A 230686-nucleotide genomic window follows, 5' to 3' on the forward strand; every position below is an offset into this window, starting at 1 on the left:
TGGTGCGTGCGGTGGGTATCGCATCGGCCGGGCCCGTCGATGTGGATAGCGGCACCGTCAGCCCGATCAACATCGGATGCTGGCGCGGTTTTCCGCTGCGTGACAGGATCGCTGCCGCGGTGCCCGGTGTGCCGGTGCGCCTGGGCGGTGACGGCGTGTGCATGGCGCTCGGCGAGCATTGGACTGGGGCCGGCCGGGGTGAGCGTTTCCTGCTGGGCATGGTGGTGTCTACGGGCGTGGGCGGCGGACTGGTGCTCGACGGTAGCCCATATGACGGCCGAACCGGCAACGCTGGCCATGTAGGTCACGTGGTCGTAGACGCCGATGGTGCCCGCTGCTCGTGCGGTGGCCGCGGCTGCGTCGAGACCGTCGCGGCCGGCCCGTCGATGGTGCGTTGGGCGCGGGCCAACGGTTGGGCCGCGCCGCCGGGTGCGGGTGCCAAAGAGTTGGCCGCTGCGGCGGCGCGCGGGGATGCGTTGGCGCTGGCCGCGTTTCGCCGCGGCGCCACCGCGCTGGCGGCGATGATCGCATCGGTGGCCGCGGTATGCGACTTCGACCTGGTCGTCATCGGTGGGGGAGTGGCTAAGTCCGGCCCCCTGCTCTTCGATCCGCTGCGTGCCGCGCTGGCCGACTACGCCCGGCTGGACTTCCTGGCCGGCCTGCGCGTGGTGCCGGCCCAGCTGGGCGGCGATGCGGGTATGGTCGGCGCCGCCAAGCTCGTGGGCTAAGTCGAACCGTTTTGGCTGTTCGAAGCGCCCACGCTATTGTGGTTGCCGATCCACCGAAGACCGTCGGTCACCGAGCAATCGGTTGAAGGTCCGGGAGCATCCCGGCGGCCCACGCAGGAGGACGAGGCGTTACCTGTCGACGCGCGCGTCGGCCCATGTATTACGCCCCGGCCGCTTCCTGTGCCGGGGCGTTCGTCGTTTCTAGGTGGTTCACAGACGACACGTCGGACTTGCACCGAGGAGGCACGCATGGCCAGGGCTGACAAGGCCACCGCCGTCGCAGACATCGCAGAGCACTTCAAGGCTTCCACCGCGACCGTCATCACCGAATACCGTGGTCTGACGGTCGCCAACATGGCGGAGTTGCGGCGCTCGCTGGGAGCGTCGGCCACCTACGCCGTGGCCAAGAACACGCTGATCAAGAGGGCGGCGTTGGAAGCCGGCATCGAGGGGCTCGACGAACTGTTCGCTGGCCCCACGGCGATCGCGTTCGTCACCGGCGAACCGGTCGACGCGGCCAAGGCCCTCAAGACCTTCGCCAAGGAGCACAAGGCGCTGGTCATCAAGGGCGGCTACATGGACGGCCATCCGCTGACCGTCGCCGAGGTCGAGCGCATTGCCGACCTGGAGTCCCGCGAGGTGTTGCTGGCCAAGCTGGCTGGCGCGATGAAGGGCAACCTCGCCAAGGCGGCCGGGCTGTTCAGTGCGCCGGCGTCGCAGATGGCCCGGCTGGCTGCCGCGCTGCAGGAAAAGAAAGCCTCCGAATAACAACAGCACCCGAGAAACCTCAATAACCCCAGAAACCGAGGAAGGACCCACACCATGCCAAAGCTCTCAACCGACGAGCTGCTTGACGCGTTCAAGGAAATGACCCTCTTGGAGCTCTCCGACTTCGTCAAGAAGTTCGAGGAGACCTTCGAGGTCACCGCGGCCGCTCCGGTCGCTGTCGCCGCCGCAGGAGCCGCGCCTGCCGGCGCTGCCGCCGAGGCCGCCGAGGAGCAGTCCGAGTTCGACGTGATCCTCGAGGCCGCCGGCGACAAGAAGATCGGTGTCATCAAGGTTGTCCGCGAGATCGTCTCCGGCCTGGGCCTCAAGGAGGCCAAGGACCTGGTCGACGGCGCTCCGAAGCCGTTGCTGGAGAAGGTCGCCAAGGAAGCGGCCGACGAGGCCAAGGCCAAGCTCGAGGCCGCCGGCGCCACCGTCACCGTCAAGTAACTCCGCCGAGCAGACGCAAAAGCCCCCTTTTCATCAACGTCTTGGGGGCTTTTGTGTCTGCTCGGCCGGCAGCGACCGTCGCGACTGTTCCACCTGTTCGGGTGAATCTCCCAGGGCGACAAGCAAATTCGTTGTCATCGAGGCGAGCACCGGTTCGATGGCCGCGCCCTGGTCGCCGTAGTAACCGGCCAGCTCCAGCATCACGAAGCCGTGGATCGACGACCAGAACTGCGCGGCTGTGGCGACTACTACTTGGTCGGATGCATTGTCGGAGCCCGCGGCCGCCAACCGACCGGCCAGCATGCACCGGTGTACGCCCCGCACCACGTGCGCAAAACTGGGGTGCTGCTCCTCGATCTCGGCGAACGTCAACGTCAAAACGTTGTGCGCTGGGGCGTTGATGCCGTGCGCGCTGGTGCTTCCGAACATCAGCCGGTACATGTGTGGCCGCTCGATGGCAAACCGCCGGTAGGCGGTGCCGATGGCCAACAAGTCGGCGACCGGGTCGGCGGTTTGCGGAACGGTGAGCGCCACGTCGAATTGACGTAACCCCTCATTGGCGACCTCGGCGATGAGTTCCCGCATGCCTCCGAAATGCGTATAGACCGCCATCGTCGAGGTGCCCGCGGCGCGGGCCACTTTGCGGGTTTGCAGCGAGTCGGGCCCGTGGGCGCCCAATAGGCCCACGGCGGCATGGAGCATCTCCTCACGAACACTGCGAACACCGCTTTGCGGCTGGGAAGTCATCCTTGCCATCGTCTCATCGGGGGCGTAGCGTGCCAATAACAGCGTAATAACAATGTTATAGGAGCTCGGCCGTGACAGCCATGCGAACCGCCAAACAGCAGAACCCGTACCTCGACGGCTTTCTGGCGCCGGTGGCCGTCGAAGTAACCGCAACCGACCTAACGGTCACCGGGCGCATCCCGGACCACCTTGATGGACGTTATCTGCGCAACGGCCCCAACCCGGCCGCGGAGGTCGACCCCGCCATCTACCACTGGTTCAGTGGCGACGGGATGGTTCACGGGGTCGCGCTGCGCGGTGGGCAGGCTCGCTGGTACCGCAACCGCTGGGTGCGCAGCCGGCCGGTATGCGCCGCTCTCGGCGAGCGGGCACCCAGCCGTCTGGACCCACGGGCGGGCCTGCTTTTTCTCGGCGCCAACACCAATGTGCTTACCCACGCCGGACGGACCCTGGCTCTCGTCGAGGGCGGCGTCGCCAACTACGAGCTCACCGAGGAACTCGACACCATGGGGACGTGCGACTTCGACGGGACCCTGGCCGGGGGTTATACGGCCCATCCGCACCGGGACCCGCGGACCGGCGAATTGCACGCCGTTTCCTATTCATTCGCCCGCGGGCGCACCGTGCAGTATTCGGTAATCGACACTCAGGGACACGCCCGTCGCACCGTTGACATCGAGGTGTCCGGGTCGCCGGCGATGCACGACTTTTCGCTGACCGACAAATACGTGGTGATCTACGACTTGCCGGTGACGTTCGACCCGGTGCAGGTGCTGCCGGTGAAGATGCCGCGCTGGCTGGGATTGCCGGCGCGGCTGGTAATGCAGTCGCTGATCGGACGGGTCAGAGTGCCGAGCCCGATCGCGGCGATGGTCAACCGCAACCCGAAGCCATCTGACCGCCTGCCGTACGCCTGGAACCCCAACTATCCGGCGCGAATCGGCGTCATGCCCCGTGAGGGCACCAATCGGGACATTCGCTGGTTCGATATCGAACCCTGCTACGTCTACCACCCGCTCAACGCGTATTCGCAGACGCGCAGTGACTCTGGGGCCGAGGTGTTGGTGCTCGACGTGGTGCGTTACTCGCGGATGTTCGACCGCGACCGGCGCGGGCCCGGCGACACTCGGCCGTCGCTGGACCGCTGGACCGTCAACCTGGACACCGGTGCCGTCACCACCGAATGCCACGACGATCGGTCACAGGAGTTCCCGCGGATCAACGAGACCCTGTTGGGCGGCGAACACCGCTACGGCTACACGCTGGGTCTCGAAGGCGGCTTCCTCTCCGGCGGGGCGTCGCCGATGTCGACGTCGCTGTACAAGCACGACTATGCGACCGGATCCAGCGAAGTCGCCCCGCTCGATCCCGACCTTCTACTCGGCGAGATGTGCTTCGTGCCGAACCCCGAAAGCAGAGCCGAAGACGACGGAATCCTCATGGGCTACGGCTATCACCGCGGCCGCGACGAAGGCCAACTGTTGCTATTGGATGCCCAGACCCTAGAGTCGATAGCGACCGTCCACCTGCCGCAACGGGTACCGATGGGCTTCCACGGAAACTGGGCGCCGACTGCGTAACCTCCGCTAACGACCCCCGACCAGGATCGTTATCGGTGCAACCTGATGTCGCACCCTAACCGTGCGCTACAGTGACTCAAGCCACAAAAAAGGGGCGGGTGGCGTATACGCGCGTTGACGGAAGGATTTCCCATGGGCGTAAGCATCGAGGTCAATGGACTCACGAAGTCCTTCGGATCCTCGAGGATCTGGGAAGACGTCACGCTAGAAATTCCCGCCGGGGAGGTCAGCGTGTTGCTGGGGCCGTCTGGTACCGGCAAATCGGTCTTCTTGAAATCACTCATCGGTCTGCTGCGGCCGGAACGCGGCTCGATCATCATCGATGGCACCGACATCATCGAATGCTCGGCCAAGGAGCTCTACGAGATCCGCACCTTGTTCGGCGTGCTGTTCCAGGATGGCGCGCTGTTCGGTTCGATGAATCTTTACGACAACACCGCATTCCCGCTGCGTGAGCACACCAAGAAAAAGGAAAGCGAAATCCGTGACATCGTCATGGAGAAGCTGCAGATGGTCGGCCTCGGTGGGGACGAGAAGAAGTTCCCTGGCGAGATCTCCGGCGGTATGCGCAAGCGAGCCGGCCTGGCTCGTGCCCTGGTTCTCGACCCGCAGATCATTCTCTGCGACGAGCCCGACTCGGGTCTGGACCCGGTTCGTACCGCCTATCTGAGCCAGCTGATCATGGACATCAACGCCCAGATCGATGCGACCATCCTGATCGTGACGCACAACATCAACATCGCCCGCACGGTGCCGGACAACATGGGCATGTTGTTCCGCAAGCATCTGGTGATGTTCGGGCCGCGCGAAGTCTTGCTGACCAGTGACGAGCCGGTGGTGCGGCAGTTCCTCAACGGCCGCCGCATCGGGCCGATCGGCATGTCAGAGGAGAAGGACGAGGCCACCATGGCCGAAGAGCAGGCCCTGCTCGATGCCGGTCACCACGCCGGTGGTGTCGAGGAGATCGAGGGCGTGCCGCCGCAGATCACTGCCACGCCGGGTATGCCGGAGCGCAAGGCGGTCGCGCGCCGTCAGGCCCGGGTGCGTGCGATGTTGCACACATTGCCCAAGAATGCCCAGGCCGCCATCCTCGATGACCTCGAGGGCACGCATAAGTACCACGTCCACGAGTTATAGAAGAACGTGCGGTGAGCGCAGAATTTCGGCATAACTCGGCGTAACTCGCCGCCCGCCCTCTTGACGGCGAGGCCTAAACGGGTCAATCTGTTGGACAGCATGTATCAGACCTGTTCGGGGAGAGTCGAGATCGCCAGCCAGCGCCGATATTCCCGTGGGTAGGTATTTGAGGAATGCGCGCGTCTGCGCTATTGTTGGACGTTGCGCTGGCTACTTCCTGCCCACCTCACCCGCCACTTGACACTGTGGTCTTAGCCTGAGCCGTTTCCGTGGCTCAGCTAAGCAGTTGCGTGCGTGAGATCCGGACAGATTGTTCGCCGGCCGAACCGACACAACTATCTGCGGCGAACAGGCCCGGTGGGCACTGGCCTTTAGGGCTCTCGTTAGTCGCACGAGGTGCTGGAAGGACGCATCTTGGCTGATTTCCGCCAGAGCAAGACAGACGCCAGTCCCCATCAGGGTCACCCGAGTTCTTCAAACAACTCCGTACCGGGAGCCCCCAACCGAGTTTCCTTCGCCAAGCTCCGCGAACCGCTCGAGGTTCCGGGGCTGCTCGACGTGCAGACCGATTCGTTCGAGTGGCTGATCGGTTCGCAAGGCTGGCGCGACTCCGCCACCGCGCGCGGGGACGTCAAGCCGGTCGGCGGCCTCGAAGAGGTGCTCTACGAGCTGTCGCCGATCGAGGACTTCTCTGGGTCGATGTCACTGTCGTTCTCCGACCCCCGTTTTGACGAGGTCAAGGCGCCGGTCGACGAATGCAAAGACAAGGACATGACGTACGCGGCGCCGCTGTTCGTCACGGCCGAGTTCATCAACAACAACACCGGCGAGATCAAGAGCCAGACGGTGTTCATGGGCGACTTCCCGATGATGACCGAGAAGGGCACCTTCATCATCAACGGGACCGAGCGCGTGGTCGTCAGCCAGCTGGTGCGCTCGCCCGGCGTGTACTTCGACGAGACCATCGACAAGTCCACCGAGAAGACGCTGCACAGCGTCAAGGTGATCCCCAGCCGCGGCGCCTGGCTGGAGTTCGATGTCGATAAGCGCGACACCGTCGGCGTGCGCATCGACCGCAAGCGCCGCCAGCCGGTCACGGTGCTGCTCAAGGCGCTGGGCTGGACCAGCGAGCAGATCCACGAGCGGTTCGGGTTCTCCGAGATCATGATGTCGACGCTGGAGAAGGACAACACCGCCGGCACCGACGAGGCGCTGCTGGACATCTACCGCAAGCTGCGTCCGGGCGAGCCGCCCACCAAGGAGTCCGCGCAGACCCTGCTGGAGAACCTGTTCTTCAAGGAGAAGCGCTACGACTTGGCCCGCGTCGGTCGTTACAAGGTCAACAAGAAGCTCGGACTGCATGCCGGCGAGCCGATCACGAGCTCGACGCTGACCGAAGAGGACGTCGTCGCCACGATCGAGTACCTGGTCCGGCTGCACGAGGGCCAGACCACGATGACTGTCCCCGGCGGCGTCGAGGTGCCGGTGGAAACGGACGACATCGACCACTTCGGCAACCGCCGGCTGCGCACCGTCGGTGAGCTGATCCAGAACCAGATCCGGGTCGGCATGTCGCGTATGGAGCGCGTTGTCCGGGAGCGGATGACCACACAGGACGTCGAGGCCATCACGCCGCAGACGCTGATCAACATCCGGCCGGTGGTGGCCGCGATCAAGGAGTTCTTCGGCACCAGCCAGCTGTCGCAGTTCATGGACCAGAACAACCCGTTGTCGGGTCTGACCCACAAGCGCCGCCTCTCTGCGCTGGGGCCGGGGGGTCTGTCGCGGGAGCGCGCCGGCCTGGAGGTCCGCGACGTGCACCCCTCGCACTACGGCCGGATGTGCCCGATCGAGACTCCGGAGGGTCCGAACATCGGCCTGATCGGCTCGTTGTCGGTGTACGCGCGGGTAAACCCGTTCGGGTTCATCGAGACGCCGTATCGGAAGGTTGTGGACGGGGTCGTCTCTGACGAGATCGAATACCTGACCGCCGACGAGGAGGACCGTCACGTTGTGGCGCAGGCCAACTCGCCGATCGCCGAAGACGGCCGGTTCCTCGAGCCGCGGGTCCTGGTCCGCCGCAAGGCGGGCGAGGTCGAGTACGTTCCCTCCTCCGAGGTGGACTACATGGACGTCTCGCCGCGCCAGATGGTGTCGGTTGCGACCGCGATGATTCCGTTCCTCGAGCACGACGACGCCAACCGCGCCCTGATGGGTGCCAACATGCAGCGCCAGGCGGTCCCGCTGGTGCGCAGCGAGGCACCGCTGGTGGGCACCGGCATGGAGTTGCGCGCGGCGATCGACGCCGGCGATGTCGTCGTCGCCGAGGAGGCTGGCGTCATCGAGGAGGTGTCGGCCGACTACATCACCGTGATGCACGACACCGGAACTCGGCGGACCTACCGGATGCGCAAGTTCGCCCGCTCTAACCACGGCACCTGCGCCAACCAGTCGCCGATCGTGGATGCCGGCGACCGGGTGGAGGCCGGCCAGGTGATCGCCGACGGTCCGTGCACCGACAACGGTGAGATGGCGCTGGGCAAGAACCTGCTGGTCGCGATCATGCCGTGGGAAGGCCACAACTACGAGGACGCGATCATCCTGTCCAATCGCCTCGTCGAAGAGGACGTGCTCACCTCGATCCACATCGAGGAGCACGAGATCGACGCTCGCGACACCAAGCTGGGCGCCGAGGAGATCACCCGGGACATCCCGAACGTCTCCGACGAGGTGCTGGCCGACCTCGACGAGCGCGGCATCGTGCGCATCGGTGCCGAGGTTCGCGACGGCGACATCCTGGTCGGCAAGGTCACCCCGAAGGGTGAGACCGAGCTGACCCCGGAGGAGCGCTTGCTGCGGGCGATTTTCGGCGAGAAGGCCCGCGAGGTCCGTGACACCTCGCTGAAGGTGCCGCACGGTGAGTCCGGCAAGGTGATCGGCATTCGGGTGTTCTCCCGCGAGGACGACGACGAACTGCCCGCCGGCGTCAACGAGCTGGTCCGGGTCTACGTGGCCCAGAAGCGCAAGATCTCCGACGGTGACAAGCTCGCGGGCCGGCACGGCAACAAGGGCGTCATCGGCAAGATCCTGCCGGTCGAGGACATGCCGTTCCTGCCGGACGGCACCCCGGTGGACATCATCCTGAACACCCACGGGGTGCCGCGACGGATGAACATCGGCCAGATCCTGGAAACTCACCTTGGTTGGGTGGCCAAGTCCGGGTGGAAAGTCGATACCGGCAACGGGGTTCCGGACTGGGCGGCCAGGCTGCCCGACGACCTGCTGCACGCGGAGCCGAACGCCATCGTGTCGACACCGGTGTTCGACGGTGCGCAGGAGGCCGAGCTCCAGGGGCTGCTATCGGCCACGCTGCCCAACCGCGACGGCGAAGTGCTGGTGGACGGCGACGGCAAGGCGGTGCTGCTCGACGGGCGCAGCGGCGAGCCGTTCCCGTATCCGGTGACGGTTGGCTACATGTACATCATGAAGCTGCACCACCTGGTGGACGACAAGATCCACGCCCGCTCGACTGGCCCGTACTCGATGATCACCCAGCAGCCGTTGGGCGGTAAGGCGCAGTTCGGTGGCCAGCGGTTCGGCGAGATGGAGTGCTGGGCCATGCAGGCCTACGGCGCCGCCTACACGCTGCAGGAGCTCTTGACCATCAAGTCCGACGACACCGTCGGGCGCGTGAAGGTCTACGAGGCGATCGTCAAGGGCGAGAACATCCCGGAGCCGGGAATTCCCGAGTCGTTCAAGGTTCTGCTCAAGGAGTTGCAGTCGCTGTGCCTCAACGTCGAAGTGCTGTCGAGTGACGGCGCGGCGATTGAGCTGCGTGAAGGCGAGGACGAAGACCTCGAGCGGGCCGCGGCCAACCTGGGAATCAATTTGTCGCGCAACGAATCTGCATCAGTCGAAGATCTCGCGTGACCTTTTTCGATTAGTTACTAAACCCGTTAGGGGAAAGGGAGTTACGTGCTAGACGTCAACTTCTTCGATGAACTCCGCATTGGTCTGGCGACCGCGGAGGACATCCGGCAGTGGTCCTACGGCGAGGTCAAGAAGCCGGAGACGATCAACTACCGCACGTTGAAGCCGGAGAAGGACGGCCTGTTCTGCGAGAAGATCTTCGGACCGACTCGCGACTGGGAATGCTACTGCGGCAAGTACAAGCGGGTGCGCTTCAAGGGCATCATCTGTGAGCGCTGCGGCGTCGAGGTGACCCGTGCCAAGGTGCGTCGTGAGCGGATGGGCCACATCGAGCTGGCCGCGCCGGTCACGCACATCTGGTACTTCAAAGGCGTGCCCTCGCGCCTGGGGTACCTGCTGGACCTGGCGCCCAAGGACCTGGAGAAAATCATCTACTTCGCCGCGTATGTGATCACCGCGGTCGACGAGGAGATGCGTCACAACGAGCTGTCGACACTCGAGGCCGAAATGGCGGTGGAGCGCAAGGGTGTTGAGGATCAGCGCGACGCCGACCTGGAGGCTCGTGCGCAGAAGTTGGAGGCCGACCTGGCCGAGCTGGAGGCCGAGGGCGCCAAAGCGGACGCCAAGCGGAAGGTTCGCGACGGCGGCGAGCGCGAGATGCGCCAGATCCGCGACCGCGCGCAGCGCGAGCTGGACCGGCTGGAGGACATCTGGAACACCTTCACCAAGCTGGCTCCCAAGCAGCTGATCGTCGACGAGAACCTCTACCGCGAGCTCGTCGACCGCTACGGTGAGTACTTCACCGGCGCTATGGGCGCGGAGTCGATCCAGAAGCTGATCGAGAACTTCGACATCGACGCCGAGGCTGAGTCGCTGCGCGACGTCATCCGGAATGGCAAGGGGCAGAAGAAACTTCGCGCTTTGAAGCGGCTCAAGGTGGTCGCGGCGTTCCAGCAGTCCGGCAACTCCCCGATGGGCATGGTGCTCGACGCGGTGCCGGTCATCCCGCCGGAGCTGCGTCCGATGGTGCAGCTCGATGGTGGCAGGTTCGCCACTTCCGATCTGAATGACCTGTATCGCCGCGTGATCAACCGCAATAACCGACTCAAGAGGCTGATTGACCTCGGCGCGCCGGAGATCATCGTCAACAACGAGAAGCGGATGTTGCAGGAGTCCGTGGACGCGCTGTTCGACAATGGCCGCCGCGGCCGGCCCGTCACCGGGCCCGGCAACCGTCCGCTGAAATCGCTTTCCGATCTGCTCAAGGGCAAGCAGGGCCGGTTCCGGCAGAACCTGCTCGGCAAGCGTGTCGACTACTCGGGCCGCAGCGTCATCGTGGTCGGCCCGCAGCTCAAGCTGCACCAGTGCGGTTTGCCCAAGCTGATGGCGCTGGAGCTGTTCAAGCCGTTCGTGATGAAGCGGCTGGTCGACCTCAACCACGCGCAAAACATCAAGAGCGCCAAGCGAATGGTGGAGCGGCAGCGTCCGCAGGTGTGGGACGTGCTCGAAGAGGTAATCGCCGAGCACCCGGTGCTGCTGAACCGTGCGCCTACCCTGCACCGCCTGGGTATTCAAGCCTTCGAGCCAATGCTGGTGGAAGGCAAGGCAATTCAGCTGCACCCGCTGGTGTGTGAGGCGTTCAACGCCGACTTCGATGGCGATCAGATGGCCGTGCACCTGCCGCTGAGCGCCGAAGCGCAGGCCGAGGCACGCATTCTGATGCTGTCGTCGAACAACATCCTGTCGCCCGCATCCGGCCGTCCGCTGGCCATGCCGCGACTGGACATGGTGACCGGGCTGTACTACCTGACCACCGAGGTCGAGGGCGACACCGGCGAATACGTGCCAGCCGCCAAGGACAGCCCGGAGACGGGCGTGTACTCCTCGCCGGCCGAGGCGATCATGGCCGCCGACCGCGGTGTGCTGTCGGTGCGCGCCAAGATCAAGGTGCGGCTGACTCAGCTGCGTCCGCCCGCCGAGCTCGAGACCGAGTTGTTCGGCCATAACGGCTGGCAGCCGGGCGATCCATGGATGGCCGAGACCACCTTGGGTCGGGTGATGTTCAACGAGCTACTGCCGCTTGGGTATCCGTTCGTGAACAAGCAGATGCACAAGAAGGTGCAGGCTTCGATCATCAACGACCTCGCCGAGCGCTACCCAATGATCGTGGTCGCGCAGACCGTCGACAAGCTCAAGGACGCCGGTTTCTACTGGGCGACCCGAAGCGGCGTCACGGTCTCGATGGCCGACGTGTTGGTTCCGCCGCGCAAGAAGGAGATCCTCGACCACTACGAGGAGCGCGCCGACAAGGTCGAAAAGCAGTTCCAGCGTGGCGCTTTGAACCACGACGAGCGCAACGAGGCACTGGTGGAGATCTGGAAGGAAGCCACCGACGAGGTCGGTCAGGCGCTGCGGGAGCACTACCCCAGTGACAACCCGATCATCACCATCGTCGACTCCGGTGCCACGGGTAACTTCACCCAGACCCGGACACTGGCCGGCATGAAGGGTCTGGTGACCAACCCCAAGGGTGAGTTCATCCCGCGCCCCGTCAAGTCGTCGTTCCGTGAGGGCCTGACCGTGCTGGAGTACTTCATCAACACCCACGGCGCTCGAAAGGGATTGGCGGACACGGCCTTACGTACCGCCGACTCGGGCTATCTGACCCGTCGTCTGGTGGACGTCTCGCAGGACGTCATCGTCCGCGAGCATGATTGCCAGACCGAGCGCGGCATCGTCGTGGAGCTGGCCGAGCGCCAACCCGACGGTACGCTGATCCGCGACCCGTACATCGAAACGTCGGCGTACGCGCGGACTTTGGGCACCGACGCGGTCGACGAGGCCGGCAACGTCATCGTCGCGCGTGGCGAGGATCTGGGCGACCCGGAGATCGACGCCTTGCTGGCCGCGGGCATCACGTCTGTGAAGGTGCGTTCGGTGCTGACCTGCACCACCGGCACGGGCGTGTGTGCGACCTGCTACGGGCGGTCCATGGCCACCGGCAAGCTGGTCGACATCGGCGAGGCCGTGGGTATCGTTGCGGCGCAATCGATTGGTGAGCCCGGCACGCAGCTGACCATGCGTACCTTCCACCAGGGTGGTGTGGGTGAGGACATCACCGGCGGTCTGCCGCGTGTCCAGGAGCTGTTCGAGGCCCGGGTGCCGCGTGGCAAGGCGCCGATCGCCGACGTCACCGGTCGGGTTCGGCTCGAGGACGGCGAGCGCTTCTACAAGATCACCATCGTTCCCGACGACGGCGGCGAGGAAGTCGTCTACGACAAGCTCTCCAAGCGGCAGCGGCTGCGGGTGTTCAAGCACGAGGACGGTTCCGAGCGGGTGCTGTCCGACGGCGACCACGTCGAGGTCGGGCAGCAGCTGATGGAGGGCTCGGCCGACCCGCACGAGGTACTGCGTGTGCAGGGCCCGCGCGAGGTGCAGATCCACCTGGTCCGTGAGGTTCAGGAGGTCTACCGAGCGCAGGGTGTGTCGATCCACGACAAGCACATCGAGGTGATCGTGCGCCAGATGCTGCGCCGGGTCACCATCATCGACTCGGGCTCGACGGAGTTCCTGCCCGGTTCGTTGATCGACCGTGCGGAGTTCGAGGCGGAGAACCGCCGGGTGGTGGCCGAGGGCGGCGAGCCCGCCGCCGGTCGTCCGGTGCTGATGGGTATCACCAAGGCGTCGCTGGCCACCGACTCGTGGCTTTCCGCGGCGTCGTTCCAGGAGACCACGCGGGTGCTGACCGATGCGGCGATCAACTGCCGCAGCGACAAGCTCAACGGTCTGAAGGAGAACGTGATCATCGGCAAGCTGATCCCGGCCGGTACCGGCATCAACCGCTACCGCAACATCCAGGTCCAGCCCACCGAGGAGGCCCGCGCCGCGGCGTACACGATCCCGTCGTACGAGGATCAGTACTACAGCCCGGACTTCGGTCAGGCCACGGGTGCCGCCGTTCCGCTGGACGACTACGGCTACAGCGACTATCGCTAGTTTCTCTGGCGAGCAGACGCAAAGGCCCCCGAAAACCATGGTTTTCGGGGGCCTTTGCGTCTGCTGGGCGGGCTATCCACAACGCTGACTTTCGGTTCGCGCCGGCCCGCGACAGCATCGGCGGATGCTCGTCGATGAAGTCATCGCGGCCAACGGTGGCTTGGCGACCACGCAACAGCTGCTCGGGGTCACCAGCCGCAAGCGCTTGGCCGGACTTGTCAAGGCGGGCAGGCTCATTCGCGTGTGCCACGGCGTCTACGCGTTGAGCCAGCCGGATGTGTTCAGCAAACTGGGTGCGCTGGATCTGTTGGCCGGGCAACCGATCGTGGCCTGCATGGGTACGGCCGCGGCCTTGTACGGCTTCGATATCGAAAACACGTCGCGGGTGCACATTCTTGATCCAGGCGTGCGGATGCGGCCCGCCACAGGCCTCATGGTGCATCAGCGAATTGGCGCGCCGCTGCGGCGGGTAGAGGGTCGGCTCGTGACGGCTCCGGCATGGACGGCGATCGAGGTGGCGCGGAGCGTACGGCGGCCACGCGCCTTGGCGACGCTCGATGCTGCGCTGCATGTTGGTGCGTGTACGAGGGGGGAACTGGAAGCAGTGATCCGCGAGCATAAGGGCCGCCGCGGCATCGTCATGGTCCGCGAGTTGATCGGTTATGCCGACGGTCGTGCCGAATCGCCGATGGAGAGCGAGGCGCGGCTGGTGTTCATCGACCACCGGTTACCCATGCCGGAGTTGCAGTACGACATCGTGGACGCCTACGGCAAACTCTGGCGCGTCGACTTCGCATGGCCGGACGCGATGATCGTCGCCGAGTACGACAGCGTCGAATGGCATGTGGGCCGGAATGCCCTACTCCATGATCGGCTGAAAACCGCCCGCCTACAGGAATGCGGCTGGACGAGCATTCCCATGACCGTCGAGGACATCCGAGGCGATCCCGTCGGACTGGTAGACCGTATCAACAGCCTGCTGAGCCCGCCGAGCAGACGCAAAAGCCCCCAAATCGGGCCAGAATTGGGGGCTTTTGCGTCTGCTCGGCACAACTAGGTGACCCACTAAACTGGCTGGCGTGCTCATTGGTTCGCACGTCCACAACGACGATCCCCTGGCCGCCGCCCAAGCCGACGGCGCCGACGTGGTGCAATTCTTCCTCGGCAATCCGCAGAGTTGGAAGAAGCCCAAGCCGCGCCACGACGCCGAGATGCTGAAGGCGTCGCCCATACCGCTGTACGTGCACGCGCCGTACCTCATCAACGTGGCATCGGCCAACAACCGCATCCGCATCCCGTCGCGCAAGATCCTGCAGGACACCTGCGACGCGGCGTCGGAAATTGACGCGACGGCGGTGATCGTGCATGGTGGCCACGCCGACGACAACGACATGGAGGCCGGCTTCGAGCGGTGGGTCAAGGCGCTCAAGTACCTGGAAACCGACGTGCAGCTCTACCTCGAGAACACCGCGGGCGGGGATCACGCAATGGCCCGCTACTTCGACACCATAGGTAGGCTCTGGGACCACATCGGCGACAGCGGCATAGGCTTCTGCCTGGATACCTGCCACGCGTGGGCAGCCGGGGAGCACCTGATCGACGCCGTCGACCGCATCAAGGCCTTGACTGGCCGCATTGACCTAGTGCACTGCAACGACTCGAGGGACGCGGCGGGCTCCGGTGCCGACCGGCACGCCAACTTCGGCACCGGTCAAATCGACCCTGAGTTGCTCGCTGCCGTCGTCAACGCCGCCGACGCGCCGGTGATCTGTGAAACCGCCGACGAGGGGCGCAAGGATGACATTGCGTTTCTACGGGAGAGAACCGGCGGCTGACTTCACGGCTCGCGGCGCCTACGGTTAACCTATGGTTCATCGAGGTGCTGCGCTGCTAGGCGTTGTGCTCGTCCTCGCGGGATGTGCGCACCGGGTAGGAACGCCGCCGTTGGGCTTCGGTGAGGGCACTAGCTCCCACATCATCAATGTCGGCGGAGTCGACCGCACCTACCGGCTCTACAAGCCCGCGGGATTACCTGCGGCGGCCCCATTGGTCGTCATGTTGCACGGCGGATTCGGCAGTGCCAAGCAGGCCGAAAGGTCTTACGACTGGGACGAATTGGCCGATTCCGAGAAGTTCGTCGTCGCCTATCCGGACGGCCTCAGCAGGGCGTGGAACGCCAATGGTGGGGGCTGCTGCGGACGGTCCGCGCGGCAAGGCGTCGACGATGTCGCGTTCATCAGCGCGGCCGTCGCTGACATTGCCAGTAACGTCCGGATAGACCCCGCCAGGGTCTACGCCACTGGCATGAGCAACGGCGCCATCATGTCCTACACGCTGGCGTGCAACACGCAAATTTTCGCCGCGATCGGCCCCGTTTCGGGGACGCAACTGGACCCCTGCCGGTCCCCGCATCCAACGTCGGTGATGCACATTCATGGCACCGGCGATCCGCTGGTCCGCTACTACGGCGGGCCCGGTGCCGGCATCGCCCGCATCGACGGTCCACCGGTAGAGCAGCTGAATGCGTTCTGGCGCAATGTCGACCAGTGCGGCGCCCCGACCGCAACGACCCGCGGCCAGGTCACGACTTCGACCGCCGGATGCGCGCACAACCGCAGCGTTGTGCTGGTCACCGTGGATGAAGGCGGCCATGAGTGGCCCTCAGTGGCTACCGAGACGCTGTGGGCGTTCTTCGCCGCCCACCCCCGCTAGCATTACAACTCTTGTGCGGCTGTCGTAAAAATGTAACATTGTTGCCATGCCAGACACTCATGTCGTGACCAACCAGGTACCGCCCCTGGAGAACTACAACCCGGCGTCATTCCCCGTGCTCACCGAGGCCCTGATTCGCGAGGGCGGGCAGTGGGGGCTGGAAGAGGTAAACGAGGTTGGGGTGTTGTCCGGGTCCATCGAAGGCATCCGCTGGGGTGAACTCGCGGACCGCAACAGGCCGATCCTGCACACGCATAACCGATACGGACACCGTGTCGACGAGGTGGAATACGACCCGGCGTACCACGAGCTGATGCGGGCGGCGATCGCGCACGGCCTGCACGCCGCGCCGTGGGCCGATGACCGGCCAGGTAGCCATGTGGTGCGGGCCGCGAAGATGTCGGCGTGGAACTGCGAGCCGGGCCACGTGTGCCCGATCTCGATGACGTACGCCGTGGTCCCCGCGCTGCGTTACAACCCCGAGCTTGCGGCCGTCTATGAGCCGCGGCTGACCAGTCGTGAGTACGACCCAGAGCTGAGGCTGGCGACGACGAAAGCCGGCATCACCGCGGGCATGTCGATGACCGAGAAGCAGGGTGGCTCCGACGTGCGCGCCGGCACCACCGCGGCGACCCCCAACGCGGACGGCACCTACAGCCTGACCGGCCACAAGTGGTTCACCTCGGCACCGATGTGCGACATCTTCCTGGTGCTTGCGCAGGCCCCAAATGGGCTGTCTTGCTTCATGTTGCCGCGAATCCTTCCCGACGGCACCCGCAACCGGATGTTCTTGCAGCGGCTCAAAGACAAGCTCGGCAACCACGCCAACGCCTCCAGCGAGGTCGAATATGACAGTGCCACAGCGTGGTTGGTCGGTGAGGAAGGGCGTGGCGTCCCGACCATCATCGAGATGGTCAACCTCACGCGGCTGGATTGCACCCTGGGCAGTGCGACCAGCATGCGCACCGGTTTGACACGGGCCATCCACCACGCCCAGCACCGAAAGGCGTTTGGTTCCTACCTGATTGACCAGCCGCTGATGCGCAATGTGCTGGCCGATTTGGCGGTGGAAGCCGAGGCCGCCACGATCGTGGCCATGCGGATGGCCGGCGCAACCGATAAGGCGGTGCGGGGCGACAAGACCGAGGCGCTTTTGCGCCGCATCGGCTTGGCGGCCAGCAAGTACTGGGTGTGCAAGCGTTCCACCCCGCACGCCGCCGAAGCGCTGGAATGCCTCGGCGGCAACGGCTATGTCGAAGACTCCGGCATGCCGCGGCTGTACCGCGAGGCGCCGCTGATGGGCATCTGGGAGGGCTCGGGCAATGTCAGCGCGCTGGACACGCTGCGTGCCATGGCAACTCGACCCGAGTGCGTCGAGGTGTTGTTCCAAGAACTGGCCGACAGCGCCGGCCAGGATGCTCGCCTGGGTGACCACGTGCAGCGGCTGCGGCAGCAACTGACTGACCTGGACACCATCCAGTACCGCGCCCGCAAGGTCGCCGAGGACATCTGCCTGGCGCTGCAGGGGTCACTGCTGGTGCGTCACGGGCATCCCGCCGTCGCCGAGGCGTTTTTGGCCACCCGGCTCGGCGGCCACTGGGGCGGAGCGTTCGGCACCTTGCCCACCGGGCTGGATCTCGCGCCGATCCTCGAGCGTGCTCTAGTAAAGGGATGACGCAACGGCGGTACCCATGACACACGCCATCCGGCAGGTTGACTTCGACAACCTGAAAACGATGACCTACGAGGTCACCGACCGCATCGCCCGGATCACCTTCAATCGACCGGAAAAAGGTAACGCGATCGTCGCAGACACTCCGCTTGAGCTCTCGGCATTAGTGGAACGTGCCGACATGGACCCCAACGTGCACGTCATTCTCGTGTCCGGGCGCGGTGAAGGTTTCTGCGCCGGCTTCGACTTGTCCGCTTACGCCGACGGCACCGGCTCGGCGGGCGGCGATGCTGGATATGGCGGCACGGTGCTGGACGGCAAGACCCAGGCCGTCAACCACTTGCCGAATCAGCCGTGGGACCCGATGATCGACTACCAGATGATGAGCCGCTTCGTGCGCGGCTTCTCCAGTCTGATGCACGCCGACAAGCCGACGGTGGTCAAGATCCACGGTTACTGCGTGGCCGGAGGCACCGACATCGCACTACACGCCGACCAGGTGATCGCCGCCGCCGACGCCAAAATCGGCTACCCGCCGACGCGCGTGTGGGGCGTCCCGGCCGCCGGCCTGTGGGCGCACCGGCTCGGCGATCAGCGCGCCAAAAGACTGTTGTTCACCGGCGATTGCATCACCGGAGCACAAGCCGCCGAATGGGGCCTGGCGGTGGAGGCGCCGGATCCCAACGACCTCGACGAGCGCACCGAACGCCTAGTCCAAAGGATCGCCGCGCTACCGGTCAACCAGCTGATCATGATCAAGCTCGCGCTCAATTCCGCTTTGCTGCAACAGGGTGTCGCCACCAGCCGGATGATCAGCACGGTGTTCGACGGTGTCGCCCGGCACACTCCCGAGGGGCACGCATTCGTCGCCGACGCGGTGGCGCATGGCTTCCGGGATGCGGTCAAGCACCGCGATGAGCCGTTCGGCGACTACGGGCGTCAGGCTTCCCAGGTATAACCATGCCGAATATGACAGCGCGCTCGGTAGTGTTGAGCGTACTGCTCGGCGCTCATCCCGCGTGTGCCTCCGCAAGCGAATTAATCAGGCTGACGGCCGATTTCGGTATCAAGGAGACCGCGTTGCGGGTCGCGTTGACCCGCATGGTGAGCGCCGGCGACCTGATTCGGTCCGCCGACGGGTATGGGCTGTCGAATCGGTTGCTGGCCCGTCAGCGGCGGCAGGACGAGGCCATGCGCCCTCGGGCCCGGCCCTGGGGCGGATATTGGCACGTCGTCATCGTCACCAGCGTCGGCACCGATGCCCGCACCCGCGCCGCATTGCGAACTGCCATGCACGACAAGCGATTCGGTGAATTGCGCGAAGGTGTGTGGATGCGACCGGACAATCTCGATTTGGAGCTGAAGCCCGAAGTCTTGGCCCGGGTGCGGGTGCTCAACGCGTGCGACGACGAGCCCGCCGAACTAGCCGGGCAACTCTGGGATCTGCCCGGATGGGCCGGCGCCGGACACCGGCTGCTCGACGACATGGCCCAGTTCTCCGACATTCCAGGGAGATTCATGGTGGCGGCGGCGATGGTGCGGCACTTGCTCGCCGATCCAATGCTGCCGGCTGAACTGCTGCCCGATGACTGGCCGGGCGCGCGGTTGCGCGCGGCGTACCAAGAATTCGCCGCTGAGCTGGCGCAACGCCGTGACACAACCCAACTCCTGGGAGGCGTAGGGCCGACCCGGATGACGCCGGTGCCGTAGCGACTCTAGCCCTGCACCACAGGGGATTACGTGCGTCGAACCGACAACCACAGCTGCGGGTCGGCGAAGCTGCCGGCAGCCCAACCAGCGCCTGGGTCCAATGTCCGCCAATCGGGGGACATCGGAATCCTACGGTCGGGGGTACGGATTTGGTTCGAGCCAGTGGATCATGGACCGGCACGCAACGTCGCGAGGTAAGTAGGAGGTGACCCGATGTCCCACGAACTGCTCTTCTGTGAAACCGAGACCGAGTACTCGGCGCCCAGATTCTGCGTCGACAGCATCACCGCGTAGTTAGAACCTCATGGGCAGATATCGGTAGGGATCCGGTAGATCCTGCACCTGGATCCCCGCCGAACCCCAGACCCTCCCCGCGAATCCCCCGATTTCCTGATCCCGTCGCGCAGGCCGCAGCTTCAGCGGTAGTGGTTTTGCACTACGATCCGTATGTGGCGTGTGTCGTGAGCGATCACCCAAGCAGCCCGATCTACCAGCGGTACACCCGGATGCACACCGATGCTCCGGCCCACCCAAGGGGTGCCACCGATTTCGTTCGTCGATTTCTCGGGTGTGGGTGGTGATATGAGTGATTTGGTGCGCGTGGAGCGCAATGGTCCGGTGATCACCGTGATCATCAACCGGCCAGCGGCACGCAACGCGGTCAACGGTCCGACGGCGGCCGCGTTGCACACCGCGTTCGCGCAATTCGATCGCGACGACACCGCTTCGGTGGCCGTCCTGTGTGGTGAGGGCGGAACCTTTTGCGCGGGCGCTGATTTGAAGGCTTTCGGTACACCGGAAGCCAATGCTGTGCACCGAACCGGCCCGGGTCCGATGGGCCCGTCGCGAATGATGCTGTCAAAACCGGTGATCGCCGCGGTCAGCGGCTACGCCGTGGCCGGGGGATTGGAATTGGCGTTGTGGTGCGATCTGCGGGTGGCTGAGGAGGACGCCGTCTTTGGCGTGTTCTGTCGCCGCTGGGGGGTTCCGCTGATCGACGGGGGCACCGTGCGGCTGCCGCGATTGATCGGACACAGTCGCGCCATGGACATGATCCTCACGGGTCGCGCGGTACAAGCCGACGAAGCGCTGGCGATGGGGTTGGCGAATCGCGTCGTTCCCAAAGGCCAAGCCCGGCAGGCGGCCGAGCAGTTGGCAGCCGAGCTTGCCGCGTTGCCACAACAGTGCCTGCGATCGGATCGGCTATCGGCGCTGCACCAGTGGGGCCTGCCCGAGTCGGCAGCGCTCGACGTGGAGTTCGCCAGCATCTTCCGCGTCGCCGGCGAAGCGACGGAGGGTGCCGGACGATTCGCGGCGGGTGCCGGCCGACACGGCGCACCCGCGATCCCCGCCGACTAGCGCATCACTCCTTCTTAATGCTGTTGCCCGAACCGAGATTGTCGATTGTCGGGTCACCGTTTTTGTAAGTGATGGTGTTGTCAAGCCCGACCACGCTGAGGCGCTGTTCGATCTTGTCGAAGGTGATCTTGTTGTTCGCGCCGCCGATGGTCACCGTCTGGCAGGTACCGGTCACGGTCAGGGTGTTGTCCGAGCCGGCCACGTTCAGTGATTTCCCGTCGGCGCAGTCGAGGGTCGCGGTCGTCCCGAGCGAGCCGTAGGTGAGCGTGTTGCCGATCTCGATCGAAGCCGTTGTCGTCGCGCCGGTTGTGGTTGTGGGCGCGGCGGTTCCGCTGGCGGTCGTCGTCGTTGCGGTCGTGGGCTTCGCGGGACTGGTGGTTCCTCCCGGTGGGTTGGCGGTCGAACTGCAGCCGGCCAGCCCGAACGTTGTCAGGGCTGCGGCCAACCCGAAAGCGAGCGCGGTGTGGTGGGAGCGCATGGTTTCTCGATTCAAGTCAGGATGCCTCACGGACCTACCCGCTGGATCCGGTTGACCATGCCCAGTTCGCGGCCGCGGTCCCAGATGAATGGGTCACCGTTTTTGTAGAACACCGTCGCGTCCCAACCGTAGACGGTGATGTCGTTGACGACGGTGTCGGCGACGACGGTATTGGACGAGCCCATGACCGTCACCGCCCAGCAGGTGCCCTTCGCGGTGACGATGTTTGAGGTGCCATTGACAATCAGGGTGGATTCGTTGCAGTCCAGGGTCTGCTCGAGACCCTGCCCGGTGACATGCGTGTCGCCGTTCTTGGCGTGCGCGGCCGGTGGTGGGGCGGCGGGGGTTACAGCGATGGTGACGACGCAGGTGGCCAGCGCCCCTGCGACGGTTGTCCAGTTCACCGCGGGCCCCCCTTCGTTGGCGGGTGGTCTGCTGGATTGCGACCTGGGTTGAGATTACGTGTATTCGCGTGCGCGGCGACAGACCTAAGCGCATTTGTCGCTGCGCCGCCGCTTCAGCTGCTTTCACGACTGAGTCAACTAGAGTCATTAGTTGACCCCACCGTCGCCCGCCATCCCAACCGAAGGGCAAGCCGTCATGCCAGCACAGCCGGAATCACCGTCAGTGGGTAGCCGCCCACGTGGCGGCAAATCCCCGGCCCGCCCGGCCAAGTTGAGCCGCGAGTGCATCGTCGACGGCGCCCTGACCTTCCTGGACCGCGAGGGCTGGGACTCGCTGACCATCAATGCGCTGGCGACGCAGCTCGGGACCAAGGGGCCGTCGCTGTATAACCACGTGAACAGCCTGGAGGATTTGCGTCGCGCGGTGCGGATTCGGGTGATCGACGACATCATCACAATGCTGAACCGCGTCGGCGAGGGCCGTGCGCGCGATGACGCGGTGTTGGTCATGGCCGGTGCCTACCGCAGCTATGCCCACCACCACCCGGGCCGGTATTCGGCGTTCACCCGCATGCCGCTGGGCGGCGACGACCCCGAATACACCGCGGCAACCAGGGGCGCGGCCGCCCCGGTCATCGCGGTGTTGTCGTCCTACGGGTTAGACGGCGACGAGGCCTTCTACGCCGCGCTCGAGTTCTGGTCGGCATTGCACGGGTTCGTGTTGCTGGAAATGACTGGCGTCATGGACGACATCGATACTGACGCGGTGTTCACCGACATGGTGTTGCGGCTCGCGGCCGGCATGGAGCGGCGCACCGCGCCGGGCGGCACCAGGCCGAGCTGAGATGTCACAAGCACCGCTTTGACCTGCCAGACCGGCGGCGGGTATTGTGGTAGCTCGTGCCTGGCGGCTTACGGCGCCTGACGTAAGGGAACGGATGCCGGGCTAATTCGCATGTCCATGATGCATCGGAGCGCCTCCGGTGTTCGGTGCGTGCGACACACCCGGCCGCGGGGTAGTGCGTTCGGGGAAAACCGCAGTACAGATGTGACATAGAACGCCCAACACAGAAAGCCGGTAGATGCCAACCATTCAGCAGCTGGTCCGCAAGGGTCGTCGGGACAAGATCGGCAAGGTCAAGACCGCGGCTCTCAAGGGCAGCCCGCAACGCCGTGGCGTATGCACCCGCGTGTACACCACCACTCCGAAGAAGCCAAACTCGGCGCTTCGGAAGGTCGCACGTGTGAAGCTGACAAGTCAGGTTGAGGTCACGGCATACATCCCCGGTGAGGGCCACAACCTCCAGGAGCACTCGATGGTGCTGGTGCGTGGCGGCCGGGTGAAGGACCTGCCCGGTGTGCGGTACAAGATCATCCGCGGATCTCTGGACACCCAGGGCGTGAAGAACCGCAAGCAGGCTCGCAGCCGTTACGGCGCCAAGAAGGAGAAGAGCTAATGCCGCGCAAGGGGCCCGCGCCCAAGCGTCCGTTGGTCAACGACCCGGTCTACGGGTCGCAGCTGGTCACCCAATTGGTGAACAAAGTCCTGCTGAAGGGGAAGAAATCGCTGGCTGAGCGCATTGTTTATGGTGCGCTCGAGCACGCTCGCGAAAAGACCGGAACCGATCCCGTGATCACCCTCAAGCGCGCTCTCGACAACGTCAAGCCGGCCCTGGAGGTGCGTAGCCGCCGCGTCGGCGGTGCGACCTACCAGGTGCCGGTCGAGGTGCGTCCCGACCGGTCGACCACGCTGGCGCTGCGCTGGCTCGTCAGCTTCTCGCGGCAACGCCGGGAGAAGACGATGATCGAGCGCCTAGCAAACGAGATCCTGGATGCCAGCAACGGACTCGGGGCCTCCGTCAAGCGGCGTGAGGACACGCACAAGATGGCCGAGGCAAACCGCGCGTTCGCGCACTATCGCTGGTGATTGCCGCCAGCTGGCACGCGGCGCACCTGACAGCGAACTAACTAAGCAACGAAAGAGTGGGAAGACTTCTGTGGCACAGAAGGACGTGCTGACCGACCTGAGCAGGGTCCGAAACTTCGGCATCATGGCGCACATCGATGCCGGCAAGACCACGACGACCGAACGCATCCTGTACTACACCGGCATCAACTACAAGATCGGTGAGGTCCACGACGGCGCCGCCACCATGGACTGGATGGAGCAGGAGCAGGAGCGCGGCATCACCATCACCTCCGCCGCGACCACGACGTTCTGGAAAGACAACCAGCTCAACATCATTGACACGCCTGGGCACGTGGACTTCACCGTCGAGGTGGAGCGCAACCTGCGCGTGCTTGACGGCGCGGTGGCAGTCTTTGATGGCAAGGAGGGCGTCGAACCCCAGTCCGAGCAGGTCTGGCGGCAGGCCGACAAATACGACGTCCCGCGCATCTGCTTCGTCAACAAGATGGACAAGATCGGCGCCGACTTCTACTTCTCGGTGCGCACCATGGAGGAGCGCCTCGGGGCCAACGCGGTGCCGATCCAGCTGCCCATCGGCTCCGAGGCCGACTTCGAGGGCATCGTCGACCTGGTCGAGATGAACGCCAAGGTGTGGCGCGGCGAGACGAAGCTCGGCGAGACCTACGACACCATCGAGATCCCCGCCGACCTGGCCGAGCGGGCCGAGGAGTATCGCACCAAGCTGCTCGAGGTGGTCGCGGAGACCGACGAGGAGCTGCTGGAGAAGTACCTGGGCGGCGAAGAACTCAGCGTCGACGAGATCAAGGGTGCGATCCGCAAGCTGACGATCGCTAGCGAGATCTACCCGGTGCTGTGCGGCAGTGCGTTCAAGAACAAGGGCGTGCAGCCGATGCTCGACGCCGTTGTCGACTACCTGCCGTCGCCGCTGGACGTGCCTCCCGCGATCGGGCATGCGCCGGGCAAGGAAGAAGAGGAGGTTGTCCGGAACGCGACAACCGACGAACCGTTCGCGGCGCTGGCGTTCAAGATCGCGACGCACCCGTTCTTCGGCAAGCTCACCTATATCCGGGTGTACTCCGGCAAGGTCGACTCCGGTGCCCAGGTCATCAACGCCACCAAGGGCAAGAAGGAGCGTCTGGGCAAGCTGTTCCAGATGCACTCCAACAAGGAAAACCCGGTGGAGACCGCGTCGGCGGGTCACATCTACGCGGTAATCGGGCTCAAGGACACCACCACCGGGGACACCCTGAGCGACCCCAGCAACCAGGTTGTACTGGAGTCGATGACCTTCCCGGCTCCGGTGATCGAGGTGGCCATCGAGCCGAAGACCAAGAGCGACCAGGAGAAGCTGAGCCTGTCGATTCAGAAGCTCGCCGAGGAGGACCCGACCTTCAAGGTGCACCTGGATCAGGAGACCGGCCAGACCGTGATCGGCGGCATGGGCGAGCTGCACCTGGACATCCTGGTGGACCGGATGCGCCGCGAGTTCAAGGTCGAGGCCAACGTCGGCAAGCCGCAAGTGGCCTACAAGGAGACCATCAAGCGGCTGGTGCAGAACGTCGAGTACACCCACAAGAAGCAGACGGGTGGCTCGGGCCAGTTCGCCAAGGTCATCATCAACCTCGAGCCGTTCACCGGCGAAGAGGGTGCGACCTACGAGTTCGAGAGCAAGGTCACTGGTGGGCGCATCCCGCGTGAGTACATCCCGTCGGTGGATGCCGGTGCGCAGGACGCCATGCAGTACGGCGTGTTGGCCGGCTACCCACTGGTGAACCTGAAGGTCACCTTGCTCGACGGCTCCTACCACGAGGTTGACTCCTCGGAAATGGCGTTCAAGATCGCGGGGTCACAAGTGCTCAAAAAGGCTGCGGCGCAGGCGCAGCCGGTGATCCTGGAACCGATCATGGCGGTCGAGGTGACCACACCCGAGGACTACATGGGTGACGTGATCGGCGACCTGAACTCCCGCCGTGGCCAGATCCAGGCCATGGAGGAGCGGGCTGGTGCGCGCGTCGTTCGGGCGCACGTGCCGCTGTCGGAGATGTTCGGCTATGTCGGCGACCTTCGGTCCAAGACTCAAGGCCGGGCGAACTACTCCATGGTGTTCGACTCGTACTCCGAAGTGCCGGCGAACGTGTCGAAGGAAATCATCGCTAAGGCGACTGGCGAGTAGGCGGACGCTTACGAGTAAGCTTGCTCGGTTACTACCGCGGCATAACTGAAAACATCAACACTGCTTTTTTAAGCACCAACAAGTCCAGGAGGACACAGAAGTGGCGAAGGCGAAGTTCCAGCGGACCAAGCCCCACGTCAACATCGGGACCATCGGTCACGTTGACCACGGCAAGACCACCCTGACCGCGGCTATCACCAAGGTCCTGCACGACAAGTTCCCGGACTTGAACGAGTCCAAGGCGTTCGATCAGATCGACAACGCCCCCGAGGAGCGTCAGCGCGGTATCACGATCAACATCGCGCACGTGGAGTACCAGACCGACAAGCGCCACTACGCGCACGTCGACGCCCCGGGCCACGCCGACTACATCAAGAACATGATCACCGGCGCCGCCCAGATGGACGGCGCGATCCTGGTGGTCGCTGCCACCGACGGCCCGATGCCGCAGACCCGCGAGCACGTGCTGCTCGCCCGTCAGGTCGGCGTGCCCTACATCCTGGTCGCGCTGAACAAGGCCGACGCGGTCGACGACGAGGAGCTGCTGGAGCTCGTCGAGATGGAGGTGCGCGAACTGCTGGCCGCCCAGGAATTCGACGAGGACGCCCCGGTGGTGCGGGTGTCGGCGCTGAAGGCGCTCGAGGGCGACGCGAAGTGGGTCGCGTCCGTCGAGGAGCTGATGAACGCGGTCGACGAGTCGATCCCGGACCCGGTCCGCGAAACCGACAAGCCGTTCCTGATGCCCGTCGAGGACGTCTTCACCATCACCGGCCGCGGCACGGTGGTCACCGGTCGTGTGGAGCGCGGCGTGATCAACGTGAACGAGGAAGTCGAGATCGTCGGCATCCGCCCGTCCACCACCAAGACCACCGTCACCGGTGTGGAGATGTTCCGCAAGCTGCTCGACCAGGGCCAGGCCGGCGATAACGTCGGGCTGTTGCTGCGCGGTGTGAAGCGTGAGGACGTCGAGCGCGGCCAGGTCGTGACCAAGCCCGGCACCACCACGCCGCACACCGAGTTCGAAGGTCAGGTCTACATCCTGTCCAAGGACGAGGGTGGCCGGCACACGCCGTTCTTCAACAACTACCGTCCGCAGTTCTACTTCCGCACCACCGACGTGACGGGTGTGGTGACGCTGCCGGAGGGCACCGAGATGGTGATGCCCGGTGACAACACCAACATTTCGGTGAAGCTGATCCAGCCCGTCGCCATGGATGAGGGTCTGCGGTTCGCGATCCGTGAGGGTGGCCGCACCGTCGGCGCCGGCCGGGTCACCAAGATCATCAAGTAAGTTTCCTGCGCGAGCAGACGTAAAAGCCCCCGAAACCTCCGGTTTTCGGGGGCTTTTACGTCTGCTCGCGCTAATGCCCGCACTGCTCCGAACTTGTGACCGGTAACACCATTGTGAGCGCTAGTCTGACACGAGCAATCCAGCCCCAAACCTGAAAAGTGAGGAGCAGGCCCGTGTTGGCGCGCTATATCAAGATGCAGTTGTTGGTGCTGTTGTGCGGCGGCCTAGTCGGGCCGATCTTCTTGATCGTCTACTTCACCCTCGGGCTGGGCAGCCTGGTGTCGTGGATGTTCTATGTCGGTCTGATCATCACCGTGGCCGACGTGCTTGTTGCGCTCGCGCTGACCAACTGGGGAGCAAAGACCGCAGCTAAGACTGCGGAGCTGGAGCGAAGCGGGGTGTTGGCGCTCGCGCAAATCACCGGGCTCACCGAGACCGGGACCCGGATCAACGAGCAACCCGTCGTCAAAGTGCACCTGCACATTTCCGGGCCCGGAATCATGCCGTTCGACAGCGAAGACCGAGTCATCGCCAGCGTAACCCGACTTGGGAATCTGACGGCCCGCAAACTGGTCGTGCTGGTCAATCCGACAACTCAGCAATACCTCATCGACTGGGAGCGAAGCGCTTTGGTCAACGGGCTGGTGCCCGCGCAGTTCACCGTCGCCGAAGACAACCGGACCTACGACCTCAGTGGACAGGCCGGTCCGTTGATGGAGATTCTGCAGATCCTCAAGGCCAACGGCATACCGCTCAATCGGATGGTCGACATCCGGTCGAATCTCGCGCTACGTCAGCAGATCCAAGCCGTGGTACGCCGCGCGGCCCAGCAGACACCGGCGGCCGCGGGCGGGCCACCCGCCGCCGGAATCCAGCAAGCGTCGATCGCCGAACGGCTGCAAGAGTTGGAATCGTTGCGTGCCAGCGGCGTGGTGAACGACGACGAATACGCTAGCAGGCGGGCTCAGATCATCTCCGAAATCTGAGCGTGAGTGGCGAGCAGACACGAAAGCCCCCTTCACCCGGCGTGTCGCGGAGCTTTTGCGTCTGCTCGGCCAAAGACGGAACCAACTAGAACACGTTTCAGTTTCGCTGCTAGCCTGACCAAATGGGATCACTGCAAGGGCGGGTGGCGTTCGTCACCGGCGCCGCCCGTGCCCAAGGCCGGTCACACGCGGTTCGGTTGGCCCGAGAAGGTGCCGACATCATCGCCCTAGATATCTGCGCGCCGGTGTCTGCCAGCCTGACCTATCCGCCAGCGACCCCGGAGGACCTCAACGAGACCGTGCGCGCGGTGGAAGCCGAGGGCCGCAAGGTGCTGGCCCGAGAGGCTGACATCCGCGACGACGCGGCGCTGCGGCAACTGGTCGCCGACGGTGTCGAGCAATTCGGCCGCCTCGACATTCTGGTGGCCAACGCAGGAGTGCTGGGCTGGGGCCGGGTCTGGGAACTCACCGATGAACAGTGGGACACGGTCATCGGCGTCAACCTGACCGGCACCTGGCGCACCCTTCGGGCCACGGTGCCCGCGATGATCGAGGCCGGCAACGGAGGTTCCATCGTGGTCGTCAGCTCTTCGGCGGGTCTGAAGGCGACGCCGGGCAATGGCCATTACGCCGCCAGCAAGCACGGCCTGGTCGCGCTGACCAACACGCTGGCGATCGAGCTTGGCGAATACGGGATCCGGGTCAACTCCATCCATCCCTACTCGGTCGACACCCCGATGATCGAGCCGGAGGCGATGATGCAGGTGTTCGCCAAGCATCCCCGCTTCGTGCACAGCTTCCCGCCAATGCCGTTGCAGTACAAGGGCTTCATGACTTCCGACGAGGTATCCGATGTCGTTGTGTGGCTCGCGGGTGACGGCTCGGGCACATTGTCGGGCACCCAGATTCCAGTGGACAAGGGCGCCTTGAAGTACTGATTGTCCATCGTGCTATGAACTCCACGTGGCCGAAAATGGGATCGTGATCGTCGGCGGCGGACTGGGCGCGGCCAGAACCGCCGAGCAACTGCGTCGAGCGGGTTATGCGGGCCGCCTCACCATTGTCAGCGACGAGGTGCACTTACCCTACGATCGGCCGCCGCTGTCCAAGGAGGTGTTGCGCAGCGAGGTCGACGATGTGGCGCTCAAACCGCGCGAGTTTTACGACGAGAAGGACATCACGCTGCGCCTGGGTGCGGCGGCATCCAGCCTGGACACCGCCGCCCAGACGGTCACCCTTGCAGATGGAACCGTGCTGGGGTACGACGAACTCGTGATCGCGACCGGTTTGGTGCCGCGCCGCATTCCGTCATTTTCCGATCTCGAGGGCATTCGGGTGTTGCGGTCGTACGACGAATGCATGGCGCTGCGTGAGCACGCGTCGTCGGCCAAGCACGCCGTTGTCGTTGGTGCCGGCTTCATCGGCTGTGAAGTCGCGGCCAGTCTGCGCGGCCTCGGTGTGGACGTGGTGCTGGTCGAGCCGCAGCCGACGCCGCTGGCCTCGGTTCTGGGCGAGCGGATCGGCGCGCTGGTGACGCGACTGCACCGGGACGAGGGGGTCGATGTGCGCACCGGCCTCGGGGTGGCAGAAGTGCGGGGAGAGCGACACGTCGACACCGTGGTGCTCACCGATGGCACGGAGGTGCCCGCCGATCTGGTGGTTGTCGGCATCGGGTCACACCCGGCGACCGATTGGCTGCAAGGCAGTGGCATCGAGATCGACAACGGCGTGATCTGCGATGAAGCCGGGCGCACCAGCGCGCCGAACGTGTGGGCGCTCGGCGATGTCGCCTCGTGGCGTGACGCGACGGGACACCAAGTGCGCGTGGAACATTGGAGCAACGTCGCCGACCAGGCTCGTGTGGTGGTGCCGGCGATGTTGGGCAACGACGTGCCGTCCAACGTGGTCGTGCCGTATTTCTGGAGCGACCAGTATGACGTCAAGATCCAGTGCCTGGGCGAGCCGGAGGCCACCGACACCGTCCACCTGGTCGAGGACGACGGCCGCAAGTTCCTGGCTTACTACGAGCGCGACGGTGTGCTGGTCGGTGTGGTCGGCGGCGGGTTACCCGGCAAGGTGATGAAGGTCCGCGCCAAGATCGCCGCCGGAACGCCGATCTCGGAAGTGCTGGACTGACCACTCCGCCCAGCGTCGACTTGTCGCGCCGGAAGACCGGTATTTCCCACGATAAGTCGACGTTCGTGGGCTAGAACTGGCCTAGAGCTCACCCAAGTAGAAGCGCGCGCCCTGATCGTCGCTGCACTCGGCGGTTATCCCGTATGGCTGACGCGCAGGCTCGGCCAGCACGGCGCCACCGGCCTCCCGAACCCGCGCGACCGCGGCGTCGATGTCGGCGACCGTCCACATCGGCACGGTGGCCGGACGGGTGCTGCCGCCCGCCACACCAGCCATCGGATGGGTGGCCTGCACCTGCCAGCCGTCCGCGATGCGGCCGGGCTCAAAGTTCCAGCCCAGCACCCGGCCGTAGAAGTCGCGAAACGCCGTCGAATCGGATACCTCGTAGGTGACATATGACAGCTCACCAGGCCCGGATCCGTTGAGCGCCAGACGTTTCCGGTCCGCAGCGGGCTCAAAGACCGCGAACGCCGCCCCTTGGGAATCGGTGGCGTCCAGGATGCTGCCGTGCTCGGTTTGACGGGTTTCGCCCGCCACGCCGCCTGCTTCGGCGATCGCCCGGCGGGCGGCTTCCAGATTGGTCACGGCGTAGCAGCAGAACAGGGTTGGGGTACCGGGGCTGGCGTAGATTCCCGTCGGAAGGTCGGTATTGATCACCCGATGTGTCGCCGGATCGTAGGTCCAGCCCAAGACGTGTCCGTAGAACGCGGCCGCGCGCTCGGCGTCGGGAACTCGCACCGAGACGTATCCGATGTCGCCGTGCCGGATCGGCGCCCTGATGGGTCCACTGAGCATCCAACGGTGACCGAACGGATCGATGATGGTCGCGTTGCGGGTGCCGTAGTTCTCCTCGATCTCGCGCACGACGGTGGCGCCGTGTTCGCGGGTTCGCTGCAATGCCGCGTCGGTGTCGAGCACATGCAGCATTAGGCTGACCGAGACCGCCTGCGGTTCAGGAGCTTTCAGCCCGAGTTCTGGATATTCGTCGGCCAGGTACAGTACTCCGCCGGCTATCTCGATCTCGGCGTGCCCAATTCGCCCGTCGTCCATAACGATTGGATCTCCAACTACGGCCCCGCCGAGGGCGTCGGTGTACCAGGCGATGGCCGCACGTGCGTTGGCGACGCAGAGGTAGGGCAGCGCGGCCGGGCGTGGCGGTGCCTCGGAAACTTCGGTCATGACAACTCCTTGCGGTAGGGAAAGTGCCGATTCCAGGCGCCGCCGTAGTTGCGCGGCGAACGCCGGATCGGGTTGCACCGGAAGGTCGTCGGTGTGCAGCACGCGCATTGGGTCACTCATGACGTGCCTCCCTCCGGATACTGCTTTCGGAACGCCCTTCGGGCCCGCACCAACAGCGCTTCGGTGGCGTGCACGGTTCGCCCAATCAGCTCGGCGCACTCGCCGACGGTGCAGTCGTCCATGTAGCGCAGCACCAGCACCGTGCGGTGTGGTTCGGTCAGCCGGGCCAGCACGCTCTCGGCGACCATGCGGTCCAGCTCGGCGTCCCAGTCGTCCCAGTTGTCCAAGCCGTCAACCGGCTCCGGCGGCTCGGCGACCGGCACGGGGTCACGGCGGCGCCGATAGTGGTCAGCCAGCTTGTGGCGGGCCACGCCGATCAGCCATGGAATCTCCATCGGCGGCGGATCGCTCGTGGGTGCCGCAGCGCGCACTGTCTCGCAAGCCGCCAGAAACGTCTCTGACGTCAAGTCCTCGGCCGTCCCGCGATCACTACAGCGCCGGACGAAGTACCCGTACACCACCGGAAGAGCCTCGTCGTACAGCGCCAACAGCGCGCAGGCAGCGTCGCGATAGCGGTCCGCTTGGGCGCTCACAATCTTATCGTCGCGGTTGCGACCCAAACTCCGACGCGGGAGAGCAAAAAATCTACCGCCAGTGCACCGGTGGGCCGTGCGGATGGCATTCGCCGAGAACCCGCGACTGGCCGCCCGGCCAGCTACGCGAGCGCACCAGGAATGTGATCGGAGCACCGGGAGCGTCCCGAGCGGGCTCAAGGGTGAGGTGCGCAAACGGCGATCGGACGTCGGCTTGGGTGGCCAGTGCATCGATCGCCCCGGCGACCGCGGCCTGTTCCTCGGAGGAAAGGTACTGCCAGGTGATCGAATGCCATAACACGGTCAACGCGCCGCCGGCCAAGGCAAGCGCGGCGAGCGCGTCGGCCGCCGTCCGCCGCTCGAGCCGTGCCGGGACACTTCGGGCAACCGCGATGGCACCACGCAACCGGCGCATGCGAGCGTCCTGGTCGGGCCAGACGTAGCTCAACGCCGTCATCTCCCCGTCGGCGCCGGTGACGTCGATCGGCGCGATGTCATAACCGTGCCGCTCGACGATCCGCACCGCACCATGCGGTGGCAGCACACCCAGCCACGCGTCATCGATGGTGACCGGCGAATCGGGTGGCCCCCACTGGCCGCCGACGTAGCGGTAGTGGTACTGGTCCGCCCGCAGGTTGAGTCCGGCGCTAGACCCGATCTCGAAAAGCCTTATCGGCAAATCGAATCCACGGTTTATTCGCAGCAGGCCGCCAATAAGCGCGGCAGCTCGGCCCACTTCATTGGTCTGCGGTGGTTGATCAAGGGCCGCACGCAGCGGGTCGGCGTAGTTGGCTGCAACACAAAGGATTTGCGGCCAGGCGGCCTGGGCCTCCCAGGTACCACCGGTGCTGGGATACCAGTGGCGCAATCGCGCTGCCCGGCCGTCAAGCACCAACCGGTGCAGGCCGCCAAGCAGCCGAAGCGGCACCGCTTGTTCTGCAGGCGCAGCCTCGTGACCGGACAGAATCGTCGCGAAGATCCCGCCCGCTTCGACGTCGGTGGCCACCAGCTCGAACAGCTCGCCGTACATCGGCGAACCCGAGGAGGCACAGAACCGCCCTTGCGAACGCAGTGTGTGCAGCAGGTGCTCGGCGTTCATGGGCTAAGCCGGTCCAGTCCGGCGCCGACGACGTCGAACGCGTTGCCGAGTGCCTCGGGCAGCGGGACGGACCCGTCGCTCAGCCAGTGCTCGTAGGCGCTCAACGCGACCCCGAGCATGGTCCACGCGACGGTTCGGGGCGCTAGATCGGTTGCTTGGGCGCGCGTCCTGCGCGCGACGAATTCGGCGATCACTTCTCGCCAACCGCCATACATGGTCATCGAGTACGCCTGCAGCTCAGGCGTTTGCAGGATGACTCGCATGCGCTGGCGGTGCCGGATGGTCTCGCACTCGTCGAAGGTGTTGAACGCCAACAGCGCGGCGCGTAGCGCCTCGCGCAGCGGTACTCGCGGATCGACATTGTCGAGCAGGTCCCGAAGGTATGCCAGGTGGGTGTCGAAATCGCCCCACGGAATGGCGTTCTTGGAGGCGTAGTAGCGAAATAGGGTGCGGCGCGCGATGCCGGCCGCCTGTGCGACGTCCTCGACGCTGACCTCGGCGAACCCCCGCGCGGCAAACAGGTCGATGGCAACGTTGCTGATGTGATTCGGTGTCGTCGAGCGGCGCCGGCCCACTCGCGAGTCGTGGCGCATCAGACCCGCCCTTCCTTTTCGGCACTCGATGCCATATTGTGGCCAGATCGACCGATCGATGTCGAGTCCCTTTGACGAAAGGCTATTCACGTGGACCGTGAGACCGAGACTGACGCCGAGCTCGTCACCGAAACCCTGGTTGAAGAGGTTTCCATCGACGGCATGTGCGGGGTCTACTGACGGCGTGTTCGACCCCGATCGCGGCTGGCAGCTGCACCCTCAGGTGGCCGTACGACCGGAGCCGTTTGGGGCACTGCTCTATCACTTCGGCACTCGCAAGCTGTCGTTCCTGAAAAATCGCACCATCCTCACCGTGGTGCAGTCGCTGGCCGACCATCGCGACGTCCGGTCCGCGTGCCGCGCCGCCGGGGTCGACGACTGCGATCAGGATCCATATCTGCGTGCGCTGGGCGTGCTGGCTGGTTCCAACATGCTGGTGGCCAAGGAGGTCGAGTGAAAGCGGCGATGCCCCGGCTCGTCGAGCAATTCGAGCGTGGACTGGATGCGCCCATCTGCCTGACGTGGGAACTGACCTATGCGTGCAACCTGGCGTGTGTGCATTGCCTGTCGTCTTCGGGCAAACGCGATCCGCGGGAGTTGTCCACCCGCCAATGCAAGGACATCATCGACGAGCTGGAGCGCATGCAGGTGTTTTACGTAAACATTGGCGGTGGCGAACCCACTGTGCGCCCGGACTTTTGGGAGCTGGTGGACTACGCCACCGCACACCACGTCGGCGTGAAATTCTCCACCAATGGCGTGCGAATCACTCCCGAGGTGGCCGCGCGGTTGGCGGCAAACGACTACGTGGATGTCCAGATTTCGCTCGACGGTGCGACCGCTGAAGTGAATGACGCCGTTCGCGGCCCCGGATCATTCGACATGGCGTTGCAGGCGCTGGAAAACCTGGCCGAGGCGGGCTTCTCCAATGCGAAGATCTCGGTTGTCGCCACCCGCCACAATGTCGACCAGCTCGACGAATTCGCAGCCCTGGCAAGCCGTTACGGTGCCACTCTGCGAATTACCCGACTGCGCCCGTCGGGACGGGGCGCGGATGTTTGGGACGAGCTGCATCCTACCGCCGCCCAGCAGATCCAGCTTTATGACTGGCTGGTCGCCAAGGGTGAGCGAGTGCTCACCGGTGACTCCTTCTTTCACCTGGCACCGCTCGGCCGGTCCGGTGCGCTGGCTGGGCTGAATATGTGCGGGGCCGGCCGCGTGGTTTGTCTGATCGATCCGGTGGGTGACGTGTACGCGTGTCCGTTCGCGATCCATGATCGCTTCCTCGCGGGAAATATTCTGTCCGACTCCGGCTTTGGGACTGGCTTCGCCAACGTCTGGAAGAACGCCCCGCTGTTTCGTGAGCTGCGTGAGCCCCAATCCGCGGGAGCCTGCGGTAGCTGCGGGCACTACGACAGCTGCCGGGGTGGCTGCATGGCGGCAAAGTTCTTCACCGGTCTGCCGCTGGACGGACCGGATCCTGAATGCGTCCAGGGTCACGGCGCACCGGCATTGGCGGGCGAGCGGGACACGCCGCGACCGCGCGTCGACCACTCCCGAGGCCGGCGGATCAGCGCGCCAGTGCCCCTCACCTTGTCGATGCGACCGCCAGACCGGCTTTGCAATGAAAGCCCCGTATAGCTATGGCCGACGAGTGGTTTGAAACGGTAGCGATCGCGCAGCAACGCGCGAAACGTCGGTTGCCGAAATCCGTTTATTCGTCCCTGATTTCGGCAAGTGAAAAGGGAATCACGGTCGCCGACAATGTCGCAGCATTTAGCGAACTCGGCTTCGCGCCGCATGTTGTTGGCGCAACAGAAAAGCGCGACGTGTCGACGACTGTTATGGGGCAAGATATTTCGCTACCAGTAATCATCTCGCCGACCGGCGTACAGGCGGTCGATCCCGACGGGGAGGTTGCCGTCGCGCGGGCCGCGGCGGCCCGGGGCACGGCGATGGGACTGTCGTCGTTCGCCAGCAAGCCGATCGAGGAAGTCATCGCCGCCAACCCCAAGATCTTCTTCCAGGTCTACTGGCTGGGTGGCCGCGATGCGATCGCCGAGCGTATCGAACGGGCGCGGCAGGCCGGCGCGGTCGGCCTGATCGTCACCACCGATTGGACGTTCTCGCACGGGCGTGACTGGGGCAGCCCCAAGATCCCCGAAGAGATGAACCTGCGAACCATCCTGCGGTTGTCGCCGGAGGCGATCACCAAGCCCCGGTGGCTGTGGAAGTTCGCAAAGACGATGCGACCGCCGGACCTGCGGGTGCCCAATCAGGGCCGGCGCGACGAGCCTGGCCCGCCGTTCTTCGCCGCTTACGGGGAATGGATGGGCACCCCCCCGCCGACCTGGGCAGACATTGCCTGGCTGCGGGAATCGTGGGGCGGACCGTTCATGCTCAAGGGCGTGATGCGGGTCGACGATGCCAAAAGGGCTGTAGATGCCGGTGTTTCGGCGATCTCGGTGTCCAATCACGGCGGCAACAACCTGGATGGCACGCCCGCGTCGATTCGTGCGCTGCCCGCCGTGGCGGCAGCCGTCGGCGACCAGGTCGAGGTTCTGCTTGACGGCGGCATCCGGCGGGGGAGCGACGTCGTCAAGGCGGTGGCGTTGGGAGCTCGTGCGGTGATGATTGGCCGTGCCTACCTGTGGGGCCTCGCCGCGGCCGGCCAGTCGGGTGTGGAGAACGTTCTCGACATCTTGCGCGGCGGGATTGACTCGGCCCTGATGGGCCTCGGACGTGCCTCGGTTCACGACCTCGGACCGGACGACATCCTGGTTCCCGCGGGGTTCGTGCGCGAGCTAGGCATGCCGTCGTGAAACGCGTGGGCGGTTTCGGCGGCACCCTACTATCACAGAGTTAGCGACCCCGGAAGGCCGTGTAATCGCGCGGAAGGAAATTCTGGTACTGGCGGGACAGCCGTGGCGGACGAGTTTAATTTCGTCGGTCTAAGTGGCTAGGCGGGAAAAAAATTCAGTAAATCAGATAACAATTGGTGCACGCCAGGTGAATTCGTCTTACCATCGGCAAGTGCCCGTACTCGGCGAACTGGGGAGTGCGACGTCGAGGCAGTTACAGATATCCACCTCGCCGTCAATATTGATCCCGCTGGGATCCACCGAACAGCACGGTCCACACCTGCCGCTCGATACCGACACCCGGATTGCGACAGCCGTCGCCCGGGCCGTCACCGAACGCCTCGATTGGCTGCTGGCGCCGGCCATCGCCTACGGTGCCAGCGGCGAGCATCAAAGTTTCGCTGGAACGATCTCTATCGGCACCGAAGCCCTGACGATGCTGCTGGTTGAGTATGGCCGCTCGGCCGCCTGCTGGGCCGGGCGGCTAGTCTTCGTCAATGGCCACGGCGGCAATGTCGGTGCGTTGCAGCGGGCTATAGGCTTGCTGCGATCAGAAGGTCGCGACGCGGGATGGTGCCCCTGTGCCTCAGCTGGCGCTGACGCCCACGCCGGCCATACCGAAACATCCCTGTTGCTGCATCTTTCACCGGCCGATGTGCTCACCGACCGGTGGCGCGCGGGCAATGGCGCTTCGTTGTCCGATCTGCTGCCGTCGATGAGACGCGGCGGCGTTGCGGCGGTCAGCCCGATAGGAGTGCTCGGGGACCCGACGACCGCGACCGCCGACGACGGGAAACGGATTTTTGCCGAGATGGTCGACGATTGTGCGGGCCGAATCGCCCGGTGGGTGCCGGGGCCCAACGGGATGCTGACATGACGGCAACGCGACTGCCCGACGGGTTCGCGGTGCAGGTTGACCGTCGCGTGCGGGTGCTTGGCCACGGTGCAGCCCTGCTCGGAGGCTCACCGACGCGGTTGCTGCGGTTGGCTCCCGCCGCACAAGACATGATCTCCGATGGCCGCCTCAAGGTTTGCGACGAGGTCAGTGCGCAGTTGGCCCGCACCCTGCTGGACGCCACCGTCGCGCATCCACGTCCGGCGGGTGGCCCGTCGCATCGTGATGTCACCGTCGTTATACCGGTCCGCGACAACGCATCTGGTCTGCGGCGGTTGGTGACTTCGCTACGCGGACTGCGTGTCATCGTGGTGGACGACGGGTCGGCATACCCGGTTGAGCTGGACGACTTGGCTGGCGCGCACTGCGACATCGAAGTGCTACACCACCCCCGCAGCAAGGGACCGGCGGCCGCGCGCAACACCGGGCTGGCGGCGTGCACCACCGACTTCGTAGCCTTCCTGGATTCCGATGTGGCGCCGCGACGTGGATGGCTGGAGGCACTGCTCGGCCACTTTTGCGATCCCACGGTCGCGCTGGTCGCACCACGCATCGTCGGCCTGTCACAAAGCGAGAATGTGGTAGCTCGCTACGAGGCGGTGCACTCGTCACTCGATCTTGGTCAGCGCGAAGCGCCGGTGCTCCCGCACAGCACGGTGTCCTACGTGCCCAGTGCGGCGATCGTCTGCCGCAGCTCGGCAATCCGGGAGGTTGGCGGGTTCGACGAGACGATGCAGTCCGGCGAAGACGTCGACCTGTGCTGGCGGCTCATCGAGGCCGGCGCTCGGCTGCGCTATGAGCCTATTGCGCTGGTCGCGCACGACCATCGCACGGAATTGCGGGACTGGCTCGCGCGCAAGGCGTTTTACGGCGGCTCGGCGGCTCCGCTCTCGGTACGGCATCCTGACAAGACCGCGCCGGTGGTGATCTCCGGCTGGGCACTGATTGCTTGGGTCCTCATGTCGCTGGGTACCGGCATTGCTCAGCTGGCTTCGCTGATCATGGCCCTGGTGACGGGCCGTCGGATCGCGAAGGCCATGCGCGGCGCCGAGACGTCGTTCTGGGATGTCCTCGCGGTTGCCACCCGCGGGTTGTGGGCGGCGGCGCTGCAACTGGCATCGGCGCTGTGCCGGCACTACTGGCCGGTGGCCTTGCTCGCCGCGATTCTGTCGCGCCACTGTAGGCGGGTCGTTGTGATAGCGGCTGTGGTGGATGGCGTGGTTGACTGGCTGCGCCGCAGGGAGGCCACCGATGGCGCTGCGGAACCGATCGGGTTACTGACCTTCCTGTTGCTCAAGCGCGTCGACGACCTGGCCTACGGCATCGGCCTGTGGTACGGGGTGCTGCGGGAACGCAACATCGGTGCGCTCAAGCCGCAGATTCGGACGTAACCGCCGCCTTGACTGCAGACGTCCGGCATAGCGATGTCTTGATCGTCGGTGCTGGAAGCGCCGGATCGGTTGTTGCTGAGCGCCTTTCCGCCGATCCCGCTTGTATGGTGACGGTGCTCGAGGCCGGCCCCGGACTCGCCGATCCCGGAGTGCTGGCTCAGACCGCCAACGGCCTGCAACTGCCCATCGGCGCCGGCAGCCCCCTGGTCGAGCGGTATCAGACCCAGCTGACAGATCGACCGGTTCGCCGGCTGGCGATCGTGCGGGGAGCAACGCTGGGCGGTTCCGGCGCCATCAACGGCGGCTACTTCTGCCGTGGATTGCCGCGCGACTTCGATGGCTATTCGATCTCCGGCTGGGCGTGGTCCGACGTCCTCGAACACTTTCGGGCAATCGAAACCGACATGGATTTCGATGGTCCCGCCCATGGCCGCGCCGGTCCCATCCCGGTTCGTCGGACGCACGACATGACGGGCACCACGGAGATTTTCATAGCTGCCGCCGAACGCGCCGGTTTTTCCTGGATCGCTGATCTCAATGATGTGGGACCCGAGGTCGTTTCGGGGATTGGTGCGGTCCCGCTCAACATCGTCGATGGGGTGCGGACCGGCTCGGGGGCGGGATATCTGATACCCGCGCTGGGCCGGGCCAACCTGACACTGATCGAGCAGACGCGGGCACTTCGCCTGCGCTTTTCGGGCGGGCCCCGGCGACACACAGCCGTGGGTGTTGACGCGACTGGCCCGACAGGTTCGAGCATCTTTACCGCCGACCGAATCGTGTTGTGCGCCGGTGCGATTGAATCTGCACATCTGCTGATGCTTTCCGGTATCGGCGACCCGGCAATGCTGCGGGCCGCTGGATTGCCAGTGGTGGCGGCGCTGCCGGTCGGCATAAGTTGTAGCGATCACCCCGAATGGGTACTGCCGACCACGTGGACCGTCGCCGCCCAACGTCCGGCTGTAGAGGTGGTGCTCAGCACCGATGATGATCTCGAGATTAGGCCGTATACAGGCGGTTTCGTAGCAATGACCGGCAACGGCACCCCCGGACATCCCGACTGGCCGCATATCGGGGTAGCACTCATGCAGCCCCGTGCCCGGGGGCGAATCAGCGTGGTTTCACCCGATCCCTGGGTCGCACCCCGTATTGAGCACCATTACGACAGCGAGCCGGAGGATGTAGCAGCGCTACGTCGCGGCATGGAATTGGCGCGCGAAATAGCGGGTTTGACAACAGGAATCGGTGAGCCAGCGTGGTCGACGTGTCAGCATCTGTGTGGCAGCGCGCCGATGGGCGTCGACGGTGATCCGAAAGCCGTTGTGGACCAACGGTGCCGCGTTCGCGGAGTCGAGAACCTGTGGGTAATTGATGGTTCCATCCTGCCGGTGATCACCAGCCGTGGTCCGCACGCAACCATCGTGATGCTGGCGCACCGCGCGGCGGAGTTCGTTGAGCGGACATGATCGCTCAGAAGCTGGGCGTTGCCGCCCTCAGCTGGATCGCCTCCGCTCGACCCGCCGGGGACGTTGTCCCCGCCGGCGCGGCCCGCGCCGCCGGCCCGGCGGGCAACGGCGTTAGCGCCGCTGGCGAGCCGACCTCCGCGGCCACCGGCCCCGCCGACTCGGCCGCTACGAGAGGCTGGAATGGCGGACGCACCGTCGGCCCGACCGACCCCGCAGGCACCGTTGATCCCATCGGCACCGCCCGTCCCACCGGCACCGCCGACGGACCGGCCGAACCCGGCGTTACCACGGCGCTGGCCGGCTGCGTAGGTATCGCCGTTGCCGCACGGAATGCCGCCGTTGGCGTCGTTGCGCCGGTGGCCGGAGCCCCGTGGTAGGCGGCGCCGGTCAGTAGACCACCCAATAGCGCCTGGCTGGGGGCGCCGATCGCAGAGGCACCCTGCCCGGCGGTCTGCAAAGTCGAATTGTTCGTGGCCTCGCTGAGCGCGTACTGCTCCGCGCCGGAACTCATAAGCTGCACAAATTGACTGTGGAAGGCCTCCGCCTGAGCGCTGAGAAGCTGATATGTCTGTGCGCGCGCGGCGAACAGTGCCGCTAGCCACGCCGATATCTCGTCGGCACCCGCGGGGAACACCGCCCCCGATGTAGGGACAGCCGCCAGTGCGCTGGCATTGCTGATCGTCGAACCTATGCTCGCCAAATCAGTTGCTGCCGCAGCAACATAGTCAGGCACCGCACTGACAAATGACATTTCGCCCCCTCCAGCTAGACAGAGATCGTTATGCCCGGCGTGCGGTCCGCTTAAACCTTTAGTCCGGCGGGTATCAGCGAAGGAACTGCTCACTTCCATGTGGGCCAGCGCGGCGCCCAGCCACAAGTGCACGCCGAAGCCGAAAGCCAAGTGTTTATTGGGGTTTCGCACGACATCGAAGCGAAACGGTTCGTCGAACACCTCGTCGTCCCGGTTGGCGGAGACTACGACAGATACCCCGACGCGCCGTTAGGGATGGGCACGCCACGTATGACGGTGTCCTCGGTGGCGGTGCGCATCCCCTGCTTGACGGGCGTCAACCGGGGGATCGTCGCCTCGGTGGCCTGCGGCATCAGGTCTGGCGGGTCGTCGGTGTCGGCGGTGGGTGGGATTTGGCCGAAGCGGTGATCTAAGGCATACTGTTCAGGTTGTCTTGCGCCGGGTTTGCGCCTGGCCGGGCATACGACCAGCGCCCAAACGGGCGCGTCCGGTCCCAACCTTGGAGAGCGACGAATTTCGGCCGGTTCCGAGGCTGCGTGCGGGTGACACGCCCGAGCGCGGGGGCCGGTGGACCACGACTAGTAAACAGCGGCGCAGTATCCGGCGCGACGCTAACTCGGCCAGGGATGGGCCTGGGTCGACCGGCGCGCTGGGGGCACCAGGTCCAGGTACCGGGCCTGGCATTGGGAGATGAGGTAGGAAAGCGTGGCGGGACAGAAGATCCGCATCAGGCTCAAGGCCTACGACCATGAGGCTATTGATGCTTCGGCGCGAAAGATCGTCGAGACCGTCGTCCGCACGGGCGCTAGCGTCGTGGGCCCGGTGCCATTGCCGACCGAGAAGAACGTGTATTGCGTCATCCGCTCTCCGCACAAGTACAAGGACTCGCGCGAGCACTTTGAGATGCGCACCCACAAGCGGTTGATCGACATCCTCGATCCGACGCCGAAGACCGTTGACGCCCTCATGCGTATCGATCTGCCGGCCAGTGTCGACGTCAACATCCAGTAGGAGATTCGGCGAGCAATGGCGAGACAGGGAAATTCCGCCGCGCGGCGGGGCATTCTGGGTACCAAGCTGGGCATGACGCAGGTATTCGACGAAAACAACAGGGTTGTGCCGGTGACGGTGGTCAAGGCGGGGCCGAACGTGGTGACCCGCATCCGCACCCCGGAGCGTGACGGGTACTGCGCCGTGCAGCTGGCCTATGGCGAGATCAGTCCTCGCAAGGTCAACAAGCCGTTGAGCGGCCAGTACACCGCCGCGGGCGTCAACCCACGGCGTCACCTGGCCGAGTTGCGCCTGGACGACGCGGACGCGGTCGCCGAATACGAGGTGGGTCAGGAACTGACGGCGGAGATCTTTGCCGACGGCAGCTACGTCGATGTGACGGGCACTTCCAAGGGCAAGGGCTACGCCGGCACCATGAAACGGCACGGTTTTCGCGGCCAGGGCGCCAGCCACGGCGCTCAAGCAGTGCACCGCCGGCCGGGCTCGATCGGTGGCTGTTCCACTCCCGCGCGGGTGTTCAAGGGCACCCGGATGTCTGGCCGCATGGGCAACGACCGGGTGACTGTGCAGAACCTGTTGGTGCACAAGGTCGATGCCGAGAACGGCGTGCTGTTGATCAAGGGTGCGGTCCCCGGGCGTACCGGTGGACTGGTGGTGGTCCGCAGCGCGATCAAGCGAGGTGAGAAGTAATGGCTGCCAAGACCCTGAAAATTGATGTAAAGACGCCGGCCGGCAAGGTCGACGGCTCCATCGAGCTGCCGGCCGAACTGTTTGATGTCCCGGCGAACATCGCGCTGATGCACCAGGTGGTCACCGCACAGCGTGCGGCGGCCCGTCAGGGTACGCATTCGACCAAGACACGTGGCGACGTCAGCGGCGGTGGCCGTAAGCCGTACCGGCAGAAGGGAACCGGCCGCGCCCGGCAGGGTTCGACGCGGGCCCCCCAGTTCACCGGTGGCGGCGTTGTGCACGGTCCCCAGCCGCGCGACTACAGCCAGCGCACACCCAAGAAGATGATCGCCGCGGCATTGCGCGGGGCGCTGTCCGACCGGGCACGCAACGGACGCATCCACGCGGTCACCGAGCTGGTGGAAGGTCAGACCCCTTCCACTAAGAGCGCCAAGGCATTCCTGGGCACGCTGACGGACCGCAAGCAGGTGCTGGTGGTCATCGGACGCAGCGACGAGGCGGGTGCGAAAAGCGTGCGCAACCTGCCCGGCGTGCACGTCCTGGCGCCCGACCAGCTCAACACCTATGACGTGCTGCGCGCCGACGACGTGGTGTTCAGCGTGGAGGCGCTTAACGCCTACATCGCAGCAAACACAGCCAACACGGATACGCCCGAGGAGGTAACGGCGTAGATGGCGACCATCGCTGATCCCCGCGACATCATCCTGGCCCCGGTCATCTCGGAGAAGTCCTACGGGTTGCTCGACGACAATGTGTACACGTTTGTGGTGCACCCCGATTCGAACAAGACGCAGATCAAGATCGCGGTTGAGAAGATCTTTTCCGTCAAGGTCGCATCGGTGAACACCGCGAACCGGCAGGGCAAGCGCAAGCGCACCAGGACCGGATACGGCAAGCGCAAGAGCACCAAGCGCGCCATCGTCACGCTGGCGCCGGGCAGCAAGCCGATCGACCTGTTCGGAGCACCGGCCTAGCCCGCCGCGCGCGAGAGAAAGACCTGATTAGACATGGCAATTCGCAAGTACAAGCCGACGACACCCGGTCGTCGCGGCGCCAGCGTTTCCGATTTCGCCGAGATCACCCGGTCAACGCCGGAGAAGTCGTTGGTGCGCCCGCTGCACGGTCACGGCGGCCGCAACGCCCATGGACGGATTACCACGCGCCACAAGGGCGGTGGCCACAAGCGTGCCTACCGGGTGATCGACTTCCGCCGCAACGACAAGGACGGTGTCAACGCCAAGGTCGCTCACATCGAGTACGACCCGAACCGCACCGCGCGCATCGCGCTGCTCCACTTTCTAGATGGGGAGAAGCGGTACATCATTGCCCCGAACGGACTTTCGCAGGGTGACGTGGTGGAGTCCGGCGCCAACGCCGACATCAAGCCGGGAAACAACCTGCCGTTGCGCAACATTCCGGCCGGTACGTTGGTGCACGCCGTCGAGCTGCGGCCCGGCGGTGGCGCCAAGCTCGCCCGGTCGGCCGGGTCGAGCATCCAGTTGCTCGGCAAGGAAGGCAGTTACGCGTCGTTGCGCATGCCCAGCGGCGAGATCCGCCGGGTCGATGTCCGCTGCCGCGCGACCGTCGGCGAGGTGGGCAATGCCGAGCAGGCAAACATCAACTGGGGCAAGGCCGGTCGGATGCGCTGGAAGGGCAAGCGCCCGTCGGTGCGTGGTGTGGTGATGAACCCGGTCGACCACCCGCACGGCGGTGGTGAGGGGAAGACCTCCGGCGGCCGGCATCCGGTCAGCCCGTGGGGCAAGCCCGAGGGCCGCACCCGTAACCCGAACAAAGCGAGCAACAAGCTCATCGTCCGGCGCCGGCGCACCGGCAAGAAGCACGGGCGTTAGCGTGAACGAAGTCTCAGGGAGTAGCCAACTATGCCACGCAGCCTGAAGAAGGGTCCGTTCGTCGACGATCATCTGCTCAAGAAGGTCGACGTGCAGAACGAGAAGAACACCAAGCAGGTCATCAAGACCTGGTCGCGGCGCTCGACCATCATTCCGGACTTCATCGGGCACACGTTTGCCGTGCACGACGGCCGCAAGCATGTCCCGGTGTTCGTCACCGAGTCGATGGTTGGCCACAAGCTCGGTGAGTTCGCGCCGACGCGCACCTTCAAGGGGCACATCAAGGACGACCGGAAGGCCAAACGGCGATGAGCACCACCACGACTGAGTTTCCGTCGGCGACGGCCAAGGCACGCTTCGTGCGGGTGTCGCCGAGGAAGGCGCGCCGGGTGATCGACCTGGTGCGTGGCCGGTCGGTGTCCGATGCGCTCGACATTCTGCGCTGGGCGCCGCAGGCCGCCAGCGAGCCGGTGGCCAAGGTGATCGCCAGCGCGGCGGCCAACGCGCAGAACAACAACGGGCTGGACCCGGCCACCCTGGTCGTTGCCACGGTCTACGCCGACGAGGGCCCCACTGCCAAGCGCATCCGTCCGCGTGCCCAGGGCCGTGCGTTCCGAATTCGCAGGCGAACCAGCCACATCACGGTGGTGGTGGAAAGCCGGCCGACCAAGGACCAGCGTTCCGCGAAGTCGTCGCGGGCGCGCCGGGCCGAAGGCAGCAAGGCTGCCGCTAAGGCACCCGCCAAGAAGGCCCCGGCCACCAAAGCGGCGGCCACCAAGGCGCCGGCCGAGAAAACGGCCGCCAAAAAGGCGCCCGCAAAGAAAGCACCCGCCAAGACTTCTGAGACTTCTGAAGCGAAGGGAGGCTCAGACTAGTGGGCCAGAAGATCAATCCGCACGGCTTCCGGCTAGGTATTACCACCGATTGGAAGTCGCGCTGGTACGCCGACAAGCAGTACGCGGACTACGTCAAAGAAGACGTAGCGATCCGCCGGCTGCTGTCCAGCGGTCTGGAGCGCGCCGGGATTGCCGACGTGGAGATCGAGCGGACCCGCGACCGGGTCCGGGTGGACATCCACACCGCCCGTCCCGGCATCGTGATCGGCCGCCGCGGTACCGAGGCCGACCGGATCCGTGCAGACCTGGAGAAGTTGACCGGCAAGCAGGTGCAGCTCAACATCCTCGAAGTCAAAAACCCGGAGTCCCAAGCGCAATTGGTGGCCCAGGGGGTCGCCGAGCAGCTGAGCAACCGGGTCGCGTTCCGCCGGGCGATGCGCAAGGCGATCCAGTCGGCGATGCGTCAGCCCAACGTCAAGGGCATCCGGGTGCAGTGCTCGGGCCGGCTCGGCGGCGCGGAGATGAGCCGCTCGGAGTTCTACCGCGAGGGCCGCGTGCCGCTGCACACCTTGCGGGCAGACATCGACTACGGCCTGTACGAAGCCAAGACCACCTTCGGCCGGATCGGCGTGAAGGTGTGGATTTACAAGGGTGACATCGTCGGCGGCAAGCGCGAATTGGCTGCGGCCGCGCCGGCGGGCGCCGAGCGCCCACGTCGCGAGCGGCCGTCGAGCACCCGTCCGCGTCGCAGCGGTGCGTCCGGCACCACGGCGACCGGCACCGACGCGGGCCGCGCCGTAGGCAGTGAGGAAGCCGCCGCTGGGTCGTCGGAAGATGTGGCCACGGCCGTCGACACGCAGAGCACGGAGAGCTGAATCATGTTGATTCCCCGCAAAGTTAAACACCGCAAGCAACACCATCCCCGCCAGCGTGGCATCGCCAGTGGCGGCACCACGGTGAACTTCGGCGACTACGGCATCCAGGCCCTGGAGCACGCTTACGTCACCAACCGGCAGATCGAGTCCGCTCGTATCGCCATCAACCGGCACATCAAGCGTGGCGGCAAGGTGTGGATCAACATCTTCCCGGACCGCCCGTTGACCAAGAAGCCCGCCGAGACCCGGATGGGTTCGGGTAAGGGCTCGCCGGAGTGGTGGGTGGTCAACGTCAAGCCTGGCCGCGTGCTTTTCGAGCTCAGCTATCCCAATGAGCAGACGGCACGCGCCGCGCTGACCCGTGCCATCCACAAGTTGCCGATCAAGGCACGCATCGTGACCCGAGAGGAGCAGTTCTGATGGCAGTGGGAGTTTCCCCTGGCGAACTGCGCGAGCTTACCGACGAAGAGCTGACCGAGCGCTTGCGCGAATCCAAGGAAGAGCTGTTCAATCTGCGCTTCCAGATGGCGACTGGGCAGCTTACGAACAACCGCCGGCTCCGCACGGTGCGTCAGGAAATCGCGCGGATTTACACCGTGCTGCGTGAACGAGAACTGGGTCTGGCTGCTGGGCCCGATGGTGCCCCCGAGAACGAAGCGTGAAGGAATCGTGATGGCAGAGGCTAAGACCGGCGCGAAAGCGGCCCCCGCAGCGAAGAAGACGGCGGCCAAGAAGGCTGCGCCGAAGGTGGCAGCACCGAAGGACGCCACGCCGAAGGACAAGGGCCCCAAGCACACCCCGCGCACTCCGAAGCCGCGCGGCCGTCGCAAGACCCGCATCGGCTATGTGGTGAGCGACAAGATGCAAAAAACCATTGTGGTCGAGTTGGAAGATCGCATGCGGCACCCGCTGTACGGCAAGATCATCCGCACCACCAAGAAGGTTAAGGCTCACGACGAGGACAGCATCGCGGGCATCGGTGACCGTGTCTCGCTGATGGAGACGCGTCCGCTGTCGGCGACCAAACGCTGGCGTCTCGTCGAGATCCTCGAGAAGGCCAAGTAACGGCCGCGAGCAGACGCAAAAACCCCCGACACGCCGAGCGTGTCGGGGGTTTTACGTCTCTCTCGCCCTCGGGCGTTTGTTGGTTGGGCGGACTAGCCTGTCGGCAGGTGTAATCTGCACGCGATATCTGGGCAAGTCCACTGCGGGAGTGAGGCCAGCGAAGGTGACCGAATTCAACGGCAAGATTGAGCTGGATATTCGCGACTCGGAACCGGACTGGGGTCCCTACGCTGCGCCGACGGCACCGGAGAACTCACCAAACATCCTCTACCTGGTCTGGGACGACACCGGAATCGCGACCTGGGACTGCTTTGGCGGCCTGGTTGAGATGCCCGCCATGACCCGGATCGCCGAGCGCGGCGTGCGATTGTCGCAATTTCACACCACCGCACTGTGCTCCCCGACGAGGGCGGCGCTGTTGACCGGTCGCAACGCGACCACCGTCGGCATGGCCACCATCGAAGAATTCACCGACGGTTTCCCCAACTGCAACGGCCGCATCCCAGCCGACACCGCGCTGCTGTCCGAGGTGCTCGCCGAACGGGGCTACAACACCTACTGCGTGGGCAAGTGGCATCTGACGCCACTCGAGGAATCCAGTATGGCGGCGACCAAGCGGCACTGGCCGACCTCGCGCGGGTTCGAGCGATTCTACGGCTTCATGGGCGGCGAGACCGACCAGTGGTACCCCGACCTGGTGTACGACAACCACCCGGTGAACCCGCCCGGCACGCCCGAGGACGGTTACCACTTGTCCAAGGACATCGCCGACAAGACGATCGAGTTCATTCGCGACGCCAAGGTGATTGCACCCGACAAGCCGTGGTTCAGCTATGTGTGCCCGGGTGCCGGGCACGCCCCGCATCACGTTTTCAAGGAATGGGCCGATAAGTACGCCGGCCGATTCGACATGGGCTACGAGAAATACCGCGAGATTGTGCTGGAAAAGCAGAAGTCGATGGGGATCGTCCCGCCCGAAACCGAATTGTCGCCCATCAACCCGTATCTCGATGTGAAGGGGCCACAAGGCGAGTCGTGGCCACTACAGGACACGGTGCGCCCCTGGGACTCGCTCGGCGATGAGGAGAAGAAGCTGTTCACCCGGATGGCCGAGGTATTCGCCGGCTTCCTGAGCTACACCGATGCCCAGATCGGCCGAATTCTGGACTACCTCGAGGAATCCGGTCAGCTGGACAACACCATCATCGTGGTGATCTCGGACAACGGTGCCAGCGGTGAAGGCGGCCCCAACGGATCGGTCAACGAGGGCAAGTTCTTCAACGGCTACATCGATACCGTCGAGGAGAGCATGAAGCTCTTCCATCACCTTGGTGGGCCACAGACCTACAACCACTACCCCATCGGGTGGGCGATGGCGTTCAACGCACCCTACAAGCTGTTCAAGCGCTACGCATCGCATGAAGGCGGCATCGCCGACCCGGCAATCATCTCCTGGCCCAACGGTGTTGCGGCGCGCGGCGAGGTCCGCGACCACTACGTCAACGTCTGCGACATCACTCCGACGGTTTACGACCTGTTGGGTATGACGCCGCCGGCGACGGTCAAGGGCATCGGCCAGAAGCCGCTGGATGGCGTGAGTTTCAAAGCGGCCCTTGATGATCCGACCGCCCTCACGGACAAAGAAACCCAGTTTTACACCATGCTGGGCACTCGCGGAATCTGGCACAAGGGTTGGTTCGCCAACACCGTTCACGCCGCCACACCAGCCGGTTGGTCGCATTTCGACACCGATCGGTGGGAACTGTTCCACATCGAAAAAGACCGCAGCCAATGCCACGACCTGGCCGCCGAGCACCCCGAGAAGCTCGAGGAACTCACGGCGCTGTGGTACTCGGAGGCCGCCAAGTACAACGGGCTGCCGCTGTCGGATTTGAACATCGTGGAAACGATGACGCGGTCGCGGCCCTATTTGGTCAGCGATCGATCGAGCTACATCTACTATCCCAATTGCGCCGACGTCGGCATCGGCGCGGCCGCCGAGATTCGCGGCCGATCATTCGCCGTGGTGGCCGAGGTGACTGTGGATACCACCGGTGCCGAAGGTGTGCTGTTCAAGCAAGGCGGTGCGCACGGCGGACACGTGCTGTTCCTCCAGGACGGGCGTTTGCACTACGTCTACAACTTCCTCGGCGAACGCCAACAGCTGATCTCTTCGAACGGTCCGATCCCGTTGGGCAGGCATCTGCTCGGGGTCTGCTACACCCGGACGGGGACCGTGGCCAACAGCCACACTCCGCTCGGCGAGGCAACGCTGTTCTTCGACGAACATGCGGTCGGCACATTGTCGGACGTAACAACGCATCCCGGAACGTTCGGGTTGGCCGGCGCGGGCATCACCGTTGGGCGCAATGGGGGTTCGGCAGTGTCGAGCCGCTACAAAGCCCCGTTCATCTTCACCGGCGGCACCATCGCCCAGGTCACCGTCGACGTGTCCGGTCGACTATACGTAGATGTGGAAAAGGAACTGGCGCTTGCCTTCTCGCGTGACTAGCGCTCGAGCCAGACTGCAGCTCGCGGTCCTTGGCGTGGTAGGCCCGGTCTGCCCGTCGGCGGCCGGCCGTGGGCGCGTTACCAGTGGGTCGGCCGGAAAGACGGCGAGATTCTGAGCCGGCAGAGCCGGGGCCCGGCATTGCGCCGGCGCTGCCTGACCACTAGGACTTCGCGGTCGTTATACCCTGAACGACTATGACTACCGAGCCTTCGCCACCCCCGGCGCCGCCGGAGCCACCCGAGCCTTCGCCACCCCCGGCGCCGCCGGAGCCACCAGGGCCAAGCCGACGCCGCGTCGCAATCGGTCTAGGCCTTCTTGTGGCCGTCGTCGCCGTCTACGCCCTATCGCTGCTTGGTGTTCACTTGCTTGCCAAGTCGGCGCCTCCGCTCCCACCAGTGGATTTCAGCAAGTACTCGGCCGACGACAGCATTGTGCAGGTGCGCCTGGACGAGCTGAAGACCGTGGCAAATCGCCTTAAGGTGAATGTGCTTGTGTATCCACAAGATTCGCTGTATGACAAAGATTTCGGCGTGCTGACCACCAATGCCGCCGTGCGCCTGTATCCGGAAAACGACCTGGGGGATCTGCAATACCCCATAGGAAAGGCGCCGGCGCAAGTTGCCACCACGATCGAGGCGCACGGCGATCCGAGCAATTGGCCGTTCGACTCGTACAAGACGGAGGTAATCGCGGCCGACGTATTCACCGGGCCTGGCCAATATCGCGAAAAGGTAGCCGCCCGTGTCGAAGTAACCGGATCGTTGGACGGCTGGGACGCTACCGTCACGCGCGTTCACGACCCGGATGAACCAGACCCAACCGTCCAGGACGACGTGATCATCACGTTGCACAGGTCCAAGAGTTCGCTGATCTTCGACGTGGGTATCTGCCTGGTCCTTCTCGCCCTGCCCGCGTTGGCATTGTGGGTGGCCATTCCGATGGCGTTGGGCAGGACGTCGTTCTTGCCGCCGTTCGCAACCTGGTACGCCGCGATGCTGTTCGCCATCGTCCCGCTGCGCACTATCTTCCCCGGTTCACCGCCGCCGGGCTCGTGGATCGACCAAGCGTTTGTGCTTTGGGTGTTGATTGCGCTGGTCGTCGCGATGTTCTTGTTTGTCGTCGCCTGGTCCCGGCAACGAGATCGAAAGCCAACGCAAAAGACCTAGAAAAGGCCTAGCTCAGCTAATGGCGTCGACCGCGCTTGAGACTCTGGATTGGAAGTCCGGCGGCAACGGGATGTAGCCGTGTTGGTCCAGGTCGGGTTGCCCGGGGCCAATCGTCGCCTGGAGGAACGCCTCGACCGCCACGCCCACGTCATGGCTGGGATAGCTGGAGCAGACGATCTCGTAGGTGACTAAGACGATCGGGTAGACGTCGGGTTGGGTGGGGTTGTAGAAGGCCGAGGTGTCGAGCACCAGGTCGTTGCCTTTCCCGACGAATTTCGCGCCGGTGATGGTCTTGCCGACCGAGTCGGTGCCTATGCGTACCGGGCGCAACGACTTGCGGGTTGCCAGGGTCTTGATCTCGGCGGCGAAAAGCCCATGCTCCATCGCGAACGGCAACAGGGTATAGGAGATCGCGCCCTCGGTGTTCTTCACCGTCGCGGAGGTGCCCTCGTTGCCTGCGGCGCCGGTGCCGACGCCGCCGTTGAACGTCTTGCCCGCGCCCTTGTTCCAGGCTCCGCCGGAGGCGGCCTGCAGGTAGGACTGAAAGTTGTCGGTGGTGCCGGATTCGTCGCTGCGGTAGACGACGCGGATGTCTTCTGGTGGCATGGATGCGTTGAGCGCGGTGATGGCGGGGTCGTCCCAGCGTTTGATGCTGCCGTTGAAGATCTTGGCAATCGTGGGCGCGTCGAGCACCAAGAAATCGACGGCGTGCAGGTTGTAGGTGATGGCTATGGGGCCGAATACCACAGGCAGGTTCCAGGCATCAGCGCCGCCGCAGCGCTGCTTGGCGGCGGCGTGTTGGTCAGCGGTCAGTGGCGAGTCCGAGCCGGCGAAATCGGCCTTGCCGGCGAGGAACTCATTAATTCCGGCGCCTGAGCCGATCGCGCTGTAAGCCATCGTCTGCCCTGGGCAAATCTTGCCGTAAGCGGCGATGAACCGGGTCATCGCGGGGGCCTGCGCCGTCGAGCCGCTTGCCGATATGTTCTGCCTGCCGCCGCACTGCACCTTGGCTCCGCTGGCGTAGACCAGGGTCGTGTGGTGGGTGGCGCACCCCGACAGCACCAACGCAACGGCAGTCAGCAAACCAAAGGCGGCTCGGCGTGCCGCCTTACCCCGATCTCCACGCATATCGACATTTACGACTATCGACTTGACACGCCAACAAACTTCAGGTGAATGCTCGGCGGTAGCCGCGCTGGCGGCGCGGGTTCGTTACCATCTGACCAGTCGACAAGCTGGCCTTGCAGAAGGGGGTGACCAATGACCGCTGTGGCCCCGCCGGAACAAACGGCGCCGCCGACGCACGCGGCGACCGTGGGTCGACCAAGCGCATGTGCCCTGGGTGTTGATAGCGTTGGTCGCGGCGATGGCCATGTACATGGTCACGTGGTATGACAATCCGATTAGCGCGCGTTACATAGGTGTTCACAGAGCTGGTTGACCTACCCGGCGGATCCTTCCGCATGGGCTCTACGAGCTTCTACCCGGAAGAGGCGCCGATCCACACCGTGACGGTGGGTCCTTTTGCGGTGGAACGGCACCCGGTGACCAACGCGCAATTCGAGGAATTCGTCTGTGCGACAGGCTATGTGACGGTGGCCGAGCAACAGATCGACCCGGCGCTTTATCCGGGGATGGATCCCGCTGACATACGTCCGGGTGCCATGGTTTTCCGTCCCACAACGGGCCCGGTCGACCTGCGTGACTGGCGGCAATGGTGGGAATGGGTCGCGGGGGCGAATTGGCGCCACCCGTTCGGGCCGGACAGCGATATCGCGGACAAGGCCGACCACCCGGTTGTGCAGGTGGCGTATCCCGACGCCGCTGCCTACGCGCGGTGGGCGGGGCGGCGACTGCCGACCGAGGCCGAATGGGAGTATGCGGCTCGCGCCGGAACCACGACGACCTACTCGTGGGGCGACGAACCCAACCCCGACGGTCGACTGATGGCCAACACCTGGCAGGGCAGGTTCCCGTACCGCAATAACGGCGCGCTCGGTTGGGTGGGAACGTCGCCGATAGGGACGTTCCCACCCAACGGATTCGGCCTGGTCGACATGATCGGAAACGTGTGGGAGTGGACCGCCACGGAGTTTTCCGCACACCACCGGCTTGATCAGCCGCCGAAGTCCTGTTGCGGGCCCTCGGGCCCCGCAGATCCAAACGTCAACCAGACTTTGAAGGGCGGCTCGCACTTGTGCGCGCCGGAGTACTGTCACCGCTACCGGCCGGCCGCGCGTTCACCGCAGTCGCAGGACACCGCGACTACCCACATCGGGTTTCGCTGTGTGGCGAATTCGGCGTCCGCCTAACGCAAAGTGACCGGCTGGTTACCGCCGGAATGCCTGCGGGTGACCGATTTCCTGTGGCCGGGCGCAGTGGCTACGGGCTCGCTAATATCTGACCCCGTGTTGCCCCGAGGCGCCGACGAATGACCACCGACGCTTCGCCAATATCGCCGCCGACGACCCGGCACGCAGTGGCTCCAAACAAGTCGCGAAAGCCGCGCATCGTGATCGGTGTGGGCGTTCTGGTGGCGATTGTCGTCGCCTACGTGCTTTCGCTGGTCGGCGTTCATTTGCTGGAGAAATCAGAGGGCCCGCTACCTCCGCTCGACCTGGGTGCGGCCGGGGCGACGGAAACCATCGTGCAGATGCGCCTCGAAGAGCTAAAGACCGTGGCAAATCGCCTCACGGTCAACGTGCTCGTCTATCCCGGGGATGAACTGTACGACAAGCGCTTTGACGTGCTGACCACCGACATCGCGGTGCGCTTGTATCCGCGAAGCGAGCTGGGGGACTTGCGATTCCCGGCGGGGCAAACACCCGCTCAAGTGTCGACCACGATCGAGGCCCATGGCGATCCCGGCAACTGGCCGTTCGACTCGTACAAAACCGAGGAACTTTCGGCCGATGTCTTGGTCGGGTCTGGCGATAACCGAAAAAAGATTCCCGCCCGTGTGGAAGTGACCGGATCACTGGACGGGTGGGACGCGACCGTCACCCGCGTTCGCGAGGCCAGCGGCCCCCCGTCCCCTCGGATTCGTGACAATCCGGACGTGATCGTCGAGTTGCGCAGGGCGAAGGGCCCGCTGATCTTCGACCTGGGCATCTGCGTTGTCCTCGTCAGCCTGCCTACCCTGGCGCTGTTGGTGGCCGTCCCGATGGCATTGGGTAGGAGGAAGTTCTTGCCGCCGTTCGCAACGTGGTATGCGGCGAACCTGTTCGCGATCGTTCCGCTGCGCAACATCCTTCCCGGCGCGCCACCACCCGGTGCGTGGATCGACCAAGCCATCGTGCAATGGGTGCTGATCGCGCTGACGGTGGCGATGAGCTTGTATATCTTCGCCTGGGTCCGGCAATCGGACTGAAAAAGCGGCTGCCGTTGGCGGGGATGCCGGTTGCTACGATCTGACTCCGTGTCGCACGACGGCGAGCCTTGGTGGTGACTATCCGTGGCCGATGACGTCCCTCAGGCCGAGTCGCCTCCCGAACCCAAGCACACGTCGCGAAGAAAGCACCTCGTGCTCGATGTCGGCATCATCGTGGGCGTTGTCGTTGTTTACGTCTTTTCGCTGCTCGGTTATCACTGGCTAGCCAGCACGCCGGGACCGCTGCCTAAGCCGGATGTCGGAACCAACGACGACACCGTGGTCTTGCTGCGCTTCGAGCAGCTACACACCGTTTCAAATCGCCTTGACGTGAAAGTCCTTGTGATGCCCGATGATTCGATGATCGACAAGCGTCTTGACGTGTTGACTGTCGACACTTCGGTGCGTTTGTATCCCGAGAATGACCTGGGCGATCTGCAGTACCCGGTAGGCAAGTCGCCGGCGCAGGTTGCGACCACCATCGAGGCGCACGGCGACCCAGGTAACTGGCCGTTCGACACTTACACCACCGACATCATCCAGGCCGATGTGCTGGTGGGAGCTGGTGAAAACCGTCAATACAAACCCGCCAGAGTCGAAGTGACCGGATCGTTGGAGGGGTGGGACATCAGCGCCACTCGGGTGGGAGACAGCAGCCAGACTTCCGATCGCCCGGACAACGTCATCATCACGCTAAAGCGGGCCAAGGGTCCGTTGGTGTTCGACCTCGGAATCTGCCTGGTCCTGTTTACCTTGCCGACGCTGGCATTGTTCGTGGCCATTCAGATGCTCACTGGCCGCAGAGAATTCTTGCCGCCGTTTGGGACCTGGTACGCCGCGATGCTGTTCGCGGTCGTGCCCTTGCGCACCATCCTCCCCGGTTCGCCTCCGGCGGGTTCGTGGATCGACCAAGCCGTGGTGATATGGGTGCTGATAGCGCTGGCCACTGCCATGGTGGTGTACATCGCCGCGTGGTACCGACACTCGCGGTAGGGGCGCGCTTTCCGGATTCTGCCTGGTCCTCATTCGCTTCAGAAAATCGCTCCCAGCCGTGCGATTGGAGCAGGAGCGGATCAGCTATCCGATGCTGCAAACCGCGATCTCGACGATCGTGGACGATGCCGTCGGTCCGGCCGTTGGGTAGATCATGATCGACATTGGCGCTTATGCTGGTGTTCGTGCATAGCATCGGGATGCGAGAGCTTAGGCAGAACCCCGCTCCGGTACTGCGGGCCGTGGAGGCGGGCGCAGAAGTAATCGTGTCGGTGAACGGGCGCCCGGTGGCGCGGATAGTGCCCATCGAAGCGCCGGCGTGGGTTGACGGTGATCGCGCCGCGCACATCTACGCCGCCGAAGTGGACACTCAGTGGGAGGCCGATCTGGAATTAGCCCGCGAGGACGAGACGCTTGCCGACCCCTGGAAATAAGAGGGCGCTGCTGGACACCAGCGTGCTTGTCGCCGACGATGTGAACCTGTCCGGCCTGGTCTGCCAGGTCAGTGCCGTCAGTTATGCGGAGCTGCACTTCGGGGTGCAGGCCGCCACTAGCGAGGCGGTGCGCCTGGCGCGACAGCACCGTCTGACGTTGATTCAAGCAACGTACGGGCACGGGTTGGCGTTTAGCGACGACGCCGCTCACCATTACGGCCTGCTGTGTGCGAGGCTGCGCCAGTTCGGCCGCAGTCCGCGTGGGCGGGCGCTCGATCTCATGATCGCGGCGACCGCCTTGAGTCTCGGTGTCCCTTTGGTGACCCGGAACGTTGGAGACGTCGTTCGACTCGGCGTCGCCGTACTAGAACGCTGACGCTGCGAAATGGGTAGCGACCCAGCGCGACATGGCTCCAGCCTTCGGAGAAGCATGGTTGTTGAAATGAACGTCACCGCAACCATTTCCCGCGAGGGAAACAACTGGCTCGGTGAAGTCCCCGGACTAGCCGTGGACTAGCCGGGGCACGCGCCTACGCGCGCACCCTCACTCGGCTGCGCCGCGCGCGAGCTCGTCGATGCCGGCTGGTTGGTTCGCGATGTGGCCGGAGCTCTTGACGTCACACCTGGCCGTGTCTCGCAGTTGGTCAACTGATTCGGCCCAAAGCGGGAATTTGGCGCTGAGCTGGCCGTCCCCTAGACTCTAGGGGTTGCCTTGGGCAGACCTCGGCTGGTGGCGTGCAAGCGATACTGGCCCCGCGTGCCCTTCGGTGACAGGACCGCGCACGTCAGGCTGTGGTCAGTCGTGCCCAAACCAGGTCAGGAGATCTAGTGATTCAGCAGGAATCGCGGCTGAAGGTCGCCGACAACACCGGCGCCAAGGAGATCTTGTGCATCCGGGTGCTCGGCGGTTCGTCGCGACGCTATGCCGGCATCGGTGATGTCATCGTCGCCACCGTCAAGGACGCCATCCCCGGCGGCAACGTCAAGCGGGGCGATGTCGTCAAGGCCGTGGTGGTGCGCACCGTCAAGGAACGCAGGCGTCCCGACGGCAGCTACATCAAGTTCGACGAGAACGCGGCAGTGATCATCAAGCCGGACAACGACCCTCGTGGGACCCGGATCTTCGGGCCCGTCGGCCGCGAACTGCGGGAGAAGCGGTTCATGAAGATCATTTCGCTGGCCCCGGAGGTGTTGTAGATGAAGGTCCACAAGGGCGACACCGTGCTGGTGATCTCCGGCAAGGACAAGGGCGCCAAGGGCAAGGTGCTGCAGGCCTACCCGGACCGCAACCGGGTACTGGTCGAAGGCGTCAACCGGATCAAGAAGCACACCGCGATTTCGACCAACCAGCGCGGCGCCCGCTCGGGCGGAATCGTGACCCAGGAAGCGCCCATTCACGTCTCCAACGTGATGGTGGTCGACTCCGACGGCAAGCCCACTCGGATCGGATATCGAGTGGATGAGGAGACCGGCAAGCGGGTCCGCATCTCCAAGCGCAACGGCAAGGACATCTAGGCATGACCACTTCGGAAAGTCCCGTGAAGACGCAGCCGCGTTTAAAAGAGCGCTACCGCAACGAGATTCGCGATGCGCTGCACAAGCAATTCGGCTACGGCAACGTCATGCAGATCCCGACGGTGACGAAGGTCGTGGTCAACATGGGGGTTGGCGAGGCCGCCCGCGATGCCAAGCTGATTAATGGCGCGGTAAGCGATCTGGCTCTGATCACCGGGCAGAAACCCGAGATCCGCCGGGCCCGCAAGTCGATCGCGCAGTTCAAGTTGCGGGAGGGCATGCCCATCGGCGCCCGGGTCACGCTTCGCGGCGACCGGATGTGGGAGTTCCTCGACCGGCTCACCTCGATCGCGCTGCCGCGTATCCGTGACTTCCGCGGGTTATCGCCCAAGCAGTTCGACGGTATTGGCAACTACACCTTCGGGCTGGCCGAGCAGTCGGTGTTCCACGAGATCGATGTGGACAAGATCGACCGGGTCCGCGGCATGGACATCAACGTCGTCACCTCGGCGACGAACGACGACGAAGGGCGAGCGTTATTGCGGGCCCTCGGGTTTCCCTTCAAGGAGAACTGAGTAGATGGCAAAGAAGGCATTGGTCAACAAGGCCGCACGCAAGCCCAAATTCGCGGTGCGCGGTTACACGCGCTGCAGCAAATGCGGTCGCCCACGCGCGGTGTTCCGCAAGTTCGGGCTGTGCAGGATCTGCCTGCGCGAGATGGCGCATGCGGGCGAGTTGCCCGGCGTGCAGAAGAGCAGCTGGTGACGGGACACGGGGACTAGAACACAATGACCATGACGGACCCGATCGCAGACTTCTTGACCCGTCTGCGCAATGCCAATTCGGCCTACCACGACGAGGTGAGCCTGCCGCACTCGAAGCTCAAGGCCAACATCGCCCAGATCCTCAAGAACGAGGGATACATCAGCGACTTCCGTACCGAAGACGCTCGCGTCGGCAAATCGCTGGTCGTGCAGCTCAAATACGGACCCAGCCGGGAGCGCAGCATCGCGGGTTTGCGGCGAGTATCCAAGCCCGGGCTACGGGTGTACGCGAAATCCACCAACCTGCCACGGGTTCTCGGCGGCCTGGGCGTGGCGATCATTTCGACCTCGTCGGGCCTGCTCACCGACCGTCAGGCAGCCAGACAGGGCGTGGGCGGCGAAGTCCTCGCATACGTGTGGTGAGGGGATAGCCATGTCGCGCATTGGTAAGCAGCCGATCCCGGTACCGGCCGGGGTCGACGTAACGATCGACGGTCAGAACGTCTCGGTGAAGGGCCCCAAGGGCACCCTGGATTTGACGGTCGCCGAGCCAATCACGGTGTCGCGCAACGACGACGGTGCCATCATCGTCACCCGTCCCGACGACGAGCGGCGCAACCGTTCACTGCACGGGCTGTCGCGCACCTTGTTGTCCAACCTGGTCACCGGTGTGACGCAGGGTTACACCACCAAGATGGAGATCTTCGGGGTCGGCTACCGCGTGCAGCTCAAGGGCTCCAATCTGGAGTTCGCGCTGGGGTACAGCCACCCGGTCGTGATCGAAGCCCCCGAGGGCATCACGTTCGCGGTCCAGGCCCCGACGAAGTTCACGGTGTCTGGGATCGACAAGCAGAAGGTCGGCCAGATTTCGGCGAATATCCGCCGTCTGCGTCGTCCCGACCCTTACAAGGGCAAGGGCGTGCGCTACGAGGGCGAGCAGATTCGCCGCAAGGTCGGAAAGACAGGTAAGTAGTCATGGCGCAATCAGTCTCCGAGGCCCGACGAGTCGCTCGGCTGCGCCGCCACGCGCGGCTGCGTAAGAAGATCTCCGGCACCGGCGCGCGCCCTCGGTTGGTGGTGCACCGGTCCGCACGGCACATTCACGTGCAGCTCGTCAACGACCTCAACGGCACCACCGTCGCTGCCGCCTCATCGATCGAGGCCGACGTGCGCGGCCTGCAGGGCGACAAGAAGGCCCGCAGCGTGCGGGTCGGACAGCTGATCGCCGAGCGCGCCAAGGCGGCCGGCATCGACACCGTGGTATTCGACCGCGGCGGATACACCTACGGCGGACGGATCGCGGCCCTGGCCGATGCCGCACGCGAGAACGGATTGAGTTTCTGATGAACGAGAGGACCGCATAATGGCGGAGCAGCCGGCAGGCGGTGGCGACAGCCGCGAGTCCCGCGACGGGCGGGGACGCCGCGACGGCGGTGGCCGCAGCAGTCGTGATCGGGACGGCGACAAGGGCAACTATCTGGAGCGCGTGGTCGCCATCAACCGCGTCTCCAAGGTGGTCAAGGGTGGTCGGCGTTTCAGCTTCACCGCTCTGGTCATCGTGGGCGACGGCAACGGGATGGTCGGTGTCGGCTACGGCAAGGCCAAGGAGGTTCCGGCCGCGATCGCCAAGGGTGTCGAGGAGGCCCGCAAGGGCTTCTTCCGGGTGCCGCTGATCGGCGGCACCATCACCCACCCGGTGCAGGGCGAAGCGGCTGCCGGCGTGGTGCTATTGCGCCCGGCCAGCCCGGGTACCGGGGTGATCGCCGGTGGCGCCGCCCGTGCGGTGCTGGAATGCGCCGGGGTGCACGACATTCTGGCCAAGTCTCTGGGCAGCGACAACGCCATCAACGTGGTGCATGCGACCGTCGCCGCCCTCAAGATGCTGCAGCGTCCCGAGGAGGTGGCGGCACGGCGTGGCCTGCCGATCGAGGACGTCGCTCCTGCGGGGATGCTGAAAGCGCGCCGCGAAAGCGACGCACTCGCCAGTGCGGTCGCGGCACGAGAGGCCCAAGCGTCGGGGGCACAACCATGAGTCAGTTGAAGATCACCCAGGTGCGCAGCACCATCGGTGCGCGGTGGAAGCAGCGCGAGAGCCTACGCACTTTGGGTTTGCGGAAAATCCGCCACTCGGTGATCCGTGAGGACAACGCAGCAACCCGCGGGCTGATCGCGGTGGTGCGGCACCTCGTCGAGGTGGAGGAGGCCAAGTGACCATCAAGTTGCACGACCTGAAGCCCGCGCCCGGTTCGAAGAAAGCGCGTACCCGTGTTGGTCGCGGTGAGGGTTCCAAGGGTAAGACGGCCGGCCGTGGCACGAAGGGCACCAAGGCGCGCAAGAACGTGCCGGTGACCTTCGAGGGTGGGCAGATGCCCATTCACATGCGGCTGCCCAAGCTCAAGGGCTTCCGTAACCGGTTCCGCACCGAGTACGAGATCGTCAACGTTGGTGACATCAACCGACTGTTTCCCGACGGCGGCGCCATTGGCGTGGACGAGCTAGTGGCCAAGGGAGCCGTTCGGAAGAACGCATTGGTCAAGGTCTTGGGCGACGGCAAGCTGACCGTGAAGGTCGAGGTGTCCGCGCACAAGTTCAGCGGCAGCGCGCGCGAGAAGATCACCGCCGCCGGCGGCTCAGCCACCGAGCTTTAGTACCGCGAGCAGACGCAAAAGCCCCCGAAATCGCCAGATTCCGGGGGCTTTTGCGTCTGCTCGCGCCAACTAGGGCCAACTAGGTGAGCCGCGGAATCACTTCGGCGGCAAGGCGTTCCAGCTGTTCGCGGTTCTGTGCGACGTCGGGGCCGACGGGGTTGAGCAGCAGCATCTGGGCACCGGCGTCGATCACCTCGGCCAGGCCGCGGGCGACGTCGGCGGGCGTTCCCGACACCGGCACCGTGTCGATGCCGGGCATCTCGCCGTAGATCCGCCGCAGCCCCGCGAGCACACGTTCGCGGGCCCGGTCGGCATCGTCGTCAATCATCAGATAGACGCGTTTGCCGATGGTGAAGCGCGCGGGGTCTTTGTGCTGTTGAGCGAGTTCCTGGCGCAGTATGGCGACGGCTTCGGCGAAGGCCGCGGTCGTCGACGATCCCGCTCCGAGGAATGCATCACCGTGGCGGACCGCGCGCGCCAGGGCCTTGGGGGCGTGACCCCCGAACCAGATCGGTGGGTGTGGGCGCTGCACCGGCTTGGGTTGGACCGGCAGATCGTCGACGTCGCGGAACTGGCCATGGAACGTCACCCTGGGTTCGTCGGACCAGGCCGCTTTCATCAATTCCAGGCCCTGCGTGAAATACCGGATATGCGTGGCTTTCTCGACGCCGAAGGCGGCGAACCGGCGACGGCCGCCGCCGGGTGCGACGCCGAGGTCGAGCCGACCGTGACTGAGCCGATCCACAGCGGTAGCGGCCGAGGCCAGCTGCAGCGGGTCATGAAGCGACGTCACCAGCACGGCAACGCCCAGGCGCAGCCGCTGCGTGCAGGCCGCCGAATACGCCAGCAGCTCCAGCGGGGCCAGCAACGGCGCTTCGCCGATGATCTGCTCGAGTACCCAGCCTCCTTCGAACCCGAGGTCTTCAGCGCGCGCGAGATAGGAGCGCAGCCCGGCGTCGTCGAAGCCACCGGAGTCGAGTTGGGGGATCGCGATCGAGAACCTCACTGCACCACCGTACGGTTGCCGGTCGGTACGCTTCAGATATGGTCGCCTTTCTGCCGTCCCTCCCCGGTGCCGACGACGTGCGCGCACTGGTCAGCCGGGTCGATACCGCCCGCCATCATGGCGTACCCAACGGCTGCGTGCTCGAATTCAACCTGCGGTCCATGCCGCCGGAGACGACAGGCTTCGACCCCGTCGCGATCATCACCGGGGCCGGGCGGCCGATGGCTCTGCGCGATGCCGTCGCCGCGATCCACCGTGCCGCCGACGATCCCCGGGTCGCCGGGTTGATCGCCCGCGTACAACTCCCGCCTTCGCCGATCGGAGCGGTTCAGGAGCTGCGGGCAGCCATCGCGGCCTTCAGCGCGGCCAAGCCGTCGCTGGCTTGGGCCGAGACCTATCCGGGAACGTTGTCCTACTACCTGGCTTCGGCGTTCGGCGAAGTCTGGATGCAGCCCTCCGGCGGCGTCGGGCTGATCGGCTTCGCCAGCAACGCCATGTTTCTTCGCGATGCGCTGCACAAGGCGGGCATTGAAGCCCAGTTTGTTGCCCGGGGCGAATACAAGTCGGCGGCAAACCTTTTCACCGAAGACGGCTACACCGACGCTCACCGCGAAGCTGTCACCCGGATGCTGGAAAGCATCCAAGACCAGGTGTGGCAAGCGGTTGCCGAGTCGCGCAACCTTGACGTGGGCGCGCTCGACGAGCTGGCCAACCGGGCTCCGCTGTTGCGTGATGACGCGGTGAACTCGGGCCTGATCGACCGGATTGGATTCCGGGACGAAGCCTATTCGCGTATCGCGGAATTGATTGGTGCGGAGGATAATTCAGACGAAAAGCCGCCCCGAATGTACTTGGCGCGCTATGCCGGTTCGGCGCGGTCGCGGTTGGCGCCACCCGTGCCGTCGATTCCCGGCCGCAAGGCCAAGCCGACGATCGCGGTGGTCACCCTCGAAGGTCCGATTATCAACGGACGTGGGGGGCCGCAGTTTCTGCCGATCGGTCCGTCCAGTGCCGGTGGCGACACCATCGCGGCGGCGCTGCGGGAAGTTGCTGCCGACGATTCAGTGTCGGCGATCGTGCTGCGGGTGGACAGTCCGGGGGGTTCGGTCACCGCATCGGAGACCATCTGGCGTGAGGTACAGCGCGCCCGCGACCGCGGCAAGCCGGTGGTGGCGTCGATGGGTGCGATCGCTGCCTCCGGTGGCTATTACGTCTCGATGGGCGCCGACGCGATCGTGGCCAACCCGGGCACGATCACCGGTTCGATCGGCGTGATCACCGGGAAGCTTGTGGTCCGTGATCTGAAGGATCGGCTGGGCGTCAGGTCAGATACGGTGCGCACCAACGCCAATGCCGACGCCTGGTCGATAGACGCGCCCTTCACGCCGCAGCAGCAGGCCCGCCGGGAGGCGGAGGCGGATCTGTTCTACACCGACTTCGTGGAGCGCGTTGCGCAGGGCCGAAACCTAAGTACCGAAGCCGTGGATGTTGTTGCGCGGGGCAGGGTCTGGACCGGGGTCGACGCCCTCGAACGCGGCTTGGTCGATGAACTCGGCGGCTTTCGTACCGCGGTGCGCCGCGCCAAGGTGCTGGCCGGGCTGGACGAGGACACCGAGGTCCGCATCGTCAGCTATCCGGGCTCGTCGCTGCGCGATCTGGTCCGACCGCGAACGTCGTCGCAACCGGCTGCGGCATCGCTGCCTGATGCGGTGGGAGCGCTGCTCGCCCGATCGGTCGTCGGACTCATCGACCACGTGGAGCAGACGCTGAGCGACGTAAGCGTGCTGTGGCTGGGGGAGTCGCGCTTTTAGCCGGTCAAGCCTCCGCTGATGAAGATGATTTCGCCCAGCGGGTCATCATCTTCCGGGGCCGGAACATCGATGCCGTTGCGCTTGAACAGCTCGGTTCGGGCGACACCCTCGACGTCCCACCCCTTGGCGTGCAGGTAGTCGACGACGTGGTTGCGTTCGCCGGTGTACACCAGCGAACCCATGTCGATATCCAAGCCATGGGCGCGAAACGAACCCGACATCTCCCGCGCCCGGTCGACATCGAAATCCACAATGCCCGGCACAAATTCGGTGGCAACCGCGCTGCCCGGAGCGCTGAGCGCGGTGATGTTGTCGAACAACCGGTCCTGGGCCTCCGGTGGCAAATAGATCAGCAGGCCTTCGGCCAACCAGGCCGTTGGTGTGCCGGTGTCCAGGCCGGCCGCTTGTAGTGCCGCCGGCCAATCAGCACGCAGGTCGATGGGAATGGTGCGCCGAGTCGCGGTGGGTTGCGCACCGATACCGGCCAAGGTGGCTGTCTTGAATTCGATCACCTGGGGTTGGTCGAGTTCGTAGACCACCGTCCCGGGTGGCCATGGCAGTCGGTACGCGCGCGCGTCCAGCCCGGAGGCCAGGATCACCGCCTGCCCGATGCCGCCAGCCGTGGCGTTGACGAAGTAGTCGTCGAAGTACTTGGTGCGCACCGCCATTCCGTCTACCATCGCCTGCGCGCGTGCCGGCGAAGCGTCCTCGATCGTCGAGAGGTCGAGCTCGCCGTCCATCATCTTGATGAAGAAATCCACCGGACGGCGCGCACCAGTGGTTCGGCAAACGGATCGTTGATCAAACCCTGGGGATCCTTGGTTGCCATCGCGCGCCCGGCCGCGACCAGGGTGGCCGTCGCGCCGACGCTGGACGCGAGATCCCAGTTGTCGTCGTGAGCGCGTGCCATGCGGGATCCTATCTCGGGGTCGTGTACAGCGTGCCGCTGATGTACAGCATCTCAGCAGCGTGCGCTTCGTCGTCGCGAAGTGGTGGAAGTTCGTTGGCGGCGCGCAGATCCTGCAGCGAGATGCTCGTCGTCAGCCAGCCGTGATCGCAGAGGTACGGCCCAGCCTCGTTGCGGTCACCGAAGTAGACGAGCCCGGTCATGTCGATATCGAAGCCGTGTCGACGCCAACGTTCGGTCATGTTCTGCATGCGCTCCCGCATCCGGTCCTCGTCGGCGGGGCTGACGTTGTGGAAGCTTTCGGTCGCGACGCGGCTGCCCGGTGCACTGAGCTCGGTGATGGTGTCCAGCAGGCGATCCTGAGCGTCTGGCGGTAGGTAGCCCAGCAAGCCCTCGGCGCTCCAGGCGGTGGGCTGGTCCGGGTCGAATCCCGCCGCTCGCAGTGCGGCCGGCCAGTCCTCACGTAGGTCGACCGCCACCGCGCGCCGGTCGGCGGTGGGAGCGGCACCAAGCTCGGCGAGGGTTCGGGACTTGAATTCGATGACTTGTGGCTGGTCGATTTCGTAGACGACGGTCCCGGCGGGCCACGGCAGCCGGTATGCGCGGGCGTCCAGTCCCGACGCCAGGATCACGGCCTGCTCGATGCCCGCCCGCGTCGCATCCAGGAAGAACTCGTCGAAAAACCGGGTGCGAACCGCCATGTTGTCTGCGACGTCGGCTATCGACCTGATCGGGCGTTCTGGGTCGTCGTCGAGGTCGCTGGGGCTCATTTCCCCGGTCGCCAGCCTGGTGAGCAGGTCCACGCCGACGGCTCGCACCAGTGGTTCGGCGAACGGATCGTCGATCAGTGGATTGTCGGCGCGGGTCGCCATGGCACGGGCGGCCGCGACCATGGTTGCGGTGACCCCGACGCTGGATGCCAAGTCCCACGTGTCGCCTTCGTATCTGGTGGAGCCGGTAGACGTCATGCAATACCTCATTCGAAGACAGCCCAGATTGATACTTAGCCAATATAACAAGCTTTCGGCGCAAACGGTTCCCAAGGTGGTCCGGTTCACGGCAACCTTGAGCGATGACGTGTTTCCAGGCGGCCGGGAAGCGAGTGCTGGTTACGGGAGCTTCTTCGGGGGTGGGGGCGGCGTTGGCGAGGCGGCTGGCCGCCGCCGGTGCGGTGGTGGGCCTGATCGCGCGTCGGCGCGATCGGCTGGCTGAGGTGCTGGCCGACTGCCGGACGACATCTCCGGCCTCCGCAATGTGGGTGGCCGACCTGGCCGACACGTCGTTTGGCGCGCCCGGCTCGCTGGCGCTGCAGGCCTGGCATGAGCTAGGCGGCATCGACGTGCTGGTGAACAACGCCGCCATTCCGAAGCGTCGGGCCGTCACCTCGCTCAAGCCGGATGAGGTGGAGGCCGTCATGCGGGTCAACTTCATCGCGCCGATGCGGCTGACGCTGGCCCTGCTACCGCGGATGCTGGCGCGCAGATCGGGCATCATCGTCAACGTGTCGAGCGTGGCTGGCCGGCTCGCCGTGGTCCACGAATCTGCTTACTGTGCAAGCAAATTCGCGCTCTGTGGGTGGAGCGAGGCGCTGGCGATCGACTTGGCGGGCACCGGGGTCTCAGTGAAGTTGATCGAGCCGGGCCCGGTAGATACCGAGATTTGGGATCGGCCCGACAATGACGAACCCAGCTATCGTGGGCCCAAGGTCACACCCGACGAGGTGGCCGACGGCATTATCGCGGCCTTGGGCAGTGACCGCTTTGAGCATTATCTCCCGGACCTGAAACCGGTTGTCGATGTCAAGAACGCGGACCTGGACGCCTTCATCGCGGGCGCGGCCAACATCGCGCGATGAGAGCACTCGTTTACGGCGTTCCGCCGGAGCCTTACCAGGTTCCCGGAACTGCCAACCCGCTAGTCGAGAACTTGGCCCGCACTCCGACGGCATTACGTGAAGTTCCGGATCCGCAACTGCTGCACCAGGATTGGGTGATCACCCGGCCCAGGCTTACCGGAATCTGTGGGTCGGACTCCAAGCAGATTCTGCTGGATTTCGGTGAGGGTGACGCCGACAACGCGATGGCGGCATTCTGTTCCTTCCCGCAAGTCATGGGCCACGAGGTGGTCGCCGACGTGGTTGAACTAGGCCCCAAGGCCCGCGGGCTGCGGGTGGGGCAGCGGGTGGTGCTCAACCCCTGGCTGTCATGCGGGCCGCGTGGTATCGAGCCACCGTGCCCGGCCTGCGAAAGCGGCGATTACAGCCTGTGCTGGAGCTTTGCCGACGGTGACATCAAGCCCGGCATCCACACCGGCGTCTCGGCCGACGTGACCGGCGGATACGCCGAGTTGATGCCCGCCCACGACAGCATGCTGTTTGCGGTTCCCGATTCCGTGCCCGATGAAGCCGCCGTATTCGCCGACCCGTTCTCGGTGTCCCTGCATGCGATCACCCGCCATCCGCCGCCCCGCTCCGGCCGAGCTCTGGTGTACGGCGCCGGCTCACTCGGGTTGTGCGCGGTCGCGATCCTGCGGGCGCTGTATCCGGATGTTGCGGTGGCCGTCGTGGCGCGGTTCGCGGCCCAAGCGGAGCTGGCCCGCTGGTTCGGGGCCGCGAAAGTCCTTGCGCACGAGCCGCGTCTGGCAATCATCGAGGATCTGGTCGCCTGGGGCGGCGGCCGGCTGCGGCGGCCGTTCCTGGGTCTGCCAATGGCACACCCCGGTGCGGTTGATGTGGTCTACGACACCGTTGGCAAGCCGGAGACGTTCGAGGTCGGGGTGCGAGTGCTTACTGCCCGGGGGATGCTGGTGAAGGCCGGTGTCCATGGCCCCGGGCGGTGGGAGTGGAGTCCGCTGTACTTCAAAGAGATCAGCTGGGTCGGTTCCAACGCTTTCGGCATCGAGGAGGTCGGCGGGCAGCGCAAGCACGCCATCGCCCACTATCTTGATCTGGTCGCACGCGGCCGAATCGACCTGCGTCCCATGCTCACTCATACTTTCCCACTGGAGCGGTGGCGCGACGCATTCCTGGCGATTGCCAGCCAGGGCGACAGCGGCGCCGTCAAGGTGGCCATAGATCAGCGCTAGTCCGGGCGGGTGGCGCGATAGTAGGTGAGCCGTCCGACGAAGCGGTGCCGATGCGAGGCGACCTCGGTGCATTCGAGCCCCGCGGCGCGCAGCAGTCGAGGGATGGCGTCGCCGAGGTTGCCTGCGGCGTGGTGGCTGCGCTTGAGGAGCCTCGCCCCGAGGCCATCGCGGGTGGTCAGGTCGCCGCCGATGTCGACTAGGTGCAGCCTGCCTCCGGGACGCAGGACCCGGAAAATCTCCGCCGCCGCTGCGGGTTTCGCTTCGTCGTCGAGATGGTGCAGCATCATCGACGACAACACCCTGTCGAATTCGCCGTCGGTGTAGGGCAACCGCTGAGCGTAGCCGCGTTCGAAGCGAATCCCGGTCAGCCGGTTGGCCTTTTGCTGAGCCCGGCGTAGGGCCCGCGGGTCGGGATCGGATCCGATCACTTCGGCCGAGGGATGAGCGTGCTTTACCCGGGTCGTGAGATTGCCAGTGCCGCAGCCAATTTCCAAGACACGCTGGTCGGCAGCGATTTCGGCCTGGGCGATGAGTGTCTCATAGACCTTGTTGAAGCCCATTAAGCGGGTGAGCAAGTCGTAACCGGGAAGCAGCGCGTCGTGGCCGGCGGCTGGGAGGTAGTTATGTGGATGATATTTGGTCACAATGTCTATAGTGAATGATTGGTTCGCTGAATAATTGGGTGATCATCACCAAAAGTTGGACTATCTTTGACACCATGACGCACGCCACTCGGCTGACCCGCCATCGTGGCGGCGTGCCCATCTATGAGTATCGATCCGATCCGGACACGCCTCCGGTATCGGTGGTCCGAGGCAGCCGCGCCGACCTGGGCGAACGGGGTCGTCACATTCATGATTTCCCGGCGCTCTGGTATGCCGCCGGTGCGGGCCTGGTGTACGTGGCGGCCGCAGGTGAGGTGCTCGACCCCGGACAGCTGGACCACCTCGAAGCCGGGGTCGCGGTGTTCTTCGATCCCGCTGCTCTTGGTGAGGACGCGCGCTCGCCCTGGCCGTCGTGGCGGGCGCACCCGCTGCTCTTCCCGTTCCTGCACGGACGTTCCGGAGGCATGCTGCGCCTGGAGGTGCCCAGAGCCCGGCGGCCAGCGTGGGAGGACGCGATCCGTTCGATCGAATCGGAGCTGGCCGCGCGGCAGGAGGGCTATCGGCAGGCGGCGCTGGCGCACCTGACGGTGCTGCTGATCGAGCTTGCGCGCCTGGCCCGTGACGTGGTGGCCGATCTGAGGCGCAGTGGTGAACCGCTGCTGGCCGAAGTGTTCGCGGTAATCGACCGGCGTCACACCCAGCCACTGTCGCTGCGCGACGTGGCTCGCGAACTCGGCATGACGCCCGGCCACCTGACCACCGTCGTGCGCCGCCGCACCGGGCGCACCGTGCAGGAGTGGATCATCGAACGCCGCATGGCAGATGCTCGCGACTTGCTGGCCAATACCGATCTTGCGGTCAGCGAAGTCGCGAGGCGGGTCGGCGTGTCAGATCCCGGCTATTTCAGCAGGCTATTCGCCCGGATGCACGGCACCTCGCCACGAAAGTGGCGCGGGTAGGTCGAGATCCGGCATGTGTTAACATGCATGCATGCGGACAACCGTGGAGATTACCGACGAGCAGCATCGCGCGTTGAGTGCGATTGCCCAGCGCAGGGGCGTCCGCGGCTTCTCAACGCTCGTCCAGGAAGCGCTGGATGGGTATCTCGCGAACTTGAATACCGACGAAGTGGACCTGCTGCTGGGGCTCGAAGGCACGCTCACCGAGTCTGAGGCCCAAGAGGTGTCCACGCGTATCGATGACGCAAGAACCACATGGCGGATCTCGTAGTCGTCGACACCGATCTGGTGATCGACTTTCTCCGCGGCGTAGGTCCGGGAGCGCGGCTGGTCCGCGAGTTGATCGTTAGCCATCGCCTCCGTATCACCGCCGTGACCGCCTTCGAACTGCGCGTCGGCACCGACTTCCTGGCGCGCCGCGATGTCATCCTTCGACTGACGCGCTTGCGCACCTTCCCGCTCGACGCGGCAAGCGCGCTTCGTGCGGGCGCAGTTGCCGCGAGTTTGCGAGGAGCCGGCCAAGACATCGGGCTAGCCGACTGTATGCAGGCGGGCATCTGCTTGAACCACGACTTGCCCTTCGCTACGCGTAACCGCAAGCATTTCAACCGGGTGGAAGGGTTGCGGCTGCTCGACGTCGCCGCCGGTTAGGTCCGGGCGGCGTGGTGTTCACATTCGTCAACTGCCTATCGGGAGTTCGCGCGCAGGTAACTGTAGACGCCGGCGAAGTTGCGGTTCACATCCTCGGGAATGGCTACTGGACCGCCGAGAGCGCGTGCACCCCAAACGATTTGGGCGGTACGCTCGACCAGCGCGGTGATGTGCAGCACCTTGTCGGGTCGGGGCCCGATGGCCACCAAACCGTGGTTGGCGATCAGCGCAGCGCCGCGGCCTTCCAGCGCCTTGACCGCGTTGATGCCCACTTCGGGTGTGCCGGAGGCGGCGTACTGCGTGCAACGGACGTCCCCGCCGCAATAGACCGCGAATTCGTCAATGCACGCCGGAATCGGCTCATGTGCGATGGCGAACATGGTCGCCCACACGGGATGGCTGTGGATGACGCTGCCGATGTCGTCGAACGCCTCGTAACACGCCAGGTGCAGCTTCATCTCGGTCGACGGCAGGCGGCCGTCTTTGGCTTGCAGCACAGCACCTTTCGGGTCGACCAGCACCAGGTCGTCGAGGGCCATGTCGGCGTAGTCGACCGACGACGGGGTAACGACCACGTTGCCGTCGGAACGCCGGGCTGAGATGTTGCCCGCCGTTCCCTCGACCAGGCCCCTGCGCAGCATGTCCTTGGCAGCCGCCAGTACCGCTTCTTCCGGATTGACCACCGATTTCACGGATGTCACGAGCCGAGCACCTCCGGGTTGACGATATGGGCGGGCGTGTTGCCGGATAGCAGCGCCTCCAGGCCGTCGGCGACCATTTGCGCCTGCCGGACCTCAGTGTTCCACGTGGCCCCTCCGATATGTGGGGTGAGCACCACGTTGGGCATGGCCGCCAGCGGGTGGTCGGTCGGCAGCCATTCGCCGGCGAAATGGTCCAAACCGGCGGCGGCGACCTTGCCGGTGCGCAGGGCGTGCACGAGTGCGTCGGTGTCATGCAGTTGGGCCCGGGCGGTGTTGAGGAACACGACCCCATCGCGCATCGCCGCGAACTGCTCGGCACCGATCATGCCGGCGGTCTCGTCGGTGACCGGTGCGTGCAGGGAGACGACGTCGGATTCGGTCAGCAGTTCATCCAGGCTGTGCCGGGCGTCGTCGTTGTACGGGTCGCAGGCGATGACCCGCAGGCCTAGCCCGGACAGCCGCCACTGCGTAGCGCGGCCGACGGCGCCCAGGCCGACCAGCCCCGCGGTGCGCCCGGCGACCTCCCAACCGCGGAACCGCTGATAAGGGATCGTGCCGTCGCGAAACATATTGCCGGACCGCACATCTGAGTCTGCGGTCACTAGGTGACGGGTGGCGGCCAGCAGCAGCGCCACCGTCATCTCGGCGACCGCGTCGGCATTGCGGGCCGGGGTATGCAGCACCGGGATGCCGGCCGCGGTGGCGCCGGCGACGTCGACGTTGTTGGGATCCCCGCGGGTGGACGCTATGGCAATCAGGGCACGCGACCCCTGCTCGAACACCGGGCCGCTGACCGAATCACTTTCCACCACAACGACATCGGCAGCTTCGCTGGCAATCCGTTGGGCCAGCTGCTCGGCGCTGTAGATCCGCAACGGAGTCTGATCGATCCACGGGTCGTAGACCACATCGGCCAGCCGCTTCAGCTTGTCGAACCCCGGGCCACGCAGCGGGGCGGTCACCAGGGCGCGCGGTCGAGACGTCACGTATGCCAATGCTGGCGTACCGTAGCGCCCGTGTCACGTGAAGACGTCACGATCGGCATTGACGTCGGCACCACCGCGGTCAAAGCGATAGCCGCCGACGAGAGCGGCCACGTCAAGGCGCGGGTGCGGATTCCGTATCAGCTGCGGGTGCCGGCCCCCGACCAGCTAGAGCATGACGCCGAAGAGGCGTGGCGGCGTGGGCCATTGACGGCACTAGAACGGTTGGCTCAGCCGGGTGCTCGGGCGGTGGCCGTTTCGGCGATGGTGCCCTCGCTGACCGCCGTGGATGCTGCCGGCCGACCCGTTACACCCGGCTTGCTCTACGGCGACGTCAGGGGACGGGTGCCCGGTGCGTCACAAAGACCGGCGCAGCCGGTGCCCGCGGTGGGTGAGGCGGTCGAGTTTCTGCGCTGGACAGCGGCCCAGGCGCCGGACGCGGCCGGGTACTGGCCGGCACCGGCGGTGGCTAACCATGCGTTGGCGGGAGAGGCGGTGATCGATTACGCCACCGCGATCACGAGCCTTCCGCTGTTCGATGGGACTGGATGGAGCCCGGCGGTGTGCGCCGACTGCGGTGTGACGGTCGACCGCATGCCCCGGGTAGAAACCTTCGGCGTGGCTGCCGGGCAAGTGCACGGTACCGGCTCGGTGCTGGCGGTCGGCACCATCGACGCCTTGTGTGAACAGCTTGTCGCCGGCGCCGACAACGACGGCGACGTGCTGGTGCTGTGCGGTGCCACATTGATCGTGTGGACGACCATCTCGGAGGCTCGGCAGATGCCCGGCCTCTGGACCATCCCGCATACCACCGCAGGTAAGAGCCAGATCGGCGGCGCAAGCAATGCCGGCGGGTTGTTCCTCGGTTGGGTGGATCGCGTCATCGGGCCGGGCGATCCGGAGCAGGTCGATCCGCGGCGGGTGCCGGTGTGGTTGCCGTACATACGCGGCGAGCGCACTCCTCTGCACGATCCAGATCGCCGCGCTGTGCTCGACGGTTTAGATCTCACTCAGGATGCGGCGGCGGTGCGGCGGGCGGCATATGAGGCATCCGCGTTCGTCGTCCGCCAACTCATCGAGCTGAGTGGCGCGCCGGTCTCGCGCATCGTCGCTTCGGGCGGCGGCACTCGGGTGCAGCCCTGGATGCAGGCCATCGCCGACGCGACCGGTCGTCCGGTGCGGGTGTCCCGGGTGGCCGAGGGGGCGGCGCTGGGTGCGGCTTTCCTCGCGCGCATGGCCGTAGGTTTGGAAACGACCATCGCCGACGCGGCCCGGTGGGCCCGGATCGAGCGCGTCGTTGAGCCTCGGCCGGCCTGGACGGGGCCGACCAAAGACCGCTATCGCCGGTTCCTCGAACTCAGCGGATCAAGGCTGGCTTAACGGTGGCGCGATACCCGGTATGTCGTTCTACCCTTATGCAATGACAGACCACGACCAGACCGCAGCCCGTCGCGAGATCGCAGATGCCTTGCTCGCCGCACTCGAACGCCGGCATGAGGTAACCGACGCCATCGTGGAGGCCGAGAACAAAGCCGCCGCGGTCGAGGCGATCGTCGCACTGCTCGGCACGTCACACCTCGGCGCTGAAGCCGTGATGAGCATGTCGCTGGACCAACTCACCCAGGACGTTCGCAAGAAGATCCTCGCCGAACTTGAAGACCTGAACAAACAGCTCAGCTTCACCCTCAAAGAGCGCCCGGCGAGTTCGGGTGAAACCCTCGAGCTGCGACCTTTCTCCGCCGCGGAGGATCGTGACATCTTCGCCACGCGCACCGCGGAAATCGGCGCCGCCGGCGACGGATCCGGTGGACCGGCAGGTAGCGTCGACGACGAGATCCGCGCGGCGATGCGACGCGTGCGGGACGAAGAGGCTGCGTGGTTCGTGGCCGTCGATTCCGGCGAGAAGGTTGGCCTGGTTTTCGGCGAACTGGTCCATGGCGAGGTGGACGTCCGGATCTGGATCCACCCCGACCATCGCAAAAAGGGTTATGGCACTGCGGCGCTGCGCAAGTCGCGGTCGGAGATGGCATGGGCCTTCCCGGCAGTACCGATGGTCGCCCGTGCGCCTGCTGCTCACCCCAGCTAGCAGACGCTCGCCACCGCGGCGTGCCGCCTATCTCGTTGAGCGGCAAACGTTCGGCGGATGTCGGTGTCGTCGTCGCGGCCATGCGTTGTCAACCGAGGCAACCGCGGGCATTATTAACGAGCCAGCTTTGTGTCGCTCGAGATGCGAATCATTGTGGAGCTTTATCAACTGCGCTATTTCCAAATGGTCGCCGAGTGCGGCACGATGCGCGAAGCTGCCGATAAACTGGCGGTGTCCCAATCAGCGGTCAGCCGGGCCATCACGATGCTCGAGTCCGAGATCGGGGTCCAACTGTTCACCCGGCGTGGTCGCGCCAACGAACTCAACCGGTTCGGGAAAGCGTTCTTGCGGGATAGCCTCGTGACTCAACGGAGCCTCGAGGCGGCGGTCGCTGGCGTCCGCGAACTCGCGGCAGTCGACGCCGGGACGGTAAGCCTGGGATTCCTCAACACACTCGGCGTGGCAGTGGTACCCAGGCTGATCCGCCGCCATCACGACCGCTTTCCCGCAGCACGATTCGAGCTGCGCCAGGCTGCGGGAAGTTCGCTGCTAGCTGATCTGGCCACAGGTGACATCGACCTCTGCCTGAGTTACCCAATCTCAGTCGAGGAATGGCCTGGGGTGAAATGGCGACACCTGTTCAATCAGCAGCTGTACGCCGTCGTCCACCGCGAGCACCCACTCGCCAACCGGAAGCTGATCGGTTTCGAAGAACTTGCCAGCCAACCCTTCGTAGTCCTCAACTGCGATATCGCCATGCGGAGGATCTTTGATGAAGCCTGCGATCGCCACGGGGTTACGCCCACGATCGCCTTCGAGGGAACCGGCGTTCCCACACTGCGAGGCCTCGTAGGTGCACGCTTGGGTGTAAGTGTCTTGCCCCCGTCAACCACACCACAGCCCGACATCGTCGAGATCCCAATCGACGATCAGCAACTGGCCAGACCGATAGCGGTCGGCTGGATGGCGAATAGGTACCTGCCGCCGTCGGCCGCCGCGTTCCGCGACACTGCGATCGCTTCACGCGGACTGCCTGAACGCGATGCCAACGCTTGGGATGAGTCGTGACCAATCATGAACGCGGGTTGATCGCCAGCTAGCTTCGGGGCGGCGCAGGGGTATCTTCGTCAAAACTGTTGGCGCAAAATGCGGCTCGTAATTCTCTTCGAAACGGCCGTCAACCCGGATACAGATCTGCTGGACCAGCAAGCCGTGGTCAGGGCCTAAAGCTCTTGTATCTCACGAAAATTCGATGACTCCTGTGGATCGGTTCTCGCGGTGGCGGAGCTGTTCGCACCAGTATGCGGATTTCGCATCGGTCTGTTCCCAATCTTCTATTGGACGCCTGCACCACGCGCTTTCTACCGTGAGCTCACAACCAGGACAGGTCGACTCCACGCGACGTGGTGTCCACGTCGCTGACGCGGATCCCACCACTTGGCGTGTACCGCTGAAAGTTGGTGAGTGTCGTGAATTTTTCGGTGTTGCCGCCGGAGATCAATTCGGCGCTGATGTTCGCGGGTGCGGGCTCGGAACCGATGCTGGCAGCTGCGGAAGCTTGGGGCGGTCTGGCCCGCGACCTGCAGTTGGCGGCAGCCGGCTTTTCTTCGGTGACCTCGGGGCTGGGTGGTCAGGCATGGCAGGGTGCAGCGGCGCAGGCGATGACGAGCGTGGCGGAGGGGTATGCCGCGTGGTTGCGCGGGGCGGCTGCTCACGCCGAGCAAGTGTCGAATCAAGCCGCAAACGTGGCAGCCGTGTTTGATACGGCGCGTGCCGCGATAGTGCATCCGGCCGTGGTCGCGGCCAATCGCTCCCAACTGGTGTCGTTGGTGGTCTCGAATCTATTCGGTCAAAATGCGCCGGCGATTGCGGCCGCCGAGGCCCAGTACGAAGTGATGTGGGCTGCGGATGTCTCGGCAATGGTGGGCTATCACGGCGGGGCGTCGGCGGCGATTGCCCAGTTGGCGCCGGCGCAGAGCACTCTGCAGGATCTGCTGCGGGGCCTGCCCAATTTGGGCATCGCCAACCGCGGCAGCCTCAATCTCGGGAATGGCAACACCGGCGACCGAAACTTCGGCAACGGAAACTTCGGCAACTCCAACCTGGGTGGCGGAAATGGAAGCGGCTTCCTCGGCCAAATGTCGAGCTTCAATGTGGGCAGCGGAAACTTCGGCAACTCCAACCTGGGTAGCGGGAACGGAAGCGTCATTAGGGGTATCCCGGCAAGCTTCAACGTGGGTAGCGGCAACGTCGGCAACTCCAACGTGGGCGGCGGGAACTTCGGCAACCAAAACTTTGGCTTCGGGAACTACGGCAATGGGAACATTGGTATCGGAAACGGTGGGCCAAGCATGACCTCTCCTTTTGGATCCTTTCCGGGCGACGGTAACGCGGGTATAGGTAACTCGGGCAACGGAAACTTCGGCGGCGGAAACGTCGGTAACGCAAACATCGGCTTCGGGAACACCGGCAGCAACAACTTTGGCTTCGGGAACACCGGCAGCAACAACTTTGGCTTCGGGAACACCGGCAGCAACAACATAGGCATCGGACTCACTGGCAATAATCAGGTGGGCTTGAATCTTGCGGGCGGCCTGAATTCGGGCAGCGGGAACATTGGATTCGGGAATTCGGGCACCAACAACATCGGCTTCTTCAACTCGGGCAACGGAAACGTCGGCGTGGGGAACTCGGGTTTCGTCAACACCGGCTTAGGGAACTCGGGCTACATAAACACCGGCTTAGGGAACTCGGGTTTACTCAATACCGGCGTCGGGAACGCGCAGTATGTCAATACCGGCTTTGGCAATTCTGGCGGCAGCAATACCGGCTTTGCAAACGCGGGTGACCTCAATACCGGAAGCTTTAACGGTGGCTACCTCAACACCGGTGACTTCAACTCCGGGGCGTTCAACTCGGGTAGTTTCAACGGTGGCCTATCCAACTCGGGTTTCTATAATTCCGGAACGACGAACACCGGCCTGGGTAACTCGGGTGACATCAATACGGGAGGCTATAACTCTGGCAATCTGAACACCGGTTTCGGCAGCTCCAGCGACGGTACCGGCGCGAACTCGGGATTCGGGAACACCGGCACCGGAAACTCGGGCTTCCGCAACTCTGGCACCGGAAACTCGGGTATGCGAAACTCAGGTACTTTGCAGAACTCGGGAATCGGCAACGTGGGCGAGTCGCTCTCGGGTTACGGCAACTTGGGCAATATAGCTTCGGGTTTCAATAACAGCGCCACCGGCGACTTCAACATAGGCTTCATTTCGGGCTTTGGGAACACAGGCGAGGAGCAGTCCGGCTTTGGCAATTTTGATTTCGATCCGACCAGTACCAACGCCACATCGGGTATTGCGAATTCCGGTATACAAAACTCCGGCGGCTTCAATGCTATTGATTTCGTCTCGGGATTTCTGCATCGTTAGTTAAACGTCTCAGTGTTGTAGGTTGTGTCTTTGCGCGGGTTGGCCCGGCCTGCGGGGCGGGTTCGTATCAACGGCCGTCGCGGTAAGGCACAGTTGCGAATAGCGCAAGAGTTTCTTCGCAATTTTGTACTGGACGCTGATGGGTGGTCTGCATAGCGTGACCTTGCGCACAGAAGCCCTGATCAGTTAGCCCCGAGCAGCATGTTGTATACGCCGGCGAAGCCTACCTCGCACTGCGGAGCCGGCGCCCTTTCGGCCACATTGTGGTGGGAGGAAGGACGATGTTGTTTGACAACATGGCCCCGACTGTCCGGACCTTACGGCGGCCAAATCTGCTCGCAGATGACGGTGGTGACGCGTGATGGCGGCTCAGGTCGAGACGGTTACGGTGTTGTTCACCGATCTGGTCGATTCGACCGCTCTGGCGTCGCGAGTGGGTCCGGAGCGCGCCGAGGAGCTGCGCGTCGAACACTTTAGGCTGCTGCGCGGAGCAATCGCTGGCGCCGACGGGTTCGAGGTAAAGAACACCGGCGACGGGGTGATGGTGGTGCTGCCGTCGGCGGCCGCCGCCGTCGAATGCGCCCAAGCGATCCAGCAGCGCCACGAACTGCGCAACCGCCACGCCACTGAACGGCTGTTGGTGCGCGTGGGGATCAGCATGGGCGACGCGACGCGCTCGGATGGGGATGTGTTCGGACCTCCGGTGGTGGTGGCCGCGCGGCTGTGTGCCAAGGCGAATCCGGGTCAGGTGTTGCTGTCGGATGTGACTCGGGTGATGGTCGGTCGTCGCGGTGAGCACACGTTTCGTTCGGTCGGCGACCTCGAACTGAAGGGTCTGCCCGAGCCGGTGGCGGCGTGGGAGCTTTTGTGGGCGTCGCTGGCCGGTGCAACTATCCCGTTACCGCCGCGGTTGCAGGTGTTGCCGTTGACGGCCTATGTGGGCCGCGAAGGCATCCGCGATCGGTTATCTCAGGTGCGCCAGCTCGCTATCGAGGGGGCTCGCCAGGTGGTGCTGATCGCCGGCGAGCCCGGCATCGGCAAGACGCGGTTAGCCACGCAGTTGGTGTCGGAGGCGCACGCCGAGGGCGCCACCGTGCTTTTCGGGCACTGTGATGAGGAGTTGGCGGCGTCGTATCAGCCTTGGGTGCAGGCGTTGCGCGACCTGGTCGAGCATGCCCCCATAGAGGTGTTGGCCCAACATGTCGGCGAGCACGGCGGCGAACTGTGCCGGCTAGTGCCCGAGCTGGCGCGCCGGCTGCCCAACGTGCCCGCGCCGCGGGTCAGTGACCCGGCGGCGGAGCGCTGCCTGTTGTTCGGGGCGGTCGTCGGACTATTGCAGTGCGCGGCCGCCCAGGGGCTCCTGGTAGTGGTGTTGCTCGATGATCTGCACTGGTCCGACAAACCGTCGCTAGCACTTTTGAAACACGTCGTGGCGCATGTGGTGCAAGCGCGCCTATTGTTTTTGTGCACCTACCGCGATAGCGAGATCGATGCGAACCATCCGCTTAGTGCGTTGCTGGCCGATCTGCGTCGTGAAGCCGGTGTGGAGTGGGTGGCACTGCAGGGATTGGCGCAGCAGGAGGTGGAGTCGCTGATAGCCGCCGCCGCGGGTCATGAGCTCACCGCCAAAGGTCGCAGGCTGGCCGCGGCGGTGTGTCGAGAAAGCGACGGCAACCCGTTTTTTGTCACCGAAATCTTGCGCGATCTCGTCGAGTCCGGGGGGATTGTGCAGGGCGACGGTGGCCAGTATGTCGTTACCGCCGAGATCGGCAAATTGCGTATCCCGCGCAGCGTCCGCGATGTGGTCGCTCAGCGGATCCATCGGCTCGGCCCCGACGTGGTCAGCGTTTTGAGCGCTGCCGCGGTGATCGGGCGTGAATTCGATCTTGAGCTGCTGTCGGTGGTCAGCGAACGCTGCGAGGACGACCTGCTCGCTGCGCTGGAATCGGCGGTAGCCGGGTCAGTGTTGCGGGAGAGCCCAGAAGCGTTGGGGCGCTTCGTGTTCGCGCACGCGCTGATCAACCACACGCTGTGTGAAGCCCTTAGCCGAACCCGACGTGCACGGCTGCACCTGCACATCGCTCAAGCCATCGAAGACACCGCCCGGGGGGACATCGATGAGAGGCTTGGCGAGCTGGCTTACCACTGGGCGGCCGCGGGGCCCGCGGCCAGCTCCGGCAAGGCGATCGCCTATGCGCGTCGGGCGGGCGAGCGCGCCCTTGCGCAGTTGGCCCCGGATGAGGCGCTGCGCTGGTTCGCCCAAGCTCTCGAGCAGCTCGGGAAAGCGCGCAGTGTAAGCGAGGCCGATCGCTGCGACCTGATGATCTTCATGGGCGAAGCGCAATGGCAGATTGGGGAGCCGGCCTACCGCGATACGTTGCTGGCCGCCGGTGAGATCGCGTCGCGCATCGGCGACCGGGAGCGCATGGCCAGAGCCGCGATCACCAACACCCGCGGCTGGCTGAGCAACTGTGGCGATGTCGACGCCGAGCGGATCGCGGGGTTGCAAGCGGCCATCGATGTGGCGCCCGCCGGTTCCCCTCATCGGCCCCTTTTGCTGGCGCAGCTGGCCGCCGAAGCGTGCGTCGACTGGGATTTCGCCACGCGGATACGCCCGCTCATCGACGAAGCGCTGGGGTTGGCGCGCCGCGACGCCGACAAGCACGCACTGGCGAAGGTGCTGGAATTGGTCACCTCGGCATTGGCGATGCGACCCGATCTCATGGTCGAGCGGCTGGGGCTCACCCACGAGCTGCTGGCTCTGGCCGATGGACTGGACGACCCGTTCCTCGGCTGCATGGCCGCGGCCATGAGATTTATCGCGACGGTCGAAGTCGCCGACATCGACGAAGCGCGCGAGTGCGCACGCCGAGCGTGGCTGCTCTCCGAGCGCACCGGTCAGCCCCGGATACGTTGGGTGGCACTGTTTTGCGCGACAGTGATGGCATCGGTCGACGGCGATCTGGAGCTCGCCGACAGGCATTCCCGCGACGGGCTGGCGGTCGGTATGGCCCTCGGCTTTCCAGACGCAGCCGTTTTCTACAGCCCCCAGCTCAACTACGTGCGATACGAACAGGATCGGCTCGACGAGGAAATCATCGACGCGAACTTCGAGCTGAGGAACGTCGCGCCTGGCCTCTCTTCGATACCGGCCAGGCTGTCGTTCTACCTCACCGAACACGGCCGCTTCGACGAGGCAGGCGACCTGCTCGACGAGGTGCTCCAAGCCGGTTTCGGGTCGCTGAACCAGGACTACCTGCGGCTGTATGCCCTGGCGCATTGGGGCTTGACCGCAGTGCGACTCGGCGACCGCGATGCCATCGCGGAGATCTATGACCTGCTGTACCCCTATCGGACCCACCTGATCTACCCGGTCCCGATCGCATTGTCGTCGGCCCACACGATCCTCGGACGCCTGGCGGGCGCGCTTGGCCGATTCGACGACGCCGAACAGCATTTCGCCGCCGCAACCACACTGCACGACCGCATCGGCGCGCCGCTGTTTGAGGCGCGGAACCTGCAGTACTGGGCGGAGATGCTGCTGTCGCGAAACGCCGACGCGGACGAGCCACGTGCATTGGCGATGCTGCGTCGCGCCCGCGACACCGCTCGGGACCTGGGAGGGGCGGTAATCGTCAGGCACACAACACATCTCATCGATGCCACCGAACTGCGACGGACGGGAGCGGCATGACCAACAGAATCGCAGTAGCGCGACGAACTGCACGCAGACACGCACGCGAAGGCAACGCAGGGATCGCCGCCACGGCGGACCGAAACACGGTCTCGGCGTACGGACCTGGTCGGCGATCCGACCAGCCACGCCCACCGCTCACCCAACGCCGCCAGCCGTCACCCACCGCGGTGCTGCTGGTAGCGGCTTTCGGCGCCTTTCTCGCTTTTCTCGATTCGACGATCGTCAACATCGCATTCCCGGCAATCCAGAGACATTTCCACAACAGCGACATCGGCAGCCTGTCGTGGGTGCTGAACGCCTACAACATTGCGTTCGCGGCGATCCTGGTGGCAGGGGGTCGGCTCGCCGACCTTCTCGGTCGTAAGCGGATGTTCATCTACGGGGTCGCGCTATTCACGGCCGCTTCCGGGTTATGTGCCGCCGCCGACAGCGTCGGGCAGTTGGTTGCGTTCCGTGTGCTGCAGGGTATTGGCGCAGCGATTCTCGTGCCGGCATCGCTTGGGCTTGTCGTCGAAAGCTTCGATGCCACGCGCCGGGCGCACGGGGTAGGTCTGTGGGGTGCGGCGGCCGCGATCGCATCGGGCCTCGGCCCGCCGATCGGCGGTGCCCTCGTGGAGGCGTCAAGCTGGCGGTGGGTGTTCCTGGTGAATCTTCCGCTGGGCGTCGTGGCTTTGATGGTGGCCCGGCGGGGGCTGGTCGAAAGCCGCGCCTCGGGGCGGCGACGCGTTCCCGATCTGCGGGGTGCCGCGCTGCTCGCTGCCGCGCTGGCGTTCTTGACGCTCGGTCTGATCAAGGGCCCCGACTGGGGCTGGACCAGCGCCGCGGTGATCGGGTCGTGCGTGGCCGCGGCTGTGGCGATGGCCGGATTCGTCATGAGCTCGCGGAACCACGCGACCCCGCTGATCGAGCCGGCGTTTCTGCGTGTCCGGTCGTTCGTAACGGGCAACACGCTGACCCTGGTCGCAAGCGCCGGGTTCTACGCCTATCTGCTGACCCATGTCCTGTTCTTGAACTACGTGTGGGGTTACAACTTGTTGCGCGCGGGCCTGGCGGTCGCTCCCGCCGCGTTCGTCGCAGCAGTTGTCGCTGCGGTGCTCGGGCGCGTCGCTGACCGGCATGGGTATCGCATCATCATCGTCGCCGGCGCGCTGGTCTGGACCGGCAGCCTGCTGTGGTACATCGAACGCGTCGGCTCGAAGCCAGATTTCCTCGGTGCGTGGCTGCCCGGCCAGCTCTTGCAGGGCATCGGAGTCGGCGCGACATTGCCGATGCTTGGCAGCGCCGCACTGGCCGGGCTGGCCGCAGGCGGTAGCTACGCCACCGCGGCCGCGGTCGTGAGCAGCACCCGCCAGCTCGGTGCGGTGATCGGCATCGCGCTCCTGGTGGTGGTGGTCGGGACACCGGGTCGCGAGGCGGCCGAAGCTGCGCTGCGAAAAGGATGGGTGCTGGCCGCGATCTGCTTTGCCGCGGTCGCGATCGGAGCGGTATTGCTGGGCCGCACCCGCCACGTCACGATCGACGCGGTCGAGTCCGAGCCGACACCGGAGATCGAGCCGTTGACATCGAGGCCCGCGCCCCGGCACTACGCAGCCGCGAAACCCCCGTCGGCCGCTTCCAGCGAGGACCCGCTCGGGTCTCTGCCGTTGTTTGCGGGACTGGACGCCGTCGCCCTGGCGGGCCTGCGGGACTGTGCCCAGCATGTTGAGCTGGCGGCTGGCTCGTACCTATTCCGGGCCGGCGACGCCTCCGACTCTCTCTATGTGATCCGCAACGGGCGGCTGCAGGTGCTGCGCGACGACGTCGTGGTCACGGAGTTGGGCCGCGGCGAGGTCGTCGGCGAGCTCGGACTGATGATCGATGCGCCCAGATCCGCTTCGGTGCGAGCCGTGCGGGACTCCACGCTGGTGCGACTGACCAAAGCCCAATTCGACAATGTTGCCGACTCGGGCGTGCTCAGGGCACTGGTCCGAGCCTTGGCCACCCGTCTGTACCAGACGCCGCCACCCAACGTTTCCCACCCGACGCCCGAGGTGGTCGTCGCTGTCGTTGGTGTCGACACCACGGCGCCCGTCGAAATGGTGGCCGCCGAACTGTCCACCGCACTGTCGAGCAGGCTACGCGTGGAGAAATTCGGGCGCATCGACCGCGACGGGTTGGAGCGCGCCGAGCGGGCCGCAGACAAGGTGTTGCTGCACGCCGCGGTGCGTGACGTGGATTGGTGGGACTTCTGCCTGCGTGTCGCCGACCGCGTCGTGCTGGTCGCCGCCGATCCGGCACCGGCACCCGAACGGTTACGTGCTCGAGCCGCAGGCGCCGATCTGGTGCTGGCGGGACCGCCAGCAACCCGGGATCACCGGCGCGCGTGGGAGGAATTGATCACCCCGCGGTCGGTCCATGAGGTTCGCCCCGGACATGCGGCTTCCGACTTGCGCCCGCTCGCGGCACGCATCGCGGGCCAATCAGTCGGGCTGGTCCTCAGCGGTGGGGCCGCGCGCGCCTTCGCCCATCTCGGCGTGATTGAGGAGCTGGAGGCGGCCGGTGTCGGAATCGGGCGGATCGCCGGGACCAGCATGGGGGCGGTCATCGCCGCACTCGCGGCGATGGGCCTGGACGCAGCCGCCGTTGATGCCCACATCTACGAGTACTTCGTCCGCAACAATCCCGTCACCGACTACACGCTGCCCAGCAAGGGCCTGATTCGGGGGCGCCGTACCCTGGCCGCTCTCTACGACGCGTATGGCGCACGCCTGGTGGAGGAGCTGCCGAAGGAATTCCGCTGCGTCAGCGTCGATCTGCTGGAGCGGCGGGCTGTCGTGCACCGCCGCGGCCCGCTCGCCGAGGTTCTCGCCTGTTCCGTATCGCTGCCGGGTCTGTACCCGCCGAAACTCTATGACCAGTCGCTGCACGTCGACGGGGGCGTGCTCGACAACCTGCCCGTGACCACGCTGGATCGCCGCGACGGCCCGGTGATCGCGGTGCAAGTCGGCGCTGGAAGGGAGGCACACTCTAACCCGACGGCCAAACACGCGCGCTCACCACGGGTGCCCGCCATCAGCGACACCCTCATCCGCACCATCACGATCGGCAGCGGCATGGCGTCGGCGTCCGTGCTTGCGCAGGCGGACCTGGCGATTACGCCCGACACCAGCGCCATTGGATTCCTCGAGTTCCACCAGATCGACCGCGCACGTGAGGCGGGTCGGGTCGCCGCGCGTGAGGCCTTGCCGCAGATCATGGCGCTGGTGTAGCGGTGGGCCGGCGATGGCGATCTCAGATGTGTCGGCGTTCGCCCATCTGACCGACACGGACGTCGCGGCGCTGGCAGTCGAATTGGACGCGATCCGCATCGAGATTGAGGACTGCCGTGGTGAGCGCGATGCGCGCTACATCTACCGCACCATCGCCGTCCAGCGTGGCCTTGAGGTCGCCGGGCGTGTGGTCCTGGCGGCCAGTTGCCGGCGCTGGGCGTGGTGGGCCGGGGCGGTGACCCTCGGGGTGGCCAAGATCGTCGAGAACATGGAGATCGGTCATAACGTCATGCACGGGCAGTGGGATTGGATGAACGATCCCGAGATCCACTCGTCGTCGTGGGAATGGGACATGGCGGGCACCGCCAAACGGTGGCGGTTCACCCACAACTTTCAGCACCACAAGTACACCAACGTGCTGGGTATGGACACCGACGTCGGTTACGGGTTTCTGCGCGTCACCCGCGATCAGCCCTGGCGCACCCACCACCTGGCCAACCTGCTGTTGGGCGCCCTGCTGGTGGTGGGCTTCGAGTGGGGAGTCGCGTTGCAGCATTTGGGCGTGCAGCTGCGCGACCTGGTTCACGGGCGTGCCGATCGCGCGGCCAAAAAGGAGTTGGGTGAACGTGTGTCCAAGGCCGGCCGCCAGCTGGTCAAGGACTACCTGGCGGCCCCGGCGCTGACCTCGCTGTCGCCGTGGGCGAGCTTCACCGCCACCGCCACCGCGACCATGCTGGCCAACGTCATCCGCAACATCTGGATCGGCACGGTGGTGTTGTGCGGTCATTTTCCCGACGGCGCCGAAACGTTCTCCCATCACGACCTGGACAACGAGACCACGGGGCGCTGGTACCTGCGACAGATCCTGGGCAGCGCCAATATCGATGCCGGGCCGCTGCTGGCGTTTATGACCGGCAACCTGTCGTATCAGATCGAGCATCACCTCTACCCCGACCTGCCCAGCAACCGGCTCGCCCAGATCGCGACGCGCGTGCGCCAAATCTGCGACAAATACCACCTGCCCTACACCAGCGGACCCTTCCTGACCCAGGTCGCCAAGGCGTGGCGCACCATCGCCACCCTGTCGCTACCCGCGAGGTAGCAAGTCAGCCAGGGCGCGTTGCCGGCATCAAACCGCGTCGACGTGCAGGACGTCATGCACAGTCGCGCCCTGACGCAGCGTGTTGAGCGTGGCACGATCCCAGAATCCGTTCGAGAAGACCAGTGCATCGTCAAACCAGATCCGACACCCATCCAAAATCATGTCGAGATGCAGGGGCGAGCCCCAGCCTACTTTCGATTGCGGTTGTGAGGGAGTTCCCACCTGAGTTTGGACATTTGGCTTAGTACCCGGGTTTGAAGCCGAGGTCGGTGAGGATTTTGCGCTCGGCCTCGGGGATCGCTGGTGGGAAGGTCTGAGTGGCGCCGTTGATGGTGATGGTGGCGCTGCGTAGCGGGCGTAGTTGTTTGACGACTTTGGCGATGGATACCCCGGTGCGCGATTGGATGACGTGAGAGACGGCAAGGGCGGCAAAGACGAGGGTCAGGTGAGCTTCGATGGCATCGCGCATCCGGTTGAACATGGGCCGCGCTTCGAGGTCGCTCTTTGACATCCGAAAGGACTTCTCCACGTGCCACAGCTCGTGGTACTTCGCGATGACTTCGGTGGCTGGCATCACTGTGACCGGCACATTTGTCACATACCCTTTCAGACCTACGAGGGATTGAGCCCGGGCGAGGCTGGCCTCGTCGATGGTGCGGTCATCGCCGCGGACCGTCACAAATCGGGCGGCCTTGGCCTGCCTCGTGCCGTCGACGATGGCCCGGGCGCGGGCTTCCTGGGCGGCCAGGGTTTTCTGGTCGCGGCGGGCTCGCTTGGCCGAATACGCCCAGACTGCCCGCCAGGCGCCCGGATGAGCTTCGGGGTCCCAGACTGGTTCAGCGCGCTTGTTGCAGTCGTTGACAGTGTTGTTGCCGTGCCGTGGTGTGACGGTGTCGATGATCTGCCCGTCGGTGAAAACATCGCCGTTCCAATGGAAATAGGACTCCAGATCTCCAGGGGCTTTGGTCATCCGGGACCCGACGATGAACGACAACTCCAAATCGTCGAGGGCCTTGAGGTTTGTCGCAGAGAGCATCCCGGCGTCAGCAGCCACCACCATCGGAATGCCGGCCAGGCGGTGGCGTTCGACGAAGCTGCCGATGATCGGAACGATGGTGGTCGTCTCAGCGGTGTTGCCCTCGAAACAGCCGATCTCCAAAGGCATCCCCATGCGGTCCACCAGCAGTCCGACGACAATTTGCGGGTCGACGCGGCGGTCCTTGCTATATCCGACCCGTCGCAGCTCATCTTCGTGCTCGGCCTGAAAATGAAGCGTGGTCGTGTCATAGAGCAACAGCGACAGGCCACCGCAATCACGGGAGTGCTCAAAGCATTTCGCGGCGACCACATCCCGAGCGGGACCGGCATGGATGCTGCGGACGTGGCGGTCGATCGTCTTATATGACACCAGCGCTGCCCCGAGATCGGCCAGCACCCGCAACGCGTCGATCTTGCTGGTCGGCTCCACGATCCGGGCGATCACCAGATCCCGGAACACCACATCGCCGACTGCGTCGAAACCCAGCCAGTCATACACATGGGCGAGCACGTCATAAAGCAGCCGCGAGTTCGTGCCCAGCGTGCGACCTGGCGGCACCACGGGTGCGGGGGCTGTGGGCTTGGGCTGTTCTGCGATCAGCGACTGCGCCCGGAAGTCGGCCACATCGGCCACCGATTGGGCGCGGGCGGAGACTTCGAAATCCAGGGCGGCCTGGCCATCGAGGACCATCTGCTGGGCCGCATCGAGCAGAATGCCCAGCTCAGCATCGGTATGCGCTGAACCCAGATGCGCCAGGATCACTACCCGGCCAAGGTCCTTGTGCGCCACCTGCACCGCCACCGCACCCGAGGCAGTGCGCACCTTCCGCACGTACGCCACCGCACGAACCTACCCGGTTAGTACCCCGAAACACCCACCCTCGCGGCCAAAATGCCAGGTCAGGGAACTACGCAGCGTCAAAATCATCGGAGGTGTCCAAACTCAGGCCAGAATCCGTTCGAGAAGACCAGTGCATCGTCAAACCAGATCCGACACCCATCCAAAATCATGTCGAGATGCAGGGGCGAGCCCCAGCCTACTTTCGATTGCGGTTGTGAGGGAGTTCCCAGCCCAAGGTGCAGGCCCGGGTGGCGCTCATTTATATGGGACAGGAAATTGACCCATTCCGTAATACCTTCATTCGTGCCGAAGCCAACTTCGCCGACGCGGTCGGCGTTTTCGACCTTAAAGAAGTTACTCAGAACATATGACACCACCGGATCAGCGCAGGTTGCCTTCTTGACCACTGATTCGGTAATTTCAAGGGTAATGGGACTAGTGGCCAATCGAGGATCGCCGGGAAATCCAAAGCTTGAGTTTATCGCCCCATCAGCCACCACTGTTCCTGTCACATGAGGAGTATAGGTATTTACTTCTCCGGGCGGTAAGATAGCGGGAAAACGTCCACAGAAATACCCGCTGCTGTTTGTCCACCCGCCGTCCGCTAATGGACGGACGTGCAGATCGGTTCCGGCCCCATTAGTAATGTGGATGTCTTGGGTTGACCGAGCGGCTCCGATGACGGAATTATTCAAACTGTCCAGGGATGAACGATCGACGGCGAGAGTCAGTTTGAATAGCTGTGGGGAGAAGTTGAATAGCCGGAAGATTCGGGTTCGACGTTGTCCACCTGCCAATTCGAGATACTCCAGTATCTTTGCGCGATGGCTGCTGGATACCATGCTGACGAGTAGCAAGACATCGCAGTCTGCAAGGTCACATTCGTCGAAAGCGTCGGCGGGCTTTATCCAAACGCCAACCGAATGCGCACCAATCCGTTCACGTAGAGTGTCGAGCAAGCTTTGGTCATCGTCACCCTGGAGTTCGTTCGAATAAAGCATGAGTACCCGGTCATCGGGCCTCAATTCGAGATAGCTGGTGCAGAGTCTGTCCATGCCCTCAATTACAGATGGCTCGGCATGTCTTTCCTTGTTGTTCATTGGTCGCACGAACTGCTTACTCAGTAGATCGCGCTGATGCAGAGCCAGGCGTCGTCCGACATTTTCGTTGGGACGCTGCGAGCGATGGCGATTTTTTCATTGACGGCCCGCAGTGTCTCGAGGTCTGCCGATGAGACGCCAGCGGCCGCGAGCGATTCGTTGCGAGTGATAGCAACGGACATTGATCAACCCTTTCTTGATTCCGAACGGCCGCGCCAGCGCGCGACCAGGCAACTCTTGCACATGTGCAACAATAAATCAAGCGTATGATTACTTCTATGAACTGTTGCCCTGTGCGGGTGTTGGCTGGTGCCCTGGACGCGATCGACTTCTTCGGCGACGAGTCCCTGCTACCTAACCCGTACCCCTACTTCGACCGCCTCAGGGCGCAGAACCCGGTGGTGAACCTGCCGCATCACGACGTGGTGGCTGTCACCGGCCACGAGGAGGCCGCGGTGGTCTACAAGGACTCCGGGACCTTCTCGTCGATTGTCGCGGTTGGCGGACCGTTTCCACCACTGCCGTTCGAACCCCGGGGTGACGACATCGATGAGCAGATCGAGCGGTACCGCGACCAGATGCCGATGAGTCAGTACCTGACCACGATGGACCCACCCGAGCATTCCCGGATGCGGTTCTTGCTGAGTCGTCTGCTTACCCCCAAGCGCATTCAGGCGAACGAGGAGTTGCTGCGGCGCCTCGCCGATGAGCAGATCGACAGCTTCATCGACGCCGGGAAGTGCGAGTTTGTGTCCGGATACGCCAAGCCGTTCTCGTCCGGGGTGATTGCGGAACTGCTCGGCATCCCGGTAGAAGACCGCGAGACGTTCGAGGCGCCGCGCCCCCATGTCCCGGCCGGCGCATTGGATCACGCGTCGATACGGCACGATTCGCTCGAGTGGCTCGATGACAAGTTCGGCCACTATCTGCTGGACCGGCGGCGCGAGCCTCGCGCGGACGTGCTGACGCGGCTGGCTAACGCACGCTATCCCGATGGGGATGTACCCGAGATCGCTGACGTCGCCCGCAGCGCCACCCTTGTGTTTACGGCGGCGCGGGGCGTCACCGCCATATTGCTGACCTGGGCGCTTCGAGTGCTGGCCGAGCGCCCCGATCTGGTGCAGCAGCTTCGCGACGACCGCAGCCGGCTCCCGAATTTCATCGAGGAGCTCCTCCGGATGGAAAGTCCGGTGAAAAGCGACTTCCGGTTGGTACGCAAGACGACCACGCTGGGCGGCGTGGCGCTTCCCGCGGGCACCACGGTGATGGTGTGCCCGGGGGCCGTCAACCGCGATCCCCGCAAGTTCGAGGATCCGCACGAGTTCCGGTTGAATCGGCCCAATGTGCGCGACCACGTGGCATTCGGTCGGGGAGCTCATTTCTGTCCTGGTGCACACTTGGCCCGCGCCCAGGGCCGCGTTTCCATCGAGCGCATCCTGGACAGGACGACCGGGATCAGATTGTCGGCGGCCAAACACGGCCCGGCCCGCGCTCGCCGCTTCCACTACGAACCGACATATACCCTGCGCGCGCTGTCCGAATTGCACCTGGAGTTCAACCCGGCTCCGCGCTGATGCAGACCACGTTGCCGAACGCGGGCGTCGTCGCCGTCGGCCGGCGGCAGTCCGTGTTGGGCGCCGCGCCACGGCGGCCGAGAAAGGCCCAGCCCAGACTAGCTGTTAATCTCGTACACGGTTTGACGCGCGACGCCATACGTCCTTGCCTGCGGGTTGGGCGCGTGACGCGGGATGACCCCAGGATGACCCAGTCGGCCAAGCCCGGTTGGCATACCGCGACCAGAGTTCGGCTGCGCAGGAGGAAGAGTGCTTTCGGCTTTCATCTCATCACTGCGAACAGTGGACCTGAGAAGGAAGATTCTCTTCACGCTGGGCATCGTCATCCTCTACCGTGTCGGTGCCTCAGTGCCATCCCCTGGTGTCAATATCCCGAACGTCCAGCAGTGCATCAAAGAGGCCAGCGGTGGCGCTGCGGGACAGATCTATTCGCTGATCAACCTTTTCTCCGGCGGCGCGCTATTGAAGCTGACGGTGTTCGCGGTGGGCGTGATGCCCTACATCACCGCCAGCATCATCGTGCAGCTGCTCACCGTGGTCATCCCCAGGTTCGAAGAACTGCGCAAAGAAGGCCAGGCTGGTCAGGCGAAAATGACGCAGTACACCCGCTACCTGGCGATCGCGCTCGCGATCCTGCAAGCCACCAGCATCGTGGCGCTGGCGGCCAACGGTGGGCTGCTGCAGGGCTGCCAGCTGGACATCATCTCCGACCAGAGCATCTTCGCGTCGGTTGTCATCGTGCTGGTGATGACCGCGGGTGCGGCGCTGGTGATGTGGATGGGCGAATTGATCACCGAACGCGGGATCGGCAACGGCATGTCGCTGCTGATCTTCGTCGGCATCGCCGCTCGCATTCCTGCCGAGGGGCACAGCATCCTGGAAAGCCGCGGCGGGGCGATCTTCGCGGCGGTTTGTGCGGCCGCGCTGATCATCATCGTCGGCGTGGTGTTCGTCGAACAGGGACAGCGCCGGATCCCGGTGCAATACGCCAAGCGCATGGTGGGCCGGCGGATGTACGGCGGAACCTCGACGTATCTGCCGCTGAAGGTCAACCAGGCCGGCGTTATTCCGGTGATTTTCGCGTCCTCGCTGATCTACATACCGCATCTGATCACCCAGCTGGTCCGCAGCGGTACCGGCGGCGTGGGCCACGGCTGGTGGGACAAAGTCGTCAATACGTATCTGTCGGACCCGAGCAACCCGGCTTACATCGGCATCTATTTCGGGCTGATCGTCTTCTTCACGTACTTCTACGTGTCGATCACTTTCAACCCCGACGAACGAGCCGATGAGATGAAGAAATATGGCGGCTTTATTCCGGGCATTCGGCCGGGGCGCCCGACCGCCGACTATCTGCGTTTTGTGCTGAGCCGGATTACCCTGCCGGGGTCGATCTACCTGGGCGTGATCGCGGTGCTGCCCAATCTGTTCCTGGAGATCGGCAACGGCGGAGCGGTGCAGAACTTACCCTTCGGGGGTACCGCGGTTCTGATCATGATCGGCGTCGGTTTGGATACGGTCAAACAGATCGAGAGTCAGCTCATGCAGCGCAACTATGAAGGGTTCCTCAAGTGAGAGTTGTTTTGCTGGGACCGCCGGGGGCGGGCAAGGGGACGCAGGCCGAGAAGCTGGCCGAGAAACTAGGGATCCCGCAGATCTCCACGGGCGAATTGTTCCGGCGCAACATCGAAGACGGCACCAAACTCGGTGTGGAGGCCAAACGCTATCTGGACGCGGGTGACCTGGTCCCCTCCGATCTGACCAACGAACTGGTCGACGACCGGCTGAACCATCCGGACGCGGCCAAGGGTTTCATCCTCGACGGATATCCGCGCTCGGTGGAACAGGCCAAGGCGCTGCACGAGATGCTGCAACGCCGGGGGACCGACATCGACGCGGTCCTGGAATTCCGCGTGTCGCAGGAGGTGTTGCTGCAGCGGCTCAAAGGCCGCGGCCGCGCCGATGACACCGACGAGGTCATCCTGAATCGGATGAAGGTGTATCGCGACGAGACCGCGCCACTGCTCGAGTACTACCGCAGTGAGCTGAAGACGGTCGACGCCGTCGGCACCATGGATGAAGTTTTTGCCCGCGCCTTGCACGCGCTGGGCAAGTAATTATGCGCGCTCTGGCACGGCTGCGGGGTCGCGGAGTCGTGCCGCAGCGCACTCCCGGCGAACTCGACGCAATGGCCGCCGCCGGGGCTGTCGTAGCCTCGGCGCTGCACGCAGTCCGTGCGGCCGCGATCGCCGGTGTGTCCAGCCTGAGTCTCGACCAGATCGCCGAGTCGGTGATTCGCGAAGCCGGCGCAACCCCGTCGTTCCTGGGCTATCACGGCTACCCGGCGTCGATCTGCGCTTCGGTCAACGACCGGGTTGTTCACGGAATCCCGTCCGCCGCAGAGATATTGGCGCCCGGTGACCTGGTGTCCATCGACTGTGGGGCGGTGCTGGACGGCTGGCATGGCGACGCGGCAATCACCTTCGGGGTCGGAACTTTGGCTCCGGCCGACGAAGCGCTGTCGGAGGCGACCCGGGAATCGCTGGAGGCCGGAATCGCGGCGATGGTTGTCGGCAATCGGTTGACCGACGTGGCCCATGCCATCGAAACGGGCACGCATCGCGCCGAACTTCGGTACGGGCGTTCGTTCGGGATCGTCGACGGATATGGGGGCCACGGCATCGGCCGGGAGATGCATATGGATCCGTTCCTGCCCAATGTGGGCGCGCCGGGGCGCGGACCACTGCTGGCGGTGGGCTCGGTCCTGGCCATCGAACCCATGCTGACCCTGGGAACTACCAAAACCGTGGTGCTCGACGATAAATGGACGGTCACCACCGCCGACGGATCACGAGCGGCACACTGGGAGCACACCGTCGCGGCAACCGAAACCGGGCCCCGCATTCTGACCCTCGGGGTCTGAATTGGCGTTGAACTAAACGTCTACTCGACTCGTGTCAGTAGCGGAGGTGATCGAGTGGCTCGCCTGGCCGGCACTGCAGAAGCCGCTCTAATGAAGGCGCTCTACGACGAGCACGCCGCGGTGCTGTGGCGCTACGCGCTCCGATTAACGGGAGACGCAGCGCAGGCCGAGGACGTCGTCCAAGAGACGCTGTTGCGGGCCTGGCAGCATCCGGAAGTCGTTGGCGACACCGAGCGGTCAGCACGAGCGTGGTTGTTCACCGTGGCTCGCAACATGATCATCGACGAGCGACGCAGCGCACGGGCCCGCAATGTCGTCGCTTCGACCGACGTGGAAGGCGCGCCGGAGCAGTCCACGCCGGACGAGGTGAATGCGGCACTGGACCGGCTGCTGATTGCCGACGCGATGGCTCAATTGTCGGGCGAGCATCGCGCGGTGATCGAGCGGTCCTACTACCGCGGATGGACCACGACGCAGATTGCAAGCGACCTCGCAATCGCTGAAGGAACTGTGAAGTCGCGCCTACACTATGCGGTGCGGGCACTGCGGCTCACTCTGCAGGAACTTGGAGTTACCCGATGAGAGCCATCCGCATGGCTGTCGGCTCCGAATACTTGAGGGTGACAGGAGATGGATGACATGAGAACGCCGCTACGAGGCCTCGGCCCGCCCGGTGGCCCGCCCGGCAACAACGGGGTGCGTGAATTGACGACGGATGACAACCACCGTTACGCGACGTGGGACGCCGCTTACGTGCTGGGGTCCCTGTCGGCGGCCGACCGCCGCGAATTCGAGGCGCACCTGGCCGATTGCCCGCGATGCCGGGAGGCGGTCTCCGAACTTTGCGGCGTGCCGGCCTTGCTTTCGCAGCTCAGCCCGGACGACGTCGCGGCCATCAACGAATCGGCTCGTACCGTTGGGGGCCCACCGACGCCGCAGATGTCGCCGGAGTTGCTGCCGTCACTGCTGGCAACGGTTCGTTGGCGCCGCCGCCGCGCACGCTTGACGACCTGGGTGGCCTCGGCCGCCGCGGCCGTGGTGCTGGGGATCGGTGTGCTGGTAGGTATCCAAGGCCATTCCGTCTCTGACCAGCAGGCGACCGTGTCGGCGCAGCCGATGGCGCAGGTCGGGACAAGCCTGCTGACCTCGACGGTTTCGCTGAGCAGCCAGAACTGGGGGACGTTCATCAACCTGCGGTGTGTCTGCCTGGCGCCACCGGATGCTCACCATGACACGTTGGCCATGGTCGTGGTGGGTCGCGACGGCAGCCAGACCCGGCTGGCGACCTGGGTGGCCGAACCCGGTCACACCGCGACGCCCGCGGGCAGCATTTCGACGCCGGTTGATCAGATCGCCGCCGTACAGGTTGTCGCCGCCGATACGGGCCAGGTTTTGCTGCAGCGTTCGCTTTAGCGGGTAGACGGGGGCTCGCGGCGGGCGGTGAACTGAAGTTCGCCGCCCGTCGTGTTACAGGCATGCCCAGGAAGTACCGGGTGGTCGATTACATCGTCGAGCACCTCGCGGCAATGGGCGTCGACCACATCTTCGGTGTCGACGGCGCCAATATCGAGGATCTGTACGACTCGGCCCATTTCCAGTCGTCGATCACCGCGGTGCTGGCCAAGCACGAGTTCTCCGCCGCCACGATGGCCGACGGATACAGCCGCAGCGGGGGCGGGCCGGGCACCGGGTTGGGTGTTGTGGCAGCGACCTCCGGTGGGGGCGCGCTGAATCTGGTCCCAGGCCTGGGGGAGTCGCTGGCAAGCCGTGTCCCGGTATTGGCGCTGGTCGGCCAGGCCCCCACGTCGATGGACGGGCGGGGCAGCTTTCAGGACACCAGCGGCAGCAATGGATCGCTGGACGCCGAGGCGGTGTTTTCGGCGGTATCGGTGTCGTGCGAGCGGGTGCTCACGCCGGCTGACATCGTTTCGGCGCTACCTCGGGCCATCGCCGCGGCCCGCACCGGTGGCCCGGCAGTGTTGTTGCTGCCCAAGAACATTCAGCAAGGAGATGTTGAGGCCGGAAGGCGCCTGAAAGGCACGCAGGATCTGCGACCCATCGGCAACCCGCATCCGATCGTCGCGGTCCTGCGCCAGGTGAATGGCCCGGTGACGATCATCGCGGGCGAGCAAGTCGCGCGGGATAACGCCCGGGCGGAGCTCGAAATGCTGCGCGCGGTGTTGCGTGCGCGGGTGGCGACTGTTCCTGACGCCAAAGATGCCGCGGGCACACCGGGTTTCGGCTCGTCGTCGGCGCTGGGGGTCACCGGCGTCATGGGTCACCCCGGCGTGGCCGAAGCGGTGGCCGGCAGCTCGGTTTGTCTTGTGGTCGGCACCCGACTGTCGGTCACCGCACGCACCGGCCTCGACGACGTGCTGGCATCGGTGCGAACGATCTCGATCGGGTCTGCGCCGCCGTATGTTCCGTGCACTCACGTGCACACCGACGATCTGCGCGGCGCGCTGCGCATGCTTACCCAGATGCTGTCGGGATCCAGGCGACCAACGGGCGTGCGGGTGCCAGACGTGTCGCGGCGCACCGAGCTGATGCCACCACCTTGGTGCGGTACCGGTGTGCGCTACCGCGATGCCATGGCGGTGCTGGACGGTGTGCTGCCCGACGGGACCGACATCGTGGTCGATGCCGGCAATACCGGTGCGGCCGCGATCCACTATCTGCCGGCACGCCGGGGCGGCAGATTCGCCGTCGCGCTCGGGATGGGCGGCATGGGCTACAGCTTTGGCGCCGGCATCGGGATGGCGTTTGGGCGCGCGAGCAGTGGACGGCCCGGTGGACGAACGGTCGTAATTGCCGGTGACGGTGCATTTTTCATGCACGGCATGGAGGTGCACACCGCGGTGCAGTACCGGCTTCCGGTGACCTTCATCTTGTTCAACAACAATGCCCACGCCATGTGCGTGACCCGCGAACAGCTGTTCTACGACGACCTGTACAGCTACAACCGGTTCCGGGCCAGCCAGCTGGGCGCTGGCCTGGCTGCCATGTTCCCGGGACTGACGTCCGTTGATGTCACCGACCTCGACCAGCTTGCCGCGGCGTTGCGCGCGGCGTCGGACGTCGACGGCCCGGCGGTGGTCAGCGTCGAATGCGCCGCTGACGAAATTCCGCCGTTTGCACCGTTTCTCGCGGCACTAAAGGAGGAGCGAACCTATGTCGCTGCCCGCGCTTGAAGATATCCCTACTCCCATCGAGGGGGTGACCCGCATCGAAACCAGCCCGCGCGAGAAGGCCACCCCGATCATCATGGAGATGATGCGGTCGGTGTACCCGCACCACGAGGTATTCGGTGAGTACTGCACCGTCAACGACTTCATCGACTGCCCGCCCGACGAACTGTTCGAGTACATGGCCGACACCCGCAGCCTTGAAGAGTGGACCTACAGTCTGCGCGGGTTCACACCCACCGACGAACCGGGACTGTGGCTGGCCTTCGACCGGCTCGGCTCGGAGACCAAGATCTATACCCGCACCGTCGTCAACGAGCAGGCCCGGACCGTCGACTACCACTGCGCGTGGGATCAGGGCAAGCATCTGTGGATGGTGTACCTAATGCGCGTCATCGACGCCCAGGTGGTCTTCGACAAGCCGGGTTCGGTTGTGCTGTGGACCAATTGCCATCACCCGTTCTACGACAAGAACCCATATCCGGAGGCCGCGCCACCGCAGCGCCCGGTCTGGGTGGGCGACTTCTGGGACATGTTCGGCGCCGGCCACCTGCTGGAACTGAAGACGCTCAAAGCCATTGCCGAATACCGCCACCACCACGGCCTGCCGGTCACACCGGACTGGATGAGGTGACTCGTCGTGAGCCAACCAACCGTCAGCCTGACGGACGTTTCCAGCTACCTACCCGGCGAGCCGATCGGTGCGGACTACTACGCGCAGTTCGCCGAGTCCGACGACCTTCGCGAAAGTGTCATGTTCCGGGCCCCGAAATTCCGCCATCACGTCGCACCGGACGAGAGTTCGATCGACATGATCGAGCGTGCGGCGCAGGGCCTGATCGAGCGGCACGGGCCCGATGTCATCGAAGGCGCCGACATATTGATCAGCCACACCCAGGTACCGGACATGGCGTTCTACGGGCAGGGGGCCGGCATCGCGCACCGCCTCGGCATGCGCCCCTCCTGGGTGCTCGACCTGCACAACGGCGGTTGCGCGGCATTTGTGTTGGCGCTCAACGTGGCTCGCCAACTGATGGTGTCGGCTCAGGGGCACACGGCCTTGATCGCCATTGCGCAAAACGCCGCCGGTCAGTTTTTCGATCAGCCCGGTGTCCGCCGCAAGGCGCAGTCCGCAGTCCCGGGTGACGGCGCCGCGGTGGGGCTGGTCACGGTGTCGGACCAGTCACCCGTTCTTGATATTGAGTGCCGCACCTATGGCGAGTACGCCGGTGAGATGACGCTCGCCTTCGACCCGCCCCGCAAGTGGTGGCAAGCCGGGCCCGGGGAGGGCTCCATCGGCTTCACCGAAAGCAAGATCACCAAGGTGTTGGCCCGCGGCAACCGGCAGGTTCCCGAAGTGGCGCTGTCGGTCTGTGATCGAATCGGCTTGCATGCCAAGGATATCGACCTTTTGGTCACCAACCAGCCCAACCGGGTGTTCCTGCGCAATTGGCGCGAGGCGCTCGAGTTACCCCCGGAACGTCATCGCGACACCTTTGATGAGTGTGGCAACCTGTTCGGTGCCGGTATCCCAATTAACCTGGATCGGGCCATATCCGACGGTCAGGTCAAATCCGGTGCCGTGGTCATGATGGCGGCGTTTGCGCACGCCGGCGATTTCGCCGGTGCGGCCGCGGTGCGCTGGGGTGGGCGAGCCTGATGTCGTCGTTCGGGGGGTCCGTCGACAGCCACGCCAACGGCGAGATCGACGACGGTGTGCCGAACGCAATCGACCCGTTTGCGTTGTCTCTCAATGAGAATCCGTTTCCTCCGGTGCCGGCAGTGCGAGCGGCGTTGATTCGCTCGATCGATGCGGCCAACCGCTATCCGGAGTTCCAGCCCGAGCGCCTGCGACGCCTGATCGCCGGCCACATAGGCATGCCGGCCGACCAGGTGGTGTTGGGCGCTGGAGCGACCGGTGTGGTGATGGAGGCATTGCAGGCATTCACCGCGCCGGGCGACGGCATCGCCATGGCTTCGCCCACCTTCGACGGGCATCCGATCGTCGCGCAGATGGCTCGGTTGAACGTGGCGACGGTCCCGCTGGATGAGTACGGCCACAACAATCTCGACGGGCTGGCCGAAGTTGCTGCGCACGCCCGCGTGGTGGTGGTGTGCCGGCCGCACAACCCGACGGGCACCTTGGAGCCGTCCTCAGAAATAGTGCGATTCCTGTCCCGGGTGCCGCGTGACACCGTGGTGCTGCTCGACGAGGCGTATATCGAATTCGTTGCCCCGGAGCTGCGGCTCGACGTTTCGGCGTTGGTCGCGCGCTTCCCCAATCTGCTGGTGGTGCGGACGTTTTCCAAGGCCTACGGTCTGGCCGGACTGCGGATCGGCTATGGGCTGGCGTCGGCCGCGCTGGCCCGGACCCTGTGGGAGCATCAGCCGCCGTACGGCATGGCGAGCACCAGTTTGCTTGCCGTAGCGGCCTCGTACGAGGCCGAAGATCAACTACTGCAAAGGATCCGGCTGATTACCGCCGAGCGTCGCTATCTTAGGATGCGCTTGAGTGCGATGAGGGTTTACACCTGTGATGCGCACGCCAATTTCATGTACCTGCCGTCAAGGGGGCGGTCGTGGCGTGAAGTGTTCGCCGACACCGGGTTGCATGTGCGGTTGTACGACGACGGCAGCGCGCGGATCACCGTCGGCGGCCGCGAATCGACCATGGCGGTGCTGTCCGCGGTGGGGCAAGTGCGGTAAGAAGGGGCGTGGCTGCCTCACAGAAGCGTGACCCTATCGCTGTTGCCCGCGCCAATTGGGAGCGCGCCGGGTGGGGCGATGTGTCGGAGGGCATGGTCGCGGTGACGTCGGTGATGCGTGCGCATCAGATCTTGCTGGCGCGCGTCGAGACGGCGCTGCGTCCGTACGATTTGAGTTTCTCCCGGTTCGAGCTGCTGCGGCTATTGGCGTTTAGCCGCACCGGAGCGTTGCCGATCACCAAAGCGTCTGATCGGCTGCAGGTCCACGTCACTAGCGTCACGCACGCGATTCGCCGACTGGAAGCCGACGGCCTGGTGGAGCGCGTGCCGCACCCTACCGACGGGCGGACCACGTTGGTGCAGATCACCGAACTCGGCCGGTCCACGGTCGAGGATGCCACCGTCACGCTCAACGAGCAGGTGTTCGCCGACATCGGGATGTCTGCTGACGAATCACGGGCGCTGGTGTCGTCTGTTGAAACGTTGCGACGCAACGCGGGTGACTTTTGACCGCGAGCAGACGCAAAAGCCCCCAATTTCCGGCGGAAATGGGGGCTTTTGCGTCTGCTCGCGGGATCTACCGCAGCGTGTGGATCACCGCGCTGAAATCCAGGGCGCCGTGGTCGGCGTCGGACGCGATGAACTCAGCGTAGATGTCGGCGGCATGGCTGCCCAGCGGGGCTATCGCACCCGTTGCAGCCACCGCGTCCATAGCCAGGCCCAAGTCCTTGTTCATCAAGGCGGTCGCGAAACCCGGCTTGAAGTCGTTGTTGGCCGGCGATGTGGGCACCGGGCCCGGCACCGGGCAGTTGGTGTGCACCGCCCAACAATTGCCGGTGGCTCCGGTGATGACGTCGAACAACGACTGCGCCGACAGCCCGAGCTTCTCGGCCAGCACGAACGCCTCGCCGATCGCGATCTGCTGCACCGCGAGCACCATGTTGTTGCACAGCTTGGCGGCCTGTCCCGCGCCCGCTGAGCCGCAGTGGATGATCTTGCCCGCCATGGGTTCCAGCACCGGCCGGGCCGCTTGTAACGCGGCTTCGGGGCCGCCGACCATGAACGCCAGCGTCCCCGCCGCCGCGCCCTTCACCCCACCGGAAACCGGTGCGTCGAGTTGGAGCATGCCGCGCGATTCGGCCAGGGCATGCACCTCGCGGGCGTCGTCGACCGAGATCGTGGAGCTGTCGATGAACAGCGAACCTGCTCGTGCGGCGGGCAGCACATCGGCGTAGCAGCGCTTAACGATGTCGCCGCTGGGCAACATGGTGATGACCACGTCTGACTCGGATACCGCTTCGGCGGCGCTGTCGAACATCGTCGCACCCTTGGCCGCCGCAGCGGACGCCGCGGCCGGGACCGGGTCATACCCACGGACGATGTGTTCGGCGGCAACCAGATTCGCCGACATCGGCGCGCCCATGTTGCCCAGGCCCAGGAACGCGATGGTGCTCATGTCGGCCTTTCTAGCTTCCTAAGCGGTGGCGCGGAATCGCGCGGCCTCGGCTCGACCGATGACCACCCGCATGATTTCGTTGGTGCCTTCCAGAATTCGATGCACCCGCAAGTCGCGGACGATTTTCTCCAGACCATACTCGCGCAGATAACCGTAGCCACCGTGCAGCTGCAGCGCCTTGTCGGCGACGTCGAAGCAGGTGTCGGTCACATAGCGTTTGGCCATCGCGCACAATTCGACCTTGTCGGTGGCGTCCTCGTCCAGTGCAGTCGCGGCCCGCCACAACAACAGTCGCGACGTCTCGAGACCGGTCGCCATGTCGGCCAGGGCGAACCGGATGGTGGGCTCGTCGAGCAAGGTGGCGCCGAACGCTTGACGCTCGCGCACATAGGCGCCGGCCTTGTCGAAGGCGGCCTGTGCGCCGCCCAGCGAGCACGCCGCGATGTTGAGGCGGCCGCCGTTGAGTCCGTTCATCGCGATGCCGAACCCGGCGCCGTCGCCGTCGATGCCGCCCAACATCGCATCGGCGGGTATGCGTACCCCCTCCAGCACCACTTGCGCGGTGGGTTGTGCGTGCCAACCCATCTTCTCTTCGTGGACACCGAAACTTAGCCCCGGAGTGCCCTTTTCGATGATGAAGGCCGAAATGCCGCGCGGGCCGTCGGCGCCCGTGCGGGCCATCACCACGTAGACGTCGGATGCGCCCGCACCGGAAATGAACTGCTTGACGCCGTCGAGCACATAGTCGCCGCCTTGTTTGACGGCGCGGGTACACAACGCGCTGGCGTCGGACCCGGCGCCGGGCTCAGTCAGGCAGTAGCTGGCGATGACATCCATCGTGGCCAGCCGCGGAATCCAGTCCTTGCGTTGTTCGTCGGTGCCGAAGGAGTCGATCATCCACGCGCACATGTTGTGGATGGAAAGAAAGGCAGCGGTGACCGGGTCTGCGATGGCCAACTGCTCGAAGATGCGCACCCCGTCGAGCCGGCGTAGCCCACTGCCACCCACGTCGTCACGGCAGTAGATCGCCGCCATCCCGAGTTCGGCGGCCTCGCGCAACACGTCGGTCGGAAAGTGCTTGGTGGCATCCCATTCTAGGGCGTGGGGCGCAAGGCGTTTGGCGGCGAAGGCGGCCGCGGTCTCGGTGATCACCCGTTCTTCGTCGTTGAGGGTAAACATGTCGCTAATTCATTGTCGGGATGACGAATTCGGCACCGTCTTTGATGCCGGACGGCCAGCGGGACGTGACGGTCTTGACCTTGGTGTAGAACTGGATCGACGTCGGGCCGTGCTGGTTGAGGTCGCCGAAGCCGGACCGCTTCCAGCCCCCGAAGGTGTGGTAGGCCACCGGAACCGGGATCGGCACATTGACGCCGACCATGCCCACCTGCACCCGGGAGACGAAGTCGCGCGCGGCGTCGCCGTCCCGGGTGAAGACCGCCACGCCATTGCCGTACTCGTGCTCCGACGGCAGCCGCAGCGCCTCTTCGTAATCGTGCGCCCGCACGATGCACAGCACCGGCCCGAAGATTTCGTCGGTGTAGATCGACATATCGGGGGTGACGTGGTCGAACAGGGTGGGCCCGATGAAAAAGCCACCTTCTAGGTTGGAGTCACCGAAAGTCAGGTCGTCGCTGGCGCGCTCGCGGCCATCGATGACTATTTCGGCGCCGGCTGCCACGCCCTGGTTGATGTAGTCGCGCACCCGGGTCAGTGCCGCCTCGGTGACCAGTGGGCCGTAGTCGGCCTTAGGATCCAGGCTGTGCCCGACCCGTAGGTGGTTGATCCGCTCAATCAGCCTGGCGCGCAACCGTTCCGCGGTCTGCTCGCCGACGGGAACGGCGACGCTGATCGCCATGCAGCGTTCACCGGCGCTGCCATAGCCGGCGCCGATCAGGGCATCGACCGCCTGGTCGAGGTCCGCGTCGGGCATCACGATCATGTGGTTCTTGGCGCCGCCGAAGCATTGCGAGCGCTTGCCGGTGGCCGCGGCGTGGGAGTAGATGTACTGCGCGATGTCGGAGCTGCCGACGAAGCCGACGGCCTTGACGTCGGGGTGGTTCAGGATGGCGTCGACGGCTTCCTTGTCGCCGTGCACGACCTGGAATACGCCCGGGGGCAAGCCCGCCTCTGTGAACAGCTCGGCCAGCCGCACCGGAACCGACGGGTCGCGCTCACTTGGCTTGAGAACGAACGCATTTCCGCAGGCGAGGGCCGGTCCGGCCTTCCACAGCGGGATCATCGCCGGGAAGTTGAACGGGGTGATGCCGGCGACCACGCCGAGGGGCTGCCGCAGTGAATAGACGTCGATGCCGGGGCCGGCGCCCTCGGTGTATTCCCCTTTGAGCAGGTGGGGGATGCCGATGCAGAACTCGATCACCTCGATGCCGCGCTGGACGTCTCCCCGGGCGTCGGCCAGCGTCTTGCCGTGCTCGCGGGACAGCAGCTCGGCCAGCTCGTCGGTGTTGTCGTTGACCAGCTCAATGAAGCGCATCAGCACTCGGGCCCGGCGTTGTGGATTCCATGCGGCCCAGCCCTTTTGCGCCTCGACGGCCGAGGCCATCGCGGCGTCGATGTCGGCCTTGCCGGCCATCGGTACTTTCGCCTGGACCTGGCCGGTGTTGGGGTCGAAGACGTCGGCGGTGCGGGTGGACTGGCCGGTGGTGCGCTGTCCGTCGATGAAATGCGAAATCTGTGTGGTCATGTTTCGTCCCATAGAAGTAGGGGAGTAACGGCGATATACTTGCATATCCTAGTAATGCCGTTTGGCGTTGGCAAGGTCGCCTACCGAAACTGTCGTGCCGTGGGCCTGTGCAGATTGTCCGTTAACGGAAGCCCGCATTTGACGAACATGTCCATGGTCCCCTCGGACTACCGTGAATAACCTTTCCGGCGCGCACCACTAGGCGCGAGCCGATGAAGGGAGGAGGTGACCCATGACCCACGAACTTCTGTTCGGCGAGATTGAGACTGCGTACTCCGCCAGTTGTATAACTCGGGCCGACGACATCGTCGAGTGACCAGGTCACATTGGACGACGCGGGTGGGGATCTCGTCACCCCGGTTAGAGATCCCCACCGCGCGTCTTAAACTGCTGTGCGCCAGCTCGAGCACACGGCGGAGGTCGATATGGCGGTTTCGAGGCCGTCGGCCGCGGACATTGACGCCGCGGCCAGGCACTACGGTTTTCACTTCGACCCCGACACGCAACACGGCTTCCGGGCCTTCGTCACCCGCACACTGGGTTCTTACGACTTAGTCGACGAGCTGTATAACCAGATCGCGCGCCCCCAGACTCCCGAACGCGCCTATCAATTCCCGTCGCCCAGCGACAACCCGTTGGGCGCTTGGTATGTCACCGCCGAGATCGCTTCCGGCGCCGACGGGCCGTTGGCCGGCCGGGCGGCGGCGATCAAGGACAACGTTGCCGTGGCCGGGATCCCGATGATGACCGGATCTCGCGCGGTTGAGGGCTTCATCCCCAGCCGGGATGCGACCGTGGTCGAGCGGTTGCTTGCCGCTGGGGCCACAATCACCGGCAAGGCCGTCTGCGAGGACCTGTGCTGCTCGTCGTCCAGCTTCACCGCGGCCTCCGGGCCGGTGCGCAATCCGTGGGACAGCACCCGCGAAACGGGTGGCTCGTCCAGTGGCAGCGCCGCACTTGTCGCCTCCGGTGCCGTCGAGTTGGCCATTGGCGGCGACCAGGCCGGGTCCATTCGGATACCGGCATCGTTGTGCGGCATCGTCGGGCTCAAGCCGACCCACGGGCTGGTGCCCTACACCGGAGCGATTCCGTTGGAGCGCACCATCGATCACCTGGGCCCCATGACACGCACCGTCGCCGATGCCGCGCTGTTGCTCACCGTGCTCGCCGGGCCCGACGGCCTGGATCCCCGCCAGCCAAACGGTATTGCGACAGTTGACTACCGGGCGGCGCTTACCGGCGATGTCGCCGGTCTGCGAGTGGGCATTGTCGCCGAGGGCTTCGGCCATCGACACTCGATGCCGGAAGTTGACGAGCTGGTCCGCTCGGCCGCGCAGCGCTTGGCCGAGATCGGCTGTGCGGTAGGCGAAGTCAGCATTCCATGGCACTGCCACGCATTTCACGTTGCCACGGTCATCATCATCGACGGTGGCACCTATCAGATGCTGGACGGTAATGGTTGCGGGCTCGGTGCGGATGGACTGTATGACCCAGAGCTCATGGCGCACTTCGCAACTCAACGGTTGGCCAATGCCGATCAACTCTCCGTCGTCGTCAAGGCGATGGCATTGAGCGGCCACTACGGACTGCGCGCGCTGGGTGGCGTGACCTATGCCAAGGCGCGGAATCTGGTGCCGTTCGTGCGGGCCGCTTACGACGATGCTCTGGACCAGTACGACGTGCTGGTCATGCCGACGAGTCCCGTTACTGCCCAACCGCTTCCCGCTAACGTTACGGAGCTTGGGCCGGTGATGGGCAAGGTGGTTAACACCGCGCCGCTGAACATCACCGGCCATCCGGCGATCTCGGTGCCCGTCGGCCTGGTCGACGGCCTGCCCGCCGGAATGATGATCGTGGGCAAGCGATTCGATGACGCGACGGTGCTCAAGATCGCGAATGCCTTCGAATCCCTATGCGGAGGCTTCCCGATGGCGCCACGCCTAGGTTGCCGTGGTGCAGATCGGCTTTAACTGCCGCTGCCACTGCCGCTGCCGCTGCCGCGCAGATTTTCGATATACCGCTGGGTTTCCTCCCAGGTGGGTAGCAGGCCGGACGCGCGTACCTCGTCGAAGCTGGGGGCCGCGGCATCCCGGTCGGACAGGCTGGCGGCGGCGCCGTCGACCAGTGGCCAGTCGATCGCCAGCGTCGGGTCGGTGGCACATATGGTGTGCTCGCGCTGCGGGTTGTACTCCGCCGAACACAGGTACATCACGGTCGAATTGTCTTGCAGGGCAAGGAAACCGTGTGCCAGTCCTTCGGAGATGTAGATCGTCCTGCGGTCTTGATCGTCGAGCAGCGTCGAGGCCCACCGGCCGAATGTCGGTGAGCCTAAGCGGATGTCGACAACGACATCGAACACCGAGCCGGACACACAGGTGACATATTTGGCCTGACTCGGTGGCACCTGGGCGAAGTGCAGGCCACGCAAGACACCGGCCGACGACACCGAGCAATTGGCTTGCCGGACATCCAACCGGTGACCGGCGAATGCGCTAAATCCATGGTCAGTAAGCCATTCGAAGAAGATTCCGCGGGAATCGCCGTGGATGGTGGGGGTGATCTCCCAGGCGCCGGGGACGTCGAGTTCGCGTACCTTCATGTCACTGACCGCGATGTTCGTAGCGTGCCTCGACGGCGTCTTTCAGCGGACGCCACCACGATTCGTTGTCACGGTACCAGTCGATGGTGGTGCGCAACCCTTCCTCGAAGTCGGTGTGCATTGGTGCCCAACCCAATTCGCTGTACAGCGTGGACGGGTCGATAGCGTAGCGAAGGTCGTGGCCGACGCGGTCGGTCACGTGGTCGAAATCGTCGGGCTCGCGCCCCATCAAGCGCAGCAGGGTGCGCAACACCGTCAGGTTGTCGCGCTCGCCCTCGGAGCTGATCAGATAGGTCCGGCCGATCTGCCCCTTTTCCAGAATCCGGCGGACGGCGCTGTTGTGGTCCTCGACGTGGATCCAGTCGCGGACGTTGTGGCCGCTGCCGTATAGCTTGGGCCGCCGTCCGGTGAGCACGTTGGTGATTTGGCGCGGGATGAACTTCTCGACGTGCTGATACGGACCGTAGTTGTTGGAGCAGTTGGAGATCGTCGCGCGCACGCCGTAGGAGCGCACCCAGGCCCGCACCAGCATGTCGGCGCCTGCCTTGGTCGCCGAATACGGGCTTGACGGGTTATAGGGCGTGGACTCGGTGAAGCGCTGCGGCTCGTCGAGCTCCAAGTCGCCGTAGACCTCGTCGGTGGAGATGTGGTGCAGCCGCACGCCGTGGTGTCGTACCGCTTCCAGGATCGTGAAGGTCCCGATCACGTTGGTGTGCAGGAACGGCTGCGGGTTGTCCAGCGCGTTGTCGACGTGGGATTCGGCGGCGAAGTGCACCACCGCGTCGGACTCAGCCACCAGCCGGGAAACCAGGTCGGCGTTGGTGATGTCGCCTTCCACCATCTTGATGGCATCTGCAACGTCGGCCAGCGACTCGCGTCTGCCGGCGTAGGTGAAGGCGTCGAGCACCGTCACTGTGTCGTCGGGATATTCGCGTAGGGTGCTGTGCACAAAATTCGCGCCGATGAAGCCGGCGCCCCCCGTAACTAGCAACCGCATGCGTCAAACCCTAACCGAGCGGCCGACCCGCCGGCTCGCTCACTGCCGAGGACTAGCATCGTCGGCCGTGCACGACTTGCGACGACGGGCGGTATTGATCGGTGCCTGGGTTCTGGCGGGCATGGCTGGTGCGCCCTTCATGAGTGCAACCCCGGCCGGCGCCGAACCGCTCGCATCGGAGACACCCGACCTTGCACTGCTGCGGCGTACCTTCGCGTTGGCCAACGAGGCCAAGGAGGGTGGTAACACCCCGTTCGCTGCCCTGTCGCCGATGCCGGGGGCAATGTGATCGTGGAACGAGGCAACCAATCGGGGCCTCCCGACGGTGATCCGACGCGACACGCAGAGGTGGTCGCCACTGCGGCTGCGTGCGTATGTTGGGTCCCGACGGGATGAATCAAGCCACCTTGTACGCCAGCGCCGAGCCTTGCCTGATGTGCGCGGGCGCGGCGTACTGGACGGGTATCGGGAAGATCGTCTACGGCCTGCCCGAACATCGACTGCTCCAATTAACCGGCAGTAATCCGGACAACCCGACCTTTGCGCTCCGTTGTCGCGAGGCCCTTGCGCACGGACAGCGTGCGATCACGATCATCGGCCCATTGCTCGAAGACGAAGCAGCACAACCGCATGAGGGCTATTGGCACTAGGGCTGGTTACCTCGCTCAAGAGCGATTTAGTCCGAGCGGCCCGGCTAATTCGGCCAGCGCCGGGACCAGGTTTTCGCTCTTGGTGAGGATCTGGACGGGGACATGGTCGGCACCCGCATCGAGGTGCTCCGTCAGCCGAGCCGCGATAGCCTCGGTGCTGCCGTAGGCGACCACCGCGTCGACCAGGCGGTCGCTGCCCGGTTTGGCGACGTCGTCGTCGGTGAAGCCCAGCCGCTTCCAGCTGTTCAGGTAGTTGGCGAGGTTGAGGTAGATGTCCAGGGCCGTGCGTCCCACCGCGCGGGCTTTGTCAGCGTCGGTGGTGAGCACCACCTTGTGCTCGGGCGCCAGAAACGCCGACGGACCCATCAGTTCCCGGGCGTGCGCGGTGTGCTCCGGGGTGGTCAGGTAGGGGTGCGCCCCGGCGCTGCGCTGCGCGGACAGTTTCAGCACCCGCGGGCCCAGGGCCGCCACCACCCGGCGGTTGGCGGGCACACCGTAGTCGTCGAGCCGGTCCAGGTACTCCGTCAGCGCGTCGTAAGGCTTGCGGTATGCGGCCGTCGCCTCGGGGTGGCCGACACCGATACCCAGCAGAAAGCGGCCCGGGTAGGCCTTGTCGATCCGGTGGAACGACTCGGCGACCGGCTTGGCGGCCGCCGACCAGATGTTGACGATGCCGGTGGCCACCCGCAAGGTGGTCGTCGCTTCGAGAATGGGTTCCACCCAGGCCAACTCGGCGGGCGGTGAACCCCCGACCCAGACGGCCCCGTAGCCCAGCGCCTCGATTTCTTTCGCCTGCTGGGGAGTGACGCCCACTCCGAAGGATCCGAAGCGGCCAAGGTCAGGTTTACTAACAGCAGAATCGGTCATGGTTGCTCTAACTTGCAACCAACCTGGGCCTATTCCTAGAAACGGCCTAGCGGCCCCACCACTCCAGAGCGCCTCAAAAAACAATGTCGGACGGGCGTGGCATAATCGAATGTATGTTCGAAGAGATTCACGCGTGGTTCGATGAGTATTTCGAACGCCACCATCCTTCGACCACGACGGAGTCGGCGGCGATGCTGGATCGGATCTGCGCGGCCACGCGCGCGGAGAACCGGGCGGCGGCCGCGCAATTGGTCGCGATCGGGGAGTTGTTTGTCTATCGGCTGTCGCGGTGTTCGGACACCGAGGCGTGGGCGATCGACACGATGGCGGCGGTGGCTGCTGAGGTGGCCGCGGCGCTGCGGATCAGCCAGGGTCTGGCGGCGAGCCGGTTGGGGTATGCCCGGGCGATGCGTGAGCGGCTGCCGCAGACCGCTGAGGTGTTTAAGGCGGGTGATATCGACTATCGGATGTTTCAGACGATCGTGTATCGCACCGATCTGATCACCGACCCCGAGGTGCTCGCCGCTGTGGATGGGCGGTTGGCGGCCCAGGTGGGGCGCTGGCCCTCGCTGACCAAGGCCCGGTTGGGCGCGCAGGTGGACAAGATTGTGGCCAAAGTCGATGCCGATGCGGTGCGGCGACGCACAGAGCGCCAGGTCGATCGCGAGTTCTGGATTGGGCCGGGCCACGACGGTCTGTGCGAGGTCGGTGGCAGCCTGTTCGCCTTGGCGGCCCAGGCGTTGGATCGGCGGTTGACGGCTTTGGCGGCCACGGTGTGTGCCCATGATCCGCGCACCCGCGCGCAGCGTCGCGCCGATGCGTTTGGGCCGTTGGCCGCCGGTGCTGATCGGCTGGGCTGTCAGTGCGGGCGGCCCGATTGTGCGGCCGCGGCGCGGCCGGGGGCCACGGCGGTGGTCGTTCATGTGATCGCCGAGCAGGCCACGCTTAGCGGCACCGGGACCGCGCCGGCCTCCCTGATCGGCGCCGACGGGCTCATCACCGCCGAGCTGGTGGCCGAACTGGCCAACACCGCCAAGCTGGTCCCGCTGATCCACCCTGGCGATGCCGCCCCCGAACCGCACTATCGACCCTCGCGGGCGTTGGCCGATTTTGTGCGGTGCCGGGATCTGACGTGCCGTTGGCCAGGCTGCGACCAGCCCGCCACCAACTGCGATGTGGACCATACGATTCCCTACGCCCAGGGCGGGCCCACCCACGCGTCCAACCTGAAATGTCTGTGCGCCACCCACCACCTGGTGAAAACCTTCTGGGGCTGGGGCGAACAGCAATTGCCCGACGGCACACTGATTTTGACCTCTCCGTCGGGACACACGTATGTCACCACGCCGGGCAGCGCGCTGCTGTTTCCCAGCCTGTGTCGCGCCACCGGCGCCATCGCCGCACCCGAAGTCGACCTGCCGCACGACTACTGCGGTGAGCGCACCGCGATGATGCCCAAACGCCGCCGCCCCCGCGCCCAAGACCGCGCCTACCGCGTCGCCACCGAACGCCGCCAAAACCACGCCGCCCGCACAGTTGCCCGCACGACCCCGCGCGCCGATCCGGTAAGCCACACCGGATCGGCCCCACCCGACACCGACGACGACCCACCGCCTTTTTGATACGGCTCGTGAAGGGCGTTTGACTTACCGGTAGATTCCGATGCGGCGTTTTGCGCCGAATGCAGCGGTGCGGGTAATGTGGACTCACGGTGCGGCGTCCGTGCCGGCTGTTGGCGTGCCCAGTCTTGGAATTTCCACCACCGGCCCACGTTTAGTAGTCGTAGTACGTGCTGCGCCGAACCGGTGCACTGACGAGGAAGAGTAAGGATCGCCAGAAAGCTAATGGCCAAGAAGGACGGTGCCATAGAGGTCGAGGGTCGTGTGGTCGAGCCCCTGCCCAATGCCATGTTTCGCATTGAGCTGGAAAACGGCCACAAGGTGCTCGCCCACATTAGCGGCAAGATGCGGCAGCACTACATCCGCATCTTGCCCGAGGACCGGGTGGTCGTGGAGTTGTCGCCCTACGACCTGTCCCGGGGCCGCATCGTGTACCGGTACAAGTAGCAACGACGACAACGTCTAGAGAGAAACCCCAGAGAACAGGACCGAGACCGCCGTGAAGGTGAACCCGAGCGTCAAGCCGATCTGTGACAAGTGCAGGGTGATCCGTCGGCATGGGCGGGTCATGGTGATCTGCTCCGACCCGCGCCACAAGCAGCGGCAGGGCTGAGTCCCGAGGACTGACGCGCGTCGCCAGACAACTGAATGCAGACCTCCCAGCACCAATGAGCGGCTGGCATCTATAGAGATGGGCCAGCTCATCCACGCCCGGACGGAGGCCGGGCCCCGGAGCCCCAATCCATTTTTGGGGCCAGGGAACGGACTGGGACAAGACCTCCGCTAAGGAAGAGGAAACGCCACCTATGGCTCGACTAGTAGGCGTCGATCTACCACGCGATAAGCGCATGGAGATCGCGCTGACCTACATCTATGGCATTGGCCGCACCCGTTCGAACGAAATTCTGGCGGCCACCGGCATCGACAAGGACCTGCGCACCAAGGACCTCACCGATGACCAGCTGACCCATCTGCGTGACTACATCGAAGCCAACCTGAAGGTCGAGGGTGACCTGCGCCGCGAGGTGCAGGCCGACATCCGCCGCAAGATCGAGATCGGCTGCTACCAGGGCCTGCGGCATCGCCGCGGCCTGCCGGTGCGCGGGCAGCGGACCAAAACCAACGCGCGGACCCGCAAAGGCCCCAAGCGCACCATCGCAGGCAAGAAGAAGGCCAGGTAACCCGATGCCACCAGCAAAAAAAGGGCAGGCAACGTCCGCTAAGAAGGGGCAGAAGTCTCCGAAAGTGCGGAGGCGGGAAAAGAAGAACGTCCCGCACGGCGCTGCCCACATCAAGAGCACGTTCAACAACACGATCGTGACGATCACCGACCCGCAAGGCAACGTCATCGCTTGGGCGTCGTCGGGTCACGTCGGCTTCAAGGGATCCCGCAAGTCGACTCCGTTCGCCGCTCAGCTGGCCGCGGAGAACGCCGCGCGCAAGGCCCAGGAGCACGGGGTGCGCAAGGTCGACGTATTCGTGAAGGGCCCGGGCTCGGGCCGCGAGACCGCGATCCGGTCGCTGCAGGCCGCGGGCCTGGAGGTGGGCGCGATCTCCGATGTCACCCCCCAGCCTCACAACGGCGTTCGCCCACCCAAGCGCCGGCGCGTCTAGGAGATCAGAACTCAATGGCTCGTTACACCGGACCCGTCACCCGCAAATCGCGACGGTTGCGCACCGACCTCGTCGGTGGCGACCAGGCCTTCGAAAAGCGTCCCTACCCGCCCGGCCAGCACGGCCGCGCGCGGATCAAGGAGAGCGAATACCTGCTGCAGCTGCAGGAGAAGCAGAAGGCCCGCTTCACCTACGGCGTGATGGAAAAGCAATTCCGCCGCTACTACGAAGAGGCCGTGCGGCAACCTGGCAAGACCGGTGAGGAACTGCTGAGGATTTTGGAGAGCCGGCTGGACAACGTCGTGTACCGCGCCGGCCTGGCGCGCACCCGCCGGATGGCCCGCCAGCTCGTCAGCCACGGACACTTCAGCGTCAACGGCGTACATGTCAACGTCCCCAGCTACCGGGTTTCGCAGTACGACATCATCGACGTGCGGGACAAGTCGCTCAACACGGTGCCGTTCCAAATCGCCCGGGAGACCGCGGGTGACCGTCCGATTCCGAGCTGGCTGCAGGTCGTCGGCGAGCGCCAACGCATCTTGATCCACCAGTTGCCCGAGCGGGCACAGATCGACGTCCCGCTCACCGAACAGCTAATCGTCGAGTACTACTCGAAGTAAGTTCCCCGCACCGCCGGTGCAGGACACCTAACGGCATCAAATAGCGGGTGCCGAGAAGGAGAAAAGAAACACCATGCTGATCTCACAGCGACCCACATTGTCCGAGGACATCCTCACCGACAACCGGTCCCAGTTCGTCATCGAACCGCTGGAGCCGGGATTTGGTTACACCCTTGGCAATTCGCTTCGTCGGACCCTGCTGTCGTCGATTCCCGGCGCGGCGGTCACCAGTATCCGCATCGACGGTGTGCTGCACGAGTTCACGACGGTGCCCGGGGTGAAAGAAGATGTCACCGACATCATCTTGAACCTCAAGGGTCTGGTCGTGTCGTCCGAGGAGGACGAGCCGGTGACCATGTACCTGCGCAAGCAAGGCCCGGGGGAAGTTACCGCCGGCGACATCGTTCCGCCTGCCGGCGTCACCGTGCACAATCCGGGAATGCACATCGCCACGCTGAACGACAAGGGCAAGCTCGAGATCGAACTCGTCGTCGAGCGCGGCCGCGGTTACGTCCCGGCGGTGCAGAACCGGGCTTCGGGCGCCGAAATCGGCCGTATCCCAGTCGATTCCATCTACTCGCCAGTGCTCAAGGTCACTTACAAGGTGGACGCCACCCGTGTCGAGCAGCGCACCGACTTCGACAAGCTGATCCTCGACGTGGAGACCAAGAGTTCCATCACCCCACGCGACGCGCTAGCGTCGGCGGGCAAGACGCTGGTCGAATTGTTCGGCCTGGCACGCGAACTCAACGTCGAAGCCGAAGGCATCGAGATCGGGCCGTCGCCGGCGGAGGCCGACCACATCGCGTCGTTCGCGTTGCCGATCGACGACCTGGATCTGACGGTGCGGTCCTACAACTGCCTGAAGCGCGAGGGTGTGCACACGGTCGGCGAGCTGGTGTCGCGCACCGAGTCCGACCTGCTCGACATCCGCAACTTCGGTCAGAAGTCCATCGACGAGGTGAAGGTCAAGCTGCACCAGCTGGGCCTGTCGCTCAAGGACAGTCCGCCGAGCTTCGACCCTTCGGAGGTTGCGGGTTACGACGTCGCTACCGGTACCTGGTCCACCGAGGGTGCCTACGACGACCAGGACTATGCCGAAACTGAACAGCTCTAACGGGGCTGGACTCAGCAGAATCTAGACAGGAGCGTCAGCAATGCCCAAGCCCACCAAGGGCCCTCGCCTCGGCGGGTCGTCGTCGCACCAGAAGGCGATTCTGGCCAACCTGGCAACGTCCCTGTTCGAGCACGGCCGGATCAAGACCACCGAGCCGAAGGCCAGGGCGCTGCGGCCGTACGCGGAGAAGCTGATCACCCACGCCAAGAAGGGCACGTTGCACAATCGGCGTGAGGTCCTCAAGAAGCTCCGTGACAAGGATGTGGTGCACGCCCTGTTCGCCGAGATCGGGCCCTTCTTCGCCGACCGCGAGGGCGGCTACACCCGCATCATCAAGGTCGAGGCGCGCAAGGGTGACAACGCTCCGATGGCGGTGATCGAACTGGTACGAGAGAAGACGGTTACGTCGGAGGCCGACCGGGCACGACGCGTGAAGGCCTCGAAGAAGGCTGCACCCGCGGTGGCGGCGGCACCTGCCGAGGCCGAGTCGGCCCAGGAGGCCCCCGCAGACGAGCACGAAGAGGCCCCCGCCGACGAGCCCGAAGAGGCCCCCGCCGACGAGCCCGAAGAGGCCTCCGCCGACGAGCCCGAAGAGGCCCCCCAGAATTAGTGGGACCGTCCGTCTGCGGCTTGATATCGCCTACGATGGAACCGATTTCGCGGGCTGGGCGGCGCAAGCTGGACAGCGCACGGTCGCCGGTGTCCTCAATGAGGCGCTGACGACCGTCTTCCGCACGCCCGTGCGGCTGCGTGCGGCGGGGCGCACCGACGCGGGAGTGCATGCCACCGGCCAGGTGGCCCATGCTGACGTTCCAGTAGATGCATTGCCGAACGCCTATGCGCGCTCGTCGCGCACCGGTGATGCGGAGTTTGCGCCGTTGTTGCGTCGATTGGGCAGATTCCTGCCCACCGATGTCCGTATCGTCGACATCGCGCGCGCACCAAGCGATTTCGACGCTCGGTTTTCGGCGCTGCGACGGCATTACAGCTACCGATTGTCGACGGCGCCATACGGGGTGGAGCCGCAGCAGGCGCGCTACGTCACCGCCTGGCCGCGCGCCCTAGACATCGATGCGATGAATACGGCGTCGCGAGAACTGGTGGGTTTGCACGATTTCGCGGCGTTCTGCCGACATCGCGATGGTGCGACCACCATCCGAGACCTGCAGCGGCTGGATTGGTCGCGCGACGGTGATCTGATCACTGCGAACGCGACCGCCGACGCATTCTGCTGGTCGATGGTGCGATCGCTGGTGGGAGCCTTGCTGGCCGTCGGTGAGCACCGGCGTAGCGCGGCCTGGTGTCGGGAATTGCTCACCGCGACAAGTCGTTCCAGCGACTTCGCGGCCGCACCGGCGCACGGCCTGACGCTGATCGGTGTCGACTATCCACCCGATGACGAGCTTGGGTCGAGAGTGTTGATCACCCGCGATATCCGATCGCGTTAGCCCGCTGAAGGTGGCCGGGTCATGACGGTGACACGGACCCCGTATCGGGGGCCCGCGCCCGCGCCTCCCTTGCCCGAACTGGCGACCGGCATGCCGCCCACCACATTTCCGGACGGTGCGAAGTCGGCGGGTTCGACGACATCGCTGACGTATTCGGTGGCGGGGGTGAGGGTTGGCGCCGGGTTGGCTCCCGCCCAAGTGGGGGGTACGGACAGCTTGCCGATCACCCCCGCATTGCCCGCCGCCGCGGCTACGGGCCCGCCGCTCACCATATGTGCCGCGCCTGTCGCGGCCGCGGCGGCGTCGGGTGCGGCGGCGGCCGCCGGACCTATGAGGCCCATGGTTTTGGCGGTCGAGGCAAAGAAGCTGGCAATGCCGGCGCCGAAAAATGGCAGCCCGAGGGTGTCGTAGAAGAAGTTTGCGAAGGGCGCATACCACTCTAGGAACTTTTCGATTGGTCCAAAGGGGTCGGTCAACGGGGTTGTGAGGCCACGCAACACGCCCGGTATCTCCGACATCAGCCGGGACAGCGTGGACTGTGTGGCACCTACCGAGGTGGCCGCGGCACGGGTCACGGCGCCGGCCTGCGTGGCCGCACCGCTCGGGCAGGTGGTCTGCGGGGGCGGACTGTGGGGCGTCACCATCGCGGCGGTCGCCGCGGTGCCGGCGTAGCTGTACATGGCCGCGGCGTCCTGGGCCCACATTTCGCCGTATTCGGCTTCGGCGGCCGCAATCGCGGCGGCATTGATACCCAGGACATTGGCGGAGACCAGCGAGGCCAGCCGGGCACGGTTTGCCGCGATCTGCGGCGGAGGCACCGTCGCCGCGAAAGCGGTCTCGTACGCCGCAGCCGCCAGGCGCGCCTTGCTGGCCGACTCCTCGGCCCGAGAGGCGGTGGCACGCAGCCACGCCACGTAGGGTGCGACCGACTCGACCATCGCCGCCGACGAGGGGCCCACCCACTCTTCGCAGCGCAGCGTGTTGATCACCTTCTCGTAATCGGTTGCGGTCGAGGTCAACTCGGCGGCCAACCCGCTCCACGACGACGCGGCGGTCAACATCGGCGCCGACCCCGGACCGGAATACATACGCGTGGAGTTGATCTCGGGCGGCAATGCCCCAAAGTCCACCGTTGGCAACATGTCGCTTCCTTCCTGAAGTGTTAGCCCGCGGCCGGCGGACGTGACATCACCCTGAAGCGTCGCCCGTACCGACGTCGAGCAAAATTCGCGGGCCGTTCGGCGTTGGCCGGCGGTGCACCCGGAATTGACGGCCCGGATGAATTGGTCGGTGCGGCAGCGCCTCTGATGCCCGAAATCCCGGCGGCGTCACCGTTTAACACGGGAGGCGAGGTCGTCCAACTCGGTGGCACCGATAGCAACCCGACCTGGTCCGCCTGTCCCAAACCCGCCGCCACCGGCGCGGAGACCACGCGCGCTACGCCGGACGCCACCGCGCCGGCGGCGGGGGCTCCGGCCGCTGCGCTCACCGGTTCGGAGATCAGTTGTTGGGCCAACAGGGTACCGAGCTGGATGATCCCCATTCCGAAATAGGCCAATCCCCACGTGTTAACCAACGCGTTCCAGTCGTTGGTCGGAAGTATCGGAAGCCAGGGCGGTTTCACCGGTTGCAGCTTGGGGATCAGCCGCGGGGCGATGTCGGGGTCGGTGGTGGTCGGCGGCGATGCAAACGGGGTCAATGCGGAGGCGGCTGACGAGGCGCGGGCGTAGTCGTACATGGCCGCGGCGTCCCGCGCCCAGAACTCGGCGTATTCGGCTTCGGTGGCCGCGATCGCTGGTGTGTTCTGCCCGAAAAAGTTCGTTGCGATCAGCGCCATCAGCAAAGCCCGGTTTGCCGCGATGAGCGGCGGCGGCACCGTCATCGCGAACGCGGCCTCGTAGGCTGCGGCGGCGGCCCTAGCCTGCATGCGTGTCTGCTCGGCCTGCGCGGCCGTGGTTTGCATCCAGGCCACATAGGGTGTGACCGCGCGGAGCATGGACACCGACGCGGGTCCCCGCCACGGCAGGCTCGTCAGCTCGGAAAGCACCGAGCTGTAGCCAGTTACCGCCGACGTGAGTTCTGCCGCCAGCTCGTCCCACGCCGCCGCGGCGGCCATCAGGGGCCCCGAACCGACACCGGCATACATGCGACCGGAGTTGATCTCGGGCGGCAAGGCCCCGAAGATGTACGGGTCGATCGGCGCGTCAATAGTGATCGAAGCTTTCTTGAGCGGGGAAATGTAACTGACTGGCGCTAGGCGTGCGCCGGAAGCACGTGCTCGCCGTGTTTATCGGTGGACAAGCAGAGTGAACAGATATGGGCGCGGTGGGCCTCGCAGGTCAACATGTCGGGCCGCTCGAAGTCCTGGGCGCAAACATGGCAGTTCAAGTGCTCGCCTGAGGGGTTGCCGTGCTCGTCGTACATCGGCAGCTCGATGCCGTCGTGGGTGCGCCGAAGGTAGTACTTGCCTTTGGTGAGAATTGCCAGGATCGGCGGCATCACCAACGCGATGACGATCGCCACCAACGGCGAATAGGGCCGCAGTACCGCGCCCAGGCCGCCGAAGAACGCGACGATGGAGATCCCGGCGGCCAACAACATCGACCCGAAACCGACCGGGTTGATGGCGTACAGCATCCCGCGGCGAAACTCGGGGGTGCGTGGGGAGAGCCCAAGTAGGTATTTGTTGAAGACGATGTCGGACGCCACGGTCACCACCCACGCCATGCCACAGTTGGCGTAGAACCCAAGAATGGTGTTGAGAAAGTCAAACATGTTGGCTTCCATCAGGATTAGCGCGATGCCAAGGTTTACCCCGAGGAACACAACGCGCCCGGGGTAATGCTTGGTGACCCGCGTGAACGAATTGGTCCACGCCAGCGAGCCCGAATACGCATTCGTGACATTGATTTTGATCTGGCTGAGGACCACCAAGACGACCGCGAGGGTGAGCGCCAACCAGTCGGGCATGAAATTGCGGTAGATCTGCGTGAATTGGTGTACCGGCAAGTTGGCGATTGCCGTGGACCCAGCGATGTTGGAAATCAGATAGACCGCCAGGAACAGCCCGATAATCTGCTTGATCGCGCCGAACACCACCCAGCCGGGCCCGGCTAGCAGCATCCACGTCCACCACTTGCGTGAGTTCTCCGGCGTACGCGGCGGCATGAAGCGCAAGTAGTCGATCTGTTCGGCGATCTGAGCGATCAGGGATAGGCAGACGCCCGCGGCCAATAGGACGGAGCCTGCGGTGACGCCGCCGTGACCGGCTTTGCCGGCATAGGCGAAGAACTGCCCAACCGAATCGGGATGGCTGATCAGCAAGTAGCAAAAGGGGGCGACCATCAAGCACAGCCATAGCGGGGTAGTCCAAAGTTGAAGCTGTGACAGGACTTTCATGCCGTACATCACCAACGGAAAGATCAACAAGGTCGAGCAGGCGTAGCCCAGCCACAGCGGCACATGCAGGCCGAGGTTGAGGCCCTGAGCCATGATCGAGCCCTCAAGGGCGAAGAAGATGAACGTGAACGTCGCAAAGATCACGTTGGTCACCACCGACCCGTAGTAGCCGAAGCCACTTCCGCGGGTAATCAGATCCAGGTCGATGTTGTAGCGCGCCGCGTAGTAGGCCAGCGGCAGCCCCGTGGTGAAAACCACCAATGCGAATATCCCGATGCCCCACAGGGCATTCGCGGTACCCCAGGTGATGCCGACGTTGGCCCCAATCGCGAAGTCGGCAAGATAGGCGATGCCACCGAGAGCCGAGATGCCCACCACCGCCGGTGACCATTTTCGGTAGCTGCGTGGTGCGAAGCGCAGCGTGTAGTCCTCGAGTGTCTGTCCGCTGGCCGTGGCCTTGTCGAGGTTCGCTGGGGGAGTGCTCTCGATGTCCGTCTCAACGGCGTGCATCAATCCTCCTAGACGCAAACCTGTCAAAAGATTGCCAATATCCTTGTGAAACCTTGAAAGTGCGGGTCAGCGTCGTTGGTGAGGTGCGGTGATCCTAACCGCGTATTGCGTGGGACGCCACTTGCGTTAGGTCTTAGAGTTTGCTCGCGACGAAACTCGCGGCCTCGTTGGTCAAGCCGGGCACGTAGCCCATATGTGCCTTCCACTGGTTGCCGCCCGAGCAGATCGGGTCGCCCTCGTTGCACAGGTTGAGAATCTTGCCCGCGAAATGCGGACTCAAGGCGGTCATCAGCCCACCCGCCCGGCCGGACGGATTGCCGAAAAGAGTGACCGCAGCGACGTGTTCGGCGGCTTCGGCCGGTAACGGCTGACTGAAGCCCAGACCGGGCAATGGTGCGGCAGTGACGATGTCGATCACGGCGGCACCCTGCGAGTACCCGCCGAGCACCAGCTTGGTGTTGGGGCATGTGCTGGCCATTTGTTGGACATGGTCGCTGGCGTCGTTCGCGCCGGCCGTGGCGGCCAGGAAGTCGTCGTTCGCCGGGTAGTTCACCCCGTATTCCGCAATGGCTCTGCCGGTTTGTTGGTGCAGCGAGTTGACCAGGGCCTGGCCTACCCGACCGACGCCTGGCGGCTCACCGGTTCCCCGTGCGAAGACCACCTGGACGTCCGGGCAGGCTGCCGACGCCTTGGGTGCCACGGGAAGTGCAAGCAATGCGGCCGCCGCGTTTGCGGCGGCCGTCATTAGCCCGATCAGCCTCATGCGGCAATGTTACGGGCTTGTTGACGCCGCGTCAGTGAATGGACGCGGGGCCGGGGCCGGGCACCTGGGAGCCGGGCCCGGGTACAGGTTGGGGCCCGGGCGCCTGCGGGACCGAACCGGGTATTTGCATGACCGGCGACGACATCAGCTTGGTCGCAACGAAGCTCGCCGCCTGGGTGGTGTAGACGGGGACGTAACCGTCGGTGTGCCCGCTCCACTCATTGCCGGGTCCGGCGTGACAGATCGGGTCGCTGGGGTTGCACAGGTCAATCGCCTTCGATCCCAACAATGCGCTCTGCGTGGTCAGCGACCCGCCGCTGCGATTGGCCACGTTGCCGAATACCGCTACCGCTGCGATGTTGTCCGCGTATTCGGCCGGTAGCGGGCTGCCGAAAGTGATGCCGCCCAACGGAACTCCGGCCACGATGTCGATCACGTCCGCGCCTTGCGAGTAGCCCCCCAAAACCAGCTTGGTGTTGGGGCAGGACGAGGCCATCGACTTGATGTGTGCGATGGTGTCGTTGGCGCCGTCACCGCCGTGCAGCTGGAGGCGGCTGGCGGCATAGTTCACCGCGTAAACCCCGATGTTCTTGCCGGTCTGCTGGCGCAGCGAGTCGACGAAGGCCTCGCCGACGCGGCCGATGCCGGGCGGCTCACTGGTGCCGCGGGCGAAGGTGACTTCGGCGTCCGGGCAGTTGTCGGCGGAAGCGATCGGGGTCGTGGCGCTACCGAGGTTCGGCGCGATCAACAAAGCGCCCGCGGCGGCAATGGCGAAGGCGCCGGGGCGCAATAGGCGATTATTCACCCGGAAATTTTACCCGCGGGCGGCTGCGGTGAAACCTCGCAGCCTGTGGATGAACGACGCGAAACGGTCGGCCGGCGGCCTACCTTAAGCCTGAACGATCGGGCTGTTGGGGGACGTTCGGGGGGTGAAGATGACTACCTGGCTACACGTCAGTGGCCATCGATTTCTGGTGCGGCGTATCGAGTGCGCATTGCTGCGCTGTGATATCCGCACGGCCAACCAACCCCTGCGGCGGCACCCGGCGTCCTTGATGGTGGGGTGCCTACTGACAGCGATCGCGGTGGCGGGATGCGCGTTCATCGCTTTGCTGAGTCCGCAGGCCGGTCTCGGTGATGCGCGAATCGTGATGGGTCGGGAGTCCGGAGCGCTTTACGTACGAGTGGGCGATACCTGGCATCCGGTTTTGAACCTGGCGTCGGCACGGTTGATCGCGGCGACGGACGCCAGCCCGCGGCCGGTGCGCGAGTCCGAACTGCACCGCACCAAGCGCGGTGCCCTGCTGGGCATTCCGGGTGCGCCGCACTTCCTTGCGCCGCCGCTGTCCGTCGCCGAATCGATGTGGACGATCTGTGATTCCGACATGGGTGGGGCAACGACGGTCATCGTCGGAACCGCTGCGAGTTCGTCGGTCCGCCCGCTGGCTGCCGACCAGACCATCCTGGTTTCGCCTGGCCCCGGTTCGCCGGCCTACCTGCTCTACCGCGGACAGCGGGCGATGGTGGATCTGACTGACCCTGCGGTGCGGCGCGCGCTCAAGCTCGAGGCGCGGGTGCCGCGGGTCGTCTCGCCGTCTTTGCTCAACGCCGTACCGGAGGCGCCGTCGATCACGGCCCCCCGGATCGGGGGCGCCGGGGTGCGGGCACCGGCCGGCCCACCCGGATTTGCGGTCGGCAGTGTGCTGCGGATCACACGCGCCGACGGTGACGAATATTACGTGGTGCTGGGCGACGGGGTGCAACGAATCGGCCAGGTCGCCGCCGATCTGTTGCGGTTCAGCAACTCGCAGGGCACCGCCACCGCCATCGCGGTGGCGCCCGACCTGATCGGAGCCGTGCCGATCGTCAACACCCTGCCGGTGTCCACCTTTCCCGACCGGGCGCCGGCGCAATCCGACGGTGCCACGGTGTGCGCGAGCTGGTCGCCGGCACAACCCGGTCGTCCCGAGATTGCGTTCTCCGCTGGCAGCGGCGTGCCGGTGCCGGCCGGGCAGGTGCCAGTACGGTTGGCGCAAGCCGATGGCCGCGGCCCCGCGCTGGACGCGGTGTACCTCCCGCCGGGCCGCAGCGCCTACGTGGCGGACGGCACGCGGGCTGGCGCGCGCTATCTCGTCACCGACAGCGGGGTGCGGTTCGCGGTCCACGACGACGACGCGGCACATGACCTCGGATTGCCGCCGGCCGCGGTTCCGGCCCCGTGGCCGGTGTTGGCCACACTGCCGTCGGGTCCGGAGCTGAGCAGACAGCGGGCGTCAGTTGCCCGCGACGCCGTGCTGCCTTAGCCGGGGTTTCCGGCCTGACACGGCACCGAGGCCCAGCGTGGCCACCAGCGCAACCAGGCAGATCGCCGCGCCACCAAACGCAGTGTCTCGGGCCCGGTTGTTCAATGGCTTGGGCGTCGGCGGCTTCCCGATCGGCATGGCAACCGGGGTCGCTACCTCAGCGCGACTGGGGGATGGTGGGGTTGTACCGGTGCTGACCGCGGCCAGAGCATCGACGGTGCCGTTGCCGACGAGCGGGTCCCATCCGGAGGGCGGGTGGTGCGCGGTCGCCTCGATGCGCGCCATCACCTGCCGTGCACTCAATGACGGGAACCGCGCCCGGATCAGGGCGGCCAGCCCGCTGACCACCGGCGCGGCATAGCTGGTGCCGGATAATGGTTCCGAACCATGTTGTCCGTCAATGCCATTCACAAGGCCATCACCGACTGGGCTGAGCGAGGTCACGCCTTCACCGGTGGCGGCGACATCCACCCACGGTCCGGCCAGGGTGAATGCCGATGGTTCGCCTTTGACGTTCACCGAACCGACGGTCAGCACGTAGTCGTCGTACCAGGCCGGACTGACCGCGACAGTAACGGTGTCCCGGGTCATATCGGGGCGCTGAGCTGGGCATTGCGCCCCGCCGCCGGAGTTACCGGCCGCGGCCACGACGACGGTGTTCTTGACGTCGACCGCATAGGCCAGTGCGGCGCCGAGCGCGCGGTCGTCGAGCGCGTCCGCCGCGGGAACGCACGCAACGGACGAAATGTTGATCACTGACGCGCCGAGATCGGCGGCCGTCCGGACGGCTTTCGCCAAGGTGTCGACGTCACCCACCCCCGAGCCGGACCGGTCGCCGACCGGAGCGAACTTGGCGCTCGACTGGCGGATGCTGATCAAGGTGACGTCAGGCGCCATGCCGCTGAACCGGTCGGTCGTGGAACTGGGTGCAGCGGCGATGATTCCGGCCACCAAGGTGCCGTGCGCATCGCAATCCTGGGTGCCGTCGCCGTTGGCGACATAGTCGCCGCCGGCCACCAGATCGGACAGCCGTCGGTGCCGCGACACGCCGGTGTCGATGACCGCCACCCGCTGGCCTGCACCGCGGGTGAGTTGCCAGATCTGCGCTAGGTCGAGATCGGCGAGCTGAGCAGGGAGGTCAGCTCTGTCCGATGCTTCCTTCGCCACCGTACAGATTTCGCGTTGCACGGTAGGCTGCTGCGGCGCTGGCAATGCCGGTACGGGCAGCCGCCTTTCGTCGATCGGCGGCGGCGAAACCGCGCGCGCCGACGGTGCGGTGCACTGGGAAAGTACCGTCAGTGCCGCGATCACCAGCAGCCGCATGAGCTGTGACGTCTTCATCTTCATATCAGGTCGAGGCCGCGAACCGCCCCGAACACACCGCAAATCCAACATGTCAGAGGCACCACCGTGACCAGCGTCAAGCACTCCAGCACTTCGACGCGTCGACGTGCGACTGGCGAGAGCGGTGTCGTGGGAGCAATAAAGCCGAGGTATATCGCCACCGCAGCCAGGATCGCTGTCAGCGCGGCTATCCATGGCCCGTACTGCGGAGTGTGGACCGCGGCGACAGCGAAGGTTGTTGTTGCGGTGGCAATTCCACTGACGGCCAACACCAATGTCCTTTTCCATTCGACTGTACGTGCCCGTAGCAGCATCAGAGCGGCAATGCTGGCGGCCAACGGGATGGCTTTGCGGGCGCTGATCGCGGCGACGATGGCACCCACGCCGGCCGACGATGCGAAGGCCGCAAGCAGGCTGGTCAACCAGGCGTCGGCGCGGATAGCCTTGGCGGCCAGTAGGTCTGCTGTCGGTAAGGAATTGTCTGTTGGCGACAACCCGGCTAGCTGGATCGCTATCCGCGGGGATAGCTCCAGTAGCCCCAGAGACGCCAGTGCGACTGCCGAACCGATTGTGTACGGCGGGGCCGCGACGAGGACACCCGCCAGCGCAGCGATGGCGGTGACTATTGCAGTGCACGCCACGGCGGTCAATGTGACTACACCGCAGCCCGTTACGCGCATCGCCAACACCGCGGCGACCGTCGCCACCATCGCGGCCAGCAGTGCGCTTGCGGCACCGGGAACACCGGGCACCACCAGCAGGCCGGCAACCGCGGCGAACACGATGGCGATAAGGCCGAGCGCGAGACCCGCAATCGTATCGCGATACGTCCGGTGTGCAATCGCGCCACAGAGCAGGGCGATCACGGCGGCTGCCGCAGCAACGGCCGCCGTTGTGCCGACATGCCGAGTAGCGGTGCCGTTGAGTGCGTTTCGCGCTAGAACGAAAGCACCGGTAGCGGTCAGGCAGATCGCCGTGGCGGCTCCAGTGAGCCGGGTCGCTTTCCGAGACCGTGGTCGGGTCGTGGCATCGAGCGTCACCGAAACCGACTCAGCAACATCGTCACAACGTGTGACGGGCGGCTCGGCAGTGGATTGGTTCAGGACCAGTACCGTGCCGTCTCGGATATCGTTTTGCGCCAACGTCGTCGAGCCCGGCAGCGGCGACGCGCCGAGGCGGGACAGCTGATAACGCACCGCCGCCGAATCCGCGGTTCGGGTGCCCACCAGGTCGATGATCGATGGAATGAGCGTGGCAATCGGCACCGCGGCAGGCAGTGACAGGTCGACGGTGGTGGTGCCGGCGTGCACGGCGACGCGGCGCAGGCCGGGATCGGATGCAGACATATCGCGGGACGCTAGCCAGTTCCGGGTGATCCGGTATTCGGTTGTGCACAGGCGACTTGCGCTCGATTACGGAGCTGCCTAACGTCGCCCAACCGTGACCGCCGACATCGAGGTTGCCGCGCCGCCCGAGGTGCCGCGAACTGCATCGCCCGGCCTGTTGATCAGGCTGCTGCCGGTGGCCATCTCCGTCGCGACGTTGGGCGTCGTGGCTGCGGCCTCGTTATCGGGGGCGGCGCCGACGCGCAACCCCACATTCCTGGCCTTCCCGATCATGATGCTGGTCTCGTTGGCGGTGACCGCGGTAACCGGGCCGGGCCGTCGTCGGGGCGCCGAGATCGGCACTGCTCGCGTCGACTACCTCGCCTACCTGAGCGAGTTGCGCAGCTCCGTCACTGAAATCGCTGCGGCACAACGTGCGTCACTGAACCGGGCGCATCCTGCGCCCGATGCCTTATGGACCTTGGTGGGCGGCCCGCGGATGTGGGAACGCCGGCGGGCCGATCCCGAATTCTGCCGCGTCCGTGTTGGCCGTGGCGTCCAGCCGCTCGCCCGGCGTTTGCTGGCCCCACAGATCTCCTCCTCACATCGGTCGGATCCGGTAACCGTCACAGCGCTGCGCCGCTTTCTGAGCGTGCATTCGACGGTTGCGGATGTGCCCGTCACGATCCCACTGCGCGGGGCCATCACGATCGACGGCGATGTGACGCGGGTGCGTGCGTTGCTGCGCGCGATGACCTGCCAGCTGGCGGTGCTGCACGCTCCCGACCACGTGTCGATCGCCGGCGTGGTCAGTGATCGCAACCGCGCCCACTGGGATTGGCTGAAATGGTTGCCGCACTACCAGACACTGGCGGCGGACAGTGGTGCGCTCGCCTTCGCCAAAGCCGCTCGCGTGGTGGTGATCGTCGACACCGAGACAGCCGTGGGCAGTGACATGCCCGATGTGATCACGCTGCAGGTGGGCAGTGACCCCGCCGACGGGTCGCTGGTCGTCAGGTATGCCGGTGCGAAGACAATATTGGAGTGCCCGGACCAGATGGATCCCGTTGATGCGGTGGTCTGCGCCCGCCGCCTGGCCTCCTGCCGGATTGCACGATGTGACGGTGATCCGGACTGGCCCCGCCTACTCGGCATCGGCGACATCGCTGGCTTCGACCCGATCACGCTGTGGCGCAACCAAAGCCACGATGACCGGCTCTGTGTGCCGATTGGAGTCACTGTCGATGGCGCACCAGTGGAGTTGGACATCAAGGAGCCCGCGGAGGGGGGTATGGGTCCGCATGGCCTTTGTGTCGGTGCCACCGGGTCGGGCAAGTCGGAGCTGCTCCGCACCGTCGCATTGGGCATGATGGCGCGAAACTCTCCCGAAGCGCTCAACCTGCTGTTGGTCGACTTCAAGGGCGGGGCAACGTTTCTCGACCTCGGGCGAGCACCGCACGTGGCCGCCGTCATCACCAACCTCGCCGATGAAGCGCCGCTGGTTGCCCGGATGCGCGACGCACTGGCCGGTGAAATGAACCGTCGGCAGCAGCTGCTGCGCGCGGCCGGAAACTTCGTCAGCGTCGCGGCCTACGAGCAGGCGCGCCGCGACGGCGCACAATTGACCGCCCTGCCAACGTTGTTCGTCATTGTCGACGAATTTGCCGAACTGCTTTGTCAGCATCCCGATTTCGCGGATACGTTCGTGGCAATCGGCCGGCTCGGCCGCTCGCTGGGTATGCACCTGTTACTGGCTAGCCAGCGCCTCGACGAGGGCCGGCTGCGTGGACTGGAAGCTCATCTCTCCTATCGTGTGTGCTTAAAGACGCTGTCTCCCAGCGACTCACGAGCAGCGCTAGGCGCCCTCGACGCCTATGAGCTGCCGAACACGCCCGGCGTGGGGTTCCTGCGCACCGCAGCCGGGGACCTGTTCCGATTTCAGGCCGCGTTCGTTTCGGGACCACTTCCCGAGCAGCGGCCCGCGGCTACCGTGGCGCGGCTGTTTAGTAGTCAGCCCAATGGTCCGGTGACCCGGGCGGGCGATGCGGCCGGGCGTACCGTGTTGCGCGCGGTCTTGGAGCGGCTGACCGGGCTTGGACCGCCCGCGCACCAAGTCTGGCTGCCTCCGCTAGGGGCCGCACCGACAGTGGACACGCTGCTGGACGGAGCGACTCGGGGTGAGCTGGTGGTGCCGATCGGCGTCGTCGACCGACCGTTTGAGCAGTTGAGAACGCAGCTGACGGTCGACTTGTCCGGAACCGCAGGCAATGTCGCGATTGTCGGGGCACCGCGATCGGGCAAGTCGACCGCACTGCGGACTCTGATCACGGCCTTGGCCGCTACCCACAGGCCGGCCCAGGTGCAGTTTTACTGCCTGGATTTCGGCGGCGGAGCGCTGGCTTCGCTGCGCGAACTGCCACACGTGGGCGACGTCGCCGGCAGGGCCGAGCCTGAGCTGGTCCGACGCATGGTCGCCGAGTTGGAGTCGATCGTGCGATTTCGGGAGGCCACTTTTCGGGGCCGCGGCCTCGGCTCGATTGCGCATGTGTTTCTCGTCATTGATGGCTGGGCGAGCCTGCGCCATGAGTTCGAGGCGCTTGCGGAGTCGATCACCGCGATTGCGGTCCAAGGGCTTTCGTTCGCGGTCCATGTAGTCGTGTCGGCATCGCGCTGGGCGGAGATCAGACCTGCGCTGAAAGACCAGATCGGCACCCGCATCGAGTTGCGGCTGGGTGATCCCGCGGATTCCGAAGTGGACCGCAGGCAGGCGCAGCAGGTACCGCGCGACAAGCCGGGCCGGGGCGTGTGCCACAACGGGCTGCACATGGCTATCGCGCTGCCCGGGCGGGCGGTGCAACGCGGCTCCGATGGTGCAGCGGCGCCGCCGATACCGCTGCTGCCGGCGCGCGTGGACTACGAAACCGTTGTCCAGCAAGCGAGCAACGACGTGCATGGCCGGATTCTGCTCGGACTTGAGGAGCGCCGGCTGCGCCCGGTCGCCGTCGATTTCGAGCGTTACCCGCATCTGTTGGTGCTTGGCGACAACGACTGCGGTAAGACCGCCACGCTACGAACCCTGTGCCGTGAGATCATCCGGGCCAACACCTCTCGCGGAGCCCACCTGCTGATCGTCGACTTCCGGCGCGGGCTGCTCGGCGTCGTCGACTCGGAACATGTTGACGGCTATGCCATGTCGCTTGCGGCGCTGGGTGAACTGCTGCCTCCGCTGGCGGACCGGTTGCGGGCGCGGATGCTTCCGCCCGAGGTGACTCCGGCACAGTTACGAACCAGGTCCTGGTGGTCCGGGCCGGACATCTATGTTGTGGTAGACGATTATGACCTGGTCGCCACGTGCGGGGGCAATCCGCTGCTGGGCCTACTCGAATACTTGCCGCACGCGCGGGATCTCGGCTTGCACGTCATCGTGGCGAGGCGTAGCGGAGGCGCGTCGCGGGCCATGTTCGAGCCAATGCTGGCGGGCCTGCGCGACTTCGGTTGCATGGCACTGGTAATGAGCGGACGACCGGATGAGGGAACGTTGTTCGGGTCATGCGTTCCGGTGCCGCTGCCGGCGGGCCGCGGCACCCTGATCACCCGCCCCGGTGACGAGCAGGTGGTGCAAGTGGCCTGGAGCCCGGCGGCGCCGTGAGTCCACACCGGGCGGTCATCGAGGCCGGCCCCGGCACGATTCGCCGATTGTGTTGCGCCGGAAGCAGTATCGCTGACATGAAGTTGGTTGCGGCCGCGCTGGGCGCGATAGACGATTCGGTGGTGCTGGTGGACGATCGCCCGGTCGACGTCTCATCAGTCTGGTCCGGTGCACTGCGCTCAGTGATGTGTAGTCACCACGGCGTGACCGTCGTGCATCCATCGTGGTGGTCGGCCACGCGGGTGAGCGTGGTGGCCGCGGCCGCGCAGACGGTGGCCGATGACGCGGTGGTGCGGCCGCGGTCCTGGCTGCTGGCCCCGGCGTCGGCGGAACCGGCGGTGGTGGTAGAGATCGCCGAGCGGTTGGTCATGGTCGCCGCCGACGAGGTGGTTGGCGTGGCGCGGGGTGGCGATCCTCGGCCGGTTGTTGAGGAGGTCGCAGGCGTTGTCGCAGACATGGCCGCCGACGCGACGGTGGCGGTGCTGGTCGACGCACCGAATTCGGTCGCGGGGGCGCCGCAGCTTGGGACGCTGATCGCCGGTGCATTGCGCGATGCGGGGTGGGCGGCGGTGGAAATCGGTGATGCGCGGCTGGCGCGGCTGGCCAGGGACGCGCCACCTGAGCCGTCCCCGCGGAGGCCGGACGCCATGGTTGGCCGATCCCGGGTCGGACCGGTTGCCTGGCTTGCGGTCGCCGGCGCCGTCCTTGCGGTTCCGGCGGTGGCAACGGCGTCACAGGCGGGCCATCGCGCCGCCATGCCGGTAGCGGCGACCACATCTCTGGTCGAGGGCCGGGTGGTGCTGACAATTCCCGCGAGCTGGTCCACGCAGCGGGTGGTCGCCGGGCCGGGCTCGGCGCGTGTGCAGGTCACGTCGCCGTCAGATCCCGAGGTGGCGTTGCATGTGACGCAATCGCCGGTGGCCGGTGAGACGCTGACCGGCACGGCGCAGCGGTTGCAGCGGGCCATTGACGCGGAGCCCGCCGGAGTGTTCGTCGACTTCAACCCCGCCGGCATCAGTGCCGGCCGGCCCGCGGTGACCTACCGCGAGGTGCGCGCCGGACATGACGTGCGGTGGACGGTACTGCTCGACGGCGCGATCCGGATCAGCATCGGATGTCAGAGCAGGCCAGCTGCGCCCGATGCCGTTCATGATGCGTGCGAGCAGGCGGTGCGGTCCGCGCACGCCCTTGAGTGAGCCAGAAATTGGGTGGAACCTAACGGCACCGATCTGCCGTCGTATTCGGTATGAGCACATTGAACACCGACTTTGATCTGATGCGCTCGGTTGCGAGCACCACCGACAGCCGCAACGAGGAAATCCGGACGATGTTGCAGTCGTTCATCGGCCGGATGAGCAGTGTGCCGGCATCGGTCTGGGGTGGGCTTGCCGCTGCGCGGTTCAAGGATGTGGTGGATCGCTGGAATGCCGAGTCGACGCGGCTATATCACGTCCTGCACGCGATCGCCGACACCATCCGGCATAACGAGGCCGCGCTGCGGGAGGCCGGTCAGGACCATGCACACCACATCGCCGCCGCCGGCGGGCACCTGTAATCGGAGGGGACCAGCGTGGATCGGGTGTTGTCGTACAACTTTGACGCAATCGAATACTCCGTTCGCCAGGAGATCCACAGCACGTCGGCCCGGCTCAACGCCGCACTCGACGAGCTGAGGTCACAAATCGCGCCGTTGCAGCAGCTGTGGACCCGCGATGCGGCCGCCGCCTACCAGGTCGAGCAGCTCAAGTGGCACCAGGCGGCCGCCGCCCTCAACGAAATCCTGCTCGACCTGGGAAATGCGGTTCGCGACGGCGCCGCCGACGTGGCTGACGCCGACCGCCGCGCGGCTGGGGCCTGGCTGCGGTAGCCCCGCCAACAGACTCTGTGTGGTCCCGACGGGGGAGAGCCGTCGGGACCACACAGTATTTGTATTTGGAGCTCATTTCACGGGTGACGTGTTTGGCCGTGACGGTAGCCAGCCGACCCGACTTGGCTTACGAGATTCGCAGCTCGGCAGCGCTGGAGCCTGCTGACCTGTGAGTTTGCTTCGGGTGCGTCGAAAATTGTGCAGTAAACCCAGGCCTGCAGCGCTGCGCTGGAGTCTTCGTGGCGGGCCCCGGTTGCTCAAGCTGTCAGTATTGCTCTCTAGTCACATCCGCAACTCTGGCCTCTGTCGGAGGCTATGGTCTCGCTGCCCACCTAAACGCGACAACGCGGTTTGTGCAGGTCAACGCCACCTCGAGACCCGCGCGGCCACCACCAACTTGGGCACAACACCGCAGCTCAGGCTGTTGTCGCTCACAGCCGGGCGCATCGGGTGGTCCACCGGGCGCAGCGACACATGTGACTGTTATGGCCGAGTCGTCCGGTGACACGAAAGCCCATTGCCGCGACAAGATGCCCTGTCTAGTTCACCGGCTCAGCGTCTTTCGCGGTGCGTCGATGTTCGGCCACCAGTTGTACCTGCCCAGCAGGGTCATCAGCGCGGGAACCAAGACCATACGGATCACAATGGAGTCGACAATGAGAGCCAAGGCCAAGCCGACGCCAATGATTTTGACCAAAGTTACGCCTGACATTCCAATCGCCACGAACACCACCGACACCAACAGTGCGGCCGGCGCAAGGATTCTGGCCGTGCGGTCGACACTGATCCGTATCGCCGACGCGGTGTCTCCGGACTTGCGGTACTCCTCCGCTACGCGACCGAGGAGGATTATTTGGTAGTCGAGGGATAACCCCAGCGCCAGAATAAGCAAAAGGACGGGGCCTATCGCATCGACGCTTCCCGTTGCCTTGAATCCAAGTAGGCTGGCGAGATGGCCCTCCTGAAATATCCACACCACCGCACCAAACGCAGCAGCTAGGCTCGCATACCCGAGAACGACGGTTTTGATTGCGACGACTGCTCCTCGTGTGAGGGCAAATACGGCGAGGAAAACAGCGATCGTAAGGAGGCAGATAACAGCAGGAAATCTGCTGAATATCGCGTGCTGTTCATCGAGTTGGTCGATATAGGTGCCCGACACTACGGTGTTGTGATCCGACGCGGCGCGCTTAACACTTCGTCCCAGGTCCATCAACCTCGCTGGCGTAAAGGAGCTGCCGGGCAGAAGAATCCCGGCTTGCTGCCCCGTTACGGACTTCAGCGCGCCGAAGGTCGAGGGGAAGTCTCGCCCACCTATCGAGATGGAATTAGCGGTGATAGTATCGAGGTCCGAACCGAATGCGCCATTTCTGATATCCGATATCGCCGCGGACAGGTCCGCAGAATTTTTCGCCAGAAGATACAGTGGTTCGTTCGAAAAGTCAGGGTAATCTTTACGAATTTTCGTTGACTCCTTATAGGCGCCCGACGAAGTGGTGAGTGCTCGGTCGTCCAGGGGCGCAAAGTTAACGGAGAAGAACGGGGTTATCAGAATGACGAGGAGGCCAGTTGATAATGCCGTGGCGACGATTGGCCTCGCCAGGGCAGTCCGGACAAGGAAACTCGAAACGAAGCCTGGCTCTGATAGATTGACCCTCCGCACTTTGGTTCGGGCTTCCAGGGCGCCACACCAGCGCAGCAGGATCGGTGCGATGACCAGAGATACGATCGCTGCGGCGACCACGACACATATTCCCGCTAGTGCGATGGACCGCTGAAATTGGAGATTCACGATGAGCAGGCATGCCATGCACAATGACATCAGCGATGCGGCCGTGAATATGATGTGGCGCGCGGACGACATCGCCGTTGCGACTGCCTCCGGCCCCGACATTCCGGAACGGGACGCCGCGTGGTATCTGGATACCAGGAGCAGCGAGTAATCTATCGACAGACCAAGGGCGAGCGCCGAGACGATGTTAAGCGCGTATACCGACACTTCCATTTGCGATGCCAGCAGGCCCACGATCCCGAAGGCGACAAAACCGGTCGCCGCGGCGGAGAGCACTGGAATTAGGGCGAGCGAGACCGAACCGAACACCCACAACAGAGTGACAAAGGTAACCGGAATCACGATGGCCTCTGCGTGCAGCAAATCCTCTTGTGCCCGCGCGCTAATCGCGTCAACAACGATCGCCTGACCGCCCATGTTCACTTTGGCTGTTGGTGGGACCACCGAATCGACCGCTGCCCTCAGTCGCGGCACGACCCGAGCCACCTCGTTCGGACCACCGGGAATCAAGGCGGTGATGAGCCCACCGCGACCATCGCCGCTCCGCAAGGTCGGCAACGAGGGCGTTGTCGACCAGTACGACAGGATTGATGGTTTCAGCACGAACTTGCCGATCGCATCGGTCACGTTCCGCGCTATTCGTTTAGCTGCTTCCGAATCGGCGCCGCTGTCTACACGAAGATCGATCAAGACGTTTGGCGGACCCACCTTGAATGTTGATTGCAGGTCCTGCGACGCGAGCTGGGCATACCCGTAATCGGGTAAAAATCCGCCCGTAGACAATGTCGACTTCCCGCTGACCAAATTGATGCTTCCGAGAACGCAAGCGGCGACGATTCCCAACCCAATCGCCCACGTCAGGATCTTATGGTAGTGGGGCTTGGCTATTCGGGATTCCTGCGGCAACGCCGACTCGTCGACGATCATGAGGGCCGAGGGCTCGTGTATTTTAGGCGCGCAGTCCATGAATTCTACCCAGTTCGTCCAGTGAAATGAGTTGGCACATGAATGCGAGCAAGTAGAAACGCCCGGCGATCCGCATGACCGCTCGGAATCTCCGAGATCCAGCAAAGATGCTGCGGAGAATCGTCGTATTGTAGACATGGCGGACAATTGAACTTTCGTCGCTGAGCACTTTGTTGACCTCGACGCGCAGCTGCTCGAGGTACTCGTTCGATTCTCCGTATGGGAACACCGATTTCTTGCGATTGATAACCGCATCGTTGTATCGACCTGCGAAGGCTTGCCGCAGAAGCTGCTTTTCGCTGGCCGTGAACCTCAGGTTGACCGGAGCATTGAATACCAGCTCAACGAGTCGATGATCCAGGTATGGTACGCGGGCTTCCACCGAGTAGGCCATGGCCATCGTGTCCAGGCGGTCGAGCATATATGGAAGGGTGAACCGCAGTTGCAAGTAATGAATGAAGTTGTGCCGATCGTTGCGAATGCTGTCGGCGACGTGCCGCGTTCGCGATCGGAACGCGTCCGCGCCCCTACGGCGCGCCTCGGCGCTGCGCATGAAATCGCGCCGGAACAACAACTGCAGCAGCCGTGACGCCTTTGCCGAATAGTATTGGTCGACCGGACGTGATGTTTCAGTCTGCATGAAGTAGCCAAGGAAGACCTCATCCGCTCCTTCGCCCGACAATATTACGCGCTCTCGTTCGCCGATCTGAGATAGCAATTTGCACTGGCCAATCTCACAGCCAATGGTCACAACCGAGTCGCGGACACCGGCAAGTCGTCTCACCCATCCAACCGGATCGTCAGCAAGCTCTGTGTTGATGATGAGCTCATGCCCCGATTCGGCTGCGACTATTCGCGCAAATTCTAGGTCCGAACCGGTAATGAACGTTCCCGCTGAATCACTGGCTTTCGCGGGATCGCCGATTGAGTAGGCCCGCCGATGATTCGTCTGATTCGTCGCCGCTTCTTCCCCTGCGATATATGTGATGATCGAGGAATCCAATCCTCCGCTTAGCATCGATGCAGAACCGACATCGCTACGCAGCCGGATACGAACGGCATCAATTAACGTTCGGCGCACGTCCTCCGCGAGCGTCTCGGCACAGACGTCCGTTGAATCGTGCGTCAGCTCCCAATACCGCGACTCCGAGAATGTCAACGCTGAGCCACCGCGGCGAATCTGTAGATACGTGCCGGGCCGCACCGAGCTTATGTCCTGAAAGAGCGAGTTCGGAGCGACCGTGGCGCCATAAAGCGTGCAGTCGACCAGGCCGTCTTTGTCCAATCTCGGTGTGAACGTCGGGCGCAGGTGCTTGAGCGCCGCCAAAATCGCCTTCGGCTCGGAGGCGACCACGAGGTCTGACGCGTCCGACCAGTAGTAGAGCGGCTTGACGCCAAATCGGTCTCGTACCAGGCGCAGCATCCCAGCTGCTTCGTAGACGAACGCGAAGTCGCCATTGAGACGCGTGAACGCGTCGTGACCCCACTGGTCGAGAGCGCGTGCCAACACCTCGGTGTCCCCATGTTCGTGAAACCGAGCGCCGCACGCCCGCAGTTCTTGTCTGAGTTCCGGGTAGTTGTAGATCTCGCCGTTGAATGCCAGGTAGCCATCGTCAAGCGCCGCCGGCTGCGACCCGTGCTCGGGATCCTGGATGGCCAGCCGAGTATGGCCCAGGAGCACACCTGATTCGGTCCATCTCATGTTTGAGGCGTCGGGACCGCGATGACTCAACTCACTCAGCGCTGCTTTCATGGCGTAGCCGGCGCTGTCGCGCTCTCTACTCCATATGGCGACTATTCCGCACATCCTGATCCAGATCTTTCATGCTCGGTTTCTACGCAAGTTTGGTGAAGAAGCCGAAATGCTCGATGGCCGATCCGGCAGGGCCCGCAACCGCCGGTGGTTCGACACCGAGTATCCGGCAATTGCTCGCGGATACCTCTCCGCCAATCAGTCCCTGTACTGGACGAATCTCGGCCAGTCAGTTGTGGGAGCGGTGGGTCCCACCGTCATGGGAGGTCTCGCTCATGAAGGTGGCGACCTCGAACGCCAGTCCCATCGATGCAACGTTTTGACCTGCGGGGATGCTCGTCGGTAAGCTGCTCGGTTGGCGTGCGGTACGCCGGGGCCTCGGGTCAATGTCGGTCGCCGAGACCAGCCCCACCGCTTGCGCCTGACTGGCACCCGGTCCACGCCGGGATCCACCCCGAGAGAAGAAGGTAAGCGCTGTGCCTACATATGCGCCCAAGGCGGGTGACACCACGAGGTCGTGGTACGTCATCGACGCCACGGACGTGGTGCTTGGCCGCCTTGCCGTCGCAGCGGCCAATCTGCTGCGCGGCAAGCACAAGCCGACGTTCGCGCCCAATGTCGATGGCGGTGACTTCGTCATCGTCATCAACGCCGACAAGGTCGCCATCAGCGGCGACAAACTGCGAAGCAAGATGGCTTACAGCCACTCGGGTTATCCCGGCGGCCTGCACAAGCGCACGATCGGCGAGCTGATGCAAAAGCACCCCGACCGCGTGGTGGAGAAGGCGATCGTCGGCATGCTGCCCAAGAACAAGCTCAGCCGCCAGATCCAGCGCAAGCTTCGCGTCTACGCCGGTCCGGAGCATCCACACACCGCGCAGCAGCCGGTGCCCTTCGAGATCAAGCAGGTGGCGCAATGACCGCGCCGGCGACGATGCAGAGCGAAGCGATGAGGAGGAGCGGCGCCGAATGACCGAGATCCAAGAGGCCGTAGAAACCCCGGCCGCCCCGGCTGCCACCCACAGCGACTCGTTCGTGTTGGAGCGGCCCATCCAGACCGTCGGCCGCCGCAAGGAGGCCGTGGTGCGGGTGCGGTTGGTGCCGGGCACCGGCAAGTTCGACCTCAACGGCCGCAGCCTGGAGGACTACTTCCCCAACAAGGTGCACCAGCAGCTGATCAAGGCTCCGCTGGTGACCGTCGAGCGGACGGAAAGCTTCGACATCTTCGCTCACCTGAATGGTGGCGGACCGTCGGGGCAGGCCGGCGCGTTGCGCCTAGGCATCGCCCGGGCCTTGATTCTGGCCCAGCCCGAGGACCGGCCCGCGCTGAAGAAGGCCGGCTTCCTCACCCGTGATCCGCGCGCCACCGAGCGCAAGAAGTACGGCCTGAAGAAGGCCCGCAAGGCGCCGCAGTACAGCAAGCGCTGATCAACGGTCACTTTTGGGCCGCGAGCGTGCATATTTGTACGCGTTCATCGGCGTGTCGGCGAACAGACATGCACGCTCGCGGCTCAGAGTGGGCCAAAGGTGGGTATGTCCACGGCCGTCAACTGTGAAAGGTTTGTCCGTATGGGTCGACTATTCGGCACCGACGGCGTTCGCGGGGTCGCCAATCGCGAGCTGACCGCGGAGCTGGCCCTGGCGCTGGGCGCCGCATCCGCGCGGTGCCTGGCGGGTTCGGGCGGACCGGGGCGGCGAGTCGCCGTGATCGGTCGTGACCCGCGGGCCAGCGGCGAACTGCTGGAGGCCGCTGTGATCGCCGGCCTGACGAGCGAAGGCGTCGACGCGCTACGGGTCGGGGTGCTTCCGACACCCGCGGTTGCCTACCTGACCGGTGCCTACGACGCCGACTTCGGCGTGATGATCTCGGCTTCGCATAACCCGATGCCCGACAACGGCATCAAGATCTTTGGTCCCGGCGGCCACAAGCTGGACGACGACACCGAAGACCAAATCGAGGATCTGGTCGCGGCCGGACCCGGCCTGCGCCCGGTCGGCGCGGGTATCGGCCGCGTCGTCGACGCCGAGGATGCGGCGGAACGCTATCTGCGCCATGTGGGCAAGGCGAGCACCAATCAGCTTGAGGGCCTGACCGTGGTCGTCGACTGCGCGCATGGGGCAGCCTCATCCGTAGCACCGCGCGCCTACCGCGCGGCCGGTGCCCGGGTCATCGCGATCAACGCCGAACCCAATGGGCTCAACATCAACGACGGCTGCGGATCGACCCACCTGGACCCGCTCCGGGCGGCGGTCCTCGCCCACGGCGCCGACCTGGGTCTGGCCCACGACGGAGATGCCGACCGGTGCCTGGCCGTGGACGCCAACGGTGAACTCGTCGACGGCGACGCCATCATGGTGGTGCTGGCGCTTGCCATGCAGGAAGCCGGGGAACTGGCCTCCAACACGTTGGTGACCACCGTGATGAGCAACCTTGGGCTGCACCTGGCCATGCGCTCTGCTGGCATCACGGTGCGCACCACCGACGTCGGCGATCGCTACGTCCTGGAAGAGCTGCGGGCCGGCGACTACAGCCTGGGCGGCGAGCAATCCGGCCATGTCGTGATGCCGATGCTGGGCTCCACCGGCGACGGGATCGTCACCGGGCTGCGATTGATGACGCGCATGGTGCAAACCAATTTGTCGCTGGGAAGCTTGGCGTCGGCAATGCGGACGTTGCCGCAGGTGCTGATCAACGTTGAGGTTGCCGACAAGGCCGCCGCCGCCGTCGCGCCCGCGGTCCAGACGGCGGTCGACGAGGCCCAGGCCGAGCTGGGGGACACCGGTCGAATCCTGTTGCGTCCCTCCGGAACTGAGCCGATGATTCGGGTGATGGTGGAGGCGGCCGACGAAGACGTCGCCCAGCGGTTGGCCGCCAGCGTTGCGGACGTGGTGAGCGCTGCGGGCTGACCCCAGAAATGCTGGAACCCCGACGCGGTGTCGGAAGTCGAATTATGCATGGGATTCGTTAGTGCCAGTATCGATGTCGAGGTGGTGCGCGCCGTTGCCGAGCGGTTCAGCGCTGCCGCCGGACTCATTGACAACGCCGTAACCGATCACCTCGCCAGGTTGGCTTTCTACGGAGCCCGCGCCGGGCGGGCGCACACCGCGCGCGGCGACGCGCTGCGGGCCGCGCTGGATCGGTTGGCGGTTGATTCGGCGCAGTGGTCACGGGCTGCTGACGAGGTCGCGATCGCGCTGCGGATGAGCGCCGAGCGCTACGCCGAGGCTGACCGGTACGCGGCGGCACGGATCGCTTGATCGTGGCGGATCGATTGGATGTCGCCGGCCGGCTCGCTGAGGGCCGGGTGGCCGTCGAGCACACGCAGAGTTACGTGCTGGCTTGCCGGCGGGTCGGGTGCGCAAGCCCTGACCTGGACGTCCGCGACTGGTATGACAGCGAAGACGGACTCGATCTGCACGCCCTCGACGGCGACTGCGCGCAGCTACGGGCAGCCGCTGCCGCGGTCACCGAAGCGTTGCGGATGCAACGTGCCCAGGTCACCGAGCTGGCGGCGGCATGGACGGGCCCGGGCGCCGACGCCGCGGTCCGCTTTCTGCTGCGTCATTGCGACGCCGCAAGCGACGTCGTCACCGAAATCCGTGCCGCGGCCCAGCGGTGCGAGTCGCTGCGGGACAACTTGTGGCAGCTGGTCGACGCGAAAGTCGCGACGGCCATCGCGATCGACGATCGCACGCTGGCGCAACGGCCGGTGTGGTTGGCCGCTGCCGGTGCGGTGACAACCGGAGTGGGGGATCGGACCACGGGTGAGCAACTGGTTCGCCAACAGATAGCGCCATACGTGGACAACGACATTCGTAACGACTGGCTGACCGCGATGCAGTCGACTCGGGCCGGGGTTGCGACCGCTTATGACATGGTCACCGACCGGTTGGCCGCCGCGCCGCGAGCGTGCTTCGAGATTCCTGGCGATTTCGGGCCGGTGCACCATGCCACCACGCCGGCACCGCGGGCGGCTGTGCCTGCGGCGATTGCACCCGCCGTTGCGTCGCCCGCCCTCCCGCCGGATGCCGCACCGGCCATAGCCCCGGTGACCGGGGTCGCGCCCGTCGGCCCCGTGCCCTCGGACCTGGCAGCTGCGATGGGCGATGGCCCGGCAATTCCCACAGGTAGCGGTGGTTTGGCCGATTTCGGGGGGCTTGGCGGGCTTGCCGGTCGGATCGTACAGGCGATGGATGGCCTGCTGGGCTCGGCCGCCGATCAGCTCGCCGGCACCTCCTTCGGCGAAGGCATGCCCGACGACGACCCCGACGACGTGGGTGACGCCGAAGTGGAAAGGCCGGAAACGGCGGAGGAGACCGACGAGAGCCACGATCACGAGCAAGCCGAAGAGCAAGATGAGCGCGAGGAACCACCACCCGGCGAGCAGATCCACGGCGTTGCGGAGAAGACCGCGACACCGTTGGTCGCCCCACCGGTGGCGCCACCGGCCGCCGAACCGCCACCCGCCGCCACACCCCCGCCGGCCGCCGGGCCACCGCCCCGACCGGCGCCCGCGGGATCGACACCCTGTGAGATCGCCGCGGACGAGCTTCCTAAGGCAGGGCAGTGACGGTCAAGCCTCAACGCGACCTCATCGCGTCGAGAATCTCAGCCGCGGCCCGCTCACCCGCTTCCACCGCGCCGTTCATCCAACTGGCCCAACGTCGAGCGGATTCGACACCCGCCCAATGGATTCCCCCGACGGGTGTCGTCCGCCCTGCCAGAGGTAGACGTAGCGGTTGTGATAGGACCGAGTCACCCGGGTGCTGAGTTCATCGGCCAACGCCAAATGGCCGCAGATCCAGCAATTCCTCCACATAGCGCACTGCCTCGCGAGAGTCCGCAGTCAGCGGCCTTACCAATAGCGTTGTCACACCGGCCTCGGTGTAGGCGCTCAACCTTTCGGCAATGAACCCACGCGGGCCGACCAGCGATATCCCGCGTACCAATTCGTCGGGTACCGCGCCGATGGCCTCAGTCTTGCGCCCGGCCAGGTACAGCTCCTGAATCCGGTCTGCGACCTCGCCGAACCCGTACCGGGTCGCCAGGTTGTGGTAAAAGTTGCGGCCCTTGGCGCCCATTCCGCCGATGTACAGGGCCAGTTGCGGTTTGGTCCACGCCAGCCGGTCATCGACATCGTCGCCGATGGCTAGCGACGTTCCGACCATGATGTCCAGCGGGCCGAGCGCGAGATCCCGTTTTGCTGTCCCGGCTGCCAGCGCCTCACCCCAGACCAACCCGGCCTTGTCGGGATAGAAGAAGGCCGGCTGCCAGCCCTCGGCGATCTCGGCGGTCAGCTCGACATTCTTCGGCCCCAGCGCGGCAATCGATATCGGAATACGTTCGCGCACCGGGTGATTGATGAGCTGTAACGCCTTACCCAAGCCCGTCCCGCGGTCCGGGGGCAGGGGGACCTGGTAGTGCTTGCCGGCGTAGTTAACACGTTCGCGGCGCCACACCTGTCGGCAGATCTCCACGACTTCGCGGGTCCGGCCCAGCGGGGCGTCGAACGCTACGCCGTGGAATCCCTCCATCACCTGCGGGCCGGATGTTCCGATTCCGAGGTTGAATCTTCCGCCCGAGACGAAATCCAGTCCCGCGGCGGTCATCGCCAGCAGCGACGGCGTGCGGATATAAATCGGAAGCACCCCCGAGGCCAATTCGACGGAGGTTGTCTTAGCGGCGAGATAGCCCAGTTGGCTGATGGCGTCGTAGGAATAGGCTTCGGCCACTACTACGATGTCGATGCCGGATCTTTCGAGTTCGACGACGCGGCCGACCGCTTCGTGAAAGCCGCCCGAATAGTCAAGCGCGATCCCTATTCGCATCCACGACACATACCAGGGCGCTGCCGCAGCCCCGTAGTTGCCGGTTACTTCAGCAGCGCGACGATCTTTTCTTCATGCGTGACCGGCGGCGCCTCAGGGTCTATCGCGTCCGTCTTGGGAAGCTGCACCTCCGGATCCGCGAAGTCGCGATAGGTTTTGTCGCCGCCGAGGGTGTAGAGCAGGTAGCCGGTCAGCAGCGCCCGTACCGCACGCTGCGTCTTGCGGTGCGGTCCCGGCAGCCCCACCGCCTGTGTCAGTCGTCGGCCCTCCACCAGCCCACCGGCTTCGGCTTTGCTTACGATGCGCAGCGTGGCCGTGCCCCAAGCGTGCGAGAGCCCGAGGGCATTGGACGTCAGCGTCTTCGGATCCCCCGGCGCGCTCAGGATCAGACCGGGCACGTTTAGGGTCGCGGCGGGATGTTCCGCCGGGGGCGTGGTCACCGTCGGGAAGATCGCTGCCACCGCCGACGGCTTGGAGGGCATGCCGGCAGCAGCGAACACCGCGGCCGAGCCGCCGAAGCCGTGACCCGCCACCCCGAGTTTGGCGGGATGCACGCTGATATTGCCGGGTCCGAGGCGCACACCGGCCACGATGTCGAGGGCCACGCCGAGATCGAAGGCGAGGTTCAGCACCGATGGCGTCAGTCCGCGTTGGGTGTCGGGAGCTCCGGCCACGATGCCCCATGACGCCAGGTGCTCCAGCAGGCCCGAATAGCGCGCCGTGCCGGTGAGCCAGTCGTGGCCAAAGGCGACGCCGGGCAGGTTCAGCCCGGCTTCCGGGGAATACACCACCCCGCGTAGGCCGGCGAAGGCCAGGTCACCGCGCAAAACGCGATGTGGGCCACGGCGGCTGAGAGCGGCGACGAGCTTACGGATGCGGGCCACCCGTCGACGTTAGCGGTGAGCCGGCGGATGGGTCCAGTGCCTATGTGCCATCGGTGCGACCATCATCAGGCCGCTCTCGCGCTGGTATTTCGTCCGACTCCCTGGCTGAATATGCCGTCGGAGCTGCCCGCCATCACCCGGCAGGCAGCACTGCCGACACGCTTTAGGCCGTGACCTCTAGCGCCCCCACACGCCAGAGCACGGCATACATATGTCGCAGCGGAATGGCCAACACCCGAGCGGTCGCGTCCACCACTGGGTCGCTCGGGGGGTCGTCCGGTATCTGACGGCGCCGACTCGATGCCTGTTTCGCCGGCCGCACCAATGTCGGTCTCGACGCGGGCTGGGCCGTCACCAGGTCGTCGTGCAGAACAGCAGTCATGCTTTTCTCCTTGAAGATTGAGCTGGCGCGGTCGGTGTAAAAGTCGTCCGATACCTACCGACCCGCCGCCGGCGTCTGAAATTTGATATTTATTGACATTGACATTCATCGATCGGGCCATAGGCGCGCTGAGTTTCGCGAGCTTCAGCCGCACATTAACTGGTTAGTTATGTTTGCTATGTGTTCCGAATTTCTACGCCATCAGGAGCTTCGACACAGCGCCTGACCCGGTTATCGGGCAGCTGTACCGTCGCTATGGATGAGTGTCGGACAGCTGATGATGGAAGCGCAGTTGCGCGGTTATGCAGCGATCAGTTGCTACGGCGAAACCATTTGAAGTGCAGCATTCTTCGCCTGTAGCTGTGGCTCCAAGACCTAGCGCAGTCATGATAAGGCGAGCGTCTACACCGTTGTCCTCTCCGCTGGCCCCGGTGCCGTCTTCCCGCTGGTGGGTCTGCTTATTGCGGCGTTGGTCGGTGCGCCGATACTGCAGTTAATGTCACTCTTTGGTGGTTGCCAGCTCTAGCCGACATTTGTGATTCTAAGCGCACACTCAGGTTTCTACTATTAAGTACTTGGTAACGTCACAAATACAGTAGGTAAATCATTTCGAGTTAATTGGAGGTTGGTATGAATTGAATAAAATCCCTACCGTCGTACCGGTGTGGCGTGTTTAGCTAACGGGGGGCGTTCGAGTTCTGAGTGACCGCGCAGACGGTGAGAGCTGCGCCACCGCGCGACTGCACTACCCTGGTCAGAATGTGCGGAATTGTCGCCTACGTCGGGCAGCGCCCTGCCTGCGACGTCGTCATGGACGCGCTGCGCCGCATGGAGTACCGCGGCTACGACTCATCGGGCATCGCATTGGTCGACGGCGCCCGCAATCTCACGGTGCGGCGCCGGGCCGGCCGGCTATCCAATCTGGAAGCGGCGGTGGCCGACATGACGCCGTCAGAGCTGGCGGGCGGCACCGGGCTGGGCCATACCCGCTGGGCCACCCATGGCCGCCCTACCGATCGCAACGCGCACCCGCACCGCGACGCCGCCGGCAAGATCGCCGTCGTCCACAACGGCATCATCGAGAACTTCGCCACGCTGCGCCAAGAGCTGGAGATGGACGGCGTGGAGTTTGCCAGCGACACCGACACCGAGGTCGCGGTGCATCTGGTTGCCCGAGAATACCGAGACGGCGCGAGCGCGGGTGATTTCGTGGCCTCGGTGCTATCCGTGCTGCGCCGGCTCGAGGGCCATTTCACCCTGGTGTTCGCCAACGCCGACGAGCCCGGCACCATCGTCGCCGCCCGCCGGTCGACACCGCTGGTGGTGGGTATCGGCGACGGCGAGATGTTCGTCGGCTCCGACGTGGCCGCCTTCATTGAATACACCCGCGATGCGGTCGAACTGGGTCAAGACCAGGCGGTGGTGATCACCGCTGACGGTTACCGGATCACCGACTTCCACGGCAATGCTGACGCGGCAACTGCCCGCGAATTTCACATTGACTGGGATCTGGCCGCCGCCGAAAAGGGCGGCTACGAGTTCTTCATGCTCAAGGAGATTGCCGAACAGCCGACCGCGGTCGCTGACACACTGCTCGGGCATTTCGTGGGCAACCGGATCGTGCTCGACGAACAGCGGCTATCCGATCAGGAACTGCGCGAGATCGACAAGGTCTTCGTGGTGGCCTGCGGTACCGCGTACCACTCCGGGCTGCTAGCCAAGTACGCGATCGAGCACTGGACTCGGCTGCCCGTCGAGGTGGAGCTCGCCAGCGAATTCCGGTACCGGGACCCGGTATTGGATCGCAGCACGTTGGTGGTGGCCATCTCACAGTCCGGCGAAACCGCCGACACCCTGGAGGCGGTCCGGCACGCCAAAGAGCAGAAGGCCAAGGTGCTGGCGATCTGCAATACCAACGGCTCCCAGATCCCGCGCGAGTGCGACGCGGTGCTCTACACTCGCGCCGGCCCGGAGATCGGCGTGGCCTCGACGAAAACCTTTCTCGCGCAGATCGCCGCCAACTACCTCCTCGGCCTGGCATTGGCGCAGGCCCGCGGCACCAAGTACCCCGACGAGGTCGAGCGCGAGTACCGCGAGCTGGCCGCGATGCCAAGCCTGGTGGCGCGGGTCATCGCGGGGATCCAGCCGGTGGCCGACCTTGCCTACCGGTTCGCTCAATCCTCGACGGTGCTGTTCCTCGGTCGTCACGTCGGTTACCCGGTGGCGCTCGAAGGTGCGCTCAAACTCAAGGAATTGGCCTACATGCACGCCGAGGGGTTCGCGGCTGGCGAGCTCAAGCACGGTCCGATCGCACTGATCGAAGACGACCTGCCGGTCATCGTCGTGATGCCTTCCCCCAAGGGCTCGGCCACGCTGCACGCCAAGCTGCTGTCGAACATCCGCGAGATCCAGACCCGCGGCGCGGTGACCATCGTGATCGCCGAGGAGGGCGACGAAACGGTGCGCCCCTACGCCGATCACCTGATCGAAATTCCTGCGGTATCAACGCTTTTGCAGCCGCTGCTGTCGACAATCCCGCTGCAGGTGTTCGCCGCTTCGGTGGCTCGAGCCCGCGGCTATGACGTCGACAAGCCGCGAAATCTTGCCAAGTCCGTCACCGTTGAGTAGGCATGGCCGCGCCAAATGGCCGCGGCCACGCAGTCGTTCAACTACATTTCCCCGGGGACAACATTTCCTGGCATAGGTGGCCGGGATCGCCATGTCGAATGGCGGGGGAGAAAACATGCGAACGTCAGTAAAAAGGTTCGGCGTCGTCGGCCTCATCGCGGCCTTTCTAGCGGCATACGCCGCGGTGGTTGTGCTGTATGCCAGGAGCGGTGCGGGCAGTCCTCAGGCTGGAAGTCCCGTTGCGGACGAGGTAACTGACGCAACTAGGGTGACGATGACTGCCGAAGAAATTCAAACGAATTACACCGTCCTCGTCGTCAACCTAACCGTTACCCCCGGGTCCCATTTGCTGGACCCGCTCAACCACCATCTCAAGGAAGACCTCCGTCTTAGAGTTACATCCACAACAACACCTACCCTGCGCACCTGGACCAAGGGCATGCTTCCCGGCGTTTTCCCTGTTCCGCTCACCCTCTCCGGCCACATCAACCGTTGGCCGCTCGATCTCTACCATTCCGGGCCCATTGAGGTCCAGCTCTTCCACGGTGGCCAGACCGTACCCGAACGCGTGCCTGTGACGTTCGCCAATCATCTCTTCGGATGGGAGGTCGGCGTCGGTAAAGCCGATCCGTCTGGCCGGCATCAAGTGCATTTACGGCGCTCGCTAAGCTCCGCGGCTTTCGGCATTGTCATCCTCGGCGTTCTCATTGCGATCGCTGGGCTAGGTCTGTTTGTCGCGATCCAGACGGTGCGTGATCGACGAAAGTTTCAGCCCCCGATGACGACTTGGTACGCGGCGATGCTTTTTGCGGTGGTACCGCTGAGAAACGCACTTCCCGGTTCGCCGCCATTCGGAGGCTGGATCGACATCACGATCGTTGTCTGGGTACTCGTCGTTTTGGTGATCTCGATGCTGCTCTATATCACCTGCTGGTGGCGGCATCTGAGACCCGACGGCTGAGATGGTTCGACCGAACGGTCTCTCCGGCGACTTCTCGCGGCCTTAGGATCTGTTGGCGAACACGCATTCGATGCGAGCTAGTAGGGGAGACATGTCCGCAGATGATTTCTGCACGGCGGGTCGGCGCTTATGAAGCTCGGCATCGCTGGTCTGCTGATCTTCATCATGGCCTACATCGCCTCCACCTCGCTGTACGGCAGCGCAGGCAAGGGTCCCCATGACCTCACTCAAGGGCAGCCGACGGCGGAGGGGACCACCGTGTCCATCGACCTGCAAGACGTTGCGCAGAGCAACACCGTGCTGGTCACCAACCTTTCCATTACTCCTGGACCTGCGCTGCTGGATCCGCGAACCCACGGTCTGACCGAAGACCTCAGTGTCGTGGTCACATCCACCGCCACGCCTACCAAGCGCACCTGGTCGAAGGACATGCTGCCCGGCACCTTTCCGGTGCCGCTCACCCTTAGCGGTAACGTGACCGACTGGCCCCTCGACCACTACATTTCGGGGCCGATCACGGTGGAACTTTTCCGTGGCCCCGAGCAGGTGCGGGAACGGGCGGCGGTGACATTTGTGGACCGTCTTGCCGGCTGGCAGATCAACATTCCCGCCCCCGCCAAAGACGGTGAGCTTGCACCGTACCGCGTGAAGTTACGGCGGTCGGCGGGCACGGTGGCCTTCGCCGTCGTCATTATCGGGGTATTGGTCGTCCTTGCCGGCATAGGCCTCTTCGTTGCGGTTCAGACGGCACGTGACAAGCGCAAGTTCCAACCGCCGATGACGACTTGGTATGCGGCGATGCTGTTTGCGGTGGTACCGCTGCGAAATGCGCTGCCCAACGCGCCGCCGTTCGGGTCCTGGATCGATGTCAGGATCGTGCTCTGGGTGATCGTCGTATTGGTGTTGTCGATGTTGATGTACATCACCTGCTGGTGGCGGCACCTGGCACCCGAAAAGCCGGACAAGCCGGATACGTCAGGTGAGCCGGTGCAACCGGCCCAGTCACCGCCGCCGGGTAGCTGAGGCCGTCGCAAAAGCTGTTCGGCGCAACCGCGGCCGTGCGAGAGTTGAGGCCGTGGCGAAGGTATCGGTGCGGGCGCGGCTGCGAACCTGGGCGCTCGCGGTGTGGCATTTTGTCAGCAGTGCGCCGTTGACGTACGCCTGGCTGTTTGCGCTGGTGGTCACAACGATTGTTCAGAACGTGCTGACCGGGAGACAGTTGCACGCGGTGCTGCTGCACCGGTTTACCAATATCCACGCACTGGCGACCGACCCACTTGGCGTGCTGTTCTCCAGCCTGCTGTGGATCGACGGCAACAGCCTGGAACCCTACCTGTTGTTGTTCACCCTGTTTCTCGCGCCGGCCGAGCAATGGCTGGGCCAGCTGCGTTGGCTCACTGTGGGTTTGACCTCCCATATCGTCGCCACATATGTCAGTGAGGGTCTGCTTTACCTGGCGATCGAACTGCATGATGCGTCGGAAAGGTATGTGCGAGCTCACGATATCGGGGTGAGTTACTTTCTTGTCGGCGTGATGGCTGTCCTCGCCTATCACATCGCGCGGCCGTGGCGGTGGGGCTATCTTGCGGTGCTGTTCCTCATCTTTGGTTTTCCGGTGGCCGCGATGGACCGTATTGAGCTGAGCTTCACCGCGATCGGCCATTTCGTCGCGGTCCTGATCGGTCTCGCTTTCTACCCGATGGCCCGAGAGCGCAAGGCCCCGTCGCTGAGTCCCGCGAAAGTTAAAGCCGCCTTCCGGCGATTCCGTTCATCCGCGGCTTCGGCCTGACGCCCATGGGAAATTCATCCGGCCAAGCGCCTGCGAAAGTTTGGCTGAATGCGGTGTGGCGATTCGTCGCGCGTGCCCCGTTGACATACTTGTGGGTGACCGTCTTACTGATCACCACGATCATTGCCAACCACATGACCAGGCGGCAATACCACACCGTGGTCGTCGACGGTTCTACCAACATCTACGAATTGAGCACCGATCCGCTCGACGTGCTGTTCTACAGCCTGCTCTGGATCGACGGCCGTTATTGGACACCGTATCTTGTGCTGTTCACCCTGTTTCTTGCGCCGGCTGAGCAGTGGCTGGGCCAAGCGCGTTGGCTCACAGTGGGATTGACTGCCCATATCGCTGCTACATACATCAGCGAAGGCCTGCTGTTTGTGGCGATCCAGCATCATCTGCAACCGCAAGGGCTGGTCTATGCCCGCGATATCGGTGTCAGCTACTTCCTCGTCGGCGTGACGGCTGTGCTCGCGTACCGCATCGCGCCGCCGTGGCGGTGGGGCTACCTCGCCGTACTGATCACCATCTTTGCCGTTCCGTTGATTGGCAACCTGAACTTCACTGGAATCGGCCACTTCTCGGCGATATTCATTGGGCTGTGCTTCTACCCGATGACCCGAGATCGCCGGCCAGCCACTGGTGAATCCGGCGAAGCTGAACGCGCACATGCGTCGCACCGGCGCCCAATACCGCTTCATGACTAGCAAGGTCGGTCGCTGACCCGCGTGGCGGTTAAGCTTGGGTCTCCGCAGATGCGAGCGGTGAACCCTCGGTGGGCTCTGCCCACCAGAGGTGGCCTCGCCTAAGCTAAGTCCCGGTCCTCGACGGTAGTGGAGCTTGCCGCCCGGTTGCGAAATGGGGTGCTCGTCAAACAACCGCGGCGCGTCAACGCACGTTTTGAGTCGCCTCATCCGTTGCCTGGACGGACAGCACGATTCTCGACCGCTTCGCTGGTTCAATTCCAAGGAGACGACGGCAGTCGTCATACAGGCTGTCGAGCAAAGGGTCGAGATCGGCGCCCTGGTTTGCGGCGAAAGCGGTGGCAACGTGATCGGCGAGTGCAACCTGATCTGGGCTGCCGAGAAGCTGAATGTCTTTGAGTGCCTGGATCATTGGCAGCGCATCATCAGGACCAATCGTGCGAATCGAGCAGACTAGCGACAGTTTGAGATAGGCGTCGTGCAGGGATCACTCAAGCTGAAGCCCAGGAACAGTAACGCCGTCTCGGCCATCTCGCTGCGCAGAAAGCTCAACATCTCTGCGCGTTCGGCTCTGGCCGCGGCGTAGTCGCTGCGGGTGAGCACGATCGTGTCCGGTTGATCGATCGACCCATGCAGTTTGACTAGGCCGAAGTTGCGGCGTTATGGGTGAGTGGATTTCTAGTTGACCTGGGGTTTTGCTGGTCTTGTTGGGGTGGTGGTTCTGGCTACGCTGCGGTTAGTGGGATCGGGGTGCCGATGAGGTCGAAGGCGCGGCGTTGATCGGGGGTGGGTTCGGCCAAGGTGGGCACCGTGGCGTTGGTGCCGTGGTAGTGAATGTCGTTGCGGGTCAGGGTCGCTAGGTGGTCGAGTAGGCCGCGGAAGCTGCGTAGCGGGTTGCCGTTGGCGTCGTGTTGGGTGGAGGCCTTGGCTTGGGCCTGCGGTGAGCGTTGCGCGGGGGCGACGGGGTTGTCGCGGGTGGGTGGGTGTTCGTCGGTGAAGGTCAGTGGCGCCCAGGCTTTGCGCAGGTGCCAGATGAGGTAGCAGGCTAGCAGGCAGATCAGTACGTGGGCGCGGACGCGCTCGTCGAGGCGGTGGTGAATGGGTCGTAGATCCAGGTCGTCGGTTTTGATGTTGCGGAAGTCGCGTTCGACGTGGGCCAGGTTCTTGTAGCTTTCTACGACCGCGGTCGGATCGAGTTCGGTGGCGGGTACCGGTGTGCGTAGCACGTAGATGCCATCGAGGGCGGCTTCGGCATCGATGGCGGCCTGGTCGCGGTGGTAGGTGAAGGTGGTGTCGGTGATCTCGCGGCGAAAGTGCTTGCCTACTTTGCGTTTGGCGATTACCCGGCCGATGGCCTCGCCGATTTTGCCCGCTCCGCGCAGGCGCCCGGATGCCACCCGGGCGGCGATGGCGGCCAGGTCGGCGTCGGTGGCGGCCAGCAGTTCGTTGCGTTTGCGGGCCCGCTCGGTGGCCAGGGCGGGGTTGCGGCAAGCGATCAACCGTTCCCCCGGGTAGTCGGGGTGGCTGATCTCGGCGAGGTCTTGGGTGTCGAACAGGCTCATTTGCAGCGGTCCCTGCTCGGCGGCCAGTGTGGCGATATCCGGGGCGCGTAGCGCCGTGATCCACCCGAAAGCCGTTGCGGTGTCGGGGCTGTCGTTGAGCTTGCGCAGCGCGTCGATGCGCGCGGAGGTGATCATGCCGCGATCGCCGACCAGCACCAGCCGGGTCAACCCGAAGCGGTCGCGGATCACCTCGACGATGTCGCTGAACGCGACCGGGTCGGCGGTGTCCCCGGGCACTACCCGTACCGCCACCGGGCGCCCGGCCGGGTCGGTGAGCACCCCGTATTCAATCTGCGGCAGGCCCTTCTTGCCGTCGCGGGAATAGCCATAGGCGGCCAGCTCACAGCACCGCCCGGTCACCCACGAGCTGGTCAGATCAAACAACGCCATCCGGCTTGGGTTCGCCTCTGGCCCAAGGTGTTTGGCGGCTAGCTTCTTCTCGATTGCGTCCTGGCGATTGGCCAACCAGTCCATCGCGGCATACACCTCATCGGTAGACGCATCTGCCACCGCCAGGTCGGGCCCCAGGGTGCAATCGGCCCATCGCGACAGCGTGGACAGTTTGGAGGCCGGGCGGATCACCCGCGAGATAATCAACCCCAGCACCAGGTCCCGAGATCGGCAGGCCGGGCCCAACAGGCCCGGAAACCCCAATCGGCGGGCCATCGCGGCGACCGCGGCCACATGCCCGTGCGGCAGCGAGCGAGTGATGGTGCACGCCGCCTCGGCGGGTACCAGTGCCTGCCCCTTCAGCGTTGCCTCGATCGCGGCGATCGCCTCCGCGGGCAGCTTGGACAGACTGGCCAGGGTCTCGTGGCGGACCTTCTTGCCCTCGCGGTAGGTGCGGCGCACCAGCACCGACTCGTAGCGGTGCACGTTGCCGGCCTTGTCCACGTACCTGCTCGGTGTTCGGGCTACATGCATTCGCATCGGCTTCACCATAACCGGATACTACCAGGCAAATTCACCAATATGCGTCATCAACACGCCACATTCACTGGCTACATATCCAGGCCCCAAACCCACACAGATCCCAGCTCAACCGCCAAATTCGCCATCTCACCCGACGCAACTTCGGACTAGGTGTCGTGGCGGCCTCTCGATGCGCCGGGCTTTGAATTGTTGTTCCGAGATGCTTACCCGAAGCTGAAGACCCGCTTCGAGATAGGCGGTTTCGATCAGCTCGTCGTAGTTTGTAGTGAACAGCAATGGCAGGTCGAGGCGCACCAGCGCGGCGTGACTGGGAGTCGTGCAACCAACGGATTCCGGGACGAGTCGAACTGCCTGAGCAGAAATTCTCGGTAACTGGCGTCGCCGACAGCCTGGCGGAACAGCTGCGCGCAGTCGAGCGGCCCTTCCTCAGTGAAGAAGGCTCGCAGCGAATCGCGTTCCCCTTCGGGTGACTGAATTGCAATCTCGTGGCACATACGATTGATCAACTGGCGCCACGATGGCAACGGCAACCCATCGTCTTCCGGATCGAGGCCGCCGAATGGAAACTCATGCGGCCACCAGCGGTCGTACATGTGATAGTCGAATTGGGCTCGGCTATCGAGCCTGGCGGCGCCGAAGGAAAGGCCAGCTCCGAGGAAGACCAACAGCCGACCATCCGAGATCACACTCCGGAGGCGGTGCAACAAAGCAGCATTGGACGGGTCCTCATGCCACGGCAAACCAGGTGTGGCTGACATGCCAGCGATCTTCCCAGGTCGATCGATGTTCCACCAGATCATGCGGCGGAAATCCTCTACACTAGAAGTCTTGATGTTGAGGTTTTCCTCCGGGAGGTGATCGGTGTGGCTGCGCGTCCTGCCGATGTCCTCGCCGTGCTGCCGAACACATTCCGCTTTACCGAGGCGTTGGATCGGATCAGTGAACGCCAGCTCCGCCACCTGATCGCCGAGGGCCGCATCATCGCAGTTGCGCGCGGCCTGTACCGCAAAGCTGATTGGCACGGTGAAGAGGACCTTGTTGAGATCGCATCCAAGTCCACACGTGCCACGATCGCGCTGCGTTCGGCACTTGCACGCCACGACCTTATCGACGAGATTCCGGCCGCGATTGATATCGCAATACCCCGTGGTTCGTGGATGCCACAAACTACCGTCGCCGTTCACTGGCACCATTTCGACACGGCGACTTTCGAGATCGGCCGGCAGCTGCTCGACATCGCGGCGGATCGCAGCATAGGGATCTACTCGGCGGAGCGCAGCATCATTGACGTTTTCAGGGTGCGGCACCGGGAGGGTGCCGATCTCGCGAACGAAGCGCTGAAACGCTGGCTTCGGCGGGGCGGGCAGCCTTCGCGGCTCTTGCAGTTGGCCCGAGCGTTCCCGCGGACGGTCGGACCGTTACGGCGGTCGCTTGAGATCCTGCTGTGAGCCGGATATTGCGAGGCACTGCCGCCGGTGCCGCTTACCTGGATCTCCAGAAGGCGGCCAGGGCATCAGGCAGGCCCACCGACGAGCTGATCCAGCTGTATATCTTGGAAGGTTTCCTTGCCCGTTTGGTCGTTAGCCCACTGCGCGAGGTGTTCGTTCTAAAAGGAGGAATGCTTCTGGCGGCATTTGGAGATCGGCGCCCGACGCGCGACGTCGATCTTGCCGCACGGGATTTGAGTAACGACGTACTTGCCGTATTGGACGCGGTGAGCTCTGTCGTCGCCACACAGCTGTCCGTCGATGACGGTATCGAGTTCCAACCTGCCTCGGCCACAGCGGAAATCGTTCGCGAGGACGACGAGTACTCGGGGGGTGCGCGTTGGACTCGATGCCCGACTGGCGCGCGCAGTGGCGCGGTTTCATGTTGACGTCAATGTCGGTGATCCAATCTGGCCTAAGCCCGTCGTCGTGGGGCTTCCACGGCTCAGGGTGGAGCGCCCATCAAGATTGCTGGCTACCCGTTGCACATGGTTCACGCCGAGAAAATCGCCACTGCTGTGCAACGGGGTCCGGCGAACACGCGCTGGCGCGACTTCGCTGACGTGTGGACGCTGGCGAACCGTCATCCTGTGAATGGATCAGATCTGCAGAAGGCAGTTCATGAAGTGGCGCTGCACCGACACGCACAACTCCTACCTCTGCAAGACCTGCTCGACGGCTTCGCCGACGTCGCACAGCCGAAATGGGCCGCATGGCGCCGCCGCAACGGCTACGACCACCTGCCCGAGCTATTTCAAACCGTCCTCGGCGAAGTGATCGACTTCGCCCAGCCGGCGCTGTTCGGTGAAACTACCGGTCAGAGATGGAATCCGGGTAAGAAGCATTGGGGCAGCGTGATCGACGATCGGTGACCGGTGCACTCGCGATATCCAGAACGGGGCGGTAGGGCACCGTCTGCACATAGCACAAATTGTCTGTCTATTGAAAACCCTTGCTGGACAGGTGTGTCCAGCTGGATATGCCCGCTTCGTCACGCGCGCCGGCACCTAGCTCCGGGTAGCGGCGACGTAGCCCAGCGGGGCGAACGTCGCCTCGGTATCGTCAGATGTCTGGATCGAAATGCCGTGAGCAGCAAGCAATTCCGTAACATCAGTGGACGTCGCGAGCCAGCCGTGGGTGGTCAGATAATCGACTACGTCGTTGCGGTCCCCCGCGTACCACAGGTCGGTCATCTCCACATCGAACCCGTGTTTGCGCCAGCGGTCGGTGGCCTCGCGTATCCGCTCGGCCATCATCGGGACCGACCGGCTTGCGTCAGGCAGGTTCTCGGTGGCCAACCGACTGCCCACTGCACTGAGTTCGGTGACGTTGTCTAACAGTGCATCCTGGGCGTTCGGCGGCAGGAAAGGCAACAGACCTTCCGCGCTCCAGGCGGTGGGTTGACCGGGGTCCAGACCGGCCGCGCGCAGCGCGCCCGCCCAGTCATGGCGTAGATCGACGCCCACTGTCTTGTGTTCGGCCGCGGGGGTAGCGCCCAGCCCGGCCAGCGTCGCGGTCTTGAATTCGATGACCTGGGGTTGGTCGATCTCGTAGACGGTGGTCCCGTCCGGCCACGGCAACCGGTATGCGCGGGCATCGAGGCCGGACGCCAGTATCACCGCCTGCCGGATTCCCGCGTTCGCCGCTTCGACGAAGAAGTCGTCGAAGAAACGGGTGCGCACGCCCATCATGTCGCGCATCCGCGCCATGCCGAATTCGGCGTCGTCGTCGACGTCGGCGGGATCCAACTCGCCGCTGGCGAGTCGGGTGAAGAAGTCCACGCCCACCGCGCGAACCAGCGGCTCGGCGAACGGGTCGTTGATCAGCGGTGCGGGTTCCCGGCTTGCCAGCGCGCGTCCCACCGCGACGCCGGTGGCGGTGGCGCCGACGCTGGTCGCGAGGTCCCAGGTGTCGTTGTCGATCCGTGCCATTGCCGCCGACTGTACCCCCGGATCGGGACACGTAATGTTGGTGAACGCGGGCAGGATCGACTGCGAGCGAAGGAGTACGCGGGCTCATGCGCCACTACTACTCGGCTGAACTGATCCGCGATGCCGAGGCTCCGCTGCTGGCCAGCCTGCCCGACGGTGCATTGATGAGGCGAGCAGCCTTTGGACTGGCGACCGAGCTCATTGGTGAGCTGAGGGCTCGCACGGGCGGCGTGACCGGCCGCCGGGTGTGCGCGGTCGTCGGCTCAGGGGATAACGGCGGTGACGCGCTGTGGGCGGCCACCTTCCTGCGCCGCCGCGGCGCGGCCGCCGACGCGATCCTCCTCAAACCGGAGCGGACCCATGCCAAGGGGCTGGCCGCCTTCCGGAAGGCCGGTGGCCGCATTGTCGAAAGAGTCTCTGCAACAACCGATCTCGTCATCGACGGGGTGGTGGGCATCTCCGGCTCCGGGCCGTTGCGACCGGCGGCGGCCGAGCTATTCGCGAGCGTTGACGACGCGGGGATTCCGGTGGCCGCCGTGGACATCCCCAGCGGCATCGACGTGGCGACCGGGGCGATCACGGGCCCCGCGGTGCGCGCCGCGGTGACCGTCACCTTCGGCGGGTTCAAGCCGGTGCACGCGCTGGCCGACTGCGGGCGGGTCCGGTTGGTCGATATCGGGCTCGACCTACCGGGCACCGACGTGCTGGGTTTGGAGGCCGCCGACGTGGCCGCGCGCTGGCCGGTGCCCGGTGTGCGCGACGACAAGTACACCCAGGGCGTGACCGGCATCCTGGCCGGCTCGGCGACGTACCCGGGTGCGGCCGTGCTGTGCACAGGCGCCGCCGTCGCGGCGACCTCGGGCATGGTCCGTTACGCCGGGACTGCGAATCACGAGGTGCTCGCGCACTGGCCCGAGGTCATCGCGTCGCCGACCCCGGCAGCGGCCGGACGGGTGCAGTCCTGGGTCGTCGGGCCCGGCCTGGGTACCGACCAAACCGGAGCCGCCGCACTGTGGTTCGCGTTGGAAACCGACCTACCGGTGCTGGTCGACGCCGATGGGCTGACCATGCTCGCGGCCCACCCCGGTCTGGTCGCCAACCGCGACGCCCCGACGGTGCTGACGCCGCACGCCGGCGAGTTCGCCCGGCTGGCCGGGGAGCCACCCGGCGCCGACCGCGTCGGCGCCGCCTGCAAGCTCGCCGACGCGTTCGGCGCCACCGTGCTGCTCAAGGGCAACGTCACGATCATCGCCGATCCCGGTGGCCCGGTCTACCTGAATCCCGCCGGCCAATCGTGGGCGGCGACCGCCGGCTCCGGTGACGTTCTCTCCGGGATGATCGGCGCGCTCCTAGCGTCCGGGTTGCCGGCCGGCGAGGCCGCGGCGACGGCGGCTTTCGTGCATGCGCGCGCCGCGGCGCTGTCGGCCGCCGATCCCGGACCCGGTGAGGCGCCGACGTCGGCGTCGCGAATCCTGCACCACATCCGGGCCGCGCTGGCCGCCATCTAGCTGAGAGGATCCGTTGTGCCACAACACCATCCGTCTGTGCCCGCGCATTCGATCGCTCCTGCCTACACCGGTCGGATGTTCACCGCGCCGGTGCCGGCGCTGCGGCTGCCCGAGGAATCGATGGATCCGGAGGCCGCCTATCGCTTCATCCACGACGAGTTGATGCTCGACGGCAGTTCACGGCTGAACCTGGCCACGTTCGTCACCACCTGGATGGATCCCGAGGCCGGGCGGTTGATGGCCGAGACCTTCGACAAGAACATGATCGACAAGGACGAATACCCAGCGACCGCGGCCATCGAGCAACGCTGCGTGTGCATGGTGGCCGACCTGTTCCACGCCGAAAATCTGCGCGACGACGATCCCGCCAGCGCCGTCGGCGTGTCCACCATCGGCTCCAGCGAGGCGGTCATGCTGGGTGGGCTGGCGCTCAAATGGTTGTGGCGCCAGAGGGTTGGTAAGGACTGGGAGAAGCGCACCCCTAACCTGGTGATGGGCTCCAATGTGCAGGTTGTGTGGGAGAAGTTCTGCCGCTACTTCGACGTCGAACCCCGTTACCTACCAATGGAAGAGGGCCGCTACGTCATTACTCCCGAGCAGGTGGTGGATGCCGTCGACGAGAACACCATCGGCGTGGTGGCGATCCTTGGCACCACGTACACCGGCGAACTCGAACCCATCGCCGAGATTTGCGCGGCGCTGGACAAGCTGGCGGCCGGTGGGGGTGTGGACGTTCCCGTGCATGTCGATGCCGCCAGCGGGGGGTTCGTGGTGCCGTTCTTGCACCCCGAGCTGGTCTGGGATTTCCGGCTGCCTCGGGTGGTGTCGATCAACGTCAGCGGCCACAAGTACGGGCTGACCTACCCGGGCGTCGGGTTCGTCGTATGGCGCAGCGCCGAGCATTTGCCTGAGGAGCTGGTCTTCCGGGTCAACTACCTGGGCGGCGATATGCCGACCTTCACGTTGAACTTTTCGCGGCCGGGCAATCAGGTCGTGGGCCAGTACTACAACTTCCTGCGCCTGGGCCGCGACGGTTACACCAAAGTGATGCAGGCACTTTCGCAAACAGCGCGCTGGTTGGGTGAACAGCTGCGCACCGGTGAGCATTGCGATCTGATTTCGGACGGTTCGGCGATCCCGGTGGTCAGCTTCCGGCTCGCCAAAGACCGCGGCTACACCGAGTTCGACGTGTCCCACGAACTGCGGACCTTCGGTTGGCAAGTGCCGGCGTACACCATGCCCGACAACGCCACCCACGTCTCGGTGCTACGCATCGTCGTGCGCGAAGGCCTGTCCGCCGACCTGGCCCGGGCATTGCACGACGACGCCGTCACCGCGCTGGCCGCGCTGGACAAGGTCAAGCCGGGTGGGCATTACGAAGCCCAGCACTTCGCTCACTAACGCCGCAGCCCGAGTTCACGCAAAGCCGCAACACCGCGCGCCCTAATGGTGATACTTGTCACCATTCACACCCTGACGCCCACGCTGGCCGAGTCGGGAGGCAGCGATGTCGTATGTACTGGCAGATCTGGACATGTTGGCCGCCGTCACCGGAGATGTCGCTGGCAGGCGGGTCCGGCGGGGGCGGCGGCAGCGCGGTTATCTTCAACGGCGCCTCTACGGCTGCCGCCACTGCAGGCAATGGTGGGGCCGGCGCCTCCGGTGACTCCGGCGGGTCCGGCGGGGACGGCGGTTCTGCGTTCACCACCGGGACCGGAATCGTCACCGCCGGCGACGGCGGAGCAGGCGGCGACGGCATCGGCGCCGGTGGCGGCAACGGCGGCAATGGCGGGGTCGTGCAAATCGACAACGCTTCCTATACGCATGACATTGTCGGCGGTAAGGGCGGGGCGGGCGGCGCCGGCCACAACAATTTCGGTCACGGGAACGGCGGTCACGGCGGTAACGCGGTGGTCAATCGGGCGGCTGCCACGGTCAATGCCTTCGGCGGCGACGGTGGTGCCGGCGGCAACGCCACCACCTTTGCCGGCAACGGCGGGGTCGGTGGGGCGGCGTTCAACATTGGCCATGGAAATGCCACCGGAGGCAACGCCGGGGCTGGCGGCGGAGGCGGCCACGGCGGGAGCGGTGGCCAAGGAGGCGACGCCCACAGCCACCAAGGCGGATTCGCCAAGGGCGGCGCGGGCGGCACCGGCGGCAACAGCGTGGAAACCGGTGTCAACGGCGGCAGCGGCGGCAACGGTGGCAACGCCAAGGCACATATCTATCCGGCCAATGCCGAGGGCGGGGCCGGCGGGGCTGGCGGGGCCGGCGGGCCCGGCGCTTCCACCGGTGCCTCCGGGTCGGACGGCACGGCCGGGCCACTGTAGTGAGTCTCCTGTCGGGCGGGTGCCTGAGACCGAGGCACGTTCGTCTCTGAGCGGTTCTGGGACAATGGCGGCCGTGACCGTTACGCCGACATCGCTGACGCCAGGGCTGCTTGCCGAGGCCGTGGTTGACCTGGGCGCCATCGAGCACAACGTGCGGGTGCTGCGGGAGCACGCCGGCAACGCACAGGTCATGGCCGTGGTCAAGGCCGACGGTTATGGCCATGGTGCGGTCCGGGTCGCCCGCGCAGCCCTGGCCGCGGGTGCGGCCGAACTCGGTGTCGCCACAGTCGACGAGGCGCTCGCGTTGCGCGCCGACGGCATCACCGCGCCGGTGCTGGCCTGGCTGCATCCGCCTGGTATGGACTTCGGCCCCGCGCTGCTGGGCGATGTGGAGCTTGCCGTGTCCTCGGTGCGCCAGCTCGACGAGCTGCTGGATGCCGTGCGGCGCACCGGCCGCACGGCCACCGTGACCGTCAAGGTCGACACCGGGCTCAACCGCAACGGAGTGAGCCCGGCACAGTATCCGGCGATGCTGACCGCGTTGCGCCGGGCCGTCGCCGAGGAAACGATCCGGCTGCGGGGCCTGATGTCGCATATGGTCTACGCCGATGCACCTGACCAGCCCATCAACGACGTCCAGGCCCAGCGCTTCGCCGCGTTGCTGGCCCAGGCCCGCGACCAAGGGGTGCGGTTCGAGGTGGCGCACCTGTCGAACTCGTCGGCAACCATGGCTCGCCCCGACCTCACCCTTGACCTGGTGCGCCCCGGCATCGCGGTGTACGGGCTGAGCCCGGTCCCCAGGCTGGGTGACATGGGTCTGGTGCCGGCAATGACCGTCAAATGCGCTGTGGCGCTAGTGAAGTCGATTCGCGCGGGGGAAAGCGTGTCGTATGGCCACACGTGGACCGCGCCGCGTGACACCAACCTGGCGCTCATGCCGATCGGCTACGCCGACGGCGTGTTCCGCGCCCTCGGGGGTCGCCTGGACGTGCTGATCAACGGCCGACGGCGGCCCGGCGTCGGCCGCATCTGCATGGACCAGTTCGTCGTCGATCTGGGGCCCGGGCCCGTCGACGTGGCCGAAGGTGACGAGGCGATCCTGTTCGGACCTGGTACCCGCGGTGAGCCCACCGCGCAGGACTGGGCCGATCTGGTCGGCACCATCCACTACGAAGTGGTCACCAGCCCGCGAGGACGCGTCACCAGAACCTATCGTGAGGCTGAAAACCGTTGAACTACAACGGTATCCGCAAGCGGCAGAGGGCCTGGCTGGCGGGCGGCGCGGGACTGACCGCGGTCGCCACGATGGTCGGAGCCTCGGCCCGGCGGTCCATGGCCGAACGCGCCGTCATGCTCGAAGACCCTTGGGCCGACGAGGATTTCGAGCGCCTGGACAGCGACCGCAGCCGGGTGGTGACCACGCCGGACGGCGTCTTGTTGGCGGTGCGCGAGGCCGGGCGGGTCGACGCCCCGCTGACCGTCGTCTTCGCTCACGGATTCTGTCTACGCATGGGCGCCTTCCACTTTCAGCGGATACGCCTCGGCCAGCACTGGGGCCCGAGCGTGCGGATGGTCTTCTACGACCAGCGCGGGCACGGCCAGTCCAGTGAAGGCGCGCACGAGTCCTACACGCTGACCCAACTGGGTCAGGACCTGGAGACCGTTTTGCGAGCGACCGCGCCGCGGGGGCCGATCGTGTTGGTCGGCCACTCGATGGGCGGCATGACGGTGCTGTCGCACGCCCGGCAGTTCCCCAAGCAGTACGGCCGCAGAATCATTGGCGCCGCGCTGATTTCCTCAGCCGCCGAAGGAGTGACGCGCTCACCGCTGGGTGAGTTCCTGAAAAACCCGGCACTAGACGCCGTCCGGTTTGCTGCCAGGTCCGCGCCCAAGCTGGTGCACCGCGGCCGAAACGTATCCCGGTCACTGATCGGCCCGATCCTGCGGGCCGCGTCTTACAGCGACCTGCAGGTCAGCCGGAGCTTGGACGCGTTCTCGCAGCGGATGATGAACGGCACGCCGATCGCGACCCTGCTGGGGTTCCTCGGCGCCCTGGAAGACCACGACGAAACCGCCGGGCTATGGACACTGCTGCGGATCCCGACCCTGATCGCCTGCGGCGACCACGACCTGCTCACCCCCGACGAATACTCGCGGAAGATGGCCGCGTCGCTGCCACAGTCCGAATTGGTGATCGTCACCGGCGCCAGTCACCTGGCGCTGCTGGACAAGCCCGAGGCCATCAACGATGGGCTGATCCGTCTCGTCGAGCGCGCGCTTCCGGGCCAGATGACGCTGCGGTACTGGCGGTTGCGGGAAAGGTTCCGGCGCCGTGGGTGAGCAACGTACCGCCACTCTGGAGCGTGTCGAGGACACCGTTGCGCTGGGTTCGCGGCTGGGTGAGCAGTTGCGCGCGGGCGACGTGGTGGTCCTGTCCGGTCCGCTGGGCGCCGGAAAAACCGTGCTGGCCAAGGGAATTGCCGCGGCGATGGATGTCGACGGCCCGGTCACATCGCCGACGTACGTGCTGGCGCGGGTGCATCCGCCGCGCCGGCCGGGGACCCCGGCGATGATTCACGTCGACGTCTACCGACTCCTGGACCATCAACGAGCCGATCTGCTGGGCGAGCTGGATTCACTGGACCTCGACACCGATCTGCAAGACGCCGTCGTCGTGGTGGAGTGGGGCGAGGGACTCGCCGAACGCCTATCCGAACGGCATCTCGACATCCGGCTGGAGCGAATCAGCCACTCCGACACCAGGATTGCCACCTGGGAGTGGGGCTCATGATCCTGGCCCTCGACACCTCGACTCCGTCGGTGACGGCCGGCATCGTTGGTCATGATCTCGCCGTATTTGCGCAGCGCGTCACCATCGACGCGCGGGCACACGCCGAACGGCTGACGCCGAACGTGCTGGCCGCCCTCGCCGACGCCGGGCTGACGATGGCCGACCTCGACGCGGTCGTGGTGGGCTGCGGCCCCGGCCCGTTCACCGGTCTGCGGGTCGGCATGGCTACCGCGGCTGCGTACGGGCATGCGTTGAACATCCCGGTGTACGGCGTGTGCAGCCTGGACGCCATCGGCGGGCTGTGCAGCGGCGACGTCCTGGTGGTCACCGACGCCCGCCGGCGTGAGGTGTACTGGGCGCGCTACCGCGACGGGGTCCGCACCTTTGGGCCCTCGGTCGATGCCCCTGCCGACGTCGACCCCGGGCCGGCGCGAGCGGTCGCCGGGTCGCCGGAGCATGCGGCGCTGTTCGACCTGCCGCGCATCGGGCCGGTCTACCCGACACCGGTCGGCCTGGTAGCCGCGGTTTCCGACTGGTCCGAGGACCCGGCGCCGCTGGTGGCGCTGTATCTGCGTCGGCCGGACGCCAAGCCATTGGCCGCACGGTCATGACCGCCCACGTCGAGCCGGTCACCATCGGCGCGCTGACGCGCCAGGACGCCGACCGATGCGCCCAGCTGGAGGCCCAGCTGTTCGACGGTGACGACCCGTGGCCCGCGGTGGCGTTCAAACGCGAGCTGGCCACTGCCCGCAACCACTACGTGGGCGCGCGCAGCGCCGGCCTGCTCGTCGGCTATGCCGGCATCTCGCGATTGGGCCGCACGCCGCCGTTCGAGTACGAGGTGCACACCATCGGCGTGGACCCGGAATACCAGGGGCAGGGCATCGGGCGCCGGCTGCTCACCGAACTGCTCGAGTTCGCCGACGGCGGTGCCGTCTTTCTGGAGGTCCGCACCGACAACGAAGCCGCGATCGCGCTGTACCGCAGTGTGGGATTCGAGCAGATCGGCCTGCGCAAGCGCTATTACCGGATCAGCGGCGCCGACGCCTACACCATGCGACGGGAGGCCCGCTAAATGTCGGGGACCAACATCCTGGCCATCGAAACCTCTTGCGACGAAACAGGAGTCGGCATCGCGCGCCTGGACGCCGACGGGACGGTGACGCTGCTGGCCGACGAGGTGGCGTCCAGCGTCGACGAGCATGTGCGCTTCGGCGGCGTGGTGCCCGAGATAGCCTCCCGGGCGCACCTGGAGGCCCTGGGCCCCGCGATGCGTCGCGCGTTAGCGACGGCCGGCCTGACCAAGCCCGACATCGTCGCGGCCACTATCGGCCCTGGGCTTGCCGGCGCCCTGCTGGTGGGAGTGGCTGCGGCCAAGGCGTATTCGGCGGCCTGGGGGGTGCCGTTCTACGCCGTCAATCACCTGGGCGGGCATCTGGCCGCCGACGTGTACCAACACGGACCGCTGCCCGAGTGTGTGGCGCTACTGGTGTCCGGCGGGCACACCCATCTGCTGCACGTGCGTTCGCTCGGCGAGCCGATCGTCGAGCTGGGCAGCACGGTCGACGACGCCGCCGGCGAGGCCTACGACAAGGTGGCACGGCTGCTGGGCCTGGGCTACCCGGGCGGCAAGGTGCTCGACGAGCTCGCCCACACCTGCGGCCGGGAGGCCGCAGAGATCCCAGTGTTCCCGCGCGGCATGACCGGTCCGGCCGATGACCCATACGCCTTCAGCTTCTCGGGCCTGAAGACCGCCGTCGCGCGGTACGTGGAAAGCCATCCCGACTTCCGGCCCGCCGACGTCGCGGCCGGGTTCCAGGAGGCCGTCGCCGACGTGCTGACCATGAAGGCGGTGCGCGCCGCCAGTGCTTTAGGGGTTTCGACGCTGCTGATCGCGGGGGGAGTGGCCGCCAACTCGCGGGTGCGCGAACTGGCGACGCAACGGTGCGCCGCGGCCGGCCTGACGCTGCGGGTTCCCCGGCTCCGGCTCTGCACCGACAACGGCGCGATGATCTCGGCCTTCGCCGCACATCTGGTGGCCGCGGCAGCCCCGCCGTCCCCGTTGGATGTGCCCAGCGACCCGGGCCTGCCGGTGGTACGGGGGCAGGTTACTTAGGCCCACCGACCGGCCGGCGAGCGTGCGCGTCTGTACACGACACGCCGCAGGAATGCGTGCGATCGTGCACGTTCGCGCAAGGAGTGCGGACACGTTACCGGGAAGCAGCGGGGTGCCCTTGAGTGCTAGCACTCTCATGTATAGAGTGCTAGGTGGCAATCGGACGACCCCTGTGTCGGCACCCGCGACGACGGCGCGAGGGCCCGGAAGAATGCCGAATCACCTGGTAATTCGGACGGTTCGGGGTAAGCCCCGGACCGACCGCCAACTCTGGTCCGGGGCGAAGGCCCCGGACCCGAACCAACTAGTGGAGGGCTCCAATCGTGGCGAAGGTGAACATCAAGCCACTCGAGGACAAGATTCTCGTGCAGGCCAACGAGGCCGAGACCACGACCGCGTCCGGTCTGGTCATTCCTGACACCGCCAAGGAGAAGCCCCAGGAGGGCACCGTCGTCGCAGTCGGCCCCGGCCGGTGGGACGAGGACGGCGAGAAGCGGATCCCGCTGGACGTGTCAGAGGGAGACACCGTCATCTACAGCAAGTACGGCGGCACCGAGATCAAGTACGGCGGTGAGGAATACCTGATCTTGTCGGCACGCGACGTGCTGGCTGTCGTTTCCAAGTAACCCGTGTTCCGCCCCGGCGATCCCCGCGTTGCAGCGCGGGTGATTTCCGGGGCGGCACGCGTTAGCAGCCAGGTAAAGGAGCCTTGAAAAAGCTATGAGCAAGCTTATTGAGTACGACGAAATCGCGCGTCGCGCCATGGAGGCGGGCATGGACAAGCTCGCCGACACGGTACGCGTGACGCTGGGGCCGCGCGGTCGGCACGTGGTGCTGGCCAAGTCGTTCGGCGGGCCCACGGTGACCAACGACGGCGTCACCGTCGCCCGGGAGATTGACCTGGAAGACCCGTTCGAGAACCTGGGTGCCCAGCTGGTGAAGTCGGTGGCCACCAAGACCAACGACGTCGCCGGCGACGGCACCACCACCGCGACCGTACTGGCGCAAGCGCTGGTCAAGGGCGGCCTGCGGCTGTTGGCTGCCGGCGTCAACCCCATCGCCCTCGGCTCGGGAATCGGTAAGGCCGCCGACGCGGTGTCCGAGGCGCTGCTGGCTTCGGCCACACCGGTGTCCGGCAAGCAGGCCATCGCGCAGGTGGCCACGGTCTCTTCGCGCGACGAGCAGATCGGTGAGCTGGTCGGCGAGGCGATGAGCAAGGTCGGACACGATGGCGTGGTCAGCGTGGAAGAGTCCTCGACGCTGGGCACGGAGCTGGAGTTCACCGAGGGCGTCGGCTTCGACAAGGGGTTCCTGTCGGCGTATTTCGTGACCGACTTCGACTCCCAGGAAGCCGTCCTCGAAGATCCGCTGATCCTGTTGCACCAAGACAAGATCAGCTCGTTGCCGGACCTGCTGCCGTTGCTCGAGAAGGTCGCCGAAGCGGGCAAGCCGCTGCTGATCATCGCCGAAGACGTCGAGGGCGAGGCGCTGGCGACCCTGGTCGTCAACTCCATCCGCAAGACGCTGAAGGCGGTCGCGGTCAAGTCACCGTACTTCGGCGACCGGCGCAAGGCATTCCTGCAGGACCTGGCGGTGGTCACCGGCGGCGAGGTGGTCAATCCCGACGCCGGCCTGGTACTGCGCGAGGTCGGCCTCGAGGTTATGGGTTCGGCCCGGCGCGTAGTGGTCACCAAGGACGACACCATCATCGTCGACGGCGGCGGCGCCGCCGATGCCGTCGCCAACCGCATCAAGCACCTGCGGGCGGAGATCGAGGCCAGCGACTCGGAATGGGATCGCGAGAAGCTCGGTGAGCGGCTGGCCAAGCTGGCCGGCGGGGTAGCCGTCATCAAGGTGGGTGCGGCCACCGAGACCGCGCTCAAGGAGCGTAAGGAAAGCGTCGAGGATGCCGTGGCTGCCGCCAAGGCTGCGGTCGAGGAGGGCATCGTCGCCGGCGGCGGATCCGCGCTGATTCAGGCCCGCAAGGTGCTGAACGACCTGCGTGGGTCGCTGACGGGTGACGAGGCGCTCGGGGTCGACGTCTTCGTTGACGCCCTGGCCGCGCCGTTGTACTGGATCGCCGTCAACGCCGGGCTGGACGGCTCGGTCGTGGTCAACAAGGTCGGCGAGCTACCCGCCGGGCACGGGCTGAACGCGAGCACCTTGAGCTACGGCGATCTGGCGGCCGACGGCATCGTCGACCCGGTCAAGGTGACCAGGTCAGCGGTGCTCAACGCCTCGTCGGTGGCGCGGATGGTGCTCACCACCGAGACGGCCGTGGTCGACAAGCCTGCCAAGGAAGAAGACGACCACCACCACGGTCACGCTCACTAGCTGGGTGACGCGAGCAGCTGCCAAGGGGGCTGCACCCCGGCGTGGGGGATGAAAATTAGTCCGGGGCGTTCGGCTTGGTAGCCGTGGTGGCGGGTTGCTTCTCGGAGCGGGTTGGGTCGACGCTTGTGGGGTGTTTCGGTGGACCCCGTTGCGTCTGTGTTGCCGGTGAGTACGGCGAGCAGCTTGGTGGCGGAGAGCACCCCTGTGGTTGTGCGGGGGCCGTGGATTGTTGCCTGTGAGCACGCGAGAGAGACTCCTGTCTTTGTTTGGCTCTCCCCGAAACACGCTCCACGACAATAGTTCTGGATGGAAGGTGATGGTCATGGAGGTGGTTCATCCGCGGTGTTCGGGCATTGATGTCTCCAAGAAGGACGCCAAGGTATGTGTCCGGGTGCAGGGTCAGGGTCGGCGGGGCACGTCGACGACGGTGAGCACGTGGGGGTCGACCACCGGCGAGATCCTGGCGTTGCGGGAGCACCTGATCGCCGAACGGGTCAGTTGTGTGGTGATCGAATCCACGTCGGATTACTGGAAACCGTTTTATTACCTGCTCGAAGGCCAGCTGAACGTGATGCTGGTCAACGCTAAAGCGGCGCGCAATGTGCCCGGTCGTAAGACCGATGTCTCCGATGCGGCGTGGCTGGCCGATCTGGGCGCACATGGGCTGCTGCGGGCCTCGTTTGTGCCACCGGAGCCGATTCGGGTGTTGCGGGATCTGACTAGGGCGCGCACCACCATCACTCGAGCGCGCACTAAAGAGATCCAGCGGCTGGAAAAGCTGCTCGAAGACACCGGGATCAAACTCTCGGCGGTGATCTCCGACATCGTCGGGGTGTCGGGGCGGGCGATGCTTGAAGCACTCATCGCCGGGCAGCGCGACCCGGCGGTGATCGCCGATCTGGCCAAAGGGCAGATGCGCCAGAAGATTCCCGCGCTCACCGAGGCGTTGCGCGGACGGTTTAACGACCATCACGCGTTTATGGCGCGGCTCTACCTGGATCGCATCGATGCCCATGCTGCCGACATCGCTCGCCTCGATGCGCGCATTGAGGAGGCGATCAAACCCTTTCAGGCCGTCCGGGAACTGCTGATGAGCATCCCGGGCTGGTCGCGAATCGTCGCCGATGTGTTCATCGCCGAAACCGGCGCCGATATGAGCGTGTTCCCCACCGCCGCACACCTGGCGTCGTGGGCCGGGGTGGTGCCCGGCTGCAACGAATCAGCGGGCCGGGTCAAATCAGCCGCCACCCGCCCCGGCAACCATCACCTCAAGGCCGCCCTGGGCATAGCTGCCCTATCGGCCGCGCGTAGTAAAGACACCTACTACAGCGTCCGCTATCGACGCATCGCCGGCAGGCGGCCCGTTCAAACGCGCAGGAAGAAACCACGACGCAACTCCTTGCCCGCCCTGATCGCCCTGGTCAGCCTCGAACACAAGATGCTCACCGATGCATGGAACATGCTGGTAAACGGTGCTTTCTACCGTGACCCCGGTGCTGACTACTACACCCGACACCAGCCCGCGCGAACCAAGACCAAAGCCATCAAGCAACTAGAACGCCTGGGATACAAAGTGACTCTCGAACCACTCACCGAAGCCGCATAACGCCCGGGGGCAGCCACTCACCCGCTTCGGGTCACCTTCATTTTCGAGAGAGACGCTAAAGCCCCCGAAAACAACTGTTTTCGGGGGCTTTAGCGTCTGCTCGCGCAACCTAAGCCGAGCGAGGAATACCCCGGGTGCGGCCGATGCTGCCCTTCAGGAGTAGATCCCGCTCGGATTCCGAAAGGCCGCCCCACACGCCGTATGGCTCGGCGACCTCCAGCGCGTGAGAACGGCACTCTTCGATCACCGGACAGCGGCGGCACATTTCCTTAGCGCGCTGTTCGCGTTGCATACGGGCACGGCCACGTTCACCGTCGGGATGGAAGAACATCGATGAGTCGACGCCGCGGCACAGGCCCTGCAATTGCCAGTTCCAGATATCGGCGTTGGGGCCAGGTAGCTGCTCCGGCTGTGGCATTGCTGATTCCCTCTCTACGCGGCACACCCAAAGTGGAGGTCAAGCTCGCGAACGCGCGAGTTGTGCTACTGAAATTCAAGTGGCGTCACCGATGACTACCCGTCAACGGTAGACGCTAGGGGCGACGCCGAATTTCCGTCAATAGGCGTCAGATCGAGCAAAATACAGGACCGTTGTTGGAGAATTAACTTTGCGTTCATCTGTCGCGCATTTGACGAACGCAAGACGTGCTAGAGGCAGGGGTTCCAAATCGGGTTTTCCCAGCTCACATCGGTACTGTGAAGAACCTGTAATTAGCGCATAGATGGCTGTGAGTAATGTTCCGGTAACCCAGAAACCACAAAGTTTTTACTACCTCGGGTGCAGCTATCACGGTGATTGAAACTCGTCACACTTCGGCCGATCCCGCGGTATCTGGCGGTTTGAAGTTCCCGGCAGGGGGACTACCGGGCGCTAGGACGCCGCTGATGTAATGGCCCCTGGTGGGTTGGCGTCGACGGCGTCCGAATTCTGACCCGTGACGGCATCTGAAAATTGACCCCTTGGATGGTCGGTCGGTGGTGGGGTCAGGCAATCGCCCAGCCCGCGGCTCCGTGGTGTAGGCCCAGGGCGGCCAGTCGGGCGAGGTTGATGGCGCCGGCTCGGGCCAGGATGTCGGTCAGGATGCGTTTGTGTCCGCGGCAGCGGGCTCTTCGGCCACCCCAGGGGCGGTGGGTGAAGTGGCTGATCTTGCGTTCCACCACCGGCCGATAGGTCCGGTAGTCCTGCTGCCAGGCCGGATCTCGTTGGCGCGCTTTGGCGTGCTGCAGCGCGGCTTCCCGCGGGTGAATGCTGATCACGCGCCCCCGACGGGACTTCGTGCACTCCGCCCGCAACGGACACGACTGACACAGCACACCGAAGCGCGCCACGGGGTGACGCACACCAGCGCGGATGCTCACGGTGTGATCAGCCGGGCAGGTGACGGTGCGGCCGGCCAGATCAATCCTGAACTGGTCTTTGGAATAGCCGTTGGCGTTGCGCACCGGAGGCACTTTGGCGCGCATGTCATGACCCCGCTGGGTCTGCTCATCCAGCGTAGCCCCGCCGGCGTAGGCCGAATCCCCATACACCTCAAACCCTTTGGACCCCGAACCATTCTGTGAGTCGCTACCGTCGTCATCGTCATCGTCCGATTCGGCATCGGCAGGTGCGCCCGCGACGGGTTCGTTCAGCAGCTCGTCGATGACCTCGCGATCGGCGGTGTTGGCCGCGGTGATGGCCACATTGGTGATCAGCTCCTCATCCGGATCCACACTGAGGTGACTTTTGTAACCGTCGAAGGTACGGGCCCGTGACTTGTGCCCGTGGCGGGCCTCGACATCGACGGTGGAGATCAGCCGATCCCGGGCCACCCGCCGGGCGATACGAAACACCCCATCCTCGCCGGCCTCGACGTCTTGGCCGGCCACCAACCCCAGCAGCTGGGCGGCTTCGGCGAGCGGCCCGTCCAACTCGCGGCCATCCAGCACCTCCAACGCCGCCTGGGCATCGCGGGCCAGCGCATCCACCAGCGACTCTCGGGCTTTCGGGTCGTCCCAGTCGCACGGCGGCTTACCCAGGCTGGCGTAGTCATCGTCGCGGGTCAGCACCTGCCGCACCGCACCCGCCAACGCAGGATCGGCCCGGTCAGCCACGGACAGTACTTTGCGGATCGCGGCCCGCAACTGGATCACCGTGTCCTGAGTGGCCACCGCATCAAACAACGGGGTGGAATCCAACACCCGCCGCCGTCCCCGTAACAACCCGGCCGCTTGGGCGGTGGTATTGACGTCATCGAACAACCGCCGCGGCCGATCGGACTTCCGCAGCCGGTTGCGCATCCCAACGAGCACCGTGGGGTGAAAAGCCTCCGCCCCCACTGTCAACCCGGCAGCGGCCTTCCAACGCAAGTCGAAAGCCAGCCGGTCACACGCTTCCCGATCCGACAAGCCCTCGTAGGCCTGCAACAGCATCACCGTGGCCACCACGCGCGCCGGCACAGTCGGGCGGCCCCGCGTCGAGGCCTTGAACAAGTCGGCGAAATAGTCATCGCCGAACAGCGCGCCGCCGTGCTCGGCCAACAGCCGATAGATGCTGCCCTCGGGCAACTGATCACCCACCAGAAGCATCGCGTCATCGAACCGGCCCTGCCGATTCTCACATCCCAACGCCACCCACCGATCCTCATGGCACACCCGCGCCAAACCCGGTCAGGCACGCCGAAACCCGGGCCACTAAATCAGCAGCGTCCTAGGCCGCCGGGACGATCCCAAGCTCGTTGGCCAATTGCGTTGCCATATCTACCAACTGGGCCGCCAACGCCGGGTTGCTGGCCTGCAGCTGGGTGAACACCGCCATCAACTGGGCGGCCAGCGCGGGATTGTTCTGCACCTGCGCTACCAGGCTGGTCACCAACTGCGGATTGCTGGCCAACAACCCAAACAAACTGGTCGCCAAGGCCGGATTGCTCGCCAACACCGGCACGACGCTGGTCAACAGCGCCGGATTGTTCAAAGCCGCGGTGACCGCGCCGTCCAACAACGCCGGATTGCCCGCGACCGCCGCGACCTGTTGGGCCAGCGCCGCACTCTGAACCGCATCCAGGGTGGCGCCCACCTGGGCGGTCGCAGCCGTGGCCACCTGCTGAACGGCTGCGGTCGCGCTATCGGCCGCTCCGTTCACCGCGACTGCAACCTGATTGACCACGGGTGCGATGGCCGCTGTCGCGGCGGCCACGATTGGGGTGTCCGCAATGGCCTTGACCACAGGCTCGACGGCGGCCGCCGCGCGTGCAATCGCCTGAGCCACGGGCACAAGGACGGCGGGCACGCCGGTAAACGTCGCGCCCATCTCGGTGGCCATCGGCCCAACGGTAGCCATGACGCCCACCGGCAGCAGGGCCGCGATCAGGCCGTACTCAATTGCCGTGGCCGCCGGGTTGGGCATAGCCGCGGCCGGCGCCGGTACGGCTCCCGCCGGGCTGGCCCCGACCGCGGCGGCAACCTGGCCGGGCAGGGCGCGCAGCGCCTGGCCCCACGGCATCAGCTGCTGGGCCACCGCGGAAGCCCCGCCGTGATAGCTCAGCATCGCTGCCACATCTTGGGCCCACATCTCCTCGTATTCGGCCTCATTGACCGCGATCGCCGGGGCGTTAAACCCGAACAGGTTTGAGACCACCAGCGACACCAGCCGAGTCCGGTTGGACGCGATTGCCAACGGATGCACCACTGCGCCCCGCGCCGCCTCAAAGACGGCTGCCACCGCTTTGGCCCCTACCGCCGCGCCCCCTGCCTGGGTCGCCGCCGCGTCGAGCCACTGTGCGTATGGGGCCGCCACGGCCACCATCGCCGCCGACGCCGGACCTTGCCACGAGGAAGTTGCCAAGCCGGAGATCATCGATGAAAACGAGTTCGCCGCCGTCCCCAATTCGTCGGCCAACCCCTCCCAAGCCGCCGCGGCCGCCAACATTGGCGCCGAGCCCGCACCGGCGTACATCTGTGCCGAAACGATCTCCGGCGCCGACACCAAGAAACTCATCACCGCCACCTTCCTGCCGGCTTCCCGGCGTGACCGCCGCAACAATGGCGGTCTCGAGGATTACTTACACAAACCCCCGTTCACGCCGATCCGCCGCACGAATTTCACCCAAGTGGGCGCGTCACACGGTGCCGACAATTCATCGGTAGCCTTCGCTTCTATCGGCGCGGAATCCTTAGCAGGATCGCAGCGCGCAGCAACGGCCACCGCCATTAGTGCTCGCGTTGTCACCACCACACACCACGCCCTTTCCGTCGAAGCGCTGGGCGATCGACCGGTCACTCAAGAACCGTGACGATAGAGAACTTTATGGCTATTCGCGACCAAATGGTGGTCGTTTTCACAATCCATGCCGGCAAATTCCCGATACCCGCCACCCCGACTACCGGGGGCGAAAGGCCAGGTCGCGATCGAGCATGCATGATGGTCACCGTGATCCTAGGGATCAGCCCGCGGTGGCTTAACGGGTGCCCTTTCCTCGGGAATTGTCGAAACATCAGCGACACCGGCAATTCCGTGGTAAAAGGGCGCCTCTGTTGCTACGACGCACGCGGCAACTGCACCAGTGGAATCAGGCCAGAACGCGGCTATCCCGGTGGGTAAAACTCGCAACACCGGGGCCGCTGCGACGCGGTTAGCGGATGCCGCCTTTGGCAACCAACCAGGCATCTGGCCGCTGCCGGCTGCCACCACGTCACACCAGCTGTGGCTGCGGGCCGTGGCCGCCGGCGGGCAGGGGCGCTATGGCTGCGCCTACAGCGATCTGGAGATGCTGCGACGTCGCGTTGCGGCCGGCCCGGTGGCCTCGCTGGCGCACAGCACCCAAGGATCGTTGTTGCGCCAGCTCGGCTGGCACACGTTGGCGCGGGGCTGGGACGGTCGTGCCCTGGCGCTGGCCGGCGCCGATCCCGAGGCCCGTGCCGATGCCCTCATCGGACTGGCGGCCGACGCGCTTGGTGTCGGCCGCCTCGCCGCAGCACAGACATTGCTGACTCGCGCCGAGTCGCTAGAGGTGTCCGAGCGGTTGGCGGTGCGCAGGCTCTGGGTCGCCGCGGAGCTGGCGATGGCCGCCGGCGACGGGGCAACCGCCGTCCGCCGCGCCGAGGAAGCCGTCGCACAGGCACGCGCCATGACCTTCGCGTCGGTGCGACACCAGGTCAAGAGTGACGTCGTGCTGGCCGCCGCGCTGTGCAGCGCCGGAGTCGTCGCGCGGGCCCGCCACGTGGGTCTCGAAGCGCTGGATGCCACCGGTCGGTTCGGGCTGATACCGCTTCGTTGGGCGGTGGCTTGCTTGCTGATCGATACCGGAAGCGTCACGGTTGGGCCAAAACAGGTGCGCGAACTCACCAAAATTCGGGATATTTGCGCAGGCCAGGTGCGGCGCGCCGGTGGAAGCTGGCGTACCGCTTGAAACCCGGTGTGGCCGTTATTGTCTAGCTGTGTCTTAGCCCGGGATGTGTCCGGACCGTAACGTTGGAGAGACCGCCGTCGATGACAATTGAAGGGGAACGTCTCGACGCTGTGGTTGCGGAAGCCGTGGCTGGGGACCGGAACGCGCTTCGGGAGGTGCTGGAGACCATCCGCCCAATTGTTGTGCGATACTGCCGAGCCCGAGTCGGTACGGTCGAGCGGAGTGGCCTGTCAGCAGATGACGTGGCACAGGAGGTGTGCTTGGCCACCATAACGGCGCTGCCGCGCTACCGGGACCGAGGACGCCCCTTCCTGGCCTTCCTGTATGGCATTGCCGCACACAAGGTCGCCGACGCCCATCGGGCCGCTGGTCGTGACCGTGCCTATCCCGCCGAGTCGGTTCCCGAGCGCCGCTGCGCCGACGCTGGCCCGGAACAGCGGGCCATCGAGGCCGACTCGGTCACCAGGATGAACGAATTGCTCGAGATCTTGCCCGCCAAGCAGCGCGAGATCCTTATCCTGCGCGTCGTCGTCGGCCTCTCCGCCGAGGAGACCGCGGCCGCCGTCGGCAGCACCACGGGGGCGGTCCGGGTGGCGCAACACCGCGCACTTCAGCGACTCAAAGACGAAATCGTTGCGGCAGGTGACTATGCGTGAATTTGGATATGCCTTCGGCGATCGGCCGGGTTTGGACGATGTGGCCCGTACTGATCTGCTCCTCGACGCGCTCGCGGAGCGTGACGACTTTGACCTCGACGATGCACACGACGATGCGCTGGCCGCCCTGCTAGGGGAGTGGCGCGACGACTTGCGGTGGCCGCCAGCCAGCGCGCTGGTATCGCAGGACGAGGCAGTCGAGGCACTGATCGCCGGTGTCGACGAGCGCCGACGTGCTCGTCGCGCACTGGCCGCGGTCGGGTCGGTGGCTGCGACGCTCTTGGCGCTGAGCGGGTTTGGCGCCCTGGTGGCCGATGCCCGCCCGGGGGACGCGTTGTATGGCCTGCACGCGATGATCTTCAACGAACCGCGGGTCAATGACGATCAGATCCTGTTGTCCGCCAAGGCCGATCTGGCGAAGGTCGAGCAGATGATCGCCCAAGGCCAGTGGGTCCAGGCCCAGACGCAGTTGGCCGAGGTCAGCAGCACCCTTCAGGCCGTGCCCGACGGCAGCCGCCGGCAGGACCTGCTACAAGAGGTGAATCAGCTGAACACGAAGGTGGAGAAACGCGATCCCAACGCGACTCTGCCACCGGCGAACTCGGTTAGCCCGCTGGCTCCCGATATCGAGTCGCCGACGGCGTCGTCTCCGTCGGTATCTGAGTCGCCTACCTCATCGGGTGCGCCGGAATCGACATCGCCGACGGTCAGTCCGAGCGCGACCTCGCCGGCACCAACCACACGATCACCGAAACCGAAGCCGGGGCGGGCACCTGGTCCCTCAACGGGAGAATCGGCGGATGCGACGTCGCCGGCAACGACGAGTCCTACCCCTTAAACGCATCAGAGGTGGCGGCGGAATCCGTCCGCGTCTGATGCCGCTTCGTTCAGCGACGCGTCGGCGTATCCGCGGCAGTAATCCCACGTGACGTAGGAGTCCGGCTCCGGGTCGTAGGCCGGCTCATGGGGGCGGACGGTGCCGTCGATAAGCAGTTGCAGCAGGTTGGCACGCAACATGTCCCAGTCGTGATAGTGGTCTTGCTGGCACTCGTCACAGCACACCACGAGTCCGCGTATTCCCTTGTGCGCCAATAGGGACTCGTACACGGCTAGATCGGCTAGATCGGCCTCGACGGCCATCCGCTCTTGCTGATCCAGGGGTTGGCCCGGCTCGACGGCCTCCAACGCCGCCGACGGGTCACAGGGGTCGTCGGCGAACGGATCGGGCGGCAAACCCGGCGGGAGGTGGTCGCGCACGCCTCTACACTACGCAAGCGGGCATGGATAATGCCAGAAATTGAGATCCGTCCCCGTGCCGAGTTTCATGCCCGCCGTGGGTGAGCCGATAGGATGGGTTTCTCACTGACGCATGCGTATGGAGGGCTTCACCGATGTCCCGTGGCATGTCCCGCCTGGAAGACAGCTCCGACCTGGTCGGCAGCCCGTACGTGCATGACTCTCCTATTTCCGGCCTCACGGGTGACCCGGTGCCGACCGGCGGCGACGATCCACACAAGATAGCGATGCTGGGGCTGACGTTCGACGACGTTTTGTTGTTGCCCGCGGCTTCCGACGTGGTGCCGGCCAGTGCCGACACCTCCAGTCAGCTCACCAAGAGGATCCGGCTCAAGGTGCCGTTGGTCAGCTCGGCGATGGACACCGTCACCGAATCGCGGATGGCCATCGCGATGGCCCGCGCCGGCGGCATGGGGGTGCTGCACCGCAACCTGCCCGTCGCCGAACAAGCCGGCCAGGTCGAGATGGTGAAGCGATCCGAGGCCGGCATGGTCACCGATCCGGTCACCTGCCGTCCGGACAACACCTTGGCCCAGGTCGACGCGCTGTGTGCTCGGTTCCGGATCTCCGGCCTGCCCGTCGTCGACGACGACGGCGCGCTGGTGGGCATCATCACCAACCGCGACATGCGATTCGAGGTCGACCAGTCCAAGCAAGTCTCCGAGGTGATGACCAAAGCCCCGCTGATCACCGCCCAGGAGGGGGTCAGCGCGTCGGCGGCGCTGGGCCTGTTGCGCCGCAACAAGATCGAGAAGCTGCCCGTCGTCGACGGCCGCGGCAAGCTGACCGGACTGATCACCGTCAAGGACTTCGTCAAGACCGAACAACACCCGCTGGCCACCAAGGACAGCGACGGCCGGCTGCTGGTGGGCGCGGCCGTCGGCGTCGGCGGCGACGCCTGGGTTCGCGCGATGATGCTGGTCGACGCCGGGGCTGACGTCTTGGTCGTCGACACCGCACACGCCCACAACCGGCTGGTGCTCGACATGGTCAACAAGCTCAAGCTCGAAGTCGGCGACCGGGTCGAGGTGGTCGGCGGCAACGTCGCCACCAGGTCCGCGGCCGCCGCCCTGGTGGATGCCGGGGCCGACGCCGTGAAGGTCGGCGTGGGGCCGGGATCGATCTGCACCACGCGAGTGGTGGCTGGCGTCGGCGCGCCGCAGATTACCGCGATCTTGGAAGCAGTAGCGGCCTGTCGTCCGCATGGCGTGCCGGTGATCGCCGACGGTGGATTGCAGTACTCCGGGGACATCGCCAAGGCGTTGGCTGCCGGCGCGTCGACGGCCATGCTGGGCTCGTTGCTGGCCGGCACCGCAGAGGCGCCCGGCGAGCTGATCTTCGTCAACGGCAAGCAGTACAAGAGCTATCGCGGCATGGGGTCGCTGGGCGCGATGCAGGGCAGAGGCGGGGTGAAGTCGTTCTCCAAGGACCGCTACTTTGCCGATGACGCGCTTTCCGAAGACAAGTTGGTCCCCGAGGGCATCGAGGGCCGGGTGCCGTTCCGTGGTCCGCTCTCGTCGGTGATCCACCAATTGACCGGTGGCCTGCGTGCTGCGATGGGTTACACCGGCTCGCCCACCATTGAGGTGCTGCAGCAGGCGCAGTTTGTCCGGATCACGCCGGCGGGCCTCAAAGAGAGTCACCCGCACGACGTCGCGATGACGGTCGAAGCGCCCAACTACTACGCCCGCTGACGATGACCATGGTCGAGATCGGCATGGGCCGCAGCGCCCGTCGCACCTACGAACTCAGCGAAATCAACATCGTGCCGTCGCGCCGCACCCGGTCCTCGAAGGACGTATCCACCGCGTGGCAGCTCGACGCCTACCGGTTTGAGATCCCGGTGCTGGCGCACCCGACCGATGCACTGGTATCCCCGGAGTTCGCGATCGAGCTCGGCCGGCTCGGCGGGCTGGCGGTGCTCAACGGTGAAGGCCTGATCGGCCGGCACGCCGACGTGCAGGCCAAGATCGCCCAATTGGTCGAGGCCGCCGAGAAGGAGCCCGAGCCCTCGGCGGCGATCCGGCTGCTGCAGGAGTTGCATGCGGCGCCGCTGGACCCCGATCTGCTGGGCGCGGCGGTCGCGCGGATCCGCGAGGCCGGCGTGACCACCGCGGTGCGGGTCAGCCCGCAAAATGCCCAGGCGTTGACACCGGTGCTGCTACAGGCGGGCATCGACCTGCTGGTGATCCACGGCACGATCGTTTCCGCCGAACGAGTGGCCAGCGACGGTGAACCGCTGAACCTGAAAACCTTCATCGCCGAGCTCGACGTTCCCGTGGTTGCCGGCGGGGTGCTCGACCATCGCACCGCGCTGCATCTGATGCGCACCGGCGCCGCCGGGGTCATCGTCGGCTATGGCTCCACCCGCGGAGTGACCACCACCGACGAAGTGCTGGGCATCAGCGTGCCGATGGCCACCGCGATCGCCGACGCCGCCGCCGCGCGACGCGAATACCTCGACGAGACCGGCGGGCGCTACGTGCATGTGCTGGCCGACGGTGACATCCACACCTCCGGCGAGCTGGCCAAGGCCATCGCCTGCGGCGCCGACGCGGTGGTGCTGGGCACGCCGCTGGCCGAGGCCGCCGAGGCGCTCGGCGACGGGTGGTTCTGGCCGGCCGCAGCAGCGCACCCGTCGCTGCCGCGCGGGGCGCTGCTGCAGATCGCCGTTGGCGAGCGGCCGCCGCTGGAACGGGTCCTCAACGGGCCGTCCGACGACCCATTTGGTGCCCTGAATCTGGTCGGTGGTCTGCGCCGCTCGATGGCCAAGGCGGGTTACTGCGATCTCAAGGAGTTCCAGAAGGTCGGCCTGGCCGTCGGGAGTTAAGGTCACCCGTTTGGCGAAACCGCTGATGCCGTTCTCGCGATTGCCATAGTGTTTTGTTGCGCGGTGCATGAGTAGTGGTGCCGTTGTGTTGGCTCGCCGTGCGGCCAGGTGAGAACGGATCGCGTGATGAGTTTTTTGGCATTGCCTCCGGAGGTCAATTCCGCTCTGATGTTTGCCGGAGCCGGATCGGGTCCAACGCTGACGGCCGCGGCGGCCTGGGACGGGCTGGCCGCCGAGTTGGCTGATGCGGCGGCCTCGTTTTCCTCGGTTACCTCGGGGCTGGCCGCCGAATCCTGGCAGGGTCCGGCGGCGCTGGCGATGGCCGCCGCGGCAGCCCCCTATGCCGGCTGGCTGGACGCGGCGGCGACCCGCGCTGGGGTTGCGGCCGCGCAGGCCAAGGCGCTCGCGGGGGTGTTTGAGGCCGCACGAGCGGCCACGGTGCCGCTGGGGTTGGTGGCGGCCAACCGTGGTCAGTTGGTGTCGCTGGTGTTGTCGAATTTGTTTGGCCAGAACGCTCCGGCGATCGCGGCCACCGAGGCCGCCTACGAACAGTTGTGGGCACAGGACGTGGCCGCGATGGTCGGCTATCACGGCGGGGCCTCGGCGGTGGCCGCCGGGCTCGGGTCCTGGCAGCAGGCGTTGGCCGCGCCGCCCAGCCCCGCGGCGGCGACGGCTGCGGCGTTGGCCATCAGCAATACCGGCGTCGGGAACTTGAGCATTGGCAATATTGGCGGCTTCAACCTGGGCAGCGGCAACACCGGCTCCGGCAACCTGGGCAGCGGGAACATCGGCAACGCCAACCTGGGCGGCGGGAATACCGGCTTCTTCAACCTGGGCAGCGGAAACACCGGCAACACCAATCTCGGCAGCGGGAACCTCGGCAATCTCAACCTGGGCAGCGGAAACCGCGGAAACGGCAACTTCGGCTTAGGAAACGTAGTCGGCAATACCAACTTCGGCTTCGGAAACCGGTTCGGCGACGGCAACCTGGGCAGCGGAAACCTTGGCAGCACCAACTTCGGTAGCGGAAATCTCGGCTCGTTCAACTTTGGTAGCGGCAACACCGGCAATTCCAATATGGGGTTTGGGAACCTCGGCGACAACAACCTGGGCTTCGGCAACAACGGCAACAACAACATCGGTGTCGGGCTCACCGGCGACGGCCTGGTGGGAATCGGCCCGCTGAACTCGGGTATTGGAAACCTAGGCTTCGGGAACTCCGGCAATAACAACATGGGCTTCTTCAACTCGGGCGACAACAACGTCGGTTTCTTTAACTCCGGGAATGGCAACTTCGGCTTCGGGAACTCGGGTAACACCAACACCGGCTTCTGGAACGGGGGTTCTGTCAACACCGGCTTCGGCAACGGGAGCAACCAAAACTTCGGTTTCGGGAACGGAGGCCCCGGCAACGTTGGCGGCGGCAACTCCGGCGTTGGCAACGTGGGCTTCGCAAACTCCGGCACCGAAAACACCGGCAGCTTCAATTCGGGCGGCGACAACGGCCTCAACGGCGGAAACACGGGCAGCTTCAACTCCGGAGACGTCAACACCGGCTTCTTCAACTCGGGTTCCACCAACACGGGCCTGTTCAACTCGGGCAGCGTGAACACGGGCATCGGCAGCTCGCTCACGCAACCGGGTTCCATCTCGGGCTTCGGCAACACGGGCACCGGCGTCTCGGGCTTCAACAACTCCGGCACCGCGACCTCCGGTTTCCTGAACACGAACACCGGAGCGGGCCTTACCTCGGGTTTCAACAACTCGGGCGACTTCCACACCGGCTTCTCCAACTCCGGCTTCGGCAACGGGGGCGTCGCCAACACCGGCACCGCCAGCATCGGCATCGCCAACTCCGGCACGTCCAGCTCGGGTATCTCGAACTCGGGCAACAACAGCTCGGGGTTCTTCAACACCGGTGATATGCAGTCAGGATTCTTCCGTGGCGCGGGTCTTGCGGGTCCCGCGGCGGCGGCCAGCCTGGCCACGATCGGCGTTCCGCCCTTCAACCTGGGGATCGGCAACATCGGCGACTACAACCTGGGCAGCGGCAATACCGGCGACTCCAACCTCGGCAGCGGCAACATCGGCAACCTCAACCTAGGCGGCGGCAACACCGGTGACTCCAACGTCGGCGGTGGAAATACTGGCAACGCAAACCTGGGCAGCGGAAACAACGGCAATTCCAACCTGGGCATCGGAAACGGGGTCCTGGGGTCTGCCACTCCCAGCGACCAAAACATCGGTCTTGGAAACGTCGGCAGTCAAAACGTCGGCGCCGGCAACACCGGTGACCACAACATCGGCAGCGGAAACACGGGTAGCCACAACATGGGTGGCGGAAATATAGGTGACGGCAACAGGGGATCTGGCAACATCGGCGACAATAACGTCGGGTTTGGGAACCTGGGCAGCAATAATCTCGGCTTCGGCAATCAAGGCAACAACAACATTGGCATAGGGCTGACCGGCGATGGCCTGATGGGCATCGGCGGGTTGAACACCGGCATCGGCAACCTGGGTTTCGGCAACACTGGGAACAACAACATCGGCTTCTTTAATTCGGGCAATAACAACGTGGGCTTCTTCAACTCCGGAGATGGCAACTTCGGCTTTGCCAGCTCGGGAAACACCAACACGGGCTTCTGGAACTCGGGCGACACCAATACGGGCTTCGGGGACGCAGGAAATGGCAACGTTGGCTTCGGCAATGGCGGCGGCATCAACATGGGCGTGGGGAACTCGGGTGCGGGCAACACGGGTTTCGGAAACTCCGGGCTCCGCAATACCGGAACCCTCAACTCGGGCGACTTGAACACCGGCGACTTCAATGCGGGTTCCGTCAACACGGGGTGGGGGAACTCGGGCGATACCAACACCGGCATGTTCAATTCGGGCGACTTGAACACATTCATCGGCAGCTCGGTCACCCAAAGTGGTCCGAACTCGGGCTTCGGTAACACGGGCACCGGCAACTCGGGCTTCAATAACTCGGGCGATGGCAGCTCGGGCTTCCAGAACACGCAGGTTCCGACCACCAGAACCCTGCCGCCGCCATTACCGCCATTTCCCGTCCCGTTTGATCTCGGGAACTCGGGTTTCCTGAACTCGGGCCAGGGCACCACGGGTTTCTTTAACTCGGGCGACGGCTTCAACGTGGGCTTCTTCAACATGGGCTTCGCCAACACCGGCATCGCCAACTCGGGCAACAATGGCTTTGTGTTCCTCCCGCCCCTGACTATCAGCACCACGTCGGGCTTCGGCAACTCGGGCGCCTTTACCTCGGGTGCGTTCAACACCGTTGACAACCAGTCGGGTTTCTTCCACTTCTGACCCACGGAGGCGACTTAGGGGTAGCTGATTAACGGGCCGGATGTAAAGAAGTTCATACTGCTGCGATGAAGCCGGATTACGACGTCCTGATTATCGGGTCAGGTTTTGGGGGCAGCGTCAGCGCGCTGCGGCTGACGGAAAAGGGCTATCGGGTGGGGGTGCTGGAGGCCGGCCGCCGCTACGCCGACGAGGATTTCGCCAAGACATCCTGGAATCTGCGCAAGTTCTTGTGGGCGCCGAAGCTGGGCTGCTACGGCATCCAGCGGATCCACCCGCTGCGCAATGTGATGATCCTGGCCGGTGCCGGAGTCGGCGGCGGCTCGCTGAACTACGCCAACACCCTGTACGTACCGCCGGACCCGTTCTTTGCCGACCAGCAGTGGCGCCACATCACCGACTGGCGGGCGGAACTGATGCCGCATTACGAGCAGGCGCAACGAATGCTGGGCGTGGTGTACAACCCGACCTTCACCGACGCCGACCGGATCGTCAAAGAGGTCGCCGACGAGATGGGGTTCGGCGACACCTTCGTGCCGACCCCGGTCGGGGTGTTCTTCGGTCCCGACGGCACCAAGACGCCGGGTGAGACCGTCCCCGACCCGTATTTCGGCGGCGCCGGGCCGGCGCGCACCGGCTGCCTGGAATGCGGCTGCTGCATGACGGGCTGCCGCCACGGCGCCAAGAACACCCTGCTGAAAAACTACCTTGGCCTCGCGGAATCAGCTGGCGCACAAGTGATTCCGATGACGACGGTGAAAGGGTTCGAGCAGCGTCCCGACGGGTTGTGGGAGGTTCGCACCGTGCGTACCGGCAGCTGGGTGCGCCGCGGCCGGCGTACGCTCACCGCCACGCACCTGATCCTGGCCGCGGGCACCTGGGGAACCCAGCACCTGTTGTTCAGGATGCGAGACAAGGGAAAGCTGCCGAGACTGTCCAAACGACTGGGCGTGTTGACCCGGACCAACTCCGAGTCGATCGTCGGCGCGGCCCGACTCACGGTCTCACCGGACCTGGACTTGACCCATGGCGTTGCGATCACGTCGTCAATTCACCCGACGTCGGACACCCACATCGAACCCGTCCGGTACGGCAAGGGCTCCAACGCGATGGGGCTGCTGCAGACCTTGATGACCGACGGCCCAGGGCCCGAGGGGCCCGATGAGACCTACGTGCCGCGGTGGAAACAGCTTTTACACCAAGCCGGCGAAGATCCGCGTCACATGCTGCGGCTGCTCAATCCTCGCCAGTGGAGCGAGCGCACCATGATCGCGCTGGTCATGCAGCATCTGGACAACTCGATTACCACGTTCACCAAGCGCGGCAAGCTGGGCATCCGCTGGTACTCCAGCAAGCAGGGCCACGGTGAGCCGAACCCGACGTGGATCCCGATCGGCAACGAGGTCACCCGCCGCATCGCCGAGAAGATCGACGGCGTGGCCGGCGGTACCTGGGGCGAGCTGTTCAACATCCCGCTGACCGCGCACTTCCTCGGCGGCGCGGTGATCGGCGACAGCCCCGAGCATGGGGTCATCGACCCGTATCACCGCGTCTACGGCTATCCGACGCTGTTCGTGGTGGATGGCGCCGCGATCTCGGCGAACCTGGGTGTCAACCCGTCACTGTCCATCGCCGCGCAAGCCGAGCGGGCCGCCTCGTTGTGGCCGAACAAGGATGAAAACGATCGGCGACCGCTGCAGGGCGATGCATACCGCCGGATGGACCCGATCGAACCCGAGCACCCGGTGGTGCCCGCCGACGCCCCGGGTGCGCTGCGCTGGCTGCCGGTCGATCCGGTCAGCAGCGCGGGTTAGTCAGCTTGCGATTGCCAGCGGTGCGCCGCTGACCACGCGGCTGCGCTGTCCGTGCACATTGACGGGCACGTCGCCCATCAGGGTGACCCGGTGCATCAGCCGGTACTGGTTGTCGTAGTCGTCGACCGCCCGGTGCTGGGTCGCCCGGTTGTCCCAGACGGCGACGTCACCGGGTTCCCAGTTCCAGCGGACGGTGTTCTCGGGCATAGTGATTCGCCGTTGTAGCAACTCAAGCAGCAGGCTTGATTCGTGGCGGTCCAGGCCGACGAAGTCTTGCACGAAGGCCCCCGCCAGCAGCGCGCGCTCACCGGTCTCAGGGTGTACTCGCACCACGGGGTGCTCGGTCTGGTAGGCGAGATCCTCAATCGCGCGGCGATATGTCTGTTGTGTGTCGGTCAGAGATTCGGTGGGCACGTAGTCGAAACGGCTGGTATGCACCGCCCACAGATTTTGGGTTAGGCACTTGAGCGGTTCCGGCAGCTCCGCATAGGCCGCAGCGGTGTTGGCCCACAGCGTCGACCCGCCATAGCTGGGCAGCGCGACTGCGCGCAGTACCGATGCCGCGGGGTAGTTGGCGGCAAACGTGACGTCGGCGTGCCAGCGGTTCGCCTTGGCGTGTTCGGAATTGATCGGCGTAATGATCGGCGTGTCCGGCACGGCCGCGATCGCGGCGGGGTGGCCGATCGGGGTACCCAGCAACCCGGCGAACGCAAGCTGTTTGTCGTTGTCGAGGTGGTGTTGGCGGCGGAAGAAGATCACCTTGTGCGCCAGTAATGCCGCACGGATCTCGTCGACCGCGGCTGGGGCAAGATCCCCCCCGAGGCGCACCCCCTTGATTTCGGCCCCGATACGGCTACCCAGCTTCTTGACTGCTATCAAATGCGGCATTGCTGTCGTCCTTTTGGAGAAAGTGATGTAGTCAATTGACTACATCGCCTAATGTAGTCATGTGACTACACACACGTCAACGGCGCACCGGGGGATGCCCACCGGCCGCGAAGAGGTGGCGGCGGCGGTATTGGAGGCCGCTGCCGACATGTTCGCCGAACGCGGTCCGGCGGCGACGTCGATCCGCGACATCGGCGCGCGATCGAAGGTCAACCACGGACTGGTGTTTCGCCACTTCGGCACCAAAGACCAGCTCGTTGGCGCCGTACTCGACTACCTGGGCGAGAAGTTGGCCGATCTGCTGCACTCAGAGGCGTCCGCTGAAGTCATCGAACGATCCCTGGACCGGCACATGCGGGTTATGGCCCGGTCACTGCTCGACGGCTATCCGGCGGGTCGGCTGCAAACGCGCTTTCCCAATGTTGCGGAGATGCTCGACGAGGTGCGCCCACGCCACGACAGTGACTCCAGCGCTCGGCTTGCGGTCGCCAATGCCCTTGCGCTGCAATTCGGTTGGCGGTTGTTTGCGCCTATCCTGCGCTCGGCGACCGGTCTTGACGAGGTGGCGGACGACGAACTGCGAGCGGCCGTGGCGGCGGAGCTGGCCCGAATCGTCGAACCGCATTGATGTTAGGGGACGTGACATAAAAATCCTGATCCTGACCGACAACGTCCACGCCCATGCCCTCGCGGTCGAACTGCAAGCCAGGTATGGCGATATCGACATCTATCAGTCCCCCATTGGCGGCCTGCCGAACGTCCCGCGAGTTGATGTCAGCGACCGCGTCGCGGAAATCGTAGAGCGATATGACCTCGTCTTTTCCCTGCACTGCAAGCAAAAGTTCCCGGCCGCTTTAATCGATGGGGTCCGATGTGTGAATGTCCATCCGGGTTTCAATCCGTACAACCGCGGCTGGTTTCCACAGGTCTTCTCGATCATCGACGGGCAAAAAGTCGGGGTGACGATCCATGAGATCGACGACCAATTGGACCACGGCCCGATCATCGCTCAGCGGGAATGTGCGATCGAGTCCTGGGATTCCTCGGGAAGTGTGTATGCCAAGTTGATGGATGTCGAGCGAGAGTTGGTGCTCGAACATTTCGACGCCATCCGGGACGGCAGCTACATGGCTATACCGCCGGCAATCGAGGGCAACCTCAACCTGAAAAGGGATTTCGAACGACTCCGCCAGCTGGACCTCAACGAGCGCGGAACGTTTGGGCAGTTCTTGAATCGCCTACGCGCGTTGACGCACGATGATTTCCGCAATGCCTGGTTCGTCGATGCGTCAGGCCGCAAGGTGTTTGTCCGCGTCGTGCTCGAACCGGAACTCCGCCCCGACCGCTAGGTTATGTTAGCCTTCGCTAATTTGTGCGTCTGCGGAAAGGTGAGTGCATGCTGCCCGGCGTTGCTGTACCCGCCTTCGACATCGTCTTCATCGGCAGCGGGGTCGCGTGCTCCATGACCCTGCTGGAAATGGCCGATGCTTTGCTGAGCAGCCCAACGGCGCCGCCCAAGCTGCGCATCGCGGTTGTGGAGCGGGACGAGCAGTTCTGGTGCGGAATCGCCTATGGCCGACGCTCCAGCATCGGTTCGCTTGCCATTCAGAAGCTCGACGATTTCGCCGACGAGCCCGAAAAGTCCGCCTACAGCGCCTGGCTGGAGCGCAACAAGCAGCGCTGGCTGGGTTTCTTCCAGCAGGCCGGGGGCGAAGCCGCGGCGCGCTGGATCTGCGACAATCGCGAAGCGCTGGACGGCAACCGGTGGGGCGAGCTCTATCTGCCGCGCTTTGCGTTCGGTGCTTTTATCTCCGAGCAGGTGAATGCCGCCATCGTCACGCTCGGCGTGCGCGATCTGGCCGAAATCGTGACCATCCGCGCCGATGCCATGACCGCCGATTGCGCAGCCGGCCGCTACGTGATCGGACTGAACCCGTCGGGAGACGGTCCGACGGCAATTGCCGCAGACAAGGTGGTCGTTTCCATCGGCAGCCCGCCGACTAAAGCGATCTTTGCGGGCGAGTCTGAGCCCGCGTTCACCTATATCAACGATTTCTACTCCCCCGGCGGGGAGAGCAACCTGGAGCGGCTACGCCAGTCGCTCGACCGGGTCGAGCCGCTCGAGAAGCGCAACGTGCTGGTCGTGGGCTCCAACGCCACCTCGCTCGAAGCGCTCTACCTGATGCGTCACGACCCGCGCATCCGCGAACGAGTCCATTCCATCACCGTCATCTCACGCTCCGGCGCGCTGCCCTACCAGATCTGCGACGAGCCAACGGAATTCGAATTCCCGCGGCTTAGCACGTTGCTCTCCGCGGAAGCGGTAGCTGCGGCGGATCTCATGTCTGCGATCCGCGAGGATCTCGGCACGGCCGCAGAACGCTCGTTGAACATCGCCGATTTGTACGACTCCGTTGGCGCCCTGCTGCGGCAGGCATTGCACAAGATGGATCTCGCGCAGCAGGAAGAGTTCTTCTGTACGCACGGCATGAACTTCACCAAGTTGGTGCGGCGCGCGGGACGCGATTGCCGCCAGGCATCGGAGGAGTTGGCCGCCGACGGCACGCTGAGCCTGCTCGCCGGCGAAGTGGTGCGCGTGGATGCATGCGCTTCCGGCCAGCCGTTCGCCACCATGACCTACCGAGCCGCGGGAGCCGAGCACAGCCACCCCGTCCCCTTCGCGGCGGTGGTGAATTGTGGCGGTTTCGAAGAGCTGGATGGGTGTTCCTCGCCGTTCCTTGTCGGCGCGATGCGGAACGGGCTTTGCCGACCCAACCGCACCAACCGTGGCCTCCTGGTGAACGACGACTTCGAAGCCAGCCCGGACTTTTGCGTCATCGGGCCCCTCGTCGGCGGGAATTTCAATCCCAAGATCCGCTTTTGGCACGTGGAGAGCGCGCCCCGGATCCGCTCGCTGGCGAAATCGCTGGCGGCCAGCCTGCTCGCATCGCTGAAGCCCGCTACCGCGGTCTGTTGCTGAGCCGGATGCAGCTCGTGGACGCTGGTCGCTTCATCCGACGCCTGGGCCACCTGGGACCAGGTCAATGCAACCTATGCGGGAGTCGGGTCCGCTTCAGAAGCGTCAGTCGCATGCTGGGCCGCACCCTGGCCAAGCACAACTTTCCATACTCCCTCGACGACTTCGAGACCTTGAACCATCGCCGGTACCTGTGCCCGGTGTGCGGTTCCACCGACCGGGACCGGCTCTACAAGCTCTATATAGACCGCTTCCTGGAGCCCGATGGGCTGCGACGGGTTGTCGAATTTGCCCCCGCGGCACCCCTTTCGGCGTTTTTGCGCAGCCGCGGCGACCTCCAATACCGATCCGCCGACCTGATGATGCCCGGCGTGGATGACGTCGTTGACATCACGGACATGCCGAACTATGCCGACGATTCGTTCGACTTCTTCATCTGCTCCCACGTTCTCGAGCACGTCTGCGATGACGGCCGCGCGCTGAGCGAGCTCTACCGGATACTGGCGCCTGGCGGGCGCGGCATCATCATGACCCCGGTGACGCCGAACGGTAGCTTCGACGAGGATCCCTCAGTGACCGATGAGGGGGAGCGGTGGCGCCGTTTTGCCCAGGGCGACCATCTGCGACTCTACGATCGCTCCACTCTGTGCTCGCGAATCCGCCGGCACGGGTTTGAGCTTTTCGCGGTTGACCAGCTCACCTTCAGCCAAGAGGCGTTTTCTCGGCACGCTATTGCACCCGGTTCGGTTCTTTACGTCGTGCACAAGCGGCGCTTGACGCGGGCGGAGTAAGTACGCGCGTTGTTGCGCCAAGTCTTTAGTTTGGTAGCGACTCGGTGTTCCAGCCGGCGCCACCGCGTTTGCGTCCACCGGTGCTGCAGGGACAGCATTGCCATCCGCGGATGGTCCGCGATGGACTCCTGCAGAGCGGCGCGACCTCTGGGGCCCGGCACCTTAGCCATCTCGCCGAGGAACATGTCGGACACCCGACCGATGATCTTCTCGCGCGCATGGTCGCCGGGGAACAGGTCCAGCATCGCCTCGAGCATCGCCGTCATCCCATGGCCGTGCACCTCCCAGAACTTCTGGTGGTCGCGATCGCAGTCATACCAAATGCCCTGCGGGTGGCGGCGGTAGACCGCCATCGTCTCGGGCAGCATGGCGATTCCGCCGTTTACCGCATGCCGAACATGCAGGTACCAATCGATCGGCATGATGTCGGGCGGGATGTCGTCGTAGCTTTGTTGGCGGCGGTAAACGACCGAGTTGGTCTGGATGAAGTTCCGTGCAATGAGGGCATCCAAGCTCAGGTCGCGGCGCCACTTGGTCGGCGGGAACTCTGCGGGAGGCGTCCCGTCGTCGTGAATCACTCGTACGGGATGGAAGCACACGGCGATCTCGGGGTGCTCGTCCAAGAGTTCCACCTGCTTGGCCAGCTTGCGCGGATCGGTCCAGTAGTCGTCTCCCTCGCATAGCGCTACGTACTCACCTCGAGCCGCCGACAGGGTATTCACGAAATTCGCGTGAACGCCAATGTTCTTGGGCCGCAGGATCGGCCGAAACAGGTGGGGATGGCGATCGGCGTACTCCTGGATGATCGCCGGCGTACGGTCCGTGGAGGCATCGTCGGCGACGATCATCTCCACCGGGAAATCGGTATTTTGGGCGACGAAGCCGTCCAGCGCCTCGCGGATGAAGGCCTCGTGGTTGTAGGTGATCGACACCACGCTCACCTTGGGTGCGGGGCCGGTAAGCGTCTCAGCCAACGCGAACCTGCCCTTCCCGCACCGCGGCAACGACCCGGGCCACGTCATCGGAGGCCATGTGGTCATGGACGGGCAGCGACACGATGCGCGAGCAAATGCTAGTTGTGACGGCCAGGTCGGTCGACGCTACTAACTCGGGGTTGGTCACGAAATACCGATGCAGGTGTTGTGGTGGGTTGTAGTAGTCGCGCGCTTCGATCGCGTGTCGGTGCAGGTTAGCCATGACCGCGGTCTTGTGCTGAACTGACGTGCAGCAAGCGCTCGCGAAGCAGAGCGACGAAGCCTCGGCATTGTTCTGGAAGCGCACACCCACGTCGGCCAGACCGGCGCGATAGGACTCGAAGACCTGGCGGCGACTCGCGAGCCGGTCATCAAGCCCGACTAGCTGGCGCAGGCCAATGGCGGCGCTGATTTCCGGCAGCTTCCCGTTCATCCCAATCTGGATCGACTCGCGCGTTTTCACGAAGCCGAAGTTCTGGAACTTGTATGCCTGGTCGACGAGCCGTGGATCGCGAGAAGCCAGTGCGCCGCCCTCGCCGACCGCGAATGGCTTCGTCGCATGGAGCGAAAAGATCTCGCACGCACCACGTGCACCGACGCGCGCGCCGTCGGCGTACGCCGAGCCGAAGCCGGCCGCGGAGTCGACGACCATCGGGAGCTCCCATTCGGCGGCGAGGGCCTCCCAGGAATCGACCTGGGGGTTGCCGACCCCGAACACGTTGACGAGCACGATCCCCGCGATTCGGTCTCGGTGGCGTTCGAGGACGGCACGCGCCGAGTGGACGCATGGCTGCCAGGTGTCGGCGTCGATGTCGATGAACCACGGCCGGTACCCAGTCCATAGCGCAGCCTGGGCTACGCCGACGAACGTGAACGACGGCATGAGCACGTAACGGTCCCGCGTGCCCGCACCGAAGGTGACGTGGAGTGCCGCGATGAGTGCAATGGTGCCGTTCGCGAGGGTGGCAACGTGCAGATCAGGTCCGAGGTAGTCGCCTAGGGCGCGAGCGAATTGCCGCTCCTTGGGGCCGAAGTTTGTGTACCAGTTGGTATCGGCGATATGGGCGAAGTCTTCAGCGAGCTGGTCTGCCCCGGGAAAGGTCGGGCGGATGAACGGGATCTTTGAGATCGTCGCGCCAGCCGTCTCGGACATTGATCCGAAGTCGGCGGGTGCCGCGCGCGACACGGACAGCGGCGCCAGCACCGGGCTGTCGAACGTTCGAATGTCCATATATGAGAAAGGGTGGCCTGAGATCTTGAGTCGAAGACCTTAGGTTAGCCTGGCCTTCCGAAATTGTCACTTTGGCGCGGGTCGCTACTTCTGGTGCGCAGGCGATGCCGTCACGGCGGACTTGGCCATGGCCCGCCGGTGGAATGGCTCCCGGCCGGGCGGCTGTGGCGGTGCCGGCAGCAGCGGTTCCCGGTGCCGTACGGTCAGCGTTGTCGGCGAATCGGTATCCAGCGCGAGATCTTTGCCGGCATGCCGGATGGTCAACTTGCCGCCTGGACCGTCGCGCAGGGTGTAGGTCACGTCGGCGTGTTTGACGTCGACGGTCAGCCGGTACCCTTGCCAGCGCAGCCGGAACCGCAGGCATGAGATCCCGTCGGGGAGGTGGGGATCGATCGACAGGATGCCCTCGTCGTCACGCAGGCCACCGAAGCCGGCAACCAGCGCTGTCCAGGCACCGGCCAGCGAAGCCATGTGCAAGCCGTCGCGGGTGTTCTGGTGCAGATCGCGCAGGTCGATCAGCGCGGCCTCGTAGGCGTAGTCATGGGCCAGCTCCAGGTGGCCGACGTCCGCGCACATCACCGCTTGGGTGCAGGCCGATAGCGAGGAGTCGCGCACCATGCGCCGCTCGTAGTAGTCGACGTTGCGCGCCTTCTGTTCGGGGGTGAAGGCGTGGCTCTGCCACTGCATCGCCAGCACCAGATCGGCCTGCTTGATCACCTGCGTGGGGTACAGCCGCACGTAGGCTTCGTGCAACAGCAACGGGTAGGTGGTGTTGGCTTCGAAGTCCCACTCCGCGAAGGTGGTGAATCCCTCGCATTGCTGATGCACACCCAGTTCCTCGTCGTAGGGGATGTGGGTGGCTGCGGCTGCGTCCCGCCAGGCGGCCATTTCCTCTGTGGTGACGCCGAATTCAGCTGCCTTGTCGGGGTGACGGGTGCTGGCGTCGGCGGCGGTGAGCAAGTTGTGGGCGGCCATCAGGTTGGTGAACACGTTGTCGCGGACGATCGCCGTGTACTCGTCGGGACCGGTGACGCCGTCGAGGTGCCAGACGCCGTGCCGGTCATGGTGGCCCAGCGACATCCACAATCGGGCGGTCTCGATGAGCACCTCAAGGCCACACTCGGCTTCCAGCGAGTGGTCACCGGTGACGGTGCGGTAGCGCTCGAAGGCCATCGCGATGTCGGCGTTGATGTGCCAGGCCGCGGTGCCGGCCGGCCAGTAGGCCGAGCACTCCTGGCCGCGAATCGTTCGCCAGGGGAAAGCGGCGCCGTTGAGGCCGAGTTCGGCCGCTCTTTCCCGAGCCAGGTTCAAGGTTGATGCCCGCCAGCGCAGGGCATCTGCGACCGCGTGCGGCAATGTGTAGGTCAGCACCGGCAGCACGAAACCCTCGGTGTCCCAAAATGCGTGGCCGTCATAGCCGGTGCCGGTGAGCCCCTTGCTGGGGATGGCACGGCGTTCGGCACGTGCGCTGGCCTGCAACAGGTGGAAGAGCCCGAATCGCACCGCTTGCTGGGATTCCGGGTCACCCTCGACCTCCACGTCCGCGGAGTCCCAGAAGTCGTCGAGGTAGGCCCGCTGCGCGTCGACCAGTCCCTGCCATCCGCTGTAGCGGGCGCTGTGCAGCGCGGCGGCGGCCTGGTCACGTAGCGCGGGACGGGAGCGCAGGCTGGACCACCCATATGCCAGGTATTTGACGATGCGCAACTTCTGTCCCGGGCGCAGCCCGCAGATCACGGTGGTGCGGGCCAAGTCGGCCCGTGCGTCGGTGGAGATCTCGACCCGCCCCGGGACTTCTACCTCATGATCCATCGTGGCGGCCATCATCAAGGCGCTGGCCCGGGTCCGGTGCATGAGAAGCGCTCCGCTGCCGCTGCTTTCGTGTTCGACGGCCTCCAGCGGGTGTTCCAGAATGGCCGAAACCCGTGGGTCGTCGGAGGTCTCTGGTTGGTCTTCGTTGGTGACCAATTCGGATTGCACGGTTACTCGGGCGAATTCGCCGACGGCTTCCACCACGTACTCGATGGCCGCGACGCTGCGCTGGACCAGCGACACCATCCTGGTTGACACCACTTTGACCTGCTTGCCGGTGGGGGAGCACCAGTGCGCGCGGCGGGTCATCGTTCCCGCGCGCAGGTCGAGAATCCGCTCGTGGTCGATCAATTCGCCGTAGCGCACGTCGAATGGCTCGTCGTCGACCATCAGGCGAATGATCTTGCCGTTGGTGACGTCGACGACGGTTTGGCCGGCCTCCGGATAGCCATATCCGGCCTCTGCGTATGGCAGCGGCCGGATTTCGTAAAAGGAGTTCAAATAGGTGCCCGGCAGGCCGTAGGGTTCGCCTTCGTCGAGGTTGCCGCGCAACCCGATGTGCCCGTTGGACAACGCGAATAGCGACTCGGACTGGGCCAACAGGTTCAGGTTCAGCCGGGTCTCCCGGACCTGCCACGGCTCTACCGGAAATGCTTCTTCGGTGATCATGACTGCAGCAGTTCGCCGAGATCGGTAACCACTATGTCGGCGCCACTGCGGCGCAATTCCTCGGCCTGGCCCACTCTGTCGACGCCCACTACGAAGCCGAAGCTGCCGGCGCGGCCGGCGGCCACGCCTGACAGAGCGTCCTCGAAAACGGCCGCGGCGTTGGGCGCGACGTCGAGCAATTGTGCTCCGCGCAGGAACGAGTCGGGGGCGGGCTTGCCGGCGATGTGTTCTTCGCGCAGCGTGACGCCGTCCACCCGCTGCTGGACGAACCGGTCCAGGCCGGTGATTTTCAGCACGTCGCGGGTGTTGGCGCTGGAGGACACCACGGCGATACCCAGACCCGCGTCGGAGGCCGCCTCTAGATAACGCCGCGACCCGTCGAACACTTTGACGCCGTCTTGCTGCAAGACCTTCTGGAACATCTCATTCTTGCGATTGCCCAGCCCGTGTACCGTCTCGGCGTCGCCGGGGTCGTCGGGATTGCCTTCGGGCAGTTTGATTTTCCGGCTACTAAGAAATGACCGGACCCCGTCTTCGCGTTTCTTGCCGTCCACGTACTGCCGATAGTCAGTGGCCGGATCGAACGGAACGAACGCATCGCCAGTGCGTTGCGCCCGTTGGGACAGGTACGCGTCGAACATGGCCTTCCAAGCCTTGGTGTGCACGCTCGCGGTATCGGTGAGCACACCATCAAGGTCGAACAGGCAGGCGCGCACGTTCTCGGGCAGACCTAGCTCGACGACGATGCGGTCCGCTTGCGGACCGTTGAGGAGTCGGGCAATCCAACCCAGCACGGGGACCCTCACACTACGAATCGATCAGACCTTGTTGGCGGGCAAACTGTTCAAAGCTACTGCGCACGGCCAGAATCTGCTGGGCAGTCAGTGGCGGAGTTATTTGCAACAGCTTTTCGGTTACCACGTGGAGAAACTCTTCGGACGAAAGTACGTCGAAGTAATCGTCGTTCGCCGCGTTCAGGTCATCGACATCGGCGACCGGGGGGCGTGCCGGCGCAGCGTCCGCCGACAAGCGGACCTCCGTCGCAAACTTGCCCCGATCACCCTCCTCGACTTCAAAGGAGACCCTAGCGCCCCGAGTCGCTAGGCGCTTTTCCATTTCCAGGTCGTTGACGTGCAGAAAGACATCGTCGCCGCCAATATCTGGCGTAATGAAGCCATAACCGCGCACCTCGTCGAAACGAACAATTTTCCCTGTTACCCGCACCCTGAACCCCTTCAGCCCTTAACCCAACAAACGGCGATCGTACCGGACCGGTCTACGCGGGCGTGCGGGGTTGGCACCACTAGACTTGCTGCCCGTGGATTCAGCGTCGCCGCGGCCCGTGTTGGTGGTCGACTTCGGTGCCCAGTATGCGCAATTGATCGCCCGCCGGGTCCGAGAAGCGCGGGTTTTTTCGGAGGTCATCCCGCACTCTGCCTCGATCGAGGAGATCAGGGCCCGTGATCCGCTGGCGCTGGTGCTTTCCGGCGGACCGGCCAGTGTCTACGCCGAGGGTGCTCCACAGCTCGATCCGGCGCTGTTCGACTTGGGCGTCCCGGTGTTCGGCATTTGCTACGGGTTTCAGGCTATGGCCCAGGCGCTCGGGGGGACCGTCGCCCACACCGGCGCCAGCGAATACGGCCGGACTGAACTGAAAGTCCTTGGCGGCGAACTGCATTCGAATCTACCCGGGGTCCAGCCGGTGTGGATGAGCCACGGTGACGCCGTCACCGCCGCACCGGACGGATTCGACGTGGTGGCCAGCAGCCCCGGTGCCCCGGTGGCCGCTTTCGAAGCTCGGGCCCGGCGACTGGCCGGGGTGCAATACCACCCGGAGGTGATGCACACACCGCACGGCCAACAGGTGCTCAGCCGGTTCCTGCACGACTTCGCTGGGATCGGGGCGGAGTGGACACCGGCCAACATCGCCAACGGGTTGATCGAGCGGGTGCGGCGACAGATCGGCGATGGCCGCGCGATCTGCGGGCTGTCCGGCGGGGTGGATTCGGCGGTCGCCGCCGCCCTGGTGCAGCGCGCCATCGGCGATCGGTTGACGTGTGTCTTCGTCGACCACGGGCTATTACGGGCGGGCGAGCGCGAGCAGGTGCAGCGCGATTTTGTGGCGGCCACGGGGGCGCGGCTGGTTACCGTGGACGCCGCGCAGACCTTCCTCGAGGCGCTGTCGGGTGTGAGCAACCCCGAGGGCAAGCGCAAGATCATCGGCCGCCAATTCATCCGGGCGTTCGAAGGAGCGGTGCGGGATGTTTTAGGGGGGCCTAGCCGGCCTAGCCCCGGAGAAGACATTGAGTTTCTGGTGCAGGGCACGCTGTATCCGGACGTGGTGGAATCCGGTGGGGGTAGCGGCACCGCGAACATCAAGAGCCATCACAATGTCGGCGGTCTGCCGGGCGACTTGAAGTTCAAACTCGTCGAGCCGCTGCGGCTGCTGTTCAAAGACGAGGTGCGCGCGGTGGGACGGGAGTTGGGCTTGCCAGAGGAAATCGTTGCGCGCCAGCCGTTTCCGGGCCCGGGTCTGGGTATCCGGATCGTCGGTGAAGTCACCGCTAAGCGGCTGGACACGTTGCGGCGCGCCGACTCGATCGCGCGCGAAGAGCTCACCGCGGCCGGCCTGGACAACCAGATCTGGCAGTGTCCGATTGTGCTGCTGGCCGACGTCCGCTCGGTCGGGGTGCAGGGCGACAACCGCACCTACGGGCACCCGATCGTGCTGCGTCCGGTGTCCAGTGAAGACGCCATGACGGCCGACTGGACTCGGGTGCCCTTCGAAGTGCTGGAACGCATCTCGACTCGCATCACCAACGAGGTCGCCGAGGTCAACCGCGTGGTGCTGGACATCACCAGCAAGCCTCCCGGCACCATCGAGTGGGAGTAGCTCGGCGACGCTTCGTCGGCTGCCACATTGCTAGCTGTGGGACGGGCAGGGTGCCCTAATGCAGCGTGGCGCTGATGTAATGGCGGCCGGCGAACCGGCTGGTGTCGTCGTCGTCGAAAGGCGGCAGCCCGTGGGCCGCAAAGAGTTCCTTTGTGGTGCTGCCCGCGACCTGCCAGCCGTGGCCGGCTAGGTAGCTGTGGGCGTCGTTGCGTTCATCGAAGTAGATCAGCTCGGTCAGGTCGAGATCGAAGCCGCGCGTACGCCACGTTTCGGCGGCGCTTTGCATACGCTTCTTCTTCCTTTGCTCTTCAATCGGGTCGAGCACGAGCGCGCTTTGAGTGGCCAGGCGGCCGCCTGGGGCACTCAGCGCGGTGATCGTGTCGAGCAAGCGGTCCTGCGCTTGCGGTGACAGATAACTGAGCAACCCCTCGGCGCTCCAGGCCGTCGGCCTGGTCGGGTCGAAGCCGGCATCCTTCAAGGCGGTCGGCCAGTCGTGGCGCAGGTCGATGGCCACGGCGCGCCGTTCTGCGGTAGGTTCCGCGTCCAGGTCGGCCAGGGCCTGTGTCTTGAACTCGATGACCCCGGGCTGATCGATCTCGTAGACCACTGTGCCCGCGGGCCAGGGCAATCGGTAAGCGCGGGTGTCAAGGCCGGACGCCAGAATCACCGCCTGCCGAATACCGGCCGTCATAGCGTCACCGAAAAAGTCGTCGTAGAACTTGGTCCGGACCACGATATTGTCGATCATCCACTTACCACCGGTTGCGTGTTCGCCCAGATCCTCCAGCCGCAACTCACCACTGGCCAGCTGAACGAGCAGATCGATTCCGACTGCGCGCACCAGGGGCTCGGCGAACGGATCGTTGATCAACGGACTCTTGGCGTTGGTGGCCATCGCCCGGGCCACGGCGATCATGGTGGCGGTCGCGCCAACGCTCGAGGCCAGATCCCAGGTGTCGTTGTCGATGCGTGTCATCTGTTCTTTTCCCTGTCAGGGCAGTCCTGCTTCACTGTGAAGGCACTTTGGCTAGGTAGCCAGGCTTATCGACCGGTCGCGGCGTGGCCAGGGCAATGTGCATAGACCGTGCGCGCTTGTTGGTCGATTTGCCCTTGGGCCGCCCCTGCGGCAGCGCTAGATTCCCGCGCGTGGTCTGGATTGACGACGAATCGGCGAGCCGATGACAACGGTCGAACAGGCATACCGGATCGCCGAGGGCATCACCCGCGCGGAAGCCAGGAATTTCTATTACGGCATCCGACTCCTGCCGCGGGAAAAGCGGACGGCGATGTGCGCGGTCTATGCGCTCGGCCGGCGGATCGACGATGTCGCCGACGGCGAACTGGCGCCCGCGACCAAGGTCGCCGAGCTGACATCGATCAGGAAATCGCTTGAGAGTATGGATGATTCATCGGATCCGGTGCTGGTCGCGCTGGCCGACGCCGCTCGCCGCTTTCCTATCCCGATTGCGACGTTCGGCGAGCTGATCGACGGCGCCCACATGGATGTCGACGGCGCCGAATACCGCGACTTCGACGAGCTGGTCGCCTACTGCCGCACCGGCGCCGGGGCGACCGGAAGGTTGTGTCTTTCCATCTTCGGACCCGTCAGCCCGACGACGTCGCAATACGCCGACCAGTTGGGAATCGCGTTGTAGCAGACCAATATTCTGCGCGACGTCCGTGAGGACTTTCTGAACGGGCGGATCTATCTGCCGAGCGGGGAACTGGAGCGGTTCGGTGTGGGCCTTCGCCTGGATGACGCGGGGGCACTGGACGACCCCGACGGCCGACTGGCGGCACTGCTACGGTTCAGTGCCGACCGTGCCGCGGACTGGTATTCGCTGGGACTGCGGCTGATTCCACACCTAGACCGCCGCAGCGCCGCCTGCTGCGCGACCATGTCCGCCATCTATCGGCATCAGCTGGCCCTTATCAGAGCGTCGCCGGCGATCGTCTACGACCGGCGGATCTCCCTATCGGGACTCAAGAAGGCCCGGTTGGCGGCCGCGGCACTGGCGTTGTCTGTAACAGGTGTTGGCCATCAGCCGGCCTCGCGGGCCCGCTAGACCGGGCAGCTGACTGCGGTAGCTCGGCGACGCTCTGTCACACCTGCCACATTGGTATCTGTCGGGAGGATGTCCCTTCTCGCCCACCTCAGAGCGACAACTTGTGGGCCGCCCCGAGTTGTCGCTCTGAGGTGGGCAAAGAGGGTGTCTACCGGTCCAGAGACTGCTGTGACAATTGCGACCAGTGCGACTCAGACTGAGTTGACGAATTCGCGCTTGCCGTAGGCAATAGTCGCGGCGGTCCAGCGGCCGCCGGCCTCCTCGACGAGCCGTCGGGCGATACCTAGATCACCGCTGTCGGCAATCAAGATCAGGGTGTGGTCGGTGGTGACGGAGCCGCCCCGCAGCCGTTGGTGCGCGGCCGAATCGGCCACGAAGGCCTCACGGAAGTGTGCGATGTCAATGTCGGGCACGGTGATCATGACTGCGTTCGCCTCGGGCAGGTAGTCGAAGGTCAGCACCGCCTCTTCGTTGAGTTGGTGTCGTAGCGCCTCGGCGACGGTATGCAAGGTGGGCTCGTCGATGACGCACAGATGAAATTCGCGCGCGCTCTCGTCGGTGATTCGCCACAGGCCCTCCGACCAGAACACGCCGTCGACCGGGGTTGACCCCGTCACCACCGCGCCGGTCAAGGCGATCGTCACATCGGCTTGCAGCTCGAACAGCGGCGGCTCGTCGTCGGCAACGAATAGCTCTGCTGGCCGGCAGGTGGGCTCGTCACCGCGGGCCGGAGTGGCCGTCAAAATGCTGCCAAAACACACCATCAGCCACACCAGCACCGAACGCATAAAGCAGCCTCTCACGTTGCTTGACGATTGTCGGAAGGCGGGTGTTTACTCGAACATATATTCGAATAATGTCCTCAAGGAGGCTGGTCATGACTGCTGCTGTCGCCTCTGACCAGCTCGAATCGCTGCGGCGGCGAATGGCCGAGTTATCCGAGGGTTCCGCCCGCTGGGACGACCCGTTGCCGGCCGGGCCGGCACTGTTGCCCCGGGGAACGGTGGCGGTGCTGTCCGGAGCTCGGTCGCTGTTGCTACGCATGGTGGCCGAGGTGACGGCGGCCGGGGGTAATGCCGCTATCGTCGGCCAACCGGATATCGGGCTGCTGGCCGCTGTGGAAATGGGTGCGGATCTGAGCCGTCTCGCGGTGATACCGGATCCCGGAACCGATCCGGTTGAGGTGGCCGCGGTGCTCATCGACGGCATGGATCTGGTGGTGCTCGGTCTGGGTGGGCGTCGGGTGACGCGGACGCGGGCACGGGCAGTGGTGGCCCGTGCCCGCCATAAGGGTTGCACCCTGCTGGTGACCGACGGCGATTGGGAAGGGGCGCCGACGCGGCTTCAGGCCCGGGTTTGCGGCTATGAGATCACGGGGGGCGGCCGTCCAGGGTTCGGCCGGATCAGTGGGGTGCAGTTACAGATCGGCGGGTGTGAACGGACGATCGGCCGAGCGCGTACGGGGTAAGTCGGATGGTCTCTTCGCGAGTGCTGGCGATCTGGTGCATGGACTGGCCCGCGGTCGCGGCGGCCGCGGCCGCGGGCCAGCCCGCGACGGCTACGGTCGCGGTCACGTTGGCAAACCGGGTGATCGCCTGCTCGGCGTCCGCGCGGGCGGCCGGAGTGCGGCGTGGGCTTCGCCGCCGGGAGGCCGCGGCGCGTTGTCCGCAACTGCACGTCGCGACCGCCGACGCCGACCGCGACGCCCGGTTCTTCGAAGGGGTGATCGCGGCGGTGGACGATTTGGTGCCCCACGCCGAGGTGCTGCGGCCCGGGCTCTTGGTATTGCCGGTGCGTGGGGCGGCCCGCTTCTTCGGGTCCGAGGAGCGCGCGGCCGAGCGGCTGATCGACGCGGTGGCCGCGGCCGGCGCCGAGTGTCAGGTCGGGATCGCCGACCAGTTGCCCACCGCGGTTTTCGCCGCGCGCGCCGGCCGCGTCATCGAGCCGGGGCACGACGCGCGGTTTCTGTCGTTGTTGTCGATCCGGCAGCTTGCTACCGAACCGAGCCTGTGCGGTCCAGGGCGCGATGAGCTGACGGATCTGTTGTGGCGCATGGGGATTCGCACCATTGGGCAGTTCGCCGCGCTGTCTCGCACCGACGTGGCTTCCAGGTTCGGCGCCGACGCGGTGGCCGCACACCGGTTCGCCCACGGCGAGCCGGAACGAGCACCCGCTGGGCGCCAGGCGCCGCCGGAACTCGACGCCGTGCTGCACTGTGATCCGCCGATCGACCGGGTTGACGCCGCGGCATTCGCCGGACGCTCGCTGGCCGCCACGCTGCATCGGGCGCTGATGGCCGCCGGCGTGGGATGTACCCGGCTGGCCATTCACGCCGTCACCGCCAATGACGAAGAGCTCAGCAGGGTGTGGCGGTGCGCCGAGCCGTTGACCGAGGACGCCACCGCCGACCGGGTGCGCTGGCAACTGGACGGATGGTTGAGCAACCGGACCACCCAGGAGCGGCCCACCGGGCCGGTGACGCTGTTACGGCTGCAGGCGATAGAGGTGGTGTCCGCCGGGGCGCTGCAGTTGCCGCTATGGGGTGGTCTCGGCGAGGAGGACAGACTTCGGGCCCGCCGGGCGTTGGTGCGGGTCCAGGGTTTACTCGGCCCGGAGGCGGTGCAGGTCCCGGTGCTGTCCGGCGGTCGCGGACCGGCCGAACGCATAACGTTGACGCCACTGGGCGACGAGCCGGTGCCGCAGGCCGACCCGGATCAGCCGTGGCCCGGCCAACTGCCAAATCCGGCGCCGGCGGTGCTGCTCGACGATCCGGTGGAATTGCTTGACGCCCAAGGGAATCCGGTACGAGTGACCAGCCGGGGGATGTTCTCCACCGATCCGGCGCGACTGACCCTCCGCGGTCGGGACGACCAGCTGCGCTGGTGGGCCGGACCGTGGCCGGTCGACGAGCGGTGGTGGGACGACCGGCCTGGGGCCGGTCAAGGGGGTAGCCGCACCGCTCGAGCCCAGGTCTTGCTGGAGAGCGAGCGCGCGCTGCTGCTGTGCTATCGCCAGCGGCGGTGGTACCTGGAGGGGGCCTATGAATAGCCGGGCGTAACTTCAGGCGCCGCTTCCGCCCGCGCCAAGTGTCGCCTGGACGTCCCGCTTCATCGCCACCAGCTGGGCATTCCAATAGCCCCAACTATGCACGCCGTTGCTATCGATATTGAAGGTCGCATTGTGGCCGCCGGCCGCGGTGTAGGCGTCTTTGAAGGCGACGTTGCTTTGCAAGATGATCTGCTCGATCACCTGCCCCGGTACGCTGCCCTCTCCGATCTCCGACGGTGTGCCGTTACCGCTGGAGATCCACAGCCTGGTGTTGTTGGCGGCCAGTCTTCCGGCTTGCACGGTTGGGTCGTTGCGCTGCCACCCAGCGCCGCCGTCGGGTCCCCACATGTCCACGGGATTGAAGCCGCCCTCGTTATTCATCGCAAGCCCGATCAGCATGGGTCCGTTGCCGCTGGAGGGGGTCATGTAAGCCGACAGTGAGCCGGCATAGGCGAATTGTTGCGGGTGATAGGCAGCCAAGATCGTCGCCGACGACCCCGACATCGAGACGCCCACGACGGCATTGCGGGTCGAGCGCACCCCCCGACTCGAAAGGTAGCCCGGCAGTTCGCTGGTCAAAAAGGTTTCCCACTTGTAGGTTTGGCCATTCGCCGAGCCGTACCAGTCGGAGTAAAAACTGGAGCGGCCGCCCACCGGCGCCACCACCGAAAGCCCCGAACCGGCATACTCGTCGAACGCGGGAGTTTCGATATCCCAGCCGCTGCGGTCGTCGCGGGCGCGCAAGCCGTCGAGCAAGTAGATTGCCGGGGCACCTCCGCTCTGAAATTCCACGGTGATGTTGCGGCCCATCGACGCCGACGGCACTTGCAAGAATTCGGGTGCAGCGGCTCGCGCGGGCGCGGCGCCCCCAAACACACCAACCAGCCCGGGCAGTGTGGCCACCGCAATTCCGGTGACCATCAGACGACGCGTCCAGCAATCCTTGACCATTGTTTTCCTTCACTTTGTAGTTGCGGCTCGGGTTGTTGCTCACGTGTGGGACCAGGCGAGCCCGTCTCCGATTGCGCTCGTCATGTCCGCGGATGGTCTGAGCCATCCGAACTAAACCTGACTCCGGCATTCGTTATCGAATCGCGACCTAATCGTTTCGCTTCTGCGACTTGGATCCCTGTGCCGTCTCGCTGGCCTTCATCGTCGGCGCGTGAACGATGCGACCCGTTCGATGAAGCGATCGAAGAACGCCGTCGGGTCGACAGCAATGCCGATCCGCGCGTTGGATGGTTGGTTCCCCGACCAATCGGCGACCGTCGCACCCGTCGGCTCGATATGCACCGTCGCCACCCGGGTCGCTATGAGTTCCGGGTCCAGCGCCACCGCGGCGGCCAGCGGGTCGTGTAGGTAAGCCAGGTACCCATGTCCGCGAGCCTGGTGGGACTCGAAATAGAACCGCAGTGCGTCCTCGATGAACCGGATCAGCGGGGACGAAGCCGGCAGCCGGGCCAGGATGTCCGGTGTCATCGCGACCCGCCGGGTGAGGTCCAAACCGCACACGATGGGAAGTTGTCGTTGCCCAGTCCATGCCGCGAACACCTCGCCGGCCGCCTCGGGGTCGCAGCGGATGTTCCATTCGGCCATCACGTCGCCGCCGAACGCACCGCCCATGATCACCAACCTGCGCAGCAGTGTCGGAAGCGTGGGTTCGGCGCGCAGCGCCAGCGCCAGGTTGGTCAGTGGGCCGGTGACCAACCCGATCAGCCCGCCGGGAAACGTGTGTGCGGCACGGACCCAAGCTGCGGCGGCGTCGTAGCTGGTGCGGCCGCGATCGGTGGGCGGCAGCTCGGCATGGCCTAAACCCTTGGGGCCGTGGAACTTTGCCTGGTCGGGCCACCGGCCGCTGAGTGGCTCGCGGGCACCCATGGACACGGGAATGTCTGCGGCCCCGCACAATTCGAGCACACCGAGGTTGTTCGCGCACACCTGGTCGACCGAAATGTTCCCGCCGGTCGAGGCGATGCCGACCAGCTCGGCGTCGTCACTGGCCAGCAGATAAATCAGCGCGATCGCGTCGTCGATGCCGGTATCGACGTCGACGAAAACCGCACTCACCGCCGCCACGATACGCCGATTACGCTGTCCCAATGTCCGACGACTTAACACCGCATTTCGAGGACGTACAGGCGCACTACGACCTGTCCGACGACTTCTTCCGACTGTTCCTCGATCCCACCCAAACGTATAGCTGCGCTTATTTCGAGCGCGACGACATGACACTGGAAGAGGCTCAGATCGCCAAGATCGACCTGGCGCTGGGCAAACTCGGCCTACAACCGGGCATGACACTGCTCGACGTCGGCTGCGGCTGGGGTGCCACCATGATGCGCGCGGTGGAAAAATACGACGTCAACGTCGTCGGCCTGACGCTGAGCAAGAACCAGGCCCAGCACGTCGAGCGGCTGATCGACAAATCGGAAAGCCCTCGCTGCAAGCGGATTCTGCTGCAGGGCTGGGAGCAGTTTGACGAGCCGGTCGACCGGATCGTCAGCATCGGCGCGTTCGAGCATTTCGGGCATGAGCGCTACGACGCGTTCTTCACCCGGGCCCACCGGTTGTTACCCGAGGACGGGGTCATGCTGCTGCACACCATCACCGGGTTGCACCCGAAGGAGATTCACGAACGCGGCTTGCCCATGTCGTTCACCTTTGCCCGATTCCTCAAATTCATTGTGACCGAGATCTTTCCGGGTGGGCGGCTGCCGTCGATACCGATGGTGGCCGATCGCGCCAGCGCAAACGGGTTCACCGTGACCCGCGTACAGTCGTTGCAACCCCACTACGCGAAGACTCTCGACATCTGGTCCGCGGCGCTGGAAGCCCACAAAGATCAAGCGATCGCGCTGCAATCCGAGGAAGTCTACGAGCGCTACATGAAGTACCTGACCGGCTGCGCCGAGATGTTCCGCATCGGATACATCGACGTCAACCAGTTCACCTGTGCGAAGCGACTACCAATGCGCGCCGGGCACTAGCCTCCCTAAGCGTCTGACCGGTCGCGGGACGCCCACGCGCGCTGGCCGCTTCCGCCGCCGGGCGGTGCGGTGCAGCTCTGGGGTCGAAATGCCCTGTGACGCAGCCGAATCGGGGTAGCCCAGATAGAGCTGATGCAGAATGCGCCGCGACAGCTTGGGCGCGAAGTAGTTGCCGACTTCGGCGAGCGTGCCCAGCGGGGTGTCGATACGCGCGGGTTTCTCGACGAGCCCCCGCACCACCATTGCTGCGGCGTGCTCGGCGCTGATCGCCGGCACCGGGTTGAGCCGGTGTGACGGCACGATCATCGGTGTCCTGACCAGCGGCATATGGATGTTGGTGAACGTGATGTGGTCCGACAGTGTCTCGGAGGCGACCACGTCGGCGAACGCGTCCAGCGCCGCCTTGCTGGGCAGATATGAGCTGTACTTGGGGTTTCGGGCCTGCACGCCGGCGCTGGAAACGTTGACGACGTGGCCGAACCGGCGTTCGCGCCAGTGCGGCAGCAGCGCCAGTACCATCCGCACCGCGCCGAAGTAATTGACGGCCATCACCCGTTCGTAGTCGTGCAGCCGGTCGGTGGAATTGACCACCGAGCGGCGGATCGAGCGACCGGCGTTGTTCACCAAATAGTCGACGTGATCGAAGCGGCCCAGGATGTCTTTGATGGTGTGCTCCACCGACGTGGAATCGGTGACGTCACAGGTAAAGGCGTGCGCCTGGCCTCCGTTGGCGCGGATCTCGGCGACCAGCTTGTCTAGCGCGTCAGCGTTGCGGGCCAGCGCGAACACCGTGGCACCGCGCCCGGCGACCGCGATCGCCGACGCCCGGCCGATACCGCTGGACGCGCCGGTGATGATGACGTGCCGGCCGTTCAACGAATCGGCGCGCCGGGCGCGATCAGGGTCAAGATATTCAGCCCAGTACTGCCACAGCTTGGGCATGTAGGTGCTAAACTCCGGTACTTCAATCCCGTTGCTGCGCAACGCGTGTCGTGTTTCGTCGGAGACGAAGGTGGGCGTGCATTCGACGACGTCGAAAATCTCGGCGGGAATTCCCAGCTGGGCAGCGGCCATATTGCGTAGCACCTTGGCGCGGCCACTCGCCTTCAATATCGGCGTGGCGACGGAGCGAGGCAGCGAGCCGCGCACCGGGGGCAGGCCGGCCGTGGTGCCAATTGCGCGGTAAATGCCGCGCAGCCCAACGGTTTTCGGCGCAGTCAGGTGGTACGTTTGCCCATTGAAGGCCTCATTGTGCATGAGTGCCACCAGCGCATCGGCCACGTAGTCCACCGGGACAATGTTGGTGCGTCCGATATCGGGCAGCAGCAGCGGAGTGAACGACGGCAATACCGCCAGCTTCGCCAACACGCCGAAGAAGTGGTACGGCCCGCCGATCTTGTCCATCTCACCGGTGCGCGAATCACCGACCACCACCCCAGGGCGGTAGATACGGTAGCGCAGCCCCGGGGTGAAGCGGACCAGGGATTCGGCGTCGAACGTCGTCCGGTGATACGGGGTCGGCAATCGCTGGCCGACGTCGAAGTCGGCCTCGGTGTACTGGCCGGCGAAGTCGCCGGCAACGGCGATCGACGACATGTGGTGCAAGGTGGCGTTCAGCCGTTGTGCAAGCGCGACCGTGGCGCGGGTGCCGTCGACGGTGACCGCCGCGCAGTGCACCAGATGGTCGACCTCGCCCAGCTCGGCGATGGTCTCCTCGGTCAATCCGAGTTCCGTCAGGTCGCCGACCAGCGGCCGTACTTGGTCACCCCACTGGCTGGCGAGGCGCTCGAACCGGCCCAGCGAACCGCGGCGGACCAGCACCCACACCCGCGCATCGGGTCGGCTCTGTAGCAGACGGGATACGACGTGGCGCCCAATAAACCCGGTACCGCCGGTAACGACATACCGCATTCAGCCATGGTGGCGGCATGCGGCGGCGCGCGTCAACCGTCAGGTGAAGCTGCGAATGCCGTCCCATTCCACCAGCGTCCAGCCGGTTATCGGGTTGCCGCTGATCACCACGCGGCCGATGTTCGGCAGTGGATGGCTGGTGAGCAGGCTTTCCTTGGGGTTTTTGACGTTCATCAGCGTCCACACCATGATCGCCGTGCCCTGGGAGAACACGACCGGCTTGTTGTGACCGCTGTCGTAGATCTTCCGGACGGCCGCGGTGAATTGTGAGTTGAACTCACTGCCGCTGATCGAGCCCGGGATGCTGTTGTCGACATCGCCGCGAATCCAGTCCACCGGCGCCAGCATGTAGGTCGAGTTGGCCATCGAGTCTGGTTTGCCGTTATACCAACCGGCATTGAGGGATTGCAGGCCGGGAAGGATCTCGACCTGGTTACCGATTTCGCTGGCGAGTGGCGCGGCGGTCTGTTGGTCTGCCGCCATGGCAGAGGCGTAGATGCTGTCGAACTGGTTGCGTGACCCTTGGTGGGCGAGCTGTTGGGCCTGGCCTTTGCCGTCGGCGCTGAGGCTGGGGCCGGGTACGGCGGTGTCGATGATCCCGTCGGCATTGGCCTGGGACTGTGCATTGCGAATGAAGGTCAGGGTGATGGTCCGTGCTTGGGGGCTGCCGCCGCCGCAAGCGCCGACGAACACTGCCGTGGCGAGCACGGCGAGGACTTTGTGGGCCTTCCAGATCATGCTGCGCTTCGACATGGCGATAGCCTGCCCTGCCGACCGTGTCGGTGGGAAGGGTTTGGGAAGGTTAGGTGCAGAAAAGGCTTCGATTTTCCAATCGAGAGGAGACTCGTATGGCGATTGACCCGAGTGCCATCGGCGCGGTCACCGAACCGATGCTGTTCGAGTGGACCGACCGGGACACGCTGCTATATGCGCTCGGTGTCGGCGCCGGCACCGAGGATCTGTCCTTCACCACCGAGAACAGCCACGACATCGCCCAGCAGGTGCTGCCGACCTATGCGGTGATCTGCTGCCCGGCATTCGGGGCGGCGGCGAAGATCGGAACGTTCAACTGGGCCCTGCTCTTACACGGTTCGCAAGGCATCCGGCTGCATGCACCGCTGCCGCCGGCGGGCAAGCTGTCGGTGGTCAGCGAGGTCGCCGACATCCAGGACAAGGGTGAGGGCAAGAACGCGATCATCGTGCTGCGCGGCCGCGGCACCGACCCCGAATCGGGGAAGCTGATCGCCGAGACGCTGACCACGCTGGTCATTCGGGGTGCGGGCGGTTTCGGGGGAGTGCCGGGCCAGCGGCCGGTGGCACCGGAAATACCCGATCGTGCGCCGGATGCCCGGATCGACCTGCCCACCCGTGAGGATCAGGCGCTGATCTATCGCCTGTCCGGTGACCGCAACCCGCTGCACAGCGACCCGTGGTTCGCCAAGGAGCTGGCCGGTTTCCCCAAGCCGATCCTGCACGGGCTGTGCAGCTATGGGGTGGCGGGCCGCGCGCTGGTCGCCCAGCTCGGCGGCGGTGTGGCGGCCAACATCACCTCGATCGCGGCCCGGTTCACCTCGCCGGTGTTTCCCGGGGAGACGCTGTCGACCGTGATCTGGCGCACCGAGCCGGGCAAGGCGGTGTTTCGCACCGAGGTCGCCGGTTCCGACGGCGCCGACGCTCGCGTGGTTCTTGACGACGGCGCGGTGGAGTACGTGGTCACGTAGCTCCGGCGAGCAGACGCGAAAGCCCCCAAAATCGGCCGATTTTGGGGGCTTTCGCGTCTGCTCGCCGTCGCCGGCAGGGGGTGTTAAGCGCGAGTCTAGGTTCCGTCGGTGCCGTGCGCTCCGGGAGCGCCGAACAGCCACCCGCGGGTGCCGCCGGCTGCGCCATGTCCGCCGGTGCCAGGTGTCCCTCCAGTCCCGCCGGCCCCGCCATTACCGCCATTGCCGCCGTTGCCGATGAACTGGGCGTTCCCGCCGGCCGCACCGCCGCCGCCGGCACCGCCGGTCCCGGCGGCGGCACCGAGCACGCCGGTGCCGCCGATCCCTCCAGACCCGCCGGCCCCGCCCGAGCCGCCGTTGCCAAGCTGGCCGGCGTGGCCGCCTGCGCCGCCAAGGCCGCCAGTACCGCCGTTACCGGCCGTGGCGGTCCTGCTGGTCATCCCGCCGTTACCGCCGGTTCCCCCGACTCCGCCGGCGCCGCCGTTGCCGCCAAGCAGTCCGGCCGTGCCGCCAGTCCCGCCGTTGCCACCACTCCCGCCATTGCCGCCCGCCGCGTCGGGGGTGTTCCCGGTGTTGTTCCCACCGGTGCCGCCTCCCCCACCGGCCCCGGCATCGCCGTACAGCCACCCGCCGTTTCCGCCGGCGCCGCCGTTACCGCCGGCACCACCGACTGCACCGGCAAACCTGCCGGCGGTGTCCCCGCCGGTTCCGCCTGTGCCGCCGCGGCCGCCCGTGCCGATCAGCCGCGCGCTGCCGCCGGCCCCACCGTGGCCGGCGGTGCCCCCAGTGGTGTTACTGCCGCCGAAGGTATTGCTCCCGCCGGCCCCGCCGTCTCCACCGGTGCCGCCATTGCCGGACAGCCACCCGCCGGCCCCACCGGCGCCTCCGCTCCCGGCGGCCCCACCGTTGCCTACTCCAGCAGGTTGGTTCCCACCGTTCCCGCCGACGCCGCCGTGGCCGCCGGCGCCGATCAGCCCGGCCTCGCCGCCGGTCCCGCCGGTCCCACCGATGCCTGCCTTGCCGCCTCCGACGGTGTTCAGCCCGCCGGTTCCGCCGGCTCCGCCGGCGCCGCCATCGCCGAGCAAGTACCCTCCGCCTCCGCCGGCACCGCCAGCGCCGCCGGCGCCCGCGGACGGGCCGGTATCGGAATTTGTCCCGCCAACGCCACCGGCCCCACCGGTTCCACCGGTGCCGAACAGTCCGGCGTGGCCGCCCTTGCCGCCTGCTCCGCCGGCCGAAGCGGTCGCATTGTTAAAGCCGCTCCCGCCGTCACCGCCGTTGCCGCCGGCCCCGGCAGTGCCGGCCAGCAACCCGGCGTCCCCGCCGGCCCCGCCGGCCCCGCCCGCTGCGCCGGGATGAGTCGCGTCGCCCACCGCGCCGAGCGCGCCGGCTCCACCGTTTCCGCCCGAGCCCCACAGCCAAGCCCTGCCGCCGGCCCCGCCGGCCCCGCCGGTGCTGCCTAGGCCGGCGCCTACACCACCGCTGCCGCCGGCACCGCCGTTGCCGTACAGCAATCCGCCGGTGCCGCCGGCGCCGCCGGCCGTACCCCACCCGCCGTTGCCGCCGGCCCCGCCGTTGCCGATCAACCCAGCCGAACCGCCAGTGCCCCCGGCCGCTCCGGTAGTCGTTGGGGAGTAGCCGTTGCCGCCGTTGCCGTACAACAGCCCACCGTCGCCGCCGTTCGGGCTGGCCGCCGTCCCGTTGGCGCCGTTGCCGATCAGCGGGCGGTCCAGCAGCGTCTGGGTGGGCGCATTGATCGCCTCCAGCAGGGTCTGCTGGACGTTGGCGGCCTCGGCGCCGGCGTACGCCCCGCCCGCGCCACTCAAGGCCCGCACGAATTGCGCGTGAAACGCGCTGGCCTGGGCGCTGAGGGCTTGATATGCCTGGCCGTGGCTGGAGAACAGTGCCGCGATGGCCGCCGACACCTCATCACCGCCAGCCGCCAGCACCGCGGTGGTCGAGGCGGCGGCCGCGGCGTTGGCCGCGCCAAGTGACGAGCCGATATCGGCCATATCGCCGGCGGCGGCGGCCAACATCTCCAGATCTGCCAGTACGTACGACATCATTTGCCTCCCGGGCACGGTTTGACTGGTGTCTTGACGTATGTCAACAACCTTGGTCATGGGTATCACAACGAGGTCGCATGATGTGGCATTTTGACCAAACTGCGGCCGCGGGCCGTGGCGGACGGTTACTGCTCGACTAGCGGCCAAGATCCGTGTCGTCACCGCCGCCGAGCTGACGAGCCGGCCGGTCGGTGCATCGCTCACCTGTGCCGGACGATCCAAGGCGCGTCAAACGCGTCCTCGTCGGTGATGTCGTCGCCCGGATAGCTGGGCACCAGCGGAGCACCGTCTTTCCACGGGTACCGTGCGGGTGATCGATGATCCACCACAACACGGGATCGACCCGAGCTGGTCGCGAAGTTGGGTCCCCTGGCGTCGGTGGTTGAGGTGTTGGGGCGCGGCGACCCGCCCTTCACTTGTGGTGTCGTTCGTACCGGGGGGTGCTGACGACGGCACGGTGGAAATACGCGTCGCGGCCTAGCGTTTAGGTCCCATCGGCCCCATTGGTTCCGCGAGTGCCGAACAGCGCCCCGCCGGTGCCCCCGGCGGCGCCAAGTCCACCGGTGCCGTTGATGGCGCCGGTGCCACCAGTCCCGCCGTTGCCGCCGCCGCCGCCGTTGCCGCCGTTGCCGATGTACTGGGCATTTCCGCCGAGAGCACCCGCACCTCCGTTGGCACCGTTGGCGCTGGTGCCGTGGATGCCGTTGGTGCCAGTGCCGCCGGTGCCGCCACCACCGCCGGCCGCGCCGCTGCCGCCGGTCCCGCCGTTGCCGAACAGCAGCCCGCCGTTAGCGCCGGTCCCACCGCTACCGCCGGTGCCACCGGCGCCGGCGTTGCCGCCGGCACCGCCGCCACCACCGGCGACTGCGCCGCCGTTGCCGCCGGCACCGCCATTGCCACCGACTGCGCCGTTGCCGCCGCTGCCGCCGTTGCCGATCAGCATCCCGCTGCGGCCGCCCGAGCCACCGGTGCCGCCGGCACCGCCGTTGCCGCCGGTCCCGCCCGCCCCGTCAGTGCTGCCGGTGCTGCCGGCGTTGGCGTTGCCACCGACGTTGCCGTCGCCGCCGTTGCCGCCGTTGCCGAATAGCAGCCCAGCATTGCCGCCATTGCCACCGTTGCCGCCGTTGCCGCCGTTCCTGCCAACGCTGCCATTCGTGGTACCGGCCTTGGTGCCCGCCGCTTGCCCGAGGCCGCCATCACCGCCGGCGCCGCCGTCACCCCACCACCCGGCGCTGCCGCCGGCCCCGCCGTCACCGCCAGCGCCTCCGGTGCCCCTATTAGCGGCGCCGATGGCCCCGCCGTCACCGCCGGCGCCACCGGCCCCGCCATTACCGATGCCCCTGGCGGCCCCGCCGGCCCCACCGTCACCGCCGGCCCCACCAACCGGCACGTTCGTGGTGCCGCCGACGGTGCTACTGCCGCCGGCCCCTCCGGCCCCGCCGGCGCCGCCGTTGCCGTAAAGCAAGCCCCCAGCCCCGCCCCCGCTGCCATTGCCGCCGGCCCCGCCCGGGGAGGTACCGCCCGAGGATTTCCCGCCAACGCCGCCTGCGCCGCCGGCGCCGCCGTCGCCGATCAGCCCGGCGTTCCCGGCGGCGCCACCATTGCCGCCAGCACCACCACTGTCGGGGTCGGCCCCGCCGGCCCCGCCGGCCCCGCCGGCCCCGCCGTTGCCGGCCAGCCAGGCACCCGCGCCGCCGGCCCCGCCGAGGCCGCCCGCGCCGCCAGGGCCGTTTGCGTCCTGTGCGCCGCCGGCCCCGCCGGTCCCGCCGGCGCCTCCGGAGCCGTAGAGCCACCCGGCGGACCCGCCGGCCCCCCCGCCGCCGCCAGCGCCGCCGGCCCCTCCGCCACTGCTGTTCAATCCACCCGCGCCGCCGGCCCCGCCGGCTCCGCCATTACCGGACAACAACCCGCCGGCTCCGCCGGCCCCGCCGGCCCCGCCCGTGCCGCCGCCAGGACCTACGTTGTTGTTGACTCCACCGGCACCGCCGGTTCCACCAGCCCCGCCGGTGCCAAAGAGCCCGGCGCGCCCGCCCGCCCCGCCAGGAGCACCGAGTGCCGTGATGGAGCTGTTGGCGCCGCCCCCACCGGACCCGCCGGCGCCGCCGGCCCCGGCCGCCCCGTATAGCCATCCGGCGTTCCCGCCGAACCCAGCCGCCCCGCCATTGGCGCCGACCTGACTGGTGCCGTTGTTGCCTCCCCCGGAAAAGTCGCCGCCGCCGGCGCCGCCGGCGCCGCCGTTGCCGCCGTTGCCGCCCGCGCCGCCGTTGCCGTCCAGCCACCCGCTGTCGCCGCCACTGCCGGCGGCCCCGGCCGCGCCGCCAAGACCCCCGTTGCCGCCAGAGGCGCTGCCCGTGCTGCCTTTGAAGTTGCCGCCGGTGCCGCCGCCACCGCCGGTACCGCCGTCGCCGCCGTCGCCGCCGGTGCCGGTCAGCAATCCGCCGCGCCCGCCTGTCCCACCGGCTCCGGCGGCGCCGCCGTCGCCGCCATCGCCACCGCCGATGCTGCCACTGCCGCCGGTGCTGCCCTCATGGCCGTTACCGCCCTTGGTGCCGGCGCCGCCGTCGCCGCCGTGACCGCCGTCGCCGAACAGGAGACCGGCGTTGCCCCCGCTGCCGCCGCTGCCCCCGGCGCCACCGGCGATCCCGGGGTCGCCGGTGTTGACGCCCGCCGTGCCGGCCATGCCGGCCGCGCCGGTCCCCCCGGCCCCACCGTTGCCCCACAGCCACGCGCCGCCGCCGGCCCCGCCGGCGCCGCCGTTGCCGCCGGCCACTATGGCCGCACCGCCGTTGCCGCCTGCCCCGCCGCTGCCGTAGAGCCAGCCGCCGTTGCCTCCTGCGCCGCCGTTCGCGCCGGCCCCACCGGCGCCACCGGCACCGCCATTGCCGATCAACCCGGCCGATCCGCCAGCGCCGCCGGCCGCTCCGGCAGTCGTTTGGGAAAAGCCGTTGCCGCCGTTGCCGTACAACAGCCCACCGGCCCCGCCATTGGGGCTGGCCGCCGTCCCGTCGGCGCCGTTGCCGATTAGCGGGCGGCCCAGCAGCGTCTGGGTGGGCGCATTGATTGCGTCCAGCAACATCTGCTCGACGCTGGTGGCCTCGGCGCTGGCATAGGAGCCGCCCGCGCCGCTCAGGAGCTGGACGAACTGGTCGTGAAACGCCGTCGCCTGCGCGCTGGCGGCCTGAATGGCCCGAGCGTGCTGGCCGAACAGCGCCGAAACAGCCAATGACACCTCATCGGAAGCCGCTGCTGCCAACTGCACTGTGGGAGCCGCCGCAGCCGCACTCGCACCACTAATCGCCGACCTAATGCCGGCCAAGTCAGTTGCAGCCGCGGCCAGCGTCTCCGAGTTCGCGATTACAAATGACATGACCCTCTCCCGTCGACGGTGCGAGCGTATCGCCGACCGCGGCAGCGCGTCTGGATTTCCGGGTATCCACGCGCCCTCTGCTAATTAACCCGAGCGCCGCCGAGCTGACGAGCCAGCCGGTCGGTGAACTCGACGGCCCGTGCGGGACTGTCAAGCGCGAACAGGGCGGCGGTGGCACGGTCACCATCATCGGTGTGCCGCACCACAATTGGGACACCATCGGCGCCGACGGCGTCAAAAGCATCCTCGTCGGTGATGTCGTCGCCCAGATAGATCGGCACCAGCGGAGCACCGCCTGCCCGGGGGGCAGCGCGCAGGTGATCGATCACCCAGCGCAGCGTTTTGCCTTTGTCCCAATCGATATCCGGACGCAGCTCGATGACTTCACGGCCCGTCGTCACCCGCAGCCCGTGGCGTTGTCCCGCGGCGCGGACGGCCGCGCCCGCTTCTCCGACACGTTCGCGCGCGGCATTGCGATAGTGCACGGCGACACCAAAGCGCTTGTGCTCCACCATAACACCAGGAATTGACCCGAGCTCGTCGCGCAGCTCTCCAGCCGCCCGTTCCAGCACCGGTATGGCGGCCGCCGCTGCGTCGTTTTGATGGTGCGTGCCATCTGGTGCGGTCAGCTCGAATCCGTGGCTGCCGGCGTACCAAATGCCGGGCAGGCCCACCCGCTGGGACACATCGGCGAGGTCGCGGCCAGACAGCACCGCCACCGGGCAATGGGTGGCTAACCTCTGCAGCGCCTCGGCCACCCCGGGCGCGGGCCTGGCCAAGTCGGGATCGTTGACGATGTCCGACAGCGTGCCGTCGAAGTCGAAGAACACCGCTGGCCGCCGGGCGGTGAGGCCGTCGGATAGCTCGAGGGCCTGCAACGCATCCGGAAGCTCAGACATTCGCCGGTCCCCGGTTCGGACGCTGATTTCACCGAGGTCGGCGACGAGCGTGTCGGCGCCGCGGAGGGCGTCGCGGTGTCCGGTTGGGTCTATACCGATTACCAGTGCAAATCCGGCGTCGCGCGCGGCAGTTACGCCGACCGGGTCAGTTGCGATGACCACGGATCGGCTCGGCCGGGCGGACAGCCGATCGGTCGCCTCGATTAGGTCACCGCCCGACGAAAAGACTCCGATGCCGACACCGACGTCGCGCAGTTGCGTGGCTAGCGCCGTCGCGTCCAACACGGCGTCCAACAGCACCGCGTCGTGGCGGCGCGGGTCGATGGTGACCGGCCCCAACTTGCGCACCACCCCACCTTCTCATGGTGGTCGACGCGGGGAGTGTGGGGTCAGCGCCGAACTCCCGCTGGCGGTGCAACCGTCCGCCGTTGCGTGCCCCCGGTCGCGGCACGGGATGAACGCCTGCGGCGATTCTTGGCAAACAGCAGGACGGAGTCTTGGGCATGTGCCACCAGACGCGCCATGCCCAGCTCGATCCCGGCAGCAAGCTGCTCTAGGTCGAGTGCGGCGTTGTAGTCGGCGGTGAGGCCGAACACCAGTTCGTCGCCGTAGCTCAGTACCGCCACCCCGGTGCTCAGCTGCAACGCGGTCGGCGGGATCGGCAGCAACTGGTCCATCCGCTGGCCCATGAGTCGCAACCGCTGGCGTGGCCCCGCAGTGTTGGTCGCCAGCGCCACCCCGCTGCGCTGCGGAAGTCGAGTCAGTGTCTGAAACACCTTGGCGCACAAGGCAAACGGAAGATACTCCGAGAGATTACCGAATTGGCGCTGGTCATTGCGATTCAGCCGGTTGTGGACCGTCCGCAGTTGCATGACGGGATCGCCGTGTTCGACGGGAAGATAGGGAAGCATTGTCGAGATGGTGCGCAGTGAGTCCGAGCGTGGTTGTTCGCCGCGCCGCAGCAGAACGGTACGGAAACCCTCGGTGATGGCAGCGAGCGCAACATCATTGGCGGTCACACCGAACTTGCGACTCACCGCGTCGACGGCGGCGCGGGGAATTCGCACAGTGCGGTATCGCCGCCTGGTTACGGCCGGACTCGTCGGCGATATCCATGTCAAAGGCCAGGTGACGGCTTGCGCCGCCGCCTTGAAGACGGTTGTGGGAGTGCGCCACAGAGCTTCGGTCCAGCTGGCCGTATCACCGCTTGACGGTGGAACATGTTGAGCTGCGGGGTGTTTGGCGAGGGCTTCGGTGTCGACATCGTCGCAGAGCAGGGTGAGGAGCTGGGCCGCCGAAATGCTGCTGGCCATACTGTGGTGGATCTTCATCAAGATCGCCCATCGATTGTCGTTGAGGCCCTCGATGATCCAGCACTCCCACAGCGGGCGGTCCACGTCGATCGGACGTTCCAGTGCATGAGCGATAGCCCGGAACAGTTCGGTTTCGTCGCCTGGCCGGGGGAGTGCCGCCCGTTGTATGTGTTGGGCTGGATCGAACCGCAGTGTCTGTGCATATCGTGGTACGGATTTAATCCGTTCCGCCAGAAGGCTTTCAAAATCTTCAATATCGGGGGCTGCGCCGTTGATGATGGCGACCGCGCTGATGGCCATGCTTGCGTGTCGATCCGGATCATGAGCGCCGAGGAGGCCAGCATCCAAAGTCGTCAGTTGTCCCATGACAAGTCCCCACCGTCAATTTTTTGAATGCGTACCAGTATCCGTCCCAGCCCGGGAAAACGGTACACCTGCAAAGTAAACAATGTGTTTAGTACTTGAAGATGTGTTTAACAGCGCTGTGGGGGTCGTCTGGCCGTGCTCGCGAGGGGCGCAGCGGGCAATCGAACAAAGTTTCGATAGACTGCGCGGTATGGGCTGGGGTAACGGACCGCCGAGCTGGGCGGAGATGGAGCGGCTTCTCGACGGCAAGCCGCGCCATGCCGGTGCACCGGTTGCAGCCGAGCCGGTGCCAGACGAGGGCCCATGGTCGCGCAAGCGCGGGACGTATCAGCCTCCCGAGCACGAGGGCCGGGTCCACTCGTCCGTCGCGTACGCCGAGCTGCACGCGCATTCGGCATACAGCTTTCTCGACGGGGCCAGCACGCCGGAGGAGCTGGTCGAAGAGGCCGCCCGGCTGGATCTGCGAGCGCTAGCGCTGACCGACCACAACGGCCTGTACGGGGCAGTGCGGTTCGCCGAAGCGGCCGCGGAGCTTGACGTGCGCACGGTATTCGGCGCCGAGCTGTCGCTGGAATCCGAGGCCCGCACCGAGCAGCCGGACCCACCTGGCCCGCACCTGTTGGTGCTGGCCCGGGGTCCGGAAGGCTACCGACGGTTGTCGCGGCAACTGGCCGCGGCGCATCTTGCCGGGGGTGAGAAGGGCAAGCTGCGTTACGACTTCGACGCGCTGACCGAGGCGGCCGGTGGGCACTGGCACATTCTGACGGGATGCCGGAAAGGCCATGTGCGCCAGGCGTTTTCCGAAGGAGGTCCGGGTGCGGCGCAGCGGGCGCTGGCCGATCTGGTGGACCGGTTCGGCGCCGGCCGGGTCAGCATCGAGTTGACCCATCATGGTCAACCGCTCGACGACGAACACAACGGGGCGCTGGCCGAGCTGGCGCCGCGCTTTGGTGTCGGGGTCGTCGCCACCACCGGAGCGCATTTCGCCCATCCGGCACGCCGCCGGCTGGCCATGGCGATGGGTGCCATCCGGGCCCGGCAGTCCCTGGACTCTGCCGCCGGGTGGCTGGCTCCGCTGGGCGGCTCACACCTGCGCTCGGGCGAGGAGATGGCCCGGCTGTTCGCTTGGTCACCCGAGGCGGTGACCGCCGCCGCCGAGCTCGGCGAGCAGTGCGCGTTCGGGCTGGCGCTCATAGCGCCACAGCTGCCGCCGTTCGACGTACCCGACGGGCACACCGAGGACAGTTGGCTGCGCCAGTTGGTCCTGGCGGGCGCCGGTGACCGCTACGGGCCGCCCGAGCGGGCATCGAAAGCGTACTCGCAAATCGAACATGAGCTGAAAGTCATTGCGAAACTGAGGTTTCCGGGCTATTTCCTAGTGGTGCACGACATCGCCCGATTTTGCCGCCAGAACTACATCCTGTGTCAGGGCAGGGGATCGGCGGCCAACTCCGCGGTTTGTTATGCCCTCGGCGTCACCGCCGTCGATCCGGTGGCCAACGAGCTGTTGTTCGAGCGCTTCCTCTCGCCGGCCCGCGACGGGCCACCCGACATCGACATCGACATCGAGTCGGATCAGCGGGAAAAGGTTATCCAGTACGTCTACGACAAATACGGCCGCGACTACGCCGCCCAGGTCGCCAACGTCATCACCTATCGGGGGCGCAGCGCTGTGCGCGACATGGCCCGCGCCCTGGGTTTCTCGCAGGGTCAGCAGGATGCGTGGAGCAAGCAGATCAGCCACTGGGACGGGCTCGCCGATTCTCCTGACATAGAGGACATTCCGCCACAGGTGATCGACCTGGCCACCCAGATCCGGAATCTGCCGCGGCATATGGGTATTCATTCCGGCGGCATGGTGATCTGTGACCGCCCGATTGCCGACGTGTGCCCGGTGGAGTGGGCCCGCATGGAGAATCGCAGCGTCCTGCAGTGGGACAAAGACGACTGTGCGGCAATCGGTTTGGTGAAGTTCGACCTGCTGGGGCTGGGCATGCTCTCGGCGCTGCACTATGCGATAGACCTGGTGGCCGAGCACGAGGGCATCGAGGTGGATTTGGCCCGCATCGACCTCTCCGAGCCGGCGGTGTACGAGATGCTGGCCCGTGCCGATTCCGTCGGTGTGTTCCAGGTGGAGTCGCGAGCGCAGATGGCCACCTTGCCCAGGCTTAAGCCGCGGGAGTTCTACGACCTGGTGGTGGAGGTCGCGCTGATCCGCCCCGGACCCATCCAGGGCGGATCGGTGCACCCGTACATCCGGCGCCGCAACGGCCTCGACCCGGTCGTCTACGAACACCCTTCTATGGCGCCGGCATTGCGAAAGACCTTGGGAGTGCCGCTGTTTCAGGAACAGCTGATGCAGCTGGCGGTCGACTGCGCGGGCTTCTCCGCCGCCGAGGCCGACCAACTGCGGCGCGCCATGGGGTCCAAGCGCTCCGCCGAACGGATGCGACGGCTGCGCGGCCGGTTCTACGACGGCATGCGTAGGCTGCACGGCGCCGACGACGAGCTGATCGACCGGATCTACGAAAAGCTGGAGGCGTTCGCCAATTTCGGCTTCCCGGAGAGCCATGCGCTGTCCTTCGCCTCGTTGGTGTTCTACTCGTCGTGGTTCAAGCTGCACCACCCGGCGGCGTTCTGCGCGGCGCTGCTGCGCGCCCAGCCGATGGGTTTCTATTCGCCACAGTCGCTGGTGGCCGACGCGCGCCGGCACGGCGTGGTGGTGCGCGGACCCGACGTCAACGCCAGCCTGGCGCACGCCACTTTGGAGAACAGCGGAACGGAGGTCCGCCTCGGTCTGGCCGCCGTCCGCCATATCGGTCAGGATCTCGCCGAGAAGCTGGCCGACGAACGAAAGACCAACGGCCCGTTTACCTCTCTGCTGGACCTGACGTCCCGGGTGCAGTTGAGCGTGCCGCAGACCGAAGCGCTGGCGACGGCCGGAGCGCTGGGCTGCTTTGGCATGTCGCGGCGGGAGGCGCTGTGGGCGGCCGGGGCCGCGGCCACCCAACGCCCGGACCGGTTACCCGGGGTTGGCTCGTCGTCGCACATCCCGGCGTTGCCAGGCATGAGCGAACTGGAGTTGGCCGCCGCAGACGTGTGGGCCACCGGCATTTCCCCGGACAGTTATCCGACGCAGTTCCTGCGGGCGGACCTGGATGCGATGGGGGTGCTGCCCGCCGATGCGCTGCTTAGCGTGCCCGACGGCGACCGGGTGCTGATCGCCGGGGCGGTGACCCATCGGCAGCGACCCGGGACCGCGCAAGGGGTGACGTTCATCAACCTCGAGGACGAGACCGGGATGGTCAACGTGCTGTGTACGCCGGGGGTGTGGGCGCGGCACCGCAAGCTGGCGAACACGGCGGCGGCGCTGTTGATCCGCGGCCAGGTCCAAAACGCCAGTGGCGCTGTCACCGTCGTGGCTGAGCGGATGGGACGCATCAGCCTGACGGTGGGGTCCAAGTCGCGCGACTTCCGTTGAACACCCCGCACGAAGGTGCGCAAAATGCCAGCAACCGCCTGAAACCAAGCGGCGTGCCGGGTACAAACACGCACGCTCACCTAACCAGATCCGTTGCCGAGCGTGCGCAGAATGCCGGCTATCCACGGCGTGGCGTGTACAGACACGCACGCTCGGCGCAGGGGGTAGCGGCCGAAGGTAACCTCCCCGACATGACCCTCAATCTGTCCGTCGACGAAGTCCTGCGCACCACCCGCTCGGTTCGCAAACGCCTGGACTTCGACAAGCCGGTGCCGCGCGAGGTGCTGATGGAATGCCTCGATCTGGCGCTGCAGGCGCCCACCGGGTCCAACGCGCAAGGCTGGCAATGGGTTTTCGTCGAGGATGCCGCCAAAAAGAAGGCGATCGGCGACGTCTATCTCGCCAACGCCCGGGGCTACCTCAGCTCGCCCGCACCCAAATACACCGATGGCGACACCCGCGGTGAGCGGATGGGTCGTATCCGTGACTCGGCCACCTATCTCGCCGAGCACATGCACGAAGCGCCGGTCCTGATGGTCCCGTGCCTGCGAGGCCGCGAAAACAACTCACCGTTGGGTGGTGTGTCGTTCTGGGCGTCGCTGTTCCCGGCGGCCTGGAGCTTCTGCCTGGCGCTGCGGTCCCGCGGCTTGGGCTCGTGCTGGACGACGCTGCATCTGCTCGACAACGGCGAGCGCAAGGTTGCCGAGGTGCTCGGCATTCCCTACGACGAATACAGCCAGGGCGGGCTGTTTCCGATCGCCTATACCAAAGGCACCGACTTCCGGCCAGCCAAGCGGCTGCCCGCCGAGAGCCTGACGCACTGGAACAGCTGGTAATTAGCCCGGGTTGCCGTCATTGCCGCGGGTGCCATTGAAGGCGTCGCCGCCGAGGCCGTCGGCGCCGGGCTCGCCGTTTGTACTGGTAAAGTCACCGGTGCCGATGCCGCCCGCTTGTCCGCTGCCGGGGGTGCCATGGGCGCCGCCGGCGCCGCCGGTGCCGCCCCCGCCGCCATTGCCGGAGTTGCCCTGCAGACCGGCCAGCAACCCGCCGCGTCCGCCGGTGCCGGCCTGCCCCCCGTCACCCCCGTCGCCGCCAGTTCCCCCATAACCAGCGTCACCACCAGCGCCGCCGTCACCGCCGTGGGCCCCGAGAATCGGGCTAAATGCGTTGCCGCCGACGGCGCCGTCGTCGCCCACGCCACCTCCGCCGCCCACACCACCCACGCCTCCGATGCCACCGTTGCCGCCGTTGCCGCCTGTACCGATCAGCCAACCGCCGGCGCCGCCCGCACCGCCGGAGCCGCCCGCGCCTCCGTGCCCGCCGGTACCGCCGCTACCACCGTTGCCGGCGTTGCCGCCATCGCCTCCGAATGCCTGGGTGCCTGCGGCGTTGTTACCATTCTGGTTGGCGGTGGTGAAGCCACCGGCACCCCCGTTACCGCCGATGTCGCCGTTTCCGCCGGCGGCGCCGTTGCCGCCGTTGCCGCCGTTGCCGCCGCTGCCGACCAGCCACCCGCCGCGACCGCCGGCACCGCCGGCGCCGCCAGCACCGCCGGCCTGGCCGTTCGCGCCGGTACCGCCAGCACCGCCGGTACCGCCGTCACCGCCGAAGGAGGCGCCGGAGGATGCGGCCCGCCCGCCGGTGCCGCCCGCGCCGCCGTTGGCAGCGCCATCACCGCCGGTGGCGCCGTGTCCGCCGTTACCTGCCTGGGCAATCGACGTGTTGTTCGCGTTGAGATTGGCGTCGCCGCCAGGGCCGCCTGTGCCGCCATTGACACCGATCCCCCCTGCCGTGCCGTCGCCGCCGTTCTCTCCTGTGACACTGGTTCCGTTCTGGGAAAGTATGTTGCTGTCGCCGGCGGCGCCGTTGAGCGCGGGGTTTGTGACGGGGGTGGGGTTGACGCCGTCGCTGCCGGTCAGGCCGTTGCCGCCTTGGCCGCCGCTGCCCCCGTTGCCCCACAACCCGGCGGCGCCGCCAGCGCCCCCGTTGCCGCCGGCACCGCCCGCGATGATGGCGTTCCCGCCGATGCCGCCGTTTCCGCCGCTGCCGTACAACCAGCCGCCGTTGCCGCCGGCACCACCGGCGGCAACGGCTCCGCCGGCTCCACCAGCTCCGCCGTTGCCGATCAATCCGGCGTTGCCGCCGTTGCCGCCGGCCATTGCGGGGGTGGCGCTGCTGTTGTAGCCGGCGCCCCCATTGCCGAACAGCAGACCGCCATCTTGCCCGTTGGGGTTGGTTGCGGTGCCCGCCGCACCGTCGCCGATCAGCGGGCGACCGAGCAGCGTCTGGGTGGGCGCGTTGATCGCATTCAGCAGATTCTGCTGGACGTTGGCGGCCTCGGCGAGGGCATACGAGCCGCCAGCGCCGGTCAACGCCTGAACAAACTGATCGTGGAACGCCGTCGCCTGCGCGGCCACCTGCTGATAGCTCACCGCGTGACCGGAAAACAGCGACGCCAAGGCAGCCGAGACCTCATCGGCACCGGCGGCCAGCTAGCCCCGTGGTGCGGGAGGCCGCCGCCGCATTCGCGGCACTTAGCACAGAACCGATGTTCAACAGGTCCGACGCGGCCGCCGCCAGCGCCTCCGGGACTGCCACCACAAACGACATCACAACTCACCTGTCAGCACATGCCTCGCGAGACCCAACACTCGGACGCTATCGCAATGTGGGCCAACAGATCTGGGGTTTGCGGCAGATTCATTGACGGCAACCCCTTCGCCGCGCAGCTGCGGCGAGGCGCCGCACGCAGCCCCGATGAGCATTCTCTCGTCGGCGCTGGGTAACAGATCCTGCGGTGGCGAACGCGAGCGGTACCAGACGCATCGCGGAGCTTGCTCGCGATGGCAGACCATTACTTATCGAGCTCACCGAGCAGGGGTGTTGGCCGCCGCGGCAACCGATATCGCAGACCGCGTCACCGTCGCGGTAGGACGCCCGCTCAGTGACCTGCCGGCTACCGCAGTGCTGGTACGGCCGGATGGTTACGTGGTCTGGGCGTCGTCATCGCCGGCACTCGACGCCGGGGCAAAAAAGCGGGGCCTCTGTCCCCCATTCGTACTACCGAAATGTCCTCCGGGGTTGCCCAGTTGGTGGACAGCGTTGCCGCGTCGTGTCAGGCAACCTGACGTACGACCAGTGTTCTGGTGCAGATGCCCAGTTGTCGAAGAGGAGATTCCCGTGAACCACGAGGTCTTGTTCCAAGAGGTGGAAACCGTGTATACCTACCCCGTCTATGAGGTTGACACCATCATTTAGCAATTGAATTGCGGTGCTGCGGAAGCAGGCTCGCCGACGGCTTTGACGCTGAGCCTGCTTCCGGCACCGCTCCACGAGGCCGGAACCTGGCCTAAACCGCGCCCGAATAGCCATGCTGCCGCCAGGCCTCGTAGACGGCCACGGCGGCGGCATTGGCTAGATTCAGTGAGCGCCGACCCGCCAGCATCGGAATGCGCACCTGACCCGTGATGTGATCGTCGGCCAGGGTCGCCGCGTCCAGCCCCGTGGGTTCCGGTCCGAACATCAACACGTCGCCGGCCCGGTAGCCGATGTCGGTGAACATGGTGGTCGCATGCGTGCTGAACGCGAACACCCGCGCCGGCAGCAGCGCATTCCATGCGTCATCGAGCGACGCGTGAACGGTGACCGAGGCCAGGTCGTGATAGTCCAGGCCGGCCCGCCGCAGCTTGGGTTCGGACAAATCGAAACCCAGCGGCTCCACCAGATGCAGTTCGCAGCCGGTCGCGGCCGCGGTCCGGATGGCGTTGCCCGTGTTGGGGGCGATGCGGGGGGAGTAGAACAGCAGCCGGAACACCTGCTGATCATGACAAAGTTTGCCCGACTTGGTTGTCGGCGTCCGTCCGGCCTTGGCGGGTCCGCTCTGCTCGGTAACAATTGTGGAGACCTTGGCTTAACCTCAGGGGGGCCTGTCATACTCGTCGGATTGCCAGGCGTTTACCGTTCGTGCGCCCCTGGATTTGGCGGAATATTGCAGGAAGTTTCATGAGCCTCTCGTTTGTTCGAGCGCTGCAAATGGGTGCGGCCGGTAGTACGGCCGCAATGCCATGACCATGTTCGCCCGCCCGACCAGCCCGGTCGCGGCGGTTCCCCCCGGCATGCCGGCTGTCCAAGCACCCCAACCGGCGCCAAAACGTCAGAAACGGCCGCCGGCCTGGTCGCTGCGCAATTGGCCGGTGCGGTGGAAGGTCTTTGCGATTGCGCTGGTGCCGCTGATCCTGGCGACGGCTTTCGGAACGCTGCGTGTCGAGGGCGCGTGGGCCAGCTCCGGTGAGCTGCGGCTGGTCGCGGCCCGTGCCGACGTGATACCGGCGATCACCAAATACATGTCGGCGCTGGACGTCGCGTTGCTGGCCAGCTCCACCGGACACGACGTAGAGGGGGCAAAGAAGAACTTCGCGGCCCGCAAGTATGAGCTACAGACGCGGCTGGCCAACACCGACGTGATCCCCGATGTGCGGTCGGGCGTCAACACGTTACTCAATGGCGGGCAGGCGCTACTGGACAAGGTGCTGGCCAACAGCATCGGGCTGCGCGATCGGGTGACTACCTACGCGCCGCTGTTGTTGACGGCCGAGGAGGCGATCAACGCGTCGGTGCGCGTCGACAGCGAGCAGATCCGGGCCCAGGTCCAGGGCCTGAGCCGGGCCGTCGGTGCCCGCGGGCAGATGACGTTGCAGGAGATTCTGGTAACGCGCGGCGCCGATCTTCCCGAGCCGCAGTTGCGTACCTCGATGATCACCCTGGCCGGCACCGAACCGTCGACGCTGTTCGGAATGAGCGAGGTGCTCGGTGTCGGCTCGCCGGATGCCAAGAACCTGCAGCAGCAAATGGTTGCGCGGATGGCGATCATGTCGGACCCGGCCAGCTCGCTCGTCGACAACCCCGAGCTGCTGCGCTCGATCGGGATCACTAAAGACATCGCCGAACAGATCATCAACGACGCCACCACGTCGGTGACGAAGTCGGTGCAGAGCCAGGCCACCGCGCGGCGCGACGCCGCCATCCGCGACGCCGTGCTGGCTTTGACCGCCATCGCGGTCGCGCTGGTCATCGTGCTGTTGGTGGCGCGCGCGCTCGTCGGGCCGCTGCGGGTATTGCGCGACGGCGCGCTGAAAGTCGCCCACACCGATCTCGACGGTGAGATCGCCCAGGTAAGGGCCGGCGCCGAGCCGGTCCCCGAGCCGTTGGCGGTCTACACCACCGAGGAAATCGGCCAGGTCGCCCATGCGGTCGACGAGTTGCACACCCAGGCCCTGCTGCTCGCTGGTGACGAGGCGCGGTTGCGGCTCCTGATCAACGACATGTTCGAAACCATGTCGCGGCGCAGCCGTTCCCTGGTCGACCAGCAGCTCAAGCTCATCGACCAGCTGGAACGCAACGAGGAGGATCCCGAGCGGCTCGACAGCCTGTTCCGGCTGGACCACCTGGCCGCCCGGTTGCGTCGCAATAGTGCCAACCTGCTGGTGCTTGCGGGTGCCCAGATTTCGCGCGACCAGCGCGAGCCGGTGCCGCTGTCGACCGTGATCAGCGCCGCCGTGTCCGAGGTCGAGGACTATCGCCGTGTCCAGATCGGTGGGGTGGCCGACTGCACGGTGATCGGTGCCGCCGCCGGCGGGGTCATCCATCTCCTTGCCGAATTGGTCGACAACGCGCTGAGCTACTCGCCGCCCGACACATCGGTTCGGGTTTCGGCTGTCCGCGGCAGCGAAGGTGGTGTTTTGTTGCGGATCGCCGACGCCGGGTTGGGCATGACCGACGCCGACCGACGCATCGCCAATATGCGGTTGCAGTCCGGAGGTGAGGTCAGCCCGGAGAATGCCCGGCACATGGGTCTTTTCGTGGTCGGCCGGCTGGCCGCGCGCCACGGCCTCCGGGTGGGATTGCGCGGCCCGGCCGCCGGCGAATCGGGGACCGGCACCACCGCCGAGGTCTACCTGCCGCTGTCGGTGCTCGTCGAAGGCCAGGAAGGCCAGGCGGGCCAGGAAGGCCAGGCGGGCCAGGCAGGCCAGCCGCCCAAGCCCCGCGGCGGGGTATTCATCATCTCGCCGCCCAAAGCCAAGCCCGCGCAGCCGGCGGGCGCACCGGCCGCTCACGCTCGCGCATCAGACCAGAATGGCTCGCAAACCTCTGGACCACCCGTCACGTTGTTGCCGCGCCGCAATCCGGGGTCCAGCGGCATCACCGACGTTCCCGACCAGCCGGTCGAGCCGCAGCAGCGACCCAAGCGAGAGCTGAAAACGCCGTGGTGGGAGGACGGGTTTCAGCAAGAGCACAAGCCAGCCAAAGCGGCAACGGACACCTCGGCGTTTTTTGCGCGGCGCCCGTCGGCCCCTGCCAAGCCCGCGCCGTCTGCCAAGCCCGCGTCGCATGCCCGGTCCGCACCGGCTGCCAAGCCCGCGTCGCATGCCCGGTCCGCGCCGGCTGCCAAGCCCGCGCCGCCTGCCCGGTCCGCGCCGGCTGCCAAGCCCGCGCCCAAACCGTCGGGGCCCGCCGATGACGACGTGATCTACCAGCGCATGCTGTCGGAGATGATGGGCGATCCGCACGAGCTGGCCCAAATCGCCGATCTGGATTGGAAATCGGTGTGGGACCGCGGGTGGACGGCGGCCGCCGAGGCCGAGGACAAGCCCGTGGACGCCCGCACCGACCATGGCCTGCCGGTGCGCACACCCGGCGCCCGACTAGTGCCCGGCGCCCCCCAGCCCACAACCGGGGAACCCGATCGGCAATGAACGCACGGTCGTCGGACAGCCCACTGGACTGGCTGGTATCGAAGTTCGCCCGTGAGGTGCCCGGTGTGGCGCACGCCTTGTTGGTGTCGGTCGACGGGCTGCCGGTCGCGGCCAGCGAGCATCTTCCACGCGAACGCGCCGATCAGTTGGCGGCGGTGGCTTCCGGGTTGGCCAGCCTGGCCTCCGGCGCCGCGCAGCTGTTCGAGGGTGGGCCGGTGCTGCAGTCGGTGGTCGAGATGCAGAACGGCTTTTTGCTGCTGATGCGCGTCGGTGACGGGTCGAATCTGGCGACGTTGGCGGTGAGCGGCTGCGATATCGGCCAGATCGGTTACGAGATGGCCCTTCTTGTCGAACGGGTGGGCGGCGTTGTCCAGTCTTCCCGGCGCTAGCGACCAGCCGGCGAACTTGGTCCGCCCGTACACGCTGACCGCGGGACGGACCGACACCCACGTCGACCTGCCGCTGGAAGCGCCGGTCCAGGCACTGCAGTCGGGGCCGGCTAACCAGTGGCCGCCAAACGATGTGCGGGACAGCATCATCCAGCGGTGCGTGAACAGCCCCTCGGTCGCCGAAATCGCGGCCCAGCTGGATTTGCCGGTGGGCGTTGCGCGCGTCCTGGTCGGCGATCTGGTCAGCTCCGGCTACCTTCGGGTGCACAGGACCTTGACCGACCGTTCCAGCCGCGACGAGCGCCGCGAACTCATAGGAAGGACCCTGCGTGGCCTCCAAGCACTCTGAGCCGCACTCCGAGCCGCATTCTGAGGCGCGCGCCACCGCGGCCCATGCCTCCACCAAAATCGTCATCGCGGGCGGGTTCGGTGTCGGCAAGACCACCTTCGTCGGCGCCGTCTCGGAAATCATGCCACTACGCACCGAGGCGATGGTCACCGATGCCTCGACGGGCGTCGACATGCTCGAGGCCACCCCGGACAAGCGGACCACCACGGTCGCGATGGACTTCGGCCGCATCACCCTGGCCGACGATCTGGTGCTCTACCTGTTCGGCACCCCGGGCCAGCGCCGGTTCTGGTTCATGTGGGACGACCTGGTACGCGGTGCAATCGGGGCGATCATCCTCGTCGACTGCCGGCGCCTGCAGGACAGCTTCGCCGCAGTCGACTTCTTCGAACACCGCAACCTGCCGTTCCTGATCGCGGTTAACGAATTCGACGGCGCGCCAAGGTATCCCGCTGAGGAAGTGCGCAAGGCGCTGACGCTGCCCGCCGACGTTCCGGTGCTCAGCATCGATGCCCGCAATCGCAGGTCGGCCACCGACGCGCTGATCGCGGTGAGTGAATACGCGCTGGCCAGCCTGAGTCCCAACTGACCGCGTTGCACGAATGGACTGATCGCGAGTTCACCGGCCGGGATTTTCGCGACGAGGACCTGAGCCGGCTCTGCACGCAGCGAGTGGTGTTCAGCGAATGCGATTTCAGCGGCGTCAACCTGGCCGAGTCGCAGCACCGCGGATCGGCGTTTAGAAACTGCACCTTCCAGCGAACGACGCTGTGGCACAGCACATTTGCCCAATGCAGCATGCTGGGCTCGGTGTTCGAGCGGTGCCGGCTGCGGCCGGTGACGTTCGACGAGGTGGATTTCACGCTGGCCGTGCTCGGCGGCAACGACCTGCGCGGTGTCGACCTGAGCGGCTGCCGGCTGCGTGAAACCAGCCTGGTAGAGACCGACCTGCGCACGTGCGTGCTGCGCGGCGCCGACCTGCGCGGTGCGCGGACCACCGGCGCCCGGTTGGACCAAGCCGACCTGCGGGGCGCGACCATGGACCCGTCGTTGTGGACAACCGCGTCGCTGACGGGCGCGCGCGTCGACGTGCCGCAAGCCCTGGCCTTTGCGCTGGCGCACGGGCTTCGTCTGGACGCGTAGCGCTGGGCCGAGCAGACGCAAAAGCCCCCATTTTCCAGGGAAAATGGGGGCTTTTGCGTCTGCTCGCCCCACCCGGTCAGCGCGGTAGCAGGCCGACGATGCCCTGGTGATGTGCCACCTCGAAGGTGACGTGCGGCCCGTCAGGCCGTCCGAGGTTGATGACCAGCCCGTCGTGGATGTCAACCCGCGGCACCCGGCGGCCGTCGACGAAGATCCCGTTCGAAGAACCGTTGTCGATTGCGATCCAGCCCGCCTGCTCGAACCGCAGCAGCAGGTGCACGCGGTCAATCAAGGGGTGCGCGACGCGCAGGTCGGCGTGAAGATCACTCCCGACCGTCACATCCGAGCCCGCCGCGAAGCTGCCCTGTGACCGCTCAGACCGAACTGTCAGCACGGGCCGCCGAGCTGGGGTCATCACCCCACATTAGTCGCGTGTGCACTAGCGCCGCCTCAGCCGGATCTTCCACCAAACGATGCCGCTGTAGACGACGCACAACACCCCGAGCATTGCCATGTCGAACAGCCAAGCGCTCGGCTTGTGCACCCAATGCTGGTCCTTCGGCTTGACCGGACCCGGTACCAGCTTCTCGATGTCGACCGTCGAACACGATGCCGCGTAGCCCCAGCGCGCCGGCGTTGCCCACGACAGCTGGTCGAGCAAGAACCGGTCGGTCACCCAGATCATCCCGCCCGAGAACACCAGCTGCGACATGATCGCCAACACCAGCATCGGCATGATCTGGTCTTGCGAGTGGGCCAGCGCCGACAGGGCCAAGCCGAGAATTGCCGACGCCACACACGTCGCGGCGATCGTCACGAACAGTTCGAAGCCGACACTGCCCAACATCACAGCGTCGGTGGGAGGGTAGCCCCAGCCAATGATCGTGATGATCGTCGCGATCGCGGCCTGGATGATCGCAAACCCGCTGAATACAACGATCTTGGCGCCCAGATAGGCCCCCGTCGCTAGGCCGACGGCCTGTTCGCGCCGGAAAATGGCACGCTCGCCGACCAGGTCACGAATCGTGAGCGCGCAGCCCATGAAAACGCCGCCGACGTTGAGCATCACCAGGATCTGCCCCGGCTGGTCCGGGTTGCTACTTATGGCCTCGGCAACGCCAAACCCGGTCTCGCCGCGAACCGTCATGGCGAGGACACCGATCAAGAACGGCAAAACCGCCAGGAATACCGTGTACCCGCGGTCGGACACCACCAGCCGAACCTGGCGACGGGCGATGGTGGAGAACTGGCGGAAAACACTGGTGTGCACCGGTTCGCCCAGGTCAGCTGGGCTGGTTTCGGCCGGAGCGAGCGGCGGCTTGTTTTCGGCAAGGAAGCGCCGGTTGGCCTCGTCGGGATCGGCTCCCACGTTGGCGAAGATGTCGGCCCAGTTGGTGGTGCCCATCGCGGCACCGATCTGGCTGGGTGGGCCTAGGAACGCGGTCTTGCCGCCGGGTGCGATCAACAGCAGCTGATCGCACACATCGAGGTAGGACACCGAGTGCGTGACGACCAGCACCACGCGGCCGGCGTCAGCCAGTTGACGCAACATCATCATCACCTGACGGTCCAGCGCTGGATCCAGCCCCGTGGTCGGCTCGTCGAGGATCAACAGTGACGGCCCGGTAAGCAGTTCGAGCGCCACCGAGGCGCGCTTGCGCTGTCCACCGGACAGCTTGTCGACGCGGGTGTCGGCGTGCTTGGTCAGCTCGAGTTCCTCGAGCACCTGGGCAACCGCCTGGGCCCGGTCGCCTTTGCTGGTGTCCGGCGGAAGCCGCAACTCGGCGGCGTAGCCGAGCGCCTGGTTGACGGTCAGCTGGCGGTGCACGACGTCGTCCTGAGGGACCATGCCGATCCTGCTGCGCATGGACGCGTACTCGGCGTGGATGTTGTGGCCCTCGAAGGTCACCATGCCGGACGTGGGGCTGGTATATCCGGCGACCAACCTGGACAGCGTTGTCTTACCCGCGCCGGATCCGCCAATGATGGCGGTCAGCGTGCCGGGCCTGGCGGTGAGCGAGATGTGGTCGAGCAGTTGCTTTCCGTCGACGCTGAAGCAGACACCTTTGACCTCGAGGCCGCCGGTGCGCGTCGCGGCCTCGGTGCGGCGTATCAGGGTGTCGCGGGTGAAGACCAGGTCGACGTTGCCGATGGTGACCACGTCGCCGTCGCTCAAGATCGCGGACCCGACCCGGACCCCATTGACGAAGGTCCCGTTCACGCTGTGGGCGTCGCGGATCTCCGGGCCCAGCGGTGTCTGGGTCAAGAACGCGTGGTGACGTGATGCCAGGACGTCCTGGATGACGATGTCGTTGTCGGTGGCGCGGCCGATCGTGATGGAGTCGACGGGCCTTTCGGGCGCCCCGGCCCGCGGCCGCAGGGCCTGGAACACCTTCGTCGCCAGGTTCGCGACCTCGGGCGGCTTGGTGATGTGGGGCCGCATCTGGCCGGGCGGCCCGGGTGGCGCGGCGACATTCGACGGCGGGGCCGCCGGGCCGGGCGGATGCCCGGGTTGCCAGGGCGCCGAGCTGCTCGGATATATGGGTTGGCCGGGTGCACCCAGCGGGGGTGGCGGCGGAGACGTCCGTGCCGGGGCTGGCGGGGCCCAGGTTGGGTGGTGTCCCGATGGCGGCGGTGCCGGCTGCGCCGGGTGCCAGCCCGCCTGGGTCGCGACGATGGGCATCGAGTTGGTTTGCGGTGGGCGCCCGGCCATCCCCACGTGCCGCCCGACCTCAAATCTCAGCAGCGGCCCGTCGGGATTTCCGATGTTGATGCTCTGGCCGTCGTAGATCTCGACCACCGGGACGCGGCGACCGTTGGCATACGTCCCGTTCAGTGAATTGTTGTCGATCGCCAGCCACCGGCCCTGATCGAAGCGCAGCAAAAGATGGGCACGCGAGATCAGTGGATGCGTGACGCGCATATCGGCGCGCAGATCGCGTCCAACCACCACGTCGTGGCCCGCCGCGAAGGTGCGTTCCGACCCGTCGTAGCGAACGGTCAGCGCTGGTGGTGCTGGTGGGGGCATCGAGTTAACTGTATCTAAGGCTGGGGTTACGCCGGGATGTTGTGTCCGCCGGCGCGACAATTGGTGATTCGCACCGGTCCCTTAGGTATATCGGCCGGTTATGGACCGGGACCTCCCCGTGACCTGCCTCGATAATTTCTGGTTATGGCACCTAAGCCAAAAAATGTTAGACGCCTGGCGCTGCCCGCAGGCATCCTTTGGGATGCACGGGATCTGTCACCAGGGGATCTTGCCCGCGAGAACGAATCATCGTATGCGTTGGCAGTCCGCGTAACAGCCTTAACGGCAGACACTGTGGTCGATTGACTGCGGTGCGATATGCGGTAACCGCTCATCGGTGCGGAAGGAGGTGATCCCATGGCCCACGAACTTCTGTTCGTCGAAGACGAGGCAACGTACCGGCTCCACTTCGTCTGCTTCTATTTCAACGGAGACTGCATCGACTAAAGCTGCGATGCAGTCCGCCAGGATGGCGCTAGTGGGGGCTCGTTGTCGAGCAACGAACCCCCGCTATGCCCGCCAATGTTGTTCCCGCATAGCGGTTTTCGCGCGGCAAGTAACGATGGAGTCCACGTCGCGTCAGCCCGACCCCAATCGTCCGCACCTCGAGGACCTTGCGCCCATGTCTGAATCGTGTGCAGTAGCCACCGTAGGCCCGGATTGGTCGCAATGGCCGATGCGGGTACTGGGCCACGCCGATCCCACCACCATCGCCCACCGGGCGGGGACCTACCGCATCATCTCTCCCGAGCAGACCTGGCAGGCCGTGCAGCCGATGCTGGAGCCCGCGGGGATCACCCGCGTCGCCGATCTCACCTGGCTCGATGATCTCGGGATTCCCACCGTACAGGCGGTGCGGCCCGATTCGCTGACGCTTTCGGTCAGTCAAGGCAAGGCCCCTACCCACCGTGCCGCCCAAGTTTCTGCGGTCATGGAATCGCTGGAGATCTGGCACGCCGAAAACGTCACGCCCGACCTGGTTTCCATGAGCACAACCGAGATCGCAGCCGCACTGACCTACGATCCCGCGCAGCTGCTCCGGCCGGCGCGCAGCTTCTACCATCCGGGCGCCAAGCTGGACTGGATGACCGCGACGACGCTGTTGACCGGCTGCCAAACCTGGGTGCCGTGGCAGGCGGTTATGGTCAACGCGTCGGTCGAGAACCGTTGGGACCCACCGATGTTCTCGATGGACACCACGGGGTTGGCCTCCGGCAACAGCTACTGGGAGGCCAGTCTGCATGGGTTGTACGAAGTCATGGAACGCCACGCCATGGCCGCGGGCGAACCCGGTACCACGCTATTCGAGGTACCTCTCGACGACGTCGCCGACTCCCAGTGCGCCGAGCTGGTCGATGTGATTCACCGGGCCGGAAGCGAACTGAAGATCGCGCGCATCGATACGTGGGACGGTTTCTATTGTTATACCGCCGAATTGTGTTCGCGCATGCACGGGGTGCCGTTCAGCGGCTTCGGCTTGCACCACGATCCCAACGTGGCGTTATCCCGGGCGATCACCGAAGCCGCGCAATCGAGGCTGACGGTGATCAGCGGAGCCCGCGAGGATCTGTCGCCGGCGTTGTACCACCGTTTCGCCCGAGTACACGCTTACGGCCAGCTGCGGCCAACCAAGCGGCACGTGCCTGCCGCCGAACCCACACCATGGCACGTTTCCGACACCGGCTCGCTGAGTGACCTGTTGGCTACGGCGGCAACGGCGGTGGCCGCCGTGTCAGGAACCGAGCCGCTGGCAGTCGTGTGCGATCTCGCCGGCAGCTGCGTCCCGGTAGTGAAGGTACTTGCGCCGGGCCTGACGACAGCACACTCCCCGATGCGCACCCCCTTACAGGAGTCGGCATGACGGCCGCCGGCCGGATCGTGGTGACCGCCGGGCCCACCATCAGCATCGACGATATCCACACCGTGGTGCCCAATGCCGAAGTCGTGCCCCCTATTTCGTTCGCCGACGCTCTGCGCTACGGGCTGGAGCCGGGCGATACGCTGCTGATTGTCGACGGGCTTTTCTTCCAACACGCGCCGGTGCGACACAAAGAGCTATTGACGTTGCTGGACGGCGGCATTCGCGTCGTCGGCTCGTCCAGCATGGGCGCGCTGCGCGCCGCCGAGCTCCATCCCTTCGGAATGGAAGGCTACGGTTGGGTATTCGAAGGCTACCGCGACGGAAATTTGGACGCCGACGACGAAGTCGCCATGGTCCATGGAGAGCCCGAAGACGGCTACCCGGTGTTCGTCGACGCGCTGGTCAACATTCGCCACACGCTGGGCCGCGCCGTCGAGATCGGTTTGTTATCGGCTCAATTAGCGGCTGACCTCATCGAAACGGCCCGCCGCATGCCGTTCACAGCGCGCACCTGGCACCGCCTGCTGGCCGCTGTCGGTGTACCTGAGATCAGTTGTCTGGCAAAGCAACTGCAGGAGCTGCGCGTCGACATCAAACACGCCGATGCCCTGGTCGCATTGCACAACATCGTCGAAGGCCACCGTGGCGGCGCGGCGAGCCGCCCTCGTCCGCCGCGAACCATCTGGTCGCAACGCTGGCAACAACGCTGGGCGCCAACCATTCCGGTTGCTAGCACCAACCAAAGCCATACCCAAACCACCGTCGAGGTCCGCGACACCGATGTCCTCGCCCTGCTGAGCGTGTGCGCCACCGACC

The 230686-nt window shown here is 65.5% G+C and carries 209 protein-coding genes and 9 pseudogenes (2 of these 218 running past the window's edge); 150 read left to right on the forward strand and 68 right to left on the reverse strand.

The window, feature by feature from the left end; translation table 11 throughout:
• From AADZ78_RS04710 to rplL, 3 genes are all read left to right on the forward strand, one after another.
• Positions 1-728: the 3' portion of an ROK family protein gene (locus AADZ78_RS04710; RefSeq protein WP_085249151.1), read on the forward strand. It extends 175 nt beyond the left edge of the window; only the last 728 of its 903 coding nucleotides appear in the window; the start codon falls outside the window, past its left edge; its stop codon occupies positions 726-728.
• A gap of 249 nt (positions 729-977) precedes the next feature.
• Positions 978-1496, forward strand: coding sequence for a 50S ribosomal protein L10 (rplJ, locus tag AADZ78_RS04715; RefSeq protein ID WP_085249150.1), 519 nt, complete (start codon positions 978-980; stop codon positions 1494-1496).
• A 54-nt stretch (positions 1497-1550) separates the two neighbouring features.
• The gene (gene rplL / locus AADZ78_RS04720; protein WP_085249149.1) at positions 1551-1943 is read left to right on the forward strand and encodes a 50S ribosomal protein L7/L12; all 393 of its coding nucleotides are present in this window, start codon (positions 1551-1553) and stop codon (positions 1941-1943) included.
• Positions 1944-1976: 33 nt separating this feature from the next.
• Here the strand turns inward: rplL and AADZ78_RS04725 are convergent, their stop codons facing one another.
• Positions 1977-2690, reverse strand: coding sequence for a TetR/AcrR family transcriptional regulator (locus AADZ78_RS04725; protein ID WP_204081321.1), 714 nt, complete (start codon positions 2688-2690; stop codon positions 1977-1979).
• Between the two features lie 80 nt (positions 2691-2770).
• Between AADZ78_RS04725 and AADZ78_RS04730 the strand changes: the two genes are divergently transcribed.
• The 11 genes from AADZ78_RS04730 (at position 2771) to AADZ78_RS04780 (ending at position 20786) form a co-directional block, all read left to right on the forward strand.
• Positions 2771-4270: a carotenoid oxygenase family protein gene (locus tag AADZ78_RS04730; protein WP_276063191.1), complete on the forward strand. Its 1500-nt coding sequence runs from the start codon at positions 2771-2773 to the stop codon at positions 4268-4270.
• 132 nt (positions 4271-4402) lie between these two features.
• Positions 4403-5407 carry an ABC transporter ATP-binding protein gene (locus tag AADZ78_RS04735; protein WP_085249146.1) on the forward strand — a complete coding sequence of 335 codons (1005 nt, stop codon included), beginning with the start codon at positions 4403-4405 and terminating at the stop codon, positions 5405-5407.
• Between the two features lie 414 nt (positions 5408-5821).
• Entirely contained in the window at positions 5822-9337 is a 3516-nt protein-coding gene (locus AADZ78_RS04740) for a DNA-directed RNA polymerase subunit beta (protein WP_139828527.1), read from the forward strand.
• A gap of 45 nt (positions 9338-9382) precedes the next feature.
• Complete coding sequence (locus AADZ78_RS04745) at positions 9383-13333, forward strand: DNA-directed RNA polymerase subunit beta' (RefSeq protein ID WP_085249144.1); 3951 nt, start codon at positions 9383-9385, stop codon at positions 13331-13333.
• Between the two features lie 124 nt (positions 13334-13457).
• Positions 13458-14390, forward strand: a complete 933-nt coding sequence (locus AADZ78_RS04750) for a type IV toxin-antitoxin system AbiEi family antitoxin domain-containing protein (protein ID WP_085249143.1) — start codon at positions 13458-13460, stop codon at positions 14388-14390.
• A 22-nt stretch (positions 14391-14412) separates the two neighbouring features.
• Positions 14413-15168, forward strand: a complete 756-nt coding sequence (locus AADZ78_RS04755) for a deoxyribonuclease IV (RefSeq protein WP_085249142.1) — start codon at positions 14413-14415, stop codon at positions 15166-15168.
• A gap of 31 nt (positions 15169-15199) precedes the next feature.
• Complete coding sequence (locus AADZ78_RS04760; protein ID WP_085249141.1) at positions 15200-16045, forward strand: alpha/beta hydrolase family esterase; 846 nt, start codon at positions 15200-15202, stop codon at positions 16043-16045.
• Positions 16046-16091: 46 nt separating this feature from the next.
• Complete coding sequence (locus AADZ78_RS04765) at positions 16092-17720, forward strand: acyl-CoA dehydrogenase family protein (protein WP_085249140.1); 1629 nt, start codon at positions 16092-16094, stop codon at positions 17718-17720.
• A 16-nt stretch (positions 17721-17736) separates the two neighbouring features.
• A complete protein-coding gene (locus AADZ78_RS04770) occupies positions 17737-18675 on the forward strand; it encodes a crotonase/enoyl-CoA hydratase family protein (RefSeq protein ID WP_085249139.1) in 939 nt (312 codons plus the stop codon).
• A gap of 2 nt (positions 18676-18677) precedes the next feature.
• Entirely contained in the window at positions 18678-19427 is a 750-nt protein-coding gene (locus tag AADZ78_RS04775; RefSeq protein WP_085249138.1) for a PaaX family transcriptional regulator C-terminal domain-containing protein, read from the forward strand.
• Between the two features lie 582 nt (positions 19428-20009).
• Positions 20010-20786, forward strand: coding sequence for a crotonase/enoyl-CoA hydratase family protein (locus tag AADZ78_RS04780; RefSeq protein ID WP_085249217.1), 777 nt, complete (start codon positions 20010-20012; stop codon positions 20784-20786).
• Positions 20787-20790: 4 nt separating this feature from the next.
• Here the strand turns inward: AADZ78_RS04780 and AADZ78_RS04785 are convergent, their stop codons facing one another.
• Together AADZ78_RS04785 and AADZ78_RS04790 are read right to left on the reverse strand one after the other, a co-directional pair.
• Positions 20791-21264 carry a DUF3060 domain-containing protein gene (locus AADZ78_RS04785; RefSeq protein WP_085249137.1) on the reverse strand — a complete coding sequence of 158 codons (474 nt, stop codon included), beginning with the start codon at positions 21262-21264 and terminating at the stop codon, positions 20791-20793.
• A 26-nt stretch (positions 21265-21290) separates the two neighbouring features.
• Positions 21291-21668 (reverse strand): DUF3060 domain-containing protein, encoded by a 378-nt coding sequence (locus AADZ78_RS04790; protein ID WP_085249136.1) that lies wholly within the window; start codon positions 21666-21668, stop codon positions 21291-21293.
• A gap of 196 nt (positions 21669-21864) precedes the next feature.
• Here AADZ78_RS04790 and AADZ78_RS04795 point away from each other — a divergent pair, with 196 nt between their 5' ends.
• The 8 genes from AADZ78_RS04795 (at position 21865) to AADZ78_RS04830 (ending at position 30184) form a co-directional block, all read left to right on the forward strand.
• Positions 21865-22512: a TetR/AcrR family transcriptional regulator gene (locus tag AADZ78_RS04795; protein WP_085249135.1), complete on the forward strand. Its 648-nt coding sequence runs from the start codon at positions 21865-21867 to the stop codon at positions 22510-22512.
• A 238-nt stretch (positions 22513-22750) separates the two neighbouring features.
• Positions 22751-23125, forward strand: a complete 375-nt coding sequence (gene rpsL, locus AADZ78_RS04800; protein ID WP_003879423.1) for a 30S ribosomal protein S12 — start codon at positions 22751-22753, stop codon at positions 23123-23125.
• Positions 23125-23595, forward strand: coding sequence for a 30S ribosomal protein S7 (rpsG, locus tag AADZ78_RS04805; RefSeq protein WP_067324208.1), 471 nt, complete (start codon positions 23125-23127; stop codon positions 23593-23595). The genes rpsL and rpsG overlap by 1 nt, the downstream gene beginning before the upstream one ends.
• A gap of 70 nt (positions 23596-23665) precedes the next feature.
• The gene (fusA, locus tag AADZ78_RS04810; protein WP_085249134.1) at positions 23666-25771 is read left to right on the forward strand and encodes an elongation factor G; all 2106 of its coding nucleotides are present in this window, start codon (positions 23666-23668) and stop codon (positions 25769-25771) included.
• Between the two features lie 100 nt (positions 25772-25871).
• On the forward strand, positions 25872-27062 hold the full coding sequence (gene tuf, locus AADZ78_RS04815; protein ID WP_085249133.1) for an elongation factor Tu: 1191 nt from the start codon (positions 25872-25874) through the stop codon (positions 27060-27062).
• A 173-nt stretch (positions 27063-27235) separates the two neighbouring features.
• On the forward strand, positions 27236-28048 hold the full coding sequence (locus AADZ78_RS04820) for an SHOCT domain-containing protein (protein ID WP_085249132.1): 813 nt from the start codon (positions 27236-27238) through the stop codon (positions 28046-28048).
• 122 nt (positions 28049-28170) lie between these two features.
• Positions 28171-28986, forward strand: coding sequence for a mycofactocin-coupled SDR family oxidoreductase (locus AADZ78_RS04825; protein WP_085249131.1), 816 nt, complete (start codon positions 28171-28173; stop codon positions 28984-28986).
• 25 nt (positions 28987-29011) lie between these two features.
• Positions 29012-30184, forward strand: coding sequence for an NAD(P)/FAD-dependent oxidoreductase (locus AADZ78_RS04830; RefSeq protein ID WP_085249130.1), 1173 nt, complete (start codon positions 29012-29014; stop codon positions 30182-30184).
• Positions 30185-30265: 81 nt separating this feature from the next.
• Here the strand turns inward: AADZ78_RS04830 and AADZ78_RS04835 are convergent, their stop codons facing one another.
• Genes AADZ78_RS04835 through mftR form a run of 4 tightly spaced genes read right to left on the reverse strand, consistent with a single transcriptional unit; the run spans position 30266 to position 33708 of the window.
• Positions 30266-31483 carry a VOC family protein gene (locus AADZ78_RS04835; RefSeq protein ID WP_085249129.1) on the reverse strand — a complete coding sequence of 406 codons (1218 nt, stop codon included), beginning with the start codon at positions 31481-31483 and terminating at the stop codon, positions 30266-30268.
• On the reverse strand, positions 31480-32016 hold the full coding sequence (locus tag AADZ78_RS04840) for an RNA polymerase sigma factor (RefSeq protein WP_085249216.1): 537 nt from the start codon (positions 32014-32016) through the stop codon (positions 31480-31482). Before AADZ78_RS04840 ends, AADZ78_RS04835 begins: the two co-directional genes overlap by 4 nt.
• 52 nt (positions 32017-32068) lie before the next feature.
• Positions 32069-33115 carry a DUF2332 domain-containing protein gene (locus AADZ78_RS04845; protein ID WP_085249128.1) on the reverse strand — a complete coding sequence of 349 codons (1047 nt, stop codon included), beginning with the start codon at positions 33113-33115 and terminating at the stop codon, positions 32069-32071.
• Positions 33112-33708 carry a mycofactocin system transcriptional regulator gene (gene mftR, locus AADZ78_RS04850; RefSeq protein WP_085249127.1) on the reverse strand — a complete coding sequence of 199 codons (597 nt, stop codon included), beginning with the start codon at positions 33706-33708 and terminating at the stop codon, positions 33112-33114. The genes AADZ78_RS04845 and mftR overlap by 4 nt, the downstream gene beginning before the upstream one ends.
• 90 nt (positions 33709-33798) lie before the next feature.
• Here mftR and mftA point away from each other — a divergent pair, with 90 nt between their 5' ends.
• From mftA to mftG, 7 genes are all read left to right on the forward strand, one after another.
• The gene (gene mftA / locus AADZ78_RS04855; protein WP_085249126.1) at positions 33799-33888 is read left to right on the forward strand and encodes a mycofactocin precursor MftA; all 90 of its coding nucleotides are present in this window, start codon (positions 33799-33801) and stop codon (positions 33886-33888) included.
• The gene (mftB, locus tag AADZ78_RS04860; protein ID WP_085249125.1) at positions 33848-34165 is read left to right on the forward strand and encodes a mycofactocin biosynthesis chaperone MftB; all 318 of its coding nucleotides are present in this window, start codon (positions 33848-33850) and stop codon (positions 34163-34165) included. The genes mftA and mftB overlap by 41 nt, the downstream gene beginning before the upstream one ends.
• Before the next feature lie 8 nt (positions 34166-34173).
• A complete protein-coding gene (gene mftC, locus AADZ78_RS04865; RefSeq protein ID WP_085249215.1) occupies positions 34174-35349 on the forward strand; it encodes a mycofactocin radical SAM maturase in 1176 nt (391 codons plus the stop codon).
• 2 nt (positions 35350-35351) lie between these two features.
• The gene (mftD, locus tag AADZ78_RS04870) at positions 35352-36530 is read left to right on the forward strand and encodes a pre-mycofactocin synthase MftD (RefSeq protein ID WP_085249124.1); all 1179 of its coding nucleotides are present in this window, start codon (positions 35352-35354) and stop codon (positions 36528-36530) included.
• A 187-nt stretch (positions 36531-36717) separates the two neighbouring features.
• Positions 36718-37446 (forward strand): mycofactocin biosynthesis peptidyl-dipeptidase MftE, encoded by a 729-nt coding sequence (gene mftE / locus AADZ78_RS04875; protein WP_085249123.1) that lies wholly within the window; start codon positions 36718-36720, stop codon positions 37444-37446.
• Positions 37443-38855, forward strand: a complete 1413-nt coding sequence (gene mftF, locus AADZ78_RS04880) for a mycofactocin biosynthesis glycosyltransferase MftF (RefSeq protein ID WP_085249122.1) — start codon at positions 37443-37445, stop codon at positions 38853-38855. Before mftE ends, mftF begins: the two co-directional genes overlap by 4 nt.
• Positions 38856-38863: 8 nt before the next feature.
• Complete coding sequence (mftG, locus tag AADZ78_RS04885; protein ID WP_085249121.1) at positions 38864-40321, forward strand: mycofactocin dehydrogenase MftG; 1458 nt, start codon at positions 38864-38866, stop codon at positions 40319-40321.
• Between the two features lie 4 nt (positions 40322-40325).
• On the opposite strand, the gene AADZ78_RS04890 is transcribed toward mftG, so the two are convergent.
• On the reverse strand, positions 40326-41072 hold the full coding sequence (locus AADZ78_RS04890; RefSeq protein ID WP_204804212.1) for a PE family protein: 747 nt from the start codon (positions 41070-41072) through the stop codon (positions 40326-40328).
• A 72-nt stretch (positions 41073-41144) separates the two neighbouring features.
• Positions 41145-41440: pseudogene (locus tag AADZ78_RS04895) on the reverse strand (cytochrome P450); the annotation flags it as partial.
• 337 nt (positions 41441-41777) lie between these two features.
• Here AADZ78_RS04895 and rpsJ point away from each other — a divergent pair.
• The 13 genes from rpsJ (at position 41778) to AADZ78_RS04960 (ending at position 51077) form a co-directional block, all read left to right on the forward strand.
• On the forward strand, positions 41778-42083 hold the full coding sequence (rpsJ, locus tag AADZ78_RS04900; protein ID WP_003873519.1) for a 30S ribosomal protein S10: 306 nt from the start codon (positions 41778-41780) through the stop codon (positions 42081-42083).
• A 15-nt stretch (positions 42084-42098) separates the two neighbouring features.
• Positions 42099-42773: a 50S ribosomal protein L3 gene (gene rplC, locus AADZ78_RS04905; protein ID WP_085249120.1), complete on the forward strand. Its 675-nt coding sequence runs from the start codon at positions 42099-42101 to the stop codon at positions 42771-42773.
• A complete protein-coding gene (rplD, locus tag AADZ78_RS04910; protein WP_085249119.1) occupies positions 42773-43444 on the forward strand; it encodes a 50S ribosomal protein L4 in 672 nt (223 codons plus the stop codon). Before rplC ends, rplD begins: the two co-directional genes overlap by 1 nt.
• Complete coding sequence (gene rplW / locus AADZ78_RS04915; protein ID WP_067241936.1) at positions 43445-43747, forward strand: 50S ribosomal protein L23; 303 nt, start codon at positions 43445-43447, stop codon at positions 43745-43747. It abuts the gene before it with no gap.
• Between the two features lie 33 nt (positions 43748-43780).
• Positions 43781-44623: a 50S ribosomal protein L2 gene (rplB, locus tag AADZ78_RS04920; RefSeq protein WP_085249118.1), complete on the forward strand. Its 843-nt coding sequence runs from the start codon at positions 43781-43783 to the stop codon at positions 44621-44623.
• A gap of 30 nt (positions 44624-44653) precedes the next feature.
• Positions 44654-44935, forward strand: a complete 282-nt coding sequence (gene rpsS, locus AADZ78_RS04925) for a 30S ribosomal protein S19 (RefSeq protein ID WP_006245110.1) — start codon at positions 44654-44656, stop codon at positions 44933-44935.
• The gene (gene rplV / locus AADZ78_RS04930; RefSeq protein WP_085249117.1) at positions 44932-45498 is read left to right on the forward strand and encodes a 50S ribosomal protein L22; all 567 of its coding nucleotides are present in this window, start codon (positions 44932-44934) and stop codon (positions 45496-45498) included. Before rpsS ends, rplV begins: the two co-directional genes overlap by 4 nt.
• Positions 45498-46334 (forward strand): 30S ribosomal protein S3, encoded by an 837-nt coding sequence (gene rpsC, locus AADZ78_RS04935; protein WP_085249116.1) that lies wholly within the window; start codon positions 45498-45500, stop codon positions 46332-46334. Before rplV ends, rpsC begins: the two co-directional genes overlap by 1 nt.
• A gap of 3 nt (positions 46335-46337) precedes the next feature.
• A complete protein-coding gene (gene rplP, locus AADZ78_RS04940; RefSeq protein WP_047313519.1) occupies positions 46338-46754 on the forward strand; it encodes a 50S ribosomal protein L16 in 417 nt (138 codons plus the stop codon).
• Complete coding sequence (gene rpmC / locus AADZ78_RS04945; RefSeq protein WP_085249115.1) at positions 46754-46996, forward strand: 50S ribosomal protein L29; 243 nt, start codon at positions 46754-46756, stop codon at positions 46994-46996. The genes rplP and rpmC overlap by 1 nt, the downstream gene beginning before the upstream one ends.
• Positions 46997-47003: 7 nt before the next feature.
• Entirely contained in the window at positions 47004-47399 is a 396-nt protein-coding gene (rpsQ, locus tag AADZ78_RS04950) for a 30S ribosomal protein S17 (protein ID WP_139828524.1), read from the forward strand.
• Positions 47400-47547: 148 nt separating this feature from the next.
• Positions 47548-49911 (forward strand): arylsulfatase, encoded by a 2364-nt coding sequence (locus AADZ78_RS04955; RefSeq protein WP_139828523.1) that lies wholly within the window; start codon positions 47548-47550, stop codon positions 49909-49911.
• 194 nt (positions 49912-50105) lie between these two features.
• Positions 50106-51077 carry a DUF4436 domain-containing protein gene (locus AADZ78_RS04960; protein ID WP_085249112.1) on the forward strand — a complete coding sequence of 324 codons (972 nt, stop codon included), beginning with the start codon at positions 50106-50108 and terminating at the stop codon, positions 51075-51077.
• A gap of 12 nt (positions 51078-51089) precedes the next feature.
• On the opposite strand, the gene pstS is transcribed toward AADZ78_RS04960, so the two are convergent.
• A complete protein-coding gene (gene pstS, locus AADZ78_RS04965) occupies positions 51090-52205 on the reverse strand; it encodes a phosphate ABC transporter substrate-binding protein PstS (protein WP_085249111.1) in 1116 nt (371 codons plus the stop codon).
• Between the two features lie 139 nt (positions 52206-52344).
• Here pstS and AADZ78_RS28915 point away from each other — a divergent pair, with 139 nt between their 5' ends.
• The 16 genes from AADZ78_RS28915 (at position 52345) to rplO (ending at position 60801) form a co-directional block, all read left to right on the forward strand.
• Positions 52345-52518, forward strand: coding sequence for a DUF4436 family protein (locus AADZ78_RS28915; RefSeq protein WP_139828530.1), 174 nt, complete (start codon positions 52345-52347; stop codon positions 52516-52518).
• Positions 52499-53389, forward strand: coding sequence for a formylglycine-generating enzyme family protein (locus AADZ78_RS04970; RefSeq protein WP_085249110.1), 891 nt, complete (start codon positions 52499-52501; stop codon positions 53387-53389). Before AADZ78_RS28915 ends, AADZ78_RS04970 begins: the two co-directional genes overlap by 20 nt.
• A gap of 119 nt (positions 53390-53508) precedes the next feature.
• Positions 53509-54447, forward strand: coding sequence for a DUF4436 domain-containing protein (locus AADZ78_RS04975; protein WP_085249109.1), 939 nt, complete (start codon positions 53509-53511; stop codon positions 54445-54447).
• An 84-nt stretch (positions 54448-54531) separates the two neighbouring features.
• Positions 54532-55440, forward strand: a complete 909-nt coding sequence (locus tag AADZ78_RS04980) for a DUF4436 domain-containing protein (RefSeq protein ID WP_085249108.1) — start codon at positions 54532-54534, stop codon at positions 55438-55440.
• A 200-nt stretch (positions 55441-55640) separates the two neighbouring features.
• Entirely contained in the window at positions 55641-55874 is a 234-nt protein-coding gene (locus AADZ78_RS04985) for a type II toxin-antitoxin system Phd/YefM family antitoxin (RefSeq protein WP_169726231.1), read from the forward strand.
• Complete coding sequence (locus tag AADZ78_RS04990; protein WP_085249106.1) at positions 55855-56250, forward strand: PIN domain-containing protein; 396 nt, start codon at positions 55855-55857, stop codon at positions 56248-56250. Before AADZ78_RS04985 ends, AADZ78_RS04990 begins: the two co-directional genes overlap by 20 nt.
• Before the next feature lie 452 nt (positions 56251-56702).
• A complete protein-coding gene (rplN, locus tag AADZ78_RS04995; RefSeq protein WP_003403649.1) occupies positions 56703-57071 on the forward strand; it encodes a 50S ribosomal protein L14 in 369 nt (122 codons plus the stop codon).
• The gene (gene rplX / locus AADZ78_RS05000; RefSeq protein ID WP_085249105.1) at positions 57072-57389 is read left to right on the forward strand and encodes a 50S ribosomal protein L24; all 318 of its coding nucleotides are present in this window, start codon (positions 57072-57074) and stop codon (positions 57387-57389) included.
• A gap of 2 nt (positions 57390-57391) precedes the next feature.
• Positions 57392-57964 (forward strand): 50S ribosomal protein L5, encoded by a 573-nt coding sequence (gene rplE / locus AADZ78_RS05005; RefSeq protein WP_085249104.1) that lies wholly within the window; start codon positions 57392-57394, stop codon positions 57962-57964.
• A 4-nt stretch (positions 57965-57968) separates the two neighbouring features.
• The gene (locus AADZ78_RS05010) at positions 57969-58154 is read left to right on the forward strand and encodes a type Z 30S ribosomal protein S14 (protein ID WP_011739072.1); all 186 of its coding nucleotides are present in this window, start codon (positions 57969-57971) and stop codon (positions 58152-58154) included.
• Positions 58155-58177: 23 nt separating this feature from the next.
• The gene (gene rpsH, locus AADZ78_RS05015; protein ID WP_085249103.1) at positions 58178-58576 is read left to right on the forward strand and encodes a 30S ribosomal protein S8; all 399 of its coding nucleotides are present in this window, start codon (positions 58178-58180) and stop codon (positions 58574-58576) included.
• A 10-nt stretch (positions 58577-58586) separates the two neighbouring features.
• The gene (rplF, locus tag AADZ78_RS05020) at positions 58587-59126 is read left to right on the forward strand and encodes a 50S ribosomal protein L6 (protein ID WP_085249102.1); all 540 of its coding nucleotides are present in this window, start codon (positions 58587-58589) and stop codon (positions 59124-59126) included.
• Between the two features lie 2 nt (positions 59127-59128).
• Positions 59129-59497, forward strand: coding sequence for a 50S ribosomal protein L18 (gene rplR / locus AADZ78_RS05025; protein ID WP_085249101.1), 369 nt, complete (start codon positions 59129-59131; stop codon positions 59495-59497).
• A 19-nt stretch (positions 59498-59516) separates the two neighbouring features.
• On the forward strand, positions 59517-60185 hold the full coding sequence (rpsE, locus tag AADZ78_RS05030) for a 30S ribosomal protein S5 (protein WP_085249100.1): 669 nt from the start codon (positions 59517-59519) through the stop codon (positions 60183-60185).
• Complete coding sequence (rpmD, locus tag AADZ78_RS05035; protein WP_085249099.1) at positions 60182-60364, forward strand: 50S ribosomal protein L30; 183 nt, start codon at positions 60182-60184, stop codon at positions 60362-60364. Before rpsE ends, rpmD begins: the two co-directional genes overlap by 4 nt.
• A complete protein-coding gene (gene rplO, locus AADZ78_RS05040) occupies positions 60361-60801 on the forward strand; it encodes a 50S ribosomal protein L15 (protein WP_085249098.1) in 441 nt (146 codons plus the stop codon). The genes rpmD and rplO overlap by 4 nt, the downstream gene beginning before the upstream one ends.
• 79 nt (positions 60802-60880) lie before the next feature.
• On the opposite strand, the gene AADZ78_RS05045 is transcribed toward rplO, so the two are convergent.
• Positions 60881-61807 carry an LLM class flavin-dependent oxidoreductase gene (locus tag AADZ78_RS05045; RefSeq protein WP_085249097.1) on the reverse strand — a complete coding sequence of 309 codons (927 nt, stop codon included), beginning with the start codon at positions 61805-61807 and terminating at the stop codon, positions 60881-60883.
• Between the two features lie 38 nt (positions 61808-61845).
• Between AADZ78_RS05045 and sppA the strand changes: the two genes are divergently transcribed.
• Positions 61846-63618, forward strand: coding sequence for a signal peptide peptidase SppA (gene sppA / locus AADZ78_RS05050; RefSeq protein ID WP_085249096.1), 1773 nt, complete (start codon positions 61846-61848; stop codon positions 63616-63618).
• Here sppA and AADZ78_RS05055 read toward each other — a convergent pair.
• Positions 63615-64528: pseudogene (locus tag AADZ78_RS05055) on the reverse strand (class I SAM-dependent methyltransferase). The gene sppA and the pseudogene AADZ78_RS05055 sit on opposite strands and share 4 nt — an antisense overlap.
• 8 nt (positions 64529-64536) lie before the next feature.
• Positions 64537-65493, reverse strand: a complete 957-nt coding sequence (locus tag AADZ78_RS05060) for a class I SAM-dependent methyltransferase (RefSeq protein ID WP_085249095.1) — start codon at positions 65491-65493, stop codon at positions 64537-64539.
• A gap of 104 nt (positions 65494-65597) precedes the next feature.
• On the opposite strand from AADZ78_RS05060, the gene AADZ78_RS05065 reads away from it, so the two are divergent.
• Positions 65598-66380 carry an SDR family NAD(P)-dependent oxidoreductase gene (locus AADZ78_RS05065; RefSeq protein WP_085249094.1) on the forward strand — a complete coding sequence of 261 codons (783 nt, stop codon included), beginning with the start codon at positions 65598-65600 and terminating at the stop codon, positions 66378-66380.
• Positions 66377-67609, forward strand: a complete 1233-nt coding sequence (locus AADZ78_RS05070; protein ID WP_085249093.1) for a zinc-dependent alcohol dehydrogenase — start codon at positions 66377-66379, stop codon at positions 67607-67609. Before AADZ78_RS05065 ends, AADZ78_RS05070 begins: the two co-directional genes overlap by 4 nt.
• Here AADZ78_RS05070 and AADZ78_RS05075 read toward each other — a convergent pair.
• A complete protein-coding gene (locus tag AADZ78_RS05075) occupies positions 67606-68253 on the reverse strand; it encodes a class I SAM-dependent methyltransferase (RefSeq protein ID WP_372510550.1) in 648 nt (215 codons plus the stop codon). The genes AADZ78_RS05070 and AADZ78_RS05075 overlap by 4 nt on opposite strands.
• Positions 68254-68327: 74 nt before the next feature.
• Here AADZ78_RS05075 and AADZ78_RS05080 point away from each other — a divergent pair, with 74 nt between their 5' ends.
• Genes AADZ78_RS05080 through AADZ78_RS05090 form a run of 3 tightly spaced genes read left to right on the forward strand, consistent with a single transcriptional unit; the run spans position 68328 to position 69824 of the window.
• Complete coding sequence (locus AADZ78_RS05080) at positions 68328-69173, forward strand: helix-turn-helix transcriptional regulator (protein ID WP_085249214.1); 846 nt, start codon at positions 68328-68330, stop codon at positions 69171-69173.
• Positions 69174-69204: 31 nt separating this feature from the next.
• Positions 69205-69444: a hypothetical protein gene (locus AADZ78_RS05085; RefSeq protein WP_085249091.1), complete on the forward strand. Its 240-nt coding sequence runs from the start codon at positions 69205-69207 to the stop codon at positions 69442-69444.
• Complete coding sequence (locus AADZ78_RS05090; RefSeq protein WP_085249090.1) at positions 69429-69824, forward strand: type II toxin-antitoxin system VapC family toxin; 396 nt, start codon at positions 69429-69431, stop codon at positions 69822-69824. The genes AADZ78_RS05085 and AADZ78_RS05090 overlap by 16 nt, the downstream gene beginning before the upstream one ends.
• Positions 69825-69859: 35 nt before the next feature.
• Here the strand turns inward: AADZ78_RS05090 and AADZ78_RS05095 are convergent, their stop codons facing one another.
• Both AADZ78_RS05095 and AADZ78_RS05100 read right to left on the reverse strand, forming a co-directional pair.
• Positions 69860-70516 (reverse strand): L-fuculose-phosphate aldolase, encoded by a 657-nt coding sequence (locus AADZ78_RS05095; RefSeq protein ID WP_085249213.1) that lies wholly within the window; start codon positions 70514-70516, stop codon positions 69860-69862.
• 5 nt (positions 70517-70521) lie between these two features.
• A complete protein-coding gene (locus tag AADZ78_RS05100; RefSeq protein WP_085249089.1) occupies positions 70522-71511 on the reverse strand; it encodes an NAD(P)-dependent oxidoreductase in 990 nt (329 codons plus the stop codon).
• A 30-nt stretch (positions 71512-71541) separates the two neighbouring features.
• On the opposite strand from AADZ78_RS05100, the gene AADZ78_RS05105 reads away from it, so the two are divergent.
• From AADZ78_RS05105 to AADZ78_RS05135, 7 genes and pseudogenes are all read left to right on the forward strand, one after another.
• Complete coding sequence (locus tag AADZ78_RS05105; RefSeq protein WP_085249088.1) at positions 71542-72888, forward strand: xylulokinase; 1347 nt, start codon at positions 71542-71544, stop codon at positions 72886-72888.
• Positions 72889-72928: 40 nt separating this feature from the next.
• The gene (locus AADZ78_RS05110) at positions 72929-73594 is read left to right on the forward strand and encodes a GNAT family N-acetyltransferase (protein WP_085249087.1); all 666 of its coding nucleotides are present in this window, start codon (positions 72929-72931) and stop codon (positions 73592-73594) included.
• Between the two features lie 129 nt (positions 73595-73723).
• A complete protein-coding gene (locus AADZ78_RS05115) occupies positions 73724-74662 on the forward strand; it encodes a LysR family transcriptional regulator (protein ID WP_239656787.1) in 939 nt (312 codons plus the stop codon).
• A 443-nt stretch (positions 74663-75105) separates the two neighbouring features.
• A complete protein-coding gene (locus tag AADZ78_RS05120; protein ID WP_085249211.1) occupies positions 75106-77028 on the forward strand; it encodes a PPE family protein in 1923 nt (640 codons plus the stop codon).
• A 361-nt stretch (positions 77029-77389) separates the two neighbouring features.
• The gene (locus AADZ78_RS05125) at positions 77390-80722 is read left to right on the forward strand and encodes an ATP-binding protein (RefSeq protein WP_085249086.1); all 3333 of its coding nucleotides are present in this window, start codon (positions 77390-77392) and stop codon (positions 80720-80722) included.
• Positions 80719-83973 carry an MFS transporter gene (locus tag AADZ78_RS05130; protein ID WP_085249085.1) on the forward strand — a complete coding sequence of 1085 codons (3255 nt, stop codon included), beginning with the start codon at positions 80719-80721 and terminating at the stop codon, positions 83971-83973. The genes AADZ78_RS05125 and AADZ78_RS05130 overlap by 4 nt, the downstream gene beginning before the upstream one ends.
• 13 nt (positions 83974-83986) lie before the next feature.
• A pseudogene (locus tag AADZ78_RS05135) lies at positions 83987-85066 on the forward strand (fatty acid desaturase family protein); the annotation flags it as partial.
• 36 nt (positions 85067-85102) lie between these two features.
• Here AADZ78_RS05135 and AADZ78_RS05140 read toward each other — a convergent pair.
• The 3 genes from AADZ78_RS05140 to AADZ78_RS05150 all read right to left on the reverse strand — a co-directional run bounded on the left by AADZ78_RS05140 (position 85103) and on the right by AADZ78_RS05150 (position 88054).
• A complete protein-coding gene (locus tag AADZ78_RS05140; RefSeq protein WP_341343629.1) occupies positions 85103-85237 on the reverse strand; it encodes a hypothetical protein in 135 nt (44 codons plus the stop codon).
• A gap of 79 nt (positions 85238-85316) precedes the next feature.
• Entirely contained in the window at positions 85317-86954 is a 1638-nt protein-coding gene (locus AADZ78_RS05145) for an IS1634 family transposase (RefSeq protein WP_085248516.1), read from the reverse strand.
• Positions 86955-87037: 83 nt separating this feature from the next.
• Complete coding sequence (locus tag AADZ78_RS05150; RefSeq protein WP_139828611.1) at positions 87038-88054, reverse strand: hypothetical protein; 1017 nt, start codon at positions 88052-88054, stop codon at positions 87038-87040.
• Positions 88055-88332: 278 nt separating this feature from the next.
• Here AADZ78_RS05150 and AADZ78_RS05155 point away from each other — a divergent pair, with 278 nt between their 5' ends.
• The 11 genes from AADZ78_RS05155 to AADZ78_RS05205 all read left to right on the forward strand — a co-directional run bounded on the left by AADZ78_RS05155 (position 88333) and on the right by AADZ78_RS05205 (position 98951).
• Positions 88333-89628 carry a cytochrome P450 gene (locus AADZ78_RS05155; RefSeq protein ID WP_085249848.1) on the forward strand — a complete coding sequence of 432 codons (1296 nt, stop codon included), beginning with the start codon at positions 88333-88335 and terminating at the stop codon, positions 89626-89628.
• A 249-nt stretch (positions 89629-89877) separates the two neighbouring features.
• The gene (gene secY / locus AADZ78_RS05160) at positions 89878-91203 is read left to right on the forward strand and encodes a preprotein translocase subunit SecY (protein WP_085249849.1); all 1326 of its coding nucleotides are present in this window, start codon (positions 89878-89880) and stop codon (positions 91201-91203) included.
• A complete protein-coding gene (locus AADZ78_RS05165) occupies positions 91200-91745 on the forward strand; it encodes an adenylate kinase (RefSeq protein ID WP_085249850.1) in 546 nt (181 codons plus the stop codon). The genes secY and AADZ78_RS05165 overlap by 4 nt, the downstream gene beginning before the upstream one ends.
• A 2-nt stretch (positions 91746-91747) precedes the next feature.
• The gene (gene map, locus AADZ78_RS05170) at positions 91748-92551 is read left to right on the forward strand and encodes a type I methionyl aminopeptidase (protein WP_085249851.1); all 804 of its coding nucleotides are present in this window, start codon (positions 91748-91750) and stop codon (positions 92549-92551) included.
• A gap of 54 nt (positions 92552-92605) precedes the next feature.
• The gene (locus AADZ78_RS05175; RefSeq protein WP_085249852.1) at positions 92606-93133 is read left to right on the forward strand and encodes a sigma-70 family RNA polymerase sigma factor; all 528 of its coding nucleotides are present in this window, start codon (positions 92606-92608) and stop codon (positions 93131-93133) included.
• Positions 93134-93190: 57 nt separating this feature from the next.
• Positions 93191-93964, forward strand: coding sequence for an anti-sigma factor family protein (locus AADZ78_RS05180; RefSeq protein WP_139828617.1), 774 nt, complete (start codon positions 93191-93193; stop codon positions 93962-93964).
• 62 nt (positions 93965-94026) lie between these two features.
• Complete coding sequence (locus AADZ78_RS05185) at positions 94027-95742, forward strand: thiamine pyrophosphate-binding protein (RefSeq protein WP_085249854.1); 1716 nt, start codon at positions 94027-94029, stop codon at positions 95740-95742.
• Positions 95723-96370, forward strand: a complete 648-nt coding sequence (locus AADZ78_RS05190) for an SRPBCC family protein (protein ID WP_085249855.1) — start codon at positions 95723-95725, stop codon at positions 96368-96370. Before AADZ78_RS05185 ends, AADZ78_RS05190 begins: the two co-directional genes overlap by 20 nt.
• Before the next feature lie 6 nt (positions 96371-96376).
• Positions 96377-97396 (forward strand): 3-oxoacyl-ACP synthase III family protein, encoded by a 1020-nt coding sequence (locus AADZ78_RS05195; RefSeq protein WP_085249856.1) that lies wholly within the window; start codon positions 96377-96379, stop codon positions 97394-97396.
• Entirely contained in the window at positions 97396-98442 is a 1047-nt protein-coding gene (locus tag AADZ78_RS05200) for a pyridoxal phosphate-dependent aminotransferase (RefSeq protein ID WP_085249857.1), read from the forward strand. Before AADZ78_RS05195 ends, AADZ78_RS05200 begins: the two co-directional genes overlap by 1 nt.
• A gap of 8 nt (positions 98443-98450) precedes the next feature.
• On the forward strand, positions 98451-98951 hold the full coding sequence (locus tag AADZ78_RS05205; RefSeq protein WP_085249858.1) for a MarR family transcriptional regulator: 501 nt from the start codon (positions 98451-98453) through the stop codon (positions 98949-98951).
• A 67-nt stretch (positions 98952-99018) separates the two neighbouring features.
• Here AADZ78_RS05205 and mmsB read toward each other — a convergent pair whose 3' ends face one another.
• From mmsB to AADZ78_RS05220, 3 genes are read right to left on the reverse strand one after another with little or no spacing between them, the layout of a single operon-like run.
• Entirely contained in the window at positions 99019-99897 is an 879-nt protein-coding gene (gene mmsB, locus AADZ78_RS05210) for a 3-hydroxyisobutyrate dehydrogenase (RefSeq protein ID WP_085249859.1), read from the reverse strand.
• An 18-nt stretch (positions 99898-99915) separates the two neighbouring features.
• Positions 99916-101076, reverse strand: coding sequence for an acyl-CoA dehydrogenase family protein (locus AADZ78_RS05215; protein ID WP_085249860.1), 1161 nt, complete (start codon positions 101074-101076; stop codon positions 99916-99918).
• 4 nt (positions 101077-101080) lie between these two features.
• On the reverse strand, positions 101081-102601 hold the full coding sequence (locus tag AADZ78_RS05220) for a CoA-acylating methylmalonate-semialdehyde dehydrogenase (protein ID WP_085249861.1): 1521 nt from the start codon (positions 102599-102601) through the stop codon (positions 101081-101083).
• 425 nt (positions 102602-103026) lie between these two features.
• On the opposite strand from AADZ78_RS05220, the gene AADZ78_RS05225 reads away from it, so the two are divergent.
• Complete coding sequence (locus tag AADZ78_RS05225) at positions 103027-104571, forward strand: amidase (protein WP_085249862.1); 1545 nt, start codon at positions 103027-103029, stop codon at positions 104569-104571.
• On the opposite strand, the gene rfbC is transcribed toward AADZ78_RS05225, so the two are convergent.
• Both rfbC and rfbB read right to left on the reverse strand, forming a co-directional pair.
• Complete coding sequence (gene rfbC / locus AADZ78_RS05230; RefSeq protein ID WP_085249863.1) at positions 104568-105200, reverse strand: dTDP-4-dehydrorhamnose 3,5-epimerase; 633 nt, start codon at positions 105198-105200, stop codon at positions 104568-104570. The genes AADZ78_RS05225 and rfbC overlap by 4 nt on opposite strands.
• Position 105201: 1 nt before the next feature.
• Entirely contained in the window at positions 105202-106197 is a 996-nt protein-coding gene (gene rfbB, locus AADZ78_RS05235) for a dTDP-glucose 4,6-dehydratase (RefSeq protein WP_085249864.1), read from the reverse strand.
• A gap of 67 nt (positions 106198-106264) precedes the next feature.
• Here rfbB and AADZ78_RS05240 point away from each other — a divergent pair, with 67 nt between their 5' ends.
• Together AADZ78_RS05240 and AADZ78_RS05245 are read left to right on the forward strand one after the other, a co-directional pair.
• Positions 106265-106486: a hypothetical protein gene (locus tag AADZ78_RS05240; RefSeq protein ID WP_211286225.1), complete on the forward strand. Its 222-nt coding sequence runs from the start codon at positions 106265-106267 to the stop codon at positions 106484-106486.
• 103 nt (positions 106487-106589) lie between these two features.
• Positions 106590-106847 (forward strand): hypothetical protein, encoded by a 258-nt coding sequence (locus AADZ78_RS05245; protein ID WP_239655248.1) that lies wholly within the window; start codon positions 106590-106592, stop codon positions 106845-106847.
• Positions 106848-106862: 15 nt separating this feature from the next.
• Here AADZ78_RS05245 and AADZ78_RS05250 read toward each other — a convergent pair whose 3' ends face one another.
• On the reverse strand, positions 106863-107714 hold the full coding sequence (locus tag AADZ78_RS05250) for an LLM class F420-dependent oxidoreductase (protein WP_085249865.1): 852 nt from the start codon (positions 107712-107714) through the stop codon (positions 106863-106865).
• Positions 107715-107827: 113 nt separating this feature from the next.
• On the opposite strand from AADZ78_RS05250, the gene AADZ78_RS05255 reads away from it, so the two are divergent.
• From AADZ78_RS05255 to truA, 9 genes are all read left to right on the forward strand, one after another.
• Positions 107828-109336 carry an HNH endonuclease signature motif containing protein gene (locus tag AADZ78_RS05255; protein WP_085249866.1) on the forward strand — a complete coding sequence of 503 codons (1509 nt, stop codon included), beginning with the start codon at positions 107828-107830 and terminating at the stop codon, positions 109334-109336.
• Positions 109337-109558: 222 nt separating this feature from the next.
• Positions 109559-109780: a translation initiation factor IF-1 gene (infA, locus tag AADZ78_RS05260; protein ID WP_003418601.1), complete on the forward strand. Its 222-nt coding sequence runs from the start codon at positions 109559-109561 to the stop codon at positions 109778-109780.
• A 52-nt stretch (positions 109781-109832) separates the two neighbouring features.
• Complete coding sequence (gene rpmJ, locus AADZ78_RS05265) at positions 109833-109946, forward strand: 50S ribosomal protein L36 (RefSeq protein ID WP_003879483.1); 114 nt, start codon at positions 109833-109835, stop codon at positions 109944-109946.
• A gap of 193 nt (positions 109947-110139) precedes the next feature.
• Positions 110140-110514 (forward strand): 30S ribosomal protein S13, encoded by a 375-nt coding sequence (gene rpsM, locus AADZ78_RS05270; RefSeq protein ID WP_085249867.1) that lies wholly within the window; start codon positions 110140-110142, stop codon positions 110512-110514.
• 4 nt (positions 110515-110518) lie between these two features.
• Entirely contained in the window at positions 110519-110947 is a 429-nt protein-coding gene (gene rpsK, locus AADZ78_RS05275) for a 30S ribosomal protein S11 (protein WP_085249868.1), read from the forward strand.
• A gap of 14 nt (positions 110948-110961) precedes the next feature.
• A complete protein-coding gene (rpsD, locus tag AADZ78_RS05280) occupies positions 110962-111567 on the forward strand; it encodes a 30S ribosomal protein S4 (protein WP_085249869.1) in 606 nt (201 codons plus the stop codon).
• A gap of 73 nt (positions 111568-111640) precedes the next feature.
• On the forward strand, positions 111641-112684 hold the full coding sequence (locus tag AADZ78_RS05285) for a DNA-directed RNA polymerase subunit alpha (RefSeq protein WP_085249870.1): 1044 nt from the start codon (positions 111641-111643) through the stop codon (positions 112682-112684).
• A gap of 40 nt (positions 112685-112724) precedes the next feature.
• On the forward strand, positions 112725-113294 hold the full coding sequence (gene rplQ, locus AADZ78_RS05290; protein WP_085249871.1) for a 50S ribosomal protein L17: 570 nt from the start codon (positions 112725-112727) through the stop codon (positions 113292-113294).
• On the forward strand, positions 113290-114132 hold the full coding sequence (truA, locus tag AADZ78_RS05295) for a tRNA pseudouridine(38-40) synthase TruA (RefSeq protein WP_085249872.1): 843 nt from the start codon (positions 113290-113292) through the stop codon (positions 114130-114132). Before rplQ ends, truA begins: the two co-directional genes overlap by 5 nt.
• On the opposite strand, the gene AADZ78_RS05300 is transcribed toward truA, so the two are convergent.
• The 5 genes from AADZ78_RS05300 to AADZ78_RS05320 all read right to left on the reverse strand — a co-directional run bounded on the left by AADZ78_RS05300 (position 114129) and on the right by AADZ78_RS05320 (position 119609).
• Complete coding sequence (locus AADZ78_RS05300) at positions 114129-115262, reverse strand: PPE family protein (RefSeq protein ID WP_085249896.1); 1134 nt, start codon at positions 115260-115262, stop codon at positions 114129-114131. The two genes, truA and AADZ78_RS05300, sit on opposite strands and share 4 nt — an antisense overlap.
• Positions 115263-115294: 32 nt before the next feature.
• Positions 115295-116278 carry a PPE family protein gene (locus AADZ78_RS05305; RefSeq protein WP_139828618.1) on the reverse strand — a complete coding sequence of 328 codons (984 nt, stop codon included), beginning with the start codon at positions 116276-116278 and terminating at the stop codon, positions 115295-115297.
• Positions 116279-116385: 107 nt separating this feature from the next.
• A complete protein-coding gene (locus tag AADZ78_RS05310; RefSeq protein ID WP_085249874.1) occupies positions 116386-118041 on the reverse strand; it encodes a purine-cytosine permease family protein in 1656 nt (551 codons plus the stop codon).
• 133 nt (positions 118042-118174) lie between these two features.
• The gene (locus AADZ78_RS05315; protein ID WP_139828613.1) at positions 118175-118804 is read right to left on the reverse strand and encodes a cutinase family protein; all 630 of its coding nucleotides are present in this window, start codon (positions 118802-118804) and stop codon (positions 118175-118177) included.
• A 31-nt stretch (positions 118805-118835) separates the two neighbouring features.
• Positions 118836-119609: a cutinase family protein gene (locus AADZ78_RS05320; protein ID WP_139828614.1), complete on the reverse strand. Its 774-nt coding sequence runs from the start codon at positions 119607-119609 to the stop codon at positions 118836-118838.
• A gap of 130 nt (positions 119610-119739) precedes the next feature.
• On the opposite strand from AADZ78_RS05320, the gene eccB reads away from it, so the two are divergent.
• Positions 119740-121107: a type VII secretion protein EccB gene (gene eccB, locus AADZ78_RS05325; protein ID WP_085249899.1), complete on the forward strand. Its 1368-nt coding sequence runs from the start codon at positions 119740-119742 to the stop codon at positions 121105-121107.
• On the opposite strand, the gene mycP is transcribed toward eccB, so the two are convergent.
• Both mycP and eccD read right to left on the reverse strand, forming a co-directional pair.
• The gene (mycP, locus tag AADZ78_RS05330; protein WP_085249875.1) at positions 121078-122448 is read right to left on the reverse strand and encodes a type VII secretion-associated serine protease mycosin; all 1371 of its coding nucleotides are present in this window, start codon (positions 122446-122448) and stop codon (positions 121078-121080) included. The two genes, eccB and mycP, sit on opposite strands and share 30 nt — an antisense overlap.
• Before the next feature lie 2 nt (positions 122449-122450).
• Positions 122451-123797: a type VII secretion integral membrane protein EccD gene (eccD, locus tag AADZ78_RS05335; protein WP_085249876.1), complete on the reverse strand. Its 1347-nt coding sequence runs from the start codon at positions 123795-123797 to the stop codon at positions 122451-122453.
• Between the two features lie 94 nt (positions 123798-123891).
• Here eccD and eccCa point away from each other — a divergent pair, with 94 nt between their 5' ends.
• The 4 genes from eccCa to AADZ78_RS05355 are packed head-to-tail and all read left to right on the forward strand — an operon-like array spanning position 123892 to position 129292.
• A complete protein-coding gene (eccCa, locus tag AADZ78_RS05340) occupies positions 123892-127425 on the forward strand; it encodes a type VII secretion protein EccCa (protein ID WP_085249877.1) in 3534 nt (1177 codons plus the stop codon).
• Complete coding sequence (locus AADZ78_RS05345) at positions 127422-128621, forward strand: type VII secretion-associated protein (RefSeq protein ID WP_085249878.1); 1200 nt, start codon at positions 127422-127424, stop codon at positions 128619-128621. Before eccCa ends, AADZ78_RS05345 begins: the two co-directional genes overlap by 4 nt.
• 50 nt (positions 128622-128671) lie before the next feature.
• The gene (locus AADZ78_RS05350) at positions 128672-128980 is read left to right on the forward strand and encodes a WXG100 family type VII secretion target (RefSeq protein WP_085249879.1); all 309 of its coding nucleotides are present in this window, start codon (positions 128672-128674) and stop codon (positions 128978-128980) included.
• Positions 128981-128995: 15 nt separating this feature from the next.
• Positions 128996-129292: a WXG100 family type VII secretion target gene (locus tag AADZ78_RS05355; protein WP_085249880.1), complete on the forward strand. Its 297-nt coding sequence runs from the start codon at positions 128996-128998 to the stop codon at positions 129290-129292.
• 544 nt (positions 129293-129836) lie between these two features.
• Here the strand turns inward: AADZ78_RS05355 and AADZ78_RS05360 are convergent.
• Positions 129837-132011, reverse strand: coding sequence for an MMPL family transporter (locus tag AADZ78_RS05360; protein ID WP_169726262.1), 2175 nt, complete (start codon positions 132009-132011; stop codon positions 129837-129839).
• Positions 132012-132033: 22 nt separating this feature from the next.
• Positions 132034-133857, reverse strand: coding sequence for an asparagine synthase (glutamine-hydrolyzing) (gene asnB, locus AADZ78_RS05365; RefSeq protein WP_085249882.1), 1824 nt, complete (start codon positions 133855-133857; stop codon positions 132034-132036).
• A 422-nt stretch (positions 133858-134279) separates the two neighbouring features.
• On the opposite strand from asnB, the gene rplM reads away from it, so the two are divergent.
• From rplM to AADZ78_RS05390, 5 genes are all read left to right on the forward strand, one after another.
• Positions 134280-134723, forward strand: coding sequence for a 50S ribosomal protein L13 (gene rplM, locus AADZ78_RS05370; RefSeq protein ID WP_085249883.1), 444 nt, complete (start codon positions 134280-134282; stop codon positions 134721-134723).
• 49 nt (positions 134724-134772) lie between these two features.
• Positions 134773-135231, forward strand: a complete 459-nt coding sequence (gene rpsI, locus AADZ78_RS05375) for a 30S ribosomal protein S9 (RefSeq protein ID WP_085249884.1) — start codon at positions 134773-134775, stop codon at positions 135229-135231.
• A gap of 141 nt (positions 135232-135372) precedes the next feature.
• Complete coding sequence (gene glmM, locus AADZ78_RS05380) at positions 135373-136710, forward strand: phosphoglucosamine mutase (protein ID WP_085249885.1); 1338 nt, start codon at positions 135373-135375, stop codon at positions 136708-136710.
• A 48-nt stretch (positions 136711-136758) separates the two neighbouring features.
• Complete coding sequence (locus AADZ78_RS05385; protein ID WP_085249886.1) at positions 136759-137061, forward strand: type VII secretion target; 303 nt, start codon at positions 136759-136761, stop codon at positions 137059-137061.
• 2 nt (positions 137062-137063) lie between these two features.
• Positions 137064-138374 (forward strand): hypothetical protein, encoded by a 1311-nt coding sequence (locus tag AADZ78_RS05390; RefSeq protein WP_085249887.1) that lies wholly within the window; start codon positions 137064-137066, stop codon positions 138372-138374.
• A gap of 10 nt (positions 138375-138384) precedes the next feature.
• Here AADZ78_RS05390 and AADZ78_RS05395 read toward each other — a convergent pair whose 3' ends face one another.
• The 4 genes from AADZ78_RS05395 to AADZ78_RS05410 form a co-directional block, all read right to left on the reverse strand.
• Positions 138385-138528, reverse strand: coding sequence for an FAD-dependent oxidoreductase (locus AADZ78_RS05395; protein ID WP_139828620.1), 144 nt, complete (start codon positions 138526-138528; stop codon positions 138385-138387).
• Between the two features lie 48 nt (positions 138529-138576).
• On the reverse strand, positions 138577-139632 hold the full coding sequence (locus AADZ78_RS05400) for an LLM class F420-dependent oxidoreductase (RefSeq protein ID WP_085249888.1): 1056 nt from the start codon (positions 139630-139632) through the stop codon (positions 138577-138579).
• A gap of 44 nt (positions 139633-139676) precedes the next feature.
• Positions 139677-140516 (reverse strand): dienelactone hydrolase family protein, encoded by an 840-nt coding sequence (locus AADZ78_RS05405; RefSeq protein WP_085249889.1) that lies wholly within the window; start codon positions 140514-140516, stop codon positions 139677-139679.
• Positions 140517-140679: 163 nt separating this feature from the next.
• Complete coding sequence (locus AADZ78_RS05410; protein ID WP_085249890.1) at positions 140680-140898, reverse strand: Rv1535 family protein; 219 nt, start codon at positions 140896-140898, stop codon at positions 140680-140682.
• 759 nt (positions 140899-141657) lie between these two features.
• Here AADZ78_RS05410 and glmS point away from each other — a divergent pair.
• The 5 genes and pseudogenes from glmS (at position 141658) to AADZ78_RS05435 (ending at position 147002) form a co-directional block, all read left to right on the forward strand.
• Positions 141658-143526 carry a glutamine--fructose-6-phosphate transaminase (isomerizing) gene (glmS, locus tag AADZ78_RS05415; RefSeq protein ID WP_085249891.1) on the forward strand — a complete coding sequence of 623 codons (1869 nt, stop codon included), beginning with the start codon at positions 141658-141660 and terminating at the stop codon, positions 143524-143526.
• Positions 143527-143641: 115 nt separating this feature from the next.
• A complete protein-coding gene (locus tag AADZ78_RS05420) occupies positions 143642-144487 on the forward strand; it encodes a DUF4436 domain-containing protein (RefSeq protein WP_085249900.1) in 846 nt (281 codons plus the stop codon).
• A 129-nt stretch (positions 144488-144616) separates the two neighbouring features.
• Positions 144617-145510 (forward strand): DUF4436 domain-containing protein, encoded by an 894-nt coding sequence (locus AADZ78_RS05425; protein ID WP_085249892.1) that lies wholly within the window; start codon positions 144617-144619, stop codon positions 145508-145510.
• Between the two features lie 52 nt (positions 145511-145562).
• Complete coding sequence (locus AADZ78_RS05430) at positions 145563-146276, forward strand: rhomboid-like protein (protein ID WP_139828615.1); 714 nt, start codon at positions 145563-145565, stop codon at positions 146274-146276.
• Between the two features lie 5 nt (positions 146277-146281).
• Positions 146282-147002: pseudogene (locus AADZ78_RS05435) on the forward strand (rhomboid-like protein).
• 165 nt (positions 147003-147167) lie between these two features.
• Here AADZ78_RS05435 and AADZ78_RS05440 read toward each other — a convergent pair.
• The 4 genes from AADZ78_RS05440 to AADZ78_RS05450 all read right to left on the reverse strand — a co-directional run bounded on the left by AADZ78_RS05440 (position 147168) and on the right by AADZ78_RS05450 (position 150278).
• Positions 147168-147395, reverse strand: a complete 228-nt coding sequence (locus tag AADZ78_RS05440; protein ID WP_139828616.1) for a hypothetical protein — start codon at positions 147393-147395, stop codon at positions 147168-147170.
• A gap of 41 nt (positions 147396-147436) precedes the next feature.
• Complete coding sequence (locus AADZ78_RS28920) at positions 147437-147619, reverse strand: SIR2 family protein (RefSeq protein ID WP_204903525.1); 183 nt, start codon at positions 147617-147619, stop codon at positions 147437-147439.
• Positions 147620-147708: 89 nt separating this feature from the next.
• Positions 147709-149475 carry an IS1634 family transposase gene (locus tag AADZ78_RS05445; RefSeq protein WP_239656752.1) on the reverse strand — a complete coding sequence of 589 codons (1767 nt, stop codon included), beginning with the start codon at positions 149473-149475 and terminating at the stop codon, positions 147709-147711.
• Between the two features lie 248 nt (positions 149476-149723).
• Positions 149724-150278 (reverse strand): hypothetical protein, encoded by a 555-nt coding sequence (locus tag AADZ78_RS05450; protein ID WP_139828667.1) that lies wholly within the window; start codon positions 150276-150278, stop codon positions 149724-149726.
• A gap of 54 nt (positions 150279-150332) precedes the next feature.
• Here AADZ78_RS05450 and AADZ78_RS05455 point away from each other — a divergent pair, with 54 nt between their 5' ends.
• Both AADZ78_RS05455 and AADZ78_RS05460 read left to right on the forward strand, forming a co-directional pair.
• Complete coding sequence (locus AADZ78_RS05455) at positions 150333-150926, forward strand: type IV toxin-antitoxin system AbiEi family antitoxin domain-containing protein (RefSeq protein WP_239656784.1); 594 nt, start codon at positions 150333-150335, stop codon at positions 150924-150926.
• Positions 150923-151837 (forward strand): annotated as a pseudogene (locus AADZ78_RS05460) (nucleotidyl transferase AbiEii/AbiGii toxin family protein). Before AADZ78_RS05455 ends, AADZ78_RS05460 begins: the two are co-directional and overlap by 4 nt.
• 135 nt (positions 151838-151972) lie before the next feature.
• Here the strand turns inward: AADZ78_RS05460 and AADZ78_RS05465 are convergent.
• Positions 151973-152896: a class I SAM-dependent methyltransferase gene (locus AADZ78_RS05465; protein WP_085250271.1), complete on the reverse strand. Its 924-nt coding sequence runs from the start codon at positions 152894-152896 to the stop codon at positions 151973-151975.
• A gap of 86 nt (positions 152897-152982) precedes the next feature.
• Here AADZ78_RS05465 and AADZ78_RS05470 point away from each other — a divergent pair, with 86 nt between their 5' ends.
• From AADZ78_RS05470 to AADZ78_RS05525, 12 genes are all read left to right on the forward strand, one after another.
• Entirely contained in the window at positions 152983-154404 is a 1422-nt protein-coding gene (locus AADZ78_RS05470) for an NAD(P)H-hydrate dehydratase (protein WP_085250272.1), read from the forward strand.
• Between the two features lie 15 nt (positions 154405-154419).
• Positions 154420-155805 carry a glutamate decarboxylase gene (locus tag AADZ78_RS05475; protein ID WP_085250273.1) on the forward strand — a complete coding sequence of 462 codons (1386 nt, stop codon included), beginning with the start codon at positions 154420-154422 and terminating at the stop codon, positions 155803-155805.
• 113 nt (positions 155806-155918) lie between these two features.
• Entirely contained in the window at positions 155919-156734 is an 816-nt protein-coding gene (locus AADZ78_RS05480) for a hypothetical protein (RefSeq protein ID WP_169726284.1), read from the forward strand.
• A gap of 73 nt (positions 156735-156807) precedes the next feature.
• Positions 156808-157968, forward strand: coding sequence for an alanine racemase (alr, locus tag AADZ78_RS05485; RefSeq protein ID WP_085250282.1), 1161 nt, complete (start codon positions 156808-156810; stop codon positions 157966-157968).
• Between the two features lie 53 nt (positions 157969-158021).
• Positions 158022-159074 carry an alpha/beta fold hydrolase gene (locus AADZ78_RS05490; RefSeq protein ID WP_204081670.1) on the forward strand — a complete coding sequence of 351 codons (1053 nt, stop codon included), beginning with the start codon at positions 158022-158024 and terminating at the stop codon, positions 159072-159074.
• Complete coding sequence (gene tsaE / locus AADZ78_RS05495; RefSeq protein ID WP_085250275.1) at positions 159067-159525, forward strand: tRNA (adenosine(37)-N6)-threonylcarbamoyltransferase complex ATPase subunit type 1 TsaE; 459 nt, start codon at positions 159067-159069, stop codon at positions 159523-159525. The genes AADZ78_RS05490 and tsaE overlap by 8 nt, the downstream gene beginning before the upstream one ends.
• On the forward strand, positions 159522-160136 hold the full coding sequence (gene tsaB, locus AADZ78_RS05500; protein WP_085250276.1) for a tRNA (adenosine(37)-N6)-threonylcarbamoyltransferase complex dimerization subunit type 1 TsaB: 615 nt from the start codon (positions 159522-159524) through the stop codon (positions 160134-160136). Before tsaE ends, tsaB begins: the two co-directional genes overlap by 4 nt.
• Positions 160133-160600: a ribosomal protein S18-alanine N-acetyltransferase gene (rimI, locus tag AADZ78_RS05505; protein ID WP_085250277.1), complete on the forward strand. Its 468-nt coding sequence runs from the start codon at positions 160133-160135 to the stop codon at positions 160598-160600. The genes tsaB and rimI overlap by 4 nt, the downstream gene beginning before the upstream one ends.
• The gene (gene tsaD, locus AADZ78_RS05510) at positions 160601-161641 is read left to right on the forward strand and encodes a tRNA (adenosine(37)-N6)-threonylcarbamoyltransferase complex transferase subunit TsaD (RefSeq protein WP_085250278.1); all 1041 of its coding nucleotides are present in this window, start codon (positions 160601-160603) and stop codon (positions 161639-161641) included.
• 323 nt (positions 161642-161964) lie between these two features.
• Positions 161965-162267, forward strand: coding sequence for a co-chaperone GroES (gene groES, locus AADZ78_RS05515; protein WP_085250279.1), 303 nt, complete (start codon positions 161965-161967; stop codon positions 162265-162267).
• A gap of 94 nt (positions 162268-162361) precedes the next feature.
• Positions 162362-163975, forward strand: a complete 1614-nt coding sequence (gene groL, locus AADZ78_RS05520; protein WP_085250280.1) for a chaperonin GroEL — start codon at positions 162362-162364, stop codon at positions 163973-163975.
• Between the two features lie 322 nt (positions 163976-164297).
• Positions 164298-165581, forward strand: a complete 1284-nt coding sequence (locus AADZ78_RS05525; RefSeq protein ID WP_085253334.1) for an IS110 family transposase — start codon at positions 164298-164300, stop codon at positions 165579-165581.
• Positions 165582-165690: 109 nt separating this feature from the next.
• On the opposite strand, the gene AADZ78_RS05530 is transcribed toward AADZ78_RS05525, so the two are convergent.
• The 3 genes from AADZ78_RS05530 to AADZ78_RS05540 form a co-directional block, all read right to left on the reverse strand.
• Positions 165691-165999 (reverse strand): WhiB family transcriptional regulator, encoded by a 309-nt coding sequence (locus AADZ78_RS05530; RefSeq protein ID WP_204081136.1) that lies wholly within the window; start codon positions 165997-165999, stop codon positions 165691-165693.
• A 566-nt stretch (positions 166000-166565) separates the two neighbouring features.
• Complete coding sequence (locus tag AADZ78_RS05535; protein ID WP_085250103.1) at positions 166566-168194, reverse strand: transposase; 1629 nt, start codon at positions 168192-168194, stop codon at positions 166566-166568.
• Between the two features lie 76 nt (positions 168195-168270).
• On the reverse strand, positions 168271-169560 hold the full coding sequence (locus AADZ78_RS05540) for a PPE family protein (RefSeq protein WP_239655376.1): 1290 nt from the start codon (positions 169558-169560) through the stop codon (positions 168271-168273).
• A 592-nt stretch (positions 169561-170152) separates the two neighbouring features.
• Here AADZ78_RS05540 and AADZ78_RS05545 point away from each other — a divergent pair.
• The 3 genes from AADZ78_RS05545 to AADZ78_RS05555 all read left to right on the forward strand — a co-directional run bounded on the left by AADZ78_RS05545 (position 170153) and on the right by AADZ78_RS05555 (position 172462).
• Positions 170153-170968: a hypothetical protein gene (locus AADZ78_RS05545; protein ID WP_085251234.1), complete on the forward strand. Its 816-nt coding sequence runs from the start codon at positions 170153-170155 to the stop codon at positions 170966-170968.
• An 80-nt stretch (positions 170969-171048) separates the two neighbouring features.
• A complete protein-coding gene (gene sigD, locus AADZ78_RS05550; RefSeq protein WP_085251211.1) occupies positions 171049-171624 on the forward strand; it encodes an ECF RNA polymerase sigma factor SigD in 576 nt (191 codons plus the stop codon).
• Complete coding sequence (locus AADZ78_RS05555; protein WP_085251212.1) at positions 171617-172462, forward strand: anti-sigma-D factor RsdA; 846 nt, start codon at positions 171617-171619, stop codon at positions 172460-172462. Before sigD ends, AADZ78_RS05555 begins: the two co-directional genes overlap by 8 nt.
• A 5-nt stretch (positions 172463-172467) precedes the next feature.
• Here AADZ78_RS05555 and AADZ78_RS05560 read toward each other — a convergent pair whose 3' ends face one another.
• A complete protein-coding gene (locus AADZ78_RS05560; RefSeq protein ID WP_085251213.1) occupies positions 172468-172881 on the reverse strand; it encodes a DUF5319 domain-containing protein in 414 nt (137 codons plus the stop codon).
• Between the two features lie 134 nt (positions 172882-173015).
• On the opposite strand from AADZ78_RS05560, the gene guaB reads away from it, so the two are divergent.
• The 4 genes from guaB to AADZ78_RS05580 all read left to right on the forward strand — a co-directional run bounded on the left by guaB (position 173016) and on the right by AADZ78_RS05580 (position 180894).
• Positions 173016-174614, forward strand: coding sequence for an IMP dehydrogenase (guaB, locus tag AADZ78_RS05565; protein WP_085251214.1), 1599 nt, complete (start codon positions 173016-173018; stop codon positions 174612-174614).
• An 8-nt stretch (positions 174615-174622) separates the two neighbouring features.
• Complete coding sequence (locus tag AADZ78_RS05570) at positions 174623-175750, forward strand: GuaB3 family IMP dehydrogenase-related protein (RefSeq protein ID WP_085251235.1); 1128 nt, start codon at positions 174623-174625, stop codon at positions 175748-175750.
• Between the two features lie 126 nt (positions 175751-175876).
• Positions 175877-179083, forward strand: coding sequence for a PPE family protein (locus AADZ78_RS05575; protein WP_085251215.1), 3207 nt, complete (start codon positions 175877-175879; stop codon positions 179081-179083).
• 65 nt (positions 179084-179148) lie between these two features.
• Entirely contained in the window at positions 179149-180894 is a 1746-nt protein-coding gene (locus tag AADZ78_RS05580) for a GMC oxidoreductase (protein WP_085251216.1), read from the forward strand.
• On the opposite strand, the gene AADZ78_RS05585 is transcribed toward AADZ78_RS05580, so the two are convergent.
• Positions 180895-181782, reverse strand: a complete 888-nt coding sequence (locus AADZ78_RS05585; RefSeq protein ID WP_085251217.1) for a TauD/TfdA dioxygenase family protein — start codon at positions 181780-181782, stop codon at positions 180895-180897.
• Between the two features lie 94 nt (positions 181783-181876).
• Between AADZ78_RS05585 and AADZ78_RS05590 the strand changes: the two genes are divergently transcribed.
• From AADZ78_RS05590 to AADZ78_RS05605, 4 genes are all read left to right on the forward strand, one after another.
• Positions 181877-182410 carry a TetR/AcrR family transcriptional regulator gene (locus AADZ78_RS05590; protein ID WP_276063631.1) on the forward strand — a complete coding sequence of 178 codons (534 nt, stop codon included), beginning with the start codon at positions 181877-181879 and terminating at the stop codon, positions 182408-182410.
• 16 nt (positions 182411-182426) lie between these two features.
• Entirely contained in the window at positions 182427-183131 is a 705-nt protein-coding gene (locus AADZ78_RS05595; RefSeq protein ID WP_085251236.1) for a dTDP-4-amino-4,6-dideoxyglucose formyltransferase, read from the forward strand.
• A 47-nt stretch (positions 183132-183178) separates the two neighbouring features.
• Positions 183179-184762, forward strand: a complete 1584-nt coding sequence (locus tag AADZ78_RS05600) for an FAD/NAD(P)-binding protein (protein WP_085251219.1) — start codon at positions 183179-183181, stop codon at positions 184760-184762.
• Between the two features lie 110 nt (positions 184763-184872).
• Entirely contained in the window at positions 184873-185550 is a 678-nt protein-coding gene (locus AADZ78_RS05605; protein ID WP_085251220.1) for a class I SAM-dependent methyltransferase, read from the forward strand.
• Here AADZ78_RS05605 and AADZ78_RS05610 read toward each other — a convergent pair.
• The 5 genes from AADZ78_RS05610 to AADZ78_RS05630 form a co-directional block, all read right to left on the reverse strand.
• The gene (locus AADZ78_RS05610) at positions 185511-186491 is read right to left on the reverse strand and encodes a glycosyltransferase (protein ID WP_204903524.1); all 981 of its coding nucleotides are present in this window, start codon (positions 186489-186491) and stop codon (positions 185511-185513) included. The genes AADZ78_RS05605 and AADZ78_RS05610 overlap by 40 nt on opposite strands.
• 25 nt (positions 186492-186516) lie before the next feature.
• Entirely contained in the window at positions 186517-187755 is a 1239-nt protein-coding gene (locus tag AADZ78_RS05615) for a DegT/DnrJ/EryC1/StrS family aminotransferase (protein WP_085251222.1), read from the reverse strand.
• Between the two features lie 84 nt (positions 187756-187839).
• Complete coding sequence (locus AADZ78_RS05620) at positions 187840-190233, reverse strand: glycoside hydrolase family 65 protein (protein ID WP_085251223.1); 2394 nt, start codon at positions 190231-190233, stop codon at positions 187840-187842.
• A complete protein-coding gene (locus AADZ78_RS05625; protein WP_204809106.1) occupies positions 190230-191015 on the reverse strand; it encodes a beta-phosphoglucomutase family hydrolase in 786 nt (261 codons plus the stop codon). Before AADZ78_RS05625 ends, AADZ78_RS05620 begins: the two co-directional genes overlap by 4 nt.
• Positions 191016-191040: 25 nt before the next feature.
• The gene (locus tag AADZ78_RS05630) at positions 191041-191457 is read right to left on the reverse strand and encodes a cold-shock protein (protein ID WP_085251224.1); all 417 of its coding nucleotides are present in this window, start codon (positions 191455-191457) and stop codon (positions 191041-191043) included.
• A gap of 70 nt (positions 191458-191527) precedes the next feature.
• On the opposite strand from AADZ78_RS05630, the gene guaA reads away from it, so the two are divergent.
• The gene (gene guaA / locus AADZ78_RS05635) at positions 191528-193126 is read left to right on the forward strand and encodes a glutamine-hydrolyzing GMP synthase (RefSeq protein WP_139828788.1); all 1599 of its coding nucleotides are present in this window, start codon (positions 191528-191530) and stop codon (positions 193124-193126) included.
• A 55-nt stretch (positions 193127-193181) separates the two neighbouring features.
• Here guaA and AADZ78_RS05640 read toward each other — a convergent pair whose 3' ends face one another.
• Positions 193182-194102 carry a class I SAM-dependent methyltransferase gene (locus AADZ78_RS05640; protein ID WP_085251225.1) on the reverse strand — a complete coding sequence of 307 codons (921 nt, stop codon included), beginning with the start codon at positions 194100-194102 and terminating at the stop codon, positions 193182-193184.
• Between the two features lie 202 nt (positions 194103-194304).
• Here AADZ78_RS05640 and hpnD point away from each other — a divergent pair.
• A pseudogene (gene hpnD, locus AADZ78_RS05645) lies at positions 194305-195192 on the forward strand (presqualene diphosphate synthase HpnD).
• A gap of 191 nt (positions 195193-195383) precedes the next feature.
• Here hpnD and AADZ78_RS05650 read toward each other — a convergent pair.
• Positions 195384-195980, reverse strand: a complete 597-nt coding sequence (locus AADZ78_RS05650) for a hypothetical protein (RefSeq protein ID WP_239655245.1) — start codon at positions 195978-195980, stop codon at positions 195384-195386.
• An 89-nt stretch (positions 195981-196069) separates the two neighbouring features.
• Here AADZ78_RS05650 and AADZ78_RS05655 point away from each other — a divergent pair, with 89 nt between their 5' ends.
• A complete protein-coding gene (locus AADZ78_RS05655) occupies positions 196070-196660 on the forward strand; it encodes a hypothetical protein (protein WP_085251226.1) in 591 nt (196 codons plus the stop codon).
• 5 nt (positions 196661-196665) lie between these two features.
• A complete protein-coding gene (locus AADZ78_RS05660) occupies positions 196666-198240 on the forward strand; it encodes a DNA polymerase Y family protein (RefSeq protein ID WP_204081129.1) in 1575 nt (524 codons plus the stop codon).
• Between the two features lie 12 nt (positions 198241-198252).
• On the opposite strand, the gene AADZ78_RS05665 is transcribed toward AADZ78_RS05660, so the two are convergent.
• Both AADZ78_RS05665 and AADZ78_RS05670 read right to left on the reverse strand, forming a co-directional pair.
• Positions 198253-199191, reverse strand: a complete 939-nt coding sequence (locus AADZ78_RS05665; RefSeq protein WP_085251227.1) for an esterase family protein — start codon at positions 199189-199191, stop codon at positions 198253-198255.
• Between the two features lie 198 nt (positions 199192-199389).
• Positions 199390-200307 carry a nucleoside hydrolase gene (locus tag AADZ78_RS05670; protein ID WP_085251241.1) on the reverse strand — a complete coding sequence of 306 codons (918 nt, stop codon included), beginning with the start codon at positions 200305-200307 and terminating at the stop codon, positions 199390-199392.
• 32 nt (positions 200308-200339) lie between these two features.
• Here AADZ78_RS05670 and cmaA1 point away from each other — a divergent pair, with 32 nt between their 5' ends.
• Positions 200340-201227 carry a cyclopropane mycolic acid synthase CmaA1 gene (gene cmaA1 / locus AADZ78_RS05675; RefSeq protein ID WP_085251228.1) on the forward strand — a complete coding sequence of 296 codons (888 nt, stop codon included), beginning with the start codon at positions 200340-200342 and terminating at the stop codon, positions 201225-201227.
• On the opposite strand, the gene AADZ78_RS05680 is transcribed toward cmaA1, so the two are convergent.
• Both AADZ78_RS05680 and AADZ78_RS05685 read right to left on the reverse strand, forming a co-directional pair.
• Positions 201204-203138 carry an SDR family oxidoreductase gene (locus tag AADZ78_RS05680; RefSeq protein WP_085251229.1) on the reverse strand — a complete coding sequence of 645 codons (1935 nt, stop codon included), beginning with the start codon at positions 203136-203138 and terminating at the stop codon, positions 201204-201206. The two genes, cmaA1 and AADZ78_RS05680, sit on opposite strands and share 24 nt — an antisense overlap.
• Before the next feature lie 39 nt (positions 203139-203177).
• Complete coding sequence (locus tag AADZ78_RS05685) at positions 203178-203891, reverse strand: histidine phosphatase family protein (protein ID WP_085251230.1); 714 nt, start codon at positions 203889-203891, stop codon at positions 203178-203180.
• Positions 203892-203986: 95 nt separating this feature from the next.
• On the opposite strand from AADZ78_RS05685, the gene AADZ78_RS05690 reads away from it, so the two are divergent.
• Complete coding sequence (locus AADZ78_RS05690) at positions 203987-204859, forward strand: MaoC family dehydratase (RefSeq protein ID WP_085251231.1); 873 nt, start codon at positions 203987-203989, stop codon at positions 204857-204859.
• A 95-nt stretch (positions 204860-204954) separates the two neighbouring features.
• Here AADZ78_RS05690 and AADZ78_RS05695 read toward each other — a convergent pair whose 3' ends face one another.
• From AADZ78_RS05695 to AADZ78_RS05710, 5 genes and pseudogenes are all read right to left on the reverse strand, one after another.
• Positions 204955-206919 carry a PE family protein gene (locus AADZ78_RS05695; RefSeq protein ID WP_085251242.1) on the reverse strand — a complete coding sequence of 655 codons (1965 nt, stop codon included), beginning with the start codon at positions 206917-206919 and terminating at the stop codon, positions 204955-204957.
• Positions 206920-207128: 209 nt separating this feature from the next.
• Positions 207129-207251 (reverse strand): annotated as a pseudogene (locus AADZ78_RS28925) (hypothetical protein); the annotation flags it as partial.
• 155 nt (positions 207252-207406) lie between these two features.
• The gene (locus AADZ78_RS05700; protein WP_276063628.1) at positions 207407-210289 is read right to left on the reverse strand and encodes a PE family protein; all 2883 of its coding nucleotides are present in this window, start codon (positions 210287-210289) and stop codon (positions 207407-207409) included.
• Positions 210290-210369: 80 nt separating this feature from the next.
• The gene (gene otsB, locus AADZ78_RS05705; RefSeq protein WP_085252942.1) at positions 210370-211536 is read right to left on the reverse strand and encodes a trehalose-phosphatase; all 1167 of its coding nucleotides are present in this window, start codon (positions 211534-211536) and stop codon (positions 210370-210372) included.
• Between the two features lie 41 nt (positions 211537-211577).
• Entirely contained in the window at positions 211578-212867 is a 1290-nt protein-coding gene (locus AADZ78_RS05710; RefSeq protein ID WP_085252923.1) for a wax ester/triacylglycerol synthase domain-containing protein, read from the reverse strand.
• A gap of 190 nt (positions 212868-213057) precedes the next feature.
• On the opposite strand from AADZ78_RS05710, the gene AADZ78_RS05715 reads away from it, so the two are divergent.
• Positions 213058-216348: an error-prone DNA polymerase gene (locus tag AADZ78_RS05715; RefSeq protein WP_085252924.1), complete on the forward strand. Its 3291-nt coding sequence runs from the start codon at positions 213058-213060 to the stop codon at positions 216346-216348.
• Positions 216349-216539: 191 nt separating this feature from the next.
• Positions 216540-217184: a nitroreductase family protein gene (locus AADZ78_RS05720; protein ID WP_085252925.1), complete on the forward strand. Its 645-nt coding sequence runs from the start codon at positions 216540-216542 to the stop codon at positions 217182-217184.
• Here the strand turns inward: AADZ78_RS05720 and AADZ78_RS05725 are convergent.
• Positions 217185-218958 (reverse strand): annotated as a pseudogene (locus tag AADZ78_RS05725) (PE family protein).
• A 147-nt stretch (positions 218959-219105) separates the two neighbouring features.
• Between AADZ78_RS05725 and AADZ78_RS28930 the strand changes: the two are divergent.
• Complete coding sequence (locus AADZ78_RS28930; protein ID WP_353955286.1) at positions 219106-219606, forward strand: hypothetical protein; 501 nt, start codon at positions 219106-219108, stop codon at positions 219604-219606.
• Positions 219607-219697: 91 nt separating this feature from the next.
• On the opposite strand, the gene AADZ78_RS05730 is transcribed toward AADZ78_RS28930, so the two are convergent.
• Complete coding sequence (locus AADZ78_RS05730; RefSeq protein WP_085252926.1) at positions 219698-220162, reverse strand: tRNA (cytidine(34)-2'-O)-methyltransferase; 465 nt, start codon at positions 220160-220162, stop codon at positions 219698-219700.
• Between the two features lie 250 nt (positions 220163-220412).
• Here AADZ78_RS05730 and AADZ78_RS05735 point away from each other — a divergent pair.
• From AADZ78_RS05735 to AADZ78_RS05755, 5 genes and pseudogenes are all read left to right on the forward strand, one after another.
• Positions 220413-223097: pseudogene (locus AADZ78_RS05735) on the forward strand (ATP-binding protein); the annotation flags it as partial.
• Entirely contained in the window at positions 223097-223489 is a 393-nt protein-coding gene (locus AADZ78_RS05740) for a serine protease inhibitor (RefSeq protein ID WP_085252928.1), read from the forward strand. The pseudogene AADZ78_RS05735 and the gene AADZ78_RS05740, both read left to right, overlap by 1 nt.
• Complete coding sequence (locus AADZ78_RS05745; RefSeq protein ID WP_239655374.1) at positions 223467-223838, forward strand: DUF742 domain-containing protein; 372 nt, start codon at positions 223467-223469, stop codon at positions 223836-223838. The genes AADZ78_RS05740 and AADZ78_RS05745 overlap by 23 nt, the downstream gene beginning before the upstream one ends.
• Positions 223819-224427, forward strand: a complete 609-nt coding sequence (locus AADZ78_RS05750) for a GTP-binding protein (protein WP_085252930.1) — start codon at positions 223819-223821, stop codon at positions 224425-224427. The genes AADZ78_RS05745 and AADZ78_RS05750 overlap by 20 nt, the downstream gene beginning before the upstream one ends.
• 5 nt (positions 224428-224432) lie before the next feature.
• Positions 224433-224981 carry a pentapeptide repeat-containing protein gene (locus AADZ78_RS05755; RefSeq protein WP_085252931.1) on the forward strand — a complete coding sequence of 183 codons (549 nt, stop codon included), beginning with the start codon at positions 224433-224435 and terminating at the stop codon, positions 224979-224981.
• A 76-nt stretch (positions 224982-225057) separates the two neighbouring features.
• Here AADZ78_RS05755 and AADZ78_RS05760 read toward each other — a convergent pair whose 3' ends face one another.
• Positions 225058-225396, reverse strand: a complete 339-nt coding sequence (locus AADZ78_RS05760) for an FHA domain-containing protein (protein WP_085252932.1) — start codon at positions 225394-225396, stop codon at positions 225058-225060.
• A gap of 24 nt (positions 225397-225420) precedes the next feature.
• The gene (locus AADZ78_RS05765; protein ID WP_085252933.1) at positions 225421-228009 is read right to left on the reverse strand and encodes an FHA domain-containing protein; all 2589 of its coding nucleotides are present in this window, start codon (positions 228007-228009) and stop codon (positions 225421-225423) included.
• 622 nt (positions 228010-228631) lie between these two features.
• Here AADZ78_RS05765 and AADZ78_RS05770 point away from each other — a divergent pair.
• A complete protein-coding gene (locus AADZ78_RS05770) occupies positions 228632-229870 on the forward strand; it encodes a YcaO-like family protein (RefSeq protein ID WP_085252934.1) in 1239 nt (412 codons plus the stop codon).
• On the forward strand, positions 229867-230686 hold the 5' portion of the coding sequence (locus AADZ78_RS05775; protein WP_085252935.1) for a TfuA-like protein. The gene runs 638 nt beyond the window's last position; only the first 820 of its 1458 coding nucleotides appear in the window; it begins with the start codon at positions 229867-229869; its stop codon lies beyond the right edge, outside the window. The genes AADZ78_RS05770 and AADZ78_RS05775 overlap by 4 nt, the downstream gene beginning before the upstream one ends.

This window comes from Mycobacterium riyadhense (genome assembly GCF_963853645.1).
Taxonomy (GTDB): Bacteria; Actinomycetota; Actinomycetes; order Mycobacteriales; family Mycobacteriaceae; genus Mycobacterium; species Mycobacterium riyadhense.

Excerpts from the sequence above, each read along its gene's own strand:
- AADZ78_RS05305 (WP_139828618.1), bottom strand. The coding sequence starts at position 116,278 with ATGTATGCCGGTGTCGGTTCGGGGCCCCTGATGGCCGCCGCGGCGGCG.
- infA (WP_003418601.1), top strand. The coding sequence starts at position 109,559 with ATGGCCAAGAAGGACGGTGCCATAGAGGTCGAGGGTCGTGTGGTCGAG.
- rpmD (WP_085249099.1), top strand. The coding sequence starts at position 60,182 with ATGAGTCAGTTGAAGATCACCCAGGTGCGCAGCACCATCGGTGCGCGG.
- AADZ78_RS04985 (WP_169726231.1), top strand. The coding sequence starts at position 55,641 with ATGCGAGAGCTTAGGCAGAACCCCGCTCCGGTACTGCGGGCCGTGGAG.
- AADZ78_RS05315 (WP_139828613.1), bottom strand. The coding sequence starts at position 118,804 with ATGAGGCTGATCGGGCTAATGACGGCCGCCGCAAACGCGGCGGCCGCA.
- AADZ78_RS05155 (WP_085249848.1), top strand. The coding sequence starts at position 88,333 with ATGAACTGTTGCCCTGTGCGGGTGTTGGCTGGTGCCCTGGACGCGATC.
- AADZ78_RS05685 (WP_085251230.1), bottom strand. The coding sequence starts at position 203,891 with ATGTCGAAGCGCAGCATGATCTGGAAGGCCCACAAAGTCCTCGCCGTG.
- AADZ78_RS05065 (WP_085249094.1), top strand. The coding sequence starts at position 65,598 with ATGACGTGTTTCCAGGCGGCCGGGAAGCGAGTGCTGGTTACGGGAGCT.
- AADZ78_RS05090 (WP_085249090.1), top strand. The coding sequence starts at position 69,429 with ATGGCGGATCTCGTAGTCGTCGACACCGATCTGGTGATCGACTTTCTC.
- rplC (WP_085249120.1), top strand. The coding sequence starts at position 42,099 with ATGGCGAGACAGGGAAATTCCGCCGCGCGGCGGGGCATTCTGGGTACC.
- rplF (WP_085249102.1), top strand. The coding sequence starts at position 58,587 with ATGTCGCGCATTGGTAAGCAGCCGATCCCGGTACCGGCCGGGGTCGAC.
- AADZ78_RS05590 (WP_276063631.1), top strand. The coding sequence starts at position 181,877 with ATGCCCACCGGCCGCGAAGAGGTGGCGGCGGCGGTATTGGAGGCCGCT.
- mftC (WP_085249215.1), top strand. The coding sequence starts at position 34,174 with ATGCCCCGGCTCGTCGAGCAATTCGAGCGTGGACTGGATGCGCCCATC.
- AADZ78_RS05060 (WP_085249095.1), bottom strand. The coding sequence starts at position 65,493 with ATGACGTCTACCGGCTCCACCAGATACGAAGGCGACACGTGGGACTTG.
- AADZ78_RS05740 (WP_085252928.1), top strand. The coding sequence starts at position 223,097 with ATGAACGCACGGTCGTCGGACAGCCCACTGGACTGGCTGGTATCGAAG.
- AADZ78_RS05765 (WP_085252933.1), bottom strand. The coding sequence starts at position 228,009 with ATGCCCCCACCAGCACCACCAGCGCTGACCGTTCGCTACGACGGGTCG.
- AADZ78_RS05385 (WP_085249886.1), top strand. The coding sequence starts at position 136,759 with ATGGGATTCGTTAGTGCCAGTATCGATGTCGAGGTGGTGCGCGCCGTT.
- AADZ78_RS05400 (WP_085249888.1), bottom strand. The coding sequence starts at position 139,632 with ATGCGAATAGGGATCGCGCTTGACTATTCGGGCGGCTTTCACGAAGCG.
- AADZ78_RS04835 (WP_085249129.1), bottom strand. The coding sequence starts at position 31,483 with ATGAGTGACCCAATGCGCGTGCTGCACACCGACGACCTTCCGGTGCAA.
- rpsE (WP_085249100.1), top strand. The coding sequence starts at position 59,517 with ATGGCGGAGCAGCCGGCAGGCGGTGGCGACAGCCGCGAGTCCCGCGAC.
- AADZ78_RS05440 (WP_139828616.1), bottom strand. The coding sequence starts at position 147,395 with ATGATCCAGGCACTCAAAGACATTCAGCTTCTCGGCAGCCCAGATCAG.
- mftF (WP_085249122.1), top strand. The coding sequence starts at position 37,443 with ATGACGGCAACGCGACTGCCCGACGGGTTCGCGGTGCAGGTTGACCGT.
- rimI (WP_085250277.1), top strand. The coding sequence starts at position 160,133 with ATGACCGCCCACGTCGAGCCGGTCACCATCGGCGCGCTGACGCGCCAG.
- AADZ78_RS05120 (WP_085249211.1), top strand. The coding sequence starts at position 75,106 with ATGTTCGCGGGTGCGGGCTCGGAACCGATGCTGGCAGCTGCGGAAGCT.
- AADZ78_RS05660 (WP_204081129.1), top strand. The coding sequence starts at position 196,666 with ATGGTCTCTTCGCGAGTGCTGGCGATCTGGTGCATGGACTGGCCCGCG.
- map (WP_085249851.1), top strand. The coding sequence starts at position 91,748 with ATGCGCGCTCTGGCACGGCTGCGGGGTCGCGGAGTCGTGCCGCAGCGC.
- rpmC (WP_085249115.1), top strand. The coding sequence starts at position 46,754 with ATGGCAGTGGGAGTTTCCCCTGGCGAACTGCGCGAGCTTACCGACGAA.
- AADZ78_RS05180 (WP_139828617.1), top strand. The coding sequence starts at position 93,191 with ATGAGAACGCCGCTACGAGGCCTCGGCCCGCCCGGTGGCCCGCCCGGC.
- glmS (WP_085249891.1), top strand. The coding sequence starts at position 141,658 with ATGTGCGGAATTGTCGCCTACGTCGGGCAGCGCCCTGCCTGCGACGTC.
- AADZ78_RS05710 (WP_085252923.1), bottom strand. The coding sequence starts at position 212,867 with ATGGGACAACTGACGACTTTGGATGCTGGCCTCCTCGGCGCTCATGAT.
- AADZ78_RS05360 (WP_169726262.1), bottom strand. The coding sequence starts at position 132,011 with ATGATCGTCGACGAGTCGGCGTTGCCGCAGGAATCCCGAATAGCCAAG.
- rpsG (WP_067324208.1), top strand. The coding sequence starts at position 23,125 with ATGCCGCGCAAGGGGCCCGCGCCCAAGCGTCCGTTGGTCAACGACCCG.
- AADZ78_RS05140 (WP_341343629.1), bottom strand. The coding sequence starts at position 85,237 with ATGATTTTGGATGGGTGTCGGATCTGGTTTGACGATGCACTGGTCTTC.
- AADZ78_RS05575 (WP_085251215.1), top strand. The coding sequence starts at position 175,877 with ATGAGTTTTTTGGCATTGCCTCCGGAGGTCAATTCCGCTCTGATGTTT.
- AADZ78_RS05525 (WP_085253334.1), top strand. The coding sequence starts at position 164,298 with ATGGAGGTGGTTCATCCGCGGTGTTCGGGCATTGATGTCTCCAAGAAG.
- AADZ78_RS05605 (WP_085251220.1), top strand. The coding sequence starts at position 184,873 with ATGCTGGGCCGCACCCTGGCCAAGCACAACTTTCCATACTCCCTCGAC.
- rpsS (WP_006245110.1), top strand. The coding sequence starts at position 44,654 with ATGCCACGCAGCCTGAAGAAGGGTCCGTTCGTCGACGATCATCTGCTC.
- AADZ78_RS05220 (WP_085249861.1), bottom strand. The coding sequence starts at position 102,601 with ATGACCACACAGATTTCGCATTTCATCGACGGACAGCGCACCACCGGC.
- AADZ78_RS05665 (WP_085251227.1), bottom strand. The coding sequence starts at position 199,191 with ATGGTCAAGGATTGCTGGACGCGTCGTCTGATGGTCACCGGAATTGCG.
- AADZ78_RS05700 (WP_276063628.1), bottom strand. The coding sequence starts at position 210,289 with ATGTCATTTGTAATCGCGAACTCGGAGACGCTGGCCGCGGCTGCAACT.
- AADZ78_RS05225 (WP_085249862.1), top strand. The coding sequence starts at position 103,027 with ATGGCGGTTTCGAGGCCGTCGGCCGCGGACATTGACGCCGCGGCCAGG.
- AADZ78_RS05530 (WP_204081136.1), bottom strand. The coding sequence starts at position 165,999 with ATGCCACAGCCGGAGCAGCTACCTGGCCCCAACGCCGATATCTGGAAC.
- AADZ78_RS05580 (WP_085251216.1), top strand. The coding sequence starts at position 179,149 with ATGAAGCCGGATTACGACGTCCTGATTATCGGGTCAGGTTTTGGGGGC.
- AADZ78_RS05185 (WP_085249854.1), top strand. The coding sequence starts at position 94,027 with ATGCCCAGGAAGTACCGGGTGGTCGATTACATCGTCGAGCACCTCGCG.
- AADZ78_RS05680 (WP_085251229.1), bottom strand. The coding sequence starts at position 203,138 with ATGCGGTATGTCGTTACCGGCGGTACCGGGTTTATTGGGCGCCACGTC.
- AADZ78_RS04765 (WP_085249140.1), top strand. The coding sequence starts at position 16,092 with ATGCCAGACACTCATGTCGTGACCAACCAGGTACCGCCCCTGGAGAAC.
- AADZ78_RS05250 (WP_085249865.1), bottom strand. The coding sequence starts at position 107,714 with ATGACCGATTCTGCTGTTAGTAAACCTGACCTTGGCCGCTTCGGATCC.
- AADZ78_RS04825 (WP_085249131.1), top strand. The coding sequence starts at position 28,171 with ATGGGATCACTGCAAGGGCGGGTGGCGTTCGTCACCGGCGCCGCCCGT.
- AADZ78_RS05770 (WP_085252934.1), top strand. The coding sequence starts at position 228,632 with ATGTCTGAATCGTGTGCAGTAGCCACCGTAGGCCCGGATTGGTCGCAA.
- rplR (WP_085249101.1), top strand. The coding sequence starts at position 59,129 with ATGGCGCAATCAGTCTCCGAGGCCCGACGAGTCGCTCGGCTGCGCCGC.
- eccB (WP_085249899.1), top strand. The coding sequence starts at position 119,740 with ATGACTACCTGGCTACACGTCAGTGGCCATCGATTTCTGGTGCGGCGT.
- AADZ78_RS05310 (WP_085249874.1), bottom strand. The coding sequence starts at position 118,041 with ATGCACGCCGTTGAGACGGACATCGAGAGCACTCCCCCAGCGAACCTC.
- rplJ (WP_085249150.1), top strand. The coding sequence starts at position 978 with ATGGCCAGGGCTGACAAGGCCACCGCCGTCGCAGACATCGCAGAGCAC.
- guaB (WP_085251214.1), top strand. The coding sequence starts at position 173,016 with ATGTCCCGTGGCATGTCCCGCCTGGAAGACAGCTCCGACCTGGTCGGC.
- AADZ78_RS04960 (WP_085249112.1), top strand. The coding sequence starts at position 50,106 with ATGACTACCGAGCCTTCGCCACCCCCGGCGCCGCCGGAGCCACCCGAG.
- AADZ78_RS05570 (WP_085251235.1), top strand. The coding sequence starts at position 174,623 with ATGGTCGAGATCGGCATGGGCCGCAGCGCCCGTCGCACCTACGAACTC.
- AADZ78_RS04890 (WP_204804212.1), bottom strand. The coding sequence starts at position 41,072 with ATGTCATTTGTCAGTGCGGTGCCTGACTATGTTGCTGCGGCAGCAACT.
- AADZ78_RS04775 (WP_085249138.1), top strand. The coding sequence starts at position 18,678 with ATGCCGAATATGACAGCGCGCTCGGTAGTGTTGAGCGTACTGCTCGGC.
- AADZ78_RS05615 (WP_085251222.1), bottom strand. The coding sequence starts at position 187,755 with ATGGACATTCGAACGTTCGACAGCCCGGTGCTGGCGCCGCTGTCCGTG.
- AADZ78_RS04785 (WP_085249137.1), bottom strand. The coding sequence starts at position 21,264 with ATGCGCTCCCACCACACCGCGCTCGCTTTCGGGTTGGCCGCAGCCCTG.
- rpsH (WP_085249103.1), top strand. The coding sequence starts at position 58,178 with ATGACCATGACGGACCCGATCGCAGACTTCTTGACCCGTCTGCGCAAT.
- AADZ78_RS05600 (WP_085251219.1), top strand. The coding sequence starts at position 183,179 with ATGCTGCCCGGCGTTGCTGTACCCGCCTTCGACATCGTCTTCATCGGC.
- rpsK (WP_085249868.1), top strand. The coding sequence starts at position 110,519 with ATGCCACCAGCAAAAAAAGGGCAGGCAACGTCCGCTAAGAAGGGGCAG.
- AADZ78_RS04770 (WP_085249139.1), top strand. The coding sequence starts at position 17,737 with ATGACACACGCCATCCGGCAGGTTGACTTCGACAACCTGAAAACGATG.
- AADZ78_RS05555 (WP_085251212.1), top strand. The coding sequence starts at position 171,617 with ATGCGTGAATTTGGATATGCCTTCGGCGATCGGCCGGGTTTGGACGAT.
- rplL (WP_085249149.1), top strand. The coding sequence starts at position 1,551 with ATGCCAAAGCTCTCAACCGACGAGCTGCTTGACGCGTTCAAGGAAATG.
- AADZ78_RS05480 (WP_169726284.1), top strand. The coding sequence starts at position 155,919 with ATGTACTGGCAGATCTGGACATGTTGGCCGCCGTCACCGGAGATGTCG.
- AADZ78_RS05010 (WP_011739072.1), top strand. The coding sequence starts at position 57,969 with ATGGCAAAGAAGGCATTGGTCAACAAGGCCGCACGCAAGCCCAAATTC.
- rfbB (WP_085249864.1), bottom strand. The coding sequence starts at position 106,197 with ATGCGGTTGCTAGTTACGGGGGGCGCCGGCTTCATCGGCGCGAATTTT.
- sigD (WP_085251211.1), top strand. The coding sequence starts at position 171,049 with ATGACAATTGAAGGGGAACGTCTCGACGCTGTGGTTGCGGAAGCCGTG.
- groL (WP_085250280.1), top strand. The coding sequence starts at position 162,362 with ATGAGCAAGCTTATTGAGTACGACGAAATCGCGCGTCGCGCCATGGAG.
- cmaA1 (WP_085251228.1), top strand. The coding sequence starts at position 200,340 with ATGTCCGACGACTTAACACCGCATTTCGAGGACGTACAGGCGCACTAC.
- AADZ78_RS05150 (WP_139828611.1), bottom strand. The coding sequence starts at position 88,054 with ATGAACAACAAGGAAAGACATGCCGAGCCATCTGTAATTGAGGGCATG.
- AADZ78_RS04725 (WP_204081321.1), bottom strand. The coding sequence starts at position 2,690 with ATGACTTCCCAGCCGCAAAGCGGTGTTCGCAGTGTTCGTGAGGAGATG.
- AADZ78_RS05465 (WP_085250271.1), bottom strand. The coding sequence starts at position 152,896 with ATGGCACGGATCGACAACGACACCTGGGACCTCGCGACCAGCGTCGGC.
- AADZ78_RS04975 (WP_085249109.1), top strand. The coding sequence starts at position 53,509 with ATGACCACCGACGCTTCGCCAATATCGCCGCCGACGACCCGGCACGCA.
- AADZ78_RS05255 (WP_085249866.1), top strand. The coding sequence starts at position 107,828 with ATGTTCGAAGAGATTCACGCGTGGTTCGATGAGTATTTCGAACGCCAC.
- AADZ78_RS05690 (WP_085251231.1), top strand. The coding sequence starts at position 203,987 with ATGGCGATTGACCCGAGTGCCATCGGCGCGGTCACCGAACCGATGCTG.
- AADZ78_RS05585 (WP_085251217.1), bottom strand. The coding sequence starts at position 181,782 with ATGCCGCATTTGATAGCAGTCAAGAAGCTGGGTAGCCGTATCGGGGCC.
- AADZ78_RS05470 (WP_085250272.1), top strand. The coding sequence starts at position 152,983 with ATGCGCCACTACTACTCGGCTGAACTGATCCGCGATGCCGAGGCTCCG.
- rplP (WP_047313519.1), top strand. The coding sequence starts at position 46,338 with ATGTTGATTCCCCGCAAAGTTAAACACCGCAAGCAACACCATCCCCGC.
- rplV (WP_085249117.1), top strand. The coding sequence starts at position 44,932 with ATGAGCACCACCACGACTGAGTTTCCGTCGGCGACGGCCAAGGCACGC.
- AADZ78_RS05245 (WP_239655248.1), top strand. The coding sequence starts at position 106,590 with ATGAATCAAGCCACCTTGTACGCCAGCGCCGAGCCTTGCCTGATGTGC.
- AADZ78_RS05350 (WP_085249879.1), top strand. The coding sequence starts at position 128,672 with ATGAGCACATTGAACACCGACTTTGATCTGATGCGCTCGGTTGCGAGC.
- AADZ78_RS05450 (WP_139828667.1), bottom strand. The coding sequence starts at position 150,278 with ATGATCTGGTGGAACATCGATCGACCTGGGAAGATCGCTGGCATGTCA.
- rplW (WP_067241936.1), top strand. The coding sequence starts at position 43,445 with ATGGCGACCATCGCTGATCCCCGCGACATCATCCTGGCCCCGGTCATC.
- rfbC (WP_085249863.1), bottom strand. The coding sequence starts at position 105,200 with ATGAAGGTACGCGAACTCGACGTCCCCGGCGCCTGGGAGATCACCCCC.
- AADZ78_RS04795 (WP_085249135.1), top strand. The coding sequence starts at position 21,865 with ATGCCAGCACAGCCGGAATCACCGTCAGTGGGTAGCCGCCCACGTGGC.
- AADZ78_RS05080 (WP_085249214.1), top strand. The coding sequence starts at position 68,328 with ATGACGCACGCCACTCGGCTGACCCGCCATCGTGGCGGCGTGCCCATC.
- AADZ78_RS05420 (WP_085249900.1), top strand. The coding sequence starts at position 143,642 with ATGCGAACGTCAGTAAAAAGGTTCGGCGTCGTCGGCCTCATCGCGGCC.
- AADZ78_RS04845 (WP_085249128.1), bottom strand. The coding sequence starts at position 33,115 with ATGAACGCCGAGCACCTGCTGCACACACTGCGTTCGCAAGGGCGGTTC.
- tsaB (WP_085250276.1), top strand. The coding sequence starts at position 159,522 with ATGATCCTGGCCCTCGACACCTCGACTCCGTCGGTGACGGCCGGCATC.
- AADZ78_RS05070 (WP_085249093.1), top strand. The coding sequence starts at position 66,377 with ATGAGAGCACTCGTTTACGGCGTTCCGCCGGAGCCTTACCAGGTTCCC.
- AADZ78_RS05715 (WP_085252924.1), top strand. The coding sequence starts at position 213,058 with ATGGGCTGGGGTAACGGACCGCCGAGCTGGGCGGAGATGGAGCGGCTT.
- AADZ78_RS05200 (WP_085249857.1), top strand. The coding sequence starts at position 97,396 with ATGTCGTCGTTCGGGGGGTCCGTCGACAGCCACGCCAACGGCGAGATC.
- AADZ78_RS05125 (WP_085249086.1), top strand. The coding sequence starts at position 77,390 with ATGGCGGCTCAGGTCGAGACGGTTACGGTGTTGTTCACCGATCTGGTC.
- AADZ78_RS05215 (WP_085249860.1), bottom strand. The coding sequence starts at position 101,076 with ATGTTTACCCTCAACGACGAAGAACGGGTGATCACCGAGACCGCGGCC.
- AADZ78_RS05695 (WP_085251242.1), bottom strand. The coding sequence starts at position 206,919 with ATGTCGTACGTACTGGCAGATCTGGAGATGTTGGCCGCCGCCGCCGGC.
- AADZ78_RS04730 (WP_276063191.1), top strand. The coding sequence starts at position 2,771 with ATGCGAACCGCCAAACAGCAGAACCCGTACCTCGACGGCTTTCTGGCG.
- glmM (WP_085249885.1), top strand. The coding sequence starts at position 135,373 with ATGGGTCGACTATTCGGCACCGACGGCGTTCGCGGGGTCGCCAATCGC.
- rplE (WP_085249104.1), top strand. The coding sequence starts at position 57,392 with ATGACCACTTCGGAAAGTCCCGTGAAGACGCAGCCGCGTTTAAAAGAG.
- AADZ78_RS04780 (WP_085249217.1), top strand. The coding sequence starts at position 20,010 with ATGAGTGATTTGGTGCGCGTGGAGCGCAATGGTCCGGTGATCACCGTG.
- AADZ78_RS05425 (WP_085249892.1), top strand. The coding sequence starts at position 144,617 with ATGAAGCTCGGCATCGCTGGTCTGCTGATCTTCATCATGGCCTACATC.
- AADZ78_RS05410 (WP_085249890.1), bottom strand. The coding sequence starts at position 140,898 with ATGACTGCTGTTCTGCACGACGACCTGGTGACGGCCCAGCCCGCGTCG.
- AADZ78_RS04760 (WP_085249141.1), top strand. The coding sequence starts at position 15,200 with ATGGTTCATCGAGGTGCTGCGCTGCTAGGCGTTGTGCTCGTCCTCGCG.
- AADZ78_RS05190 (WP_085249855.1), top strand. The coding sequence starts at position 95,723 with ATGTCGCTGCCCGCGCTTGAAGATATCCCTACTCCCATCGAGGGGGTG.
- asnB (WP_085249882.1), bottom strand. The coding sequence starts at position 133,857 with ATGTGCGGAATAGTCGCCATATGGAGTAGAGAGCGCGACAGCGCCGGC.
- AADZ78_RS05760 (WP_085252932.1), bottom strand. The coding sequence starts at position 225,396 with ATGACCCCAGCTCGGCGGCCCGTGCTGACAGTTCGGTCTGAGCGGTCA.
- AADZ78_RS05130 (WP_085249085.1), top strand. The coding sequence starts at position 80,719 with ATGACCAACAGAATCGCAGTAGCGCGACGAACTGCACGCAGACACGCA.
- AADZ78_RS05650 (WP_239655245.1), bottom strand. The coding sequence starts at position 195,980 with ATGCGTTCGGTGCTGGTGTGGCTGATGGTGTGTTTTGGCAGCATTTTG.
- rpsM (WP_085249867.1), top strand. The coding sequence starts at position 110,140 with ATGGCTCGACTAGTAGGCGTCGATCTACCACGCGATAAGCGCATGGAG.
- AADZ78_RS04735 (WP_085249146.1), top strand. The coding sequence starts at position 4,403 with ATGGGCGTAAGCATCGAGGTCAATGGACTCACGAAGTCCTTCGGATCC.
- mftR (WP_085249127.1), bottom strand. The coding sequence starts at position 33,708 with ATGCGCCACGACTCGCGAGTGGGCCGGCGCCGCTCGACGACACCGAAT.
- mycP (WP_085249875.1), bottom strand. The coding sequence starts at position 122,448 with ATGAAGACGTCACAGCTCATGCGGCTGCTGGTGATCGCGGCACTGACG.
- eccD (WP_085249876.1), bottom strand. The coding sequence starts at position 123,797 with ATGTCTGCATCCGATCCCGGCCTGCGCCGCGTCGCCGTGCACGCCGGC.
- rplQ (WP_085249871.1), top strand. The coding sequence starts at position 112,725 with ATGCCCAAGCCCACCAAGGGCCCTCGCCTCGGCGGGTCGTCGTCGCAC.
- mftD (WP_085249124.1), top strand. The coding sequence starts at position 35,352 with ATGGCCGACGAGTGGTTTGAAACGGTAGCGATCGCGCAGCAACGCGCG.
- AADZ78_RS05445 (WP_239656752.1), bottom strand. The coding sequence starts at position 149,475 with ATGCGAATGCATGTAGCCCGAACACCGAGCAGGTACGTGGACAAGGCC.
- rpsI (WP_085249884.1), top strand. The coding sequence starts at position 134,773 with ATGACCGAGATCCAAGAGGCCGTAGAAACCCCGGCCGCCCCGGCTGCC.
- rpsD (WP_085249869.1), top strand. The coding sequence starts at position 110,962 with ATGGCTCGTTACACCGGACCCGTCACCCGCAAATCGCGACGGTTGCGC.
- sppA (WP_085249096.1), top strand. The coding sequence starts at position 61,846 with ATGGTCGCCTTTCTGCCGTCCCTCCCCGGTGCCGACGACGTGCGCGCA.
- AADZ78_RS28930 (WP_353955286.1), top strand. The coding sequence starts at position 219,106 with ATGAGCATTCTCTCGTCGGCGCTGGGTAACAGATCCTGCGGTGGCGAA.
- tsaD (WP_085250278.1), top strand. The coding sequence starts at position 160,601 with ATGTCGGGGACCAACATCCTGGCCATCGAAACCTCTTGCGACGAAACA.
- AADZ78_RS05720 (WP_085252925.1), top strand. The coding sequence starts at position 216,540 with ATGACCCTCAATCTGTCCGTCGACGAAGTCCTGCGCACCACCCGCTCG.
- AADZ78_RS04750 (WP_085249143.1), top strand. The coding sequence starts at position 13,458 with ATGCTCGTCGATGAAGTCATCGCGGCCAACGGTGGCTTGGCGACCACG.
- rplX (WP_085249105.1), top strand. The coding sequence starts at position 57,072 with ATGAAGGTCCACAAGGGCGACACCGTGCTGGTGATCTCCGGCAAGGAC.
- pstS (WP_085249111.1), bottom strand. The coding sequence starts at position 52,205 with ATGCGTGGAGATCGGGGTAAGGCGGCACGCCGAGCCGCCTTTGGTTTG.
- rpsL (WP_003879423.1), top strand. The coding sequence starts at position 22,751 with ATGCCAACCATTCAGCAGCTGGTCCGCAAGGGTCGTCGGGACAAGATC.
- AADZ78_RS05655 (WP_085251226.1), top strand. The coding sequence starts at position 196,070 with ATGACTGCTGCTGTCGCCTCTGACCAGCTCGAATCGCTGCGGCGGCGA.
- rplD (WP_085249119.1), top strand. The coding sequence starts at position 42,773 with ATGGCTGCCAAGACCCTGAAAATTGATGTAAAGACGCCGGCCGGCAAG.
- AADZ78_RS05110 (WP_085249087.1), top strand. The coding sequence starts at position 72,929 with ATGACAGACCACGACCAGACCGCAGCCCGTCGCGAGATCGCAGATGCC.
- AADZ78_RS05085 (WP_085249091.1), top strand. The coding sequence starts at position 69,205 with ATGCGGACAACCGTGGAGATTACCGACGAGCAGCATCGCGCGTTGAGT.
- AADZ78_RS05640 (WP_085251225.1), bottom strand. The coding sequence starts at position 194,102 with ATGACACGCATCGACAACGACACCTGGGATCTGGCCTCGAGCGTTGGC.
- rplB (WP_085249118.1), top strand. The coding sequence starts at position 43,781 with ATGGCAATTCGCAAGTACAAGCCGACGACACCCGGTCGTCGCGGCGCC.
- AADZ78_RS05620 (WP_085251223.1), bottom strand. The coding sequence starts at position 190,233 with ATGATCACCGAAGAAGCATTTCCGGTAGAGCCGTGGCAGGTCCGGGAG.
- AADZ78_RS05285 (WP_085249870.1), top strand. The coding sequence starts at position 111,641 with ATGCTGATCTCACAGCGACCCACATTGTCCGAGGACATCCTCACCGAC.
- mmsB (WP_085249859.1), bottom strand. The coding sequence starts at position 99,897 with ATGAGCACCATCGCGTTCCTGGGCCTGGGCAACATGGGCGCGCCGATG.